General features: G+C 43.8%; 208 protein-coding genes, 13 tRNA genes and 2 pseudogenes (2 of these 223 only partly in view). 67 read left to right on the plus strand and 156 right to left on the minus strand.

Going from position 1 to position 230,686, the window contains the following annotated elements; translation table 11 throughout:
- The 8 genes from OCV29_RS13210 to sixA form a co-directional block, all read right to left on the minus strand.
- A protein-coding gene (locus OCV29_RS13210; RefSeq protein WP_073605686.1) for a chemotaxis protein CheA crosses the window boundary here: on the minus strand, positions 1-1,417 show its 5' portion. 869 nt of this gene lie to the left of the window's left edge; 1,417 of the gene's 2,286 nt are visible here — the first part of the coding sequence; the start codon lies at positions 1,415-1,417; its stop codon lies off the left edge, out of view.
- A gap of 9 nt (positions 1,418-1,426) precedes the next feature.
- Positions 1,427-2,152: a protein phosphatase CheZ gene (locus OCV29_RS13215; RefSeq protein ID WP_073605967.1), complete on the minus strand. Its 726-nt coding sequence runs from the start codon at positions 2,150-2,152 to the stop codon at positions 1,427-1,429.
- A 65-nt stretch (positions 2,153-2,217) separates the two neighbouring features.
- The gene (gene cheY, locus OCV29_RS13220; RefSeq protein ID WP_261887395.1) at positions 2,218-2,586 is read right to left on the minus strand and encodes a chemotaxis response regulator CheY; all 369 of its coding nucleotides are present in this window, start codon (positions 2,584-2,586) and stop codon (positions 2,218-2,220) included.
- A 45-nt stretch (positions 2,587-2,631) separates the two neighbouring features.
- Positions 2,632-3,366 (minus strand): RNA polymerase sigma factor FliA, encoded by a 735-nt coding sequence (locus OCV29_RS13225; protein WP_073605685.1) that lies wholly within the window; start codon positions 3,364-3,366, stop codon positions 2,632-2,634.
- Positions 3,359-4,246: a MinD/ParA family protein gene (locus tag OCV29_RS13230; protein ID WP_073605684.1), complete on the minus strand. Its 888-nt coding sequence runs from the start codon at positions 4,244-4,246 to the stop codon at positions 3,359-3,361. The genes OCV29_RS13225 and OCV29_RS13230 overlap by 8 nt, the downstream gene beginning before the upstream one ends.
- Positions 4,247-4,259: 13 nt before the next feature.
- Positions 4,260-5,738 carry a flagellar biosynthesis protein FlhF gene (gene flhF / locus OCV29_RS13235; RefSeq protein ID WP_073605683.1) on the minus strand — a complete coding sequence of 493 codons (1,479 nt, stop codon included), beginning with the start codon at positions 5,736-5,738 and terminating at the stop codon, positions 4,260-4,262.
- Between the two features lie 31 nt (positions 5,739-5,769).
- A complete protein-coding gene (flhA, locus tag OCV29_RS13240; protein ID WP_073605682.1) occupies positions 5,770-7,863 on the minus strand; it encodes a flagellar biosynthesis protein FlhA in 2,094 nt (697 codons plus the stop codon).
- A 140-nt stretch (positions 7,864-8,003) separates the two neighbouring features.
- Positions 8,004-8,477: a phosphohistidine phosphatase SixA gene (sixA, locus tag OCV29_RS13245; protein ID WP_073605966.1), complete on the minus strand. Its 474-nt coding sequence runs from the start codon at positions 8,475-8,477 to the stop codon at positions 8,004-8,006.
- A gap of 256 nt (positions 8,478-8,733) precedes the next feature.
- Here sixA and OCV29_RS13250 point away from each other — a divergent pair, with 256 nt between their 5' ends.
- Positions 8,734-11,511, plus strand: a complete 2,778-nt coding sequence (locus tag OCV29_RS13250) for an insulinase family protein (protein WP_073605681.1) — start codon at positions 8,734-8,736, stop codon at positions 11,509-11,511.
- Positions 11,512-11,540: 29 nt separating this feature from the next.
- Here OCV29_RS13250 and OCV29_RS13255 read toward each other — a convergent pair whose 3' ends face one another.
- A complete protein-coding gene (locus OCV29_RS13255; RefSeq protein ID WP_073605680.1) occupies positions 11,541-12,137 on the minus strand; it encodes a VOC family protein in 597 nt (198 codons plus the stop codon).
- A 362-nt stretch (positions 12,138-12,499) separates the two neighbouring features.
- On the opposite strand from OCV29_RS13255, the gene argS reads away from it, so the two are divergent.
- Positions 12,500-14,233: an arginine--tRNA ligase gene (gene argS / locus OCV29_RS13260; protein WP_073605679.1), complete on the plus strand. Its 1,734-nt coding sequence runs from the start codon at positions 12,500-12,502 to the stop codon at positions 14,231-14,233.
- Positions 14,234-14,307: 74 nt separating this feature from the next.
- On the opposite strand, the gene OCV29_RS13265 is transcribed toward argS, so the two are convergent.
- From OCV29_RS13265 to znuA, 9 genes and pseudogenes are all read right to left on the minus strand, one after another.
- Positions 14,308-14,736, minus strand: a complete 429-nt coding sequence (locus OCV29_RS13265) for a DoxX family protein (protein WP_073605678.1) — start codon at positions 14,734-14,736, stop codon at positions 14,308-14,310.
- Positions 14,737-15,028: 292 nt separating this feature from the next.
- Positions 15,029-17,032 carry an oxidoreductase gene (locus tag OCV29_RS13270; RefSeq protein WP_073605677.1) on the minus strand — a complete coding sequence of 668 codons (2,004 nt, stop codon included), beginning with the start codon at positions 17,030-17,032 and terminating at the stop codon, positions 15,029-15,031.
- A 177-nt stretch (positions 17,033-17,209) separates the two neighbouring features.
- Positions 17,210-17,797 carry a TetR/AcrR family transcriptional regulator gene (locus OCV29_RS13275; RefSeq protein WP_073605676.1) on the minus strand — a complete coding sequence of 196 codons (588 nt, stop codon included), beginning with the start codon at positions 17,795-17,797 and terminating at the stop codon, positions 17,210-17,212.
- Between the two features lie 120 nt (positions 17,798-17,917).
- A complete protein-coding gene (locus OCV29_RS13280; protein WP_073605675.1) occupies positions 17,918-19,198 on the minus strand; it encodes a cellulose binding domain-containing protein in 1,281 nt (426 codons plus the stop codon).
- 481 nt (positions 19,199-19,679) lie between these two features.
- Positions 19,680-21,584 (minus strand): M6 family metalloprotease domain-containing protein, encoded by a 1,905-nt coding sequence (locus tag OCV29_RS13285; RefSeq protein ID WP_073605674.1) that lies wholly within the window; start codon positions 21,582-21,584, stop codon positions 19,680-19,682.
- A 741-nt stretch (positions 21,585-22,325) separates the two neighbouring features.
- Positions 22,326-22,484: pseudogene (locus tag OCV29_RS13290) on the minus strand (FeoC-like transcriptional regulator); the annotation flags it as partial.
- Complete coding sequence (gene feoB, locus OCV29_RS13295; protein ID WP_073605673.1) at positions 22,481-24,751, minus strand: Fe(2+) transporter permease subunit FeoB; 2,271 nt, start codon at positions 24,749-24,751, stop codon at positions 22,481-22,483. The pseudogene OCV29_RS13290 and the gene feoB, both read right to left, overlap by 4 nt.
- Positions 24,748-24,978 (minus strand): FeoA family protein, encoded by a 231-nt coding sequence (locus tag OCV29_RS13300; RefSeq protein ID WP_073605672.1) that lies wholly within the window; start codon positions 24,976-24,978, stop codon positions 24,748-24,750. Before OCV29_RS13300 ends, feoB begins: the two co-directional genes overlap by 4 nt.
- Before the next feature lie 735 nt (positions 24,979-25,713).
- Positions 25,714-26,598, minus strand: a complete 885-nt coding sequence (gene znuA / locus OCV29_RS13305) for a zinc ABC transporter substrate-binding protein ZnuA (RefSeq protein WP_073605671.1) — start codon at positions 26,596-26,598, stop codon at positions 25,714-25,716.
- 75 nt (positions 26,599-26,673) lie between these two features.
- On the opposite strand from znuA, the gene znuC reads away from it, so the two are divergent.
- Both znuC and znuB read left to right on the plus strand, forming a co-directional pair.
- A complete protein-coding gene (gene znuC / locus OCV29_RS13310; RefSeq protein WP_073605670.1) occupies positions 26,674-27,459 on the plus strand; it encodes a zinc ABC transporter ATP-binding protein ZnuC in 786 nt (261 codons plus the stop codon).
- Entirely contained in the window at positions 27,452-28,243 is a 792-nt protein-coding gene (znuB, locus tag OCV29_RS13315; protein WP_073605669.1) for a zinc ABC transporter permease subunit ZnuB, read from the plus strand. Before znuC ends, znuB begins: the two co-directional genes overlap by 8 nt.
- A 105-nt stretch (positions 28,244-28,348) precedes the next feature.
- Here znuB and sucD read toward each other — a convergent pair whose 3' ends face one another.
- The 8 genes from sucD to sdhC form a co-directional block, all read right to left on the minus strand.
- Positions 28,349-29,221 carry a succinate--CoA ligase subunit alpha gene (sucD, locus tag OCV29_RS13320; protein ID WP_073605668.1) on the minus strand — a complete coding sequence of 291 codons (873 nt, stop codon included), beginning with the start codon at positions 29,219-29,221 and terminating at the stop codon, positions 28,349-28,351.
- Positions 29,221-30,387: an ADP-forming succinate--CoA ligase subunit beta gene (gene sucC / locus OCV29_RS13325; RefSeq protein WP_073605667.1), complete on the minus strand. Its 1,167-nt coding sequence runs from the start codon at positions 30,385-30,387 to the stop codon at positions 29,221-29,223. The genes sucD and sucC overlap by 1 nt, the downstream gene beginning before the upstream one ends.
- 193 nt (positions 30,388-30,580) lie before the next feature.
- Positions 30,581-31,801: a 2-oxoglutarate dehydrogenase complex dihydrolipoyllysine-residue succinyltransferase gene (gene odhB, locus OCV29_RS13330; protein ID WP_073605666.1), complete on the minus strand. Its 1,221-nt coding sequence runs from the start codon at positions 31,799-31,801 to the stop codon at positions 30,581-30,583.
- A gap of 26 nt (positions 31,802-31,827) precedes the next feature.
- Positions 31,828-34,635, minus strand: coding sequence for a 2-oxoglutarate dehydrogenase E1 component (gene sucA, locus OCV29_RS13335; protein WP_073605665.1), 2,808 nt, complete (start codon positions 34,633-34,635; stop codon positions 31,828-31,830).
- Positions 34,636-34,723: 88 nt separating this feature from the next.
- A complete protein-coding gene (locus OCV29_RS13340; RefSeq protein WP_073605664.1) occupies positions 34,724-35,434 on the minus strand; it encodes a succinate dehydrogenase iron-sulfur subunit in 711 nt (236 codons plus the stop codon).
- A 14-nt stretch (positions 35,435-35,448) separates the two neighbouring features.
- On the minus strand, positions 35,449-37,215 hold the full coding sequence (sdhA, locus tag OCV29_RS13345; RefSeq protein WP_073605663.1) for a succinate dehydrogenase flavoprotein subunit: 1,767 nt from the start codon (positions 37,213-37,215) through the stop codon (positions 35,449-35,451).
- The gene (sdhD, locus tag OCV29_RS13350) at positions 37,216-37,563 is read right to left on the minus strand and encodes a succinate dehydrogenase, hydrophobic membrane anchor protein (RefSeq protein WP_261887333.1); all 348 of its coding nucleotides are present in this window, start codon (positions 37,561-37,563) and stop codon (positions 37,216-37,218) included.
- Positions 37,557-37,937 (minus strand): succinate dehydrogenase cytochrome b556 subunit, encoded by a 381-nt coding sequence (sdhC, locus tag OCV29_RS13355; RefSeq protein ID WP_370737164.1) that lies wholly within the window; start codon positions 37,935-37,937, stop codon positions 37,557-37,559. Before sdhC ends, sdhD begins: the two co-directional genes overlap by 7 nt.
- Positions 37,938-38,344: 407 nt before the next feature.
- Between sdhC and OCV29_RS13360 the strand changes: the two genes are divergently transcribed.
- Positions 38,345-39,634: a citrate synthase gene (locus OCV29_RS13360; RefSeq protein WP_073602368.1), complete on the plus strand. Its 1,290-nt coding sequence runs from the start codon at positions 38,345-38,347 to the stop codon at positions 39,632-39,634.
- Positions 39,635-39,742: 108 nt separating this feature from the next.
- Here OCV29_RS13360 and OCV29_RS13365 read toward each other — a convergent pair whose 3' ends face one another.
- A complete protein-coding gene (locus tag OCV29_RS13365; protein WP_073602369.1) occupies positions 39,743-40,495 on the minus strand; it encodes a Nif3-like dinuclear metal center hexameric protein in 753 nt (250 codons plus the stop codon).
- Positions 40,496-40,573: 78 nt separating this feature from the next.
- Here OCV29_RS13365 and OCV29_RS13370 point away from each other — a divergent pair, with 78 nt between their 5' ends.
- Positions 40,574-41,323, plus strand: coding sequence for a DUF1853 family protein (locus OCV29_RS13370; protein ID WP_139281506.1), 750 nt, complete (start codon positions 40,574-40,576; stop codon positions 41,321-41,323).
- On the opposite strand, the gene OCV29_RS13375 is transcribed toward OCV29_RS13370, so the two are convergent.
- The 3 genes from OCV29_RS13375 to seqA form a co-directional block, all read right to left on the minus strand.
- Positions 41,320-42,033 carry a GH12 family glycosyl hydrolase domain-containing protein gene (locus OCV29_RS13375; protein ID WP_084193225.1) on the minus strand — a complete coding sequence of 238 codons (714 nt, stop codon included), beginning with the start codon at positions 42,031-42,033 and terminating at the stop codon, positions 41,320-41,322. The two genes, OCV29_RS13370 and OCV29_RS13375, sit on opposite strands and share 4 nt — an antisense overlap.
- A 295-nt stretch (positions 42,034-42,328) precedes the next feature.
- Complete coding sequence (gene pgm / locus OCV29_RS13380) at positions 42,329-43,975, minus strand: phosphoglucomutase (alpha-D-glucose-1,6-bisphosphate-dependent) (RefSeq protein WP_073602372.1); 1,647 nt, start codon at positions 43,973-43,975, stop codon at positions 42,329-42,331.
- Between the two features lie 68 nt (positions 43,976-44,043).
- Complete coding sequence (seqA, locus tag OCV29_RS13385) at positions 44,044-44,607, minus strand: replication initiation negative regulator SeqA (protein WP_073602373.1); 564 nt, start codon at positions 44,605-44,607, stop codon at positions 44,044-44,046.
- Positions 44,608-44,831: 224 nt separating this feature from the next.
- On the opposite strand from seqA, the gene OCV29_RS13390 reads away from it, so the two are divergent.
- From OCV29_RS13390 to fcrX, 3 genes are all read left to right on the plus strand, one after another.
- Positions 44,832-45,608, plus strand: coding sequence for an alpha/beta fold hydrolase (locus tag OCV29_RS13390; RefSeq protein ID WP_073602682.1), 777 nt, complete (start codon positions 44,832-44,834; stop codon positions 45,606-45,608).
- 282 nt (positions 45,609-45,890) lie between these two features.
- Positions 45,891-46,418 (plus strand): flavodoxin FldA, encoded by a 528-nt coding sequence (gene fldA, locus OCV29_RS13395; protein ID WP_073602374.1) that lies wholly within the window; start codon positions 45,891-45,893, stop codon positions 46,416-46,418.
- A gap of 371 nt (positions 46,419-46,789) precedes the next feature.
- Complete coding sequence (fcrX, locus tag OCV29_RS13400) at positions 46,790-47,242, plus strand: ferric iron uptake transcriptional regulator FcrX (protein WP_073602375.1); 453 nt, start codon at positions 46,790-46,792, stop codon at positions 47,240-47,242.
- Positions 47,243-47,293: 51 nt separating this feature from the next.
- Here fcrX and OCV29_RS13405 read toward each other — a convergent pair whose 3' ends face one another.
- The 3 genes from OCV29_RS13405 to fabB form a co-directional block, all read right to left on the minus strand.
- Complete coding sequence (locus OCV29_RS13405) at positions 47,294-48,307, minus strand: aspartate-semialdehyde dehydrogenase (RefSeq protein ID WP_073602376.1); 1,014 nt, start codon at positions 48,305-48,307, stop codon at positions 47,294-47,296.
- Positions 48,291-49,436: a 4-phosphoerythronate dehydrogenase gene (locus tag OCV29_RS13410; protein WP_073602377.1), complete on the minus strand. Its 1,146-nt coding sequence runs from the start codon at positions 49,434-49,436 to the stop codon at positions 48,291-48,293. The genes OCV29_RS13405 and OCV29_RS13410 overlap by 17 nt, the downstream gene beginning before the upstream one ends.
- Positions 49,437-49,594: 158 nt before the next feature.
- A complete protein-coding gene (gene fabB / locus OCV29_RS13415; protein WP_073602378.1) occupies positions 49,595-50,806 on the minus strand; it encodes a beta-ketoacyl-ACP synthase I in 1,212 nt (403 codons plus the stop codon).
- Between the two features lie 127 nt (positions 50,807-50,933).
- Here fabB and mnmC point away from each other — a divergent pair, with 127 nt between their 5' ends.
- Complete coding sequence (gene mnmC / locus OCV29_RS13420) at positions 50,934-52,943, plus strand: bifunctional tRNA (5-methylaminomethyl-2-thiouridine)(34)-methyltransferase MnmD/FAD-dependent 5-carboxymethylaminomethyl-2-thiouridine(34) oxidoreductase MnmC (protein WP_073602379.1); 2,010 nt, start codon at positions 50,934-50,936, stop codon at positions 52,941-52,943.
- 112 nt (positions 52,944-53,055) lie between these two features.
- Here the strand turns inward: mnmC and OCV29_RS13425 are convergent, their stop codons facing one another.
- From OCV29_RS13425 to prmB, 4 genes are all read right to left on the minus strand, one after another.
- Positions 53,056-53,319, minus strand: a complete 264-nt coding sequence (locus OCV29_RS13425) for a YfcL family protein (RefSeq protein ID WP_073602380.1) — start codon at positions 53,317-53,319, stop codon at positions 53,056-53,058.
- Between the two features lie 11 nt (positions 53,320-53,330).
- Positions 53,331-53,861, minus strand: coding sequence for an elongation factor P hydroxylase (locus OCV29_RS13430; protein ID WP_073602683.1), 531 nt, complete (start codon positions 53,859-53,861; stop codon positions 53,331-53,333).
- A 65-nt stretch (positions 53,862-53,926) separates the two neighbouring features.
- Complete coding sequence (gene aroC, locus OCV29_RS13435; RefSeq protein WP_073602381.1) at positions 53,927-55,012, minus strand: chorismate synthase; 1,086 nt, start codon at positions 55,010-55,012, stop codon at positions 53,927-53,929.
- 152 nt (positions 55,013-55,164) lie between these two features.
- A complete protein-coding gene (gene prmB / locus OCV29_RS13440; protein WP_073602382.1) occupies positions 55,165-56,097 on the minus strand; it encodes a 50S ribosomal protein L3 N(5)-glutamine methyltransferase in 933 nt (310 codons plus the stop codon).
- A 63-nt stretch (positions 56,098-56,160) separates the two neighbouring features.
- On the opposite strand from prmB, the gene smrB reads away from it, so the two are divergent.
- Positions 56,161-56,691: an endonuclease SmrB gene (gene smrB, locus OCV29_RS13445; RefSeq protein ID WP_073602383.1), complete on the plus strand. Its 531-nt coding sequence runs from the start codon at positions 56,161-56,163 to the stop codon at positions 56,689-56,691.
- Positions 56,692-56,957: 266 nt separating this feature from the next.
- Here the strand turns inward: smrB and manA are convergent, their stop codons facing one another.
- Positions 56,958-58,172, minus strand: a complete 1,215-nt coding sequence (gene manA, locus OCV29_RS13450; protein ID WP_073602385.1) for a mannose-6-phosphate isomerase, class I — start codon at positions 58,170-58,172, stop codon at positions 56,958-56,960.
- 229 nt (positions 58,173-58,401) lie between these two features.
- Positions 58,402-60,303: a PTS fructose transporter subunit IIABC gene (locus OCV29_RS13455; RefSeq protein ID WP_073602386.1), complete on the minus strand. Its 1,902-nt coding sequence runs from the start codon at positions 60,301-60,303 to the stop codon at positions 58,402-58,404.
- A gap of 472 nt (positions 60,304-60,775) precedes the next feature.
- Here OCV29_RS13455 and OCV29_RS13460 point away from each other — a divergent pair, with 472 nt between their 5' ends.
- The gene (locus OCV29_RS13460; RefSeq protein WP_073602387.1) at positions 60,776-61,648 is read left to right on the plus strand and encodes a helix-turn-helix domain-containing protein; all 873 of its coding nucleotides are present in this window, start codon (positions 60,776-60,778) and stop codon (positions 61,646-61,648) included.
- Here the strand turns inward: OCV29_RS13460 and OCV29_RS13465 are convergent.
- The 28 genes and pseudogenes from OCV29_RS13465 to OCV29_RS13600 form a co-directional block, all read right to left on the minus strand.
- Entirely contained in the window at positions 61,621-62,406 is a 786-nt protein-coding gene (locus OCV29_RS13465) for a PTS sugar transporter subunit IIA (RefSeq protein WP_073602388.1), read from the minus strand. The two genes, OCV29_RS13460 and OCV29_RS13465, sit on opposite strands and share 28 nt — an antisense overlap.
- Positions 62,407-62,715 carry a PTS fructose transporter subunit IIB gene (locus OCV29_RS13470; RefSeq protein ID WP_073602389.1) on the minus strand — a complete coding sequence of 103 codons (309 nt, stop codon included), beginning with the start codon at positions 62,713-62,715 and terminating at the stop codon, positions 62,407-62,409.
- A 50-nt stretch (positions 62,716-62,765) separates the two neighbouring features.
- A pseudogene (gene flhB, locus OCV29_RS13475) lies at positions 62,766-63,897 on the minus strand (flagellar biosynthesis protein FlhB).
- 41 nt (positions 63,898-63,938) lie between these two features.
- Positions 63,939-64,721 carry a flagellar biosynthetic protein FliR gene (fliR, locus tag OCV29_RS13480; RefSeq protein ID WP_073602391.1) on the minus strand — a complete coding sequence of 261 codons (783 nt, stop codon included), beginning with the start codon at positions 64,719-64,721 and terminating at the stop codon, positions 63,939-63,941.
- 14 nt (positions 64,722-64,735) lie between these two features.
- Entirely contained in the window at positions 64,736-65,005 is a 270-nt protein-coding gene (fliQ, locus tag OCV29_RS13485) for a flagellar biosynthesis protein FliQ (RefSeq protein ID WP_073602392.1), read from the minus strand.
- Positions 65,006-65,015: 10 nt separating this feature from the next.
- The gene (gene fliP / locus OCV29_RS13490) at positions 65,016-65,849 is read right to left on the minus strand and encodes a flagellar type III secretion system pore protein FliP (RefSeq protein WP_073602684.1); all 834 of its coding nucleotides are present in this window, start codon (positions 65,847-65,849) and stop codon (positions 65,016-65,018) included.
- Between the two features lie 53 nt (positions 65,850-65,902).
- Positions 65,903-66,283 carry a flagellar biosynthetic protein FliO gene (gene fliO, locus OCV29_RS13495; protein ID WP_073602393.1) on the minus strand — a complete coding sequence of 127 codons (381 nt, stop codon included), beginning with the start codon at positions 66,281-66,283 and terminating at the stop codon, positions 65,903-65,905.
- 3 nt (positions 66,284-66,286) lie between these two features.
- The gene (gene fliN / locus OCV29_RS13500) at positions 66,287-66,700 is read right to left on the minus strand and encodes a flagellar motor switch protein FliN (protein ID WP_073602394.1); all 414 of its coding nucleotides are present in this window, start codon (positions 66,698-66,700) and stop codon (positions 66,287-66,289) included.
- Between the two features lie 21 nt (positions 66,701-66,721).
- The gene (gene fliM / locus OCV29_RS13505) at positions 66,722-67,768 is read right to left on the minus strand and encodes a flagellar motor switch protein FliM (protein WP_073602395.1); all 1,047 of its coding nucleotides are present in this window, start codon (positions 67,766-67,768) and stop codon (positions 66,722-66,724) included.
- Positions 67,769-67,776: 8 nt separating this feature from the next.
- Positions 67,777-68,274, minus strand: coding sequence for a flagellar basal body-associated protein FliL (fliL, locus tag OCV29_RS13510; protein ID WP_073602396.1), 498 nt, complete (start codon positions 68,272-68,274; stop codon positions 67,777-67,779).
- A 34-nt stretch (positions 68,275-68,308) separates the two neighbouring features.
- On the minus strand, positions 68,309-69,982 hold the full coding sequence (locus tag OCV29_RS13515; protein WP_245796771.1) for a flagellar hook-length control protein FliK: 1,674 nt from the start codon (positions 69,980-69,982) through the stop codon (positions 68,309-68,311).
- Between the two features lie 102 nt (positions 69,983-70,084).
- Positions 70,085-70,537 (minus strand): flagellar export protein FliJ, encoded by a 453-nt coding sequence (fliJ, locus tag OCV29_RS13520; RefSeq protein WP_073602398.1) that lies wholly within the window; start codon positions 70,535-70,537, stop codon positions 70,085-70,087.
- Positions 70,538-70,541: 4 nt separating this feature from the next.
- Positions 70,542-71,867: a flagellar protein export ATPase FliI gene (fliI, locus tag OCV29_RS13525; protein ID WP_073602399.1), complete on the minus strand. Its 1,326-nt coding sequence runs from the start codon at positions 71,865-71,867 to the stop codon at positions 70,542-70,544.
- On the minus strand, positions 71,861-72,661 hold the full coding sequence (gene fliH / locus OCV29_RS13530; RefSeq protein WP_073602400.1) for a flagellar assembly protein FliH: 801 nt from the start codon (positions 72,659-72,661) through the stop codon (positions 71,861-71,863). Before fliH ends, fliI begins: the two co-directional genes overlap by 7 nt.
- Before the next feature lie 62 nt (positions 72,662-72,723).
- Complete coding sequence (gene fliG / locus OCV29_RS13535) at positions 72,724-73,779, minus strand: flagellar motor switch protein FliG (RefSeq protein WP_073602401.1); 1,056 nt, start codon at positions 73,777-73,779, stop codon at positions 72,724-72,726.
- Complete coding sequence (gene fliF, locus OCV29_RS13540) at positions 73,772-75,514, minus strand: flagellar basal-body MS-ring/collar protein FliF (RefSeq protein WP_073602402.1); 1,743 nt, start codon at positions 75,512-75,514, stop codon at positions 73,772-73,774. Before fliF ends, fliG begins: the two co-directional genes overlap by 8 nt.
- A 16-nt stretch (positions 75,515-75,530) precedes the next feature.
- On the minus strand, positions 75,531-75,842 hold the full coding sequence (gene fliE / locus OCV29_RS13545) for a flagellar hook-basal body complex protein FliE (protein WP_073602403.1): 312 nt from the start codon (positions 75,840-75,842) through the stop codon (positions 75,531-75,533).
- Positions 75,843-75,928: 86 nt separating this feature from the next.
- Entirely contained in the window at positions 75,929-77,344 is a 1,416-nt protein-coding gene (locus OCV29_RS13550) for a sigma-54-dependent transcriptional regulator (RefSeq protein WP_073602404.1), read from the minus strand.
- Positions 77,345-77,348: 4 nt separating this feature from the next.
- Positions 77,349-78,404: a sensor histidine kinase gene (locus tag OCV29_RS13555; protein WP_073602405.1), complete on the minus strand. Its 1,056-nt coding sequence runs from the start codon at positions 78,402-78,404 to the stop codon at positions 77,349-77,351.
- A 139-nt stretch (positions 78,405-78,543) separates the two neighbouring features.
- Positions 78,544-80,010 carry a sigma-54 dependent transcriptional regulator gene (locus tag OCV29_RS13560; protein WP_073602406.1) on the minus strand — a complete coding sequence of 489 codons (1,467 nt, stop codon included), beginning with the start codon at positions 80,008-80,010 and terminating at the stop codon, positions 78,544-78,546.
- Between the two features lie 212 nt (positions 80,011-80,222).
- Positions 80,223-80,633: a flagellar export chaperone FliS gene (fliS, locus tag OCV29_RS13565; protein WP_073602407.1), complete on the minus strand. Its 411-nt coding sequence runs from the start codon at positions 80,631-80,633 to the stop codon at positions 80,223-80,225.
- Positions 80,634-80,645: 12 nt separating this feature from the next.
- Positions 80,646-80,951, minus strand: a complete 306-nt coding sequence (locus OCV29_RS13570) for a flagellar protein FliT (protein WP_073602408.1) — start codon at positions 80,949-80,951, stop codon at positions 80,646-80,648.
- Position 80,952: 1 nt separating this feature from the next.
- The gene (fliD, locus tag OCV29_RS13575) at positions 80,953-82,962 is read right to left on the minus strand and encodes a flagellar filament capping protein FliD (protein WP_073602409.1); all 2,010 of its coding nucleotides are present in this window, start codon (positions 82,960-82,962) and stop codon (positions 80,953-80,955) included.
- 26 nt (positions 82,963-82,988) lie between these two features.
- Complete coding sequence (gene flaG, locus OCV29_RS13580) at positions 82,989-83,426, minus strand: flagellar protein FlaG (protein WP_073602410.1); 438 nt, start codon at positions 83,424-83,426, stop codon at positions 82,989-82,991.
- Positions 83,427-83,494: 68 nt separating this feature from the next.
- Positions 83,495-84,625 (minus strand): flagellin, encoded by a 1,131-nt coding sequence (locus OCV29_RS13585; RefSeq protein WP_073602411.1) that lies wholly within the window; start codon positions 84,623-84,625, stop codon positions 83,495-83,497.
- Between the two features lie 303 nt (positions 84,626-84,928).
- Positions 84,929-86,074: a flagellin gene (locus tag OCV29_RS13590; protein WP_073602412.1), complete on the minus strand. Its 1,146-nt coding sequence runs from the start codon at positions 86,072-86,074 to the stop codon at positions 84,929-84,931.
- A 369-nt stretch (positions 86,075-86,443) separates the two neighbouring features.
- Positions 86,444-87,577 carry a flagellin gene (locus OCV29_RS13595; RefSeq protein WP_073602413.1) on the minus strand — a complete coding sequence of 378 codons (1,134 nt, stop codon included), beginning with the start codon at positions 87,575-87,577 and terminating at the stop codon, positions 86,444-86,446.
- Positions 87,578-87,690: 113 nt separating this feature from the next.
- Positions 87,691-88,593, minus strand: coding sequence for a Dyp-type peroxidase (locus OCV29_RS13600; RefSeq protein WP_073602414.1), 903 nt, complete (start codon positions 88,591-88,593; stop codon positions 87,691-87,693).
- A 296-nt stretch (positions 88,594-88,889) separates the two neighbouring features.
- Here OCV29_RS13600 and OCV29_RS13605 point away from each other — a divergent pair, with 296 nt between their 5' ends.
- The gene (locus OCV29_RS13605; RefSeq protein ID WP_073602415.1) at positions 88,890-89,246 is read left to right on the plus strand and encodes a DUF2956 family protein; all 357 of its coding nucleotides are present in this window, start codon (positions 88,890-88,892) and stop codon (positions 89,244-89,246) included.
- A gap of 30 nt (positions 89,247-89,276) precedes the next feature.
- Here the strand turns inward: OCV29_RS13605 and OCV29_RS13610 are convergent, their stop codons facing one another.
- Entirely contained in the window at positions 89,277-89,567 is a 291-nt protein-coding gene (locus OCV29_RS13610) for a winged helix-turn-helix domain-containing protein (protein ID WP_073602416.1), read from the minus strand.
- 217 nt (positions 89,568-89,784) lie between these two features.
- Between OCV29_RS13610 and OCV29_RS13615 the strand changes: the two genes are divergently transcribed.
- The 4 genes from OCV29_RS13615 to OCV29_RS13630 are packed head-to-tail and all read left to right on the plus strand — an operon-like array spanning position 89,785 to position 92,192.
- A complete protein-coding gene (locus OCV29_RS13615; protein ID WP_073602417.1) occupies positions 89,785-90,144 on the plus strand; it encodes an ArsC family reductase in 360 nt (119 codons plus the stop codon).
- 17 nt (positions 90,145-90,161) lie between these two features.
- On the plus strand, positions 90,162-91,295 hold the full coding sequence (gene dapE, locus OCV29_RS13620; protein ID WP_073602418.1) for a succinyl-diaminopimelate desuccinylase: 1,134 nt from the start codon (positions 90,162-90,164) through the stop codon (positions 91,293-91,295).
- Positions 91,296-91,299: 4 nt separating this feature from the next.
- Entirely contained in the window at positions 91,300-91,977 is a 678-nt protein-coding gene (locus OCV29_RS13625) for a M15 family metallopeptidase (protein WP_073602419.1), read from the plus strand.
- Between the two features lie 2 nt (positions 91,978-91,979).
- Entirely contained in the window at positions 91,980-92,192 is a 213-nt protein-coding gene (locus tag OCV29_RS13630; protein ID WP_084193227.1) for a DUF2897 family protein, read from the plus strand.
- A 7-nt stretch (positions 92,193-92,199) separates the two neighbouring features.
- Here OCV29_RS13630 and bamC read toward each other — a convergent pair whose 3' ends face one another.
- Together bamC and dapA are read right to left on the minus strand one after the other, a co-directional pair.
- Positions 92,200-93,207: an outer membrane protein assembly factor BamC gene (gene bamC / locus OCV29_RS13635; RefSeq protein ID WP_073602421.1), complete on the minus strand. Its 1,008-nt coding sequence runs from the start codon at positions 93,205-93,207 to the stop codon at positions 92,200-92,202.
- 58 nt (positions 93,208-93,265) lie between these two features.
- On the minus strand, positions 93,266-94,144 hold the full coding sequence (dapA, locus tag OCV29_RS13640) for a 4-hydroxy-tetrahydrodipicolinate synthase (RefSeq protein ID WP_073602685.1): 879 nt from the start codon (positions 94,142-94,144) through the stop codon (positions 93,266-93,268).
- Positions 94,145-94,520: 376 nt separating this feature from the next.
- On the opposite strand from dapA, the gene bcp reads away from it, so the two are divergent.
- A complete protein-coding gene (gene bcp / locus OCV29_RS13645) occupies positions 94,521-94,988 on the plus strand; it encodes a thioredoxin-dependent thiol peroxidase (protein WP_073602422.1) in 468 nt (155 codons plus the stop codon).
- Between the two features lie 117 nt (positions 94,989-95,105).
- Here bcp and OCV29_RS13650 read toward each other — a convergent pair whose 3' ends face one another.
- From OCV29_RS13650 to OCV29_RS13660, 3 genes are all read right to left on the minus strand, one after another.
- The gene (locus tag OCV29_RS13650) at positions 95,106-96,977 is read right to left on the minus strand and encodes a methyl-accepting chemotaxis protein (protein ID WP_073602423.1); all 1,872 of its coding nucleotides are present in this window, start codon (positions 96,975-96,977) and stop codon (positions 95,106-95,108) included.
- Between the two features lie 406 nt (positions 96,978-97,383).
- The gene (locus tag OCV29_RS13655; RefSeq protein WP_175561509.1) at positions 97,384-97,533 is read right to left on the minus strand and encodes a hypothetical protein; all 150 of its coding nucleotides are present in this window, start codon (positions 97,531-97,533) and stop codon (positions 97,384-97,386) included.
- A gap of 699 nt (positions 97,534-98,232) precedes the next feature.
- Complete coding sequence (locus tag OCV29_RS13660) at positions 98,233-99,303, minus strand: AI-2E family transporter (protein WP_073602424.1); 1,071 nt, start codon at positions 99,301-99,303, stop codon at positions 98,233-98,235.
- Positions 99,304-99,699: 396 nt separating this feature from the next.
- Between OCV29_RS13660 and bepA the strand changes: the two genes are divergently transcribed.
- Genes bepA through wrbA form a run of 3 tightly spaced genes read left to right on the plus strand, consistent with a single transcriptional unit; the run spans position 99,700 to position 102,142 of the window.
- The gene (gene bepA / locus OCV29_RS13665; protein WP_370737165.1) at positions 99,700-101,157 is read left to right on the plus strand and encodes a beta-barrel assembly-enhancing protease; all 1,458 of its coding nucleotides are present in this window, start codon (positions 99,700-99,702) and stop codon (positions 101,155-101,157) included.
- A gap of 44 nt (positions 101,158-101,201) precedes the next feature.
- A complete protein-coding gene (gene arsC / locus OCV29_RS13670; RefSeq protein WP_073602426.1) occupies positions 101,202-101,552 on the plus strand; it encodes an arsenate reductase (glutaredoxin) in 351 nt (116 codons plus the stop codon).
- On the plus strand, positions 101,549-102,142 hold the full coding sequence (wrbA, locus tag OCV29_RS13675; protein ID WP_073602427.1) for an NAD(P)H:quinone oxidoreductase: 594 nt from the start codon (positions 101,549-101,551) through the stop codon (positions 102,140-102,142). Before arsC ends, wrbA begins: the two co-directional genes overlap by 4 nt.
- A gap of 1 nt (position 102,143) precedes the next feature.
- On the opposite strand, the gene OCV29_RS13680 is transcribed toward wrbA, so the two are convergent.
- Positions 102,144-103,346 carry a DUF2066 domain-containing protein gene (locus tag OCV29_RS13680; protein WP_073602428.1) on the minus strand — a complete coding sequence of 401 codons (1,203 nt, stop codon included), beginning with the start codon at positions 103,344-103,346 and terminating at the stop codon, positions 102,144-102,146.
- A gap of 163 nt (positions 103,347-103,509) precedes the next feature.
- On the opposite strand from OCV29_RS13680, the gene OCV29_RS13685 reads away from it, so the two are divergent.
- On the plus strand, positions 103,510-104,751 hold the full coding sequence (locus OCV29_RS13685; protein WP_073602429.1) for a uracil-xanthine permease family protein: 1,242 nt from the start codon (positions 103,510-103,512) through the stop codon (positions 104,749-104,751).
- 98 nt (positions 104,752-104,849) lie between these two features.
- Here OCV29_RS13685 and ybaK read toward each other — a convergent pair whose 3' ends face one another.
- The 7 genes from ybaK to hemA all read right to left on the minus strand — a co-directional run bounded on the left by ybaK (position 104,850) and on the right by hemA (position 112,593).
- The gene (ybaK, locus tag OCV29_RS13690) at positions 104,850-105,332 is read right to left on the minus strand and encodes a Cys-tRNA(Pro) deacylase (protein WP_073602430.1); all 483 of its coding nucleotides are present in this window, start codon (positions 105,330-105,332) and stop codon (positions 104,850-104,852) included.
- 275 nt (positions 105,333-105,607) lie between these two features.
- A complete protein-coding gene (gene ushA / locus OCV29_RS13695; protein ID WP_073602432.1) occupies positions 105,608-107,269 on the minus strand; it encodes a bifunctional UDP-sugar hydrolase/5'-nucleotidase UshA in 1,662 nt (553 codons plus the stop codon).
- Positions 107,270-107,540: 271 nt separating this feature from the next.
- Positions 107,541-108,392, minus strand: a complete 852-nt coding sequence (gene kdsA, locus OCV29_RS13700; protein ID WP_073602433.1) for a 3-deoxy-8-phosphooctulonate synthase — start codon at positions 108,390-108,392, stop codon at positions 107,541-107,543.
- 24 nt (positions 108,393-108,416) lie between these two features.
- Positions 108,417-109,226 (minus strand): SirB1 family protein, encoded by an 810-nt coding sequence (locus OCV29_RS13705; protein WP_073602434.1) that lies wholly within the window; start codon positions 109,224-109,226, stop codon positions 108,417-108,419.
- Between the two features lie 114 nt (positions 109,227-109,340).
- Complete coding sequence (gene prmC, locus OCV29_RS13710) at positions 109,341-110,195, minus strand: peptide chain release factor N(5)-glutamine methyltransferase (protein ID WP_073602435.1); 855 nt, start codon at positions 110,193-110,195, stop codon at positions 109,341-109,343.
- Between the two features lie 20 nt (positions 110,196-110,215).
- Complete coding sequence (prfA, locus tag OCV29_RS13715) at positions 110,216-111,304, minus strand: peptide chain release factor 1 (protein ID WP_073602436.1); 1,089 nt, start codon at positions 111,302-111,304, stop codon at positions 110,216-110,218.
- 32 nt (positions 111,305-111,336) lie between these two features.
- Positions 111,337-112,593: a glutamyl-tRNA reductase gene (gene hemA, locus OCV29_RS13720; RefSeq protein ID WP_073602437.1), complete on the minus strand. Its 1,257-nt coding sequence runs from the start codon at positions 112,591-112,593 to the stop codon at positions 111,337-111,339.
- Between the two features lie 167 nt (positions 112,594-112,760).
- On the opposite strand from hemA, the gene lolB reads away from it, so the two are divergent.
- The 16 genes from lolB to OCV29_RS13800 all read left to right on the plus strand — a co-directional run bounded on the left by lolB (position 112,761) and on the right by OCV29_RS13800 (position 118,594).
- The gene (lolB, locus tag OCV29_RS13725; protein ID WP_073602438.1) at positions 112,761-113,372 is read left to right on the plus strand and encodes a lipoprotein insertase outer membrane protein LolB; all 612 of its coding nucleotides are present in this window, start codon (positions 112,761-112,763) and stop codon (positions 113,370-113,372) included.
- The gene (gene ispE, locus OCV29_RS13730; RefSeq protein WP_073602439.1) at positions 113,354-114,232 is read left to right on the plus strand and encodes a 4-(cytidine 5'-diphospho)-2-C-methyl-D-erythritol kinase; all 879 of its coding nucleotides are present in this window, start codon (positions 113,354-113,356) and stop codon (positions 114,230-114,232) included. Before lolB ends, ispE begins: the two co-directional genes overlap by 19 nt.
- Before the next feature lie 29 nt (positions 114,233-114,261).
- A complete protein-coding gene (locus OCV29_RS13735) occupies positions 114,262-115,206 on the plus strand; it encodes a ribose-phosphate pyrophosphokinase (protein ID WP_073602440.1) in 945 nt (314 codons plus the stop codon).
- Positions 115,207-115,348: 142 nt separating this feature from the next.
- Positions 115,349-115,939 (plus strand): aminoacyl-tRNA hydrolase, encoded by a 591-nt coding sequence (pth, locus tag OCV29_RS13740; RefSeq protein ID WP_073602686.1) that lies wholly within the window; start codon positions 115,349-115,351, stop codon positions 115,937-115,939.
- A 10-nt stretch (positions 115,940-115,949) separates the two neighbouring features.
- Positions 115,950-117,041 (plus strand): redox-regulated ATPase YchF, encoded by a 1,092-nt coding sequence (ychF, locus tag OCV29_RS13745; RefSeq protein WP_073602441.1) that lies wholly within the window; start codon positions 115,950-115,952, stop codon positions 117,039-117,041.
- A gap of 271 nt (positions 117,042-117,312) precedes the next feature.
- Positions 117,313-117,389: transfer RNA gene (locus tag OCV29_RS13750), tRNA-Met, on the plus strand.
- A gap of 19 nt (positions 117,390-117,408) precedes the next feature.
- Positions 117,409-117,493 (plus strand) — tRNA-Leu (locus tag OCV29_RS13755).
- 39 nt (positions 117,494-117,532) lie between these two features.
- Positions 117,533-117,607: transfer RNA gene (locus OCV29_RS13760), tRNA-Gln, on the plus strand.
- Between the two features lie 81 nt (positions 117,608-117,688).
- Positions 117,689-117,765, plus strand: a tRNA-Met gene (locus OCV29_RS13765).
- A 19-nt stretch (positions 117,766-117,784) separates the two neighbouring features.
- Positions 117,785-117,871 (plus strand) — tRNA-Leu (locus OCV29_RS13770).
- 21 nt (positions 117,872-117,892) lie between these two features.
- Positions 117,893-117,967: transfer RNA gene (locus OCV29_RS13775), tRNA-Gln, on the plus strand.
- A 72-nt stretch (positions 117,968-118,039) separates the two neighbouring features.
- Positions 118,040-118,124, plus strand: a tRNA-Leu gene (locus OCV29_RS13780).
- 37 nt (positions 118,125-118,161) lie between these two features.
- Positions 118,162-118,236 (plus strand) — tRNA-Gln (locus OCV29_RS13785).
- A gap of 75 nt (positions 118,237-118,311) precedes the next feature.
- A tRNA-Leu gene (locus tag OCV29_RS13790) sits at positions 118,312-118,396 on the plus strand.
- A gap of 10 nt (positions 118,397-118,406) precedes the next feature.
- A tRNA-Met gene (locus OCV29_RS13795) sits at positions 118,407-118,483 on the plus strand.
- Between the two features lie 24 nt (positions 118,484-118,507).
- A tRNA-Leu gene (locus OCV29_RS13800) sits at positions 118,508-118,594 on the plus strand.
- A 612-nt stretch (positions 118,595-119,206) separates the two neighbouring features.
- On the opposite strand, the gene OCV29_RS13805 is transcribed toward OCV29_RS13800, so the two are convergent.
- The 15 genes from OCV29_RS13805 to OCV29_RS13875 form a co-directional block, all read right to left on the minus strand.
- Positions 119,207-120,343, minus strand: a complete 1,137-nt coding sequence (locus tag OCV29_RS13805; RefSeq protein WP_073602442.1) for a flagellin — start codon at positions 120,341-120,343, stop codon at positions 119,207-119,209.
- A gap of 475 nt (positions 120,344-120,818) precedes the next feature.
- Positions 120,819-121,958, minus strand: a complete 1,140-nt coding sequence (locus OCV29_RS13810; RefSeq protein ID WP_073602443.1) for a flagellin — start codon at positions 121,956-121,958, stop codon at positions 120,819-120,821.
- A 373-nt stretch (positions 121,959-122,331) separates the two neighbouring features.
- On the minus strand, positions 122,332-123,525 hold the full coding sequence (gene flgL, locus OCV29_RS13815) for a flagellar hook-associated protein FlgL (protein ID WP_073602444.1): 1,194 nt from the start codon (positions 123,523-123,525) through the stop codon (positions 122,332-122,334).
- Positions 123,526-123,535: 10 nt separating this feature from the next.
- Positions 123,536-125,410, minus strand: coding sequence for a flagellar hook-associated protein FlgK (flgK, locus tag OCV29_RS13820; protein WP_073602445.1), 1,875 nt, complete (start codon positions 125,408-125,410; stop codon positions 123,536-123,538).
- A gap of 186 nt (positions 125,411-125,596) precedes the next feature.
- Positions 125,597-126,544 carry a flagellar assembly peptidoglycan hydrolase FlgJ gene (gene flgJ / locus OCV29_RS13825; RefSeq protein ID WP_073602446.1) on the minus strand — a complete coding sequence of 316 codons (948 nt, stop codon included), beginning with the start codon at positions 126,542-126,544 and terminating at the stop codon, positions 125,597-125,599.
- A gap of 12 nt (positions 126,545-126,556) precedes the next feature.
- Positions 126,557-127,648, minus strand: coding sequence for a flagellar basal body P-ring protein FlgI (locus tag OCV29_RS13830; protein WP_073602447.1), 1,092 nt, complete (start codon positions 127,646-127,648; stop codon positions 126,557-126,559).
- A gap of 60 nt (positions 127,649-127,708) precedes the next feature.
- The gene (gene flgH, locus OCV29_RS13835; RefSeq protein WP_073602448.1) at positions 127,709-128,494 is read right to left on the minus strand and encodes a flagellar basal body L-ring protein FlgH; all 786 of its coding nucleotides are present in this window, start codon (positions 128,492-128,494) and stop codon (positions 127,709-127,711) included.
- A 27-nt stretch (positions 128,495-128,521) separates the two neighbouring features.
- Positions 128,522-129,310 carry a flagellar basal-body rod protein FlgG gene (flgG, locus tag OCV29_RS13840; RefSeq protein WP_073602449.1) on the minus strand — a complete coding sequence of 263 codons (789 nt, stop codon included), beginning with the start codon at positions 129,308-129,310 and terminating at the stop codon, positions 128,522-128,524.
- A 20-nt stretch (positions 129,311-129,330) separates the two neighbouring features.
- Positions 129,331-130,080, minus strand: coding sequence for a flagellar basal-body rod protein FlgF (gene flgF / locus OCV29_RS13845; protein WP_073602450.1), 750 nt, complete (start codon positions 130,078-130,080; stop codon positions 129,331-129,333).
- Between the two features lie 183 nt (positions 130,081-130,263).
- Positions 130,264-131,568, minus strand: coding sequence for a flagellar hook protein FlgE (gene flgE / locus OCV29_RS13850; protein ID WP_073602451.1), 1,305 nt, complete (start codon positions 131,566-131,568; stop codon positions 130,264-130,266).
- A gap of 29 nt (positions 131,569-131,597) precedes the next feature.
- Positions 131,598-132,305 (minus strand): flagellar hook assembly protein FlgD, encoded by a 708-nt coding sequence (gene flgD, locus OCV29_RS13855; protein ID WP_073602452.1) that lies wholly within the window; start codon positions 132,303-132,305, stop codon positions 131,598-131,600.
- A 16-nt stretch (positions 132,306-132,321) separates the two neighbouring features.
- A complete protein-coding gene (gene flgC, locus OCV29_RS13860) occupies positions 132,322-132,738 on the minus strand; it encodes a flagellar basal body rod protein FlgC (protein WP_073602453.1) in 417 nt (138 codons plus the stop codon).
- A 5-nt stretch (positions 132,739-132,743) separates the two neighbouring features.
- Positions 132,744-133,139, minus strand: a complete 396-nt coding sequence (flgB, locus tag OCV29_RS13865) for a flagellar basal body rod protein FlgB (protein WP_073602454.1) — start codon at positions 133,137-133,139, stop codon at positions 132,744-132,746.
- A 211-nt stretch (positions 133,140-133,350) separates the two neighbouring features.
- Entirely contained in the window at positions 133,351-134,178 is an 828-nt protein-coding gene (locus OCV29_RS13870; protein WP_073602455.1) for a CheR family methyltransferase, read from the minus strand.
- 10 nt (positions 134,179-134,188) lie between these two features.
- Positions 134,189-135,121: a chemotaxis protein CheV gene (locus OCV29_RS13875; RefSeq protein WP_073602456.1), complete on the minus strand. Its 933-nt coding sequence runs from the start codon at positions 135,119-135,121 to the stop codon at positions 134,189-134,191.
- Positions 135,122-135,213: 92 nt separating this feature from the next.
- On the opposite strand from OCV29_RS13875, the gene flgA reads away from it, so the two are divergent.
- The 3 genes from flgA to OCV29_RS13890 all read left to right on the plus strand — a co-directional run bounded on the left by flgA (position 135,214) and on the right by OCV29_RS13890 (position 136,851).
- A complete protein-coding gene (flgA, locus tag OCV29_RS13880; RefSeq protein WP_370737166.1) occupies positions 135,214-135,948 on the plus strand; it encodes a flagellar basal body P-ring formation chaperone FlgA in 735 nt (244 codons plus the stop codon).
- A gap of 116 nt (positions 135,949-136,064) precedes the next feature.
- On the plus strand, positions 136,065-136,385 hold the full coding sequence (gene flgM, locus OCV29_RS13885) for a flagellar biosynthesis anti-sigma factor FlgM (protein WP_073602458.1): 321 nt from the start codon (positions 136,065-136,067) through the stop codon (positions 136,383-136,385).
- A gap of 40 nt (positions 136,386-136,425) precedes the next feature.
- Positions 136,426-136,851, plus strand: a complete 426-nt coding sequence (locus OCV29_RS13890) for a flagella synthesis protein FlgN (RefSeq protein WP_073602459.1) — start codon at positions 136,426-136,428, stop codon at positions 136,849-136,851.
- 107 nt (positions 136,852-136,958) lie between these two features.
- Here OCV29_RS13890 and flgP read toward each other — a convergent pair whose 3' ends face one another.
- Positions 136,959-137,390: a flagellar assembly lipoprotein FlgP gene (gene flgP, locus OCV29_RS13895; protein ID WP_073602460.1), complete on the minus strand. Its 432-nt coding sequence runs from the start codon at positions 137,388-137,390 to the stop codon at positions 136,959-136,961.
- A gap of 9 nt (positions 137,391-137,399) precedes the next feature.
- Positions 137,400-138,035, minus strand: coding sequence for a FlgO family outer membrane protein (locus tag OCV29_RS13900; RefSeq protein ID WP_073581162.1), 636 nt, complete (start codon positions 138,033-138,035; stop codon positions 137,400-137,402).
- Between the two features lie 163 nt (positions 138,036-138,198).
- Between OCV29_RS13900 and OCV29_RS13905 the strand changes: the two genes are divergently transcribed.
- Both OCV29_RS13905 and OCV29_RS13910 read left to right on the plus strand, forming a co-directional pair.
- Positions 138,199-139,329, plus strand: coding sequence for a flagellar assembly protein FlgT (locus OCV29_RS13905; RefSeq protein ID WP_073602461.1), 1,131 nt, complete (start codon positions 138,199-138,201; stop codon positions 139,327-139,329).
- Between the two features lie 304 nt (positions 139,330-139,633).
- Positions 139,634-142,234 (plus strand): pectinesterase family protein, encoded by a 2,601-nt coding sequence (locus OCV29_RS13910; protein ID WP_261887334.1) that lies wholly within the window; start codon positions 139,634-139,636, stop codon positions 142,232-142,234.
- Between the two features lie 77 nt (positions 142,235-142,311).
- On the opposite strand, the gene OCV29_RS13915 is transcribed toward OCV29_RS13910, so the two are convergent.
- Both OCV29_RS13915 and prs read right to left on the minus strand, forming a co-directional pair.
- Positions 142,312-143,910 (minus strand): nicotinate phosphoribosyltransferase, encoded by a 1,599-nt coding sequence (locus OCV29_RS13915; RefSeq protein ID WP_073602463.1) that lies wholly within the window; start codon positions 143,908-143,910, stop codon positions 142,312-142,314.
- A gap of 13 nt (positions 143,911-143,923) precedes the next feature.
- Positions 143,924-144,784: a ribose-phosphate diphosphokinase gene (prs, locus tag OCV29_RS13920; RefSeq protein ID WP_073602464.1), complete on the minus strand. Its 861-nt coding sequence runs from the start codon at positions 144,782-144,784 to the stop codon at positions 143,924-143,926.
- 184 nt (positions 144,785-144,968) lie between these two features.
- Between prs and OCV29_RS13925 the strand changes: the two genes are divergently transcribed.
- From OCV29_RS13925 to OCV29_RS13940, 4 genes are all read left to right on the plus strand, one after another.
- Positions 144,969-145,667, plus strand: coding sequence for an NUDIX hydrolase (locus tag OCV29_RS13925; protein ID WP_073602687.1), 699 nt, complete (start codon positions 144,969-144,971; stop codon positions 145,665-145,667).
- A 119-nt stretch (positions 145,668-145,786) separates the two neighbouring features.
- Positions 145,787-145,862 (plus strand) — tRNA-Arg (locus tag OCV29_RS13930).
- A gap of 128 nt (positions 145,863-145,990) precedes the next feature.
- Positions 145,991-146,974 carry a hypothetical protein gene (locus tag OCV29_RS13935; RefSeq protein WP_073602465.1) on the plus strand — a complete coding sequence of 328 codons (984 nt, stop codon included), beginning with the start codon at positions 145,991-145,993 and terminating at the stop codon, positions 146,972-146,974.
- Positions 146,895-147,581 carry a hypothetical protein gene (locus tag OCV29_RS13940; RefSeq protein ID WP_073602466.1) on the plus strand — a complete coding sequence of 229 codons (687 nt, stop codon included), beginning with the start codon at positions 146,895-146,897 and terminating at the stop codon, positions 147,579-147,581. Before OCV29_RS13935 ends, OCV29_RS13940 begins: the two co-directional genes overlap by 80 nt.
- Before the next feature lie 112 nt (positions 147,582-147,693).
- Here OCV29_RS13940 and OCV29_RS13945 read toward each other — a convergent pair whose 3' ends face one another.
- Positions 147,694-148,773, minus strand: a complete 1,080-nt coding sequence (locus OCV29_RS13945; protein ID WP_073602467.1) for a pectate lyase — start codon at positions 148,771-148,773, stop codon at positions 147,694-147,696.
- A gap of 1,327 nt (positions 148,774-150,100) precedes the next feature.
- On the opposite strand from OCV29_RS13945, the gene OCV29_RS13950 reads away from it, so the two are divergent.
- Complete coding sequence (locus OCV29_RS13950; protein ID WP_073602468.1) at positions 150,101-150,607, plus strand: Fe3+-citrate ABC transporter substrate-binding protein; 507 nt, start codon at positions 150,101-150,103, stop codon at positions 150,605-150,607.
- A 203-nt stretch (positions 150,608-150,810) separates the two neighbouring features.
- On the opposite strand, the gene gltX is transcribed toward OCV29_RS13950, so the two are convergent.
- Positions 150,811-152,238: a glutamate--tRNA ligase gene (gene gltX / locus OCV29_RS13955; protein WP_073602469.1), complete on the minus strand. Its 1,428-nt coding sequence runs from the start codon at positions 152,236-152,238 to the stop codon at positions 150,811-150,813.
- A 258-nt stretch (positions 152,239-152,496) separates the two neighbouring features.
- Here gltX and OCV29_RS13960 point away from each other — a divergent pair, with 258 nt between their 5' ends.
- Positions 152,497-155,256: a heavy metal translocating P-type ATPase gene (locus OCV29_RS13960; protein ID WP_084193229.1), complete on the plus strand. Its 2,760-nt coding sequence runs from the start codon at positions 152,497-152,499 to the stop codon at positions 155,254-155,256.
- Positions 155,257-155,349: 93 nt separating this feature from the next.
- Here OCV29_RS13960 and OCV29_RS13965 read toward each other — a convergent pair.
- Positions 155,350-155,426 (minus strand) — tRNA-Pro (locus OCV29_RS13965).
- Positions 155,427-156,057: 631 nt separating this feature from the next.
- Here OCV29_RS13965 and smrA point away from each other — a divergent pair.
- Complete coding sequence (gene smrA / locus OCV29_RS13970; RefSeq protein ID WP_073602472.1) at positions 156,058-156,642, plus strand: DNA endonuclease SmrA; 585 nt, start codon at positions 156,058-156,060, stop codon at positions 156,640-156,642.
- An 80-nt stretch (positions 156,643-156,722) separates the two neighbouring features.
- Here the strand turns inward: smrA and upp are convergent, their stop codons facing one another.
- Entirely contained in the window at positions 156,723-157,349 is a 627-nt protein-coding gene (gene upp / locus OCV29_RS13975; protein ID WP_073602473.1) for a uracil phosphoribosyltransferase, read from the minus strand.
- A 647-nt stretch (positions 157,350-157,996) separates the two neighbouring features.
- On the opposite strand from upp, the gene purM reads away from it, so the two are divergent.
- Both purM and purN read left to right on the plus strand, forming a co-directional pair.
- Positions 157,997-159,037, plus strand: coding sequence for a phosphoribosylformylglycinamidine cyclo-ligase (gene purM, locus OCV29_RS13980; protein WP_073602474.1), 1,041 nt, complete (start codon positions 157,997-157,999; stop codon positions 159,035-159,037).
- 4 nt (positions 159,038-159,041) lie between these two features.
- Positions 159,042-159,686 (plus strand): phosphoribosylglycinamide formyltransferase, encoded by a 645-nt coding sequence (gene purN / locus OCV29_RS13985; RefSeq protein WP_073602475.1) that lies wholly within the window; start codon positions 159,042-159,044, stop codon positions 159,684-159,686.
- 159 nt (positions 159,687-159,845) lie between these two features.
- Here the strand turns inward: purN and OCV29_RS13990 are convergent, their stop codons facing one another.
- Together OCV29_RS13990 and lpcA are read right to left on the minus strand one after the other, a co-directional pair.
- Positions 159,846-160,667, minus strand: a complete 822-nt coding sequence (locus OCV29_RS13990) for a class II glutamine amidotransferase (RefSeq protein WP_073602476.1) — start codon at positions 160,665-160,667, stop codon at positions 159,846-159,848.
- Positions 160,668-160,710: 43 nt separating this feature from the next.
- Entirely contained in the window at positions 160,711-161,286 is a 576-nt protein-coding gene (gene lpcA / locus OCV29_RS13995) for a D-sedoheptulose 7-phosphate isomerase (RefSeq protein ID WP_073602477.1), read from the minus strand.
- A 193-nt stretch (positions 161,287-161,479) separates the two neighbouring features.
- Between lpcA and fadE the strand changes: the two genes are divergently transcribed.
- The gene (fadE, locus tag OCV29_RS14000) at positions 161,480-163,906 is read left to right on the plus strand and encodes an acyl-CoA dehydrogenase FadE (RefSeq protein WP_073602478.1); all 2,427 of its coding nucleotides are present in this window, start codon (positions 161,480-161,482) and stop codon (positions 163,904-163,906) included.
- Positions 163,907-163,950: 44 nt separating this feature from the next.
- Here fadE and OCV29_RS14005 read toward each other — a convergent pair whose 3' ends face one another.
- Positions 163,951-165,201, minus strand: a complete 1,251-nt coding sequence (locus tag OCV29_RS14005) for a TIGR03503 family protein (protein WP_073602479.1) — start codon at positions 165,199-165,201, stop codon at positions 163,951-163,953.
- 13 nt (positions 165,202-165,214) lie between these two features.
- Positions 165,215-165,964, minus strand: a complete 750-nt coding sequence (gene dnaQ, locus OCV29_RS14010) for a DNA polymerase III subunit epsilon (RefSeq protein WP_073602480.1) — start codon at positions 165,962-165,964, stop codon at positions 165,215-165,217.
- A 56-nt stretch (positions 165,965-166,020) separates the two neighbouring features.
- Between dnaQ and rnhA the strand changes: the two genes are divergently transcribed.
- A complete protein-coding gene (gene rnhA / locus OCV29_RS14015; protein WP_073602481.1) occupies positions 166,021-166,488 on the plus strand; it encodes a ribonuclease HI in 468 nt (155 codons plus the stop codon).
- A gap of 10 nt (positions 166,489-166,498) precedes the next feature.
- Here the strand turns inward: rnhA and OCV29_RS14020 are convergent, their stop codons facing one another.
- A complete protein-coding gene (locus tag OCV29_RS14020; RefSeq protein ID WP_073602482.1) occupies positions 166,499-167,230 on the minus strand; it encodes a methyltransferase domain-containing protein in 732 nt (243 codons plus the stop codon).
- Positions 167,231-167,273: 43 nt separating this feature from the next.
- Here OCV29_RS14020 and gloB point away from each other — a divergent pair, with 43 nt between their 5' ends.
- Positions 167,274-168,032 (plus strand): hydroxyacylglutathione hydrolase, encoded by a 759-nt coding sequence (gloB, locus tag OCV29_RS14025; RefSeq protein WP_073602483.1) that lies wholly within the window; start codon positions 167,274-167,276, stop codon positions 168,030-168,032.
- A gap of 75 nt (positions 168,033-168,107) precedes the next feature.
- The gene (locus OCV29_RS14030) at positions 168,108-169,682 is read left to right on the plus strand and encodes a LysM peptidoglycan-binding domain-containing protein (RefSeq protein WP_073602484.1); all 1,575 of its coding nucleotides are present in this window, start codon (positions 168,108-168,110) and stop codon (positions 169,680-169,682) included.
- Positions 169,683-169,689: 7 nt separating this feature from the next.
- Here the strand turns inward: OCV29_RS14030 and OCV29_RS14035 are convergent, their stop codons facing one another.
- The 20 genes from OCV29_RS14035 to rpsB form a co-directional block, all read right to left on the minus strand.
- Positions 169,690-170,586, minus strand: coding sequence for an endonuclease/exonuclease/phosphatase family protein (locus OCV29_RS14035; protein ID WP_073602485.1), 897 nt, complete (start codon positions 170,584-170,586; stop codon positions 169,690-169,692).
- 82 nt (positions 170,587-170,668) lie between these two features.
- Complete coding sequence (glnB, locus tag OCV29_RS14040) at positions 170,669-171,007, minus strand: nitrogen regulatory protein P-II (protein WP_073602486.1); 339 nt, start codon at positions 171,005-171,007, stop codon at positions 170,669-170,671.
- Between the two features lie 157 nt (positions 171,008-171,164).
- A complete protein-coding gene (gene tilS / locus OCV29_RS14045) occupies positions 171,165-172,484 on the minus strand; it encodes a tRNA lysidine(34) synthetase TilS (protein ID WP_073602487.1) in 1,320 nt (439 codons plus the stop codon).
- Between the two features lie 130 nt (positions 172,485-172,614).
- Positions 172,615-173,571, minus strand: coding sequence for an acetyl-CoA carboxylase carboxyl transferase subunit alpha (gene accA, locus OCV29_RS14050; protein WP_073602488.1), 957 nt, complete (start codon positions 173,569-173,571; stop codon positions 172,615-172,617).
- 43 nt (positions 173,572-173,614) lie between these two features.
- Complete coding sequence (gene dnaE, locus OCV29_RS14055; protein WP_073602489.1) at positions 173,615-177,094, minus strand: DNA polymerase III subunit alpha; 3,480 nt, start codon at positions 177,092-177,094, stop codon at positions 173,615-173,617.
- Between the two features lie 77 nt (positions 177,095-177,171).
- Positions 177,172-177,807, minus strand: a complete 636-nt coding sequence (gene rnhB / locus OCV29_RS14060; RefSeq protein WP_073602490.1) for a ribonuclease HII — start codon at positions 177,805-177,807, stop codon at positions 177,172-177,174.
- A complete protein-coding gene (gene lpxB, locus OCV29_RS14065; RefSeq protein WP_073602491.1) occupies positions 177,797-178,960 on the minus strand; it encodes a lipid-A-disaccharide synthase in 1,164 nt (387 codons plus the stop codon). Before lpxB ends, rnhB begins: the two co-directional genes overlap by 11 nt.
- A 121-nt stretch (positions 178,961-179,081) precedes the next feature.
- Positions 179,082-179,870, minus strand: coding sequence for an acyl-ACP--UDP-N-acetylglucosamine O-acyltransferase (gene lpxA / locus OCV29_RS14070; RefSeq protein ID WP_073602492.1), 789 nt, complete (start codon positions 179,868-179,870; stop codon positions 179,082-179,084).
- A gap of 1 nt (position 179,871) precedes the next feature.
- A complete protein-coding gene (gene fabZ, locus OCV29_RS14075; RefSeq protein ID WP_175561510.1) occupies positions 179,872-180,303 on the minus strand; it encodes a 3-hydroxyacyl-ACP dehydratase FabZ in 432 nt (143 codons plus the stop codon).
- Between the two features lie 113 nt (positions 180,304-180,416).
- Positions 180,417-181,448: a UDP-3-O-(3-hydroxymyristoyl)glucosamine N-acyltransferase gene (lpxD, locus tag OCV29_RS14080; RefSeq protein WP_073602493.1), complete on the minus strand. Its 1,032-nt coding sequence runs from the start codon at positions 181,446-181,448 to the stop codon at positions 180,417-180,419.
- Between the two features lie 3 nt (positions 181,449-181,451).
- On the minus strand, positions 181,452-181,961 hold the full coding sequence (locus OCV29_RS14085) for an OmpH family outer membrane protein (protein ID WP_073602494.1): 510 nt from the start codon (positions 181,959-181,961) through the stop codon (positions 181,452-181,454).
- Positions 181,962-181,984: 23 nt separating this feature from the next.
- Positions 181,985-184,405, minus strand: a complete 2,421-nt coding sequence (bamA, locus tag OCV29_RS14090) for an outer membrane protein assembly factor BamA (RefSeq protein ID WP_073602495.1) — start codon at positions 184,403-184,405, stop codon at positions 181,985-181,987.
- A gap of 48 nt (positions 184,406-184,453) precedes the next feature.
- Entirely contained in the window at positions 184,454-185,809 is a 1,356-nt protein-coding gene (gene rseP / locus OCV29_RS14095; protein WP_073602688.1) for a sigma E protease regulator RseP, read from the minus strand.
- Positions 185,809-187,014 (minus strand): 1-deoxy-D-xylulose-5-phosphate reductoisomerase, encoded by a 1,206-nt coding sequence (ispC, locus tag OCV29_RS14100; RefSeq protein ID WP_073602496.1) that lies wholly within the window; start codon positions 187,012-187,014, stop codon positions 185,809-185,811. The genes rseP and ispC overlap by 1 nt, the downstream gene beginning before the upstream one ends.
- A 56-nt stretch (positions 187,015-187,070) precedes the next feature.
- The gene (locus OCV29_RS14105; RefSeq protein WP_073602497.1) at positions 187,071-187,913 is read right to left on the minus strand and encodes a phosphatidate cytidylyltransferase; all 843 of its coding nucleotides are present in this window, start codon (positions 187,911-187,913) and stop codon (positions 187,071-187,073) included.
- A 16-nt stretch (positions 187,914-187,929) separates the two neighbouring features.
- Complete coding sequence (uppS, locus tag OCV29_RS14110) at positions 187,930-188,682, minus strand: polyprenyl diphosphate synthase (protein ID WP_073602498.1); 753 nt, start codon at positions 188,680-188,682, stop codon at positions 187,930-187,932.
- Positions 188,683-188,771: 89 nt separating this feature from the next.
- The gene (gene frr / locus OCV29_RS14115; protein WP_073602499.1) at positions 188,772-189,329 is read right to left on the minus strand and encodes a ribosome recycling factor; all 558 of its coding nucleotides are present in this window, start codon (positions 189,327-189,329) and stop codon (positions 188,772-188,774) included.
- 33 nt (positions 189,330-189,362) lie between these two features.
- Positions 189,363-190,097: a UMP kinase gene (gene pyrH, locus OCV29_RS14120; protein WP_073602500.1), complete on the minus strand. Its 735-nt coding sequence runs from the start codon at positions 190,095-190,097 to the stop codon at positions 189,363-189,365.
- A gap of 155 nt (positions 190,098-190,252) precedes the next feature.
- The gene (tsf, locus tag OCV29_RS14125) at positions 190,253-191,095 is read right to left on the minus strand and encodes a translation elongation factor Ts (protein ID WP_073602501.1); all 843 of its coding nucleotides are present in this window, start codon (positions 191,093-191,095) and stop codon (positions 190,253-190,255) included.
- Between the two features lie 130 nt (positions 191,096-191,225).
- The gene (gene rpsB, locus OCV29_RS14130) at positions 191,226-191,954 is read right to left on the minus strand and encodes a 30S ribosomal protein S2 (protein ID WP_073602502.1); all 729 of its coding nucleotides are present in this window, start codon (positions 191,952-191,954) and stop codon (positions 191,226-191,228) included.
- A gap of 328 nt (positions 191,955-192,282) precedes the next feature.
- Between rpsB and map the strand changes: the two genes are divergently transcribed.
- From map to yegD, 4 genes are all read left to right on the plus strand, one after another.
- Positions 192,283-193,125 carry a type I methionyl aminopeptidase gene (gene map / locus OCV29_RS14135; protein ID WP_073602503.1) on the plus strand — a complete coding sequence of 281 codons (843 nt, stop codon included), beginning with the start codon at positions 192,283-192,285 and terminating at the stop codon, positions 193,123-193,125.
- A gap of 80 nt (positions 193,126-193,205) precedes the next feature.
- On the plus strand, positions 193,206-195,827 hold the full coding sequence (gene glnD / locus OCV29_RS14140) for a bifunctional uridylyltransferase/uridylyl-removing protein GlnD (RefSeq protein WP_073602504.1): 2,622 nt from the start codon (positions 193,206-193,208) through the stop codon (positions 195,825-195,827).
- A gap of 125 nt (positions 195,828-195,952) precedes the next feature.
- Positions 195,953-196,336 (plus strand): DUF3461 family protein, encoded by a 384-nt coding sequence (locus tag OCV29_RS14145; RefSeq protein ID WP_073602505.1) that lies wholly within the window; start codon positions 195,953-195,955, stop codon positions 196,334-196,336.
- A 317-nt stretch (positions 196,337-196,653) separates the two neighbouring features.
- Entirely contained in the window at positions 196,654-198,006 is a 1,353-nt protein-coding gene (yegD, locus tag OCV29_RS14150; protein ID WP_073602506.1) for a molecular chaperone, read from the plus strand.
- A 35-nt stretch (positions 198,007-198,041) separates the two neighbouring features.
- On the opposite strand, the gene pgpA is transcribed toward yegD, so the two are convergent.
- From pgpA to OCV29_RS14220, 14 genes are all read right to left on the minus strand, one after another.
- A complete protein-coding gene (pgpA, locus tag OCV29_RS14155) occupies positions 198,042-198,539 on the minus strand; it encodes a phosphatidylglycerophosphatase A (RefSeq protein ID WP_073602507.1) in 498 nt (165 codons plus the stop codon).
- Positions 198,536-199,513, minus strand: coding sequence for a thiamine-phosphate kinase (gene thiL / locus OCV29_RS14160; RefSeq protein WP_073602508.1), 978 nt, complete (start codon positions 199,511-199,513; stop codon positions 198,536-198,538). The genes pgpA and thiL overlap by 4 nt, the downstream gene beginning before the upstream one ends.
- A gap of 112 nt (positions 199,514-199,625) precedes the next feature.
- Positions 199,626-200,093 (minus strand): transcription antitermination factor NusB, encoded by a 468-nt coding sequence (gene nusB, locus OCV29_RS14165; protein WP_073602509.1) that lies wholly within the window; start codon positions 200,091-200,093, stop codon positions 199,626-199,628.
- Positions 200,093-200,563 carry a 6,7-dimethyl-8-ribityllumazine synthase gene (gene ribH / locus OCV29_RS14170; protein ID WP_073602510.1) on the minus strand — a complete coding sequence of 157 codons (471 nt, stop codon included), beginning with the start codon at positions 200,561-200,563 and terminating at the stop codon, positions 200,093-200,095. Before ribH ends, nusB begins: the two co-directional genes overlap by 1 nt.
- Positions 200,564-200,686: 123 nt before the next feature.
- Positions 200,687-201,796 carry a bifunctional 3,4-dihydroxy-2-butanone-4-phosphate synthase/GTP cyclohydrolase II gene (gene ribBA, locus OCV29_RS14175; protein ID WP_073602511.1) on the minus strand — a complete coding sequence of 370 codons (1,110 nt, stop codon included), beginning with the start codon at positions 201,794-201,796 and terminating at the stop codon, positions 200,687-200,689.
- Positions 201,797-201,845: 49 nt separating this feature from the next.
- Entirely contained in the window at positions 201,846-202,517 is a 672-nt protein-coding gene (locus OCV29_RS14180) for a riboflavin synthase (RefSeq protein WP_073602512.1), read from the minus strand.
- 3 nt (positions 202,518-202,520) lie between these two features.
- Positions 202,521-203,621, minus strand: coding sequence for a bifunctional diaminohydroxyphosphoribosylaminopyrimidine deaminase/5-amino-6-(5-phosphoribosylamino)uracil reductase RibD (gene ribD / locus OCV29_RS14185; protein WP_073602513.1), 1,101 nt, complete (start codon positions 203,619-203,621; stop codon positions 202,521-202,523).
- Positions 203,622-203,632: 11 nt separating this feature from the next.
- On the minus strand, positions 203,633-204,082 hold the full coding sequence (nrdR, locus tag OCV29_RS14190; RefSeq protein ID WP_073602514.1) for a transcriptional regulator NrdR: 450 nt from the start codon (positions 204,080-204,082) through the stop codon (positions 203,633-203,635).
- Between the two features lie 107 nt (positions 204,083-204,189).
- A complete protein-coding gene (locus OCV29_RS14195) occupies positions 204,190-205,440 on the minus strand; it encodes a glutamate-5-semialdehyde dehydrogenase (protein WP_073602515.1) in 1,251 nt (416 codons plus the stop codon).
- 14 nt (positions 205,441-205,454) lie between these two features.
- The gene (proB, locus tag OCV29_RS14200; RefSeq protein ID WP_073602516.1) at positions 205,455-206,591 is read right to left on the minus strand and encodes a glutamate 5-kinase; all 1,137 of its coding nucleotides are present in this window, start codon (positions 206,589-206,591) and stop codon (positions 205,455-205,457) included.
- A 110-nt stretch (positions 206,592-206,701) separates the two neighbouring features.
- Positions 206,702-207,091, minus strand: a complete 390-nt coding sequence (gene crl, locus OCV29_RS14205) for a sigma factor-binding protein Crl (protein ID WP_073602517.1) — start codon at positions 207,089-207,091, stop codon at positions 206,702-206,704.
- 95 nt (positions 207,092-207,186) lie between these two features.
- Positions 207,187-208,431 (minus strand): esterase FrsA, encoded by a 1,245-nt coding sequence (gene frsA, locus OCV29_RS14210; RefSeq protein WP_073602518.1) that lies wholly within the window; start codon positions 208,429-208,431, stop codon positions 207,187-207,189.
- A 322-nt stretch (positions 208,432-208,753) separates the two neighbouring features.
- Positions 208,754-209,218 (minus strand): xanthine phosphoribosyltransferase, encoded by a 465-nt coding sequence (gene gpt, locus OCV29_RS14215; protein ID WP_073602519.1) that lies wholly within the window; start codon positions 209,216-209,218, stop codon positions 208,754-208,756.
- 28 nt (positions 209,219-209,246) lie between these two features.
- Positions 209,247-210,539: an NCS2 family permease gene (locus tag OCV29_RS14220; RefSeq protein WP_073602520.1), complete on the minus strand. Its 1,293-nt coding sequence runs from the start codon at positions 210,537-210,539 to the stop codon at positions 209,247-209,249.
- Positions 210,540-211,368: 829 nt separating this feature from the next.
- Between OCV29_RS14220 and OCV29_RS14225 the strand changes: the two genes are divergently transcribed.
- Positions 211,369-212,865 (plus strand): aminoacyl-histidine dipeptidase, encoded by a 1,497-nt coding sequence (locus tag OCV29_RS14225; RefSeq protein WP_073602521.1) that lies wholly within the window; start codon positions 211,369-211,371, stop codon positions 212,863-212,865.
- Positions 212,866-212,926: 61 nt separating this feature from the next.
- Here OCV29_RS14225 and OCV29_RS14230 read toward each other — a convergent pair whose 3' ends face one another.
- The 12 genes from OCV29_RS14230 to OCV29_RS14285 form a co-directional block, all read right to left on the minus strand.
- Positions 212,927-214,288, minus strand: a complete 1,362-nt coding sequence (locus OCV29_RS14230; RefSeq protein WP_073602522.1) for a sodium-dependent transporter — start codon at positions 214,286-214,288, stop codon at positions 212,927-212,929.
- A 225-nt stretch (positions 214,289-214,513) separates the two neighbouring features.
- Positions 214,514-215,584, minus strand: coding sequence for a DNA polymerase IV (dinB, locus tag OCV29_RS14235; protein ID WP_073602689.1), 1,071 nt, complete (start codon positions 215,582-215,584; stop codon positions 214,514-214,516).
- A gap of 11 nt (positions 215,585-215,595) precedes the next feature.
- On the minus strand, positions 215,596-216,669 hold the full coding sequence (locus tag OCV29_RS14240) for a PA0069 family radical SAM protein (protein WP_073602523.1): 1,074 nt from the start codon (positions 216,667-216,669) through the stop codon (positions 215,596-215,598).
- Positions 216,670-216,811: 142 nt separating this feature from the next.
- Positions 216,812-217,045 (minus strand): (Na+)-NQR maturation NqrM, encoded by a 234-nt coding sequence (gene nqrM / locus OCV29_RS14245; protein WP_073602524.1) that lies wholly within the window; start codon positions 217,043-217,045, stop codon positions 216,812-216,814.
- A 15-nt stretch (positions 217,046-217,060) separates the two neighbouring features.
- Positions 217,061-218,068 carry an FAD:protein FMN transferase gene (locus tag OCV29_RS14250; protein ID WP_073602690.1) on the minus strand — a complete coding sequence of 336 codons (1,008 nt, stop codon included), beginning with the start codon at positions 218,066-218,068 and terminating at the stop codon, positions 217,061-217,063.
- Between the two features lie 140 nt (positions 218,069-218,208).
- Entirely contained in the window at positions 218,209-219,432 is a 1,224-nt protein-coding gene (gene nqrF, locus OCV29_RS14255) for an NADH:ubiquinone reductase (Na(+)-transporting) subunit F (protein WP_073602525.1), read from the minus strand.
- A 35-nt stretch (positions 219,433-219,467) separates the two neighbouring features.
- Entirely contained in the window at positions 219,468-220,064 is a 597-nt protein-coding gene (gene nqrE, locus OCV29_RS14260; RefSeq protein WP_073602526.1) for an NADH:ubiquinone reductase (Na(+)-transporting) subunit E, read from the minus strand.
- Positions 220,065-220,071: 7 nt separating this feature from the next.
- Positions 220,072-220,707, minus strand: a complete 636-nt coding sequence (locus OCV29_RS14265) for an NADH:ubiquinone reductase (Na(+)-transporting) subunit D (protein WP_073602527.1) — start codon at positions 220,705-220,707, stop codon at positions 220,072-220,074.
- On the minus strand, positions 220,707-221,492 hold the full coding sequence (locus OCV29_RS14270; RefSeq protein WP_073602528.1) for a Na(+)-translocating NADH-quinone reductase subunit C: 786 nt from the start codon (positions 221,490-221,492) through the stop codon (positions 220,707-220,709). Before OCV29_RS14270 ends, OCV29_RS14265 begins: the two co-directional genes overlap by 1 nt.
- A complete protein-coding gene (locus tag OCV29_RS14275; protein ID WP_073602529.1) occupies positions 221,479-222,726 on the minus strand; it encodes an NADH:ubiquinone reductase (Na(+)-transporting) subunit B in 1,248 nt (415 codons plus the stop codon). The genes OCV29_RS14270 and OCV29_RS14275 overlap by 14 nt, the downstream gene beginning before the upstream one ends.
- 5 nt (positions 222,727-222,731) lie before the next feature.
- Positions 222,732-224,072 (minus strand): Na(+)-translocating NADH-quinone reductase subunit A, encoded by a 1,341-nt coding sequence (locus OCV29_RS14280; protein ID WP_073602530.1) that lies wholly within the window; start codon positions 224,070-224,072, stop codon positions 222,732-222,734.
- 419 nt (positions 224,073-224,491) lie between these two features.
- Positions 224,492-224,803: a BolA family protein gene (locus OCV29_RS14285; RefSeq protein WP_073602531.1), complete on the minus strand. Its 312-nt coding sequence runs from the start codon at positions 224,801-224,803 to the stop codon at positions 224,492-224,494.
- Between the two features lie 184 nt (positions 224,804-224,987).
- Here OCV29_RS14285 and OCV29_RS14290 point away from each other — a divergent pair, with 184 nt between their 5' ends.
- The 6 genes from OCV29_RS14290 (at position 224,988) to OCV29_RS14315 (ending at position 230,408) form a co-directional block, all read left to right on the plus strand.
- Complete coding sequence (locus OCV29_RS14290) at positions 224,988-226,127, plus strand: methyltransferase (RefSeq protein ID WP_073602532.1); 1,140 nt, start codon at positions 224,988-224,990, stop codon at positions 226,125-226,127.
- A gap of 164 nt (positions 226,128-226,291) precedes the next feature.
- Positions 226,292-226,861 carry a YajG family lipoprotein gene (locus OCV29_RS14295; RefSeq protein ID WP_073602533.1) on the plus strand — a complete coding sequence of 190 codons (570 nt, stop codon included), beginning with the start codon at positions 226,292-226,294 and terminating at the stop codon, positions 226,859-226,861.
- Positions 226,862-227,443 (plus strand): peptidylprolyl isomerase, encoded by a 582-nt coding sequence (locus OCV29_RS14300; protein ID WP_073602534.1) that lies wholly within the window; start codon positions 226,862-226,864, stop codon positions 227,441-227,443.
- Between the two features lie 10 nt (positions 227,444-227,453).
- Entirely contained in the window at positions 227,454-228,818 is a 1,365-nt protein-coding gene (locus OCV29_RS14305) for an AmpG family muropeptide MFS transporter (RefSeq protein ID WP_073602535.1), read from the plus strand.
- A gap of 73 nt (positions 228,819-228,891) precedes the next feature.
- Positions 228,892-229,794, plus strand: coding sequence for a 2-dehydropantoate 2-reductase (gene panE, locus OCV29_RS14310; protein WP_073602536.1), 903 nt, complete (start codon positions 228,892-228,894; stop codon positions 229,792-229,794).
- Positions 229,791-230,408 (plus strand): DJ-1 family glyoxalase III, encoded by a 618-nt coding sequence (locus OCV29_RS14315; RefSeq protein ID WP_073602537.1) that lies wholly within the window; start codon positions 229,791-229,793, stop codon positions 230,406-230,408. Before panE ends, OCV29_RS14315 begins: the two co-directional genes overlap by 4 nt.
- Here the strand turns inward: OCV29_RS14315 and OCV29_RS14320 are convergent.
- On the minus strand, positions 230,397-230,686 hold the 3' portion of the coding sequence (locus tag OCV29_RS14320; RefSeq protein ID WP_073602538.1) for a SufE family protein. The gene runs 160 nt beyond the window's last position; only the last 290 of its 450 coding nucleotides appear in the window; its start codon lies beyond the right edge, outside the window; it ends in the stop codon at positions 230,397-230,399. The two genes, OCV29_RS14315 and OCV29_RS14320, sit on opposite strands and share 12 nt — an antisense overlap.

Below are 230,686 nucleotides of genomic sequence, written 5' to 3' on the forward strand. Positions count from 1 at the left end.
TTTTATCTAAATCGGTATCTTCTCCCCGCATTTCCAGATTAATCTCTTTTTTCAGGCTACGAGCCAAATCACGAACAACCCGTGGGAAACGGCCAAATACTTTCTTAATTGGCTGCATCCGGGTCTTCATCACAGCCCCTTGTAGATCGGCAGTTACAACATCCAGATTTGCAACTGCTTTGGACATTTCTTCATCATTGCTATTGAGTCCAAGGCTTAACAGCCGGTTTCTCACCAGAACCAGCTCACCGACCATATTCATGATAATATCCAGCGTAGAGGTATCAACCCGAACCGTTGCCTCTGTTTGCTGAGCTTTTTTCACAGCAACTTCTTTCGATTCTTTAGTTGCTACAGCGGTCTTCTTCGCCGCTGGTGCTGCTGGCTTAGGAGCAGCTGGCGCTGCGGCTGGTTTACTCTCAGGCTTAGCTGTTGGCTGGTTAGAAGGTGCAGGAGCTTTAACATCGGCTTTAGGGTTTTCAGAAACTGGCTTAACCGCCATTTCAAGCTCTTCGGCAGAAGGACCACTCCCCTGACCATGTAATTCATCTAATAACTTTTCAAATTCATCATCAGTCATTAGATCACTATCACCCTGACCAGCAGATGCTGATGCGGCGTCATTTTTCTTCGGTGTCTGAGGAGAAGAGTCTGATTTTTGCTCAGCTGATTTTTGCTCTGTATGTGCAGATGGACCATGTCCTCTTCCATGTAATTCATCGAGTAGCTGTTCAAACTCATCATCAGTAATGTCATCACCACTAACATGACTGTTTTTTTCGGCAGATGGTGCCGGTGAAGCACTTTCTGCTTCTTCATGAGCTCCGGGCGCAGAACCCTTACCATGAAGCTCATCTAATAACTGTTCAAACTCATCCTGAGTAATTTCATCAATAGATCCAGCATCGACACTAGCAGAAGGCGCTTTATCAGATTCTTCAGATACAGAAGATTCTGCTACGACTGGCTCTGGTTCCTCAACGGCTGGAGGGGGAGGGACTTCTTCAGTAACAGCTTCATCTTCGGAAGCTGGTTGAGAAAGGCGGTGTAATTCTTCTAATAAATCAGGTTCAGCAGGATTAAGCGGTTCTCTGTTTTGCACTGAAGCAAACTGATCATTTACCGTATCAAGAGCCCGGAGCATTGTATCCATCAAATCTGCGGAAACACTTCGCTGACCGTTACGTAATATGTCAAATACGTTTTCAGCACCGTGACACGTCTCAACCAGCTCGGTGAGAGACAAAAATCCGGCACCACCTTTGACAGTATGAAAACCACGAAAAATTGCGTTTAATAGGTCGTTATCTTCGGGGTTATTTTCAAGTTCAACTAACTGCTCGGAAAGTAACTCTAAAATCTCTCCCGCTTCAACCAGGAAATCCTGCAAAATATCTTCGTCTAAATCGTAGCTCATACGGTACCCCTAAAAACCAAGACTTGATAATAAGTCATCCACTTCATCCTGAGATGCAACGGCATCTTCACGCTCATGAGGGTTCATGATTGGCCCTTCTGGTTCAGAAGGGTGATGACTTTTATCTATTTGTTGTTCTTGTTGGTTTGCTGTGCCAAATACAGTCAGAATTTCAACTAATCGCTGCTCAACCTCATTGACCAATTCAATGACGCGCCGGATGATTTGCCCCGTTAAATCCTGAAAATCCTGAGCCATTAATATTTCCATTAATTCGCTACGAAGTTCAGTACTATCACCCTCAATCTGACTTAATATATCGTCAATCCGATGACACAGAGCTTTAAATTCGGCTAACTCAACATGCCCATGCATGAGTTCATTCCATTGAGGACGGACGTACAACAGGCTTTGATGTAATTTATCTGCAATAGGCATACACCTGTCTACAGAATCCATCGTTTTATTAGCCGCGGTCTCTGTTTTAGAGATCACATAGGCCAGACGATCTTTTGCATCAGGAATTTCATCTTTAGCGATTTCACCAATCCGAACATCCAGAGTGAACTCTTTCAGTGATTCATGTAGTTCTCTCGTCAAACTTCCAATTTGTTGAAAAATTTGATGTTCAGCAGCACCAGATTGATAAATATCAATTAGCAACGAATTCGCATCATCTTGCTGTTCATTTTCGAGAAACTGCACGAGTTTCCGGGCTTGTTCTAATGAAATCATTTTGAATGAGCCGCCTTCCACAAGTTGAAAAATTTAATGCCTGTGTCCCAAGAGAAATTCTAAACTCATAAACGCTCAAAAATTTTATCTAACTTTTCTTTGAGCGTTGCTGCTGTAAATGGTTTTACGATGTAACCATTCACGCCCGCTTGGGCAGCTTCAATAATTTGTTCTCTTTTTGCTTCAGCGGTAATCATTAAAACCGGCAAGTGTTTTAATTCATCATCAGCACGAATGTTTTTTAATAAATCGATTCCCTGCATTCCTGGCATATTCCAGTCAGTCACAACGAACTCAAAATCACCCTTCTTTAGCATAGGCAACGCCGTGAGACCATCATCCACTTCCTGAGTATTATTAAAACCCAAGTCACGGAGTAGGTTCTTTACTATCCGACGCATTGTTGAAAAATCATCAACAATCAAAATTTTCATGTTTTTATTCAAAATTGCCTCCACTGAGTATGAGAATCAGTGATATTAATCATTTTGTGTCCAAGAACGAAGTTTTGTCCTTAAACGCTGCATCGTCTGGCTCAATATTTGGCTTACGCGAGATTCACTTACACCAAGTACTTCACCGATTTCCTTTAAGTTTAGCTCTTCATCATAATAGAGCGAAAGTACCAAAGCTTCACGTTCAGGAAGCGATTTTATTGACTCAATTAATGCTTTACGAAATAACTCGTCAGCAACACCTTTAAATGGTGAACTATCACCGTCAACATCAAAAGGGGATATAACATCCTCTGATACGCCTAAATCCTCGATCCCAATGATACGTGAACAATTAATATCAGTGATAATGCTATGGTATTGATCTAACGACATTCCTAAAAAATTAGCAACCTCAGAATCCGTTGGATCCCGATTTAATTCACCTTCAAGTGTTGAAATTGCCTGACTGATCTCACGATTATGCTTGTGTACCGACCTCGGAACCCAATCTCCGCGACGAATATCATCAAGCATTGCACCCCGAATACGAATTCCGGCATAGGTCTCAAAACTGGCACCTTTGCTTCCATCATAGTTTTTTTGAGCTTCAAGCAGACCAATCATGCCAGCCTGAATTAAGTCTTCAACCTGTACACTAGGCGGTAAACGTCCAATCAAATGATGTGCAATGCGCTTCACCAACTCAGAATATTTTTCCAAAAAAACCTGTTGGCTGCTGATGTTTCCATATTGATTGTAAGTTAACGCCTTATTCACTAAATGGTTCCCCGACTATTTCTGTACGATTAAGCAAGCGCTCTACAAAAAATTCCAAATGGCCACTCGGTGTTCGTGGTATGGGCCATGTTAACGCTTTATTTGCTAAAGAGCTAATAGCAAGCGAAGCGGGTGAACGTGGAAATGCATCCACAACAATTTTTTGTTTTTTAACTGACTGTCGTACATTATCGTCTAAAGGAATGCAAGCGACGAGTTCTATGCTTACATTAAGAAAACGCTCTGTGACCAAAGTCAACTTAGCAAATAATTCACGGCCTTCACGGTAACTGCGAACCATGTTAGCAACGACTTTAAATCTTTGTACCTGATGTTCTCTGCTTAATAATTTTATCAATGCATATGCATCTGTAATTGATGTTGGTTCATCACATACAACCACAACAACATCCTGAGCTGCCCTTGCAAAACTGACCACCATATCTGAAATGCCGGCAGCCGTATCAATCAAAAGGACATCCATCTCTTCTTCCAGGCTGCCAAAGGCCCTGATTAAACCAACATGCTGCGCATGAGATAGTTCAACCATGGACTGAGTGCCGGAAGTCGCAGGAATAATTTTTATACCAAGAGGTCCATCCGTAATTGCATCCTGAAGTTCACATTCTCCGGCCAGCACATGTCCCAGATTCTTTTTAGGTCGGATACCCAACATGACATCCACATTAGCAAGGCCCAAATCAGCATCAAGCACCATCACTTTTTTGCCCTGACGTGCCATACTCATTGCCATTCCTAATGTGACATTAGTTTTGCCAACGCCTCCTTTACCGCCCGTCACAGCAATAACTTTCGTAAGTGTCGGCTCATTTAAGCGACGCAGGCCGCTTGCTTGGTCGTAAATCATCTTATTTGTCATATCCACTCGCCGCCTAGATTCTCTCTGAGTCACTACTCCAGTAGTGAGGCTCATTATCTGCCGACTTTTCTAGCAACTCGTTTGCTTTTGCTACCATATATTTCGGTTGAGCAACAACAATATCTTCAGGAACCCGCTGGCCATTAGCGATGTATGCTACCGGTAAAGCATTCTCAACAATAACACTCACAAATTCTCCAAGGCTCAGGGACTCGTCCAACTTCGTCATTATGCATCCGGACAAAGGAATTCGTCTGAAATGATCAATCGTTTCCTGTAATACTTTTCGTTGGGCTGTTGCAGGTAAAACCAGATAGCTTCTTATAGCATTGCCCCGGTCCTGCATCAATGTATCAAGTTGCTCAGAAAGACGGACATCACGTTGTCCCATTCCCGCGGTATCAACCAAAATCAGGCGACGATTTCTCAGTTGGTGTATAACATCGGCTAACTCTTTGGAATCTTTAGCAACTTTTACAGGACAACCCATAATTCTTCCATATATCGCCAGTTGCTCATGCGCACCGATACGATAAGTATCAGTCGTGACCAATGCTATTTCATCAGCACCATATTCCATGGCTGCTCTGGCGGCTAGTTTGGCAATCGTTGTTGTTTTCCCGACCCCCGTCGGCCCGAGCAAAGCAACAACGCCTCCCTTCTTTAAAATATCTTGCTTGGAGGCAGGAATCTGGTCAGATACCAGACCAAGTAAAGCTTTCCAGGCTTTAGGTGGTGGCGTTTCTTCAGGGATGTAACATGCCAGCTGATCTGCAAGCTCTAAAGAGACTCCCATCCGTGCCAGACGCTTAATCAACATCGCGCGGAGAGGTTCTCTTCGTTCAACTTCCTGCCACATTAACCCCGATACCTGATGCTCTAACAACCGACGGATTGAGTTAATATCATCTTTCATTAATTCAATATCAGGATTTGGTTGTTCATCCTCTCTTGGATTTCGCCGGATAAACCGTGTGGGATCAAGTTGATTCGGTTGCATGCCAGCATGCAAATCAGTCTTCTGGTCGTTTTCTTGCCAACGTTGAGTCAGTGGGTTTTCATGCTTACCCTGGTCATTGTTTCCCTGCCTTTGCAGCAGTGAAGATAATGAATTGGCTTCAGAATCAGAACCACCAGACTGGTTGGGTGTATAATGCTTCAGTAAACTCGCAAATTGCTGAGTCATGGTCGGTTTTCCGTTACGATCAGATGACTGAGACTGACCTCCGATTTTAACCTGATCCTCTTTTAAACGACGACCACCCGCATATTCTGCTGCAGGATGCTTATCCTGATGATATTGTGACTTAGCACTGTAATGCTGCTGGGCCTGATTTTTAGGTATGACACTCTCACTATCAACAGCCGCGACGATTTCAACACCACCCGCATTTTTCTTGTTTGACATAATCACAGCATCATCACCAAGTTCTTCTTTAACTTGTAATAATGCAGATTTTACATCCTTGGCAAAAAATCGTTTAATTTTCAATGCAGTAATCCACCATTGCCATATTTATCTGCTAATTCCCTACAGCCTGTACTATTCTGATTTGCTTTTCATCAGGGATTTCCTGGTAAGAAAGAACCCTTAAGTTCGGTATCGTATTTTTGACAAATTTTGCGAGCGTGGTTCTTAATACTCCGGATGTCAATAATACGGCAGGTTCTCCCTTCAACTCTTGCTCTTGGGTCGCCTGACTTAACGAGAACTGAAGTCGCTCAGCCAAACCCGGTTCGATCCCTGCGGATTCACCACCAGCAGCCTGCATTGTTTGATGCAATATTTGTTCCAGCTCAGGAATCAATGTAATCACAGGCAACTCTGGCTCTATCCCATTGATTTCCTGTACGATTAATCTTCTCAATGCAATTCTGACAGCTGCTGTTAATATGTCGGGTTCTTGACTCTTTCCTGAGTATTCCGCAAGTGTCTGAATAATTGTTCTGATATCCCTGATCGGAATCGCTTCATTAAGGAGGTTTTGCAAGACTTTAACCACAACACCAAGAGAGAGCTGATCCGGAATAAAGTTCTCAATCAGCTTCGGCGCAGTACGTTCAAGCATATCAAGCAGGTTTTGTACTTCTTCATGCCCAAGTAACTGAGATGCATTGTTTGTTAACAACTGACTTAAATGAGTCGCAAGTACCGTAGATGAATCAACAACGGTATAACCCAAAGCCTGAGCATGTTCCCGGTGTTCATCATCAATCCATACAGCTTCGAGTCCGAAAGCCGGATCGTAGGTTTCTTCACCCTCAATTGCACCATAGACTTGCCCAGGGTTGATTGCCAACTCTTGATCCGGCCGAATCTCCGCTTCTCCCACAGCGACGCCCATCAGTGTAATCCGGTAACTGTTCGGCGGGAGTTCCAGGTTATCCCGGATATGGACCGGTGGAATTAAAAAGCCAAAATCCTGAGATAATTTTTTCCTGACGCCTTTGACCCGCTCAAGCAACTCTCCTCCTTGTTCACGATCAACAAGAGGAATCAATCGGTATCCGACCTCCAGACCGATAATATCAATCGGCTGAACATCATCCCAGGATAGTTCTTTTTGTTGAGGTGAGTCTGACGGATTTGGCTCTGGAATAACCTTCTCTTCAGAAGCTTTCTTCCTCTTTCTGTGCAATAAATATGCGCCACCTCCCGCCAAAATAGCTAAAGAAAGGAATGCAAAGTGAGGCATTCCCGGAACAATACCCATGACAGCCAGTATAGATGCAGTAATAATCAATGCCTTAGGATTATCAAACATCTGGATAATGACCTGCTGTCCCATATCTTCATCAGTATTTTGACGCGTGACCATAATTGCAGCGCCAATCGATAGTAATAAAGACGGGATCTGAGCCACCAGGCCATCACCAATCGTTAACAATGTATAGATTTTAATTGCATCGCCAAAATCCAGATTGTACTGAATCATCCCGATGGATAAACCGCCAACAATATTGATAAACAGGATTAAAATCCCGGCGATAGCATCCCCTTTTACAAATTTTGATGCACCATCCATAGAGCCATAAAAGTCGGCCTCTTTCGTCACTTCAAAACGACGCAGACGGGCCTGATCCTGATCAATCAAACCTGCATTTAAATCAGCATCAATAGCCATCTGCTTACCGGGTAATGCATCAAGAGTGAAGCGGGCACTGACCTCAGAAATACGTCCGGCACCTTTGGTTACAACCATGAAGTTAATGATCATTAAAATCAGGAATACGACTAAACCAACGGCATAATTCCCGCCAATCACCACGTTACCGAAAGCTTCAATAACCTTACCGGCAGAATCAGCACCATCATGCCCATGTAACAAAACAACCCGGGTTGAAGCCACGTTCAAAGCCAGACGGAGGAGCGTAGAAATCAACAGAACAGTCGGAAATGCTGCAAAATCCAGAGGACGACGGGTATACACCGTCACAAGGAGGACCACCATTGCTAATGCAATGTTGAAAGTAAAAAACAGGTCAAGTAAAAACGCAGGGATAGGTAAAACCACCATCGCCAACGTAACAAGAACCATGATCGGAGCACCGATCGCTGGCATACTACGCTGGGAGACAGATGGTAATTTATCCGCAAATGGCAACGAAAACTTCATAGATAACCAATAAAAACTTTCTAAACAGAAATAAGTAGTTAGAACTTCACTCAATGATGCGGTTACATGCAATTATCACACCATGGTTATGTCAATTTTATGGCTACTCCCTATGATGTCACAGGATAAATGCTCAGTATCTACGATACGGTTGGGAAGAAGCGTTGTAATATCTGACCTTTTTGAGTATCCGGCTGATATTCAAGGCAGACCAGACCGGATGTCGGAAACATCGGTGGCGTCACATCTCTGACAAATTCGCTGGTTAAATATCCAACCAGAGGTAAATGAGAAACTAAAAAGAATGACTCAATTTTTTCAACTTCAGCCAAAGCCATCATATAGCTAAAAACATGCTCGGCCTGCCCATAAGGGGTAATGTCATCACAAATTTCCACTGTTTTGGCATTCACATAACCGGTTATTTCCTGCCAGGTCTCCTGAGCACGAAGATAAGGGCTGACAAGAACCCGGTCTACAGAAATAGCCTGATGAGCAACCGCCTGCTGTAAAACACTCACAGAATCAACCTTACCACGTGCGGTCAGGCGTCTTTCTGCATCACCGGAAGCACTGAATCCGGCTTCACCATGACGCATGATATAAATTTTCATACTCATATACGATTAACCTTAAAAATCATTTTATTACCGCGATAACCTGCACTTTTTGGCCTTAATAAAGAAAAATCCGGCCATTATCCCATAACTGCATAGCAACCCAAAGCCGATGCTTTTAATATCTCAAAAACTAAAATAATTTTACTCATAAAAATATTACTTGTAGTTGGCTCTGAACCTTTTCAACGTCATACTAGTCATAATCAGTAATAATAAAAATCAAATCAGCATTCGCCGGGAGGCCTCCACCGTGCATATCAGCCCTAATGACACCAATCGATATCGGTACATCACCCTGCCAAATCAACTCAGAGTGCTGTTGATTCACGATGAAAACACGCCCAAAAGTGCGGCTGCATTAGCCATTAATGTCGGTCACTTTGACGACCCAACTGATCGCCCCGGACTTGCTCACTATCTCGAGCATATGTTATTTCTCGGCACAGAAAAACACCCACAGACCGGAGAATTTCAAAACTTTATCAACCAGCATGGTGGTTCACACAATGCGTGGACAGGAACTGAGCACAGCTGTTTCTTCTTTGATATTTCTCCGTCTGCGTTTGAAAAAGCCCTCGACCGCTTCGCTCTTTTTTTTATTTCACCACTTTTTAATGAAGAGGCACTTGATAAAGAACGTCTGGCGATTGAATCTGAATATAAACTAAAAATCAACGATGATACCCGCAGACTTTATCAGGTTCACAAAGAAACAATAAATCCTCTCCATCCGTTTGCAAAGTTTTCTGTCGGTAACCTGCAAACACTATCGGACAGAAACGGCGTCAGCATCCGTCAGGAAATTCTGGATTTTTATCAACAAAATTATTCATCTGATTTAATGACTCTGGTTATGCTTGCGCCTGAACCACTCGACGTACTGGAAAGTCACGCCAATGCGTTTTTTTCCGCAATACCTAATCAGATGAAACGAGGCAAATCCGTCTCAGTTCCTTTTGTCACAGCAGAGCAAACCGGCATACAAATTGAAGTTGAGCCATTAAAAGACATCCGGAAGCTGTCTCTTGCATTTCCGCTTGGCGGCATGACTCAACATTACCGTGTAAAACCACTCTCATACTTTGCTCATTTACTGGGTTATGAGGGACAAAACAGCCTGATGCTGGCCCTGAAAGAACAGGGATGGATTACAAGCTTATCAGCGGGTGGTGGAATCAGTGGCAGTAACTACCGGGAGTTTACGGTCAGTATGCATTTAACTGAAGAAGGAATGATGTACACAAACGATATCATTCAGGCGGTTTTCCATTATATCGGACTCATCCGGACTCAAGGACTTGAGAGCTGGCGGTATGAGGAGAAAAAGACCGTCCTAAATGCAGCTTTCCGTTATCAGGAGCCAACCCGCCCGATGGAAATGGTCAATAACCTTGTGATGAATATGCAGCATTATCAACAAGATGATGTTGTATGCGGTGACTATATCATGGAAGGCTATGATGAATCGCTGCTGCGTCAGATTCTCGACGACTTCGTTCCTGAGAACCTGAGAGTCACATTATTTGCACAAGGTCAGGATTATAAACAGACAGCAGCATGGTATTTTACACCTTACTCTGTCACGCCTTTTACACAAGAGCAGCTCGGTGCGTTTCGTGCTCCATCCTGTGACCTCCATATTGAGCTTCCGGAGAAAAACCTTTTCATATGTAGTGAGCTGACACCCAAACCCTCTGAATCGAGCAATACCAACCCTGAAATTATTTATGAAACGCCTGAATTTCGTCTCTGGCATATGCAGGATAACGAGTTTAGTGTCCCAAAAGGCGTCATTTATGTCGCAATTGATAGTCCTTATTCAGTTAAAAATACACGCAATATAGTGATGACCCGGCTATGTGTTGAGTTATTCCTTGATTCTCTGGCAAAAAAGACTTATCAGGCTGAAATCGCAGGGATGGGGTATAACATGTATGCACATCAGGGAGGCGTAACACTCACAATTTCAGGATTCAGCCAGAAACAGCCTGAATTACTGAAAGTCATTCTTGATCGTTTCGAACGACGGGAGTTTGTCAAACATCGCTTCGATTCAATTAAGCAGCAGCTTGAAAGAAGCTGGAAGAACGCGGCCAAAGACCGGCCAATATCTCAGCTATTCAATGCAATGACCGGTATTTTGCAACCCAATAATCCACCTTACCGTGAGTTACTGAAGGCTCTCCATTCAATCCATGTTGAGGAACTGGCTCCCTTCGTTGACAAAATGCTTTCTGAGCGTCACATCGAAATGTTTATTTACGGTGACTGGAGAAAATCTGATGCATTCAGTATTGGCAAAGATTTGATTCAGGCGCTGCACATCAAGGATGCTCAATCAGAAGAGTCGCTGAGACCTTTGGTGATGCTTGGCAAGCAGGGAACGTTCAGACATGAAATTCATTGTGATCAGGATGATTCCGCCGTCGTCATTTATTATCAAAGCGAATGTACTTCCCCAAAAAACATTGCCCTTTATTCACTTGCGAACCACCTGATGTCTGCCACATTTTTCCACGAAATCCGCACAAAGCAGCAACTTGGCTACATGGTGGGAACCGGTAATCTCCCATTAAATAAACACCCGGGAATTGTACTTTATGTTCAATCACCTAATGCCGGACCAGCAGAATTAATGGCTTCAATTGACGAATTTTTAAATGCGTTTTATCTGGTGTTACTGGAATTAAGCGAATATCAGTGGCACAGCAGTAAACGGGGCTTATGGAATCAAATTTCTGCACCAGACACCTCTTTGCGTAACAGAGCACAAAGGTTATGGGTTGCAATAGGTAATAAGGATACGGAATTCTCACAACGTGATCAGGTCCTTCAGGAACTCAGACGTTTGTCCCGATCGGATATGATTCGCTTTGTTGTTAATCAGTTAAAACCACGTACTGCGAACCGGCTGATTATGTATAACCGGGGAAATGTACACCACGCCTCTCAGGAATTAACCCTTGGCAGAGAGATTAATTCCATTCATGAGTTCCAGCTGATGCCTAAAGCATATGATTTAGGCTAAAGAGAATCAGTCATGGCTGCTTAAACACTTCATCTGAGTAAATTTCGCTCAGATGAAATCACGTCTTTGAGAGAATGAGGATGAAGTTTGACGCAAACATTTTTCCATTTAAACGCCACTGTCGGATTAGCCAGGCGTTCATCTTCTCCCTGAGGCGAAGACAGTTTAACCTTTATCTGATGCTTCCCGGTATTCTCCTCTATCTGTGGAAACTTCTGACATAATTCCGCATAAAAATCTTCAGCAGAGGAAGCCTTTGAAGGAATAACGAATTCAACATGTTCCCATCCTTCAACAGGATAAGATTTCCCTTCAACCGGATAAGGTAATTCCAGATAGCCTGTCTGCCAGTGACCCAGGTTCACGGGCTGAAACAACTCAATCACAATAATCGGCCTGCCATGAATCAATGACTCAGAAATCACCAACCCTCTCTTCTTCCACGCCTGATGAGCAGCCCTTGCCTGATCGATATCATTCAGCCGCATGGCAATATGATCCATTTCATAAGCAGTCAAATCCAATTCAAGAAGCGCACATAGTTGAAAAATTTGATTCATAAATCCGGGAATGTCTGCATACATCAACTCCGGAGTCAGCCGTTTCTCTGTTAATCCATTTTGCATAGGTATCCCCTTTGAAGACAAAAATACTGATTTATAGTCATGCCTTTTTCACCCGTCATACTGACCGCCCTGATATGCACAATTCCATATAAAATACTGAGGTTCCGTTGGCAGAAAGTGCATGAATATCCGTATCGAGGTCTGTTTTATTCCCTACACATAGAATATTCATTGAAGCCTGGTGATCTTATCAGAATAAAAGTAGATAATTTCGGCTTTTTCTCACTATAAGCACAGCCAGATAATTGCTATCATGTTTGCCAATTTTCGTTAAAAATCGAGATATGTGTCCCAATTCTCCAAGGTCAACAGCCTGGCAATGATACATAGTCAACATATTCTAAAAATTGAAGGATAAGCAGGTGAATATCCAAGCATTAATCAATGACAGAGTCGCTCAGGCTCTTGAATCCGCAGGCGCACCAGCAGGCAGCCCGGCAGCTGTTCGACAGTCAGCAAAACCACAATTTGGTGATTATCAGGCAAATGGTGTTATGGGTGTCGCGAAGAAACTGGGGATAAACCCACGTGAATTTGCTCAAAAAGTGTCAGATGCTCTTGATTTGGAAGGGATAGCCAGTAAAACAGAAATCGCCGGCCCCGGATTTATTAATATTTTTCTGAGTGAATCGTTCCTCGCTGAACAAGCCGGTATTGCACTGGCTGATGAACGTTTAGGGATTGCACCAGAACAACAGCAAACAATTGTTGCTGACTATTCTGCGCCGAATGTAGCCAAAGAAATGCACGTTGGTCATCTTCGTTCAACAATCATTGGTGACGCAGTTGTCCGTACTCTCGAGTTTCTCGGTCACAAAGTGATTCGGGCAAACCATATCGGGGACTGGGGAACACAATTCGGTATGTTGATTGCTAATCTGGAAAGAATTCAAAATAATTCCGGTGAAATTTCGATGGAATTATCCGATCTGGAAGCTTTCTATCGCGAATCAAAAAAGCTATATGACGAAGATGAAGCTTTTGCTGAAACTGCCAGAAAATATGTGGTGAAACTACAAAGTGGTGACCAGTTCTGTACTGAAATGTGGAAAAAACTGGTTGATATCACCATGTCGCAAAACCAGAAGAACTATGACCGTCTGAATGTCTCTTTGACCCGCGATAATGTGATGGGTGAAAGCATGTATAACGACATGCTGCCGGCAATTGTTGCTGATCTGAAGGAAAAAGGGATCGCTCAGGAAGATGACGGTGCGCAGGTTGTATTCCTGAACGAATACAAGAATAAAGATGGCGAACCTATGGGCGTCATTATCCAGAAGCGGGATGGTGGTTTCCTGTATACAACAACCGATATTGCCTGTGCTAAATATCGCTACGAAACATTAGGCGCAGATCGGGTACTTTATTTTATCGATTCACGTCAGCACCAGCACTTGATGCAGGCGTGGACGATTGTTCGCAAAGCTGATTATATCCCGGAAAGTGTCTCTTTAGAGCATCATGCATTCGGTATGATGCTGGGTAAAGATGGCCGGCCCTTTAAAACACGTGCTGGTGGCACTGTTCGTCTTGCTGATCTGCTCGATGAAGCAGAAGAGCGGGCAACCAAGCTCATCGAAAACAAAAATCCTCAGTTATCTCAGGAAGAAAAATCACACATTGCAACGACAGTCGCAATGGCTGCAGTCAAATATTCGGATTTATCGAAAAACAGAACGACTGATTATATTTTTGACTGGGATAATATGTTGGCTTTTGAAGGAAATACCGCGCCGTACATGCAGTACGCATATACCCGGATTGTATCTATTTTTTCTAAAGCTGGTATTGCCATGGACGATTTATCCGGTGATATTCATATTACTGATGATCGGGAAAAAGCAATGATTGCGCGATTGCTTCAGTTTGAAGAAACAGTTCAAGCGGTTGCCCGCGAAGGTCAGCCTCATATTTTGTGTACCTATCTGTTTGAGCTGGCAGGCCAGTTCTCCAGTTTTTATGAAGCCTGCCCGATCCTGACAGCTGATGATGACAATACAAAACAAAGTCGTCTGAAACTATCAGCCCTGACCGCCAAAACAATTCATCAGGGATTAAACTTGTTAGGAATTAAGACACTGGATCGAATGTAATCTTCTCTGTTACAGAACAAATCCGGCCTCTGCCGGATTTGTTTTTTCTTCTGTCACTCAAGCAAAATATGTCATTAACTACCGGTATTCGGCCGCACGGCATATTTTCCAGATCCCAGAAAAAAGATAGCAATCGCAGCAAAAAGATAAGTACCAATATCCTCTACAGCCCATGCGCCAAACTTATTCAGTGAAAACAGATCACCCGTATGAAGTAATCCGATAACCACCAGGCAAGTGCCCATGATGAAAACGGAAGCGACACGTGTGTATAACCCCAAAATAATCAACAAAGGAGCAACGACCTCACCCAGATAAACTCCATACGCCAGAAAACCGGGCAGACCTGCTTTAATAAATAATCCCTGAATAAATGCGGTGCCAGCAAAAATTTTGTGTATACCATGGAGTAAAAACATCAGACTAAAACTAACCCGTAGTATGAGTTTACCCAGATCGGGGTTATCAAATCCCATTTCAACTCTGTCAATCAGCTCTTTCATCCTTCTGCATCCTCAATTTTTAAATAATATTTGAGTATAAAAATATAAAAACAGATTAGCATGGGTAATGTCAGATGTTCTTTATCTAAAATTCTGAATATTTTTATTGTGTTAAATCAATACGTTTTCGAAAAAATTACTGTAGTTCAATGAAAGAAGTCAATGGATATTCTGAGGCTCTGGAACGTATTTATCCTTCATCATAAAAAAAGACAAGCCAGAAAGACAGCCCGCCTTTTATGAAATGAGAAACGGAAAATATACAATGATGAAAGATAAACACGCCCTGAGTCTATAGACTCCGGGCGACCTCATATGCATCCCAAATAGCATACATAATATTCTGAACTTGCCTTGAATCTCCAATTAAATAAAGTTCAGGGATGCTATGCTGAACTTCTTCATAGAGGCGTCGTTTTGAATCATAACCAACCGCCAGAATGATAGAGTCAACAGGAACAGTTGTTTGCGAATCGGTGCTCTGATGATGAATCACAACGCCCTCACCAGATTGTTCTGTGACTCTTGATCGGGTGAAAACCTGAACATTTTTATAATCAAGCAATTCAAGTAACATCTCACTATTAGCATGGCAAAGTGGACCAGCCAGTGAGAGCAACGCATCTTCCTGCTCAACAATCGATACCGTTTTCCCCTGATTCCTTAGCCATAAAGCCGTTTCACACCCAACTAATCCACCACCAATAATCAGCGTTTTCTCACCAGCATCCTGATGTCCCAACAATATATCCGTTGCGGTATAAACACGATCAGCACCGGGAATATCAAACTTTTTCGCTTCAGAGCCGGTGGCAATAATCACGGCATCCGGATTGAGGTCGCTGAATGTGTCTTTGGAAACACATGTATTCAGATGAACATTCACCTGGCAAGCTTGCAATTCAGCTTCATACCAGGCCAGTAACGCCAGGTCATCTTCTTTAAAATCAGGGACACCTCCGGCAAGCACAACACCACCTAACTTGTCACCCGCTTCATACAAGTCAACATGATGTCCTCTTATTGCTGCAACTCTGGCAGCTTCCATACCGGCAACGCCCCCACCGACAATCATGACATTCTTTTTCCTCAGCGCCGGAGTCAGCGCATAATCCTGCTCTCTTCCCGCCGCTGGATTCACGGCACAGGAAATCATCGTATATTTAGCCAGACGCCCCATGCACCCTTCCTGACAGGAAAGACAGGGACGAATGGTGTCTGCCCGGCCAGCCCTTACTTTATTCGGTATTTCAGCATCAGCCAGCAGAGGCCTGCCTAACCCAATCATGTCTGTTTTTCCTTCAGCAATAGCTCTGGAAGCTAATTCAGGGTCATCCATTCTCCCGGCAGTGATCACCGGTATGTCTACGGCTTGTTTCAAAATTTCGTTGTAAGGCAGATAAAGCCCTTTATCCTGATACATCGGTGGATGGCTCCAGTACCAGGAATCATAAGATCCAACATCGCCATTCAGTGCATCATATCCAGCCGCTTCAAGTAATTTAGCCGCTTCAATACCTTCCTTGATATCTCGGCCTTTTTCATCAAATTTTTCTCCGGGCAGCCCCCCTTTCAACCAGTCTTTAATAAAGCTTTTGAGGCTGTAGCGAAGTGTCACCGGAAAATCCTGACCACAGCGCACTTTAATTGCTTTAACAATATCAGTCGCGAACCGCAACCGTTTCTCTAAAGTCCCACCGTAAGCATCCGTTCTGCGGTTGAAGAATTCAATCGCAAATTGATCCAACAGGTAACCTTCATGAACAGCATGAATTTCCACCCCATCAAATCCGGCTTTCTGACAAATTTCAGCTGCATCAGCAAACTTACGGATATAAGTTCTGATTTCCTCGATGGTTAACGCCCGACATGTCACATCTGGCATCCAGCGATGCGGAATTTCAGAAGGGCCAATGGCATTTTTGACTAATCCGGGAATGCCCACCCGCCCAAACCCTGCAGAAAGTTGCAAGAATATTTTGGAATCATAGCTATGAACCCTTTCTGTCATCAATCTGGCTGTTTTAATAAAGTTTACCGGATTTAAGGTCGGACATGGCATCATCGGAAGTTCACATGGCTCAATGTCATTTTCAACTTTCGTGACTCCGGGCATGATCAAACCGGCACCGCCCCGGGCGCGTTCAACATAGAATTCAACCCCCCTCTCATTAAAGCTGCCATCAGCATTACAAAAGCCACCGGGGCCCATCGGAGCCAGCATGTAGCGATTTTTTATCTCAACTTGACCTATTTTTATGGGCTCAAAAAGGTTCGGATAGTGCTTGCTTCTCATACTGGCCTCCAGATAATTATTTTGATGTTTTGTAATTTAACCGAACGTATTCGGTTAAAAATTAGCACAAAACTAATCCACAAAATCAGACCTGTATCAAGAGAGTAAAAAATGAGAAATCAGTTGCATCATCAAATCAATCTGATTGAGAGAACAACTGATTGTTTTCATGGAAGATTAAGGTAAAAAAAGTGTCACTAAACGTTGCATGTATGCTTTCATATCACGAACCAGATCATTCCGGCCATCTAACATACACCAGTTGAAAACAACTCCCCGCGCACTCATAAACAAAAAATCAGATATCTCTTCAGCCGTCTGCCCGGAGATGACTTCGTTTCGGGCTTGTCCTTCAGCCAAAAGTGACTGAAGCACCTGTTGCATTCCCCGGTTTTTCTTTAAAAACCAAATGTTATCTGCGTGATAAAGAACCTTCATCGTATCAATACCGACCCGGACATTATAATCGGCATAATACTGAAAAAATTCAACAACCTGTTCCGGCACTTTATATGCTTGAATGCGTGCTTTCACCTCTTGCAAGAAGTACTCATCAGCATTTTCGTAGATTTGTGAAAGAATATCTTCTTTCGACCGGAAGTGATGATAAAAGGCGCCGACGGAAACATTGGCTGCTTTACTGATTTGACTGACAGTTGTGGCATGATAGCCATTTTTTTGCATCAGCATTAATCCAATATCGTAGATATGCTGTCGTGTTTTTTGCGCCTGTTGCTGCCGTTTAGTTAATTCTTGCTTTTGCAAATGCCCTCCTCAGCAGAAAATTCAACCTCAGATCAATCAGTGCCGGATACAATGATCGTATCGCAAATATAACCAATCAAAAGAGGGGAAATCTACCCCTCTTTTTGTAAATAAAGAAAATTAATTACCGCATGCGTTGCTGATATCATCAAGCGAACCCCGATCCATTCCGGAATTCGAGCTAAGCTCAGAAGGACATGCAACCTCTTTATATTTCAATGCCGGATTATCAGCAGCCTCAAACCAGTTGGCATACCACAGGCAACCCTGTTGCATTTCTGTCAGATTCCGCGATCCGAAAACACTGTTACAGCGTTTAACCAGACAGCTCTTATACTCGTCAAGAGATGCATTCCAGCCAATTTCCTGTTTACAGGCAGCCAGTAAACCACCATATTGCGAGCCCAGCTCGCTTGAAGAAATTCCCCATTGGGCAGAACAGGCATTAAACGCACCGACACCACCACCCGGAACAAGAATATCAAACTGACCACCGCTCACATCGTAACCGATGTTAATGGCCTGAACGATCATTGTTTTACCTTTCAAAGCAGCTGAGCCCGGATCACCAGAAGAGTTATGAGACTCTCCGGTAAACTGGAGCTGGTAGCAACGGCCACAGACATCACCACTTGATGTTGCTGCATATCCGTACGATAAATTGTCGTTCACTTTAAACGGAATCATAGAAAAACATGTATATGCACTGCCACCACTACAAGCACTTTGCGTGCTGAAATCTGTTAATGGTGAGTTCGAAACAGAACAACTCTGCAATGCATTCAACCCGGTTGGCACATTTTCTTTCCAGCCACAGTGTGGTTTACAGCAATCCCAGAAGCGGGTCGCATAGCCACTACAACCGGTTTCTATTGGATCATACTCCGTATCTGTTGTGCTTCCTCCATTGTCACCGCCGGTATTTCCGCCATTGTCATCGCCGGTACTTCCTCCGTTATCATCTCCGGTGCTTCCACCATTGTCATCACCAGTGCTTCCGCCATTATCATCGCCGGTATCACCGCCACCTTCGACTGAAAGTGAAACAATTTCAGGAGTGACGACACCATCGGTCACACTCGCACAAAAGCCAAATGATGCACTTGAATTGGGAGAAATCGTACCATTACCAGATGGCGTTACGGTTGAGCCATCGAGCGTACCATTCCAAAGATTATTGACTGCTGCACTTTTCAGATCCAGCTCAACAGTCCAGCTTGTAATATTCGCGTCACCGTTATTGGTAATACTGACATTGGCACAATAGCCACTTCCCCAGCTGCTCTGTAAAGACAGCGTTGCCTCACCAGCGCCGGAGGTCAGCGCGTAGGCCGGACCGGTAATAAATGGAAGTGAGGCTAAGCCGACACAACCAACAAGACGTTTTAACTTTTTTTTCATAAAAAATGGCCTCGTTAAATTAGTAAAAATCCCACGTATTAAAATCGCGATAAAGAAAAGGCAGCAACATTCTGGTCGCCAACTGCCTGAAACCAGAAATCAGTACCAATCACAACAATTTCAATCCGAACATACTTCTTATGCCCGTATATGGGGATAAGCGTATTAAACTAATACAGCCTGAATCATTTTAGCTTTTATCAAATTAAAAAGAGAGATATCACCTATATAATTTCACCTTGATATAAAAATTACACAAACATAAAGAACAACATATGTTAAAATTAATTCATTAATAATAATTAAATCAATGACAGATTAATTATTTGGCATGCACATCTATTCAGAGAACTTTCATACCAATAAAATCAACAAACATCTGACAGAACTATATTTCCCAGAAAAAATGGCTCTGTCATCTGAATAAAAAAGCAGATATGAACATCTGCTTTTTTCTGATTTATAAAAATAAAACACCGGCTTATTTAGTCACGGACAATTGATACTGACCGGAACCCGAATAAGATTTCACAGAAAAATAATAGTAACCTTGTTCGGCCTGATAGGTGATCGACTCACTGGAACCTGATGCTTCTGAAGCTGCAACCTGAACCCATGAGCTTTGGTTATCCCATTTCATGATTTTCAGGTCAAAATCCGTATTTGAAGGACCTTCAAGTGCAAGCTTGATTGTTCCGCCATCATATTGAAACCAGTTGCCATCGGGTTCAATTTTTTCCCCTTTTTCTGTTAATGACCCCGTGTAGACAACAGTGTCTGATGGCGTCGTTGGTGTGGTTGGTGTTGTCACATCGCCCGGAGTCACAGTGAAAGAAATCGTCTCTGCCGGCGCAGAAACATCTGTGATATTCAGTCCTGACTCATTCCCATTCCACCACAAAGAGTTCGTGCCTTTAGATGTCAACGCATTCGGTAGTGAAGCCGTAAACTCGCCGTATTCATGGTATAAGTCTTTATTATCCCCATAATTACGATTATTTTCAGGGTCACGAAGCGCATCGGCATGTTCCATTTGGATATATGGATGCCATTCATTCGAGTTATCACCCGCTGGATCAACATGCCATACGGCCAACCCTTGATCCGGTTGTTCTGTGTTTTGACCTGACCGATGGATGGCTTCAATATAAAATGCTTCTTTCGGGTTCGCCGGATTACTCCACTTATAATCAGTGTTTGAGCCGGATGTCGCTGACAAACGCCCTTGTGGCGCATTGGCATTAATCGCCGGATTCAGCTCAGTCACCGAATCCCATCCCGCAAGTGCCCGTAAAGGAGCGACTGGCGGAACCGGGTGCAGCTGACTGGTTTGACTGGCCGAGCCATATCCCATAATGCCGAAAGAAGCGACTGAGCCCAGAGAGCTTCCGTCATAGTCATATAAATCAGGCCATCCTGCAATCAGGTGTCCTGATTCATGTGCAAAAGTACCAATTGACAACCGGCTTCCCATATCAGAGATCTGGTAGAGGTTAGAACAGACACCATCCGCACAAAAACGCGGGCTTAAACCCCCCATGTGCGGCCACAACCCTCTGGCCCATGAACTGTCTGAATCCCCTGCATAGAAAAAGTTCAGCCCCTTAATCAACCCCTGACTGTCAGTAGACAAGGTTGAAAAATCAAATCCCTGCTGATTTTCAAGCCAGTCCAGCGCTTCATGAATCAGTTCTTGCGAACGAACGGACGATTCAAGACTTGAATCTGCATAGTAAGATTTTTTATGTTTTGCCGTATAGTAGGTTGTAACAACATTGGTATAATCAAGTTTCCCGCCGGAAACCGAGCGGAAATAGCCCCGGATAGACTGAAAGTTTCCAAACTCATGATAATCCAGGTCATTCAGAAAATGTTCAACCTGAGATTTGGTAATTGAACCTGATTTGTCCGGGAAATCGATGATCACTGTTAACCCTTTCAGAGAACCCGTCACAGTGGATGATGATGCCGTGCTTATCAGCGTATTCCCCAAGGGCGTATCACCCTTGACTTTCAGCATTGCCTGACGTTTTTTCAAAGCCAGCTTACCTTTTGCAGCGGCTGTCAGACCTTGCTGACTCATCGTAGAGATCATCGGTAATTGATTATCTGACTGAACAGCCAGCTTTCCGGTTGAAATGAGCTGGCTACCATCTTGCGAGACTTGTGCGTAAGCCATCCCTTTTAGTTGATTATCGTAAACAACCAGACGTCCTGATTTTGTTCTTTGCTCTGCAAAATAATCATTACCAGTTAATGTCAATGTGATGACATCACCATTTGGTTGTGTGAACTGATAATTTTTTCCGTGATATGGTACTGCTGAATAAGCAAGTTGACCTACTAAAGTTAAACTAAATAAGCCGAGTGTAATTTTATTTTTCATTTTAATTCCTTCATTTAATCACAAACCGATATAAAGAGTATTCTTCAGTTTGCGGTGGTATTTTTACCCCAAAAGCATCGGACAATCAAATAAACCACCAGATTTAAATTTTAATTACAGAATCATTCCGAAATCAAAAAATCTTATTTATGAATAAATTAAAAAAACAAAAGACATAGTAATAGCAGACTCATAAAAAATTCAGACAAACACTTATTATAATCAGACAATCTACCAAATATTTATACCCACAAAAAATAAAACGATCAGTAACAAATTAATCGCATCATAAGGCATAATTAATAATTATTATAATTTTATGATTGATATTATTTTTATACCCAGATGACCTCAAGCTGCAGGATTCAGAGCTTCATCAACAAGTTCAGTTCAGGGAAAATAACTGAAGGAATAATGACGCCTTTCGAAGTGATTTGACGCAGAAATGAATTTGTTGATGCGCTCCCGAAGGGTAAGATGCCACTCAGGTATGCAGAGGATAAACATAAAAACAGCTGCTATTTCCATCAGCAGCTGTTTCAATGATAAGAATATGTTTTACATAATCACCGTCAGTGATAATGCCCGCTCCCGGTTTATCCGGTATCTCACCTGCCGGGGCTTACCTTCCCCGGAATCAGCGGAGCTTTCTTGACCGGTTGACAGCCCTTTGCTGGTTGATAGTTTTTTACTGGTTGATAGTTCTTTACTGGTTGATAGTCCTTTGTTGGCAGATAACCCTTTGCGAGTATCAACTAAACGGGATATCACACCCTTTTTCATCCAGACACTGAGCATAGCATCGATACCATCTTCGCTGAGATGAAAATGTCGGGCGAGCTCTTTTCGGCTCACTGTACCATGCTTTTCCAGATAATCTTTCAGCTCATGAAGAATCATACCAGCTGTACCTCAAGATGTTCTAATACGTTCCCTTTATGTTTCAGCCAGCGATAAAGCATATATCCACCAGCAACAATCATGACAATCCAGACGCTGCTTTTCAGCGGATGCCCGCCAAAATTCGCAACCTGATTGATTAATGTTGCCAGGCAATAGGCCAGACCAAATGTCCAAAGGGCAATAAACTTCGTATATTTGGTGCCAAATTCACGAACATAAGCCCCTAATGCAGCAACACAAGGCGTATAGAGCAGGATAAAAACAAGATAGGAAAAAGCAGCGGCTGCACCATTGAAATTTTGTTTCAGATTACCAAAAATTGATGCATCTACTCCCTGATCTTCAGCAACACTCGAGCTATCAGATAAATCACCGACTTCAATTCCCAAAGGATCGGAGTAACTCAGAGCACTCAGATTATCGGGGATTGTCATGACTGCTTCTTTCAGGCTGGCAGCTAAATCAAACTCGCCCCCCTCATCACCGCCGGAGGAATATAAGCTGTTCAATGTACCGACAACCGCTTCTTTGGCAAAAATACCGGTAATAATACCAACGGTGGCTTCCCAGTTTTGCTGTTCAACGCCAATTGGCTCAAAGACAGGCGTCACCCATTGAGAAACTCTGGACAGGACGGACAACTCACTATCTTCATTACCAAAGCTTCCATCGGTACCGACAGAGTTCAAAAAGCTCAGCATAGCCACAACTAATACAATTGTTTTCCCTGCGCCCAATACAAACCTTTTCAGTTTTTGCCATGTTTTAATCAAAACATTTTGTAAGGTTGGTATTTCATAATCAGGCATTTCCATCAGCAAACTGTCACTGCTACCGGGGTAAATCGTATGACGTAATACAATACCGGTAAACACAGCGACTAAAATACCAATGAGATAAAGAAGAAAAACAATATTTTGTCCTGAATGAGGGAAGAAAGCAGCAGCAAGCAGAGCATAAACAGGTAAACGGGCACCACATGACATAAATGGCACCATGGCTGCTGAAAGACGTCTTTCCCTTTCCTGATCCAGCGTCCGTGTCGCCATAATCGATGGCACGTTACAACCAAAGCCCAAGACTAACGGAACAAACGCTTTACCCGGCAAACCAATTTTCTGCATCACTTTGTCCAGCACAAACGCAGCACGTGACATATAACCGGAACTTTCCAGCACGGCGAGAAATAAATACAGGCAGGCAATCACAGGGATAAATGTCGCAACTGTCTGAATACCACCACCAATACCATCAACAATAATCGTTGTCAGCCATACCGGCAGGTGATTATCCAGCAACGCGTGTCCCCCATCCACAAGCAATGCACCAACAGATATATCAAAAAAGTCGATAAATGCACTACCAATGTTAATGGAAAACATAAACATCAAATACATGACAAAAAAGAAAAATGGAATACCAATCCACTTATTGAGCACGAACCGATCGGCAACTTCAGTAAACCCATGCCCGAGTTTCCCCTGACTCTTACGGATTCTTTGGCATTGGTCATGTAAGAAAGTGTAACGGGTATCTGCAACATGCAAATAAATATCTAAAGAGCACTGCTGACGTTTAGTCGTGACTTCACGTTGGCTTTCTTCAGAAAGGCGATTAATCACCAGGCTATCATCACCCAGCGCTCTGATCGCTAAAGCTCTTGCAGAAACGTCCTCTTCCTCAAACAAAGGTTCAACTGAGGAAATAATTGATTCAAACTCATCACCATAATCCAGCTTCAGTTCACGATGTGGTATCCCCTGAACCAAAGCTTTATGCATACTTTCTTTAAACTGTTTTACCTGAGATTTATTATGGGCAGATAACGCAAAAACAGGACAACCTAATACTTTCTCTAACTCTGCTGCATCAATCGTTAATCTTTCTCTTTTTAGTGCGTCCGTCTTATTTAAAACGACAACCATCGGACGACCAAGCTCACGAAGCTGTAAGGTCATATATAAGCTTCGTTCAAGGCAAGTTGCATCAACAACATTGATAATTAAATCAGCAGGATGAGATAACACAGATTTAGATGCAATAGATTCATCGATACTGTGGCTATCATTGCCACTGTCTAATGCATAAATACCAGGCAAGTCTGTCAGTAAAAAATCATTTCCGGCATGAGAAAACTTACCGGTTTTTTTCTCTACAGTCACACCAGCCCAGTTACCAACCTGCTGTTTCGCACCGGTCAAACCATTAAATAATGTTGTCTTTCCGCTGTTTGGGTTTCCTACAGTTAAAATTTTATAATTCATTTCACATCTCCGACTTCAATAGCAGAGGCGATCGTTTCTCTTACTGCAAGTAATACACCACGGACTTCAACCTGTAACGGATCTCCTAAAGGAGCACGTCTGACTAAGCGGATGGATGTCTCGGGTAATATTCCCATAACCATTAAACGTTTTCTGACCGACTCAGAAAGGTGGTGAAAAGATTTCACCTGTGCACATTGCCCTGCTTTAAGTTGAGTTAGTTTCATTTTCAATACCTATTGAGAAGTATTATCGTTGTCGTTATCACTTACGTACAATACACCGAATGTCCTTATAGTTCATGAGGTAAATCAAAAAAATTTTAAAATTGAACTGAAGTGCTCGGATAACAATAAATAGTGTCAATCGCCAGCTGTAACGTAAAAACCACATCAAGGGATAATCAACAAATCACCAAAAAATGCAAAAACTGTTTAATTAACCAACAAAAAAGTCAAAATAAAGTCATATGATCACCAATTTTTTAAAATTAAGACTGACGAAGAGAAGATGTGGTGTTATGCTTTCAAGCGCTTATACCGCTGCAGTAGGGGGGGATTGTTCGCAATAATCTGCTGTACGGTATGAGTCCTACTATTTATTCTTTAGTCGAAAGAGATATTCCAAAAACCTTCGTTTTAACAACCAGGTATATCTCATTGATGGCGAATTCCGCCCATGGTATAGCCCTTAGGGCTGTACCATGACCCTTTTTTTATCAGGCTGCTTTCAATCTGTTCGTTTTATAACCAAGTCGTTTTATAACCAATTCGTTTTATACCAATCTGGAAAATAAACTGATCATCTGGATGTGTCTGGTGGAGCAAACATACAAGGGCATGGAGCCCTTGTTTAAGCGCCCATGGATAGCTTGAGCGGTTTGCGGAACCAGATATATCCAGATCAGAAAATGACTTAGAATGGTATTAAAACCAACACCGCTACACCTGACAGACTAAACATTACTTCCCTAAGCAATCTGTAAATTGTTTCGTAATATGCTCAATAAAATGGAAATAGCCACCGGGACTCACTTCAATATTCGTGGCCAGAGGATCTAATGTGCCCTGCTTTGCATGTGTTCCACGTGTTACAGAATGAATGACTGCCGGCAAGAACTGCGGCTCAGAAAAAATACAGACGCCTTGTTGCTGACTCAACACCCTGCGGATTTGAACCAAAGTTTTTGCCCCGGGTTTTCTGTCAGGATTGACAGTGAAGTGTCCAATATTATTTAAACCATAACGTTTTTCGAAATAGCCGTATGCATCATGAAAAACATAGTAAGGTTGCTCATGGACAGATGCCAGAGAATGCTTAATTTCTGTATCCGTTTTATCCAGCTTGCGGATAAAATCAGATAAATTGGTCTGGTAGCGTTCAGCATGTTTTGGGTCTGCAGCAACCAGACGCTTTGAAATTGCTGTTGCCACATCCCGGACGACATCAATGCCTAACCAAAAATGCGGATCAATGTTGCCATGATGGTGATGTCCGTCATCCTCATGCCCATGCTCGAAATGTCTGAAATGAATATCAGGCAATTGACTAATGGTGAGTACATTTGGATGACGACTGAGTGACTTGGTCAGAAATGGCTCCAAACCTTCACCAAACCATATAATTAAATCTGCCTTTCTGATTCGCTTTACATCTGAAGGACGTAGTGCATAATCATGCGGCGACGTATTTGCTGCCAGCAAAACATCCGGTTCACTCACTCCAGCCATCAACTCATAGCAGATAAGCTGAATCGGCTTTACGCTGGTCAAAACGTTCATAGCAAGTGATGGATAAGAAATCAGAACCGAAGCAATAAAAAGTAGTATAGAACGAAAATACTTCATGACTTTTTCTCAGAGGATAACTAATATTACTAACATGTTACATTATAACATAACACCAGACAACCGGGTTATCTCATGTCATCTCTCATAAAACTAGAAAACATCTGCGTTGAGTTCAACCGGAGATATGTTCTGGACCATGTCAGCCTCACTGTTGATAAAGGAACAATTACAACATTAATCGGCCCGAATGGTGCCGGAAAATCGACCTTAGTCAAGGTGTTACTTGGGTTACAGCCCATTCATTCCGGCAAAATGGTCAGGCCAGACCGTCTGCGAACCGGCTATGTTCCTCAGAAACTGCGACTGAATGAAGCACTTCCGCTGACTGTAATCAGATTCCTGAAGCTGGCGGGTCGCTTTAGCAAGCAAGAGCAAATGAGCGCTTTAAAGTTAGTCGGGGCAGAGCATTTAATCAATCATAATATGCATCAGCTATCGGGCGGAGAAAGTCAGAGAGTTTTACTTGCAAGAGCTTTACTACAACGCCCGGATCTGTTGGTTCTGGACGAACCAACTCAAGGCGTTGATGTTCAGGGACAAATCGATCTCTATAATTTAATTCATTCACTGAGACAACGATTTGAATGTGCCGTTTTCATGGTCTCTCATGATCTGCATTTGGTCATGGCTAAAACCGATCATGTCATTTGTCTGCAACACCATATTTGTTGCCATGGCGCTCCGGCTGAAATTACCCGCCACCCCAAATATATCGCCCTATTTGGTCAGCCGACAAATGAAACATTTGCCTTCTACAACCATCACCACAAACACTATCATGATTTGTCCGGGTATCCTGTATCCCGGGACGATTCACAGTGCTCCGAGCACACTCACGGACACCATCACCATGATTGATCTCTTAATCCCTTCAATTCTTGCCGGTCTGGGAATTGCGATAATTTCAGGTCCTTTAGGGTCCTTCGTTGTCTGGCGGAAAATGGCCTATTTTGGCGATACTTTATCGCACGCATCTCTGATGGGGCTGGCTTTTGGTTTTTTACTGGATATCAATCTGAACCTGGCTCTCATCGTCTGCTGTCTCATGATCGCAGCTCTGCTCGTCACGATGCAGAAACAAAAAGTGATTTCAACAGATACTCTGCTCGGCATACTCGCACACAGCTCTTTATCCATTGGGCTGATAGCCGTCAGTTTTCTTGACGACATCCGCATTGATCTGATGAGTTATCTGTTCGGGGATTTACTTGCCATTACTCCGGATGACTTAATCTTCATTTGGGGCGGTGTTGGCGTCATTACGATAGTTCTGTATTTCTTCTGGCAGCCGTTGTTGTCTTCAACCGTCAATGAAGAACTTGCCGCTGTTGAGGGGACACCAACTGATTTAATGCGGTTATTACTCATGTTGATGATAGGCCTTGTTATCGCCGTAGGAATGAAGTTTGTCGGCGCACTGATCATGACATCGCTCCTCATTATTCCGGCTGCCGCTGCCCGAAAAATCTCCACAACTCCAGAACAAATGGCGATCTATGCCTCATGTATTGGTTGTATTTCAGTCTTGTGTGGATTATGGCTTTCATGGCAGTTTGACACGCCCGCGGGACCATCGGTAGTTGTGTCTGCAAGCTGTCTTTTCCTTTGTTTGAATTTTATTAATCTCCGAAAAACAGCCTGACATCCATAACCCGGCTTCGTCGATTAAGCGCCGGTATTGACCAATAAAAAAACCCCGGTTTAAACCGGGGTTAAGTTCGAATCAGATAAAAGCTTATCAGTGTCATTACCAGCCGGTAACTTCCCGCAAAGCCTGACCAATATTTGCCAGACTTTTGACGGTTTTGACTCCGGCAGCTTCAAGGGCAGCAAACTTCTCATCTGCAGTACCTTTTCCACCGGAGATAATGGCACCTGCATGACCCATTCGTTTTCCTGGTGGCGCAGTCACGCCAGCAATATAAGAAACAACAGGCTTGGTGACATGATCTTTGATATATGCAGCTGCTTCTTCTTCAGCTGTGCCACCAATTTCACCAATCATGACAATGGCTTCAGTCTCAGGATCTTCTTCGAATAGTTTCAGGATATCAATAAAGTTTGAACCCGGAATTGGATCGCCGCCAATACCGACACAACTTGACTGACCGAATCCTTCATCCGTTGTCTGTTTCACCGCTTCATAAGTCAAAGTACCTGAACGGGATACAATGCCGACCTTCCCTTTCTTATGAATATGTCCGGGCATAATACCAATTTTACACGCATCCGGTGTAATGACGCCCGGGCAGTTTGGACCAACCATTCTGACACCCGCTTCATCCAAACGGACTTTGACATCCAGCAAATCCAGAGTCGGAATCCCTTCAGTGATCGTCACGATCAACTCAATCCCGGCATCAATGGCTTCTAAAATCGCATCTTTACAAAATGGCGCCGGTACATAGATCACACTGGCTGTAGCGCCGGTCACTTCAACCGCTTCACGGACGGTATTAAAAACAGGCAATCCAAGGTGAGTCTGCCCACCCTTACCAGGTGATACACCGCCAACCAGCTGTGTTCCGTAATCCAGTGCCTGCTCGGAATGGAAAGTGCCCTGTCCACCGGTAAAACCCTGACAAATGACTTTTGTCTCTTTATCAATCAATATCGACATTATTTGCCCTCCGCAGCAGCAACTACTTTTTCAGCTGCTTCTGTCAACGATGTAGCTGAAATAATGTTCAGGCCACTTTCATCTAACTTTTTCGCACCTAAATCAGCATTATTTCCTTCAAGACGAACAACAACCGGGACAGAAACACCCACTTCCTCAACTGCACCAATAATTCCTTCAGCAATCAGATCGCAACGGACAATCCCACCAAAGATATTGACTAATACAGCTTTCACATTTGTATCTGATAAAATGATCTTAAATGCTTCTGTCACACGTTCTTTAGTTGCACCGCCCCCCACATCAAGGAAGTTCGCCGGGCTTCCTCCATGAAGATTGACTATATCCATGGTTCCCATGGCCAGTCCGGCACCATTGACCATACAGCCAATACTGCCATCCAGTGCAACATAATTGAGTTCCCACTGAGCAGCATGCGCTTCTCTTTCATCTTCTTGAGAAAGATCATGCATTTCTCTGAGCTTGGGCTGACGGTAAAGTGCATTGGAATCGATATTAATTTTTCCATCAAGACAAAGCAGTTGATTATCACCGGTAATGACCAGAGGATTAATTTCCAGTAGTGCTAAATCGTACTGAGTAAACATCTCACCCAGACCCATAAAAATTTTAACAAACTGTTTTATCTGGTCGCCTTTCAGGCCCAGTTTAAAAGCCAGCTCACGCCCTTGATAAGGCTGAGGACCAACCAGTGGATCAATCGCAGCTTTATGAATCAGGTCCGGCGTTTCTTCAGCCACTTTCTCAATTTCAACCCCGCCTTCTGTCGAAGCCATGAAGACAACTCTCCGGGTCGAACGATCAACAACAGCGCCCAGGTAAAGCTCACTGGCAATATCTGACGCAGCTTCAACCAACACTTTAGAGACAGGCTGACCATTTGCATCTGTCTGGTAAGTCACTAAATGCTTTCCAAGCCATTTTTGAGCAAAATCACGAATTCCATCTTTGGTATCATGTAATTCAACTCCACCAGCTTTACCACGTCCACCTGCGTGAACCTGACATTTAACGACCCATTTACTTCCACCGATCTTTCCTGCTGCTTCAGCCGCTTCCTGCGGTGTACCACACGCATAACCATCAGGAATGGGCAAACCGTACTCAGCAAAAAGCTGTTTGGCTTGATATTCATGCAAATTCATTGTGCTATTCCATCTTTATATTTGTATTCAGTTAATTTTAGCATTGTTTCATACTAACTAACATTTGTAGGGCACCAGTCTCATATAGAAGAGAGACATTTTATACCGACAATCTGTTAAGAATGATGATACCGGAGTTGAGCGATTCCGGTTTTAACATTTGCAGGCTGCCAGCAGCCTGCAAGTATCAAAATCAAACATCCAGTAACAGACGGGTCGGATCTTCAAGAAGCTCCTTAATTGTCACTAAGAAACCAACAGATTCGCGTCCGTCAATTAAACGGTGATCATAGGAAAGCGCCAGATACATCATCGGCAAAATCTCTACTTTTCCATCAACGGCCATAGGACGGTCCTGAATTTTATGCATACCCAAAATGGCTGCCTGAGGCGGATTGATAATCGGCGTAGACATCAGAGAACCAAAAACCCCGCCATTCGTGATAGTGAAGTTCCCGCCAGTCAGTTCTTCAACTGTCAGTTTACCTTCCTGGCCTTTTCCGGCGAGTTCTTTAATACCTTTTTCTATTTCAGCAACACTGAGCATGTCACAATCTTTCAGTACCGGTGTTACCAAACCCCGAGGTGTCGACACAGCAATACTGATATCAAAGAAGTTATGATAAACAATATCCTCGCCATCAATGGAAGCATTCACTTCAGGATATCGTTTTAGCGCCTCAGTGACAGCTTTCACATAAAACGACATAAAACCAAGCCGGACACCATGCTTTTTCTCAAACAAATCTTTGTATTGCTTACGAAGTTCCATGATTGGTTTCATGTTCACTTCATTGAAGGTCGTCAGCATTGCCGTGCTGTTTTTAGCTTCCAGCAAACGCTCAGCAACCCGCTTACGCAGACGAGTCATCGGGACTCGTTTCTGACTACGCTGATTGGCAGAAACTGCAATATCATCATCCTGTGATTCAGCGCTCTGCTTCGGTGTCGTTGTCTTGGCAGAAGCCAGATAAGACTCAACATCTTCTCTGGTGATCCGGCCTCCGACTCCTGTCCCCTGAACCTGCTCACTGGTTAAGCTATGCTCGGCAAGCAAGCGACGAACCGCCGGGCTCAACGCATCATTATTTTCTTCATTTAAAGCTGCTTTATGCCTTTTATCCGGAGAAGGCTGAGAAACATCTGTCGTATCTTTGGTCGGCTCTCCGGCAACAGCACCAGGTTTTAAGCGGGCAAGTAACTGTTTTGAAAGGACGGTCGCACCTTCTTCTTCAAGAATCGCTTCCAGCACACCAGATTCAGGTGCAGGAACTTCCAGTACAACTTTATCCGTTTCAATATCAACAAGAATTTCATCCCGCTCAACTGAATCGCCAGGTGATTTATGCCATGTAGCAACCGTTGCATCTGCGACAGATTCAGGTAAATCCGGAACCAGAATTTCAATTGTCATATTTCTTTTCCTTTTACTTCTAGTTCTTAATCTAGTTTCAGAGCGTCTTCAACCAACGCCTTTTGCTGTTTCAAGTGGACCGACATGTAACCAACAGCCGGAGAGGCAGATGCAGGACGACCTGCATAACGCAATGATGCATCATCAGGAATCGCTGCACGGAAGTTATGCTGACTGCAGTACCATGCCCCCTGATTCTGTGACTCTTCCTGACACCAGACAAAGTCTTTCGCGTTTTCATACTCAGCAATGGCTGATCGCACATCTTCCAGAGGGAATGGATACAGCTGTTCAATGCGGACAATCGCCACATCCTTCTGCTCGTTATTTCGTCGCTGCTCCAGCAAATCGTAATAGACCTTACCAGAACAGAAAACGACACGTTTGACCTGCTTCGGATCCATCTCATCAACTTCCGGAATCGCAGGCATAAAAGTGCCTTCAGACAGTTCTTCCAGAGATGAAACACACAGCGGATGTCTCAGCAATGACTTGGGTGACATCACGATTAACGGACGGCGCATCGGACGGATAACCTGACGACGCAGCATATGGTAAACCTGAGCAGGTGTTGATGGAACAACCACCTGCATATTCTGCTCGGCACAAAGCTGCAGATATCGCTCAAGTCTGGCAGATGAGTGCTCTGGTCCCTGTCCTTCATATCCATGTGGCAATAACATGGTTAAACCACATAAACGTGCCCACTTCTGTTCTCCGGATGAGATAAATTGATCAATCACAACCTGAGCACCATTGGCAAAATCGCCAAACTGAGCTTCCCAGACCGTCAGTCCACTGGGTTCTGCTGTCGCATATCCATATTCAAAAGCCAGTACGGCTTCTTCAGATAATACCGAATCAATGACCTGAAAGGGACCCTGATTAGTGTGCAGATTTTTCAGTGGAATATAAGTGCTGGCATCATCCTGATTATGAAGCACAGAGTGCCGGTGGAAAAATGTTCCCCGGCCAGAGTCCTGTCCGGAAATACGGATACGGTTACCATCATCGACAAGTGTCGCATAAGCCAGAATTTCCGCCATCCCCCAATCGAGCAGCTTTTCACCTTTGATCATCGCTTGTCGATCGGTATAAATTTTCTGGACCCGGCTTTGCAGCTTATGACTTTCAGGGTACATACAAACCCGCTTACCGATATCCTTCAGACGGTCTGTATCAAATTCATTCTTCCACGCTTCATCCCAGTCATGAGAGAGGTAAGGTGACCAGTCAACTGAATGCATCGCCATCGGGCGCCATTCTTTCACCACCACTTCACCGTGATCAAGGGCATCGCGATATTCATTGATCACCTGAGTTACCGTACCGTTATCGACACTTCCCCTCTCAGTCAGTGCATCCGCATAAATCTTTCTTGGCGTTGGGTGCTTCTTGATTTTCTGATACATCAAAGGCTGAGTTGCATTGGGCTCATCGGCTTCGTTATGTCCGTGACGCCGGTAACATACCAGATCAATCACAACATCCTGTTTGAATGTATTACGATAATCAAGGGCAATACGGGTAACAAATGCAACGGCTTCAGGGTCATCAGCATTCACATGGAAAATCGGGGCCTGCACCATTTTAGCAATGTCAGTACAGTACATTGTCGAGCGGGTGTCTCTTGGATTTGACGTGGTAAAACCGACCTGATTATTAATGACAATCCTGACAGTTCCGCCAACCTGATACCCCCGTGCCTGAGACATATTAAATGTTTCAGCAACCACGCCCTGTCCGGCAACCGCAGAATCCCCATGAACAGTGATTGGCAGCACACTTGAACCATCTTTGTCACCCAAACGATCCTGACGGGCACGGACAGAACCCATGACAACCGGGTTCACTATTTCTAAGTGAGACGGATTAAATGCCAGCGCCAAATGGACATTTCCACCGGGTGTTGCAAAATCAGCGGAGAATCCCTGATGATATTTTACGTCTCCGGTTCCCCATGTTTCATCATGCTTACCGGCAAACTCATCAAATAAATCCTGAGGGCGTTTCCCCAGCACATTCACCAGCATATTCAGACGGCCACGGTGTGCCATACCAATGACAACTTCCCGCATACCTTGTGCACCAGCATGACGAATCAACTCTTTCGTCATCGGAATCAGTGCATCACCACCTTCCAGCGAAAAACGTTTTGCCCCCGGGAACTTCGCCCCCAGATAACGCTCCAGACCTTCAGCGGCAGTTAATTCTTCAAGGAAAGTAATTTTTTCTTCCTTCGAAAATGAAGGCTGACCAACAACCGATTCAAGACGCTGCTGAATCCAGCGTTTCTGCTCAGTACTGGTCATGTGCATGTATTCTGCACCAACGGAACCACAGTAAATTTTATTCAGAGATGTATGAATATCTTTCAGCAACATAGTCTCCTGACCAATCGCGAAAGAACCCACGTTAAACATCTCTTCCATATCACCGGAATTGAGATTATGAAAAGAAGGATCAAGCTCTGCCACCGGAGGGCGTTGCCATAATCCCAGAGGATCTAACTTCGCCGCTTCATGTCCTCTGAAGCGGTACGCATTGATTAACTGTAATACTCTTACTTGTTTAGCATCGACATCAGGATCACTAACTTGGACATTGTAATGCTTTGTCTCTTGAGCGAGTCGACGGAAGTAGTCACGGACACGTGAATGGGGCTGTTCTGCAACCTCACCCGGGCTTGGAAGCCCATCAAAAACACGTTTCCACTCCTCACTTACCAGATCGGGGTCACTTAAATAGAGTTCGTAGAGGTCTTCTACATACGTTGCATTGGCGCCAGCCAAGTGTGAAGACTCGAGCCATGCCTTCATCACGCCGTTTTGCATATTTTCCCTTTACCAGTAGTTTTCACGTTTGCTTCGGTCTAAGCCGAGCTCTGTAAGCAGGCCTTACGGCCTGCAGTTCTTATCTTTTCTATACCGAGCGCTTAATCAACATCGATTTCACATGACCAATCGCTTTAGTCGGATTCAATCCCTTAGGACAAACACTGACACAGTTCATAATGCCATGGCAACGAAAAACACTAAATGCATCATCAAGTTCAGATAATCGTTCATCTGTTGCTGTATCCCGGCTATCAATTAACCAGCGATAAGCGGCCAGCAACCCCGCAGGACCAATAAACTTGTCCGGATTCCACCAAAACGATGGGCAGGACGTCGAACAACATGCACACATAATACACTCATACAGACCATCCAAATGCTTACGTTCATCCGGAGACTGCAGATTTTCACGTGATGGCGGTAAATTACCTTCTGAGATTAAATAAGGTTTTACCTTGGCATAATTATCATAAAACTGTGCCATATCAACAATTAAGTCACGAACAACAGGCAGACCCGGCAGTGGTCGGATGACTATCTTATCCCCGGAAAGGTCAGAAAGCGGGGTAATACACGCTAATCCATTCTTTCCGTTCATATTCAATCCATCAGACCCGCAGACACCTTCACGGCATGAACGGCGAAATGCTATCGATGGATCCTGCTCTTTGAGCAAAATCAAAGCATCCAGAACCATCATGTCAGAGCCTTCAGGCACTTCCAGCGTATAATCCTTCATGTAAGGCTTATTATCGACATCCGGATTATATCGATACAAAGAGAAGTTTAATTTCATCACTTGTGCCTCCCCTAGTATGTTCTGACTTTTGGCGGAAATGCATCACGGTAGACCGGCGCCATATTGACTGAGCGCTGGGTCATTTGTTCTGTTTCCGGGTTATAAATTGAGTGACACAACCAGTTTTCATCATCACGTTCAGGATAATCAAACCGGGCATGAGCACCACGGCTTTCAGTACGATAATTCGCAGCCACAGCTGTTGAGAAGGCTGTTTCCATCAAATTATCCAATTCCAGACACTCTACCCGTTGGGTATTAAATTCACTGGATTTATCCGCCAGATGCGCATTTTTGAGACGCTCACGAATTTCTTTCAGCTCTTCCAGCCCTTTCGCCATTGCATCACCTTCCCGGAAAACAGAGAAGCTGTGCTGCATACAATTTTGCAGGTCTTTACGAATCTGAACCGGATCTTCGCCACCTGTGCTGTTTTCCCAACGCAAATAACGACTGAGAGAAGCTTCAATATCAGAGTCAGTGGCTGCACGGGCTTCTGCCTGAGCCGCTAATGTTTCGCCAAGATGAAGGCCTGTAGCCCGCCCAAACACCACAAGGTCGAGCAAAGAGTTCCCTCCGAGACGATTCGCCCCGTGTACCGAAACGGATGCGATTTCACCACAGGCAAACAATCCCTGAACATCCACGTCTTCTCCCGAAGCATTCTGCTTCAGCGCTTGTCCGGAGACCTGAGTCGGCACACCACCCATCATATAGTGACAGGTAGGAATCACAGGGATCGGTTCTTTCACCGGATCGACATGAGCGAAGGTCCGCGACAATTCACAAATACCCGGTAGACGAGACTCAAGCACATCACCACCGAGATGATCAAGTTTCAGTTTGATATGTGGTCCCCATGGGCCATCACACCCACGCCCTTCACGAATTTCAATCATCATTGAACGGGCGACAACATCCCGGCCAGCAAGATCTTTAGCATTAGGCGCGTAACGCTCCATGAAGCGCTCACCATCTTTATTCAGCAGGTAGCCACCTTCACCACGACAACCTTCTGTCACCAGCACTCCGGCACCCGCAATACCTGTTGGGTGGAACTGCCACATTTCCATGTCCTGCATTGGCACACCAGCCCGGAGTGCCATCCCGACACCATCACCGGTATTGATATGTGCATTGGTCGTAGACGCATAAATACGACCGGCTCCACCTGTCGCCAGGATAGTTGCCTTGGATTTAAAATAGCAGACTTCACCGGTTTCCATACATAACGCAGTACAACCAACAACAGCGCCATCCTGATTTTTCACCAGATCCAACGCATACCATTCAGAGAAAATAGTTGTCTTGTGCTTAATATTCTGCTGGTACAAAGTATGCAGCAATGCGTGACCAGTCCGGTCTGCCGCGGCTGCGGTTCGTGCTGCCTGTTCGCCACCGAATTCTTTTGACTGACCACCAAATGGACGCTGATAAATTTTACCATTATCAAATCTGGAAAATGGTAGTCCCATTTTTTCCAGTTCAATCACCGATTCAGGGCCATTTTTACACATGTACTCAATTGCGTTCTGATCACCAATATAATCAGAGCCTTTCACCGTGTCGTACATATGCCATTGCCAGTTATCCTCATGTGAATTACCAAGAGCAACTGTGATTCCGCCCTGAGCAGAGACGGTATGAGAACGGGTTGGAAAAACTTTGGACAACAAGGCACAGGTTAAGCCTTGTTCTGAAACCTGTAATGCAGCTCGCATGCCTGCACCACCTGCGCCGATAACAACGGCATCAAATTCTCGCACTGGAATAGCCACTTAAACACCCCACAAAACAAACAGACCAGAAAAAAAGTATCCCAACAGTACTGCCACAACTAAAAGTTGTAATAACCCTCTCATCAAGGCGGGTTTCACATAGTCTGTCAGTACCTGCCATAAACCAATCCAACCATGTATCAGTACACAGCTCAGGGTTAACATTGTGAAGATTTTAGTGAATTGGCTACCCCAAAAATGAGACCATAGCCCGTAAGTGATGGTGCCGGAGAAAACAAAGAAGCATACGAGATAAAGCGTATACAAAGTCATGAGAATGGCAGTCGCACGTATCAACAGAAAATCATGAACACCGTTACGACCTACCGAAGAAACGTGTTTTACCATACTAGAATTCCTGCTAAAAGAGATAGAAAAACGGTGGCGCCAAAAGCAATTTTCGCAGTCTGTGTTCCTGATTCAAGCTCTTCGAAGTAGCCTAAATCCATAATCAGGTGACGAACACCACCCACAATATGATACGACAACGCAGTCAAGATTCCCCACAAAATGAACTTCATGAAGAAGTGACCGGCTATATCAGAGACGTACTGAAACCCTTCCGGAGATGAAAGTGAAACCGATAAGAGCCAAAGCAGTATTCCAATCGCGACAAACATCATCACTCCCGTCATTCGGTGAAGAATGGAAGCAATAGCCGTGACCGGAAAACGTATGGTCTGCAAATCAAGATTCACAGGTCTGGACTTTTCTTTCACAATTTGCTCACTCAGCTTTTAATAAGCATTTTATATAGTTATAAACAAAAAAGTCAGCATTAACTGACAAAATCAACATTATCTATACAAAATCAATTCATTCATGGGAAAAGTTGATAAATAATTGTTAAAAACACAAAACAAAATGTAACAAAAATTTATTGAGTGTTTATTTTTATTATGACGCTAAAACTGACTTATCCTAAGACAATATAAGATTTGCAACACTTTAATACAATTGATGTAACAATTTTTGCTACTCAGAACATATTTTTAACTTATTTCGCGCAAAAAACGCAATTGACTGCACACATCATAGGAGAAAAATTGACTTTACTGTATTCCAAGGTAAGAATTTGCTTCGAAAACGTCCTGGGCGGATTAATAAAAATACATAAGGAGATTGTGTTATGGCAGATAAAAAAGCGACCCTTCACGTCGAAGGTAAAGCGCCAATAGAGCTGCCAATTATCGACGGTTCTATGGGACCTGAGGTAATTGATGTTCGTCAGCTGGGAGCAAATGGTTACTTTACTTTTGATCCGGGTTTTCTTGCCACTGCATCTTGTGAATCTCAAATCACCTACATTGATGGAAACAAAGGTATTTTGCTGCATCGAGGTTTTCCGATTGATCAATTAGCTAACAATGCAGATTATCTAGAGGTTTGTTACATTCTTCTCTACGGAGAAGCGCCAAACAGAAAGCAATACGAGGCCTTCAGAACCACAATATCCCGTCATACGATGGTACATGAACAAATCGCCAGCTTTTTCCATGGTTTCCGCCGGGATGCTCACCCGATGGCAATCATGGTCGGTGTTGTTGGGGCTTTGGCTGCTTTCTACCACGACTCACTGGATATCAACAATGACAGTCACCGTGAAATCGCGGCTTACCGGTTGATGTCTAAAATGCCAACACTGGCGGCAATGTGTTACAAATATTCTGTTGGCCAGCCGTTTATCTATCCGCGAAACGATCTCGGATATGCAGAAAACTTCCTTCACATGATGTTTGCAACACCTTGCGAAGAGTATGATGTAAATCCGATTGTCGCCAGAGCGATGGATAAAATATTTACACTTCATGCGGATCATGAGCAGAATGCTTCCACCTCAACAGTCCGTCTGGCAGGCTCATCAGGTGCAAACCCATTTGCTTGTATCGCCGCAGGTATCGCATCTCTGTGGGGACCGGCGCATGGTGGCGCAAATGAAGCCTGTTTGCATATGCTTGAAGAAATAGGTAGCGTTGACCGGATTCCGGAGTTTATCGAACGGGCGAAAGATAAAGATGATCCTTTCCGCTTAATGGGCTTTGGACACCGGGTATACAAAAATTACGATCCGAGAGCGACAGTGATGCGGGAAGCCTGTCATGAGGTTCTGAAAGAACTGAATATTGACGATCCACTGCTTGATGTTGCCATGGAGCTGGAAAAAATTGCTTTATCCGATGAATATTTTGTCGATAAGAAACTCTATCCAAATGTTGATTTTTATTCAGGTATCATCTTAAAAGCGATTGGGATACCAATTTCAATGTTTACCGTTATTTTCGCAATGTCTCGTACCATTGGCTGGATTGCTCACTGGAATGAAATGCACAGTGATCCAGAAAGCCGGATTGGCAGACCAAGACAGCTTTATACCGGGAAAAAAATGCGCGATTTCACCCCATTACATGAACGTGAATAAATCTGATAGTGATGAAGAAGAGCGGGCGCCTGCCCGCTTTTTTTATTACTATAACGTTTATTGTTAAAACGTTTATTGTTATAACGTTTATAGGTATAACATTGATTGTTATACAGGATTATCAATATCAATAAATGTCACATCTAATGCATGATGTTCTGCCAGCCATTCACCTAATGCTTTCACACCATAACGTTCGGTTGCATGGTGACCAGCAGAAAAGAAATGGACCCCCTGTTCACGTGCACTGTATGTTGTTCTTTCTGAAATTTCACCGGATATAAATGCATCAAGCCCTTTCGCTGCCGCCAGTTCGATATAATCCTGTCCGCCACCAGTACACCAGCCAACAGTACGAATCAGTTGATCACCGGCTGATATATGCAGAGGTTTACGATCCAGTACCCGCTCAATGATTTGTCCAAAGACCTCAGCCTTCAGAGGCTGGGATAAATGACCGTACATCGCGACAGACTGGGGATGACCTTCCAGTCCACCCTCAACATGAATATCGAGCAAATCAGCCAGCCTCGCGTTATTTCCCAGCTCAGGATGAATATCAAGCGGAAGATGATAAGCGTACAAATTGATATCATGTCTGATCAAAGCACGAATACGTTTGCCTTTCATACCTCTGATCGACTCCGGTTCTCCTTTCCAGAAATACCCGTGATGAACCAAAAGCGCATCAGCTTCAAGTTCAATCGCCTTTTCAATTAAGGCCTGAGAAGCTGTCACACCGGTGATAATCCGTTTTACCTCTGATTTGCCTTCAATTTGTAAGCCATTAGGACAGTAATCCTTCACCATTTCGGGACATAATTTTTCATTTAATATTGATTCAAGAGTAAGGTTATTCATCGGCCTTGCCTGATTTCTGTATGATAACAATGAATTCAGGCTACAATGTCGCAGCCTGCGCATCAAGAGGAGACAAGCATGGATCTGAATCCACTCATGAAATGGATCATTGAGTCACCCACGTTATTTGCTCAAAAATATCCGGTTGTGGAGCGTTCTCCTTTCTCCGGAACTACAATTCCGGATGTTCATTTCAGGCAGAGTTACTCTCGTCTTGGTTTTCTTTATCAGGACTTGTGCGCACAACTTTTTAACGCTCACCCGGACTATACAATTGAGGCAGAAGAGCTGCAGTTAACCGACAGCGGCAAAACTTTGGGTGCGATTGACTTCATCGTCCACAACCAGCGGGAGTCAACGCTTGAACACTGGGAAGTTGCCGTCAAGTTTTATCTCCTGTTTAACCAAAGGTGGTACGGCCCGAATGCCCAAGATCGACTGGATAAAAAACTGAATCACATGCTTACCCGTCAGCTTGAGCTTTCAAAACACCAGATATTTATGCAACGTTTTCCACAATGGACAGCTTTGACGCATCACTTATTGATGCAGGGACGACTTTATATTAACCCCTTCATGGAGCAACAGACTCCGGAGGAGTGTCTGGGTTATTCGCTGAATCAGTCACAAATTCAGGGATATTGGTGCCATCATTCACAAACATCAGGAATCGGCTCGCCACTCTACCCACTGGAAAAGCATCAGTGGTTAACGGGAGCACACCAAAATATCCCGTATGATGACACTCTGGCAGAACGCTTTACACACTGTATCTCAGACAGCGGCCAGTTTTGGTTTATTGTGCCGGATAGCTGGCCAGATTGTTAATCCTGATGACAAAACAATGAATAATCTTTGACAATGAAATCAGAACCAGCTGATGAGGATGTAATTTCAAAACCAAACCGAATTCTCTGAAGATTCGCATTACCAAACCAGCCTTCTTTTTTCAGCCATTTCGATATCGCAACAAAATCAACTTTTCCTGTGGCAATTTTTTGAGTTCTGACAAACGAGAACACCTCATTAACGCCATTCGTCCCCCGGTATACATTCCAGATGTGCCCTCCCAGGTGCAGGTGATACACTTCAGGTATTGGCGTACCATGTGCGTTATATGAATAAGAAACCGGCGCTACATCACCGTTGTAATTCATCCACAGCATCACTTCAAAGCTATGATTATCATAGAGTAAATTATAATTTACGACATAGTCACCCGATTTGGGAACCAGGACATCAAACAAACTCCGGCAGGAGCGAAGTGAGTTCACTTCAATACTATACTCGGTGGAAACATGAGGATATGCTTTCACACCCTGGCTATGAGGATGTTTTGCCCATACTCCCCAGTGACCGGCTGAGTTCACCCATACACATTGTGTTCCTGCGCCTTCACCCCGTATATTGTTATAAAGACTATATCCATCATGAATATAGGTCCCCTGACGATCACAGGATGACCATTCTGCTGCAAATACATCAGCTCCCCATGCAAACAAAAACAGTGCGGCAAGTGCTAACCATATTTTGTTCATATACTTTATTGCCAAATCATCCAGACACTTCGGAAAAAAATACCACCAAATAAGGAAGCAAATGAATCATGTTTTGTCACCCTTTCACGAGATTTCAAGACAGTTCATATTTTCATAACATTTTGTTGAGCAGGATAAAATTATCCGGATAGTTTGATTCATACCATTCTAAGTCATTTTCTGATCTGTTTATTTTCCAGATTGGTATCATTACCCACAAAGAAAAATCAATCTGATTTCAGATATGAAAAAGGGCAAACCAAACTTTGATTTGCCCTGAAAGGAAACAATAAATTTATACGCCAGCGTTTGTGAATATCCGGTTCACTATCTCCTGAGCTTCTGACTCAATCTGCTTCAGATGGGTTTCCCCTTTAAAGCTTTCACAATAAATCTTATAAATATCTTCCGTACCAGACGGACGGGCAGCAAACCAACCAAAGTCAGTGGTGACTTTCAAACCACCAATTGCAGCACCATTACCCGGTGCATGAGTCAGGCGTGCAGTAATTGGGTCTCCTGCTAATGTCTCTGCTGATACCATCTCCGGAGACATTTTCTTTAACACATCTTTCTGGGACGCTGATGCAACAGCCTGAATACGACTATACAATGATTCACCATGCTTCGCTGCCAGCGCCTCATAATATTGCTGAGGATTCTTACCTGTCACGGCCGTAATTTCTGCAGCAAGTAAACAAAGAATAATACCATCTTTATCTGTCGCCCATGGCGTACCATCAAATCTCAGCAAAGATGCACCAGCGCTCTCTTCACCGGCAAAGCCAAATTTTCCGTGAAATAACCCCTCAACGAACCATTTAAACCCAACCGGTACCTCGCATAACTCCCGGCCTAAATCCCCGACAACCCGATCAATTAATGCACTGGATACCAGTGTTTTTCCGACTGCAACGCTTTGATCCCATTGACGATGCCGAAAAAGATAATCAATACACACAGCCAGAAAATGGTTAGGATTCATCAACCCTTTAGGCGTCACTATACCGTGACGATCATAATCAGGATCATTGCCAAATGCTAAATCATACTCGTCTTTCAGTGCCAGCAGCCCGGCCATCGCATAAGGTGAAGAACAATCCATCCGGATCACGCCATCTTTATCCAGTGTCATAAACTGAAATGTAGGATCAACAGCTTCATTCACAAGGTGTAAATTCAGCTCATAGGTCGCCGCGATTTGCCGCCAGTACTCAATCCCGCTACCACCTAACGGATCAATACCTATTTTCAGATTTGCTTTCTGAATTGCTTTCATATCGATGACATTCACTAAGTCATCAACATAGGGGGCAACCAAATCCTGCTCTACGTACAGAACCGACGAAACAGCGCTTTCATAAGGGACCCGTTTGACAGCCTTCAGCTGGTTGGCAATAATTTCATTTGCCCGGCTTTCAATGGCCTGAGTAATTTCAGCTTCAGCTGGCCCGCCATGCGGTGGATTATATTTAATCCCACCATCCTGAGGCGGATTATGCGATGGCGTAATCACAATACCATCGGATAAAACATCCGGATAAGTACGGTTAAAGGTCAAAATCGCATGAGAAATTCCAGGTGTCGGAGTATAGCTTTTCCCCTCCTGAGCAATCACGCCGACATGATTCGCAATTAAGACTTCAACCACACTGGAAAACGCGGATTCAGACAAAGCATGCGTATCTTTACCGACAAATAAAGGTCCTTCAATACCACGCGCAGCACGCACCTCAACAATAGCCTGGGTAATAGCTAAAATATGAGTTTCATTAAATGTGCATTTACATGATGAACCACGATGGCCGGAGGTACCAAATTCGACTTGATGGTTCTTATTCGAAGGGTCGGGCTGAAGCCGGTAATAATCAGACATAAGCGCAGGAATATTGTTTAAATCTCCCTGCTGTGCTTTTTGTCCTGCACGAGGGTGAATCGCCATATGACATCCTTTGTTTCAAAATTAAGAAAAAGCCTTATCAAGACAGATAAGGCCATCGGTATCCTAAATTAAAGCGCATTGATCACTTTTTCTGTAATTTCTGCCGGGAAATTCATCCGGCTCATGACTTGTTCGACCATTTGCTGCTTGCGGCTGGTATTATTATTTGTTATTACCCAAAATGGCGTGTGGGGAATGGCTTTTGGCTTAGTCGTCTTTCCATGCTCAAGCAACGTTTGCTCATTATCTGCAAAATAGACACGCTTTCTGCCTTTCACTTGTGTCGCTTCAGAAAAACCTTCAGAATCAATAGCGTAGAGTGCAGAAAGAACCAGTAGAAACCGGTCGATCACTTTTCGTTGCCCTGCAAATTCATCCGAGAGTAACAACTCTCTCATCATTCTCACACCAGATTCTTTACTGTCACTGCCCGCATCCTTACTGACAACAATCCCCTGGGGTTGACTTTTAGCCAGCGAAACACCTGAATCAGGCACTTCTGGAACGCATGGTTGATTCCCGGCATCTATTTTTAACAAGCGTCGTAAGATGTCTGAAGCACTCTCCCCGATGTGGCGGGTCTGACTTGCAATGTAACGATATATTTCCTCATCAACCTCAATTGTTTTCATTCGCTTTTCACAGTCTCTATGTTAAAACTCTCCGGAATTATATACCTAAATAACATGAAGATGCGAGCCTGTGCAATCGCCCTCTGGTACAAACGGCTTCTCCATCTCATATTGTATACCCTGCAACCGCCACGAAATACTGACCCGGATAAGAATATCAGTTGAAAACCATCAGCGAATGGTGCATTTTTAGTTCCCCAGATAAAAATATACTCAAAGAAAGCATGTCAGTACGACTTCATTACAAAGTGGAAGGGAGCGGTACACCGCTGCTTCTGATTCACGGATTATTCGGTAACCTTGATAACTTAGGCAGCTTATCCCGAGACCTGAAAAATGACTATCAGGTGATTCGGATTGACTTGAGAAATCATGGTTTATCATTCCATTCAGATGAACATAACTACCAGGTGATGGCTACAGATGTTGCTCAGCTGCTTCAGTCGCTGAACCTTTCGGATGTCATCGTTGTGGGCCATTCCATGGGTGGAAAGGTTGCAATGAGGCTTGCTGCTGAATTCCCAGAACTGGTTCGCTCTCTGATCATCATGGACATGGCACCCGTGCAATATAAGCAACACAGGCACGAGAATGTCTTCGCCGGATTATTTGCCCTTCAGGAGCAATGCCCGGCAACCAGAGAAGAAGCAATGCATATTTTCGCTCAGCATATAGAAATGCTTTCTGTCCGGCAGTTTCTGGGGAAGTCCCTTTACAGGGAAGAGAATCAGGTTCGGCTGCGCTTTAATGTCAGCGCTTTGTTTAAAAATTATCAATCAATTCTGGACTGGAACGATGTTCCTCCGGTCGATAAACCGGTGCTGTTTCTGAAAGGCGCAGATTCGGATTATATTACTCAAGATGCTCAGTCAGCGATTCTGAAACAATTTCCAAAGGCAAAAGCCCATATCATTGCGAATACCGGACACTGGCTACATGCAGAAAAGCCACAGGATGTACTGCGTGTGATCCGAAGGTTTTTGAAATCTGCTGAAAAGTAAACCGATTGATTTCAATGTAAATCGCAAAATGTGCATCTTTGCCCATTGGCAAAACATTAACTTTATAAAGTAACAATGGTATAGTGCGCGCAACCGGAAATGGTCACAGCATCAAACAAATCCATTGCATACATGTGGATCATAGCGATATCAACAACCTCGGCTATATTATCTATCAGATAATCGCTTCTCAGCCGTTGTACCGGATATAACTCAGGAGCTGTTGACATTGAGTGGTTAGTTTATCTCTCCAACGTATGAAAATTGAAAGGTAACAATTCTATGGCAAGTGTAGGAATCTTCTTTGGAAGTGATACTGGCAATACTGAAGCCGTTGCGAAAATGATTCAAAAGCAACTTGGTGAAAAACTCGTTCACGTTCAGGATATCGCAAAGAGCAGTAAAGAAGATATCGATAATTTTGATCTGCTGCTTTTGGGAATTCCTACATGGTATTACGGGGAAGCTCAGTGTGACTGGGATGACTTTTTCCCGGAGCTGGAATCGATCGACTTTTCAACCAAATTAGTTGCAATTTTCGGTTGTGGTGATCAGGAAGATTATGCCGAGTACTTCTGCGATGCCATGGGCACGATTCGTGATATTATCGAAGCAAAAGGTGCCACGATCATTGGCCACTGGTCAACAGAAGGATATGAATTTGAGGCCTCTAAAGCCTTGACAGATGACAATCACTTTGTAGGTTTGTGCATTGATGAGGATCGCCAGCCGGAGCTGACCGAAGAGAGGGTAACGACCTGGGTAAAACAGGTTTACGAAGAAATGTGCCTGTCAGAACTGGAAGACTAGAGCGTTTTTATCTTTCATCGCTGTCCCTGCCGGAGGCAATTTTTTACTCTGGCAAGGCGGCAAATTTAGAGCATTTAAATCAATATCAACAGAAAGCCCGGTGAAACAATCAATCATGGTTGTTTCAATTACAAAGTTTCCGGCCTGAAAACATCAAAAGATCAATCTCATCATCGTCTTATGACATATATAAAGCACTCTCCTGATACCATATAAACAGTGATATATCTGTCACCGGCACCTGTTTTCACTGATAAATGCAAATAATACACTTTTAAAGTTAATGGTTTATTGTTTACAATGTCTAACCTATAATAACGAAAATAGTAATTAAACTCTGTTACTGATGCAGCTCGTCAACAGGAATAAATATGTCTGATAATAACCAAGCACTGAAAGATGCTGGTCTGAAAGTTACACTTCCAAGGTTAAAAATTCTCGAAGTCCTTCAGCAGCCAGAATGCCAACACATTAGTGCTGAAGAACTGTACAAAAAGCTAATCGATTTTGGTGAAGAAATCGGACTTGCAACAGTTTACCGGGTATTGAACCAGTTCGATGATGCCGGAATTGTGACGCGCCACCATTTTGAAGGTGGAAAGTCCGTTTTTGAATTATCTACTCAACAACATCATGATCATTTAGTCTGTTTAGATTGCGGTGAAGTGATTGAGTTTTCAGATGAAATCATTGAAGAGCGTCAAAAAGAAATTGCAGCTCAATACAATGTGAAACTCACCAATCATAGCTTATATCTGTACGGTAAATGTGGAGAAGGAAACTGTAAAGATAATCCTGATGCACATAAACGAAGAAAGATTTAATAAAAAAGCCACCGCATGGTGGCTTTTTTATTATTCTGTTCAATGGATATATTACAGATAATCACGTATCAATAATTCAGCGATCTGCACAGCATTGGTTGCAGCGCCCTTTCGTATATTATCAGCAACAATCCAAAGATTTAAACCACTGTGGTGGCTGATATCATTACGGACTCTGCCAACAAACACGGTATCCTGACCACCCGCATCCCGGACTTGTGTCGGAAAATCAGTCCCGGTGAAGACAGAGATATGATCACTCTGTTCCAGTAAATCAATCACCTGCTCAGCATCAACCGGAGTGCTGGTTTCCAGATGAACCGCTTCTGCATGCCCATAAAAAACCGGAACTCTGACACAGGTCGGATTAATCTGAATCGAGGAGTCATTGAAGATTTTCTGAGTTTCCCAAACCATTTTCATCTCTTCACGCGTATAACCATTTTCCATAAATTCATCAATCTGGGGGATACAGTTAAACGCAATTTGCTGGGAAAAAGCTTCAGGCTCTGCCGGCATACCATTCAGGAGTTTTGCAGTTTGACCGGCTAATTCATCAATCCCGGCTTTCCCGGCGCCGGAAACAGACTGGTAAGTCGTTACATTAATCCGGTCAATCCCAACTAAATCATAAATTGGCTTCAACGCCACCAACATCTGAATTGTGGAACAATTCGGGTTAGAAATGATGTTTCGGTTTCTGAACTCTGCAATCGCCTCCGGATTCACTTCAGGAACGATGAGTGGTACATCATAGTCATAGCGAAACTGTGAAGTATTATCGATCACTATCACGCCTTCATCGGCAGCAACCGGCGCCCATTGCTCCGACAGTTTTCCACCAGCTGAAAACAGTGCAATGTGAACCTGAGACCAGTCAAAATCTTCAACATTTTGTACCCGAATCGTCTTCCCGTTGAAACGATATGTTTTGCCTTCACTCCGTTCACTGGCAAGCAAGAACAATTCTTTTACAGGGAACTGTCTTTCCTGTAGTACTTCGAGTATCGTTTCACCAACGGCACCTGTTGCACCGAATACAGCAACATTAAATTCCTGGGTCATTTCTTTCCTCAATATGAAAACCTAAATCAAACAGTGACTTCAACTGGCAGTTTGACCCACCAACAATTTTAATTGAACCATACTCACGGCGATCCCAATAATTTTTTCTCATCGCATCAAATGATCCCGGTGAAGCAATTTCTCTGCGGAATAATGCATCGTCACGGCGAACATCGTAAACCAGATGAATCAAATTCCCCAGTGTTACTTCATCCCATGGCCGGGATAAAGCCACTTCGTAAACAGGTGCAGTAGGCAGTAATTTTGTCGGACTGGCCCACTGATCATACCCGAGAAACGCACAATAACTATTAAAAATCATAGTCGTTCCCCGCGCCTTCCCTTCAAGTCCATAACCAGCAATATGCGGTGTGGCGAAGGCCAGAAGCGGGAGTAATTCCATATCAACCTGAGGCTCAAATTCAAACACATCAAGTACAGCAATAAAGCCATCCTGCTGCTGTAATCTCAGCTTCAGCGCCTGGTTGTCGACAACCGGCCCTCTGGATGCATTAATTAAAATCTGGTCACCACGCAGGTTCATCAATACATCTTCATTGATCAGATGATACGTCGGCCACTCACCATCTTTCACCAGCGGTGTATGCAATGTAATCACATCAGATTTTTCCAGTAACTCATCCAGCGGCGTAAACTGACGGGAATCACCTTCTGCTTCTTTCGGGGGATCATTCAGCAGTACCCGAATGCCAATTCCGGTCAATACATCTGACAAATAGGAACCGACTTGTCCACCACCCACAATACCAACCGTCTTGTCAAAGACAGAAAAGCCATGCTGCTGAGATAAAACCATTAACACACTGAAAACATACTCCGCAACTCCAACTTTATTGCACCCCGGAGCTGCTGTAAAAAAAATATCCTTTTCGCGCAATAGCTGTTGATCTATATGGTCTGTTCCCGCCGTGGCAGTTCCAACAAACTTCAGTTTATTCGCCTTTTGCAATAACGCCTCATTCACCTGAGTCACTGAACGAATCATTAATGCATCCACATCAATTAAATCATCCGGCGTTAAATCCCGGCCAGATTTCAGTATTACATCACCTAACTGACTGAATAATTGTTCAGCATAAGGCATATTTTCATCAATGAGGATTTTCATAGTTCGCCGTTATTTCAAATAATCATTTTTTCTGTTGCCTGATTGTACAAAAACTCTGAATCAGGTTCGAGATAATTATAAAAATGCCAGTCAGCTTCACTGACTGGCATTAAGGCAATTGCCGGGGATTTTGATCAATTCAGTCGTCAGCCCGAAAATTATTTCTGATATTTCCGGATAACAAGTGATGCATTTGTACCACCAAACCCGAAGCTGTTTGACATCACAGATGTCAGCGCCTGCTCTCTTTCTTCTGTCACAATGTCCAGCCCGGCAGCTGCATCATCCAATGTATCAATATTAATACTTGGCGCAATGAAGTTATGGTGCAACATCAGCGTTGAGTAGATTGTTTCATGAACACCAGCTGCGCCAAGCGCATGTCCTGTCATGGCTTTTGTTGCCGAGATAGCCGGGCTGTTATCACCGAACAATTCCTGAATGGCTTCAAGCTCTTTAATATCACCAACCGGTGTTGATGTTCCATGCGTATTAATATAATCAATGTGATCAACATCCTGCATGGCCATCTTCATACACCGCAGGGCACCTTCCCCTGATGGGGCAACCATATCATAGCCATCAGAAGTCGCACCATAGCCAACAATTTCACCATAAATGGTTGCACCACGGGCTAACGCATGCTCCAGTTCTTCAACCACAACCATACCGCCACCACCGGAAATGACAAAACCATCACGACTGGCATCATAAGTCCGGGATGCTTTATCTGGCGAATCATTATACTTGGTTGACAATGCGCCCATCGCATCAAACATCATGGTCATAGACCAATCCAGCTCTTCACCACCACCGGCAAAAACAATATCCTGTTTACCAAGCTGGATCAGTTCAGCAGCATGTCCGATACAATGTGCAGATGTCGAACAAGCAGAGCTCATACTGTAGTTCACACCACGAATTTTAAATGGTGTGGCAAGACAAGCCGAAACCGTCGATGACATAGTCCGGGTCACCATGTACGGACCAACCCGTTTGACACCTTTCTCACGCAGCGTATCAATCGCAATCGATTGATTCAGTGCCGATGCACCACCAGAACCTGCAACAATACCGGTTCTGTCATTTGAAACCATCTCAGGCGTCAGGCCGGCATCTTCAATGGCCTGCTGCATAGATAAATATGCATAGGCTGCCGCATCCCCCATAAAACGCATTTGTTTTCTGTCTATATGATCTGCCGGATTCATCTTCAGATCCCCCCAGACCTGAGAACGTAACCCCTTTTCTTTAAATTGCTCAGAGGCTGTAATACCTGAGTTTCCAGCCTTAAGAGACGCCAGAACTTCCTCGACATTGTTACCGATACTAGAAACAATACCCATACCGGTTATTACAACTCTTTTCATATAAATATCCTATAATTCAAACTTACAAACTGATGATAACCGACAAGCGTTACAAAAGTGGTCAGCTTTCCGGGAAATCCGTACAATCCCTTCATCATACTTTATATTTCATCAACGAATAACCACCATGAATAAACTTCAACATGCCCAGCTCGGCTGGAATGAATCTGGTACGCCGGTTTCTGATCAATTTGATGATGTCTATTTTTCTAACCACAATGGACTGGAAGAAACCCGCTATGTCTTCCTTCATCAAAACCACCTGCCTGAAAGGTGGCATCAGTTCAGCCAAAAGCGTTTTGTGATTGGTGAGACAGGTTTCGGTACCGGACTAAACTTTCTGGTCGCCTGGCAATATTTTGAGCACTTTCGTCAGGAAAATCCTGATGCCCCGCTGAAACAGCTCCATTTTATCAGTTTTGAAAAATACCCGCTGAATAAACAAGATCTCATCCAGGCCCATCAGGCATGGCCTGAGCTGGAAAAATATGCCCATGCCTTACAAAACCACTACCCTTCAGCCATCCCCGAATGTCACCGGATAGTCTTTGCTGATGGCGCCGTCACGCTGGATTTATGGTTTGGTGATATACAGGACTGTATGCCACAAGTCCCGGTATCAGGACAGGGACTGATTGATGCCTGGTTCCTCGATGGATTTGCACCGGGAAAGAACCCGGATATGTGGAATCAAAACATTTTTAATCACATGGCAAAACTTGGACGGGAGCACGCAACCTGCGCCACCTTTACCGCAGCAGGATTTGTTCGTCGGGGACTGAATGAAGCCGGGTTTAAAATGCAGAAAGTCAAAGGTTTTGGCACAAAAAGAGAAATGCTGGCCGGTCAGTTAGAACAAGCGTCCGGGTGGACGAATATACCACCATGGTACACTTATCAAGGCGTTTCAGATATCCGGGATGTGGCTATCATCGGGGGCGGAGTTGCCACCGCGACACTGGCTAAATCGCTGACGCGGCGGGGAATCAACGTTTCCGTGTATTGTCAGGATCAGCATCTGGCTGAGGGTGCTTCAGGAAACAGACAAGGCGCACTTTATCCTTTATTAAATGCCGCTCATGATCCTCTCTCCAGAGTTTTTGCCGGCAGCTTTCTGTTTGCCCGCCAGTTTTTTGATCAGTGCGCAGCAGATATCCGCTTCGATCATCAATGGTGTGGTGTCACACAGTTAATGTGGGATGAAAAATCCCGGAAAAAACTGAACCCAATAGCAGACAGTATCTTCCCTCAGGCTCTGGTGACCAAACTAACAGCAGAACAAACCTCATCGTCACTGGGACAGCCTGTCAGTGTTGAAAGCCTTCATTACCCAATGGGTGGCTGGCTTTGTCCGGCTCAGTTCACTGAACAGCTTTTATCCACACTGGAAAAGCAGGAAAAACTTCACCTGCATCGTGAAGTCCGTATTTCTCAGATTGAATGGGATGAAACGCAACAACTCTGGCATCTGACTTCCGGCGAAAAACAGTTTCATCATCAGAGTGTGGTTATCGCAACCGGCCATCAGTTTGATGAATTCCTTCAAACCAAAAACTTACCTTTAGCAAAAGTAAAAGGACAGGTCAGCCATATTCCGACGACTGATAATCTCAGTAAACTCAACCATGTCTTGTGTTATGACGGCTATATGACTCCGGTCAACCCGGAAAATCAGTCACACTGTATTGGTGCAAGTTACGATAGACAAAATATTGATACCTCATTTGATATAGATGCACAGAAAGAGAATGGGGAAAAGCTGAAAAAATGCATCCCCGATCAATCATGGCCTCACGAGGTCGACCTTGCCGGAAAAAATGCAAGGCAAGGGATTCGCTGCGTCAGCCGGGATCATTTACCTTTTGTCGGAAATCTGAGTGATTATCAATGGATCCAAAGTCATTATAAAAATCTTCAGCAGCAGAATGAAACGGATACGGAAGCATTACACCTTTATCCAGGTCTGTATGCCTTGTTAGGACTGGGCTCTCGCGGGCTATGTTCCTCACCGTTAATGGCAGAGCTTCTTGCCTCCATCATGAGCAATGACCCCATTCCGCTTTCCGTTGATCTTCTGGAACGCCTTCATCCGGCACGGATGTGGATCAGAAAACTCCGCAAAGGCAAAGCTCTCTGAAAGCCCGGCATAAAAAACGAAAACCACCAGCGGCACACTGGTGGTTTTACGCAAATCAGTCATGGCAAGAGATTAGGCGACTACAGGTTAGGCTATGAAAGATAAACACGCTCTAAAGTCGCTGTTGAAGTTCTTCCCAAAGTTGCAGAACGATAACTTTGTCAGCTGGAGACAACTCTGAACGCGCCTGCTCAATACTATCTTCAATACGTGCTCTCAAAACAGCAACATCTTCTATGCCTTCTTCCTCACATGATGCCGCTGCAAGAGAAATATGACCTCTCAGGTAGCCGCCGGCAAATAACTCATCATCTGATGCTTTTTCAATGCGCTCATCAATCAAAGTCAGAATTTTCTCTTCAAAATCAATAACCATATGATACTCATCTATTCCACATTAAATTGTTCCGGAGACAAAGCTCCGGTGTGATAAAAATCTCTCAGCGCATCTGCAAACATTCTGACTCTGGCCGGTAAACCAGTCCGGAGTATCAGCAGAGCCTCTTTATGAACGTTTTTCATAAACCGGAGCCTGTCAGGTTCAAAATCACCATTCAGATTGTCACAACTGACAGAAAACGGAAAACCCGCACACACCGAAAAAATCCATTCATAAGCCTGAGGACGAATTTCAACCTGCTCGAAGGCCCGCTGTACTGCTTCTGTTCTTCCATCCGGTTCATACCAGTAACCAAAATCTTCAAGCAACCTGCGCTCAGGCCCTGCAACACACCAATGAGCGATTTCATGTAATGCTGACGCAAAAAAGCCGTGGGCAAAGATAATCCGGTGATAATCGACCTGATGATCTGCCGGTAAATAAACAGGTTCATCGTCGCCGGCCTCAAGCCGGGTTTGGTAGGTTGCATAAAATGTTTGATCAAAGATCCGGATTAAATCCTGATAATCGTGCTTCATCGTTGTTGATTCAGAAACGCCCTCGAATGAGGGCGCTGTTTCGCGGATAACTAAATCTTCATTCATCAGATTTTCGGGGTCTCTGTCACTACATGAGAATTTTGACCACGGTGACGAAGCAAATGATCCATTAATACGATGGCAAGCATCGCTTCAGCAATCGGCACAGCACGGATTCCGACACAAGGATCATGACGTCCTTTCGTAATCAGCTGTGTTGCTTCACCCGCTTTAGTGATCGTTTCTCCGGGAATTGTAATACTGGAAGTCGGTTTCAGCGCAATACTGGCAACGATATCCTGCCCGGTCGAAATTCCACCTAAAATCCCACCGGCATGATTACTTTTGAATCCATCGGGAGAGAGCAGATCACGATGCTGACTGCCTTTTTGACCGACGACATCAAAGCCATCACCAATCTCAACGCCTTTCACGGCATTAATACTCATCAGCGCATGGGCAATATCCGCATCCAGACGGTCAAAAATCGGTTCGCCCAGTCCAACCGGCACCTGAGTTGCCACAACCTGAATCTTGGCACCGACAGAATCCCCTGCTTTTTTCAGCTCACGGATTAATCCATCAAACGCTTCAAGTTTATCAATGTCCGGACAAAAAAACGGATTATTTTCGATCTCATTCCAGTCAACTTTATCAATCGAAATATCACCCATTTGCGACAAATAAGCCCGGATTTCAATACCAAATTCCTGCTTCAGGTATTTCTTTGCAATCGCACCAGCAGCAACACGCATGGCCGTTTCACGCGCTGATGAGCGACCACCACCACGGTAATCACGGATACCGTATTTCTGATGATAAGTATAATCTGCATGTCCGGGACGAAATTTATCCTGAATTTCAGAATAATCTTTCGACCGTTGATCGGTATTTTCAATCAACAATCCGATAGAAGTGCCGGTTGTTTTTCCCTCAAACACACCGGAGAGTATTTTTACTTCGTCCGGCTCTCGTCGCTGGGTTGTATATTTAGAAGTACCCGGGCGTCTCCGGTCTAAATCAATCTGAAGGTCAGCTTCACTGATTTCAAGCCCGGGAGGGCATCCGTCAACAATACATCCCAACGCCAGACCGTGACTTTCACCAAATGTGCTGACGCGGAAGTGCTGTCCGATACTATTTCCTGCCATGTATTCCTCTAATTTGTTCCCGGATATTTTTCATCATGATTTGTCCGGAAACTCTTCCTGTTCTTAGTAAACTCATAGTCGCTTGATTCGAATTTGATGTAAAGCACCAATCACATACTAATTGCGACTCAATCACAGCAAATAACCGACAACTAATCGAAATACAAAGAAAATTTATCCTGATGTTCAACCAATTGTTTTCTGGTCAGCATAAACACACCATGTCCGCCATGTTCAAATTCAATCCAGGTAAACGGAATTTCCGGATATTGTTCCATCATGTGAACCATAGAGTTACCGACTTCGCAAATCAGAATACCATCGTCTGTCAGATACTCCGCCGCATTGGCCAGAATTCTTCGGACCAGCTTCAATCCATCCGTGCCCGCAGCCAGACCAAGCTCTGGTTCATGAACAAACTCCTGAGGCAGAGATTCCATGTCTTCAGCATCCACGTAAGGCGGGTTGGACACAATCAGATCATATTTCACCTTGGTCAAATCCCTGAACAAGTCAGAACGTAGCGGGAAGACCTGCTGCTCCAGACCATGATTCTGAATATTAATTTCTGTGACCTGTAACGCATCAGATGAAATATCAACCGCATCCACCTCAGCTTCAGGGAACATATGTGCACAGGCAATCGCGATACAACCACTGCCGGTACACAAGTCCATGATTCTTTCAGGAGGGTTCACCAGCCATGGCTGAAAAGCATTTTCGATGAGCTCCCCAATGGGAGAGCGGGGAACCAGGACCCGTTCATCGACAAAAAATTCCATCCCGCAAAACCAGGCTTTATTCGTCAGATAAGCAACAGGTTTTCTTTCGTGAATGCGTTTCACCACCCGCTCGACAATCTGAATTCGCTCATTTGTCGTCAGTCGTGAGTTCAGCACATGTGGTGGTATATCCACAGGTAAATGTAATGTGGGAAGAACTAACTGGACCGCCTCATCCCAGGCATTATCCGTCCCGTGCCCGTAAAACAGATTCGCTGCATTAAAACGGCTGACCGTCCAGCGAATCATATCCTGAAGGGAGTGAAGCTCAGAAACCGCTTCTTCAACAAAAATCTTATCCAAAATTGCCTCCAAAAAGGGCTACAATACGGCTATCTTCAACATCAACCATCAACCAGTTACCGAATGAGTAAAAATGAGAAGTATCAGGATGACGATTTTGCCTTATTCAAAGATGAAGTAAAAGGCGTAAAACGATTGCATCAGGATACCATAGTCCATGAGACAAACAGAAATACCGGGCAGAAAAGTGCCCGTAAAACGCAGCGGGAAGCCACAGACAGTGGCTTCTACTTCTCAGATGAGTTTGTCCCTTTGCTCCCGGAGGACGGGCCGACACGCTACGCACGGGACGATGTGTCCAAATACGAAGTAAAGCGGTTGCGTCGTGGTGTTTATGTACCGGACGTTTTTCTCGACATGCACGGGATGACCCAAAAAGAAGCCAAACGGGAATTAGGCGCCATGCTGGCTTATTGTGTCAAAGAGAATATTCATTGTGCCTGCGTTCAACACGGCATTGGCAAACATATTCTCAAACAAAAGGTCCCGCTATGGCTGGCCCAGCACCCTGATGTCATGGCATTTCATCAGGCACCCCTTGAATTTGGTGGCGATGGTGCGCTTTTAATTCTCCTCTCTATCCCCGAAAAGTAGCCGGCAAGCGACTTCAGCTCTCACCAAGGCTCATTTTTAATGACTTTCGGCAACGGCCGGAAGTCATCTAATACCATTCTAAGTCATTTTCTGATCTGGATATATCTGGTTCCGCAAACCGCTCAAGCCCTCCATGGGCGCTTAAACAAGGGCATCCATGCCCTTGTATGTTTGCTCCACCAGACACATCCGGATGATCTGTTTATTTTCCAGATTGGTATCATCACTTCAGCTATTTGAGGTTATCCGCGCAAGATGGATTCACTCTAATTTCTCACCCGGGCAACCCGTCCTGCTGAAGTCAGCCGGTACTGTCCGGTAAAAGCCGGAATAAAAACTGAATGGCCTTTTTCTATCTGAATACTTTCACCGGCTACATGAGACAAGGTCATTGTGTTGTCCAGTGCTAACAAAATCTCAGCACTTTCAGTAATCAGATGAATCGCTTCCGGCGAATCATATAGCGAGAAACGGAAGTCATCGACCGGGACAGGGAAAACCATCCCCTGTCCGTCAAACTCTGGCTGAGTGAGCAGGTTATCAGCGCTTACAGGTCTGAACCGGGTACATTTAACCAGTTCCCGGACGTCCATATGTTTTGGCGTTAAACCGGACCGAAGCACATTATCTGAATTTGCCATCACCTCCAGCGCAGTTCCGTGAATATAAGCGTGAGGCGTACTGGCATCCAAAAACATTGCTTCTCCGGGCTTTAGTGTTAACACATTCAACATTAAAGGGCAGAAAACACCAATATCACCGGGATATTGCTGACCAAGAGAAAAAATCAGAGAAAACAACTGATTATCCTGAAGCTTACCGGCACAGGATAACAACTCATCGACTGCAGACGCCTTTTGCTCCCCCTCAAGTGAAAGTAACGCCTGGAAGAATTTCCGGAGACCGTGCTCGCTGAGATCATGTTCAAAATCTGTCACGAGTGGTTGAATCGAAGTAACATTCACGGTTTTAAATAAAGCAACAATGGTGTCAAACTCACGGAAACCATTCATCGCCTGATAAGGGGTTAATGCAAAAACAAGCTCGGGTTTATGGTTGGGGTCTTTATAGTTACGGTGTGCGGCTGTGCGGGGGATACCGGCCGCTTCCTCTTTTGCAAAGCCATTTTCAGCCTGAGATTTATCCGGATGTACCTGAACCGAAAGCGCCTGCTCAGCCGCCAGAATTTTAAATAAAAACGGTAATTCACCAAATTGTATGTCAGTACTTACCCCCAATATTCCGGAGCGATCGAGCTGGATAAAATCCGATAACAACTGTTGCTCACCATTTTCAATGATTTCTGAACAACCATTTGGATGAGCCCCCATCCAGACTTCGGCCTGAGGTTGCAGCTCCGGATTAGGAATATCGAACATCTCCTGTATTGAATGGCGGCTTCCCCATGCATAGTTTTGAATCACATTTTTCATGGGAAAGAAATAACGTGTGCCGGATTGGTTTATCATGGTGTATTCCATCATCAGGTTGTAATGAATTATCCGAAACCAGCTATCTGTCCTAGAGCGTGCTCTAACGATCAACAAGTCCCGGTAAACAGAAAGTAAAACAGTCTCCCTGATCAGGCAAACGAGCGTATTTTCGTCTGCATGTTCCTGATCAGAAGAGACAGAAAATCCATATCCAATGTGTCAGAGTCGACTCAAACAATCAATCGGCCAACCCTCAATCTGACAATTCAGATGTTGTTCAGGCGACAGCCTGAGTTGCTTCTCCGGACTGACGCATTTTCTTCAGTGTAATACAAACAAGAGCCGTTACCACCGCTCCGCAGGCCATGCAGAATAATCCTGATAACGGTTTGTTCATCGCACCGAGTAAGGCAACCACCGGGCCACCATGGGCAACACTGTTCGTCACTCCGAAAGAAAATGCCATCACCGCAGCCACCATAGAACCGATCATATTCGCCGGAATCACAGACACCGGATCCTGAGCGGCGAATGGAATCGCGCCTTCTGATATGCCAACCAGCCCCATCGCTCCTGCTGCTTTACCCGCTTCATTTTCAGAAGCTTCAAATAAATTGAGCTTCCGCCCTAATACAGTCGCCAGCCCCATTCCCAATGGCGCAACAGGAATGGCACAAGCCATTGCTCCCATAAACTGGGTTTGTCCACTGGCTATCATGCCGACAGAAAACAGGAATGCGACTTTATTGAAAGGACCGCCCATGTCAAATCCGGCCATTCCCCCCAGAACCATACCAAGCAATACGATGTTTCCGGTACTCATCGAAGTTAAGAGCGAATTCATTGAATCCATCAGGCTGGCAATCGGTGCACCGATGACAAAAATAAACAGGGCAGAGATAAACAGAGTTCCTGTAATCGGCGCAATCATAATAGGTACAAGCGGCTGAATATACTTGTGATAGTTGATACTGGTTATCCAGCGGATAAAGTATCCCACCAGCAACCCCGCAATAATAGCCCCGATAAATCCGGTACCGGCTTCCGCCCCATAAAAAGAACCATTATTCGCTATCCAGCCCCCGACAAACCCCGGAGCCAGTGCCGGACGGTCAGCAACCGCATAAGCAATATACCCCGCCAGTATCGGAATCATCAGCTGAAATGCCACGACCCCGACATTCAAGACCTGATTCCACAGACTTCCTGGCGGAATTGCCATTCCGGCTTCTGTCGGTTCTCCTCCGATTGCCAGTGCCAGTGCGATTAACAACCCGCCGGTCACCACGAACGGAATCATGTGAGAAACGCCATTCATCAGGTAACGATATAAATCCGACCGTTTTGAAGCACCAGCCACTTCAGAATGTGTTTGAGTGTGCTCACTTCCCTGATACTCCGGAGATATCAGTGCCTGCTCAATCACACCGGTCGCATCTTTAATTGGCACTTTCACCCCGGTTTCAATTAATTTTTTACCGGTGAAACGATTTAAATCAACCTGCTTATCACAGGCAATGATGACAGCGTCAGCTTTATCTATCTCTGCCTGTGTCGGTGAATTTTTAACGCCTATCGAACCGTTTGTTTCTACTTTGATCTGATATCCGAGTTCAGCGGCACCTTTTTCAAGCGCTTCTGCTGCCAGATAAGTATGAGCAACGCCTGTCGGACATCCGGTTACACCAATTAAGAAGCCTTTATCAGGTTCTGGCTGAGATGTTTTTTCATCTCCCTTCTCCAGCAATAAAGCCATCGCTTCTTCTGAGGAATTCACCCGAAGGAACCGTTCTATAAATCCTTCTTCTATCAGTTTGGATGACAGCTCAGCCAGTACCTCAATATGATGCTCGGCAGCCCCTTCCGGTGAAGCTATCATAAAAAAGAGTCTGGAAGGTTTACCATCATCAGCCCCGTACTCGACTCCCCGCTGACTGACACCAATCGCAACAGCAGGTTTCACCACAGCACGACTTTTTGCATGAGGTAACGCTACGCCATCCTCAAACCCCGTATTTCCCAGCACCTCACGAGCCTCAATATCCGCAAGAAACTGTACCGGGTCATGAATACATCCCTGCCGGTATAAAATTGATATCAGTTCCGAAAAGACCTCTTCTTTCGAAGTGGCTTTCAGATCCAGATGAATCAGATCTTTATTAATTAATTCGGTAATCATCGTATTTCCCCGTGTCGTACTTGTACCCAAACAGCACACGTCTTCAAAACGATTGGGTATATCATTATTGTTTTAAGTAAAAGCATATTGACCTTTGGGCGGAGACTTATCTCCTGTCACCAACGCGTGATCCGTCAATCAATCAACAAATCACGCTGTGCGATCAGATGCCCGATGATTATTGTGCACCTTGGAGCGTAATGAAATGAAGTGTACCAGAGAGACATTTACTGGATTATTGTAACCATTAATATGCTGTGTGATCTGGATCATAATTAACATATTAAAATTTTTACACTTTAACTCCAATAAAAATCATTTAAAATCATAAAGATAAAATAACACACCACCAGAAAACACATAAAAATTTCAATTGAAAACAAAATAAATCTCTTAATTTGATGGATATATGTGCCATAAAATGGGCTATTTCTCGTGCTCCGGTTCACAAATCCCATGGCAGGAAAGCAATATGACAAGCACTTTTTTTTACGATTTACTCGATACTTTATTGTCAGAGAGAGAGCATATTAATCATGTCTGGTTTGCCGGTGATAAATTCACACCTCCGCAATTCAGCTATCAGGTCAACTTTCCCCGGCTGGAACTGGTTATCCAGGGAGAATATGTAAATCAGATTGAAGATCCTGAGTCAGGAATTGCAACCGTAAAAATTATGGCAGGGGATGTGATTTATATTCCTCCCAACTGCTGGAATAAACCAGACTGGGAAAATGACTGTTCGGTATTGAGCCTGCTATTTGGCCGGCGTCAGCTGGGTTTCAGCCTTGTCAGTAAAAAAGCCAATGCGCCGGGCTTCTTTGATGTCCAGAAACACAGTATCCGGATGCGAACCGGTCACGCCGTCGATCATATTCTGGAGGCACTCAATGCACTGGCCGCCGAGCCATATAAAAGCCCGATGGATGATTATCTGCTTCTGGCTCTGATGAATTACTGCAAGTCGATGATTTCAACATTAGCTCCCGAATATCGTAAGAAGAGTGAAGATATTTATCAGGGAATCTGTATTTATATTCAGGAAAATTTTCACCGTCCTATCAACAGAAACAACATTGCAGAGCGGTTTAATATTTCCCCAAATCATCTCTCCAGAATGTTCAGACAGAAAGGGCACATGACATTAAATGACTATATGACATGGGTAAGGATAGAACGTGCTAAATTTATGCTCAGAAAATACCCGTTTAAACTTCACGAAGTTGCCATCCGCTGTGGCTATCAGGATGTAAACTATTTTTTCAGGATCTTTAAACACAAGACAGGCTGTACACCCAGTGAATACAGAAGGCTGAATCAGGATGGTTCACGGGCAAGAGTATGATAAAAAATGGCTTGCAACGCCCTGGTATCAAAAGTCCGGAGCAGTGCCTGGCAGAAAGAGTCATCCAGCAGATTCCGGGAAAGACGGGTGACGGCACGAATCATACCGATACCGGGAGACTGTGGCAGAAACAGCACAATCACCAGATTTACCGGCCCCCGGCCTGACTGCCAGTCTACCGGATAATTTAACCGCATAACGCCAAGAGATGGACGCTTCACCAACGCACTCATAATGTGAGGAAAGGCAATCCCGTCTTTGATGTAAGTGGAAGAAATGGCTTCTCTTTCATTCAGCGCCCTGAAAATCGCTTTCCTGTCGACAAACCGGAACATCCCGCTCAAACGGGTCATCAAATCCGCTTTATGCGTCGTATTATTCCCTTTTTTATCAAATATATACCGGTAATCAAAATCAAACGGGAGTTGAAAAGCAGGGTGACATAATTCCGGTAACTGACGGCGGTGACGTTGTGTCGCTTCCACAATGTAAAAATGTTCCGAGATGAAGTCCGTTAACACCATACAGGCCAGTTCAGCATCTAATCCGTCAATCCATAACTGACATAACTGATCAGGCTTGCCACCCAGACTCATCACCTCCAGTACTTTTTCTGTATGACACCCATTACCCGCTGTAATGTTTCTGAAGGTCACAACAGAACGAAAGTAACTGACTAAAACCTTCAGCTGATTGAGCTGCCAAAGCACCAGGCCATCAGCCCCAATCAGAAAGGTGATCTGACACTGAATCTTCATTTATCCAGCCAGGCTTTGACACCGTTGAAGCACTGCATTGACATTCGTCAGTACTTCCTCGATCGTGACACAGTGAATTTTACTCCCGGTAAATCGTGCCCGGTGTTCAATTTCTATATCAGAGGCAATCAGTACGACATCGGCCTGCGTAATATCTGTTGCATGAAGCTGGTTCTCGATCCCCATTGCCCCCTGAGTTTCAACTTTGATGTGAATGTTCATCCGGGAGGCTTCTTTATTTAAAACATCAGCCGCCATATAAGTATGAGCAATCCCGGTCGGGCAGGCAGTTACGGCAACAATTCTCATCAGAAATCCTTTACTGTTTCAAAACCATCAGACATACCGGACTTGCCGGACTAATATTGCATATCCGAAGGTATCGTCATTGCTTCTTCGTTCAACTTTGGCCGTTGACCGCCTTTTCTCCGGAATTGCTTTAACTGGAAGACATACGCCAGCACCTGTGCCACGGCAACAAACAAGCCGTCAGGGATTTCCTGCTCCAGTTCCGTTGTATGATAAAGTGCACGAGCCAGAGGCGGCGCCGGTACGATATCGATTTGGTGCTCTCTTGCCACTTCCCTGATTTTAAGGGCGACATGATCAATCCCTTTCGCCACAACCACCGGTGCTTTATCCGTATTTTGCTTGTAACGCAGTGCCACAGAAAAGTGATCCGGGTTGGTGACGATGACATCGGCCTGAGGCACCTCCGACATCATCCGTCGTTGCGCGGCTTCACGCTGCAACATACGGATACGACCTTTGACTTCCGGGCGACCTTCCGTTTCTTTGTGCTCATCTTTCACTTCCTGCTTAGTCATTTTCAACTGATTCGCATGTTGCCAAATCTGAAATGGGATATCGATCGCGACAACAATCAGCAACGAACAGCTAATCAGTAAGATAAAATCGAGCAGGATATCCAGCGCATGAAAAATATTTTGTGGAAATGTATCCTGACTTAACTGGAATAAATCCGCTTTTGAACCATGAATCAAATAAAAAGCGACACCGGCAACCAAGGCGACTTTCAGTATTGATTTGAGCAATTCAACCCAGCTTTGCAGCCCAAACATCCGCTTGAGACCACTTAACGGATTCATCTTAGAAAACTTTGGTCTGGCGGCTTCCGCTGAGACCGAGATCCCCCCCACACCAATTGAGCCGATAAATGCAGCAATAAACAAAATAATTAAGATAATCAGTGTTGGTAAAATAAGGCTGGCCAGTGAACCACTTAAAATATCAAACAGCTTGGTCAGATCGAAGATTTCTTCCCGGTTCAGACTAAATAACCGGGTCATCAGAGCATATAGTGCTTTCGCCAGACTTTCACCAAACCACATCAAAGACACAGCACCAATCACCAGAACCGAAACCGATGCTAATTCTTTCGAGCGGGCCACCTGCCCTTTTTCCCGGGCTTGCTGTAGCCTTCGGGGGGGTGGCATCTTCTGTGCGTTCCTGTCCGTCCGATTCTGCCAAAACCGCCTCCTGTGATCAGTTGCTGTCAGGATCAACCGACCCTAACAATCCAACCGGATTAAACGACAAATTTGCGATTGTCCCTGTAACCAGTATGCCTCGTAGTGTGTATATAAACCACTGACGATATACCAGCACAGTAATAAGCCCACTAACAGAGCAAAAGCAAAACCCAGTGAAAAGATATTGAGCTGTGGTGCAGCACGGGTCATCACCCCAAAAGAAAGGTTAATCGTTAGTAAGGCAATGATTCCGGAAAGCGACATGCTGAGCGACACTTTAAACATGATCCCAAACCAGGTCGCAAGTTCGCGAAAATCAACAGCCCCCAGGCTGCCTTTACCAATCGGTAATGAGGTAAAACTATAAGCCACCAGCTGGATGAGTTTCAGGTGCCCGTCAGTCGCCAGAAAAAACATGGTGGCCAGCAGCATAAAAAACTGACCTAATAACGGCGTGTTCTGTCCGTTTGCAGGATCCACCATGGAAGCAAACCCCAAACTGGATTGCATCCCGATAATCTGTCCGAGCATCACAAATGTCTGGACCATGAACTGAGTCACAGTGCCCATCGCGACACCAATCAGAATTTGTTCGAAAGTAATGATAAAGCCTTGCAGGGAGAGTAATTCTATATCGCGGGGAACCGCAGGAATCACTGGCATTAAAGCGAACGTAATCGCTAAAGAAAGATACAGACGAATCCGGGCTGAAACAAAGCGGGCTCCGGTCACATTCATGACCATCAACATGGCAGAAATGCGGGTTAGCGGCCAAAAATAGGTCGCGATCCAGTCTAAAACAATACCTGCCGGAAACTCCATATCTGCCGCCTGCTTTAATATAAGACCTGAGGCAAACGCTCAATCATCGAAAAGAAAAACTCCATCAATATACGGGTCATCCAGTGAGCAAACATCATCAGCGCCAGCAAAGTCACAATCAAACGGGGCAAAAAACTCAGTGTTTGTTCATTGATAGATGTTGCTGCCTGAAAAACAGCCACAACCAAACCGATTAATAAGCTTGGTACAATAATCGCTGAAACCATGAGCAGGACTATCCATAATGCATCCCGAAAAATCTCAACAAATATTTCCGGTGTCATATCCTTCTCCCTACAGCGCAAAACTGCCGGCTAGTGTCGACAAAATCAGATTCCAGCCATCAACCAAAACAAACAACATTAATTTGAATGGCAGGGAAACAATCATTGGTGACAACATCATCATACCCATTGCCATCAGAACCGATGCAACAACCAGATCAATAATCAAAAAAGGTAAAAAAAGCATAAATCCGATCTGAAAGGCCGTTTTCAGCTCTGAAGTAATAAATGCCGGAATAAGTACAGACATTTCCACCTGCTGAGGATCTTTTGCCTCAGAACCAGACATCCCGACAAATGTTTCCAGATCTTTGACCCGGGTCTGTTTCAGCATGAAAGCTCTCATCGGTTCCTGAGCCAGCTGAAATGCCTCTTTTGCCTTAATCTGCTCATTCAGATAAGGTTGCAACGCCTTCTGGTTTATCTCATGAAATACAGGCGACATAATGAAAAAAGTCAAAAACAGAGAAATACCAATAATCACCTGATTTGACGGTGTTTGCTGAAGCCCCATCGCCTGACGTAAAATCGACATCACCACAACAATCCGGGTAAATGACGTCATCAGAATAACAATCGCCGGTAAAAAGCCCAGCATTGTCATCAATGCCAGAATCTGCAGATTAATTGAATAATCTTCACTTCCGTCCGGATTCACTTTCATTGTGATTGCAGGAATTCCGGGAACGCCGGCATGATTGACATTTTTTCCGGTTGCCGTCGTTGCACTCCCTCCCGGATTGGTGACACTTTGTGTCACCTGACTACTTGCAGGTGTCGCCGCATCTTCAGCCCACAAAGCCGAAGAAAATAACGCAGAACAAGAAATCAGACAGACAATCATTAACCGGTTGAAACAACCTTTCAAACATCGTTGAATTAAAAAAATTAGTTTCATCATTTTTTCATTAACCGGGCTAACTGACTGGCAAAAGAATTTTGGGATCCTACCGGAGAATCGACCTCAAGTGGTGTTTCAAGGCGTGAAATCAACTGGATTGACTGGCTTGTCACGCCTACAAGAAACTGTTCTTCACCCGCCTGGACTATCAGCAGTCTTTCTTTGGTTCCGACAGGAAGCTGGCGAATGACGGATAAACCTTTCTGATGCCCTAAAGCGGGAAGACGCATTCTTTTCAGTAAAACAGCTAAAATCAGAATAAAGACAACGACAAAGATCAGGGAGCCTAACGTTGTCAATATATCAATCTGGCTGCCGGGTGCAGCAGCCAACGCAGGAAAAGAAAAAAACAACAGTCCTGTTAAATAATGCTTCATGGACTACCTTAGTTTTTTTATACGTTCAGTCTGGCTGATAACATCGGTAAGGCGAATACCAAATTTATCGTTCACAACCACAACTTCGCCATGAGCGATCAATGTTCCATTCACAAGTACATCCAGAGATTCACCGGCAATACGATCCAGCTCAACGACAGACCCCTGATTGAGTTGCAATAAATTCCGGATACTAATCTGTGAGCGTCCGACTTCCATAGAAATCGTCACCGGAATATCCATGATTGTATCCAGTTTCCGCCGCTCATCATCAGAAATAGGCGAAGACGTATCTTCCAGCTCATCTAAAGGTGCAGCTGTTACTTCATCGCCATCTGACGACGCATCAGGGTCTTCTCCTAAAGCTGCCGCCCACTCATCTGCCAGCATTTGATCATCAAGTTCAGAATCAGACATCTTCGCTACCTACTCATTTTATTAACTATCAAGTTCATCTTCTTTTTCAAGATCAGAAAGAATATTCTCACTTAAAAAAGCCAAATCAGTTTTCACCACATCCGGGCGCTTAATTTTCTCTGAAACCTGTACAGCAAGCTTATCTTCTGAACGCCCCATCTTCACCCGGAAGGTAGGCAGCTCTTCGACAAACATCACCGCATGCTCAGGCATATCAATCGGAATGACATCTCCGGGACGCAGCTCCATTAAATCACGCAACGCCAGATCTTTTTCAAGCAAATTGACACGGAAGTTCACCGGGACATCCATGATTTCCTCGCGGAGCGCTGAACTCCAGCGGACGTCGGTTTCCATCTTATCCGACTGAACCCCGGCATCGAGCAATTCACGAATCGGTTCAACCATGGAATAAGGCATCACCATGTGGAAATCACCACCCCCACCTTCAACTTCAATATGGAAGGAGCTGACGACAATCACTTCCGTCGGGCTGACAATATTTGCCATACTGGGGTTCACTTCGGAGTCGAGATATTCAAACTCAACCCCCATCACCGGCGACCATGCTTCTTTGTAATCACCAAATACAATTTTTAATAACAGTTGAATGACCCGGCGCTCTGTTGGTGTAAACTCCCGCCCTTCAATCCGGGTTTGAAAACGGCCATCACCACCAAAAAAGTTTTCCACTAAAATGAAAACCAGCCGGGCTTCCATCGTGATCAATGCTGTACCCTTCAATGGCCGGAAACGGACCATATTCAGACTCGTTGGGACATATAATGTATTTTGGTATTCACCAAACTTCATCATTTGAACCCCGTTGATCGCCACTTCAGCGGTCTTTCTCAGCATATTGAACAGACTAATACGCATATGACGGGCAAAGCGTTCATTGATCAACTCAAGTGTGGGCATCCGGCCACGAACAATCCGGTCCTGAGATGAAAAATCAAAATTTGTCATCTCCGAATTATCGGGCTCTAACCCATCATCATCATCATCAACGTCATCAACACCGTGCAAGAGCGCATCAATTTCGTCCTGGCTTAATAGATCGGTCACATTTCACCTTATTGCATTACAAAATCAGTAAACAGAACTCTCTCAATCACGGGTTCACCAACCGCTTTTGTGAGTGCTGTTTTTATATCTTCAGTCGCTTTATTTCTGAGTTCAACCCGTCCATTGGGCGTTCTTAACTGCTCAACCGTCGCAGACGCAAAAGTTGATAACAGTGAACTTTCGATCAATGGAGAATGATAACGTGCCAGATTCTCATTTTTTGAGCCCCGAACCATCAGCTGAACTTTAATCTGAACCATGCGATCTCGCTTATCGCCGGTAATATTAAAGACAAATGGCTGAGCCAGACTGACATAAACAACCGGTGAGCTGGACTGCTTCGTCTGCTCCTGCATCTGTTCAGAATCATCCGCGCTTTGATCATCAGAACCCATCAGGAAAAATGCTGCACCACCGCCACCCAGTAACAAAACAACCACGGCGATGATAATAATCAGCAGCTTGTTTTTGCCTTTTGGTGCACCTTCTAATTCTTCATCTGCCATATTTTTCTCTTAATTATCAGATTCTAAAAATAAACTAGGCGTAATAGCTAATTCCATCACGCTTTTCAGTAACATTCAAATCAAGTTTAACACCTGTATCAGGATTGTCTTCTGCAAAACCTGAATCTTTGCGTTGTGACGATACGTGTTCTGCAGAATGACTGTTTCCTGACGCAGCGTACCCTTGCTGCTGATTCGAGCCTTGCTGCTGAACACTGGTTTCACCCAGCTGAACCCCTTGCTGTGTCAGCATATCACGCAAGCGCCCCATTGAATGCTCAATGACATCACGAGCCTGATTATTCGCGACAGTAAAATGAACGGTTGCCTGATCACCAGCCATGTGCATGCGGATATGCATTCGTCCCAGTTCCGGTGGATCAAGGCGAATATCAATATTCTTCAGGTTTTTAGACATCATCATATGGATTCTTTCTGAAAGCTGATCCGCTGCAATATCCTTATTGATAAAAACCGGAGACTGACTCTGAACCTGTTCTGCTCTTAACTGCCCCATCTGACCGGTTACCGACGATAAATGTTGTGCAACAGACTCCCCGTGGCCAGCGGCAAAAGCATCAGAGGTCAAAGCACTCTTTTTTTCACCCAGTGCATTCAGAGCCTGTTTATCGGTCCACTGTTTTGTAAAATTAGCTCCCGCCTGGCCGGATGCTGAGACATTTTGCTGAATTTGAGCCTGGAGGGAGTTCAGCTCCTGGCCTGCAACAGTTCCTTGCTGCAACATCGGGTTATCAGTGGCCAGAGCACTTCCCTGCAATGTATTTCCCTGATGCAATGTATTTCCCTGATGCAATATATTTCCCTGAGATGACAGCATATGTGCAGAACCCTGAGGCAGTTGCTGCCCTTTATGGGAATGATTCAACAACTGTGATGAGGCGTGATTGATTTGTTCTTTATGGACTGCTTTAAGATTTTCAGCTTCAGCCAGTACGGCATCATCCGGTAGTCCGTTTTGCTTCTCTGCCCCGTCCACTCTGTCTGTCTGACGAAGAGAACCCGCGTCCTGACCCTGAAGGCCATGACCAGCGGTAACTGCCGCCGAATGTTGAGCTGAAGTTTGCCCTTCACCTGTCATATCAGCCTGTTTTGCTATGTCTGAATTTGCCTTTGCAATCTGCCCTGGCGGCAGCAAATCAGAGGAAACAGCCTGAGAGCCGTCGTTTGTATCATCAAGGTGAGTCTGCTTATTTTCCTGATTTTCTTCTGATGCTGGCAATTCTTTGCCGTCTTTCCCAATTAACTGTTGGCTGGCTGTTTTCAACCGGGACAAAACTTCCTGCCCTTCACCGACGACTTGGTTCGCTGCATTTTTTTGCTGTTGATCCTGCTCAAAATCAGACACCAATCCCGCATCATCAGCATCAGCGACTTTACCTGTGTCAATGAGCTCATCTACACCCGCTTCACCTGCATTTACAACAAGCTGCCCATCGCTGTCTGCGTCGTTTACACCATCCACTTCATCTTGCTGCAAACCATGAACAGAATCAGAAGCTAATTTTTGTGCTTCTCCGTTTTTTTCAGAAGCGTCTCCACCGAAAATAGCAGCTAGTCTGGATAAAAAACTGTCAGAACTCCCTTCGGATGATGGGTCAGATACAACTTCATGGCCACTTTTTTCAACACGTGTGGCATCTGAATGATTTTTTTGAGAACCTGAAGGCGATATGAGATTTAAATTCATGTACAAGACTCGCGTAAATAAAACCTGATTCAGCTTCATAGAAAACTGACAAACTTCTTAGTCATATTACAAAGCAAAAATCAAGCCACTATAGTGAAAGTCTTACATCAATCGGTCTGATGAACGACGACGTGCATACTGAAGCGTACAAAATTCGTCAAGCTGTCGTTGCTCTCTTCTTATTTCAGCATTTTCTTTTTCAGCTTGCCGCTTATCGATCAACCATTCATAAGAACGGCGGGTTTTCCGGGTATCCAGCCAATGCTCCCGGCAATTTTCTACCTGCTGTTTAAAATGGGACTCTGCACTTTTCTGCTTAGATAAGGTTTCATCTAACTGAGTGAGGAAGCGGTTTAAATGGCTGTACTGACTGGCTGTCAGACCATTCTTTCCTCTCTCAACCAATTGATTACAATAGTCCAGACGATACTGCTCGATTTGCCTGAGCTGTTCATAGTAACCATCGAGTTCCTGACGTGCCTGATTCAGCGCCATGACTGCTTTTTCTTCATGTTCTTTTGACTGTTCAAGTAAAAAATCAAGCGCATTTTCCATAATATCAAGACTCTACCTGTAAAACATGTTTGAGCATATTAATACTCATATCGTATGGCACGGTTTCCTTCATTTGTTGCTGCAGGAATGCGTCAATCTTGGGTTTGAGTGTGAATGCCTGATCAATAGCAGGATCTGAGCCAGCTTTATAAGCGCCGATCGAAACCAGATCCTGATTTTTACGGCACACCGACAGTATTTGCCTGACGGCCTTCGACATAAATAAATGTTCTTCAGACGTGATTTGCGGCATAACACGACTCACAGATTTCTCGACATCAATCGCAGGATAATGCCCTGCATCCGCAAGTTCACGTGAAAGTACAATGTGTCCATCTAAAATTGCACGTGATGCATCTGCAATCGGATCCTGAAGATCATCACCTTCAGTAAGTACGGTAAAGAACGCAGTAATCGATCCCTGGCCATCTCCTCCATTACCGGCACGCTCGACAAGTGCTGGTAATTTAGCAAAAACAGACGGCGGATACCCTTTAGTTGCCGGCGGCTCGCCAACAGATAGAGCAATTTCACGTTGCGCCTGGGCAAAACGGGTCAAGGAGTCCATCAGCAATAACACATCTAAGCCCTGATCCCTGAAGTACTCAGCGATGGTTAATGCTGTCTGACATCCTTTTAAACGCATTAAAGGGGAAGAATCCGCAGGAGCAGCAACAACGACTGCCCGCTGACGACCATCGACACCGAGTATTTCATCAATGAATTCTTTGACCTCACGTCCCCGTTCACCAATCAATCCAACCACCACCACCTGAGCAGTTGTTCCCCGGGTCATCATGCCCAGCGTAACCGATTTACCGACACCCGAACCGGCAAATAAGCCTATCCTTTGTCCTTTTCCGACCGTCAATAATCCATTCACGGATTTCAAACCAACGTCCAGAGGTTCTGTAATCGGTTTTCTGAGTAAGGGGTTGATTGCAGAAACATGAAAAGCGGCTTTTTGCTCCGTGTAAATCGGCCCCTGTCCATCTAAAGGCAGGCCAACACCATCAATTACCCGCCCTAACAGTTCCATGCCAACAGGAATACCGGCTTCTTCAGTCATTGGGGTCACTTTGGCTCCGGGTAACACACCGGCAGTCTGCTCACTCGGCATCAAAAAAAGGTGTTCTCCGGAGAAACCGACTACTTCGGCTTCCATTTCTCCGGACATCGTTTCAACTTTACATAAACTACCGACAGGTGCTTTACAACCCGTCGCTTCCAAAGTTAACCCAACGACCCGGACCAGCTTTCCCGAGGCAACCGGACGGGATGAAAGCCCTTGCGTTTTGTACTGTGCAAGTCTCTCTTCAAGTGCTAACACGCGTCACCACCATGTCGGTTTTTACCGCTAAAATTCTGTAAGACAGTCCGTAGCCGCTCTTCCATACGGTAAGTCACACCGGACTCACCTGCTTCGATTTCAACGTCTCCCCGACTGAGAGAAGGCTCAGACACTAACTGCCACTGGCGTAATTCAAGCGCTTCATCACCGTAGGCATCACGAATAATTGCAACATCCTCCGGGTTCAGTTTCAGGGTAATTTCATGTCCGGCGATAGGCAGTGACTCAACACAAGCTTTGATGGTATCTAAGATAATTTGCGGATTGATCTGCACTTCAACATGCACGACTTCTCTGACTAATCCAAGAACCATGTCAACTAATTGTCTTTCCACCTGACTATTCATCAAAGCTAATGGCTGGGCGAACTGATTCGCTAAATCAATAAAATGTTCAGTATGCTCACGAATCGTATCCTGCCCGGCTTCAAGACCTTCGGATTGTCCCTGAGCAAAACCTTCAGCATGACCGGCTTCAATGCCTTCTGCTTTTCCTTTTTCAAAACCTTGTTTGAAACCAGCTTCCTGCCCCTGAAGCAAACCTTCCTGATACGCTCCCTGACGGATCAGCTCGATTTCTTCTTCAGTCAGTTCAGCCGGCCCTTCATCAACAGGCGAGTTCTTTTCAGGAATCCATCCGGGATCATAGTTGAGCGCCGTTTCCTTCGCTCCGGTCGCAACGTCCTGACCATAGTCAGGCAACCCCCAACGTTTTGCTTCAGCGACATCATTATCCTTTCCGGGACGTAAAAAGCCTCGTTTTCTCTCGGACATTTTTATTTCCTAACTAAAAGCAGTACTTGTAAGAACCATACCTATTGATAATGTGCTTAAAATTATAAGAACTCGTCAGCACCACCTGACAACATAATTTCACCGTTGTCAGCCATTTTACGGGCAATGGCAAGAATCTCTTTCTGAGCAGCTTCCACATCTGAAACCTTGATCGGTGGCATCGCTTCGAGGTCATCTCTGAGCAATTCAGAAGCACGTTTGGACATATTTTTGAAGATCTTATCTTTCAGTACGTCATCCGCACCTTTCAGAGCTCTCTGCAGAACATCCTGAGGCACATCACGCAACAGCTTCTGAATACCCTGATCGTCAACTTCAGCAAGGTTTTCAAAGATAAACATCAGATCCTGAATCTGAGTGGCCAGATCTTCATCCAGATCCCGCATTTGTTCCATCAGGACGCCTTCGATATTATTATCCATGTAGTTCATAATATCGGCTGCAGCTTTCAAACCACCAATCTTCGCAGCCTGAGCACCAGCCTGACCAGCAAACTGTTTCTCCATGATTTCATTTAATTCAGCCAGCGCTGAAGGCTGAACCTCCTCAAGGTTTGCAATACGCATCATCAAATCTAATCGATCACGCTCTGCAAACTGCGCCAAAATTTCGGCGGACTGATCCGGTTCAAGGTAGGAAAGAACGATTGTCTGGATCTGCGGGTGCTCATTCACAATAATGGTAGCAACCTGGCGCGGGTCCATCCATTTCAGTGAATCCAGACCTTTAGAGCCGGTCCCCAGCAGAATCTGGTCAACCAGATTATTTGCTTTATCTTCACCTAAAGCCGCAACCAGTGCATTCCGCATGAAGTCTTCACTCCCCATCCCGATATTCGTAAACTTCTGAATATCTTCGAGGAAAGCACGATGCACAGCACTTACTTTATTCTGGCTCAGCTCACTTGCCTTCGCCATTGCACTACCAACACGCTGAACCTGCTTCGGTTCCAGATAGCGAATGATCCCCGCGGCATCGCCTTCATTCAGACTCAGGAGCAAAATTGCAGCTTTCTCGTCGCCGGAAATTGAAGCAATATCAGCGGCTTCGGCAGGGACAACTTCCCCGCCTTCAGTCTTATTCTCTTCTTCAGCCATGACTCATCCAGTTTTTCACAACCTGAGCTGCCAGTTCAGGTTCATTTGCAACAAGTGCTCTGACAGCTTTCAGCACATCTTCATCTTTATGCAGATTAGGCAGGTCAATGGAGGAACCAAATTCAAACAGTTCACCACCATCAATATCACTACCAATCAGACTGGTTTCACCGTCCGCACCGATAGGCAAGCCATCTGGTCCGTACAATTCATCGTCTTCATCCACAGCAGGGTTGATAAGTTTTTTCATTGCAGGTCTGACAAGAACCAGAACAATAACAATGATAACCAATGCACTGGCCAGCCATCGGACCCAATCGCCAAAGTTTGGATTTTCCCAGATAGGCACATCAGCAATCTGATCAACTTCAGGTTTAGCAAAGCGCATACTCAAAACATTGAGCAAATCTCCACGCTGTTGGTTAAATCCAACCGTACCAATCAAAATCTGACGGATAGATGCCAGCTCCTGATCACTGAGCGGTTCGTAGGTCACTTCACCCGTCTCCGGATTAACCTTCTCACGACTTTTCACCGCGACTGCCACTGTCTGCCGGGTGATCACCCCCGTCTGTTTCCGTTCATGACTGATCGTCGTATCCAGCTCATAATTTTTCGTCGCTTCTTTATGAACGGATCCCTGACCCAGCGTAGAACCATCTTTTAACTGAGCAATGTCTTCCGGTATCGAAGAGTCTGCCGGGGGCTGGTTACTTAATGCTCCGGGAACACCAGCAACAACATTGCTGTTGTTATAATCTTCCAGGGTATATTCACTTCGGGTCGAAGGCGTATTCGGATCAAAACGCTTTTTCGTCTGTTCAACAGCGCTGAAATCCAGCTCTACATCAACCTGAGCGGTATATTGTCCGAAGCCCAGAATCGGAATGAGCACAGAATCAATTTTCTCACGTAAAGATTGCTCTTGCTTATGCTCAAGTTCTTGCTCTTTGCGTCGTGCTGCTGACAGTTCATCCTCGGATCCGGAGCTTAGTAATCTGCCATGCTGATCCGTCACGGTAATCCGGTTATTCTTCATTCCCGGAACAGCACTCGCCACCATATCAACAATCGAATCAACTTCTTCCTGTTTTAAATTAGCACCGGTTTTCAGCGTCAGAAATACGGAAGCGGAGGCTTCCTGATTATGACGGACAAAAACGCTTCGCTTCGGCATTGCTAATAAAACCCGGGCCTTGCGCACCTGATTCATCGCTTCGATAGCCTTTGCCAGCTGTCGCTCACGGCTCAGTTTCAGACGCTCAATTTCAAGCCTTTGAGAAACGCCAAATCCCATATCCTGTAATAAGATATCATCTCCGGCTTCCTTCTCCTGATTCAGGCCTGCACGGGCCAGATCAAGCTTTAATCCACTGTAGTCATTTGCAGGAACCAGGATGGTGTTACCATCCAGTTTATATTCAAGTTTCTTTTGATCGAGATAGTCTAATACAGAAATCAGCTCTTCGGTTTCATAGGCCCCCAGAGGACGCATTTCTGGTTCTCTGACCCAGAAAAACAGCATCAGGATTAAGGCGACACAGATAGAAATCGATAAGACAAGCACAACCTGACGAATCAGATCGAGGTCACCTGATGCAAAGTCAAAACGAGAAGAACTTTTCTCATCTAAATCAGGGTTTTGATCATCGATAGCTAAATCGCTTCCGGAGATAGCCGAGTCCGCCCCACTATTGCTCAGAGCAAGATCTGTTGATTGATTTTCTTCAGCCACGTTATTTTCCTAAAAACTACACCGGCATATTCATCAATTCTTTATAAGCATCGACAAGTTTATTACGAACCTGAATCGTTGCTTCAAAAGCAACACTCGCTTTATTTCTGGCAATCATGACATCAGATAATGAAACACCTTCATCACCCCGATCAAATTTTTCCTGTAATGTGCCTGATGTCTTTTGCAGAGAATTCACATTATTGATTGCTTTACTTAGCATATTGCCAAAATCTGAACTGACAGACTGACCCGTTGCAAAAGGCTTCTGACTCCCGGCTTCTATCATCATTGCCTGCATTTCGTTTTGTAATCCATCTAATCTCATGTCTACCTCAATAGCCAATTCTTTGACTCAAACAATTCAATCTATAGCTTAATCAGCAATTACTATGCCAGTTTAAAAATGTACAATTAACAAGGGATATCAATGCCTGCATCCCGCATTTTGGCTAATTTATAGCGCAAAGTACGGGGACTGATCCCCAGTCTTTCAGCCATTTCTTTACGACGGCCATTACATGCAATTAATGTTTCCATGATGATGGAAAACTCCTGATCTCTGAGTTCTCCCCCCAGATCAGAAGAATTTGACAATTTTCTGACATGATCCTGTCGAGTCTCAGTTTTGACATCGAGCCCCGGTATAGGTAAATCGTGATCTTCTTCAATGATCATCTGAAGTGTGCCGGCATCTTCCCAGTCAACCCCTTCAAGTAAAATATGATCTTCACTGATTTGACTATTTTCACTGAGTATCAAAGCACGCTGCACCACATTATCTAACTCCCGCACATTGCCGGGCCAGTTATATTGCAGCAACTTCTCAATGGCAGCTGATGAAATACCGGGCACAGCCTGCCCCAGCTTTTTACAGTGTCGCTCCACCAGGTGCTTCGCCAGCGGCTCAATATCTCCGGGGCGATCTTTTAAGGCGGGCCAACTGATAGGAAATACATTCAAACGGTAGTATAAATCCTCACGGAAATTTCCCTCCTGAACATATTGTTTTAAATCCCGGTTACTGGTTGCCAAAACCCTGACATCAAGCTGAATACTTTTACGACTTCCCAGCCTCTCGACTTCTCTTTCCTGCAAGACGCGTAACAGTTTTGCCTGGAGGTTCAGGTCCATTTCACTAATTTCATCAAGCAGAATGGTCCCCCCCTGCGCCTGCTCAAATTTTCCCGGACATGCCTGAACAGCACCAGTGAAAGCACCTTTTTCATAACCAAATAATGTCGCTTCCAGCATATTGTCCGGGATCGCAGCACAGTTGATCGCCACAAAAGGCCCATCTTTTCTCATCGATGCATTGTGAATATAGCGAGACATCACTTCTTTGCCTGAACCACTCGGCCCGAGAACCATCACATTTGCATCGGTTTTTGCCACTTTATCTGCCAGAGCTAACAGTTTTAAACTCTTATCATCTGCAACAACGGCATCCCCGTTATCTTCTGACTGAACAGGTGCATAACGGCTCACCATGTTGAGCAGCACTTCAGGTGCGAACGGCTTCGCCATATAGTCAATTGCACCTTCCTTCATCGCTGCCACAGCATCTTCAATATTTGCATAAGCTGTCATTAATAAGACAGGAAGGTTAGGCCAGTGCTGCTTGATATTCCGGAGTAAAGCCAACCCACCCATACCTGCCATTTGAACGTCAGATACGACAATATCGATTGATTCCGTTTTCAGTTTAAGTAAGGCATCTTCGGCACAATCAGACTCAACCCATCCATAACCAGCTAAAGCCAGGGTATCAACCAGTGCTTCTCTTAATCCTTCATCATCTTCAACAATTAATACTTTGCTCTGCGCCATTTATTTATTCTCCCGTCTCTGTAGTTGAGTGAGAAATTGTTCTTTCCAGGGGGATACAAATCGTAAAACAGGCGCCATCCCCTTCTTTGGAGATGAGTTCTAGCCTGCCATCGTGTGCCCGGCAAACCATCTGAACCACCGCCAGGCCTAAGCCTGTTCCCTGAGAGCGTGTGGTAAAAAATGGCTCCATAATCTTATGCTGCATTTCTTTGGGAATACCGGGGCCATTGTCCTGAACAGAAATTCTGAGTTCAGCGCTGACTGTGCGGCAAAATACATCGACCTGCGCGCCCTTACCTGCATTCTGGATTGCATTCATAACCAGATTGCTTAACGCTGAAGCAATTGCATTGGAGTTCCCGAGTACACAAGTCTCCGGAGACTCGACTTCCTGTCCGTAATCAATTTGATAACTCTGTATTGCGGCTTCAACCATCGGATAAAACTCATCCATCAGAGATGAGATTTGAAATGAGCTGACGACTTTGTTATCGCCACCTTTAGCGAATAACAACATGTCATTGACTTGCTTATCCAGATCATGAAGCCTGTCCATCAGTTTAGTCTGAAATCTGCTCCGGGTCGTTGAAGGTAAATTAGGAGAAGCCAGATTGGAAGCATAAAGCATTGCACTGGAAAGTGGCGTGCGTACCTGATGTGCCAGTGAAGCAACCATTCGGCCCAAAGAGGACAATCGTTGTAAATCACTGACTCTGGACTGAAGTAAACGCGTCTCAGTTAAGTCTGTAATTAAAATCAGCTGACCGGTTGTTGATGCAGAGATCGCCAGGCGGACTCTGCATCCATTTCTTAATGAGACTTCATGGCCATCATCTTCCCGTGGCGCAAAAGCAGCCTGAATCACGGCGATCCATTTCTCTCCAACCAGCGGCACTTCCAGTAATCGTTGCGCTTCAGGGTTTGCTTCCCTGACAATACCTTGCGTATCAAGCAAAATCACACCTGCAGGCATGACATCAATCACCTGCTTATATCGCTCAACCTGATCTTCAATAGAGTCGAGATGAGAAAGTTGCGCCTGAACCGGGGAACCCTGCATATTAATTTTTCTGTTAAATAAAAAAGATTAAAGGTCTGAAAGCAAAAAGCATTCCAGACCTTTAATATCTTTAAAATCAACAGCTTATGTATTTGGCATTCAATATATGACAATATATTGACTCGGCTTTAATAATAATCTAACGATTCATATTATACTTTTTCATCTTTTCAACCAGTGTCGTGCGACGCATACCCAGCATGTCAGCAGCCCGTGCAACAACACCATCCTGAGCGTCAAGAGCCTGATGAATTAAACTGACTTCCAGATCGGCTAACACTTCCTTCAGATTGATGCCCTCAGGCGGTAAAGCATCTGGTGCATGCATGTTTCCGCCAATATTCTGCTCCATATCATTTAAGCTGAAATCTTCAGCAAAAATACTCGCAAATACATCTCTTTCCTGCTCTTCCATCGTACCCTGATGGATGATGTTTTGGTTTGCCTGGAATTCAGGTACATCACCGTAACGATATTTTGCAGGTAAATGATTCACATCCACCAAACTGTCAGGATACAGGATTGTCATCCTTTCAACTAAATTGGCAAGCTCCCTGACATTTCCGGGCCACTCATGCTCCATCAGAGACTGAATCGCACGGGGAGTAAAATGAACGGTAGTACCACAATCCGTTTCTGTTCGGTTCAGTAATTCCTGTAAGAGCAAGGGAACATCTTCTTTACGGTGTTTTAATGCCGGCATCTCAATCGGGAAAACATTCAACCGATAATACAGGTCTTCCCGAAAAGCTTCCTGAGCAATCATCGACTCCAGATTCCGGTGAGTCGCTGCAATCACTCTCACATTCACCTTAATCGTGGTATTTCCCCCGACGCGTTCAAAACAACGTTCCTGCAGAACACGTAGTAACTTTACCTGCATAGCCATTGGCATATCACCAATTTCATCCAGAAATAAAGTGCCACCTTCCGCCAGTTCGAAACGACCTTTTCGTGAGGTTAATGCCCCGGTAAATGCCCCTTTTTCATGGCCAAATAATTCACTCTCCAGTAAGTCGCCCGGTATCGCACCACAATTAATCGGGACAAAGGGACCTTTGTTTCTGGATGAATGAGAATGGATATTTCTTGCAACAACTTCCTTCCCGGTTCCTGACTCACCGAGAATCAACACATTGGCATCAGTCCGGGCAACCTGCTCAATTAAATGCCGAACTTCTCGAATCCCGAAACTCTTTCCGACTAAACTCTGGAACAACTTACTTTTGTTATCCGATGCCTGTTTTCGTCGTCCGCCAAAGTCCTTACAGTGCCGCAAAGCTTCTGAGAGCTGTGGATAATTTAACGGAAGTGCCAAATCCCCCAAATACGCTGCAAACTTATCCAGTGCATAGGGTTGTTTGTCCAGTTTTAACAGAGGGATATGATTTGCTTCCTGCAAATGATGTTCAATTGTAGGAGAAAGCTGCTTGTCTTTGAATGAACCCAGTATACAACCGGCCCATAAAACGGACCAATCTATCCGCTCACTTTGGGATGAAGCAACGATTTCACAAGACTCGCCAACAAATTCCATAATCGTACTGATATGTTGACGAATTGCAGGATCATCCTCAATCACGAGCAGTTTCGCTAAACCTTGCATAGGTAAGTCTATTTGCCTTTATTCAAACAATTGCTGTTAATGTTTTGTTCTATTTCATCTGATACTGAATTAACAATAGACAAAATTTTGACTACAGCAACAAAAAAGCCACTTATTTTGTAGCATTAGTGGCTTCTATTCTATTGAATTATAAAAATATGGCAATACAGAGTTCAAACTCAGTATGTGAGGAGTGACATCTGCCAAAAAACTCACATACCAATATCAGCAGCGGTTAAATGATGATATTCTGAAGGAATTTGATCCCACGCGGATTTTATTTCACGAATAATATCAATAACATCATCTAAAGGTTGGGGATCATTTTTATGATTCGCCGTCGTAATTTGCGAGATCATAAACTCATAAAGCTGATCTAAATTTTTTGCGACATCACCACCATCTTCCATAGACAGGCAGCCACGCAAACTAATAATAATATCAAGAGCCTTACCCAGACGCTCACCTTTCACAGGTATATTTCCCTGTATCATTGCGGCCTTTCCCTGAATCAGGCGCTCAATTGCACCGGCCATTAACATTTGTACTATCTTATGCGGTGAGGCCGCACTGAGCTGGCTATCCACTGATACTTTCTTATAAGCCTGTAAAGAACCACGCATAGTCTTCCTCTTTTATAAAAACTTCTTGTAATGTTGAACAGATTTGTTTCCGTAACGATATTTTTGTAAAGATTTACCAATACCGGCGGTTTTCAACTGCATCTCTTCAACAAGCTGCTGAGTACGCTTAATCGCGTCCTGCCATTGTTCAGAGCCTGAGAACTGTTCATTTTCTGACACTTCATAAATCAGTTCTTGCAATAACTGATCCCTTTTATCGACCAATTGATGAACTTCTTCAGCATTGATGTCTTCGGCTGCCAGATACTGCTCTATTTTGCGATCTATATCACTTAAAAGAGCCAATTTGTCTTCCATATCACTGGCCCTGGCCCAACGCATTCATCATGCCGGAAAGCTGACTTTGCATTTTACTGGTTGCATCTTTCATTGCTGAAAACTTGTTATGCGTTCGTTGCTCAAGAGCATCCATTCGTCTGTCTAATGTGTCCTGTTCATCATCCAGACGATAGTTTTGATCACGCAGACTATTTTCTCTGGAACGAATAGAACCCGTTACACCGGTCATCGATTGGATCGCATCTTCAACTTGTTTAGCAAACCCTTTTCTTCCGCCAAAGAACTCACCAAGTTTATCAAAATTATTATTTAACTGCTTGTTTAGCATATCATGATTAATCTCCAACGTCCCCTGACGGGTCGTGGTGATACCAAACTCAGTTAAAGTTTTCAGGTTTTCCGGAGCCTGTTCAACAGGTGAAGAGAATACCCGTTTCAACCGGGAGTCAGCACTTCTGACAATACTGTCGCCGGCTAAAGGTCCTTTCTCTCCGGTTTGAGGATTAGCAACCGAAAGTTGCCGTGATGTCTGATAGAACTGATTATATGCAGAAACAAACTTCTCAATATTTTCTCTGACAGAGTTACGATCATACTCAACATCAATTTCTGCCGCTTTTTGCTTAGGATCCGACTCACCTTTCAGCGTCAGGTCAACACCTTCGATCGCATTTTCAATAATGTTATTATGGCTTGCCAGCTTTGCAACACCATCAAGGATCACTTCTGCGTCCTGAGCCGACTGTACCTCAGTCATCCCCTGATAAGCATCGAAAGAATTCTGTGCTTCTTTAAGTTGGGACTGAACATTTTCTACTTTTTCCACATAAGCCTTTTCTTCAGGCGATAACTTTGAACGCTCCAGCTGTTTTGCTTCTTCTGGCGTCATCTCACCACTTTTTACCGCCTGTTCAATTTCCTGCTGCTCTCTGGCAAGTTTTTCTTTAAGCTCAGCGGCAGCCTCTTTAGGGGTAACATAAGAGTCAAGTAATGTACCGGAAGCAGTATTGTTCCATCCGGGAACATCCCCGGCTTTCTCCAGCTCACTGTCACTCAGTGGTGGCTCGCCTTCACTATATGAATCAAGCAAAGTTCCCGAAGCTGTTTCAGTCCAGCCCGGAATACGATCTTCTGGTTTGATATATGCCTGAGCCGATTCCCCTGCAGTGGCCGCAGCTTTCACTGCACTATCAGAAAGATCGGTCCCAGCCTTTTGCATTTCAGCTGGATCTTGTGCGGTTTTTGCGGCTTCTTTAATTTCCTGAGCAACTGATTCATCGACGGCTCTGGCTGCCGTTTCCAGCTTATCGGCAACTTTTGCCGCAACTTTCTGCTGTTCAGGAGTGAGCGGATGGATCAATTGCTGGGCTTGCGAACGGGCATTTTCAAGGTCTTTCACCCGTTGCTCTAAAGTCTTATATTCGAGCCTTTTCAGGGCATTATCAGCCGTGGTTCCTTCAGCACTGATAGATAATTTATTTTCCTTACCGGACTGATTAGAGGCAATAATCAGCCGGGGGCCATTCACATCATTAATGACAGATGCACGGATTCCCGGATTGCCTTTTGCATGATTAATTTGATTAACGACATCTTTTAATTTGGATTGATTCCGGATATCAACAGAAAATGTTTTCTCACCCTGAGAAATATTCAACTTACCCGGACCAAACTTTGTGTCTTCAGGAATCACGCCTGAAGCTAACTTATGGCTTTGTGCCAGTTGCAAGACATCAACAGCATATCGCCCGGCAATAGCATCGGTTGTCGCCTTCGCAGAGACGACCTCTTCATCGGTTGAACTGGCAGTCCTGAGAGCAAAAGCTTTGTCCTGACGAAAACCTGCCATCAGGTTTTTCATTGTATCCAAAGACTCTCTGAGCCTGCCATAGGCACTAATGCTGGCTTCATTTTGCGTTCGCTGGTTGTCAATACGTTGCTGTTTCGGCAAACGTTCTGCATCAACAACTTTGCTAACAATGGAGTTTACGTCCATGCCAGCGTTCATCCCTATGGGGCCCAGAGCCATTTTATCACCTCAAAAAATCGTCACAACTACACCTTCGTTATCAGCAAACCTGAGCGATGATCCTGCTCTCTGGCCAAGCGTCGCAAGACCTTGAGCATTTCTTCTTCAGGAATTTGCCGGATAATATCACCGGTTTCTGCTTCATAAACGGTCACAACATCCCGGCCAGATTCCTGATCAATGCGAAACGATAAGCCTTTGTTGATTGAAGATACAAATTCATGCATCCGCTCAAGCATTTTCGCTCGTCGTTCTTCATTGACGTGTTCTCGCTCCTGGGCCATTTTCATGGCCTTTTCTACTGACTCCGATTGCATCTCTTTGCTCTGTTCAGCAACCCTATCTATCTGATTGCTTTCTTTTTGAACAAAGGAAGCCTTTGCCTGTTCATTTTCTGAAGCAAATTTGGTGCCACTCTGTGAGCCATAAGGCTGGATGTTCGATGTATAGGATGATATTTCCATAACAATCTCCCTCCGACCTTGTCGGGTTAAGTCACGGGTTCCTATTTATTCAATAGTCCCCCAGTGACTTACCCCAACAGGCTAAGTGCAGCAGCGGGTGACTGCTTCGCCTGAGCCAATACCGACATACTTGCTTGCTGAAGTATCTGAGACCTGGTCATATTCGTCGTCTCTTTCGCATAGTCGGTATCTTTAATCCGGCTCCGGGAAGCGTTCACATTTTCATCAATATTATCCAGATTGCTTATCGCATGACCAAACCGGTTCTGGAATGCCCCCAAAGATGCCCGTTCACTATCTACAGCCTTCAAAGCACTATCGATGATGGAGATTGCCTGCTGAGAACCACCGACAGTCGATACATCAACATCCTGAACAGTCACATCTTTCCTGCTGCTGAAATCAAATTCAGAACCGAGATCACCGCCAATATCAATGTCACCAACAACACTGCCTGATGAGGCGAAAAGTTGTAATTTTCCACCTTCAGCAACGGAAGCACTGATATCTTCGTTTTGACCATTGATGTAAGTCGCAACTTCCTCTAAATCATCACCGGCCTTGGCATTAATCGTAACTTCCTTCTCTTCACCCCGGTCATTGGTATAATTCAGAGTCAGTTCCCTCGCGTCAGTGACACGCCAGTCTGGTGTTTTGCCTTCGTCAGCGATATAAGTCTGTCCTCCCATCGCAGCAGTATCAGAACGCATACTCCCTAAAGAAAGAATCACCGCTTCACCGGAATCAGCACCAATCTGAAATGACTTACTGCCAAATGTCCCGTTTAATAATTTGTTTCCACCAAATGAAGTTGATTCAGCAATCCGGTTCAGCTCATCATTTAATGATGAAACTTCCTGCTGAATTGCCTGACGATCAGATTTTGAGTTTGAACCATTGGAAGACTGAAGTGACAGATCCCGCATTCTCTGAAGGATTGATGTTGTTTCATTCATCGCCCCTTCTGCGGTTTGCGCAATAGATATACCATCGTTTGCGTTTCTTACCGCCATATTTAAGCCGCGACTTTGCACACTTAAACGGTTAGAAATCTGCAAACCAGCAGCATCATCTTTTGCACTGTTGATTTGGTATCCCGATGACAGTCGCTCCATTGACTTCTGAGCGCCGTCGGCAGCACTGTTTAGATAGCGCTGCGCAGTCATCGCCGACACGTTCGTGTTAACGTTAATTGCCATATTGATCTCCTTTTACGGACATGTGATGTACTTCAGTGTCTCTCACCTCACTTCCATACATCCTATTTCTCTCGTTTCCTTTAACGGCGATTATTTCACTTCCTTTAGAAAAAATTGATCTTTTTTTGTACAATTTTTTCAGGTTACACCTATAGAAAAAATAGAATAGAAACCCAAGAAAGCAAAGAATGATAAAAAATCAATGAGATAGATAATGTTCACAAAGGAGATAACAACAGATCAGAAGCATAAAAAAACCGGCTTAAATAAGCCGGCTTTTTAATTTTTTAGTAGGATAGCTGATTAACCACCCAGCAGAGCTAAAGCTGCATTTGGTAACTGTTTCGCCTGAGCAAGAACTGAACTTGATGCCTGACTCAGAATCTGAGACTTCGTTAGTGCAGTCGTCTCTTTTGCAAAATCAGTGTCTTTGATCCGGCTCTTAGATGCGCTCACATTCTCATTGATATTATCAAGGTTGCTGATTGCATGCTCGAATCGATTCTGGAATGCACCCAGTTCAGCACGGTGACTGTCAACATATTGAAGTGCTGAATCGATGACAGAAACAGACTGTTGAGCGCCACCAACAGTTGTCACATCCATTGAATGGACAGAGACCGCAGTGCCATCATCATCCAGCTCCAGTTCACTGGCAAGAGAACCACTGAAAGAGACATCTTCACTTACATCTACTTTATTGCTTCCGGCAAAAATTTGCAGTCTGCCTGAATCATCTACAGAAGCATTCACTAAATCAGTCTGACCATTGATGTAAGTTGCCACTTCTTCAATATCATCACCAGCTTTCGCTGAGATGTTAATTGTACGCTCGTTACCATCTTTATCAGTCAATTCAATCTGCAGGTCATTTTCATCTTCAGCGACTGACCAGTCTTTTCCTTTACCATTTTCAGCTTTAAAGCTCATTCCACCCATTTCAGGATTATCACTGCGAAGGTTATTTAGTGTCAGCATCACGGCTTCACCACTATTTGAACCAATCTGGAAAGCTTTTGTTGTGAATGTGCCATTCAACAGTTTGTTTCCGCCGAAAGAAGTTGTTTCTGCAATTCGGTTCAATTCATCATTGAGTGATGTCATTTCTTCCTGAATTGCTGTTCTTTCTGATTTAGAGTTAGAACCGTTTGCTGATTGCAAAGACAGATCTCTCATACGTTGCAGGATATTCGTGGTTTCATTCATCGCTCCTTCCGCTGTTTGAGCGATAGAAATCCCATCATTTGCGTTACGTACAGCAACACCCAGGCCACGACTCTGAACATTCAAGCGGTTAGAGATTTGCATACCTGCCGCATCATCTTTTGCGCTGTTAATTTTGAATCCAGAAGACAGACGTTCCATTGACTCATTCTGTGCTTTAGTTGCTGAATTCAGGTAACGCTGTGCTGTCATTGCTGATACGTTAGTGTTTACATTTACTGCCATGGTGATTTCTCCAATTGATTTTCCGATTTTTAATTCGGTTTCCGACGTCTCGGAAAACCAAGTAGTTCTCTCAAAGTTACTATCATTAACGACGTGGATGGGGAATTCTTGAGAAGTTTTTTTAGAAATATTTGAAAAAAAATCAAATAGATTGTTGATTGGGGAAAAGCTCAAATTACGCACATTTTTTTCTAAAGTATTTGATTAAACGGACGATAAAGGCAGCTTTTTTTTATTATTTGAGAAACCTGAATATCCGGAAGGTTCTGCTCAGAGCCGTGAGGAATTCCAGGGCGTGTTATTCAATCATTGCTTTGCTTGTTAGCCAGACAAGTCTGACTGAATACTGCGTTTTAAGACTGCTTACTTTTATTTAAGCAGTCTTAAAACCGCTGCCGGCTGTTTTTTTGCCTGAGCCAGAACAGACACACTCACCTGCTGCAAAATCTGCTGTTTCATCAGTTGTGTCACTTCCTTGGCATAATCTGTATCTTTAATCCGGCTTCGTGAGCCGGATAAATTTTCCTGAATATTTCCCAGATTATTAATCGTATGTTCAAACCGGTTCTGGAAAGCACCTAGTTCGGCTCTGTTTTTATCAATGTAGGACAAAGCGGTATCCAAAACTGAGATTGCCCGTTGAGCGCCCCCGGTTTGGCTGATATCCATTTTATCTACCGATTCATAGCCCACAAACCCCATCTGCAACTGACTGGCAAGCGAACCACTAAAGGTAAGAGCGCCCGTGGTTTTATGACCGGACATATAAATTTGCAACTGACCATGTTCGTTCACTGATGCCGATACCAAATCGGTTTGCCCGTTGATATAAGTCGCCAGCTCTTCGATATCATCGCCGGCTTTTGCCCGGATATGTATTTGTTTCGTCTGACCGTCACCAGACTGGTAATGTATGACAAGTTGGTTATTCTCAGGAGTGACCTGCCAGTCAGCAGAAGCTTTGCCTGCTGCCATATAACTCAGTCCTCCCATATTGGTGGTATCGGAACGCATATTACCTAATGATAAGCGGACGGCCTCACCAGCAGAGGCGCCTACCTGGAAGGATGTTGTACCAAATGAACCATTCAGTAATTTTCTGCCACCAAAAGAGGTTGTTTCAGCAATTCGGTTTAATTCATCATTTAATGCTGAGTACTCTTCCTGTAAGGCCTGTTGATCGGACGCTGAATTCGAGCCATTAGCAGACTGAAGTGCAAGATCACGCATTCGCTGCAAGAGCGACGTACTCTCCTGCATCGCACCTTCAGCTGTTTGCATGATCGAAATACCATCACTGGCATTTCTCATTGCCACATCCAATCCCCGAATCTGAGTTGTCAGACGATTAGAAATCTGTAAACCAGCCGCATCATCTTTTGCATGATTGATTCGGTAACCGGAAGACAGACGTTCCAGAGATTCGTTTAACGCTTGGTTGGCACGATTCAGATTTCGCTGGGAAATTAACGCAGCCACATTCGTATTGACTGTCATCATAATGAGTCACCAAGTGATAAATTGTTTCTCTCATATCGGTGATTCTGATGAATTCTTTAGATAAAAAACGGGCCACTAAAGCCCGATCACAATATCAATGAAACGTCATCTCACCATTACTTTACATTGATAGACTGTAACATTTCCCGGGATGGTGAGAATAGATAAGCGCCGGTTGCTGCTTGAGTAAAACGCAGCATTTGATCCGTTTTTCCATCAGTTTCACCGTACATACTTTGCAGCATCGCTTTAAAGTTATGTAATGTATGACAATAGGCAATAAACAGCAGTCCGTGTTCACCTCCAACCGTTCCGTACGGGAGACTGTGACGTAAAATTTTCAGCCCCTTGCCATTCTCTTTCAGATCAACCCGTCCGACATGCGATGCTTCGGGTACCTGCTCCAGCTCAACTGAATCTTCTTTTGTACGGCCAATCACTTTTTCCTGTGCAGCAACATTCAGTCTTTCCCAGGCGGGTAAATTATGAACGAAACGCTGAACCATCACATAGCTCCCCCCCGCAAGCTCACCTTCGGGAATGATCGCGACTTCCTCCCGCTGACTATCTGCCGGGTTCTCAGTTCCATCAATAAACCCAGTCATATCACGGGCATCCAGATAGCGAAAACCATAAGTTTCATCGACGACCTGAATCTCTTCTGCAACAGCTCCCATGAATTTTCTCATCACATAAAACAGCAAATCATGCCTGAGAGAATGCGCATGGATTAAAAAGTCAACATCACTGGCAGGTGCTGAAATATCACCGTTTCCAAGTGTAACAAAATCAACCAGTTCAGGCACTGCCGGGGCATCAAGCTGTGCCCAAAAGTGACGACTGAATGAAACAGATAATTTGACATCAGCTCCGGCCTGAGATGCATTCAACGATTCAGTCAATTCCGGTAATTGTTTTAATTCTCTGAGCACCTTTTCCGGGTTATTTTTAATCTTAAATAAGGCATAAAGCGCAAAAGGACTGGCTTCAGGTAAAATTGCTGTTTGAGGATATGACATAATATACCTTTAAAAACTCACATGATTATTCCAGGGGTTCATCTTCTCTCATCAACTCACCAGGGTCTGTTGACCCTAAGAAAGAACCGAACGTTTTCTCATACATAGAACTTGATTGACTCTATTCAACCAGAATGAGACAAAATCACCAAACTGAAAAATGGCCATCATTAAAAAAGCCGGAAGTGACTCATAGTTCATTGACCGCAAAAACCGCCTTCAGATAAAACCCGCTTGAATTTCTTGCAAGGATCACTTCTGATAGCGGATATGATTTCAATTTTGATCAAATGACTATGAAAAAAGCACCATCACCATCAAATGAAACCCGGCAGGAAGCAATGAAAATTGCCAGAGCCACACAAAAGCCGGGACAAACCAAAGAACAAACTAAACTGATTGCACAGGGAATAGAAAAGGGGATTGCTGCCTATAAAAAGCAGCAGAAAGAAAAACAGCGTCAGACCGATAAAGAAAGAAAAAAAAGAAACAAGGAAAAACAGCAGGAAATCATCCAGCCAGAAGACCCGGCTCTCCCTTCAACACCACAACTTTCAGAAAACCGCCGTTTAGCGAAGTACTTACCGTGGATACTGACCGCAATCAGCTGGGGCATTCTGTTCATTATCTGGATCAATCCTGCGATTTTATAATCCGCAGACAGATAAGCCAGTGCGGCTGGCTTATCTGTTTTGCCTGCCTAAACTTGCTGCAATGTCGACTTTTCGTTCAAGAATCCACTGACTATCAAACGGCCCCCAGTCAGATAATCGATAATAGCCATCATTATGCCGGCAACCATCCTGAACAAAAATTAACTGAATTCCAATTCCCGGCAAAGCTTTCAAGACATCTTGTATCGTCCGGCGAGGCCACCCTGTCTTCTCAATTAATCTTGGAACATTTGGCCTTTCCATACTTTCAACCAGGTAAGCCAAATACAGTCGCCTTGCAAAAACGGGACTCAATTCCATTGACACCTCCTATCTACGTGCCAATTTATTATTTCGGTTTTTGCATAAAGCGTGTTGCGTTTGATCAATAACTTCATTTTTTGTGCATCTCACGTCATCACCATTTAACAAACCGGGTCTATTGACAAGCCGCACATGTATTTTTTGTCAGCAAGGTCAGTTCCTGCTAGGATTCTCAGACCATTATCAGGAACCTGTTTTCATTCAAAGGATATTTATGAGCATCATTCTCTATGGCATCCCTAACTGCGATACAATCAAAAAAGCACGAAAGTGGTTAGCCGCTGAAAATATTGACTACCAGTTTCATGATTATCGTAAAGATGGTATTTCAGCATCGCTTGTCGAAAGTTTTTGTTCCGAACTGGAGTGGAATAATGTGCTGAATAAAAGAGGAACAACATACCGGCAGCTGGAACAGACGCAGAAAGATAACCTGACCGAAGAGACTGCCGTAGATTTACTTGTTCAGTATCCGGCGATGATTAAGCGCCCGATATTGTCGGTGGACAATCATTTATATCTTGGTTTTTCACCAGAAAAGTACTCAACAATTTTTTCAACACAATCGCTTTAATAGACAAGGAATAATGAATGACAGATAGCCCTGTATTAGCCCTGGCAAAAGATTTTATTTCCCGCCGTTCTGTCACCCCGGAAGATGCTGGCTGTCAGGAAGTGATGATCAACCGGTTAAAAAAACTCGGTTTTGATATTGAAGTCATGGTTTTTGAGGATACGACAAACTTATGGGCCCGAAAGGGTTATGAAGCCCCTTTATTTGCTTTTGCCGGACATACAGACGTTGTGCCTCCCGGCTCTGAAAAAGAGTGGCATACCCCACCCTTTGAACCGACAGTCATAGATGATCACCTGCATGGACGCGGAGCAGCCGATATGAAAGGCTCTCTTGCCTGTATGATTGTCGCAGTGGAACGCTTTATCGAACAGAACCCAAATCACAAAGGTTCGATTGCTTTTCTTATCACTTCGGATGAAGAAGGTCCGTTTATCAACGGAACAACCAAAGTGGTCGATACACTGATTGAAAGAAATGAACGCATTGATATGTGTATTGTTGGCGAACCCTCCAGTACTCATACAGCCGGAGACGTCGTGAAAAATGGCAGACGGGGTTCATTGACAGGAGATTTGAGCGTAAAAGGTATACAAGGGCATGTCGCCTATCCTCATCTGGCACAAAATCCGGTTCATCAGGCAATGCCGGCCCTATCTGAACTGGCTTCAACCAAATGGGATGACGGCAATCAATACTTCCCGCCAACCAGCTTTCAGATACCTAACCTTCATGCAGGAACCGGCGCTTCAAACGTTATTCCCGGTGAATTTAACATACAATTTAATTTCCGGTTCAGTACAGCGCTGACCGCAGAATCTATTCAGAGACGGGTACACTCAATACTCGATGCACATGGATTGGATTACTCACTAAACTGGACATTGAATGGCCAACCCTTTTTAACAGATACCGGAGAATTACTTGATGCAGTTGTCAAAGCTGTGAGCGATATTAATCATAAAGCTCCGGAACTCCTCACAACAGGAGGCACCTCAGATGGTCGTTTTATTGCGCAAATGGGAACACAAGTCGTTGAACTAGGCCCTGTCAACGCAACCATACATAAAGTAAACGAGTGCGTCAGTATTCCGGACTTAGAAAAGCTGACCGATATGTACCAAAACGTGTTAAATAATTTACTGGCATAACCCGATGACACCTGAGCAACTCACCGGACAAACCGATCACCATTTGCAGCCAACTCTCATGGGTCAGAAATTATTTCTGATCCATCCTGATGTGGTCAACGATATACTTGCTTTGAAAAAAGCTGCGTCTCAGGCTGGTTTTGATCTTCATATCGCAAGTGGTTTCCGGAGTTTTCAACATCAGTTGAAAATCTGGAACAGCAAGTTCTCAGGTGAATCGCCTGTTTTAGATAAAAACAGTCAACCATTAATCACGACTCAACTCAGTGAAACTGAGAAAGTGATGTCCATATTAAAATGGTCAGCACTCCCCGGAGCCAGCAGGCATCACTGGGGGAGTGATTTTGATATTTATGACAGGATAAGTCAGCCTTCGGACATTCCGCTGAAACTCGAACCTGATGAGTATTTGGCTGGTTTTCAACGTGACTTTTTTCAATGGTTACAAGTGAACATGCAGCAATACGGTTTTTTTCTTCCATACGATCAAGATCGCGGCGGTGTTGCGGCTGAACCCTGGCATATCAGCCACCACTCCGTCTCATCAAGGATGAAAAAAGAACTGACACCTGAAATAATTCTTGAAACTTTGAATGAAACCCCTATATACGGGAAAAAAGTCATAAAAAAAGAACTTAACACAATATACAATCAATTTATCATCAATATAAATCAGGTATGAGTATGGATATTCTCACTTCACCTTGGTTCATCATCACAATCGTTATCAGTATCATTGTTGGTAATGTGGCAGCCCTGAAATACCTGACCCCAAAGAATCTGGAACAATTTAAGAAAAAACCGAATGATGATTTGGACAAATTAATTGAACTGGATAAAAAGCACCAGAGAGAATTAAAAAAGGATGATGAAAAGCACCACCATCCTTCTGATTAGATAAGAATTATTTCAGTAAAGCTTCCAGAACAGGCGCAAATGCTTGCAGAACTTCTTCCTTGACAGGTTTACCATCTGAGGAAGTAATGTTCAGAGAGGTGCGGTTTTCCAGATCTCCGAGCAGAATCGTATAACTTCCGGAATTTAAAGGAAGTGGTTGCACGCCTAATGCAGACCAGAAATCATCATCAGGGGGACTGTACTTCACTTTAATCGTTCCCTGTGAACGATTTCTGTCTTCCACCGAAAAACCAGACTGAGATAAAACTAAAGAGATCCGGTTCCACAGAGCAAGATAATCACTCCGGGCAATGACAACAGGTAATCCGCTACGATCTGTACCCATAGATACCGGGATACTTTTTTGAGATTGTTGTGCATTCCCCAACGTGACTCTCATTTGAGCATCATAGAGTGTCGCTATTTTATTGACCATCTTCATGGTATAGCGTTCCTGCACATATTTGGAAATATCACCCTGTCCAGCCGAGCGAATCTCAGGCATTGAAATTTGCACGCCAAAACGACGGGCTTTACTGACCCGGCTTAATTGATAATGCGCTTCAATCACAGACTCTTCATCGTCACTTTGCCATTCCACCCATTTGGCATCAATCAGCTTGTCACTTTTCCGGGTGATCTGAGCATGCTTACTCTCTAAAGACTGCAAAGCAATCTGCCATATCTGATCCGCTATCTGAGATTTAGCACTCCAGAAAATCACATTTCCCTGAGAACGCTCAGCCGTCACACCAGGTATGAGTGCCAAAAATTCCTGTGGAGGACGAATATCCACGTGTTCTCCAAGAGCACCATTCAATTTACCAGCGGGGACATCGTATTCATGATTAAGCTGTGGCTTTACGCCATGAGGATATTTCCAGGGAACTAACGCACTTTCGTTTAAATAATCAAAATCACCCTCGGCTTGTTGCCGGTCTAAAGCACTATCGGAACAAGCTGATACAGTTAAAACAGCCAGTGAACAACAAACCAGCTGATACCAATTTTTCATTTAAACTCCTACAGAAAAAACCGAGGCTAATCGCCCCGGTGTCAATAAACAGATATCGTTACAGTAAACCAGCACTTATCATTGCCTGCTCAACCGTTGGTTGCGCAGATTCAGATAAAGTTGTCATCGGCAACCTTAAGTCACCGTACTCAATCAAACTCAGGCGATGAGCGGCCCATTTTACAGGGATAGGGCTTGACTCAATGAACAATTGTTTATGCAAAGGCATCAAACGTTCGTTAATCGCTTCTGCTTCACCAAACTGCCCCGATAAAGCAAGCTTCATCATTTGTGACATTTCAGCTGCTGCGATGTTATTTGTCACAGAAATCACACCATTACCTCCCAGTTTGACAAAATCAAGTCCGGTAGAATCATCACCGCTTAATAAGACAAAGTCATCACCACATAGTTCACGATGCTGCTTAACACGACTTAAATCTCCGGTCGCATCTTTAATTCCGGCAATATTCTTGAGCTCAGATAAGCGTGCAACGGTTTCTGGTTGCAAGTCAACGGCAGTACGGCCCGGAACATTATACAGAATGACCGGAATGTCTGTTTCAGCGGCAATCGCTTTATAATGGAGATATAAACCTTCTTGTGTCGGTTTATTATAGTAAGGTGTCACACTCAAAAAACCCGAGACACCCGTATTATTCAGTAACCGGCTGAATGTCAGTGATTCATGAGTCGCATTGGCACCCATCCCGGCAATCACAGAAATCCGTCCCGCAGCGTACTCAACTGTTTTTGAAACGACCTTGACATGTTCTTCAATACTAAGCGTTGCTGACTCACCCGTCGTACCAACCGATACAATGGCATCCGTCCCGGAATCGATATGATATTCCACTAATTTTTTAAGACTTGCATAATCCACCTCACCATCAGGGTTGAACGGCGTAATTAACGCAACAATACTTCCAGAAAACATGTCTTTCTCCATAAAATGATCCTTTCTGCATGGTACTGTAATGACGCTGAAAAAAACAAGTCAAGCCGCATGCTTATTTGTATTTCTCAGATAAATATTAATCCGGGTGACATTCTATCATGACAGTTTTGTATCCCGGTCCGGAAAAGCGATAAAATCATGCCTCGATCATCTAAACTTTCGGGTACAAATGTTGTTCAGTCTGAAAAGCATTTTGAACAAGGCATGAGAAGAGATGTACCATGACTCAATGCAAATGACGAATAACAACGTCAACTTATATAAAAAATAAACAAATCGTATCGCAACAATGTACACAAAAAGTCACCTGCTCCAGATATATCAACAATAAAAGCAGTCAAAATAAGGAAACATAATGAATACGTTACAACCAGGTGTACCAGCTCCTGATTTTTCTCTTCAGGATCAAGACGGCAATTCTGTCTCTCTGAGCCAGTTTAAAGGAAAGAAAGTTCTGCTCTATTTTTACCCGAAAGCGATGACTCCGGGATGTACAGTTCAGGCTCAGGGACTCAGAGATGTAAAAAAAGAACTGGATGATAAGAATGTTGTGGTTTTAGGCGTCAGTATCGACCCGGTCAAACGTCTGACAAAATTTATAGAACGGGATAATCTCAACTTTACCCTGTTGTCAGACGAAGACCATCAAGTCGCTGAAAGCTTTGGGACTTGGGGGGAGAAAAAGTTCATGGGGAAAATTTATGACGGACTGCATCGTATTAGTTTTTTGATTGATGAGAATGGCACAATTGAACACGTATTCAATAAGTTCAAAACCAAAGATCACCATCAGGTTGTTCTGGATTATTTAGATCAAAAATAGTCCGCTTTGAGATCAGACACAATAGTTCAGAGCCAATCCAAGACATAAAAAACCCCGGTAATTGCAGTGTCCAATTACCGGGGTCACTTGATGTTTTTTAATCTCCTCTGATCAACATCAGACCACAAACTTATTCAATAGCTGTTCTTGTTGGTGAACTTTCTCAACCTGTTGACGGGTCGACTCCCGACTTTCTTCCGTCGAAGAACCAATCCGGTCGCTGATATCCTTAATATTCACCATGTTGCTGTTAATTTCTTCAGCTACAAGACTTTGCTCTTCAGCCGCCGAGGCGATTTGCATATTCATATCATTAATTTGTTGAATCGCATGCCGGATTTTTTGCAAAGAGTCATTGGCAAGATGAGACTTTTCAACAGCTTCTCCAGCCTTGTTCTTACTTTCAAGCATCGCCGCGGATACTGAAGATGCACCAGACTGAAGCTTTTCAATCATGCTGCGAATTTCAGTCGTCGATTCTTGCGTCCTTTGTGCCAGAGTTCTCACTTCATCGGCAACAACAGCAAATCCTCTTCCGGATTCCCCGGCACGAGCCGCCTCAATTGCAGCATTGAGTGCTAACAAATTCGTCTGGTCTGCAATATCATTAATGACTTCCAGAATAGTCTCAATGTTTGAGGTTGCTGACTCAAGATTTTCAACTTCTTTGACAGCCTGTTCAATTTTGTCAGAAAGATCGTTAATCGCTGAAGTTGTATAGCTGACAACATCCGCTCCCTCACCTGTCGCTTCATCGGCTTCTTTTGCCGCTGTTGCTGCATTTTGTGCATTATTTGCAACTTCAGATGAACTGGCTGCCATTTCATTCATCGCTGTCGCCAGCTGGTCAACTTCCTGTACCTGCTCTTTCATCGACGCTGAGACATGATCGGCATTTGAAGCCACCGATTCAACACCCTGATAAATCTCCCGGCTGATGTCTTTCGACTGACGGATTTGTGTCTGGAGAACTTCGGTAAACTGGTTAAACCCTATCGCCAATTCCTCAAACTCTTTATCGAGGTTTGTCTCCAGTCGCTTCGTTAAATCACCCTGTCCAGAAGCAATATCCTGAATTGCAGTGTTCAAAATGCCTAATGGCCTCATCAGATACTTAATCAGGAAAGTTAACAACACCAGGCTAATCACGACACTCAAAATAGTGTATATCAGTGAACTGTTTCTCAGGTCAGACACAGCAGCAAAAGCAACAGACTCATCAACTACAGCTCCGATATACCAGTTTTCACTGGGTACTGAAGTGAAATTGACAATAAAGGACTTTCCATCGATATCAATATGCTGAGTCCCATCCTTAATGGAGACACCTGCAAGATAGTCCTTCATCTTCTTGCCCACGAAATCCCTTTTAGGATGAGCAATTGTATTTCCGTCAGCAGTTACAATGAAAAGATAACCTGCATCAAACAAGTTTACTGAATTAACGAGGTCAGACAGCTTAGACATATTCAGATCATAATACATTGAGCCGATAAATTGTCCTTTCGTATTAATCGGAGCGCCCAAAGAGATGATCATTGTCTTACTGGCAACATCAAGGTATGGGGCGGTGACAATCACATCCTGTTTTTGTTTTGCTTCAAGATACCAGGGCCGGACCCGTGGATCGTAATCCGGTGAAGGTGACCAGTTATCATCATTCTCCACCACGACGCCATCACTGGCATAGCCAATCCCAACACCGACAAAACTCCCCTTCAGCGCGGGCTTCTCGAGAATTTTTTTCACATAGTCTTTATCATCTGCATTTAATTCGATTGTTTCAGCAAAAACTTTTGCTAACCTTTTTTTTGCTGCCATTTCCGACTCAACCGTATTTTTAACACCGTTGACTAACTCTCCCATACTACTAAAAACAATAGATTCTATACTTTCTCTTACAATTTTAAGTTGATGTATAGACAAAAACATCACAGTTGCTATTAATAGCAAAGACGATGCCGCTACAATCTTGTGGCTAAATCTCATGGTATCCCTCATAAAACAACGGCTTACTATATGACTATGATATCATAAACAGATACATAACCTTGTTACTACAAAATCTAATATTGATCTCATGAAATTTCAATAAAATGAAGTTATTATATTTAACAAATAAAGAAGTAAAAAATAATTTCATCGAAAATGAACAGGATAGAAAATATTTATTAAGCGATGATAATCACTATCACTACATATCTAATAAATAATTTATGGCAGTCTAAAAAATGCCGGTATCAAGCTGGCGTCTGCGGATAATAACCGGAAATGCAATCTTATTCACACAATAAATTGTGCCAAAATATGATCTCATTGATGAATCTTGCCTGCCTTTTTTGGATTTCAACCATAACAGCTGGCCCAGATACAGTTTCATACCAAAATTTCCCTGTCATTGTCCGGCTCTCTGCTGCCGGATTCTGAGTCCTTTAAACCAGAGCTCATTCGTTATCCACGACAACAGCAAATCATCTTCCTGACTTGCCAGCCCGGGCTGATTCGATAGCATGATGGAATACCAGTCAGCTGGTTTGTTCTTCAATATTGTTAATCACCTTCACCGGAAACAATGTCCTGAATAGCCAGATTGAATGAATCTAATCAACACATCAATTTCTTAATAAAAATGCCCGTAAAATCAAACCAGCTTTCCCGGCACAAACAATATAAATGAAAAAATTATTTTGAAACTGACTGAGTTTATAAAAAGCGACTCAATTATCAATCACAATGCCAGGGTACTAACATTATTCCGGAATATAAATTGATAAAAATGAACAACCATCGTTCAGAGTAATAAATGAATCAGAAAAATAATCAAGATAAACACACGATGTATAAAATTCATTCAATCCATTTCAATCGAATTTTATTTATATAATTTACCTAAAGCCAAGATAAAATATTCAGATGTAATTAACAGCAAAACAAAATATCACTATAAGCGTATAATTATTCGAATAACAGATAAAAACCCGTTGTCAGCTCTATTTAACTCGATAAAAGACGTTTAAAAAGAAAATAATGAAACAGACATCGTGCCTCTTTCAAAGTGATTAGACGCAGAAATTAACCGGGAATATGCGTTCACGAAGAGCAGGCAGAATGGATTCTTTTCTGCCCTGCGTGACCAATTTTCAACGTAGAATAACTCTGTTTGCAAATCAATGTCGTTCGCAAATCAATGTCTTGCTGAGAAGCCAGTCAAGGCTCACGAAGCATGCATCTTCAGATCAATTTGTCATCCAGCTGATGGCGATACCTCTTCACTGACAGATAATGCACTCCAGACGGCTTTGACTAAAGTGGCCAAAGGAATAGCAAAGAAAATGCCCCAAAAACCCCATAAACCACCGAAGACAAGTACAGAGACAATAATTGCGATCGGATGTAAATTGACTGCTTCAGAAAATAACACCGGGACTAATACATTCCCGTCCAAAGCCTGAATAATGCCATATATACCTAACAGCCAATAAAAAGATGGTGTTAATCCCCATTGAAACAAACCAACAATCGCTACAGGCACAGTCACAACAAAAGCACCAATATATGGAATAAGAACAGAAAAACCAACAGCCACGGCAAGTAAAAGAGAATATCTCAAATCAAGAATTGCAAACGCCACATAGCTGATAATTCCGACAATAAATATCTCCAGCACTTTACCGTGAATGTAATTTGAAATCTGTTCATTCATTTCAACCCAAACTTTCTGAGCAAGCTTACGGTTTTTAGGCATTATTTTTCCGGCACTATCCAGGATTTGTTGTTTATCTTTTAAAAGAAAGAAAATCAATAACGGGACTAAAACCAGATAAACAGCCAGAGTTGCAATGCTCAGCAAAGATGATAAAGAATTTTTGACAATGCTTTCACCAAAACCAATCACCTGATTTTTCGCATTGGTCACTATGGATTCAACAATTTCAACATTAGCCAGCTCAGGATATTTCAGGAATATTTCATTAATTCTCGCCTGCAACTCTGTATACATGCTGGGAATGTCATTTGTCAGATGGGTAACTTGCTGCCAAATCACCGGAATTAACCCGAAGACAGCAATCAGCATGAGACTCGTGAAAATGGCAATCACAATAATTACACTAAGCGTTCTGGGAATACCAAACCGGACTAACCTGACAACTGGCCATTCAAGCAGATAAGCCAGAACAATGGCAACCAGTAACGGGGTAATCAGTCCCCCCATAAAATAGATAATCAAAAAGCCGAAAAACAATATCGCAATCAGACTGACGGCTTCAGGATCAGAAAAGCGCTTGTTATACCAACGCGTTAACATTTGGAACATTCAATAAAGTCCTTTTCCAACAGTATGTGACATATAGAATATACTTCATCGAAAAGTATATACCTTGTCACCTTCAGTTAGCAGTATTCGATAAAAATTGACATGGCGCTGAGTCAATAAGTTATCATGAGCTCATGCATATCTGTACACGTCATCGGTGATAATGTCTCTGATCTTCAGAGTATTCACGCTGACATCTGTTCACGAAAATGGATGAGTGACATTGTATATAATTTTTAAATACAATCTACTGTAATTGATGCAAAATACATATACCTGAATAACCTGCAAATGAGGTAATAAGGGATAGATAGTTACAGGAAATACAGAAACCAATACTATATATGATTGTCATACATTTAGTCAGATAAAACAGGAAACCCGGTTTTTCATATGATCTCTCAGCCAATCCAATCTCTTATCAGTATTGCTCTATCAGCTTCACTTTGCTGCATCTCCCCAGCACTTGCAGACTCCAGGAAACTACCTGAAATAGGGACCGTAGCAGGAACAACACTGACCATAGCGCAAGAAAAGCAATATGGTGATGCTTATATGCGGGTGTTGAGAAGTCATCAGCCAGTCATTAATGATCCTGTTTTAAATCAGTATATTAACACACTCGGACATAAACTCGTCGCTCATGCAGATAATGTCAAAACACCCTTTCATTTTTTCCTGATCCGAAAACGTGAAATCAATGCATTTGCGTTCTTTGGTGGCTATGTCGCTCTTCACTCCGGCCTTTTTTTACACACCCGCTCTCAAAGTGAACTGGCTTCAGTCATGTCCCATGAAATAGCACACATTACCCAAAGACACCTTGCCAGAAGTATGGAAGCAGAAGCAAAACGTTCACCCGCAACAATTGCTGCACTGGTTGGTTCATTACTACTGACAATTGCTGCGCCTGAAGCAGGCATTGCAGCGATGACGGCAACTCAGGCAGGAAGTGTTCAGCAACGAATTAACTATACCAGAGCCAATGAGAAAGAAGCAGACCGATTTGGTATTGAAACGCTGGCAAAGGCCGGATTTGATCCGTATGCCATGCCCCGTTTCTTTGGAAAACTCGCAGCGGAATATCAGTACGCAAGTAAGCCACCTGCAATGTTGCTGACTCACCCTCTCCCTGAAAGCAGGATTACCGACAGCCGGGAGAGAGCTCAACGCTATGCTCATGTCGATGAGAAACCGTCCCTTGCTTACCAACTGGCCAGAGTCAGAGTGATTGTTCGTTTCACTGGTATTAAAGCCGAAGCTGCTCTGGACTGGATCAAAAGGCACCGGCCAAAGCACCCGTCTGAAATAAGCGCAGCATTTGATTACGGTCAGGCGCTTGTTTATCTGGACCAGAAAAAGCTGGATGAAGCTGAAGCAATTCTGAACAGATTAGTTCAGTCTTCACCTGACAACTCTTTTTATCTGGATGCAATGTCGGATTTATACATCGACCGTCAACACCCGGAAAAAGCAGTTCATTTACTGGCAAAATTACTCAAAGAATCACCGCATAACCAGGTACTGGCGATCAATTATGCAAATGCACTGATAAAAGAAAAAAAATACAAGGATGCAACCCGGATTTTGCATCGCTATACACATGACTTTCCTGATGACAGTAATGGATGGTCTTTGCTCTCTCAGGCCAGTGCTCTCTCCGGAGATGAACCGGAAGATTTAGCCGCAAGAGCTGAAATAATGGCAATGAAAGCGGACTGGGATCAGGCAATCCAATATTATACGCAGGCCAGCCAGCTTGCTAAATTAGGCAGCTTACAGCAGGCACGTTATGATGCCAGAATTGATCAATTGATCGCACAAAGAGAACAATTTCTCGCATTACAAGAATAAGTGTCTATAAACTATAAATAACCTGTTGGCCACAAGGAGGCGTTATGTCTGTCGTTATTTATCACAACCCGAAGTGTTCTAAAAGCCGGGAAACTATGGTTTTACTTGGTTCCAGAGGTATTGAACCTACTGTTATCAAGTATCTTGAAACCGGACTGACAGTCGGGCAACTCAAATCACTTTATGAGCAACTGGAACTGGATTCTGTTAGAAAAATGATGAGAACAAAAGAGGCCTTGTATAAAGAACTGAACCTCAAAGATGAGACATTGAGTGATGAAGCACTTTTTCAGGCGATGGCCGATCATCCAAAGCTGATTGAGCGACCTATCGTCGTCTCTGGCGGAAAAGCACGTCATGGCCGACCACCAGAAAAAGTACTTGAAATTCTATGAAAGTAAGGATTTTAGTGCTTTACTACAGTCGCCACGGTTCGACACTTGCACTTGCCAGACAAATCGCACGGGGGATCAACGCTGTCCCTCAGTGTGAAGCTATCATGAGAACCGTACCTGAACTCGATGCCTCACCCGGCAATCCTGCCGATCCCTATATTACACTTGATGACTTAAAAACCTGTGATGCACTTGCGATGGGGAGCCCGGTTTGGTTTGGTAATATGGCTGCACCACTCAAACACTTTTGGGATCAAACAAGTTCACTATGGATCAGTGGTGATTTAATCGACAAGCCCGGATGTGTATTTACCTCATCGTCATCTTTGCATGGCGGGCAGGAAAGTACACTGTTAAGCATGCAACTGCCATTGCTTCACCATGGGATGTTACTCGCCGGTATTCCATACAGCGAGCCAGAACTCCATACAACAAGTGACGGTGGCACCCCATACGGAGCAAGTCATCACAGCCAGAAAACAGCACCACTAAGTCAGAATGAACAACTTCTGGCACAAAAACTGGGAAGCCGGCTGGCAAATCTGGCTATTCGCCTCAGCGCGTCAGCAGAAAGCCAGATACAGTCTTAGTTTATTGCTTCCAATGATAAAACAGTTCAGACACATGACTCTCAGAGTCAGTATTATCTTCCTGTTCCATATTGTCTTGTTGAACATCTTGCTGAACAGTATTGTCTCGTTGACCCACACTTTCCTCAGAAGGCTTAGTCTCAACCCGCTTTTCTCCAGCCGGTTGCGCTTCGGTTGTACCAGCAGGTTCGTCTGGCATTTCCCGCATGGCGGTGTCTTCATTCGCCGGGTCTTTTTCGATCAATGAGACGCCCATCAACTCCTGCTCAAATTCTTTCTGGCTGGTTAATAAGTGAATCTGATAAGAGACGGTATCTCCCTGAATACCTGAAATATCGACAGAAGCGACTGAACTCAGCTGATTCAGTGCATTTTCCAAAGCAAAAAATGATGTTGCCCGGGAAACACCTGTCACTGAAATTTTAACCATCAGTGAAGACTGACTATGGACTACAACAGCATTTTTATTTGCATAATAATGGGTCAGCTGATCGACCAGCGTCTCTAATGCATTATCTCCGGAAGCGGAACCAGTCACAGGAACAGAAGAGAAATTCATCATTTCATCGGGAACCTGATCGTAGAGTGACCACCGGAAATTATTATTGTGCGCACGAAGAACAAGGACAGCATCCGGATGATATCTCTGACTGGCCCGGCTAATCGGTTGCATAAAGTTTCCCCACACATCTGATGGGTCAATACCGGTAATATCATCAAAGTCACCCACAGGGATAATAACCGGAATTCCTCTTTCTTCAGATAACGCTTTCAACTTATTAATTTCCGGATTAGAGACATTTTCCCAGACAATAGAGCGCTGAAAATCTTTATCCTCAACAAACCAAATTAATATTGTTTCTCTTTGTGCAGGCCAAAAAGGTAATTGCGCCTGAGTCAGTAAAGAGCCAATCTGCTTTTCACTGAATACCATTTTCAACGTTTTATGTTTCTCTTTCTTCCCGTATCCAATCTGGGATAAATACTGGCTATTCTGTGACAAAGCTTTCTCAATAATCGCATTTTTTACAGAATGTTTATCCCCGGTTGCTTTGATAACAACCGACTTCATTCCCTCAATACGAGCCATGTCATCCGATATTTTTTCATTCACGGCCACTTCAGCATGATAAATATCTACATGCGTTGTCGCGAAACACGAAAAAGCCAGTGAGATAAGACTAAAAAAAGCAAGAGAGCGCATAATTTTCCAAAATATCAATAATTATCGTGTGATCATAAGCAAGTATTGCTTTCCGGGCAAGTAAAGCCGCCTTCATGATCATTTTTGTTCATCAGTATGATTATGGCAAACGTTTAAATAAGTGATAGAATCCCGCAAATTTGACTTAATTAAGGGAATAAACATGAGAAATGCCATTCTGGGTATTCAAATGCTTTTTGTCGCATTTGGTGCTCTGGTTTTGGTTCCGCTGCTGACAGGGCTGGATCCAAATGTTGCGCTATTTGGTGCCGGTGCCGGCACACTCCTTTTTCAAATCATCACCCGCCGGTCTGTTCCAATTTTTCTTGCCTCTTCTTTTGCTTTCATTGCACCTATCATGTTTGGGATTCAAACATGGGGCCTTGCCGCCACAATGGGCGGATTAGTTGCTGCCGGAGGTGTTTATATCATTCTGGGTGGATTGATTAAAATAAAGGGCGCTGATTTTATCCATAAATTATTACCGCCGGTTGTTGTGGGTCCGATTATTATGGTGATCGGTTTAGGTTTAGCACCAACAGCAGTCAACATGGCATTAGGAAAAAGCGGTGATGGCTCAATCCAGTTATTCGATGGGCAGGCATCCTTATGGATTTCGTGTGCTTCTTTATTTACCACGATATTGATGAGTGTATTTGCGAAAGGAATGTTCAAACTATTACCCATATTTGGTGGCATTGTCGTTGGATACGCTCTCAGCCTGTATTTCGGCGTCGTAAATTTTGATGCTGTGACGAATGCGGCATGGTTTGCTCTGCCAGCATTTACCCTACCCGAATTCAATATTAATGCAATTCTGTTTATGATTCCGGTCGCAATTGCACCGGCAGTAGAGCATGTGGGTGATATTTTATCGATTTCAAATGTAACAGGTAAAGATTACCTCAAAAAGCCTGGCCTGCACCGGACAATCACGGGAGACGGTGTCGCAACGATGGCAGCAGCAATGCTGGGCGCACCACCGAATACAACTTATAGTGAAGTGACTGGTGCCGTCATGCTGACCAAAGCATTTAACCCGGTCATTATGACGTGGGCTGCCGTAAGTGCCATTATCTTAGCATTAGTTGGTAAGCTTGGAGCACTGCTGCAAACGATCCCGGTCCCGGTCATGGGAGGCATCATGATTCTGTTGTTCGGCTCTATTGCAACCGTTGGGTTAAATACGTTGATTAAAAATCATGTGGATCTGCATCGCTCCAGAAATCTTGTCATTGTTGCAGTGACGCTGGTTTTCGGCATCGGAGGAATGGCTTTTGGTATTGGTAAATTCAGCCTGCAGGGGGTCAGCCTTTGCGGTATCGTTGCAATTTTACTCAACCTGATTCTGCCACAGGATTTGGGTGAGAATCATATTGTTGATAACGCTCAGATCGAAGATTAATCCCATCACACAGAGCATGAAACCGTTCGTGAAGCACCCAAAAACACCGGTAAAGCATTGCCGGTGTTTTATATCCGGATACTCTCAAAGCAATAATTTCAGGCTTCCTCCAGACACAGCTGGGTAAAAGTCCCCCGTGTTAAACCCGCCAAGTCCTGAGGCGCAAGTTCTATCTCTAATCCTCGTTTCCCGGCGCTGACACAAACAGTCTCCTGCTCTTTTGCACTGATATGAATAAAGGTTGGCAGCGCTTTTTTCTGTCCCAGCGGGCTGATACCTCCCACGATGTAACCTGTGGTTTTTTGAGCAATATCAGGATTCGCCATTTCAGCCTTCTTTGCTCCGGCAGCTTTTGCCGCCAACTTCAGATTCAGTTTCTGATCAACCGGGATGATTGCAACAGCCAAAGTGCGGGGTTCTCCATTCAGGCTAAATAATAATGTTTTAAAGACCTTCTCCGGCGATTGTCCGATAGCCTCAGCAGCTTCAAGGCCATAGCTTGAGTGATTCGGATCATGTTCATACTGGTGAATGGTATAAGAAATCTTTTTTTTCCTGGCGAGATTAATTGCGGGGGTCATTTGTAACCTCTGACTTCAAGTGAAACATCAACAGGACGATATATCAGCGCTGTTACCGGTTGAGCAGATCAACAGTTTCAAAATAAAAAACAAAGGTATAAACAGAAAGAAAGCGGTGATATTTCTGAAACCCGGTTGGCTGAAGCGCCTTGCTATCCAAACAACCTGAATGACAACTTCTTTGACTGTCCGGAAGTTCAGCACCAGAATAACATCACTGCAGTTCTCTGGTGCTGACACATGTTAAAAACAATCAACTCACTGAGTCAACTTGTTTATTTGTAGACTATCGCCCCATCCGGCTTGTATGCCTGACTATTTAACGGGCTATGATTTTGCAGGTATTCTTTCAGTACATCCGCATCAACAAAGCCTGTATTGACAAATCCGGCATGTTGCGTGATTTTCGGATAACCGTCACCACCGGCAGCATTAAAGCTCGGAATACTGAAACGATATGTCTTTTCCGGCTGAAGTGGCTTTCCACCGATCATCACTCCGGAAACACCATCAGCACTCACTGTCATCGAAATACCGGAAAATTGAGCATATGCCCCCGAATCAACTGGCTTTGTCGCAACAACATTCAGATACTGAAGTACCTCAGCACCAGACATGTCCACATAAGTCAGCTGATTCGCAAACGGCTGAACTTTCAGAACATCTTTATAAGTCACATCTCCGGAATCAATCGAGTCACGCACACCGCCTGAATTCATAATTCCGAAATCCGCTTTGGCTTTTTCCTGCTGCGCTTTTGCGATGAGGTGCCCCAGATTCGTCTGGTGAAAGCGAACAATATGTCGATCACCTTCCAGTCGTCCTTTCACCGACGCAATTTTTTCTCCAAGCTGTTCCTGTCCTTTATCCTGATAAGGTTTAAGGAAATTCAACAGTGCCGGATCCTGAGGAATTTCAGACTGAATCAGAACACGCTTTTTCTTCCCGTTGACTTTCACTTTTTTCTTCAGATTAACCGGGACTAATGCGTAACTGACCATTTTCAGATCACCATTACGGAATTCATAGTCGGCACGCCCGACATATTTTCCCCACTCATGAGCCTGAACAATATATGTTCCATTCTGGAAATCAGGCTTACAGGCATCACCTGGCTTAAAGCGATGATTAATGACGTTTGGTCCTTCCATACAAACAGGATCCTGCGAGTGACCACCCACAATCATATCAAGTTGGCCATAATCAAGGGAACGAGCCAGTGAAACATCTCCCGGTGCATTGATACCAAACTTACCGTTCGCATAATGCCCCATGTGAGTCACTGCGAAAATCAAATCCGGATGTTCATTTTTCTCCAGATTATCAATCACTTTTTTCGCTTCTTTTTTCGGATCTCTGAATTCAATCTGACTGATATATTCCGGGTTGCCAATTTTTGCCGTATCTTCTGTCGTCAGACCAATGACAGCAATACGAATCCCCTGCTTTTCAAAAATTTTGTAAGGTCTGAATAACCGCTTGCCGGTTTTTTTATCATAAATATTGGCGGATAAAAGCGGGAAATTAGCCCATTTTTCCTGCTTCAGAAGAACACTCAGCGGATTATCAAACTCATGATTCCCCAGCGCCATAGCATCATAACCGATAATACTCATCCCTTTAAAATCAGGTTCTGCGTCCTGCAGATCGGATTCAGGAACACCGGTGTTAATATCACCGCCGGAAAATAAAAGAACGCTGCCCCCCTCTGAAGCCACTTCCTGTCGAATGTCATCAACAAGTGTCTTTCTTGCAGCCATGCCATACTCACCGTACTTATTCTGCCAAAACCGTCCATGATGATCGTTGGTGTGTAACACTGTGAGATGATAGGTCTGGTCTTCTTTCCAGTGGTGTTCTGGCTGAACAGCACAACCGGAAACCAAACCAGCCAACACCGTCGATAACAATACCTTTTGAATTGATGGGAGCTGCATAATTGATCCTTAACATTAATGTTGACAGCAAATCTTCAGTTTCATTGATGAACCCAGCCTTCGCCTTAAGCAATCATCATAGTCCGGGATTGCAGCCTGTCGCCCCTGAAGAAAAAAAGCAGCAGCCGAAGGATTTAACATTTTAAAATGAAACGTATGCAAATTACAGAAATGTTACAAATACCAGGTCACACTATTATGTTTTATCCTGATATATCAGACACAAAAAAAGCACCATGAATGGTGCTTTAAGACATGATGACTTCGCTGACTATCGGATATCTATGTTGCCAAAGCTTTTAATCAGATCATCCAGAGCTTTCATCTGAACCAAAAAAGGTTCCAGTTTTTCCAGTGGCAAAGCTGATGGACCATCACATCTGGCTTTATCAGGATCAGGATGTGCTTCAATAAACAAGCCGGCAATACCTGTGGCCAAACCAGCCTTTGCCAGCTCAACCGTTTGCTCTCTTCGCCCACCAGAAGCAGCCCCTGACGGATCGCGCATTTGCAGTGAATGTGTTACATCAAAAATAACCGGACTACCATTCGATGATTTCTTCATGACGCCAAAGCCAAGCATATCAACCACCAGGTTATCATAGCCATGGCAAGAGCCTCTTTCGCACAAAATGACCTTCTCATTGCCACATTCAGCAAATTTTTCAACAATATTTGCGACCTGACCCGGACTCATAAACTGAGGTTTTTTCACGTTAATGACTGCATCCGTTTTTGCCATCGCTTCTACAAGATCGGTCTGGCGGGCAAGAAAAGCAGGTAGTTGAATGACATCCACCACTTCAGAAACAGGTTGCGCCTGAGCTTCAGTATGAATATCTGTGATGATTTTCACGCCGAACTGCTGTTTTAATTCTTCAAAGATTTTCAAACCTTCTTCCATTCCAGGGCCACGATATGAGTGAACAGAGCTCCGGTTTGCTTTATCAAAAGAAGCCTTAAAAACATAAGGAATACCCAGTTTATCCGTCACATTGACGTAATGCTCGCAAATCTGCATAGCCAAATCACGGGATTCCAGCACATTCATCCCGGCAAATAAAGTAAAAGGACGGTCATTTGCAACAGGAATATCACCTACATGTACTGTTTTCTGTTCCATCTAAATCTCTCTGTAAGAAGTTAATTAGTGAATAGTTATCGGAGTATTCTGCAGAATACTGACCTGATTTTTAAATAAATCAGCCGCAGGATCATCCGGACAATGTTCAATAAAATACTGATAATCAGACAATGCGACCTGATGACAATCAAGCTGCTGATAAATAAAGCCCCGGTCTCTTATTTCATAAGGATCATCCGGTACAAAAGTTAACGCAAGGTCAGTACATTTCAGTGCCAGTGTATAATCTTCTTCCCGCATCAGCGCATTCTTCAGTAATGCGAGCCAGCGGCCAATAATTGTCGGATTATCTGATACTTCCAAATGCTCTGAGTTCAAACGAGCCAGAGGGCCCTGATGACCAATCAGCCATGCTTGCAGCGTATGTTTGGAAACAAATTCTCCGGAAAAAGGATTCAGGTATAAAGGCGCTTCATTATCCCATTGAAGCTGCAATAAAAATTGGGTCGGGAACATAACAGGACTCAGAGGAAATCCAAGACGCTGCCCCCAAAATAGCAACAGTGCTCCCAGACTCACGGGAATCCCTTTTCGGGTTCTCAGCACTTTATCAATAAAGCCATTCGCTGCATCAAAATAAGTTTCATGATCACCACAAAACCCCCACTCCTGATAAAACAAATGTATAAATGCAGCAAAACGCTCTTTGTGATCTTCCGCTCCGTCCAGATACGACTCAGCTTCGTGAAGCATCCTTAATAGTTCTTTTTCTGCCCATTCAATCTGAGTTTCCTGATCGATTGCTTTATTCAGGACTAAAGCCCCCTCAACCAGGTCCATAGCGTCGAAGTCATCATCAAATAATTCAAGCATAGAATCATCCATCCTCAATGAAGGCATTGATGGTCGGCAGTTACAATAAGCTCATCTACCATCGAAAATAATCAATGAAGCCTTAAGTATGAATAAACATGTCCCACAGAAGTATCAGTGGTGCCATAATCCGGCAGTCACTCTGTCATTTCCAGAACCATCCTGCTGAGTAAAAACCTGCTGATAACCCAATGCAGTGAGAATTTGTTGAACCGATCCGGCCTGTTGATAGCCATGTTCAAATAAAAGCCATCCTCCGGATAACAAATAATCCCGCGCTTTTGTTGCAATCATTTTGATGTCTGCAAGCCCGTCTTCCTGTGCAACTAATGCAGATAATGGTTCAAAGCGAACATCACCTTCTTTCAAATGAGGATCATGTTCATCAATATAAGGCGGATTCGAAACAATTAATGCAAATTTTGTTCCGTCAGTAAGCCTTTCAAACCAGTTACTCTGGTAAAAAGTGGCATTTTTAATTGCAAGTCTGCGGGCATTTTCAATCGCCAGCCGATAAGCATCAGAACTGATATCAACCCCAATAACACAGCGCTGAGGTAATTCAGAAGCCAGCGCAAGAGCAACTGCACCGGTTCCTGTTCCTAAATCCAGGATATCCCCGTCAATAAAAGTAGATTTTTCCAGTGCAGCTTCAACCAGACATTCAGTATCGGGCCGTGGAATCAACGTCGCTGGAGACACTTTCAGAGGCAATGACCAAAACTCTCTTTCCCCGGTAATATAGGCGATTGGCTCTCCCCGGACCCGGCGTTTGAACAGAGATTCAAATAAAGCCAGCTGTTTTTCACTCAATTCTTTCTCCGGCCAGGTCATTAAATAAGAGCGGGGTTTCTCTAAAACATGGCAAAGCAATACAGCGGCATCAACAGATGGCGACATACTGCCGCTTTCGGTAAAAGCGGCAATTGCATACCTCTGTAACTCATCAATACGACACGGTAACGACATAGCTTAATTTTGTTCTGCCCTTAATTTTGTTCTGCCAAAGCAGCGAGTTGGTCTGCCTGATGCTCTTGCAGAATCGGTTCGAGCAAACTATCCAAATCACCCTCCATCACCTCAGAAAGACGATAAAGTGTCAAATTAATCCGGTGATCTGACACCCGTCCCTGTGGATAGTTATAAGTCCGTATACGGTCACTGCGGTCACCGGTTCCCAGCAAATTACGCCGGGTATCAGACACTTCAGCAGCCCGCCGGGCTTCTTCTGCCTGAGCAAGTCTTGCCGCAAGAACTGACATCGCTTTTGCCTTATTTTTATGCTGGGAACGCTCATCCTGACATTCAACAACAGTCCCTGTAGGCAAGTGAGTAATACGGATAGCTGAGTCAGTCGTGTTGACGTGCTGCCCACCCGCACCGGATGAGCGGAAAGTATCTATTTTCAGGTCGGTTGATTTTATTTCAGGAATATCGGCTTCCGGAATTTCTGCCATCACCGCCACGGTACAGGCTGAAGTATGGACTCGTCCCTGAGACTCTGTCGCAGGCACCCGTTGTACCCGGTGGCCTCCGGACTCAAATTTCAGGATGCCATATGCCTCATCACCACTGACTTTGGCAATCATTTCTTTATAACCACCGTGTTCTGCTTCATTGCAAGACATCACTTCTGTACGCCAACCTTTTCTTTCGGCATATCGGCTGTACATACGGAACAAATCTCCTGCAAAAATACCCGCTTCATCGCCACCAGCACCAGCACGGATTTCAAGAAAGCAATTTCGCTCGTCATTTGGATCTTTAGGCAGTAATAATATTTGCAGCTCATCGGTTAAACGCTCAATAGCGGCCCTGGCTTCTTTCTGTTCTTCTAAAGCCATCTCACGCATTTCTGCATCATCTTCCTGTGCCATTTCTTCGGCTTCAGCTAAATTTTCCTGAGCCTGCTGATACTCCTGAAAGCATTTTGTCACTTCTTCAAGCTGAGAATACTCTTTAGACAGCGTCCGGAACTTATCCTGATCACCAATAATTTCAGGATCACCCAATAAGTGCTGAACCTCTTCATAACGCTCAACGAGCGTTTCCAGTTTTTCTAAAATCGACGCTTTCATAGTTTCTTCTTTTGCTGAAATAGATAGATGTTTTACAGATCATCCAGACCTAATGTTTGTCTGATAATGGCTAATTTAGCTGGTTCTCCCTGCTCAGCAGCCACTTGCAGAGCACGGGTCGGAATATGAATCAGCTTATTGGTCAGTTTATAACTCAGTTCGTAAAGCACTTTTTCCGGATCCCCACCGGAAGACAATGCCTGCAGACTTTTATTCAACAGTTCTTCACGAATCTGATTGGCAGAATTACGGTAATCCCGGATACTGTCAACTGCCTGCAGGGAACGCACCCAGTTGATAAACGATGTGCTTTCCTCATCGACGATCGCTTCTGCCTGAATCGCTTCTAATTTCCGCTGCTCAATATTACTGTCTACTATCGATTGTAAATCATCAACACTATATAAGTAGACATCATTCACTTCAGAAACTTCAGCTTCAACATCCCGTGGCACGGCAATATCCACGATTAACATTGGCTGATAACGCCGGGTTTTAATCGCTTTTTCAACCATTCCTTTCCCAATAATAGGTAGAGGGCTGGCTGTAGAAGTAATAACAATATCGGCTTGTGCCAGATAATCCGGAATTTCCTGAAGGCGCAAAACCTGAGCATCAAATTCCTGAGCCAGCGTCATCGCACGCTCTCTGGTTCGGTTTGCAACCATCATGTGCTTACAACCATTTGCGGCAAGATGTCTGGCAACGAGTTCAATAGTCTCTCCGGCACCGACCAACAGCACGGTAGAGTCTGAGAGTGATTCAAAAATATGTTTGGCTAATGTACAGGCCGCATAAGCAACTGAAACCGCATTACCGCCGATCTCGGTTTCAGTCCGGACCCGCTTAGCGACCGAAAAAGCTTTTTGAAATAATTTATCAACCGACGAATCAATCGCTTCAAGTTCCCGGGATTCAGAATATGCCTGCTTCACCTGCCCCAAAATCTGAGGCTCACCCAGTATTAACGAATCCAGCCCACAACATACACGCATGAGGTGACGTATTGCTTCCTGCTCTTCATGAATATAAATACTTGGATTCAGCTCCTGGCTATCAACCTGATGAAATTCAGATAACCAGTGGATCAGTTGATCTTTTAATGCCGGCTTCACCTCACAATATAATTCGGTGCGATTACACGTAGAAAGAATCACACTCCCTTCTACACCGTTATGCATACGAAGTTGTTTCAACGCATCCTGCAGTTTCTCCGGACCAAACGCAACTTTTTCACGGAGGGCCAGAGGCGCCGTATTATGATTGATACCGATAGTAAGCAAGGACATGAATTGGGAATACTCTGATTACAGTCATCTTTAAGAAGTAAGCCAGGAATTTTACTGTATGCCCTTATTGATGAAAAGAGTTTACAGGATTTGTTTTTATTACTTCGTGACATCAATGATATAGTATTTACTATCTTTTTGTATTTTTTGGGTAATAACGACGCCGTATGATTCGCCAGATAACCCTTTGTTTCATTGCTTTGATCATTCTTAACGGCTGTGGAAGCCTTCAGCAACCCGTTCAGGTCCCTGTTGAGTGGCACTCTCATCAGAATCAGCTCAAACAAATCACAACATACAATATCTCAGGTAAACTGGGGTACATCTCCCCGAAGGAGCGTCGTTCTTTTAACTTTCAATGGAAAAAGTTCTCCCGTCAAAATCAATTACGGCTCACGACCTTTTTGGGACAAACCGTACTAAAAATAGATATCGGTGAAAACAGTGCCAGAATTGAAACATATGAGGGAGAGGTTTACACAGATAAATCTCCGGAAGCTTTGATTGAAAAACTCACAGGGCTGAAGATTCCACTGAGTCCACTAAGTCAGTGGATCCTTGGGTTACCATCGAAAGCTGATCATTTCACTTTAAATTCAGGCCATACACTGGAGACGCTTGACAAAACACTTGGCAAAGAAAAATGGCGGGTAAAATATGATGACTATACGGACATCAATTACCGGCATAATTTGCTGCCACTGCCATCAAAATTATCTCTCAGCCAGGGACAAACAAAAATCAACCTCCGGATTTCTCAATGGAATATCAAGCAATGACAACAACATGGCCATCCCCGGCAAAGCTGAACCTGTTTTTATATATCACAGGACAACGCCCGGATGGCTACCATGAATTACAAACACTTTTTCAGTTTATTGACTATGGCGATGAACTCGTCATTAAAGTGAATTCAACCGGCAGAATCACTGTGAGTCCGGAAATTAAAGGAGTATCTCTGCAGGACAATCTGATATGGAAGGCTGCAAATAAGCTGAAGAATTTAAGTCAATGTCCACTTGGTGCTGATATCACACTGCATAAGAAGCTCCCCATTGGTGGAGGTATTGGCGGAGGGTCATCGAATGCAGCAACGGCACTGGTTGCCCTGAATTATCTCTGGAACACAGAATATACAGAGGAACAGCTGGCTGATATGGGTTTATCTCTGGGCGCTGATATCCCGGTTTTTATCAAAGGACAAGCAGCTTTCGCACAGGGGGTTGGTGAGCAACTCACACCGGTTAAACCCCGGGAAAAATATTATCTGGTGGTCAGGCCTGATGTCAGTATTTCGACAGCTGTCATTTTTTCGCATCCTGAATTAACCAGAAATACGCGTAAACGAGCAATGGCCGAGCTTCTGGACGCTCCTTACGGAAACGATTGCGAAAAAATTGTCCGAAAGCTTTATCCAGAGGTTGATAAGAAACTTTCATGGCTGCTACAATACGCGCCGTCAAGATTGACAGGAACAGGATCATGTATTTTTGCGGAGTTTACAAGTAAAAATGATGCACTACATGTTCTTGCTCAAATGCCTGAGAATGTATCCGCATTTATTGCACAGGGATGTAATTTATCACCCCTGAAAAAGACATTACTCAGCTATCAATCAGCTCACACCAAATCAACTTAAACACTGGACGCAACCCTGAGGTTTCCACCGTGCCTGACATGAAGCTTTTTGCTGGTAACGCAATCCCCGAACTAGCCCAACGTATTGCTGATCGCTTATATATTTCTCTTGGTGATGCAACTGTATCCCGCTTTTCTGACGGAGAAGTCGCAGTTCAAATCAATGAAAATGTACGAGGTAGCGACGTATTTATTATTCAATCAACATGTGCTCCGACAAACGACAACCTGATGGAACTTGTTGTCATGATTGATGCAATGCGCCGTGCTTCAGCAGGCCGTATTACTGCAGTAATCCCGTACTTTGGATACGCCCGTCAAGATCGACGAGTCCGTTCTGCACGTGTGCCGATCACTGCAAAAGTCGTTGCAGACTTTCTGTCAAATGTTGGCGTCGATCGTGTTTTAACGATTGATCTCCACGCCGAACAGATTCAGGGTTTCTTTGATGTACCTGTTGACAATATCTTCGGTACCCCCGTTCTTCTTGAAGATATGAAAGCCCGTAATCTGGAAGATCCGGTTGTTGTCTCTCCTGATCTGGGAGGTGTTGTGCGTGCACGAGCTACAGCGAAAGCACTGGGTGACATAGATATCGCAATCGTAGATAAACGCCGCCCACGGGCAAATGTTTCTGAAGTCATGAATCTCATCGGAGACGTTGATGGAAGAGACTGTGTCATCGTAGATGATATGATTGATACAGGCGGTACGCTTTGCAAAGCCGCTGAAGCTTTGAAAGAGCGTGGCGCAAAACGCGTCTTCGCATATGCAACGCATGCTGTATTTTCCGGCAATGCAGCACAAAACATTAAAAGTTCAGTCCTGGATCAGGTCATTGTAACGGACTCAGTTTCTCTCTCTAAGGAAATGCAGGCAACAGGAAAAGTTTCACAGTTAACATTGTCTACAATGCTGGCTGAAGCGATTCGCCGCATTAGCAATGAAGAGTCGATCTCAGCGATGTTTAACTAAGCTAAACTTTAGCCAGATCTCTGAAACACCACATGTTTTCAATGTGGTGTTTTTTTATGCTCAGAGAACAAGATCACAAGTTTGGGTATGTCAAATATTGTGCTATGATACGGCGCTTTTCAGTTCCAAAGAGGGCCATATTGTGAGTCTTCCGATAAAGTTACTTGTTGGGTTGGCAAATCCCGGCCCTGAATATGCGCGTACAAGACACAATGCAGGTGCATGGATTGTTGAAGAACTTGCCCGGGTCCATCATGTCGTATTAAAAAATGAATCAAAGTTTTACGGCCTGACCGGACGCATCGTCATGAATGAGCATGATCTCCGTTTGTTGATACCAACAACGTTTATGAATTTATCCGGGAAAGCTATTGCGGCGCTGGCCAAATTCTATCAGATCAAACCAGAAGAAATCATGGTGGCACATGATGAGCTTGATCTCCCTCCCGGAGTCGCTAAGTTTAAAATGGGAGGTGGGCACGGAGGTCACAATGGTCTGAGAGATACCATCAATAAACTTGGTAATAATAAAGATTTTTACCGCCTCAGAATTGGCATAGGACATCCGGGACATAAAGACCGGGTTACTGGTTATGTTCTGGGAAAAGCGCCTCAAAAGGAACAGGCGTGTCTGGATGCAGTGGTAGATGAATCGGTCCGGTGTCTGGATATTTTACTCAAAGACGGTTTAACAAAGGCACAGAACCGTTTACATACATTCAAAGCAGAATAGGGTTATAGTCATGGGTTTTAAATGTGGCATTGTTGGTCTACCAAATGTTGGCAAGTCAACGCTTTTTAATGCACTCACTAAAGCAGGAATTGAAGCTGCAAATTTTCCTTTTTGTACAATTGAGCCCAATACCGGCATTGTTCCGGTTCCAGATATTCGTCTTGATGCTTTGGCAAACATCGTTAACCCGGAGCGAGTTTTACCGACAACGATGGAGTTCGTGGACATTGCTGGCTTGGTTGCCGGTGCATCCAAAGGGGAAGGCTTAGGAAATAAGTTCCTTGCGAACATTCGTGAAACAGATGCTATTGGACATGTTGTTCGTTGTTTTGAAAATGAAAATATTGTTCACGTTGCCGGCAAAGTTTCTCCTATTGAAGATATTGAAGTCATCAACCTTGAACTTGCACTTGCAGATTTAGATGCTTGCGAAAGAGCAATGCAACGTCAGGCAAAAAAAGCAAAAGGTGGAGATAAAGACGCAAAATTCGAGATCAGTGTACTGGAGAAATTACTCCCGGTACTGACTGAAGGCGGTATGGCCCGCAGTGTCACATTGACTAAAGAAGAAAATGCAGCCATTGCTTATCTGAACTTCCTGACTCTAAAACCAACGATGTATATTGCTAATGTGAACGAAGATGGTTTTGACGACAACCCATACCTGGAAGCAGTTAAAGAGTTTGCAGCACAAGAAAATAATGTGGTCGTCGCTGTCTGTGCCGCTATTGAATCTGAAATGGCAGAATTAGACGATGATGATCGTGATGAGTTTCTGGCTGATCTGGGTATTGAAGAACCTGGTCTGAACCGAGTGATTCGTTCTGGTTATGAATTGCTCGATCTGCATACCTATTTCACTGCAGGTGTAAAGGAAGTACGGGCCTGGACAATACCTGTCGGTGCAACAGCGCCTCAGGCGGCGGGTAAAATCCATACTGACTTTGAGCGGGGATTCATCCGGGCTGAAGTTGTTGGTTATGATGATTTTATTCAGTTCAATGGCGAATCAGGTGCAAAAGAAGCAGGAAAGTGGCGCCTTGAAGGCAAAGACTACATCGTCAAAGATGGAGATGTCGTTCATTTCCGCTTTAATGTTTGATACGGATGTACCTCTTTTCAGGGAGTAGTCTCTTGCTCCCTGTACTTAAAAAAACAATAGCTCAATCAATTTAGTCATCACTGTTTTTTGATAATCTTCATTCTCAATGACGAGTCAATTTGCCAATAAACAACCAGCTTTGGTCAAAAAAAAAACGAACGATTGATTTATACAAATTTATTCGAAAAAACTATTGACGCTCTTGCACCATATCAGCATAATGCGCTCCGTTCTTGAGAATATACATATGTATATTTCTGTGAAGACAGATGGCTACGTAGCTCAGCTGGTTAGAGCACATCACTCATAATGATGGGGTCACAGGTTCAAATCCCGTCGTAGCCACCATTTTTATAATGGATAATTTGCGGAAGTGGCGAAATTGGTAGACGCACCAGATTTAGGTTCTGGCGCCGCAAGGTGTGAGAGTTCAAGTCTCTCCTTCCGCACCAGTTTTTTTTGTATTTTGATTTAGTATCAGGATACACGACAGGTCTATCGCCAAGTGGTAAGGCAACGGGTTTTGATCCCGTCATCCCCTGGTTCGAATCCAGGTAGACCTGCCATTTTTTCAATCTGTTTTTAAGAATACAAAAAAGAGATTGAAACAAAGAGTGGGATTTATTATATTGTTCCGCTCTAAAAGTGGCTACGTAGCTCAGCTGGTTAGAGCACATCACTCATAATGATGGGGTCACAGGTTCAAATCCCGTCGTAGCCACCATTTTATTCTCACTACTTTTGCGGTGGTGGCGGAATTGGTAGACGCGCTAGCTTCAGGTGCTAGTGTCCGTTAGGACGTGAGGGTTCAAGTCCCTCCCTCCGCACCAAAGTGAGAATAAAACTGTTACAGGTCTATCGCCAAGTGGTAAGGCAACGGGTTTTGATCCCGTCATCCCCTGGTTCGAATCCAGGTAGACCTGCCATATTTATATCAGCCAGTCGTGTATGAGTGGTTGAAAGCCTGATATTTTTTCTGATTTTATTATCGGAAGCATGCGGAAGTGGCGAAATTGGTAGACGCACCAGATTTAGGTTCTGGCGCCGCAAGGTGTGAGAGTTCAAGTCTCTCCTTCCGCACCATATTCGAAGTCTTTTGAGTTTAATCTCAAGGCTCTGCAGGTCTATCGCCAAGTGGTAAGGCAACGGGTTTTGATCCCGTCATTCCCTGGTTCGAATCCAGGTAGACCTGCCATATTTATATCAGCCAGTCGTGTATGAGTGGTTGAAGCTTTAAAAATTTGTTTTCTGATTTTATTATCAGAAGTATGCGGAAGTGGCGAAATTGGTAGACGCACCAGATTTAGGTTCTGGCGCCGCAAGGTGTGAGAGTTCAAGTCTCTCCTTCCGCACCATAAATATCTTGGCTACGTAGCTCAGCTGGTTAGAGCACATCACTCATAATGATGGGGTCACAGGTTCAAATCCCGTCGTAGCCACCATATTTTTATTTGCTATTTCGACATGCGGTGGTGGCGGAATTGGTAGACGCGCTAGCTTCAGGTGCTAGTGTCCGTTAGGACGTGAGGGTTCAAGTCCCTCCCTCCGCACCAGAAATGGCAGATTATTGTTCTTCTCTCCCTTTAGGTTATTTCCTCCCGTAATTGTTTTATTTTTCTTATGGTCAATTGGATTGTCGTAATTTTATCTGACCATCAAATTAGCGACTGTATCGTTTGTCCTTTGAAAAATCACCATGGCGTGTTTGTACCGATTTGTAAAATGAACTGTTCATCTCGACATATCGTTTATCACAAGTTGTTATGAAGTACATAATGACCACGTTGAGCCGGTTATGGAACAGATTACTTCGCTTAGTATGTGGATACAGACTATGTATGAAAATACTTGCCCCATAATTTGGGGAGTATTGTGATATGGGATATTCGACAAAACATCTACCAAACTAACACCAAACACATCAAATGATTGATCATATGAATGATTCTGGTGTGGAAAACATACAAGGGCATTAGGTATGGAGGCCCTTGTTTAAGCGCCTTTCTTATCAATAAAAAGGGGATGGCTTGAGCGGTTTGCGGAACCAGATATATCCAGATCAGAAAATGACTAAGGATGGTATAAGACACAGAAAAGTTGTCGGAAATAAAAAATCCAGCCTAAGCTGGATTTTTTTGATAAAGCATCAAAAGCAATTACAGATATTAGCCTAAAAGTGCTAATGCTGAATTTGGCGCTTGTTTTGCCTGGGCAAGCACTGAACTTGAAGCTTGAGAAAGAATCTGAGCTTTTGTCAAAGCTGTCGTTTCTTTTGCAAAATCAGTATCTTTGATACGGCTTGCAGAAGCATTCACGTTTTCGTCAATGTTGTTCAGGTTGCTGATCGCATGTCCAAAACGGTTCTGGAATGCACCCAGTTCAGCACGGTGACTATCTACATATTGTAGAGCAGCATCAACAACAGCAACAGCTTGTTGCGCACCACCTACAGAAGTGACATTGATAGAATCAACTGTGACTTCTTTTGAGTCAGAAGACAGACCTAGTTCACTCGCCAGACTACCACCAAAGTCCAACTCGCCGTCGATCTGATTGTTATCTGTGAACAATTGCAACTGACCTTTTTCATTTACAGATGCAACCAGTTCATCAGTCTGACCATTAATATATGTAGCAAGCTCTTCAATATCATCACCGGCTTTAGCATTGATTTCGATTGTTTTCTCACCTTCAACTTTATCATTCAAAGTGATTGTCAAATCGTTATCATCGCCATTTACAGACCAGCTTTTATCTTTACCTTCTTCAGCAACATAGCTTTGACCACCCATGCTGCTATTGTCACTACGCATATTTTTCAGGTTCAACATAACCGCTTCGCCGCTATCAGCACCGATTTGGAAAGACTTAGTTGAGAATGAACCATTCATCAACTTCGCACCACCAAATGATGTTGTTTCAGCAATACGGTTTAATTCATCATTTAATGATGTAATTTCTTCCTGAATTGCCTGACGATCTGATTTAGAGTTAGAACCATTTGAAGATTGTAGAGACAGATCTCTCATACGCTGCAGAATGCTTGTTGTTTCTTTCATCGCACCTTCAGCTGTTTGGGCGATAGAGATACCATCGTTTGCGTTTCGGACAGCAACTCCAAGACCACGACTCTGGACATTCAAACGATTCGAAATTTGCAACCCAGCCGCATCATCCTTCGCGCTATTGATTTTATATCCAGAAGATAAACGTTCCATTGATGAGTTCATTTGTTGCGTTGCGCTATTCAGATAACGCTGAGCCGTCATCGCTGATACGTTTGTATTTACATTAACCGCCATAGTGGTTTCTCCTAATTGATTTTCCGGCAATGCGGAAATTCTTTCATGTTTGTCCGACGTCTCGGATAAACATAGTTCTCTCAAAGTTCAGTCCTATAGCGACTTGCGGATTATTTCCTTTAGAAAAAAAATGGCCATTGATGTGAAAAAGATGGACTAAAGATCACATTGCGACTGAACACGCAAAAATGATATGCGAAAAGCAGAAATAGCTAAAGTTTTCCGGGAATTTACCAAGGTGGGTAAAAAAGAGAGAGAAGCCCCTTTTCCTTTGAGAGAACCGGGGCTAGAGAGTGGTAGCCAGTCCAATGTGGAGATCGAGAGAAATAGTCACATTTGGCATACCGGTGTACGATTCATAAATGTGTGAAACAGGTTTTTGAGAGAGAGTTTCACACGATTCAATCATCATACATTTACCAAAGGGTTATCATCCTAAGCTCACGTCTGAACCAAACAGATGATAACTCTGCTACTACTGCAATAAGGAGATTGCAGCGTTTGGTAATTGTTTTGCCTGAGCCAGAATAGAAGTGCCGGCCTGTTGCAAAATTTGCGCTTTTGTCATCTGGGTTGTTTCTTTAGCAAAATCAGTATCTTTAATACGACTTTTCGATGCTTCAACATTCTCCTGAATGTTAGACAAATTGTTGATACTATGGCTTAAACGGTTTTGCTTAGCACCTAAGTCTGCCCGTTCAGAATCAACATATTTTAAAGCTGCATCCAAAATGCTGACTGCATTTTGAGAAGTACCAATCGATAAAATATCTGCCTGATTCACTGTCGTATATGTGCCTTCACCATCTTCCATGCCAAGTTCAGAGGCTAAGCCACCCGAGACTGAAAGATCGCCAACAATGTCAGTTTCACCGATGAAAAGCTGAAGCTGCCCGTCATCATTTACAGAAGCTTTCACCCGTTCATTTTGACCATTGATGTAAGTTGCAACTTCCTGGATATCGTCTCCGGGTTTTGCATTAATATTGATTTCAATCTCTTCGCCATCTTTGGTCGTAAACTCCATTTTCAGATCCCGCTTATCAGCCGGAACTCCCCAGTCTTCACTTTTTCCGTTTTCACTGGAGAATGTTTTACCACCCATGTGAGGATCATCAGCCCGCATACTGGTTAAACCAATAATAATTGCTTCACCAGCATTAGAGCCGATCTGGAAAGCGGCTTCACCGAACGTTCCATTCAATAATCTGCGGCCACCAAAAGAGGTTGTCTCAGCAATACGGTTTAACTCATCCTGCAGTGCATGAAACTCGTCATTCAATGCTTCACGCTCTGAATGAGAGTTTGTTCCGTTTGCTGATTGCAAAGCCAAATCACGCATACGCTGTAAGATACTTGTTGACTCCCCCATTGCTCCTTCAGCTGTTTGAGCAATAGAGATACCGTCACTCGCATTACGAATAGCAACGTCTAAACCACGGGATTGAGAAATCAACCGGTTAGAGATCTGCAGACCTGCCGCATCATCTTTAGCACTATTAATTCGATTCCCTGAAGATAGACGTTCCATCGATGTATTCAGCTCATCAGTCGCTTTCGTCAGATAGCGTTGAGCTGTCATCGCTGACACATTCGTATTTACATTAATGGTCATAGTTTGCTCTCCTATTGAGTTCGCAAGCTTATTGCGAAGTGGTCAGCTTTAACTCTCATTTGGAAGCACTGACCGTAAATAACTTTCCATATCGCTACACCACCGGTTACATGACCGATAATATGCTCCATAGTTAAATTAATACAACTTACGTGCCAACTTTTCATGAAATTAAAACTCTTTTAAAATCAACAAGTTAAAAAAGAAAGCTCACCTAATAATATTTAATTCAATGATTGAAGCTTTAGACTTCAATACGTTGCCGCTTTTTCTTGCCGCTTCTTTGCCACCCAGTTTTCCGGGGCCGTAAAGTATCACGTGATTTAACATCTCCTTTCGCTCTTATGGCATTGCACATAAGGCACCTTGAAAGTTAGATATAGTTAAACAACGTGAGATCTTTTGTCTTACCGAAGGCCTGTTGTGAAGCCTGAAGCGCGCGTGTATTTTCATTAAACTCGATAACTGCATCTGCATAATCGAGATCTTCAAAACTGCTTTTCGATCTGGCTAAAGTCAGTTTGTAATCTTCATGCTCGTTTTCCTGAATATCCAGGGTTGTTAAACGGGCACCAATATCTGTTCGTACTTTATTGAGATGAATGAAAGCTGTATGAAATTCTTCAGTCATCTGATGCAACTTTGCTGTAGAAGATGCATCCGACACTGAGTTTTTGGAGTATTTCATCGCTTCTTTAAACGTATCGAAAATACTGAATGTCTTTCTTGGTGACAGTTCAATCCGATCTCCGGCTGTAATTTGCCCTTTTACATTAATGGTCAGACCTTCATACTGAATCCCTGTTTTAGGGTTAAATATATCCGTCTGCACAGCACTGCCATCCTGATCCAGCTGATAGCCATACTCACCATTTCCCATGTCAACAAACACGACCGAATAGTTGGATTCATCATCAGAATCTTTATTTACGGCTCTTTCTAACAACAAGTCAGAACCTTCCTGCAACTGATAGTCAGGCTCGTAATCCCCAAAGGGATTCTTAATGTCCATAAAAATTTTATTGCCGGGATTATTGAAGGGCACTTCCAGAGCATTGGAAATTTTCATTTTTCTCTGATAGTCATCCCCTGCATAAGTGACATTGCCATCATTGTCTCTGAAAAACGGTTGATTTTTAGGCTTTGTCCCGGCAAAGATATAATTACTCGACTCATCCTGCTCATTACTCAAATTGAGCAGATTATTTGATAACTCTTCAAGCTCCCGCTCATGGGCCATACGGTCTTCAGCAGACAACGCACCATTGATCATTTCCATCACAGTCCGCTTTGCCACATCCGCATAATCTTCCGCATTCGCGATAATAGCTTCCTGGTGACCGAGTCGGTTTCTTACCATGACAATCGCATCCAGATACTGCCGGATTTGCTCTTCCTGCTGCCCTACATTTTGAATGTAGTGCGTCGCTAATGGATTATCAGCAGCCGTCAACAACTTCTTACCAGACGCCAGCTGAGCCTGGTTATGGTGGACCTTTGCTTCCTGACGACGCAGATCATTCTGAACTGCCTGATAGTTATGAAAGCTTGAAATGCGATTTAACATTCACCGACTCCTATCTCAACTGCAGGATCGTATTGAAAGTGTCATTGGCCGCCTGCATCACCCTTGATGAAGCCATATAAGCATGTTGGAACTTCATCATATTTGCTGCTTCTTCATCCAGATTGACTCCGGAAATTGAAGCAATACGCTCAGATGCAGCCTCTTTTTCCAAACGAGCGACATCGGTCAAACGTGACGCCGTAGATGCTTTCAGACCAACATTCGTATTCAGATTATGATAAACATCAATAATGGTTGCTTCATGGTCATCCATTTCTTTATCTGTCTGAATATTCTGCATTTTTCTCAGGTTACCGTTATCCCCTTCGGAAGGAACAAGGTTCGCTGTAAACTTATCATTGGGCAATGCGCCAGATGAAAGCTGGAAGATTGTTCCCATGATTTCAACCGGTTCAGACGGCGGATAAGGCAAATCTTTTAAAATCAAATTGCCTTTTTTATCGCGAACGGAAAATGTTTGCCCGGTCGCGGAAATATTCACTTCAAACTCTTTTATCTCTCCGGCACGCATGATTTCAAACGTTGCGGTTCCCTGAGCAAACGTCGTTGACGCCTCGTAGCTTTGTGCGGCAATTTCTCTGGGATCATTCATCTCTGTCTGAATATCCGCCGCACCTCTCCGGGTTGGCCGGATAAAGAAGCGCTCTCCCTCTTCTGGAGGATTCGCAATTTTGATCTTCATACCATCAAGATATAATTCATCGTCAACAGGTGTCAGTTTCTTCTGCTTTCCATTTGGCAATGTCGTCACATATTCACTACCCGTGTATAACACTGAATACTCTCCGCCTTTTAACTGGCTGATATCATCAATATAAACATACATATCAGCCTCAGAGTCACTGTGTGTAATGACTCGCCTTTTTGCAGAAATATCAGAATTAACATCGGTGAAAAGTTCTCTGCCAACCTGGCCATCAAGGTCTAGTCCCTGTTTCTGCAGGTGGTTCACCTTGTAAGAAAAAGCAACAGCCAGACGACCAATTTCGTCGAGGACATATGGAATATCTTTATCCCGCATATCAAATAAAGCCCCCATTTTCCCCCCAATTTCCTTAGAAGAGATGGCTTTAATTCCTTTGCCTTCAATCATTGCCAAGCGTCGCTGTTGTACATCCGGATAACCGGCAATCATTGTCAGCTGACTTGCCTCTGTACCGGATACCAACGTATGACCATTGCCGATATGAACATTGAATCCTTCCGCATTTTTACGTGGCGTCACGGTGACTTTGGTATATTCAGCTAACTCGCGAACCAGCTTTTCATGCTCATCCATCAAATCATTATGTGGACCTGGTGTTTTCATCATCAGGCGCTGTAAGTCTCTGATTTCTATAGCCAGCTGATTAATCCGGGTAATACCGTGTTCCAGCGCATTATTTGTTTGCTCGAAACCCCGGTATATGGTTTGATGAAACCCATTCAGATTTTTAGCAATCAAATCCGCTTTTTCCAGCAGTACCTTACGGGCACCAACATCATTCGGACTATCTGCCAAAGTCTTCAGTGCATCAAACCAATCGTTCAGGTTTTCCGGAATTTTTTTCGACGTAATCGATGACAACATCTTGGTCAAAGTGTCCAGATTTTTTTCTATGTCTTGCTTGTTCGAAAAATCAGTCGTGGCAATATTTAGCTCTTTAACGGCAAACTGATCCCATGAGCGGCGAACATTTTCCACATGCACGCCCATGCCGTATGTTTGACCACCATACTGGCGGGGCATATTGACGCCCTGGATCACCGACTGACGACTGTAACCATCTGTATTTACATTAGATATATTATGACCAGTCGTGTTTAACTGCTTCTGTGCCGTTAACACACTCTGAGTACCAATATTTAACAAATCAGATGCCATACTGCCCCCAAAAATATTATTTAACCGGCAAAAACCGGCAACACTAAATATTAATAAGCAATAGGCGTGCCAACTAAAATAAAATATAAAAGACAAGGAGTTAGATAAAATTCAGGGAGGCAAAAGCGCTCCCTGAATTAAAAAGAAAAGAATGAAATGAGTGATGAAGAATAGAAAGCCAGAGAATTAATCCATTTGTTTAATTTTTGCCTGAACTCTTAATACTTTATTTGCATAATCAGGGTCTGTTGCATATCCAGCCTGATGTATCTCCCGGATAAACTGCTGGTCGTTCCCGTGCTGATTCAATGCTGTGCTATATCTGGGATTTTCAGCAAGAAATCTCACATAATCATCAAAACTATCCTGATAATTACTGTATGAACGAAATGCTGCTTTCTCCATCACCGGAATCTGATCACGATATTCCAGTGTTTGAGAAGTGACTTTATCACCTTGCCAGCGTCGATCTGCTTTAATATTAAACAGGTTGTGGCTACTACCTGCCGCATTGCTGACAACTTTTTGCCCCCATCCCGTTTCCAGTGCCGCCTGAGCAAGGAGAAGAGATGAATCAATCCCTAAAGCCCTGGCCGCTTTTTCAGCATAAGGCTTCATCGTTTCAATGAAAGACTCTGGTGATTTGAAGACACGAGGTTCATCAATCTGAGACGAAGCGGGTATGTCAGTCATCTGAGGAGAATTTTTCGCCAGTGCCGCGTCCTGATGGTATTTTCTTACTTTCTCAAGTGCGGCCTGCAATTGATCCGGCGTAGCCGCATCTTTTGTCTTCCCCTGTTCATCCTGACCTGAGTTTGCGGATAACTGAGCAACAATCATATCTGCCAGGCCAAGTTTACCCGATGTACTCAATTCACTGGACATTTGGTCATCGAGCATCTGCCGATAAAAATTTTCTGTCTGGCTGTTAAACAGGTCTGTTTTAAACTCTGAATTCGCATCTCTCATTGATTTCAGCAACATGGAAGTGAAAACAGATTCGAACTGTTTTGCCGCAGCCTTTAATGCTTCATTTTCACTTTGTTTGTCCCCACTGACAGCCTGCTTACGTAGTCTATCCAGTTGAGAAATATCCTGAATAAAACCAATATCTTTTGTTCCGTTATTATTCATGACATCACTCCCCTAGATAATGATCAGCTGGCCTTCAATGGCACCCGCTTGTTTTAAAGCCTGCAAAATAGCCATCAAATCAGAAGGCGCTGCGCCAACTTCATTCACAGCACGAACCAAATCATCGAGTGTTACCCCAGGTTGAAAATTGAACATTTTACCTTTCTTCTCAGACACTGAGATATCGGAATCAGGCACAACAGCCGTTTCCCCGCCAGCTAAAGCTCCAGGTTGGCTTACGTTCAGATTTTCCTTGATAGCCACGGTCATCCCACCATGCGTTACCGCTGCAGGTTTCAGCCTCACATGCTGGCCAACAACAATCGTTCCGGTTCGCGAATTCACAATAATTTTTGCAGCGCCTTCTGCTGTATTGAATTCAAGGTTTTCAATCGCAGACAGGAATGCAACGCGCTGCCCGGCATCTCTTGGCGCCCGAACTTTAACTGAGGTTGCATCAATGGCTGTTGCCATTTGTGGTCCAAGAAACTGATTTACAGCATCCGCCATTCGCTGCGCCGTCGTGAAGTCAGAATCAAGCAGATTGAAAGTAATATAGTCACCACGGGTAAAAGGTGTAGGAATTTCCCGCTCAACAGTCGCACCATTTGAAATCATACCGACTGTCGGTGTGTTGCCAACCAGCTTAGAGCCATCAGCGCCATTAGCACTAAAGCCACTCACCACCAAATTCCCCTGAGCAACTGCATAAACCTTTCCATCTAACCCTTTCAGAAAAGTCTGCATAAGCGTACCGCCACGTAAACTCTTGGCAGAACCGACAGAAGAAACCGTTACATCGATTGTCTGTCCCTGTTTAGAAAAAGGAGGTAACTCAGCAGTGATCATCACTGCAGCAACATTTTTGGTTTTAGGCTTTGTTCCTTGCGGCAACTGTATGCCGAAATTTTGCAACATGGCATTAAAGCTCTGGTCGGTAAACGGCGTCGATTCGCCGGTACCCGGCAAGCCAGTCACTAAACCATATCCAATAAGCTGGTTGCTCCGGACACCGGCAACTTCAGCCACATCCTTTATCCGTGCAGCCTGTGCAACAAAAGGAAAGCTGAGAACAATGAGTATAAAGGATATGATTTTCTTCATTGCAAATACCTTGATTTTTCGAATATGACTTCTGGCCAAAACTTTGTCACTTAACATGTCTTACAGAGCTATATTAAAAAATCGTGCCAGAAATCCAGGTTCCTGCATATCCTGGTTCGTCCCTGTTCCGGAATATTGAATTCTGGCATTAGAGATACGGTTTGACGGGATTGTATTATCGAAGGCAATATCTTCAGGCCTGACCGTACCACTCAGACGAATGTATTCATCGCCGGTATTCAATGTCAGCCACTTTTCTCCACGAATGATGAGATTGCCGTTATTTAACACTTCCACCACTTCAACAGAAATCGAACCAGAAATACTGTTACTTTGATTTGCAGCAGCACTTCCGGAGAATTTATTGCCATTACTCAAATTATAAGAAAAGTTGTATTCCCCAATGTTAAGCTCTTTCCCTCCGACCTCTAAAGGATCCATTGATGCATCATTATTCTTGGACAGATCAGCATCAGAACTTTTAGCAGCCTTCGTACTTTCATTGAGTGTGACTGTGATGATATCACCTACTTTTCTCGGTTTTGAATCATCATACAGGCTGTTTGAAGCAGCCTGACTGAACAGAGAACCCGTTTCTGCCGCGTAATGCTCAGGCTGTTTTTTAGGATGAATCGGGGCCCATGCCGGATCACCGGCAACGGGATCAACCCGGCTGCTCAATGAATCAAGTAAACCATTGCTATTATTAGTCTCTTGTGATTTATCCCCTTCGACTGCATCGACAGTTGTTGTACCTTCTGTATAAGCCCAGTCATTTGAATCATACTGAACCAGCGAACAACCAGACAAAAAACTAATTAAACCAAGTGTTACTATACGTTTCATTGTGCATCTCTCTTCAACAACAAATGATTAAAGCTGTTGATTTACATAGCCCATCATTTTATCTACAGCAGAAATGACTTTTGAATTCATTTCATAAACACGCTGCGCTTCAATCAGATTCACCAGCTCTTCTGTCACATTGACATTAGAACTTTCAAGCATAGACTGGCGAACATTACCCAAGCCATCAAGTCCCGGAACACCTTCCTGCGGATCACCACTGGCTCCTGTTGGTAAATATAAGTTTTGTCCGACAGGTTCTAATCCACCAGGATTGACGAAATCAACTGTAGTAATTTGTCCTACAACCTGATTTTCCTGTTGTCCGCGGATACGCACTGAAACTTGCCCGTCGTTACCAACCGTAATTGATTGTGCATCTTCAGGAATAACGATCTCAGGCTGCAATGGATAGCCAGAACCGGAAGTCACGACCATACCTTCCGCATTTAATGTGAACTGACCGTTGCGGCTATAACCAATATTACCGTCAGGCATCAATACCTGAAAGAAACCATCACCTTCGATCATCATGTCCAGACTGTTACTGGTTGTCTGTGCATTACCATTCGTGTGTACTTTTTGCGTCGCAACTACTTTAGAACCCGCGCCAAGCATCAATCCGCTCGGTAGTTCAGTATTCTGAGATGACTGACCACCTGGCTGATTCACATTTTGGTAAAAGAGATCTTCAAACACAGCCCGGCTTTTCTTAAAGCCCACTGTCGATGCGTTCGCAAGGTTGTTAGAAATGGTCGCAATATTTGTCTGTTGCGCATCTAAACCTGTCTTACTAACCCATAATGCCGGATGCATATTTTAGTCTCCTTTACTCATTAACTCGTACGAAGCAGAGAATCAGATGCTTTATCCATCTCTTCTGCTGTACTCATCATTTTGACCTGCATTTCAAACTGACGCTGCAAATCAATCAAATTTGTCATCTCACCAACTGCATTCACATTACTGCCTTCTAAAGCACCCGGAAGCAACGTGACCTGTGCATCTGCCTCAAAAGCAGCATTTGGATCTTTTGCACGGAATAAACCATTTGCATCTTTATATAACGATTGATTTCCGGGACGAACCAATTTAATACGATCAACAATTTCCATTGCATTGGCCGGAGCACCCTGAGGCAACACTGAAATGGTTCCATCAGTCCCAATTTCGATTTTACTCAAAGGCACAGGCAGAGTTATGGGTGCTCCTGTTTCTCCAAGAACTAAGTGACCGGAACCTGAAGTCAGCAAACCATTTTGACTCACCTGAAAGTTGCCATTTCGTGTCAGACCTTCTTGACCCGTTTTATCGAGGACAGAAATCCAGCCTTCTCCCTCAACTGTCACATCCAGATCACGACCAGTTGTAATGACACTTCCCTGCTTAAAACTATGTCCGGGACGCTCTGTCATGCTAAAAACACGTGTAGGAAAGCCATCACCATAAGTTTGCATAGATCGAGCCTGTGCTAAATCAGCCCTGAACCCTGTTGTACTTACATTAGCCAGATTATTTGCTCTGAGCTGCATTGCCTGCATATTTTGCTTGGCACCACTCATTGCAAGAAATAACGCACGATCCATACTTTACTCCTGTCATCGTTATACAAGAGTTAACAAGCAATTGACGTGCCAATATAAAAACTCTTTTATTTCAGTTAATTAAGTGGATATATGAAGTTTTTTGCCGCTGAATTGCCGCAAGATGGCAAAAAGCCAAACGCACGTTGCCGCTCGTTTGGCTTTTTTAAGAAGCAGAAAAGACGATTAACGAATCTGCAGAATTGTCTGTTGCGTCTGGTTATGAACTTCCAGTGCACGAGAGTTCGCCTGGAAATTCCGCTGAGCTGAGATTAAATCAACCAGCTCCTGAGTCATATCGATATTCGATTGCTCTAAGGTACCGCTATTCACTGTACCAAAAGACCCTTTATTCGATTCACCCCAGATTTTATCACCGGAAGCTGTGGTTGAATCCCACTGAGTTCCACCCTTTTTATCCAGTCCCTGCTCGTTGGCAACCCGAACCAGAGCAACACGGCCTAAAGTAATATTTTCACCGTTAGAATAGGTGCCCAGAATACTGCCTTCTTCATTCACATCAACTTTGGTCAGGAACCCGGTTGTTGCGCCATCTTCATCAAATTTCGTCAATTCAAACGGTGCAGCGAACTGAGTCGATGCATTCAGGCCGAAAGAGATTGACTGAGTCGGATCAGCGCCATTCATGTTCACTGGATTTGCACCTGCACCGATGGGTTCGGAAACAACATCCTGTCCCCCATTAATACTCGCCAGTGTACCATCATTATTAAACCGAATCGTATGACCAGTCTGACCTGATGGCGCAGTCGCATCACCGCCTGCAATATTGATTGGCTTTTCGCCTTCGCCATCAGTCATCGTATAATAAACCTGCCATGTATTCGGCTGAGTTTGATCTTTCAGGTAATAAGTCGTCATCTTGTACGACTGCCCCATCGAATCATAAACAGTTGACGATGTTGATCGGTTATAAGTTTCCGGATCTTCAATATCAAATAATGCAGGATCCTTAAGCGGTGCATCTGCCGGCAAATTCACTCCGACTTCAACATTAGCAGTCTGCTTCGGCTTACCAAATTGTGCCGGAATATTCAGAGGCTGAGCTTCATAAGAAGTCACATTGCCCGTATCTTTATTGACCTGATAACCCAGCAGAAATTCATCATTTGATGTAACCAGATAGTTATCCTTGTTCAAATGAAATGCGCCATTACGGGTCAGTTCATTCTGCTGCGGAATCAAACGTTCTTTAGCGACCGCAAAAAAACCAGTTCCTGATATACGCAAATCCATTGGGTTGTTCGTATAAATACTTGAACCTTCATGGAATTGCTGAGCAACTTTGTTTGCCTGAACACCACCACCAGGTGTTGTTTTAGCATTTGTGAACAAAGAGTTAGAGTATACGTCTCCAAACTCAGCACGAGATTCTTTAAACCCGAATGTATTTGCGTTCGCAATATTATTACTGGTTGTATTCAAATCAAGCTGCGCTGCAGACAAACCACTTAATGATACATATGACATCTAATATTCTCCTATCTGGCCAGCGCCAACTACGCCTTACCAACTTCCAGTACTTCAGCGAGCCGAACTGGTGATTCAAAACCAGCCAGGTTAAGCAGTACATTCCCATCGCCTTTGCCTAAGAGGACACTATTGACGTTCGCGTACGTTGAAACTTCAAACTCGTTATTTTTGCCATCCATCAGGCCCGAAGCTTTAATCTTATATTTACCAGCCGGCAAAGCATTGCCATTTTGATCTTTGCCATCCCACTCAACACGGGAATCTCCAACTGGCTTAGCGCCGACATCAAAAGTACGAACCAGTTGCCCTACTTCGTTTTCAACCCGTACGATTAAGTTATCGATAGATTGAGGAAGCTTCACCATCGCGGCCATACTTCCAGCATCTTTTTTAACGCCAGTCGCTCCAGGAACTAACACATCTCTTCCAACTAAGGATGATGCCTGCAAAGCCTGGTTTGATGTCATAGAGGAATTGAGATTCTCAAACTGAGAGTTCATTTTCCCAATGCCATCAACGGTCGCAAATGACGCCATCTGAGCGATCATTTGATCATTACTGACAGGCTTAAACGGATCCTGCTGTGATAATTGCTTTGTCAGCAAGGATAAGAAGTCTTCCTGCTTGAGGTCCTGTTTACCAGTCACCTCATCAGGTTTCTTCTGTTCCTGAAGTTTTTTTAACTGGTCAACATAGGACAAGCCATTTTGACCAACATTATCAACTCCAGCCATATGCTATCTCCTATACCTATTGACCCATCTGTAATGTTCTCAGCAGCATCTGCTTACTTGCATCTGCCAGTTGAACATTAGTCTGATATGCGCGTGAGGCCGAAATCATGTTCGCCATTTCTTCCATCACATTAACATTCGGCTTATAAATATAACCTTCATCATTCGCTAAGGGATGATCCGGGTTATATTCAGCTGTAAGTGGCTTGTCACTCTCGACTATGCCCAGTATTTTTACCGGAACCGTGTAATCGTTTTTAGTCTTAGCGTGATCAAGCTCTGCGGCAAAAACCGGATGACGAGCTTTGTATGTATCCTTTGCAGAACTACTGACACTATCAGCATTTGCCAGGTTACTCGAGGTCGTATTCAGACGAACAGACTCAGCGCTCATTGCAGAACCTGTTACGTTAAAGACATTAAATAAACTCATCTAAACTACTCCCCTTTAATTGCTTTTGTCATACTTTTAAATTTGCCACCAAGAAAATCAAGTGAAGCCTGATGACGAATCTGGTTTTGCATAAAGAGGTTTCTTTCTAAATCAACATCGACAGTATTGCCATCACCAGTATCAGGCTGTGTCGGAATGCGGTAAAGAGTTTCCCCTATGATTGCCCTGGAGGCAGGAATATGCCGCCCATCTGTTCTTGATAAATGAATATCTGCACCAGAACTTGCTGCTTGTAATGCCGTCTTGAAGTCCAGCCCTTTCGCTTTGTATCCCGGCGTATTAGCTTGTGCAATGTTACTGGATATCATTTCAGCATTACGCTCCCGTACACCAACAGTATACTGATGAATACCTAATGCATTATTGAATGAGATTGCCATATACGCCTCGTGATGAATAACTTCACTATGATACAAATAATCAAGCAATAAATATACCAACTTGAAAAGTTCATCAATACAATTTAATTACTTTGAACTGAGCAAAAAACAGACCAATCAATGGTACAGAAGAAATTTATTGAAGGGGTTAAGGAGAATAGAGATGCAAAACTTAGAACCCGTATTCTGAGAATCAGAATACGGGTTTTGTTTATTTAAGCTTGTATATAATACCAGGGTTACACCGGACCATCTCAAAACGATCAGTCAGCCCGGTTAAGGATTCAGAAGCACCAAGCAATAAATAACCGCCAGGATTTAAACTATTTGCCATCTGATTTAAAACTTTCGATTTCATGTCCGCAGAAAAATAAATCAAAACGTTACGGCAAAAGATAATGTCAAACTTTCCTAATAAAGCATAACTTTCCATCAGGTTCTGGGGCCTGAAGTTGACCAGGCGCTTTACATTATCTTTGACTTTCATCCGGCCATCACCTGCATCTTCAAAAAAACTCCGGCGACGTTCCAGCGATAGCCCCCGGCCTAATGCAAGATTGTCATAACTTCCCATCCGGCACATATCTAACATGGTTGATGAGATATCAGTAGCAACAACAGAGCAATTAGGAAGCATACCCGGTTTTTTCTGCTGCGTTTCCAGAATCGTCATCGCAATAGAATACGGTTCCTGTCCGGACGAACTGGCAGCTGACCAAATTTTAATCGGACGTTTTTTGGCAGCAATCTCAGGCAGCAGTTTATCTGACAGCACCGTGAATGGATAATTGTCACGAAACCACAACGTCTCATTGGTTGTCATCGCATCAACGGCCGCAACACGAAGCTCACGATTCATCCCTTTAACAACATCCCGAAGCAATGCAGACAACGAAGCTAAGCCATACTTTGTTACCAAAGGACTTAACCGACTTCTAACCAAATACTGTTTGCTGTCTCCGAGTACAATCCCACATTGAGACTCTAAGAAGCGACAAAAATCTTTATATTCTTGTTCGCTGATCGTTATCGCAGTCATTCATTTCTCTTTAGTCTACGTCTACCAGTGCAGCTTTTACCGCATTACCAAGTTCGTCAGGATTAAATTTCGCGATAAATGCATTCGCGCCTACCCTTTCTACCATAGCCTGATTAAATACGCCACTCAATGATGAGTGAAGTATTACATAAAGATCTTTGAGCTGAGGGTTCCGACGAATTTCGGCAGTCAGTGTATAACCATCCATCTCAGGCATTTCGATATCAGAAATAACCAATGAGATGTGATTAAATATCCCGCCATCTTCTGCCAGTTCAACCAGTTTTTCGTAAGCCTGCTTACCATCGATGACAGCTATCACTTCAAAACCAATTGACTCAACTGCCCTTTGCACCTGTTTTCGGGCTACTGTGGAATCATCTGCAATTAAGACTCGCCGGATAAATTCTTTCTTCTCTTCTGCTTTTGTGATTTCTTCACTGATGGACTCATCCATCGTTTCATCTACAGGTGCAATTTCAGCCAGAATTTTTTCAACGTCAATCACTTCTACTAACTCATTATCAATATTTGTCACTGCAGTTAAGTAGTTAGCTTTTCCCGCACCTTCCGGAGGCGGTAAAATTTCCTCCCAGCGCATATTGACGATTCTTTCAACGGAACTGACTAAAAAAGCTTGTATTGACCGGTTAAATTCAGCAATAACAACAAAACTCTTTTCTATGTCAGTCGTCGCTCTGCCACCAATGGCAAGGCTTAAATCAATAACAGATACTGTTTGTCCCCGAATGTGAGCAACACCTTTTACCAGACGATGCAAATTTGGCATTTCAGTTAACTTCGGACACTGCAAAACTTCTTTTACTTTAAAGACATTGATACCGTAACGCTGGCGACCATTTAACCGGAAAGTCAGCAACTCCAGTCGATTCTGGCCGACAAGTTGTGTACGCTGATTCACAGTATCCAGAATACCCGACATAAGTCCATCTCCATCTATACAAACTTTTCTGAAAAAAGTGGTAGTCTACAACAAGTGATGAATTAACTAAGGGATATAAAAACGTGTCTTTCATTTCACATCCATTCCCTCTGCCTGTTACTAAGTGTAGAGCTTTCTTCAAACTTTTTTATAGCTTTATCGTATTTTTATCACTTTTCTTTAACGTTTTTGCTGAAGCAGCAACGCAGGAGCAAATCGCTCATATCCGGAAAACAGCAGAAAATTATGCACTTCAAAAACTGGAATTTCCTGCCGGAGGTAAAATAGCCGCGACTGCAGCCCCTCTTGATAATCGGATACAGGCCTCCGATTGTCCAACAGGATTAAATGCATTTTCATCCTCTAAAAGAGGTTCTGCTAGCAACATCACTGTTCTTGTTGAGTGTAAAGCCGAAAACTGGCGGGTATATGTACCCGTTCGCCTGAAAATTAAAATTCCGGCAGTCACTGCCAATCATCCTTTGAGCCGGGGACAAATCATTACTCAACAAGACGTTAGTGTTAGCATGGTAGATCTGCTTCGCTTCAGACAGCAAGGTTTTTCGTCAATAAATCAAGTTATAGGCGCAAAAGTTAAAAGAAATGTTACTTTAAATGATATGATTAACAATCATGATATTTGCATTGTCTGCCGGAATGATAAGGTTGTGATTAAAGCGGTAAAAAATGGCCTGACCATTACCACACACGGCATTGCACTCTCTGATGGAATTCAGGGAGAACAAATCAAAGTAAAAAACAATAAATCCAAACGGGTTATTGATGCAAAGGTATCAGGAATTAACGAAGTGACGGTACATTTTTAAACTTTTATTGCGCTTCGGGCAAAAAAACATCAGTTTTGGCAAAGAAAATGCTAAAGTATCCTTTAAGGACGTCGATATTGACGGTAAGTAGATATACATTTAATTAAGGCTCAGCTATGGCAAGCATTGATAACATTCGTTCTGGCCAGTCTCTGGCAAATACCAGTCGAAGCACGCAACGCGCGGAAACCAATGCATCTGAATCAAAAACTGAAACAACGAGGCAAAATGTTGCCTCTGATAAAGATGCTGTTTCTCTAAGTACGCAAGGAAAAGCACTTGGAGATATCCATAACAAATTATCGTCGTCACCTGCATTTGATAATGCAAAAGTCCAGGCAATTAAAGATGCAATTGCTAATGGTTCTTACAAAGTTGACGCAGAAAAACTCGCAGATAATATGATCAAGTTTGAAAAAGAACTTGGTAGTGCTTAATCTGAGCACCAAAGAATTAAAGCGGGCAGGTTAGTAAATCATGGCAATCTTAAAAGATTTACTCGAATTTCAGTTCACGAATGCACAATCATTATCTGAACTTTTAGATCAGGAAAAGATTGTCATTGCTAAACGTACATCGTCAGAAATTGAAGCGATTGCAAAGCAAAAAATTACGCTGATCAATCAGTTAAATGACACAGACCAGAGAATTGCAAATCATCCTGACTTGCCGGGCCTGCAACAGGATGAATCGCTGACAGAACTTGTCGAACAAACAAAAGTTCTGATTGCTGAGTGTCAACAGGTCAATATGGTCAATGGCGAAGCACTGAAACGAGCACAACTTAGTTTTAATAAACTAAATAATCTAATGCAACAAAGTCAGGGAAAAATCGGGATGACATATACTTCCGAAGGGCAAACCCGTTCCATATCAACATTGGGGACAAACATTAAAGCCTGATCCTGAATACAGATATAAAAAGTACAGATATAAAAAAAGCGCCGTCGGCGCTTTTTTTATATCTGTAATCAGAACGAATGACTGAGCGAGAACAAAGAACCTGAATATCAGAAAAGCGTTTGCTGGCGCTTATCTGGTACTTGCTGAACTTCACCGTAATCTCTCATCTGCTCCATTTTATTGACATTCAAGCGAAGCTCGGTCACATAGCTATCACCGACTTTATAGCTACGAACAACTTCAGCCCCGCGAATAACACCATCAACGGCACCAGAAGTTGCTTCCGTACCCAGCCGCTGATCGGATAATTCAGCGCGACCACTCACCCTCATCCCATAAACTTGTTCAGCCAGTTCACGGTAAGCATCAATCTTAGAAGCACGCATCGCCCGGACTTGTTTTTCTTTCAGAGTTCGTCCTTTTTGTTCACTGATAGATGCATATCCAACAGCCGTCAGCCAGTTATCTTTATTAAGCGTTTGCAAAGGCTGGCAGGCCATCAGAAATAATGCTGTTATTGATACTAACAAAAATTTCATTCAACACTCCTAAGGGCGCAATATGACAGTATAAGGCTGTGTGATCGTCGGATCAGAGCGGATCAACACCCCATCCTGAGTACGCATTGTATTCAACGTATCTAAATCACGTCCAATTCTGTCAGCCGGTAAGAAGCCCTGCGCTGTTGCAACAACAATGCGGGATTGCATACCAACAACTCTGGCATTGACGATAACACCACCTTCCTGACGTAGCATCGTGCCGGTCAGAACATATTGAATGGCTTGCTTCTCAGCCAGATTTTTCCAATCCCGGCTGAATGCAAAATCACCCTGTTGTGTCACCTTAATTGAACCTGTTGTTTTGAAGTCAACAACCTTAAACCCTCGCTGCTGTAACTGATGGATAAAACCTTCCGTTACAGAATTACCAAGCCAGTTCGTTGCATCCATATTCTGCAGGTCCACAAAAGAGGTAACAGCAATCGGTGTTCTTGCGGTCATACTCGTATTGGACTTGATCAGGTCCTCCGTCATACTCTCCACAAAAAAGTCTAATGTATGACGCGGACTTTCCATTAACATAAACTGAGATCCGCTATAGGAATCTTTACCATTGTATATAGGGGCATAGGAACATGCTGTCAGAGACAACACAAAAACCATTATTAGCCATCTTTTCATGTTCTGCTCTCCAGAAAACCCAGACAAAATTCAGTGCCCATATTTTGACGTAAATGTGGAACACTCTTTGCTTTTCTATTGATAATCAAGTCTTAGAAAAGCTTTGCCGATAATTGCTATCGTAAACAGCAAGCAAATTTTATACCCGAGTGGCAGAACATATATGAAAAAATTTCTAACTATTTTTATACTCATACTTACCGTGATGGCTGAAGCCCCTTCGGCCATGGCTGCCTGGTATGAAGTAACAGGGACTTCTTATGTCGTCTCATCTCAGAAGAAGGCGAGTGTTCAGGCGCTTGAAGACGCTATCTATCAGGCTGTGAGCTTTTCCGGAGCAGATATTGGCAGTATCAGTCCGCTATTTCCTCTGCTCGATTCAGATAAATCTGAGTTCCAGTTTACGAATCATGAAATTCGCTACATTCTTGTCGAGAAAAGAGAAATTAAAAATAATGTCATGTATGTCCATGCCAAAATTGATATTTATCCATCGGCAACAACTTGCCACATGAATGAATATAAGAAGACTTTTCTCATCAGTAACATTGATCTGGAATCTCCTCAACAAGCTGTTATGGGACAAATCTATGATCTTGGTGATGACTTCGCCCGGGTTATCGATAAGCAACTTTCCCAGGAATCACACAGCTTTGTTTCTGTCGGAACAACCAATTATGTCATCGACAAAAACCATCCGTCCCGGATTAAGATGATTGCCGAAGACAAAGGTGCGCAATATATTATTGGTGGAAAAATTACGGATGTAACTGCAACCATTTCTTCCAGTGCAGGTAAAGAAGTGATTAACCGGGAATTTGCTCTTGAAATGCATATTTTCGATGGTAAAACAGGCAACGAAGTTTATAAACAAAACTACCGCGAAATCGCACAGTGGCCTTTTCCTAAAACCAGTCAGATTGATACGCGAAGTGCCAGATTCTGGGCATCAGCTTATGGTGAAATGCTGCTTCGTCTGAGCCGGAAAATCATGCTGGATTTGGAGTCTGAATTTTCCTGCAAGATTACTCTGCCGGAAGTGGTGGCTAAATTTGGTAATAAAATCACGATGAATCTTGGCCGCCTGCACGGCGTTAAAACCGGCGATAAATTACAGCTTTGGCATACAGGTTCATTTATTGATCAGCATGGTATCCCCCGGAACAAAGTGACAAAGAGCAATATCACTCTGACAGTAAGCCGGATTTACGAAAAAGAAGCTGAACTCACGATAGATCAGGACGAATTAGCAGACAGCATTCAGATTGGTGATGTCATGCAAAAACAAAATTAAGTTCTTTTATCGCAGGTTTATCCCACAGGGCACTCAATGTGCCCTGTGTCATTTCAATCCATGATTAATCAATCTTCGCACCATATTCTTTCATCTCAGCGCGTTATTTTCTTCTGATCTACCTTCAGCTGTTAACTTGTGATCTTCATAAAATTTTTGCGTAAAAAAGCAAGTTTCGTCGTATTCAACAACATGATTCCTATCTGGTTTACCAGCTTGATCACGGTTTATCCTGCAAATGAAATTAAAATGAAATGACGTTTCTTTTTTTTAGATTCGATATTTCAATAAAAAGGATAACTCTATGAATAAGCATCTTGCCAGAGGGCTGAGTGCATCGGCTTTGTTCTGTATTTACTCTGCAACCGCGCTTCCTTTATATGATGTCACTGTTGCGACAGATGGATCAGGAGATTTTCGCTCTGTTCAGGAAGCAATTAATCATGCCCCGGATAACCAGCAACCGTATGTGATTTATATTCGAAACGGCATCTATCAGGAAAAACTAGAGGTAAAACGTTCAAATATTCATTTAATTGGTGAAGACAGAGATAAGACAGTCATCACGGCAACAACCGCCAATGGCACTTTTAATCCTGAAAAAGGGAAAAAATTCGGTACAACCGGGAGCCGGACGGTCAATATCGACGCTCCGGACTTCAGTGCTCAGTCTCTGACAATAGAAAACGGTTTTGATTATCCAGCTAATCAGGCAAAAGCCAAGGATGACCCAACCCGGGTCAAAAACACACAAGCTGTTGCACTCCTGATTTCAAATAAAGCGGATCGTGTACAGTTTAAAGATGTCAACCTGAAAAGCTATCAGGATACCTTCTACACCAAAGCCGGCAGGACTTATATAGATGATTCCCGGATTATGGGAACCGTTGACTTTATTTTCGGCCATGGTACTGCCTTATTTGAAGACAGTGATATCGTCGCCCGCTACCGGAGTGATGTCAAACCGGGAGCACCTCTCGGATACATTTCCGCGCCAAGTACGAATATCAAAAAACCATTTGGTCTTGTATTTAAAGATTGCCGCCTCAGTAAAGAAGATAAAGTACCGGCTCACAGTTATGGGCTCGGACGCCCATGGCACCCGACGACCAGATTTGCTGACGGGCGCTACGCGGATCCCAATGCCGTTGGTCATAGTGCATTCATTAATTGCCAGATGGATGATCACATTTATGGCTGGGACAAGATGAGCGGGAAAGACATCAACAAAAATAAAATCTGGTTCTATCCGGAAGATTCCCGCTTTTGGGAATTTCATAATACAGGACCTGGCGCGAATGCCCGGGACATCAAACGCCCTCAGCTGAGTGCAGAACAGTTAATGCACTATACGAATCAGGAAATTTTGTCAGGGTGGTCACCAGATATCACACTCGGAGCGAAAAGCACGATTCGGGGAGAAGTCGTCCACGCAAGTATGCGCTTCCCGGCGGTTATCACAATCAAAGATAGTGTTGGCAAGACCTTCGTGATTAATACGGACAAAAAAGGACGTTACCATACAAGTATTGCCGGCATGACAGCCCCACTCCTTGTTTCAGCGGATGATCAAAGTGGCGCATCCTGTCTGAAAAGCAATCAGTACCGCTCCATTTGCAGCAGTGCTATTGTGGCAGAAGTGACAAACAATGGCGTTACAACTGCGAACATCAAGCCTTTCAGTGATCTGGTTGTTTCCTCATTAGCCGCAAATGAAGGGATTAAAGGACCGCAATTACTGGTGGAAAATAAAAAACTTCCTCCTCTATCCCATAAAATCTGGACCGAAGCTAATCAACACTTTTCTGATGCTTTCAAAAATGTCATCAAACAGCATGGACTGAATCCGGAACAAAACTGGAATCCGGTGAGCTATTCAAAAGCCTATGCTCCCGTAATGCGGGAAATAGCCTCTCAGGTGATTCATAACCGGGGGTATGATACAAAAACCGGGCTTGCCTCAAAGACCTATCTGACTGATTTGGAATTTCGCCCGATTATCAACCTGGAAAAAGTCCCTTCATATCTTTTGCAGGATAACCAACTGGCTGAAACGCAAAAAGTTGTCAGAGAAGCGAAGAAACGTATCTTCATCGTGGGTGATTCAACGGCTTCAAACTATGAACCGGATGTTTACCCCAGAATGGGATGGGGTCAGGCATTTGATCAGCTAGTTTCCGATCATCAAGATATCCAGGTTGTGAATGCAGCCCGTTCAGGCAGAAGCTCGAGAGATTATATCAACGGCCGGTGGCTGAGCCATCTTGAGCCTTTGGTAAAACCGGGAGACTACCTGTTTATTCAGTTCAGCCATAATGACGAAAAATGTAATGGCGCGAAGAAAAAACGCGGACCGATTGACGTGGCGAACCTTTGTACTTATCCCAACGATAAACAAGGCCACCCACAGTATCCGGAAAATCATCAAGAGATGTCGCTTCAGTACACACTGGAAAAATATCTGAGCTTTGCCGAACACCATAAAATGCATCCGGTTATGCTGACGTCTGTCCCCCGGGCAAAAACCGTAAAAAATAAACCGGGCGTTCCGGTCAGACCGGTTCAGCATACGACGAAGCAGAACAAGCTTCACGGCTATCAATTCTTTGGCAGTTACACACAAACAGTGAAAGATACAGCAGCGAAACACCATGTTCCACTGCTGGATATGCAAAGCCGGGTAATGGAAATGGCGAATAAGACAACCGGTGATGAATGGAAACATCTGTGGCTGGCTGTCGATCCTGAAAAGTATCCTTTCTATAAAACCCGATCTTCAGGCACACTGCAGAAGCCGGATACGACCCACTTTCAGGAGCAAGGAGCCAGAAAAATTGCGAAGCTTGTCGTGAAAGAGATTAAACAGACAGATGCATTAAACCAACTCTCAACTTACCTGCCTTAACAGGTAAACAAACAATCCACCTGAATCAATACAGGTGGATTGTTTTAGGAAGATTGTTCTAAGTACATTGTTCTCTTCTAACTAATCTGCTCACTGATCAATGCCCTGATTTCTGCCAGTGTTGTTTCTTTTATCAACTGACCATTTTCAAATACGACCTCCAGCAGTCCCTGTTGTTCTTCAGCTTCTGTAACATCATCAAACAAGGTTAATTCACCATCAACATATTCAACCTTTAACAGTCCTCTCGCAGATTTTTTCTTGTTATCCGTCTTTGGATCTTTGTAAATTGCAAGACGCTCATTGTTTTTGACAACGCTTGTCGCTTTCACCGCTGAACCGTGTGTATCCCGTGTGACATATTGATAGCTGTAAGAACCGATACCCAATACAACTTTCGATGCAAACCCTTTATCCATTAAACGCTGTAATATCTGACGCTGTCGCTCAAGGGTGATTGCATCTCCATATATTGCGCCGATATGTTCATCAAGCAACTTAAAACCTTTGTCTGTGAATGTGCCACCAAAAATATCCCACAGGCACTCGATTAAACCTTTTATTTCGCATGGCATCAGCGAAACAGTTTCATGATCAATGCGCCCATAATAATTGCCATGCCAGCAATAAGCTTCAAAACCCGCTGAAAATGCTTCCTGCTCTGCCTGTTCTCTGGAGTGGCATAACTCAGCATAGTCTCTTATGGGTGAAAGTTGATACCCGGTGAGTATTTTGACCGGGTCACCTGAGTCCGGACGAATCACCAAACTGCCATCTCGCGCCAAAATATCTTCTTTTAACTGCGGCAAATAATCGGTCACTAAGGTCCAGAAATCCCAGGTATCAGACACAACGCTCAGAATACCGGCTGGAGATTGCTCTCGCATCAGATAGCGGAAAAATGCTATCTCACCTTCCATAATCCAGGAGCAGGTGACAGAGTGTTCCGTTGCATCAACAGAGCAACCAACAAGCTCTTTATCTACATCTGCACCATAATACTGCTCGGCAAATAAGACTGCCGGAATGGTGTCTGTGCCAGCCAGTCCGGAGGCCAGATGTCCGAAACCGCTCATCGCTGCAGCCTGCTTACCAAACATCCCGCGAAAGCTGAAGTCATGTCCCTGAAATGGCACAAAATCCATAGGTAATCCGGTTTTCTCAGCAAACTCTCTGAATACTTTTAAATAAGCCACAGACGTTGTCGCACTGGTTTGAATTGGCCAGTTCTCACAACTCAATACAGTTTCAATCATATTGGTCAGCCACTGAAAACCAGGTTGTGTATTGACAATCGTCATCGGGGGAACCTGATACGGCACTAAGGTACCTTCAGGTAACGCTTTAATTTTAAGTGGTAAATACCCAAGTTCATGGAGCGCTTCAAGATACGATACATCAACTTTATATCCCAGCATCGCACTCATAATTCGTTGGTGATTGGCCACCGCTGTTGCTTTATCTGCTTTGAAAAATGAATCCCACTCTTCCTGCAAGTAGCTTTTAATAAAATACTGAAGTCCGACAAACGCAACTTTATCGTTTGCATCAACATTACTAAACCTGCCACTTCTGGAAGTATAATTCGCATAAACTTCCGTTACGTCCGGATGATATGCCCGGCCATGAAACTCTTTATAAACGTCTTTCTGCATCGTAGCTGCATGGTTTGCCATCTTACTCACCTTATTATCCTAACCGGTTGATTACATGAAACTGAACGCCTGAGCTTTGTATATAACTATCCTGAGAGCGAAATGAGTCTGTGGTATAAATCTCATCAATTACACCTTCAAATACTTCAAGACCCTGAGAAAAAATACCGTGAGTAACGAACAGGGAAATTTTACCCGCCCCTTTTTCTTTCAACACTTTAGCCAACTCAATAAATGTTCTGCCACCATCGCAGATATCGTCCACGATCAAGACATCCCGACCGGCCACCTGTCCGTAGATTTCAGTTTTCTCTATCTCACCAGTTTTCAGATTTCTGGCCTTATGTGCCTGAACGACACCAACCTGTCCTCCGAAAGCAGCAGCGATATGCTGAATTTTTTTACTGGCCCCCGCATCCGGCGCAACCAACAGAAATTTACCTGACGCCAGCCGCTGCCATAATCCAGGACAGCTTTTTAACAACTCGGTCTGAGACACATTTTGCACACGCTGTAACAATGCAGCTGATACATCACTATGCACGTCCCACACCGTCACTTTTGCAAACTGACATTGGTTGATCAGCGTTGCCATCACAGAGGCGCCCAATGCCTCACCTGTAACACATACCCGGTCTTGACGGGCGTATGGAAAATAAGGCATCACCAGTTCGACCGGAATCTGCTTTGCGGTTAAACGATTGAGCGCATCTGCTGCCATCATCAAACGCATTACACCAGCGGCATTGGTCAGGCGGGCAACAATCTCTACTTTTTTAACCCGGCTGAAATCATGCTGACTAAAGCGAATATGTTCCTCCCCACCGCTAAATGTAAAGCTTTCAAAAGGAAGCACCTGTTTCATCCCATCAAAATCATAACTAAATACCTGCATACCAACCTCAATTAGTGTCCCTAAGACACAATTAGAATAACAAACCAAAATCAGCCATGTCAACAAATAATGTCACAAGGACACAAATAATTTATTCAAGTAACAGAATCACTGCATTTGATAATGAAAAATGAATCATCTAATGTGTCTGGAAAATCCGTCAATGCTCTGGATATACTCAGAAATGAATGACTCTTACGATATAAGCCAATATAAAAATCCATTATTTACTGTTGATAGCGTCTTGTTTACGGTAAAAGATCAGATGCTGAAAGTACTGCTGGTTAAGCGGGCAAATGATCCATTTTCCGGATGCTGGGGATTGCCGGGAGGTTTTGTTGATATTGGCACTGACGATACGACAGACATGACCGCTCTGAGGAAACTGAAAGAAAAAACAGATATTGCTCCCCAATATCTTGAACAACTTCAGGTGTTTTCAGGACAAGACAGAGATCCAAGAGGCTTTAGTGTTACCCTCGTTTATTATGCTTTAATTGCTGAACAGGATGTGGCTTCTCATCTTGAAACCATTCAGGATGTCCAGTGGATCGATGTGAATAAAGTTGAATCTATTCCGGTTGCTTTTGATCATCAGAAAATTATCCGGCACGCCCACCAAAGGCTGCAACAAAAAGCATTGTATTCAATGGTTCCGGTCTATTGTCTGCCAGAGCTTTTTACCATTGGACAGCTCAAAACTGTGATTGAAACAATCATCGGTAAAACGATTCAGCGTAAGAGCCTGATTCGCAGGATTGAAGCTTCTGACATGTTTGAAATGCAGGATGAAAAAGTTAAATCAGGCGGCAGAAAAGCGCAACTTTATAAAATCAAACCCGGTGTTGATATCGTCAATTTTGAGCGCAATTTGAGCTCGTAACAGCATTCTGAGTAAAGCCGGATAAAAACATGATGAATTCTAAGGCAATGAAATCAAAAAACTATACTTTTCTCTTCACTGACAAAATGAAATAGGTATACTACGCAAGAGTTTCATCAGTCCCCTTAGTTCAGCCGGATAGAACAAGGACCTCCTAAGTCTTAGACACAGGTTCGAATCCTGTAGGGGACGCCATTCCAGCTTATCACCTTCATGTCTCAATATATCATCACCTTTGATAGCCGGTTGCAATTCTCAGCTACTAATCTACATATAACTGTCATAAAATAATTCCCTGTTCATGACGACACTGAGAGATAATTTTGAGCGCTAAGTTTACTTACCTTGCCTGGCAATTTCATACCCAAACTCCGGTTGAAAAACTTGTATTGCTGATGCTTGCCGACAGCTCCGATCAACAGGGTGTTGTATTACTTGATCTTGAACAGGCCGCCCCTTTATGTTCTTTGTCAACTTATGCTTTAGCTGATTGTCTGACGAACCTGGCACAACAGGGCTTGATAGAAAAAGAAGGGCTTGAGCGCAGAAAAGGGAAAGAAATCCATATCTTCCGGATCATGGAAAAAACTGAACAGCCAGCTCCGTCTCCGGTACAGCAACAACCAGCAGAAGTCATGCTTTCAAATCCGCCATCCTCATCGATCGGACAGGTTGCTCCATCCCCCACAACCATTCCCGAGTGGGCAAAAAAAGAATTGTCTTTTAATGGCATCAACAGTCAGATTCAGCAACAAATCTGGGACACTTTCACAAGCTCGATAGATTTTAGCCAGCTGTCATGTACCCCATTAGCCCGGCTGGAAAGACATCTGCAAAACTGGCTTCAGGAACAGGGGCAAAATAAGCAAAAACAATTTTCAGGCTCGCCAGATACCAAAAGTCAACACCGACATGCAATGAATCACTTTACAAAGCCAGTCACCGTGAACCAAAATGACAGACAGGAGTTTGTTTCCACTCACGATCTGGACGAGTATGAAATACCATCATGGGCTGAGAAAGCATTCAGGTTTTCTGCTGTGACGACGGATCATCAATTGATCTGGCAAAAATTTGTCCTCTGGCACAAATCGAAAGCAAACGAATTACTCGCCGTCAGTAAATTAGAGAATAAGCTGAAATATTGGTTAGCCAACGAGAAATTAAATGAAGACAGAAAAACGCGGACCCAAGGACATTCAGGCACTGCAGAACAAACTCAGGGAGATGGGCATCGACGCAAACTTAGCCCATCTGAACGCTTCCGGCAACAACTCATCCAGCAAGGGAAAAAACCAACCTTCTGATGAATCTGATGTTTATGAGCAGCCCCCGGCATCTCAGCAAAATAACGATTTACCCTCAGACTGGTGTAATCATGTGTTCGGTTCCTTTCTCAGCATTTATGAAACCCAGTGGGAATACCAGTATGGGAGCCTGCCAACCGGCAGATTTATTGAATTTTCCGAAGCGATTGATGCAGAAAAACTGAACCGGTTATTAAAACACTGTCATGAGCGGATTCAGACAGGCAACAGCTGGCCGCCACAAATGGGCGAACTCTGGGTCCTGAAAGATGCCCTCACGGCTGAAGAACTGTTAGACAGCCGTATCCGTGTATTATCCAGAATGCCTGCCAGTCAAATCGAAAAATGGCTGGTGCAAAATAAACTATTTAACCTGAAACACCTTGCTGAAAATAAACTCGACGAACAGTTTAAAAAATATTACTTAGAGGCAAAACGTCTTCAGGAGAAAGGGCTTTTGCATACAGAAGCACCCGAATCATCTCTTCTTGGTAACCATTCAGTTAAAAACCTGAATGATGTCATGCGAGAGGCATATGAACAAAAACATGGCAGGCAGCTTCATCCCCGGATTCGGCAGATTATCGATCATAATAATGATGAATAAAGTCAATATCAGCGGCTAAAGCATGTCCTGATTACCCGATAATGAAACCACAAAAAAAGCGCCTGACGGCGCTTTTTAATTTAGGGGGAAATCATTATAAGTTACGATTTAATTAAAGTTTTGTAACGTCTGACTTGCTAACCTGACAAGATTTAGAGTTCCACTGAGACTTACCACCATGCAGTTTTGGTGATTCACCATCTTTTTTCTGAACACCTTTAAACTCTTGACAAACGTGTGGCTTGTCTTTTTTCTGATCGTAGTTTTTGATTTTCAGCTTACGGATTTTCGCCACATCACCAAAGTTAGTATTTACACCAGCAATACTACCGATTTTTGCGTCAACTTTAACGTTATCAATAACCAGTTTTCTTGGACCACCGTTGTTTGTACAGTTACCACATGAACGCCACATTTTACCGTGTTCACCTTTCAGAGTGAAACCACCTTTTACAGTAATTGTTGTGCCATTTTTTGCATTATGCTGGAAAACTTTGTCTGGTTTGCCACCAGGGCCACTTTTACTGTTGTAAGCCATACCACCGATAATTGTCATCGATTTCGCTGTTTTAGTCAGTGTTGCCGCATCTTCACAAATGTCTTGCCAAACAACGTTTTGAAGCGTGCAGTTTCCTGATTTACAGTGGATACCGTCAGAACCACCACTTTTGGACAGTTTAACGTTTTTCACTGTTGCATTGATTAACGTTAATACAGGCGGCTGCTTCTCATCATCACCATCACAACTCAAACCAATTGTCTTACCACCACAGTCAACGGTTTCATTTTTGAATGTTGCACCCGCTTTACATTTGCTTGAACCCGTTGTTTCAATCAAATCAGATAATTGTGGCACAGTGCTTGATGCATTTGATAAGTGAGATTCACCCGTATCATCATAAACTTTTACCCAGTACCAGTAATCTTTATATGCACTTGCATCTTCATCTTCAGCAACGAAACGATCAGTGTCGATTGCAGAAAGTTGTGTTGCATCATCAAAAGAACTGGTTTCACTACGGTATACTTCCTGACGAGCCACTGAATTGACATCAGTTGACCACGTCAATATATTTTCACCATTTTCTTGAGTTAACATTAAAGTTGTATCTGCTGCAAAAGCCGTTGATACGGATGCAGAGATTGCCATGACAAGTGAAGCAATCTTCACTGACGTTTTTATTAATTTCATATTTTTAACACCTTCGTTTTAAACAACCACGAACAATATGAAACATCGGTTTAATTTATGCAAAAGCTTTTTTCATTCATTATTAAAATTTGTGGATTCAGACAATAAAATAATAAAACAATATTGACATAAGAATAAGTTAAACGGTATGCAGGTATAAATAATTAAATAAATAAAAAACATTTCATAATATTTAATAAATTACAACATTTTAACAACAATCCCTTTAAAAACATATAATTACATATATGGAACAATATACCAAATAATAAAATAACTACACAACCCCAGTGCTAAACTATATTCAGCAGTGTAAATTACTTTTCAAAAACAGCTCATGAGAATATAAACAGAATAGGTGTAGATAAAGATCATCACAATGATATAAAACTTCTTTTACATAAACATATTTTAGAGTAATAACTTAATTTTAAATTACCGTACAGGTCACTAATTAATTAGTATCATTAAGATCTCATGAAATACTGTTTTTCCTGAAAAAATCACATTCCACTCACATTGACAAATAATTATATTGTGAGGTAAATCATAGATAGATTGATAATATAATTAATAGCAATCAATAAATAACACGTCGTTTTTTATTTTTATATTAATAAACTAATCATTTATTAATTCGGATAATCACTTTTATTGTTTTAAATCACAATAAGTCTGATATCTGTCAAAAAGTATTCTGCTTTGCCAGCTTAATCACCTTTTCTGTCATACCAACTTATTTTCTGTTAAACATTAACATCGGTAACACTGAATGCATTCGTTCATTTTCTTGAGTTCAAAAGCACTGGATACCTTTTGAATAAAGATAATGATTCATAAAGAGGTGGTGATAACAGCGGGATGCTCAAATCCTATCTATATTCATAGTGAACCTGTGTTTAAGATATCTTGAAAAGTTATCATCAAAACATCTCAAACAGCCAAATGAAAGAGAGAGATCACAGAATATCAACACAAAATATATGAAGGTCAGCCCGCAAAACAGAAAAAATATGAACGACGAAATGACGTCAGGGTACATGAGCCAGCCACGTATCATATGGCTGTAATGAATGTTGTCATAAACTGATTTTCTGAATAGTTTCAAGACTTAAATAGTAACCAGAAAACAAAAGTGAGTACATTCAATCAATAGAATTGACATTTTGCTTACAAACAAGTGTTCTCTGGTATGATATCTTTTCGGGTATTTCAGTGTTGAATATTATGTCAGTAAAATGATAACTTAAACACTAAAAAGACGTGCTTCACCTGAAGTACAAATTAGTCTAGTATTGTTATTAATAAAAATATCCATAACTCGTGAATGAAAAAAAGTAATCTGGAAACGAACACAGGTCATCGCTTCATCTCTAAAGCGAAAACAGCCTACAAAATTCATATCCACACACCAGATGACAAAGTATTGCACCGCTCAGTCGGATTTATCCGGATTGGCGATAAGAAAGGTCTGAAGAAGGCCATCAAACTACGCAATGAACTTGGTCGTCAAATGTGGGGAAGGTTTTGGCGTATGCTATTGAAAGATCCTTACCTGATGACCCGTCTTCCCCATAGCCTTGAACCTAAAATAATTTATAAGCCCAGACCAACCAAAGATAACCCTGATTACAGGGATGCTTGCTACATAGCAGCATGGCGAACATATACTGAAGATGGTACCTGCCACTTCAAAAGTGTTGTCTGCTCTATCAATAAGCATGGTAAATTAGCGGCTTACAGTAAAACCAAGAAAGCACTGCTTGAAGCGCATAAAGACTATCTTGACATACTGCTTTACATGGGAAGACTCAACAGCATTGATTTAAAATAACATCACCATCTCACCAACCCCAAAAATCAGAACAAGGTACCTGACCTGTCCGCACACCTGAATACTGATAACTTTTCTGTTGAATTGACGCTTGTCTTTGTCCACGATTCCGGTGGAAAAGTATCTCCATGGCGTGTTTATCTTTCCCGGATACAAAAAATGCCGGCTTTCATGCCAGCATTCTCATCATTCAGAAATAGATCTTATTGAGCATTTGCTTCTCTGGCTTCGATAAAGGCAATTGCCATCTCAATACGTTGAACCACCCGCGCCTTACCAATCAGATTCATGGTTGCATCAACAGATGGTGACTGGCCGATACCAGTGACGGCAACACGTAATGGCATTCCAACTTTACCCATCCCCACTTCAAGCGCTTCACATACATCAGCAATCACCTGATGCAGATTCTCTGTATTCCACACTGTAAGCGCTTTTATTTTTTCTAACGCAAGAGAAAGTGGTGCTTTGGCAACGCCTCTCAGATGCTTTTTCGCAGCGCCTGGCTCAAAATCATCAAAGTCTTCGTAAAAATAGCGGGATTGTTGTGCCAGTTCGACCAATGTATTACAGCGCTCACCCACCAACTGAATCACATCAGTAATTGCAGGGCCATTTTCTTTGTGAATTCCCTGCTGGTCCAGATGCCATTGTAAATGTTTAGCCACATATTCAGGATCTGAGTTTTTAATGTATTGATTATTCAGCCAAAGCAGTTTATCAGTATTAAATGCCGAAGCAGATTTGCTGATAGCATCCAGGCTAAAATATTCAATCATTTCATCCCGGGTGAAGATCTCCTGGTCACCATGAGACCATCCCAAACGAACCAGATAGTTATTGAGTGCGTTCGGTAAATAACCTTCATCACGATACTGCATGACAGAAACCGCACCATGTCGCTTAGATAATTTTGCACCATCGTCACCTAAAATCATGGCGCAATGTGCGAAAGTCGGCACAGGCGCTTCCAGCGCCAGATAAATATTAATCTGCCGGGCTGTATTGTTGATATGATCTTCACCACGTACGACATGAGTAATCCCCATATCCCAGTCATCAACAACAACACAAAAGTTATATGTTGGGGAACCGTCAGTCCTGCGGATAATCAGATCATCAAGCTGATCATTGCGGATTTCAATCCGGCCCCGGATCTGATCATCAAAAACAACACTTCCCTCTTTGGGATTACAAAAACGTACCACATATGGGTCGCCGTCTTTCGCTGCTTCATTGACCGCTTTAATCTTTGGATGGTTGGCATCATAACGCGGGTGTTCTTTATTGGCTTCCTGCTCAGCCCGGATTTCATCCAATAAATCTTTCGATGCATAGCACTTATAAGCTTTACCAGCGGCCAGCAGTTGGTCGACCACTTCATTGTAGCGATCAAAACGTTTTGTCTGATAGTACGGACCTTCATCCCAGTTCAGCTCTAACCAGCTCATCCCTTCAAGAATTGCATCGACTGCTTCCTGAGTGGAGCGCTCCAGATCTGTATCTTCAATCCGTAAGACAAACTCTCCGCCCTGATTCTTCGCATAGAGCCAGGAATAAAGTGCTGTACGTGCACCACCAACATGAAGAAACCCGGTCGGGCTTGGAGCAAAACGCGTTTTAACCGTCATTATGATTTACCTTTAATTCAGATACTTCAGATGGCTGCTCATTGAGCCAAAATTTGGCCGTATTCTAGCACTCGCTTATCTGTTCAGACAATGACCCTTTGATTTTTTACTTCTCAGCAAACCGGTTGTAAAGCTCTGACCGTTCTCAGTGCCGCGTTCAATTCACCACCTTGAGGTCACTTAAGGATAAGCACTTGACCTTTCCCTTAAGTCAGGGTTTATCGTTGCATACTCAAGATGACCAGAAGAGGAACACCTATGAACCACTTCACCCTCCCTTTGTCCGGACTTCACTGTATGGGCTGTGTCCGGAAGGTTGAGAGAAGCCTGAATGAGCTGAATGATACAAATATTCATCATATCTCGGTGAATGAGCTGGATATAGAAACAAGTGCATCGCTGCATGAAGTGACCGAAAAAATCAAAGCACTTGGATTTGAGTCCGGAGTAAAAAAATCATACAAACTCACGGGTCTTCACTGTGGAAAATGCGTCAAAAAGGTCAAGGAACTTCTGGAAGCATCGGGTGAAAACAGTCATATTCAGGTGACAAAAGAAACTTTATCCCTCATTTCTCTCCAGTCAGATGCCGGGATTCAGGAACAAATCGCTTCGCTTGGATTCGAAGCGATTCCGGAAACAGGTCAAACCGCAAATATTTCTGTAGCCAAGCAAATATCAAAAGAATCCTCTCCCCCAAAAGAAGAAATCACAGATCAAGCGCAGGATAAAGAGATTTTGGCGCAATCCTCAATTCATCTGCTGATTCAGGGGATGACATGTGCCAGTTGCGTTTCATCTGTTGAAAAAGCACTGTCATCAGTCAACGGGGTTGAGAGAGTTCAGGTGAATCTGGCAGAGCAATGTGCTGAGGTGTACAGTCGTCATGAACAGTCCGATATTCAGGACTTAATCAGTGCCGTTCAAAAGGCTGGATATGATGCTGAAGAAACCGGGGACTTACTTCAGCAACAGGAAAAACAGCAAATTGCTTTTCAGTCTGTCATTAAAAGACATCAGACCAACGCTTTCATGGGCCTCTCTGTTGGCATTCCCATCATGCTATGGGGGATTCTGGGTGGCACAATGGCCGTTGAAACCCGGACGGAGCAATCAGGGTGGGGCGCAATCGGTATCATTTGCCTGCTGCTGTTATGTACCTCCGGCAAATCATTCTTTCAGAATGCCTGGCAATCACTCCGGCACCGCAGAGCTACGATGGATACGCTTATCGCTTTAGGTACTGGCGCTGCGTGGCTCTATTCTGTGGCTGTCGTTTTGTTCCCTCAGTGGTTTCCTTCGCAGGCACGGCATGTCTACTTTGAAGCCAGTGCCATGATTATTGGCCTGATTTCACTCGGTCATGCAATCGAAATCAAAGCCAAATCAAAAACAACGCAATCACTACAGGCACTCATTGACTTACAACCACAGCAAGCAACGTTAGTAACGGACGGTGGCGACCAGCCAATTGCAGTCAGTGCAATCAACCAGGGCATGATATTAAGAATAAAACCCGGCGACAAAATTCCGGTCGATGGCATGATTTCAGAAGGGGAATCTTATCTGGATGAATCAATGCTCACCGGCGAACCTATTCCGGTTTTTAAATCAGCAGGAGACAAAGTTTCAGCAGGGACACTGAATCATGACGGCAGCTTAATTATGACCGCAACCGGCACGGGAAGTCATACGATGTTATCCCGTATTATTCAGATGGTCAGGCGTGCGCAAAGCAGTAAACCACCCATGGCCAGAATTGCGGATCAAATTGCGTCTGTATTCGTCCCCGTCGTTGTCGTTATTGCTGTATTTTCAGCATTGATGTGGTTCTGGTTTGGCCCTGAGCCTAAAATCAATCATATGCTGATCGCCGCCACAACCGTTCTGATCATTGCCTGCCCCTGCGCACTGGGACTGGCTACACCACTTTCAGTAACTGCGGGCATAGGAAAAGCAGCAGAAATGGGCATTCTCATCCGTGATGCAGATGTGCTTCAGACTGCAAGCCAGATAGATACCGTTGTTTTTGATAAAACAGGTACCCTGACAGAAGGCAAACCGAAAGTCCGGCACATTAAGACGATCGATGTTACTCAGGATGAGTTGCTTTCGGTTCTCTATGCCATCGAGCAACAATCAGATCATCCTGTCGCAAAAGCCATTTGTGAATATGCAGCAGAGAATCATATCACACCAGCTGAAACCCAAGATTTTAAGAATTTGAGCGGCAGAGGCCTGAAAGCCAGTTACCGGGGAGAGCATGTTCATGTCGGCTCGGTGCAGCATATGCAGATGCTCGGCATATCGCTTGACCCGGTTGAGCATGTCATCACACAAACTGAACAACAGGCTCAAACCCCCATCGTCGTCGCGATTGGTCAGGATGTCCGGGGCGTCATTTCTCTCTCCGATCAAATCAAATCAGATGCGCATGAAATTATCCGTCAGCTGAAATCAAATGGTATCCATACGGTGATGTTGACCGGTGATAATCAGGCTGTCGCCAAATCCGTTGCAAACAACCTGGATATTGAGACAGTTTTTGCTCAGGTTTTGCCGGATCAGAAAGCAGCCCATATCCGTCATTTACAGCAACAGGGATTTTGTGTCGCCATGATAGGAGACGGAATTAATGATGCACCTGCACTGGCACAGGCAGATTTGGGCGTAGCTATGGGATACGGAAGCGATATTGCCATCGAAAGTGCTCAGGTTACTTTTCTTCATCATTCACCCTTGATGATTCTGAACACAATCAAATTATCTCAGGCCGTACTTAAAAATATTAAACAGAATTTACTGGGCGCTTTTTTCTACAACACTCTGGGTATCCCTGTTGCAGCCGGTATACTCTACCCTGTATTTGGCTTTTTACTGAATCCGGTGATTGCCGGAGCAGCAATGGCACTCTCATCAATTACAGTCGTCAGTAACGCAAACCGGCTTAACCGATTCAGTCTGAATGCTGTACCACATACTGCCGGGAAACAAAGCGCAGACAAAAGCAACGGATGATAAAAAAATGGACGCGCAGTCAAACTGCGCGCTTTTGATTTTCAGATTTACCCGGATATGAAAAAGCCCCGGCATACGCCAGGGCTTTGAATGTGGTCGGTGAAGAGGGATTCGAACCCCCGACCCTCTGGTCCCAAACCAGATGCGCTACCAAACTGCGCTATTCACCGAAAGAAACAATTTATTCACCGAAAGAAACAATTTATGTTCATCAGAATGTCTCATTCGGGCCGTATGATACTGATTCTTTTTCCTGAAGCAACTTATTTCTGCATGTTTTTCAAAAAAAAGCTCCAAGTGGTTAAAAGACACTCTACAGCAGATGTAAATGTGACTATAAGCACATATTTTTCAACAAAAATTCAACCAATTAAACACATTTGATCCAGATCAGCACTTTCTGAAACATTGCGACTTAATGTGGACCGTGTTGTTATCTATTACGAAAATATCAACGACATGAATCCCTGATTTTGAATGCCAGTCTCTGCCAAGCGAATCAGGGTTTGTAAATTTTTGTAACATGATCAATAACAAATCTCCTCACTAGATCGCTTAGCAACTGTAAATAAACAGAAAATGCTATGCACCGGAGCGGATATTATGTCCACTCCGGTTTTTTATATCTTTGGTCTCAGAAAGAATGCTGATGATCCGGTCATTTGATTGAAAATCCCCTATCCATATCTGTTTCATCCATATATCCCACCAGACAAACAAATGGTAAACTCCGGACAATGGTATATCTGAGGCTTCAGATTACCGGATTGTAGTCGTCGAATCACGTTTGGAGTCCTGCTTATGTCCCAGGAAGATTTCAATCTGTTTCAGCAGATGGTTCAGGGGGTAAAACCTTTAAGTCATGATACAGCCGAGCTGAAAACCAGTCACCAGGCCACTGAGGCGCAGTTAGCCCGGCGGGAAGCGGCTGAGTTTATCAATAAAGATGATGAAGATTATCTTTCCTTAAATCATGCACCGATGCTTAAGCCTTATGATGTCATTGCATTTAAAAGAAATGGTGTACAGGATGGCGTTTACAGGAAATTACGTCTGGGAAAGTATCCGCTTCAGGCCAGGTTAGATCTTCACCGCCATACTCTCGAACAAGCCAGAAAAGAAATCATCAGATTTATCGATCAATGTAATAAAATGGATATCAGGACGGTTGTGATTGTTCATGGCAAAGGGGAACGCTCCAATCCTCCTGCATTGCTCAAAAGTTTTATTGCTCACTGGATGCCACAAATTGATAACGTTCAATGTGTTCACAGCGCCCAGCCTCAGCATGGTGGAACCGGCGCAGTTTATGTACTACTCAGAAAAAGTCAGGCACAAAAGCTGGAAAACCGGGAACGTCATCAAAAAAGACATCCAATCTCCTGAACAGAAACGGAGATAAAAAATACGGGTTGATATGACTCAACCCGTATTTTCTTACTTAATTTATCACTTCGTACCAATGATTACTTCGTACCAAAAATCTTATCGCCCGCATCACCGAGTCCGGGGACGATATAGCCTTTATCATTCAGCTTTTCATCAATTGCTGCTGTATAAAGTTCCACATCAGGGTGGGCTTTTTCTAATGCTTCAATCCCTTCAGGCGCAGCAACCAGAACTAACACTTTGAAGTTTTTGCAGCCCTTTGATTTCAGCAAATCAATGGTCGCAATCATCGAACCACCAGTGGCAAGCATCGGATCCACAACAAGTGCGATACGTTCCTCAATATTTGAAGCGATTTTGTTGAAATAAGGAACAGGCTGAAGGGTTTCTTCATCACGGTAGATACCCACCACACTAATCCGGGCACTGGGAATGTGCTCCAGCACACCATCCATCATGCCAAGCCCGGCTCTCAGAATCGGCACAACAGTGACTTTTTTCCCTTTCAGTTGATCAACCTCAACCGGTCCATCCCAACCTTCAATCGTCACTTTTTCTGTTTCAAAATTTGCGGTTGCTTCATAAGTCAATAAACTACCGACCTCAGTCGCCAGTTCACGAAAACGCTTTGTGCTGATATCCCCTTCCCGCATCAGGCCTAATTTGTGTTTGACCAAAGGGTGTTTAATTTCAACAACTTTCATCTACATCTCCGACAATAATCTCATCAATAAACTTGCTGATTATATACTGAAATGTGACCTGACGTCAGAACACAAACGGATTACATGAGTCAATTTCATAGCCGTTACATAAAAAAATCTGTACCACACACACAAATTAGCCGACGATCCCGTTCATTGATGCCTCATATACCCAAGTGACCTCAAGATGCAGGATTCAGAGCGCCATCAACAGGTCCGGTTCAAGGAAAAGAACTGAAGGAATGCACCCGCCTTTCGAAGTTATTTGACGCAGAAATGGACCTGTTGATGCGCTCCCGAAGGGCGAGATTGATTGGCTCCTGCCCTGTGTTACTGATTTTCAACGTAGAATGACTATGTTTACAAATCAGTGCCTTGGTCAGAAGCCAATCAACTCTCGCTGAACATGCATCTTAAGGTCACTTGGGTATATCGCCTTGACAGGCGGTTATCATTTCTTCTGCTATTTTCCCTGAACCTGACTGGGTTGATAAAACTCTGAATCCAGCATCTTGAGGTCACCTGAGTATAAATCAGCAAAAATGATTTTTTCAGACAAGAAAATACACGCAAACGTTTTCCTTTTATTATTTTCCCTTGTAGAATAGCGCCGTTTTCATATCCAACTAACAAACGAGGACGACCCCGTGACTGGACAAAACAAGTCTCTGAGTTACAAAGATGCCGGTGTAGACATTGATGCAGGTAATGCACTTGTTGACAGAATTAAAGGTGCAGTAAAACAGACCCGACGCCCTGAAGTAATGGGAGGTTTAGGTGGTTTTGGTGCACTATGTGAAATCCCTGCTAAATATTCTCATCCTGTACTTGTCTCTGGTACCGATGGCGTAGGCACAAAACTACGTCTGGCTCTGGATATGAAAAAACATGATACGATCGGAATCGATTTAGTCGCGATGTGCGTCAATGATCTGATTGTTCAGGGGGCTGAACCTCTTTTTTTCCTCGATTATTATGCAACCGGAAAACTGGATGTCGATACCGCAGCTGATGTCGTCTCAGGTATTGCTGAGGGATGTCAATCAGCTGGATGTGCATTAATCGGCGGTGAAACGGCTGAAATGCCCGGCATGTATGAAGGTAACGATTATGATGTTGCTGGTTTTTGCGTCGGTGTTGTCGAAAAAGAAAATATCATCGATGGATCAAAAGTCAGTGCAGGTGACAGCCTGATTGCTGTAGGTTCAAGTGGCCCTCATTCAAATGGTTTTTCTCTTATTCGTAAAATCCTGGAAGTTTCCGGCGCTGATTTAAGTGAAAAGCTGGAAAATAAAACCATTGGTGAACACCTGCTGGAACCCACAAAAATCTATATCAAATCTGGTTTAAAACTGATTGCAGAACATGATATTCATGCAATTTCTCATATTACCGGTGGTGGTTTCTGGGAAAATATCCCAAGAGTGCTTCCTGAGAATACAAAGGCAGTCATTCAGGGAAATAGCTGGGAATGGCCGGAAATCTTCAAGTGGCTTCAGGCTCAGGGAAATGTCGAGACCCATGAAATGTACCGGACATTTAACTGTGGTGTCGGGCTCATCATCGCCCTTCCTTCTGAGCAGGCTCACTCTGCAGTTGAACTTTTAAAGGCAGAAGGTGAAAATGCATGGATTATCGGTCAGATCGAACAAGCCGACACGAATGAAGAACAGGTTGAGATAAAGTAATTTAATGAAAAATATTGTTGTATTAGTTTCAGGAAACGGGACGAATTTGCAGGCGATTATCGATGCCTGCGATTCAGATATCACGAACGGGAAAGTGACCGCTGTTTTCTCAAATAAAGCAGATGCATTTGCTCTGGAACGAGCCAAACAAGCCGGTGCCAGTGCAATTTTTGTTGATCCCAAATCGTTTGATACCAGAGATGCTTTTGATCGCTCTTTAATGGAGCAAATTGATCAGTTTGAACCAACGCTGATTATACTTGCTGGATATATGCGGATCCTCAGTGGAGAATTTGTTCGCCATTACATGGGTAAAATGATCAATATCCATCCATCTCTTCTGCCAAAATATCCGGGACTGAATACTTATCAACGAGCAATCTTGGCCGGTGACGAGGAACACGGCACCAGCGTTCATTTTGTAACTGAACAACTCGACGGCGGACCGGTCATCCTTCAGGCGAAAGTTCCTATTGACGATGATGATACAATCGACACTCTGACGAAAAAGGTCCAAACTGAAGAACACCGCATTTATCCTCTGGTCGCGAAGTGGTTTATTGAAGAGCGTGTAAGGATGGAAAACGGCATTGCATACTTTGATGATAAAGAACTTGGCGTTCACGGTTACACCGGTCCTCATAACTGATTGTGTCCTTATAACTGATGATGTCCTCATAAATGATTGTTTGGTTGGCCATCGTGGCCTTCATGCAAACATATCAGACACAAAAAAAGAGAAAGGCAACACCTTTCTCTTTTTTCAAACAATCACCGGAGCGAAGTACTAATCACATGAAGCCGGAGCCTAACAACCGGGTTTCGCCTCAGCAAAAGGCACATCTTTCAATAACGCAGCATTGCTTTCTATCAGTTCTCCACAATGAAAAACGTTATACTCTCCCGGCTTCATCCGGGTCCACGCCTCATTAGCCGTTAAAGGCTGAGTTGCAATCACCGTGACAATATCCTCCGGGGAGGTCTCTTCCTGAAAATTAACTTCAACATCCTCATCGATCAATGTGGCTTTACCAAAAGGCGCCTGACGGGTGATCCAGTACAGATGATTCGTACAATAGCTCATGACATACTCACCATCTGTCAGCAGCATATTAAAGACCCCCATCTCTTTTAACTGATCACAGCAGGAAGCAATGTAACGATATACATCTTTCATGTTAGCCGGCGGCAGAGGATAAACATCATCCAGCTTTTTCAGTAACCAGCAGAAAGCCTGCTCACTATCTGTCTGACCAACCGGCCGATGATTTTCCGTATCAAGATCTTCAAAGCCAGTCAGCTGGCCATTATGGGCAAATGTCCAGAATCTACCCCATAGCTCTCTGGTAAATGGATGGGTATTTTCCAGATTTACGTGACCACGGTTTGCCTGTCTGATATGACTGACGACCGCTTTGCTCTTAATCGGATAATTCTGTACCAGTTGTGCAATTGCAGACTGATACCCTGGTTTTGGATCTTTAAAAGTCCTGAATCCTTTCCCCTCATAAAAGGTAATGCCCCAGCCATCCCGGTGTGGACCGGTTTTACCACCTCGCTGAATCAATCCTGTAAAACTAAAACAGATATCCGTCGGAACATTTGCACTCATCCCGAGCAATTCACACATATCACCTTTCTCCGTTATCAGGGGCAGTTATTCAACACCCTGATCAAGCCATTTCTTTCTCAATCAACATAATTAAAATATGAATGATTTTAATATGAATTTCCTGAATTCGATCAGCATAACCAAAATGCGGCACCCGGATTTCAACGTCAGCAATACCGGCCATTTTTCCACCATCTTTACCGGTTAATGCGATGGTTTTCATCCCTTTCGCTTTAGCCGCTTCTATTGCCTTCAAAATATTGCCTGAATTACCGGATGTTGATAGTCCGAATAAAACATCGCCCTGAGCACCAACCGCTTCAACATAGCGGGAAAAAACAAACTCATAACCAAAATCATTACTGACACAAGATAAGTGACTGGGATCTGAAATCGCAATTCCCGGATAACCCGGACGATTTTCACGATAACGCCCTGTCAACTCCTCGGCAAAATGCATCGCATCACAGTGAGAGCCACCGTTGCCACAGGAAAGAACTTTTCCTCCCTGCTTAAATGAATCTGCAAGCAACTTCGCCGCTTTTTCTATTTGAGCAATATTCTCATCATTACTTAAAAAAGTATTTAAAACATCAGCGGCTTCAGCCAGCTCATTTTTAATTAAATCCTGATACATAGGCCCGTTTCTCTTTGATATTCCGAAAATTATGTCACTATTATACTTGATATATTCTTAAGCTACCTCAAATCAACTGACAACATACTAAGAACTTCATACAAGAACAACAGAGTTACATCACGAAACTGGTAGGACCATCGGTTAAGCACTAAGCTTAAATCAGATGAATCCTCTCAGGAAGGAAAGACGTATGAGCCTGCTGTTTTCTGTGATTGTTTTATTTCTGATATGGGGAATTTGCTTATACCACCGGGCTTCTTTGCTTGTGACTCTCAGTAGCCTGTTCGCCACTTTAGCGATGTTAACCTTTTTAAACATCGCTGGGGCTGTTGCCTGGTACTTTATGTTACTCATTGTGGCCTGCACAACAATCCCGGCTTTAAGACAAATATTATTCACCTCTTTTTTATACAATCAGTTTTCAACCAAACTGCCACATATTTCCAAAACAGAAACTGAAGCACTGCATGCCGGAACGGTCTGGTGGGAAGCTGAATTATTCAGGGGAAAGCCAGACTGGAAAAAACTTCATCAATATCCTGCACCACATCTTACTGCGAAAGAACAGGCATTTATTGATGGGCCGGTGAACCAGGTCTGCGAAATGGCCAATGATTTTCAGATCACACATGAGCTGGCCGATTTACCGCCAGAGATCTGGAACTTCCTTAAAAAGCACCGGTTTTTTGCTCTTATTATCAAGAAACAATATGGCGGTCTTGAGTTTTCAGCGCATGCTCAATCGGTCATATTACAGAAGCTCGCCAGCGTCTCCGGTATCTTATCGATCACGGTTGGCGTACCTAACTCACTGGGACCCGGTGAATTGTTACAACATTATGGAACGGAAAAACAAAAAAATCATTATCTCCCCAGACTGGCATCAGGAAAAGAGATTCCATGCTTTGCCCTGACCAGCACTGAAGCAGGTTCAGACGCAACCTCCATTCCTGACAAAGGCATTGTTTGTGAGGGAACCTGGGACGGCAAAAAAATATTGGGTATCCGTCTGACATGGAACAAGCGCTATATTACTCTGGCTCCAATCGCAACAGTGATCGGACTGGCTTTTAAGCTCAAAGATCCGGATCACCTGCTGGGGGAAAAAACCAATATTGGTATCACTTGTGCACTGATTCCGGCAGATCTGCCGGGGATCAAAATCGGCAGGCGGCATTTTCCATTAAATGTGCCATTTCAAAACGGCCCGACTCAGGGGGATAATGTGTTTATCCCGCTTGACTTTATCATTGGCGGCGCAGCCATGGCAGGTCAGGGCTGGAGAATGTTGGTTGAGTGTCTTTCTGTCGGTCGGGGAATTACTCTGCCATCCAACTCTTCTGGCGTGACAAAAACCGTTGCACTGACGACAGGTGCCTACGCAAGAATCCGTCACCAGTTCAAGCAACCCATCGGACAGATGGAAGGTATTGAAGAACCACTTGCAAGGCTTGGCGGAAATGCTTATCTCATGGATGCAACCTGCTGGTTAACCACCACAGGGATTGATTCAGGAGAAAAACCATCCATTATTTCAGCCATAGTCAAACTACACACAACGCACAGAACACAGCTGGTTCTCAAAGATGCCATGGATATTCTGGCCGGTAAAAGCATCTGTCTCGGACCATCGAATTATCTGGCCCGCTATTACCAGAGTGCACCGATAGCGGTCACAGTAGAAGGCGCAAATATTTTAACCCGCTCGATGATCATTTTCGGTCAGGGAATCATTCGGTGCCATCCTTATATCATTCAGGAAATGGAAATTGTCCGCTCAGATCATCAGCATGGTCAGAAAGCCTTTGATAAGATACTCAGCCAACATATTGTCTATATACTCAGCAACTTTGTCCGTTCGTTCTGGTTCGGCCTTAGCGATGGAATCGGCAGTGTAAGCCCGGTTAAAGATCAGACCAGGCGATACTATCAGCAACTCACCCGCTACAGCGCTAATCTGGCTCTGTTAGCCGACATCACATTACTGACTCAGGGAGCCCGGCTGAAAAGAAAAGAGCGCTTGTCAGCCCGGCTTGGAGATATCATCAGTCACCTTTATCTGGCCTCATCCTGCCTGAAACGCTATGAAGATGAAGGGCGTTGTGAAGAAGATCTACCCCTGTTGAAATGGGCAACAGAAGACTGTATGAAAGAGATAGAAACAGCAATTTTACAACTACTTCACAATTACCCTTCCCGCTGGTTAAGCCGTTGGTTAAAGTGCGTGCTGATGCCTTTCGGCTCTCTCCGGCATGGTCCCGATGATGAACTTGATCATCAGGTAGCTATGATTCTTCAGTCTCCGGTTGCTTCCAGAAATCGCCTGGGATGCTATTTGTATCAAAACCCTGTTCCGAACAACCCTGCAGGTCAAATCAACCAGGCGCTCAACCATATTCTTGACGCTGAGCCGATATTTGAAAAAATATGCCAGCATAAAAGTGAACATTATCCATTTATGAAGCTGGATAAATTAGCAGCAATGGCACGACGGGAAGCGCTGATTTCAGAAGAAGAAGCTCATATTTTAGTTCGGGCTGAACAAGAAAGACTTTATGTGATCGGCGTAGACGATTTTTCATCAGAAGACTTGATGGGCGGGCAATATAAAAAATGAAGTCTCCCGGAGAAAAACACGGGAGACGATTCATTCTAAGCGGATTATTTCTTTGGCATATTCAGCTGAAGTTTAGGCTGGAGTGCTTTCTTCGCCTGATGTTTGCGGTATAGCAGCCATCCGATGAGCCCAATGATAATAACAACAACATTCCCGACACCGATATATATCATCTTCATGATCCGGGATTTTTCCCGGTGCGCCAGTAATGCAGCTTCCCGCTCTTTACGCAGTTGCTCTTGCTTCGCCTGTTCCTGCAATAAACGGGTCTTCACAAGGTCCAGCTCTTCAACAACACTATAGGTATGCAAGGGAACAGCAAAAGCTAGCTGACGTTTTGAGGCAAAATCGGTCGCATAAACCTCGCCATCCCATTTATAGTTTCCAAGCGCCCCGGAGTTAGGGATCATCAGTTTAATAGTCTGTCCCTGCTCTCCTGTACTCCCTTCAGCATAATAAACATCACCGTAGATGTTCTCTTGCTCCACATGCGCCACTAAAGAGCCCGGTGTAATTGTGCCGGCAAGACCAGTAAAAATGATTTGATGGGGCTGTCCTGCGATGCGGGACTGGATAAAAGTCGTTGTATATGGCGTTGGATACACCAAAACTTCCTGTTCCTGAGCCCGGAGAAATACACCATTTCCCGAGGTAATCCTGACACGATACTTGCCCGGTTCAGGTGAGATGTTTAACTTCACGGTAAAGACGCCATCCCCGGCTTTTTCGTCTAAACCCCGCCCGTCATCAGCAAACTCTCCGACAACATTCGGAATCGGTCTGGCCTCTTTCAGCAATTTATCTGCGTTTTCAACATACTTGGTAAATGTTACCCGTAACTTGACCCGATCTAAGAAATCACGCAGCTTCAGTGGTTTATCATCAGATGTCAGCCGGGCAGTAAACTTAATCGTCTCATTGTGAAAAATCCGGACAGGTAATTTTGACGCGGTCAATTTCAGGTTCGATATGAGCTGTACATTATTTTTGGGAGTCACTTTACCAATAGCCTGCCACGGTCCCGGCATCGGGTTGTCAATGGAAACAATATCCATCGCAGGCTCCTGATACCATTGCACATTGTCCGGGTGACGTGATGAATAATACTTGACGCCATCAGGCCGGACTAAAACAACCGGGCGGGATGGCTTGGAACGATAAATAACAAAGTTAATCTGAGAAATGGTCGGGTCAACACGAAAACGGTTATCCAGTAACGACATTGAAGATTTTGTTGCAGCATTACTTCCCAGACTCACGACAAGCCCAACGATGATGATTAAAGTCCGCAACATATATTCAATTCTCCTACTGACGCCACAAACAAGTACCACTTTTTTCAACGAGATCTAATCTTTCCTGATGTGCTTGTAATTCATCGGCAGAAGCCTTCAAAACCTTTAATGTTTTTCGTTCTGAAACGACACGTCTGACAGAATCACCTTCTCCTGAATTCTGACCGGCAGAAAATTCAAGTGACGTCTGCCCACCCGTCATTAACAGATAAACATCAGCCAGAATCTCAGCATCGAGTAAGGCTCCGTGCAACGTACGGTGAGAATTGTCAATCCCATAACGATCACAAAGCACATCAAGATTATTCCGTTTTCCCGGGAAAATCTTCTTCGCCATTGCCAGAGTATCTGTAATCTGGCAATAGTCAGAAATTAAACCGGTGCCCGCATTTAATTTAGCAAACTCGTAGTCAATAAACCCGGTATCAAAGGGCGCATTGTGTGCAACCAATTCTGCACCTTGCATAAATTCAAGAAAAGAGTCATGGACATCAGCATACTCAGGCTTATCCACTAAAAACGCATCGGTAATCCCGTGAACCTCAATCGCTTCAGGCTGAATTTCCCGATCTGGTTTCAGATACACATGAAAATGTCTGCCCGTTAATTTACGGTTAATAATTTCAACGGCACCAATTTCGATAATCCGGTGGCCTTCGTAATGAGGACCGCCTTCACGATTCATACCGGTTGTTTCGGTATCAAGCACAATAATCCGGTGCGCTCCGGACTCATTGCCATGTGTTTCAGTACTGGTATTCATAGGGATAACTGTGTCAGACTATATTGAATCAATCATTCACTCTATAGTAACAAATCATGACGAAGCAGGTAGAAATTTTCACTGACGGCTCCTGTCTTGGAAATCCGGGCCCCGGTGGATACGGTATTGTATTACGCTATAAACAAGTTGAAAAAACACTATCTCAGGGTTTCCGGCTCACCACAAATAACCGGATGGAGATGATGGCTGCAGTGGTTGCGCTTCAGTCACTTAAGGAACCCTGTCATGTGGTTTTAACAACGGACAGCCAATACGTTCGCCAGGGTATCACGCAGTGGATATTTAACTGGAAAAAAAGAGGATGGAAAACCGCGGATAAAAAAGCGGTTAAAAACGCAGATCTGTGGCAGGCACTCGATCAAGAAGCGCAAAAGCACAAGATTGACTGGCACTGGGTCAAAGGACATACGGGGCACAGAGAAAATGAGCTCTGCGATGAACTAGCCCGGACTGCGGCAGAAAGCCCAACTCAGGATGATACAGGATATATCCCGGCAGCCTGAGTGCATCAAATTACTTTCCGGTCGAGGTCCGGTAATTCAAACGCACCGGACTTAATGTTCTTTTCAGACGCCAGTGGGGTTTAATTGGCTGTAACGGATAAGTTCTCTTCCTTGCAACAATAAAATACAGGCTGCTGAAAGAACGAATTCCCCCTCCGGTATTATTTTCCAGCCATGTCCAGAAAGCCCGGCAGTTTTGGGCGGGGAACAGCCCGTATCTGTCACATTCAATGACCTGATAATTCAGCACACCCAGCCAGTCAGCAATCCGGTTGGGGGTAAACATCCGCCCGCTCCACGGAAAATATTTTTTACGCCACGGTAACAAGCTTGTGCAGCCAACCAGACTCACGGGATTAAACCCGGTGATCACAATATATCCGTCATCAATCAGCACTCTGTCGACTTCACGCAGCATTCGGTGTGGATCATTGCAATAATCCAGCTGATGGGCCATCAGAACCATATCAACACTTTTTTCCATAAACGGTAATGCATAACCATCAGCAATAACCGTATGCAACTTATTTTCAACATCCAGATGAACCTGATGTTGAATATTTGACTGACTACTGGCAATCTCACAACTCAGGCCACCAAGTTTCAACATATGGTAACCAAATAACTTAGGCCACCACTCGTCCAGACGCGCCTGGATTGATTCACGAACCCATGAACCATTTTTAAGCTGGTCCCAAGAGTAGGGCTTTTCAATTTTTTTTTGACTACGTGCTGGTTCCATGACTTAACCGTGCTAATAATGTGCAAATGAATGGAGAAAACTCATGTTAAACATCAAAAGCATACCTGCATTCAGGGATAATTACATCTGGCTGATTCAAAATCAGGAGCAACATTGCGTCGTTGTCGATCCGGGCGATGCCCAGGTTGTTTTATCCTTCCTGGAGAAAAACAATCTGGCACTGGATGCAATTCTGATCACGCATCATCATGCTGACCACACGGGTGGTATCTCAGATTTAATCAAACACTTTCCCGGAGTCAATGTAGTCGGTCCGGTTGATGAAGCAATTCAATCAGTCACTCACCCGGTCAGGGACGGTGAACAAATTGAAATATTCGGGCATACTTTTGACATTATGGGCCTGAAAGGTCATACCCTTGGACATATTGGCTATTATCACGAAGACATTTTATTTTGCGGCGATACCCTGTTCTCTGCCGGATGTGGCCGGGTCTTTGAAGGCACCTGCGAAGAGATGTGGCTTTCGCTGCAAAAACTGATGGCCTTACCTGAAACAACCCGGGTTTACTGTGCACATGAGTATACAGCGGCGAATCTTGCTTTTGCACTGGCCGTCGAACCAGAAAATGCCGCTCTGCAGCACTACCGGGAACAGGTCAACAGACTTCGGGCAAATCACCAGCCAACGATCCCTTCAACCATTGGTCTGGAACTGAAAGTTAATCCATTTTTACGTCCATCAGAGCCGGAGATCATCAAATCTGTGTCAGATCGCACATCGCAACATGATCCACTCTCTGTCTTTACTGCTCTGAGAACATGGAAAAACGAATTTTAACGATTTGATCCTTGTCATCCGGATGTTTCAGCAAGTATCATCACAAGCCACTGGATAAAGAACTGTATCAATTTTATGAGAAATCATATTTTCGGAGTGTTATTGCTCCTGCTGGCAGGATGCCAGACAACTCAGATAAGCCATCAGAAAACGGAAGAAGTACCAGAGAAAACGGTACAGGCGCATAGACCTTCTGCTGACACTGAAGTCGCCGTATCCCAGTCTTCCCCGGCTCAGCCTGTGATAATGCAACCCGATTTACCTCAGGATCAATCCGATCTTTGGCAAAGAATCAGTATGCAGTTCTCACTTCCTATTCCACAGAACAAATCCGTTCAACGTTACCGGAACTGGTATTTAAAACATCCACAGCATCTGATTACTGTCGCTAAACGCGCAACGCCGTTCCTGTATCTCATTACAACCAAGATAGAAAAACGTCATCTCCCGCTCGAACTGGCTTTGCTCCCTGTGGTTGAAAGCTCATTTGACGCATTTGCCTATTCCCATGGCCGGGCAGCAGGACTGTGGCAGTTTGTTCCTTCGACAGGGAAAAGATATGGGCTGCAACAAAATTTCTGGTATGACGGCAGAAGAGACGTGAATGCAGCCACAGACGCAGCTCTCAATTACCTGACTTACCTGAACAAAAAATTCAAGGGTGACTGGTTTCATGCTATCGCCGCCTACAATAGCGGTAGCGGCAGAGTTGACAGAGCAATCAAAAAAAACCGGAAGAAAGGAAAGCCGATTGATTTCTTTTCACTGGATCTACCCAAAGAGACCAGTAGCTATGTTCCCAAATTACTGGCTCTCGTTGATGTTATGAATAACAGGGATAAATACGGCTTAAAAATTCCACATATTGAAAATAAGCCATTCCTCCAGTTGATCAATCCTAAAGAGCAACTGGATCTGGCCGTTGCGGCTCAGTATGCCGATATCAGTGTCAGAGAACTTCAAAGCTATAATCCGGCTTACAATCAGTGGGCAACCGCCCCGGACGGGCCCTATAAATTATTACTTCCGATCGACAAAATTAACCACTTCAATCATTCCCTTGCGCAAAATCGCGGTAAAGGTATCAAGCTCATACATTACAAAATTCGTTCGGGAGACACACTCAATACGATTGCCCGGAAATATAAAACAACCAGTCAAATTATACAAAATGTCAACGGCTTGCCTGATAATCTGATCCGGGCCGGACAATATCTGATGATACCGACCTCTGCAAAAGGGAAAGAAACGTATGTATTGAGCCTGAATAACCGGCTCAAAAAAATTCAGTCGACACCCCGGGGTCAATATCGCTTATTCCATACTGTCCGCTCCGGAGACAGTCTGTGGAGCATTGCTAAAAAGTACAAGATATCTCATACCTCACTGGCAAAGTGGAACGGGATGAGCCCGAGAGATCCGTTAAAAGTGGGCAAAAAACTTGTCGTCTGGAAAAAATCATCCAGTGGCGCAATTATTCGTCCTTTGTATTACAAAGTACGATCCGGCGATACACTCAGTGGTATCGCCAGTAAGTTCAGAATCAAAACATCCGATATTATTAAGTGGAATGATTTAACGAAACATAAATACATTCATCCAGGGCGAAAACTGAAATTATTTGTAGATGTGACCAAAGTCAGCACATAGGATATTCCTATTGTGCAGATATCAATGAAAAAGATGCCTGAATCGGGTTGTGGTCAGAAGCAGAAGTTTCTGCTACACCTGCCTGATTCAAAATCAAACCACGGTAAAACAAGTGATCGAGTGGGTATCCATCATACTGTTTACGGTGGTCTGGCGATGGGTAATCTACTTCTGTCATAGAAAGTTCAGACATCGTTTGATGCAGATAACTCATTCGCTCTTCACTCCAGCTATTAAAATCTCCGGCAAATATCACAGGACCAACGTGTGACCGAATCTTTGCAGTCAGTTCACCGAGCTGATCCCGGAATGCTTTGATGCCCAGAGTAAAGTTAACTGCGTGAATATTCACCACGGCCAGTGTTTGTTGATCCGACAACGGATAATAGGAGATCAAAGCAGACTTCGGCAATCGAATCCAGGGTTCCATCTCCAGATATGCACAGGATGAAAGAGGTAAATATTCTGACAGGTTCATCACCCCCATTCCCTGATCCAGTACAGAAAATGCGTGTGCCTGAACAGCCTGCCATCTGGGGTTTTCTTTCAGCCACAATTGAAACCCGGATGACAAATTTGACTCCTGTAATAACACCAGTTGTCTGTCCTGACTGAACTGTTGTAAAGCCTGAGACCAGTCAGAGCGGTTTTCTTTATAGATGTTCCAGACAAGAACGTTCAGATTCCCATGATCATCAACAGGAGAAGAGCCATCAGTTAACTGACTACATGTGCGGGAAACAATCATATCCGGCAGTGCGCCAATGTCTGAAGATCTTTTTAACAAGACAACTTCCGGGGTGGCGGGCAGATCAAACATATAATCAAGAATGACACCACCAACCAAAACTAACGCCAAAATAATAGAGATAAGCCTGCTTTTTTTAAAACGAAATGACGCCATTGAATTCACATATTTATTGATTTGTTTTAGATACTTTGGTGATAAAGAAAGGAGCCATATGGCTCCTTATCATCACATCTGACTAGATTGCATCGTCGTCTTCTTCGCCGGTCCGGATTCTTACCACACGTTCCACATCGGTAATAAATATCTTTCCATCACCAATTTTACCGGTTTGAGCTGTTTCGATGATTGCATCCACACATTGCTCAACAACATCACTGGAAACCACAATCTCAAGCTTCACTTTCGGGAGAAAATCAACCATATACTCAGCTCCCCGATAAAGCTCAGTATGCCCTTTCTGACGCCCGAATCCCTTGACTTCAGAAACAGTCATACCGGTGATCCCAACATCGGCAAGTGCTTCACGAACATCATCAAGCTTAAACGGTTTAATAATCGCTTCTATTTTTTTCATGTTCATCCCTTAAACTGTATCATTTGTCTGCATTATCCGTCACCGGACAAAAACATTCAATAAACCCCAAGCAATCATCAAGCCAAAAAATATTTTACTTTACAATAATCACTCAACAGAAGTGGTATGAGAAGAAGATAATCATTCACAATAATACTCATATCCTATCTGCTTTCCAGATTAAATCACAACCGGTCCCGGTAAAATCTCTGTCAACAAACAGCTGAGCAATGGCAACAACCTGTTCTCCTGCCATCAAAATTGGCATTCGTCTTCGTTGCCAGACAGGCACCTTGTATTCCTGAAACAGTTTTTTTAACCGGGTTCTTCCACATCGCCCAACCGGACAGGCTGATAACCCCTGCGGGTTAAAACCAATAGTCAGAGAAACCCCTGCCAGCTTTTCCCTGCTCAGCGAGCCTTGATCACACTCCCTGAGCGTGATCAATCCCAGATCATCAGGGAGCTCAACCGGTTGATTAAATGTAATTTTATGCTGCCATTCCGTCACATCGGTGACTGCAGGCAAACAATATAACCGACCGGAAAAACGACGAATAACAGAATTGCCTAAATGTAACCGGGGATCGGCATCTTCCTTAGCCAATATCACCTGATGATAAAGCGTCATGAGTTGAACCCGGGAAGGCATTTGCAGATCATAACGCGCCAGCCACATTCTTAAGACCCGCCTGCATACGGCTTCACTTAATGAGAGCAATACAGGGACAGATAAACTCCCATCAGGAAGCTGGGCACGATCCAGTTGCTGCGCCAATAATTCATCCAGTAACGCTTCCTGCTCTGCACACAATTCTGTACTTCGCTGAATTGCCACGGGCAATTCAGGCCAGCGTTTTAACAAAACAGGTGCAATTTTATGCCGGATAAAATTCCGGTCAAAGTGCAAATCCTGATTGCTTTCATCTTCAACCCAGTCTAACTGATGCTGCTTTGCAAATGATTCTATTTCAGTTCTGGATATTTTCAGCAATGGCCGGACAAGTTTTCCTGCACCGAACCCGGAGACTTCGCCCATGGACGACAACCCTTTGGGCCCGCTTCCCCGTTTTAATGCCAGTAAAAAAGTTTCCAGTTGATCATGACTATGCTGCCCTGTCAGTAACAAATCATTTGCCCCAACATAGTGCTGCAGTGCCTCATACCGGGCCTGACGGGCTATCGATTCGAGACCACCTTTACTCTTTTTATCCAGCGATACCGGATGTAGCTGAAATGCAATATCTTCATCCTGACACCACTGACGACATCGTTCAGCCCACAAATCAGCATCAGGACTCAAACCGTGGTTAATATGGACCGCAAGCACTTCCCGGCCTGTTTCCCTGATAAACCCGGAGAGCAGGTGCAGCATCACTCTGGAATCAATGCCACCACTGAAAGCCAGTATAAAACGGGACTGGGCTTGACTGTGATGCATCAAAACCCGGTAAAAATGTTGTTCAACAGAGGTCATTTTGACTCATAACAATTGATATTAAACAGCAGAATTTGTCTTCATTGGTTCAGGGAACCGATCGAATCAAAGAGGGAAGCCGACGCTTCCCTCTGATCATTCATAATAAAAGAACAAGAACACCAGACAATCAACAATATCCATAATTCATTAAACGATGGTAACGACGATCCAATAATGAATCAGCATCCATATTCTCAATATCAGCCAGCTGTTTCAGCAAAGTCTCTTTAATATTACGGGACATTTCTTCAGGTTGACGATGGGCGCCACCTAACGGTTCTTCGATCACTTCATCAATGAGTTCCAGCTCTTTCAGACGAGGTGCAGTCAATCCCATTGCTTCTGCAGCCTGAGGCGCTTTATTTGAGTCACGCCAGAGAATGGATGCACAACCTTCAGGGGAAATGACGGAGTAAGTAGAATACTGAAGCATATTCACAAAATCACCAACACCAATCGCCAGTGCACCACCGGAGCCACCTTCACCGATAACATTACAAATCACCGGAACTTTTAAACCCGACATCACCTTGAGGTTTTTTGCAATCGCCTCTGATTGTCCTCTTTCTTCTGCGCCAACCCCCGGATATGCTCCGGCGGTATCAATAAATGTAATGATCGGCATATTAAAGCGCTCAGCCATCTCCATCAGACGTAATGCTTTCCGGTATCCTTCTGGCTTAGGCATGCCAAAATTCCGAATCACCTTATCTCTTGTTTCTCGTCCTTTCTGGTGACCGATCACCATCACAGGGCGATCGTCTAAGCGGGCAATCCCTGCCACAATCGCTTTATCATCAGCAAAAGCACGGTCACCAGCTAATTCATCAAAATCAGTGAATATATGCTGAATATAATCCAGTGTGTATGGGCGTTGAGGATGGCGGGCCAGCTGAGCGACCTGCCATGCACCAAGATCACTGAAAATTTTCTTTTTCAGCTCAAGGCTTTTCTTTTCCAGTTGTTCGATTTCTTTGTCCAAATCAACAGAAGAATTACCGTGACGGGAAACATCACGCAACGCTTCAATTTTGGCTTCAAGTTCGACTATAGGCTTTTCAAATTCTAGAAAGTTCGGGCTCATTTACTGATCCTTCTTGATTCAGCTTCTCATTGAAAGCTGAACTTTAGTTAAATTCCAGTTCTACCTGACCAGAGCCAAGTAACTGTGTTAATTCGTCTAATAATGTATCATTCGGTGTGATACGCCATTCTGTGCCCAGTGTTAGCCTGCCTCTGGCATCTGCACGCTGATAATAGATATTCACGGGCACACTACCAGCTCTGTATGGCTCCAGTATATGGGTAAAACGCTCAAAAAACGTCTCATCAATCTGCGCCTGCTCGATGGACAATGACAAACTTTTTGCATATTTTTCTCTGACAGTATCTAAATCCATCATCTCACGGACAGTCATTTTAAATCCGCCATTGAAGTCATCAAAGCTGACCTGTCCGCTTAAGACAACAATTTTATCCTTTTCTAATAAGTCAGCATACCTTTCAAGCGCATCAGAAAACAACATCGCATCAAGACGGCCGGAACGATCATCCAGCGTCAGGATACCGATACGGTTTCCTCGTTTCGTTGTCATGACTTTAGCGGAAATAATCAATCCTGCCACCACAACGGACTGATCCCGCCTTGTTGGTGTTACATCTTTCAGTCGACAATCAACATAGTGATTCAGTTCCTTCAGATAGGCATTGACCGGATGTCCGGTTAAATACAGTCCCAGAGTTTCACGCTCACCTTCAAGCCAAACCTTTTCCGGCCATGGAGAGACTTGAGTATACCGTTGCTCTACTGCCTCTGGCGCTTCGGTCAGCACACCAAACATGTCAGTCTGTCCAAATGACTCAGCCTGTTTATGCTGGCTGGCAGCCTTAACTGCATCATCCAGAGAAGCCATCATGGCAGCCCGGTGTGGTCCCAGCCGGTCGAGTGCTCCTGCATGAATCAGTTTTTCAATCACCCGTTTATTGACACGCTTTAAGTCGATCCGGGCACAAAAATCAAACAGGTCTTTAAAATGACCACCCGCACTACGGGCTTCAAGAATCGCATCAATCGGACCTTCTCCAACCCCCTTAATCGCACCAATACCGTATACAATAGCGCCATGTTCATCCACATTAAAACGATACAGACCGACATTGATATCAGGCGGCAAAACTTTAAGGTCCATCCTGATACATTCATCAACCAGACCGACGACCTTCTCCGTATTATCCATATCAGCGGTCATTACAGCAGCCATAAACTCTGCCGGATAATGTGTTTTTAACCACAACGTCTGATAAGAAACTAAAGCATAAGCAGCGGAGTGAGATTTGTTAAAACCGTAACCAGCAAATTTCTCCACCAGATCGAAGATCTTCATGGACAATTCACCGTCAACACCATTTTTAATCGCACCATCTTCAAAGACAGCCCGCTGTTTGGCCATCTCTTCAGGCTTTTTCTTTCCCATCGCCCGGCGCAGCATATCTGCCCCACCTAACGTATAACCAGCAAGTACCTGAGCAATCTGCATGACCTGCTCCTGGTACAAGATAATCCCGTAAGTTGGATCGAGAATCTCCTTCAAAGATTCATGCTGCCACTTTTCATCCGGATATGAAATTGGCTCCCGGCCATGTTTCCGGTCAATAAAGTTATCAACCATACCTGACTGAAGCGGTCCGGGACGGAACAATGCAACCAAAGCGACAATATCTTCAAAACAGTCGGGCTGTAACCGCTTGATCAGGTCTTTCATTCCTCTGGATTCAAGCTGGAACACTGCCGTGGTTTCTGAATTTTGCAGTAACCGGAAAGAAGCCGGATCATCTAATGGAATCGATTCTATCCGTAACGGTATTTCCCCAGACGCTTCCCGCCGGGGATTGATCAAACCAAGCGCCCAGTCAATAATTGTCAGAGTCCGGAGCCCAAGAAAGTCAAACTTGACTAAGCCCGCCGTTTCCACATCATTTTTATCAAACTGAGTGACTGGATGATGCCCTTCCGGATCGCAATAGATAGGCGCAAAATCAGTAATTGATGTTGGCGAGATAACCACACCACCGGCGTGTTTACCGGCATTTCGGGTACAACCTTCCAGGATACGGCACTTATCAATCAGCTCTTTGACGTCTTCATCCGTGTCATAAAGCTCTTGCAATGCAGGCTCTGCTTTAAAAGCTTTTTCAAGCGTCATTCCTGGATCTGGCGGGACCAGTTTTGAAATCCGATCAACAAACCCGAATGGATGCCCTAATACCCGGCCGACATCGCGGATAACAGCTTTTGCAGCCATCGTTCCGAATGTAATGATCTGAGATACGGCATCCCGGCCATACATGTCGGCAACATGATCAATCACCTGATCCCGTTTATCCATACAGAAGTCGACATCAAAGTCAGGCATGGATACACGCTCCGGATTCAGGAAACGTTCAAACAGCAAGTCATATGCTAACGGGTCAAGGTCGGTAATTTTCAGCGCGTATGCCACAAGAGAACCAGCACCGGATCCCCGCCCGGGCCCCACAGGAATATCGTTATCTTTTGACCACTGGATAAACTCCATCACGATCAAAAAGTAACCGGGGAATCCCATCTGGTTAATCACATCCAGTTCGATCTGCAGACGTTCATCATATTCCGGGCGTCTCTCCTGACGAACATCAGGATCAGGAAATAAAAATTCAAGACGCTCTTCCAGGCCTTCCTGAGACTTCTTAATCAGAAAGTCTTCAATTTTCATCCCTTCCGTCGGGAAATTTGGTAAAAAGTATTCACCAAGACGAACGGTAACATTACACCGTTTGGCAATTTCTACGCTATTTTCCAGCGCCTCAGGAATATCACTGAACAGCTCGCACATTTCTGACTCTGAGCGAAGATACTGCTGTTCACTGTAATTTTTCGGCCGGCGTGGATCTTCAAGCGTATAACCATCATGAATCGCCACACGGATCTCATGGGCTTCAAATAATTCTTTATCAAGAAAGACAACATCATTGGTCGCTACAACGGGTAATCCGGTCTTTTCCGCCAGCTCGACGGCAAAATGCAGATATGTCTCTTCATCTGGCCGGCCGGTCCGGGTTAACTCAAGGTAAAAGCGTCCGGGGAAGTATGCCTGATAAAACTGAACTTCCTGCTCAACCTGTGCCTGATTACCTTTCAGTAAAGCCCGCCCAATTTCACCATCTTTACCGCCGGATAAAACAATCAACCCTGCTGCATGCTTTTCCAGCCATGATTTATCTATCACAGGCTGATGCTGAACATGGCCGCGCTGATAAGCTTCTGAGATCAGGAGTGTCAGATTTTTATAACCTTCATTATCAGCAGCCAATAAAGTGATGCGGGTTAATTCATCACCAAACGCTTCAGACTGAAGCGTAAAATCAGCGCCGATAATCGGCTTAATCCCACAATTATGTGCTGTGCTGTAGTATTTGACTAACCCACAAAGGTTCGTAAAGTCGGTTAACGCCATTGCTGGCATCCCCATTTCTGCCACCCTCTTAACCAAAGGCGGCACTTTAGACAAACCATCAACCATAGAGAAATCACTATGAACTCTGAGGTGAATAAATCTGGGGTCAGACATGCAATGAAATCCTGAAGGAAGAAAATAAACTAAAAATGTATTTTACGGAATTATACCCGCAAGTCATCTCCGGATGCTCAGTTTTGATCCTGAGACAATTGCTGCTCAGCCAGCACTCGTGCAACCGGTTTAAAACTTTGACGATGTTGTGCAATCACGCCATATTTCTCAATGGCCGCAAGGTGCGCTTTTGTCGGGTAACCTTTATGTTGCGCAAAACCATATTCAGGGTAGCACTGATCAAGTTCATCCATCTCGCGATCCCGGATGACTTTCGCTAAAATTGAAGCGGCACTGATTTCAGCGACACGTAAGTCCCCTTTAACCACCGCAAGCGCAGGCAAAGAGAGTTCAGGAAGACGATTACCATCAATTAAGACAAACTCTGGCTTGATCTTTAATCCTTCAACAGCTCTCTGCATTGCAACCATGGTCGCCTGAAGAATATTAAGATGGTCGATTTCTTGTGGGCTACACCGGCCAACAGACCATGCAATGGCTTTCTGCTGAATTTCCGGAAACAACGCCTGACGTTTCTTATCTGATATTTTTTTTGAGTCAGTTAATCCTGCGATTGGCCGGGTTGGATCCAGTATCACTGCTGCTGTCACAACATCACCGACCAAAGGACCACGACCAACTTCGTCCACACCAGCAAAAAGTTTGTATTCCTGAGGATACTTAAAAGGTTCATATTCCACTTTATTCTTCATTGAACTTCCCGATTAACTTTAGTACAGCCTCTGCCGCCCGGGCATCTGCATTTTTACGGATCAACGTATGCATCCGGGTAAAATTTGCCTGCATATCGTCATTATTACCCGCCAGAAGGCGGGAAACTTCATGATAAAGATTATCCGGATTGCACGCCTCAAGTAAGAACTCTTTCACAACTTCTTCATCTGCAAGAATATTGGGTAAAGAAACATATTTCGTTTTAACCAGACACTTTGCAATCAAGGCTGTCAGTTTATTTACCCGATAACCGACCACCATAGGACGGTTAATCAGCATACATTCCAAAGCAACCGTTCCGGAAGCCAGCATCACCACATCTGATGCAGCAATCACATGTCTTGCTGTATCCTGGATCAGGATAAAATCAAGCTCAGGTGCATGCTGTTGCCACAAAGTCTCAAACTGCTGTTTTCTTTTATCATTGACAACTGCAACAACAAAACCCAGTTCAGGATAACGTTGATGTAACCGCCGGCATGTTTCAATGAAAACGGGCGCAATTTTTTCAAGCTCACTCCCCCGGCTCCCCGGAAGTACTGCAAGCCAACGCCGAGATGGATCCAGCTCAAGCAGGGCTTGCGCTTCCTGTTGATCTGAGTGTAATGGTATCGAATCAGCCAGTGTATGACCGACAAATTCACAGGGTACATTAAACCTGTCGTAAAATGCTTTTTCAAATGGAAGGAAGGCTAAAACCAAATCGGTCGCCCGTGCAATTCTATGAATTCTCTTCTGACGCCATGCCCAAACGGAGGGGCTTACGTAATGCACGGTTGGAATACCAGCTGCTTTTAAATCATTTTCCAGCCGGAGATTGAAGTCAGGCGCATCGATACCAATAAATACATCAGGACGATGCTCTGTAAAATATTCGACCAGCTGCGCTTTGATTTTAAACAAACGAGGTAAACGCCCCAAAACTTCGACGATTCCCATGACGGCGAGTTCTTCAATATCAAACAGTGAATCACATCCCTGCGCATTCATTTTCGGGCCGCCAATACCAACAAACTGAGCATCAGGTGCATGCTGCTTAATTGCTTTGATTAATCCTTCACCTAAAGTATCACCAGAAAGTTCTCCGGCCAGAATCCCAATTTTCAGCGGTTTGTTTTGCTCATTATTCATTAGCTTCCTCATCATCTGTCAGCAACCGATGCAGCTACCACGGCTAAAATTGTAAGGCGCGCTGTAAATAAAAAAAGATCGCTATTTAAAATAACGATCTTTCATTCAGGTATGTCATTTTTCAGCGAATAATACCACGGGTCGATTTTTCAAAGAAAGACAGAAATGCTTTAACCGCCGGGGTTGTGTCTGCCTCTTTTTCAATTTCAGCCTTTGCTTTATCAAGCGTCAAACCACTTCTGTAAAGTGCTTTGTAAGCTCTTCGAATCGCATGGATTTCAGCTTTTTCAAACCCGCGACGTTTCAGGCCTTCAATATTGACACCAAATGGCGCACAGTGATTTCCCTGAGCCATAATATATGGCGGCACATCCTGTACAACAATCGAACCGCCGCCTAACATCGCGTGCTCACCGATATTACAAAATTGATGGATTGCCGACATGCCACCTAATATCGCATAATCACCAATCGTGACATGACCGGCCAGTGTCGCATTATTCGCAAAAATACACTGATTACCGATAACACAGTCGTGAGCAACGTGTGCATTAATCATAAACAGATTGTCGTGCCCAACCCGGGTTATTCCCTGATCCTGCACTGTTCCCCGATGCATCGTCACACTTTCCCGAATCGTATTGCGATCCCCGATAATAAGCTGGGTATCTTCTCCGCGGAATTTCAGATCCTGACAATCTTCACCGATCGAAGCAAACTGGAAAATACGATTATCTTTGCCAATTGTTGTGGGCCCTTTGACAACCACATGAGAAAGCAACTCTGTACCTTCACCAATTTCCACCTTGGCATCGACATAACAAAATGGCCCAATCTTAACTTTTGCACCAATGACTGCACCTTCTTCAATCACGGATGTTGGGTGAATCTGAGCTGTTTCATGAATCATATTAGAATTCTCTGCGAGCACATTTAAGTTCAGCCGAGCAAACGACCTCACCATCGACTTTTGCCACGCCGTTGAAAAGTGCAATACCTCTGCGTTCTTTCAGAAATTCAACCTCAACGAACAATTGGTCCCCGGGACCGACGGGCTTTCTGAATTTTGCATTATCAATACTTGCAAAATAATATAGCTCATTCTCTTTCGGTGCACCAAAAGTCTTAAATGCCAAAAGGCCCGTCGCCTGAGCCATTGCTTCAAGAATCATGACACCTGGGAAAACAGGAAGCTGAGGGAAATGACCTGTAAACTGAGGCTCATTCACCGACACATTTTTCAGACCGATTAAATATTTCCCTTCTTCATAGTCTGTCACACGATCAATAAGCAAAAATGGGTAGCGATGAGGGAGAAGTGATCGAATCTCAACAATATCCATCGTTTTCTTTTCAGTAGTCAAAGTCATATTCCTATTCATCTACATAAATTAGTCCGGCATTATAAACAAAAAAGGCTCACAGTTCGCGAGCCTTTTTAAATAATGTTGAATTTTCACTCAGATTTCTGTTTTAACTGATCTTCTACAGCTTTCAAACGCTTATGCATATCATCAATCCGGTGAACTCTGGCTGCGGTCTTACGCCATTCTTTATTCGGTTGTAAAGGAATGCCGGATGAGTAAACACCTTTTTCAGGTATACTTCTCATTACCATCCCCATTCCGGTAATGGTTACCCCGTCAGCTATCTCAATATGCCCATTAATGACAACAGCACCACCAATGATACAGTACTTACCAATTTTGGTACTACCGGCAACAATTGTTCCACCCGCCATCGCGGTACCGTAACCGATATGAACATTGTGAGCAATTTGCATCTGATTATCGAGAATCACATTATCCTCAATCACAGTATCATCCAGTGCTCCGCGATCAATCGAGGTACACGCTCCAATTTCAACACGGTTTCCAATCCGGACCGTTCCAAGCTGAGGTATTTTAATCCATTCTCCCCGCTCATTGGCATACCCAAAACCGTCAGAACCGATCACCGTATTGGATTGTACCAGGCACTTATCACCAATCACCACATCGTGATAGACACTAACATTAGCCCAGAGTTTTGTGTCTTTTCCAATCGTCACGTTCTTTCCGACAAAACATCCGGCACCGACAGAAACGTTATCTCCCAACACAGCACCGGACTCGATGACACTATTAGCACCCACTGTCACATTCTCACCCAGAGATACATCCGGAGCGATCGCAGCTGAAGGCTCAATGATATCCGCCGGAGAAGGTGTCGTATCGAGAGCCTGAGCAACCTTTGCAAAAGCGACGTAAGGATCGTCAACCACTAATACATTTCCGGGGCATAAATCACGCTGCGATGATTTCACCATAACCACTGTAGCCTGGCAATCTCCCAAATGTTTTGCATATTTAGGATTTGACAAAAAAGTCACATCACCGTCAGTCGCTCTGTCCATTGGAGCAACAGAAGATACAGTCAAATTACTGTCACCCGACAGTTCTCCACCTGTAATGTTTGCAAGTTCGGCTAAAGTAATCTTCTTAACCATAATTTATTTCAACGCTTTAATGACTTTATCTGAAATATCAAATTCCGGCTTTCCATACTGCATCATCTGAATATCAATCACCAGATCGTAACCCTCTTTTTTAGCTATCTTTGCGACTGCATCCTGAATAATACTGAACAGCTTGCGCTTTTCCTGAGCTTCACGTTTAGCTGAATCTTTGTCTAATGCCTGTGCCTTAATTTTGTATTTGCTATCAAGCTGACCAATCTCAATTCTTAGCTTCTCAACATCATCAGAACTCATCAATGCGCTGTCTCTTTTCAGCTTTTCGATTTTACCCTGCGCTTCTTTCTTAATACTTTCTAATTCATCCGCTTTATCTTTAAACTCTTGTTTCAGTTTTTGCAGCACAACTTCACGTTGAGGAAGCGCCTGGAAAACTTTTCCCGTATTGATATAAGCAATCTTTTGCGCTGCTTCAGCCGCTGTACTCATAAATGCCATGCTGAAGATAACAATACCAACACCAAGCGCTTTAATCAGATTCTTCACAATATATTTCCTCATGTATAAAACTAGAATGTCTTACCAATAGTGAATGAGAAGAACTCTTCATCATCACCGGTATATTTTTTAATTGGTTTAGCGATAGCAAACACCAAAGGTCCCATCGGGGACATCCACTGTAATGCGACACCTGCGGATGAACGATATTTTAAAGGGTCAGAGTAGTCATAATAATATTCCCGACCATAATCAGCACTTTTCTTGCTGTAATCAAACTCAGTATCCCAGACACTGGCCATATCGTAGAACACACTGGTGCGTATTTGGCTCCGCGTCTCATCAGAAACAAATGGTGTCGGTACAATCAGCTCAACACTTGCCAATGCAATCGCATTACCACCGGCAGACTCATTGGTGGCGGTTAATGTGCCATTGTTTGAATCAGCATAACTGTTAAATACGGCTCTGGGGCCAGCAGTATTGGCACCAAAGCCTCTCAAAGTTGAAAAACCACCCGCATAAAAATTCTCATAAAATGGATAAAGGTTTTCATTACCATCCGTTTTCCCATATCCGTTTCCGTATCCCAAACGCCCACGGAGTAACAAAGAGAAATCCTGCTTTTCGGCCAAAGGAATATAATGTCTCACATTATACTGGAGCTTAAAGTATTGAGTATCAGACCCGGGAAGGGTGACTTTATAGGTTGCCCGCTGATAATTACCAGCCGTTGGGAAATATCCTTTATTCAGGTTATTCCGAATCCAGGATAAATTAATATCAAAATCGCCGGTCACAAAACCGACCTTTGAAGAGGTATTTGCATTGACTCCCTGAGACAAAAGGAAGTTTTCAATTTGCAGGTAAGGAGAGAGATTTCCTATCTGGTTATGTGTATAGCCAACTCCAAACGCAAAACGATTCAGTTCATCATAAGGGAATCCCCAAGTCAGATTTACACCGTAGCTTTCGTTGGTATAGTCAACAATCCCGGCTTCAGAAGCTTCAAATTCGTTATAGAAAATTTTCCCGCCTAAGCTCACGCCATCCAGATTCCAGTAAGGATCGTTATAGCTGAAAGTAACATTTTTCTGATAATCATTCATTGTTGCCGAGATACCAACACTATTTCCGCTTCCCAGGAAATTCTCTTGTTGTAACCCGACCTGAAAACTCACACCAGATTCAGTTCCGTAACCAATCCCAAAATTTACACTACCGGAATTAGCTTCTTTGACATTATAAACAATGTCGACCTGATCATCGCTCCCGGGAACCCGGACAGTCTTCACATTGACTGTTTCAAAAAAACCGAGCCTGTTCAGACGTGACTTACCGGTTTCAATAGATTTTGAGTTCAGCCAGCTCCCTTCCATTTGCCGCATTTCACGCCGTAAGACCTCATCTTTCGTCACTGTATTTCCGGTAAAATCAATGTGTCGTACATAAATTCGGTTACCCGGATCAACATTAACGATCAACGACACTTCCTGCTTATCATCGTCAAACTCAGGAATCGTTCTGACCTGTGGGTAAGCATATCCAGACTCACCCAAGACTTTTTTGATACCCGTTTCTAATGCTGTTGCAGCCGAGCCCTGATAGATATCACCTTTATCAAAAGGAACCAGCAGCTTGAATTTATTATCTTCCCCTACCAGATTTCCCCGAAATTTGACGTCTTTAACCCGGTATGGCTTTCCTTCATTTAAAGTCAGCGTGATGTACACTCCCTTCTTATCAGGAGAAATAGAAACCTGCGCAGAATCGACTTTAAACTTCAGGTAGCCGTGATCATAGTAAAACGACTTTAGCTTCTCCAGATCGCCGGCAAGCACCTGCTTTTGATACTTATCACTGGACAAAAAGTTCCACCACGACACATCAGCATGCAAATCAAAACGGGACAAAAGCTCTTTATCATTAAAAACCTTATTCCCGATAAAATTAATTTGCTGAATTTTTGCTGAAACACCCTCAGTGAAAACAAACTTCAAATCAGCCCGGTTACGTGGCAATGGCGTGACCACAGCTTTGACTTTGGCATTATATTTACCAACACTGTAATAGAAATCCTCAAGCCCCTTTTCAATATTTCGAAGTCTTGTTCTGTCCAGTGCCTCCCCGACACGTATCGATGAGGCATCGAGGTTTTCTGTGAGTTGCTCATCTTTAATTGCTTTATTGCCAGAAAAAGAAACACTGGAAATCGTCGGTCTCTCTTTCACTTTAACTTTCAGTACATTCCCATCGCGAAATACGTCAATGTTCTCAAAATTTCCTGAAGAATAAAGTGCTTTCACTAAATCAGCGATATCCTGAGAATCGACAGTATCACCAACACGGACTGGCATTTTTAATAACGCGGCACCAAGCGTTACACGCTGTAACCCCTCAACCTGAATGTTTTTGACAACAAAACTTTCCGCACTATACGCCGGAAAACCACTTACAAGCATCGTAGCCAAAATTAACTTTTTCATCGTCATCGTGATTCGAATTATTCCCTTGTACAACTTGAGCTTTAAGCTGGTTTATTAAAGGCGGGTAAAATCGTTAAATAATGCCACAGCCATCAGTGAAAAAATAATGACGCCACCGATACGGTAGCCTATTTCCTGTACTTTTTCCGGTACAGGATTTTTAGTGACCGCTTCAACAGCAAAAAACATCAGGTGCCCTCCATCCAGCATTGGCAAAGGCACTAAATTAATAATCCCTAAATTAACACTAATCAATGCCAGAAATCCCAAAAAGTACACCAATCCATATTCAGCAGTCGTGCCTGCACCTTTTGCGATAGATATCGGCCCACTAAGATTGTTCAGGCCTACATCACCTACGATGAGTTTTTTCAGCATCGTCACCGTCAGTCCTATGACCTGAACTGTTTTATGGGCTGCTTTACCAACAGATTCCAAAGGACCATATTGCAGCTCATAACGATAATGCGCCGGCCACTCAGCAACTTTCGGTGACATACCTGCAAAACCAACTGTTTCACCATGGCGCAACTCGCGTTGTTCAGGAATCAAGGTCAGTGTAACTTCCTGTTCATTCCTGAAAACAGTCAGCGCCAGGGGCTTACCGGCATGACTTTGAACGACATTCACGATCTGATCCCATGAGGTTATATTCACATCATCAATGCGAATGATTCTGTCTCCTACATGCAAACCTGCTTTTTCTGCAGCGCCATCTTTCATGATATGCGTCAAGGTCGTCAGTACTTTCGGCGAATAAGGTTTAAAACCTAACGCCTTCATTGCAGACTCTTTTTCTGGATCAAAGTTCCACTTATTGAGATTTATATACAATATTTCGCGACTAACAGAATCAGAATCGCTGACCGTCATCGTCATTTGCGCATCACCAATATGCGAAACCAACGCCATATTGACAGATTCCCAGTCACCCGTTTTAACACCGGACACAGCCTGAATTTCCATGCCGGGCAACAGACCTGCCTCAGCAACAATCGACCCTGGATAAACTTCGCCAACCACAGGTTTAACGGATGGCACTCCTATCAGGAATACACACCAATAAGCAAATATTGCAAACAGGAAATTAAATACCGGACCGGCGGCGACAATAGAGAACCGCTTCCATAATGACTGCTGATCAAAGGCGCGGTGTTTTTGGTCTTCGGGGACTTCTTCAACCCGGCCATCAAGCATTTTGACATAACCACCTAATGGAATAATGGCCAGGCTATATTCAGTGCCATCCTTCGCAATACGGGACCAGATGGATTTACCAAATCCAATAGAAAACTTTTCGACTTTAACCCCGCAGCGCCGGGCAACCCAAAAATGACCAAATTCATGGACAGCAACCAAAATGCTCAACGCAATAACAAACGAAATAAAATTCCAAAGTATACCAGTCATCATTGACGCTCTTTCACTATTTTGTTAGCCCATTGCCGAGCTATTTTATCAAGCTCTAACAAACTTTCTATGTCTGTCACCGAGGTCGTAGCTATGGATGCACATACCTTCGATAAGACAAGATCATTAATCGTTGCAATTTCCGTGAACTGAATCTGCCTGTTCAGGAAAGCTTCAACCACAACTTCATTCGCTGCATTTAATGCCGTTGTTGCATGCTGTCCTTCATAGCAAGCATCAATCGCCAGTTTTAAGCAGGGATAACGCTGCTCATCAACCTGAGTAAAACTCAATTCTCCTAAACTAAAAAAATCCAGTGATGATACGCCTGACTGAATTCTTTCCGGATAAGCCATCGCGCATGCAATCGGGGTTGCCATATTAGGCTCTCCCATTTGTGCAAGCACAGAGCCATCTCTGTACTGAACCATTGAGTGTATAACGGACTGGGGGTGAATTAAAACTTTGAGCTGGTCTCTGGTGGTATTAAATAACCATTTAGCTTCGATGTATTCAAGTCCCTTATTCATCATCGTCGCAGAATCAACAGATATTTTAGGTCCCATCGACCAGTTAGGATGTGCAGTCGCCTGTTCAGGGGTCACACTGGAAAGGCAATCCAGGGAAGTATCGCGAAATGGTCCGCCAGAGCCGGTCAGCAATATATGAGAAATCCCATATTCATCTAAATTACAAGATCCTAATGATCTTTGCACATTTTCAGGTAAGCATTGAAAAATAGCATTATGCTCACTGTCTACAGGCAGCAATTCCGCACCATATTCATCAACGGCATCGATGAACAGCTGTCCGGACATCACAAGAGCTTCCTTATTCGCCAGTAATACACGCTTACCAGCCCGGATTGCAGACAGGGTCGGTAATAAACCTGCCGCTCCGACAATCGCTGACATCACAACATCCACATCCGGATGTTGTGCAGTCTCACACATTGCGTGTTGGCCAAACATCACTTCTGTTTTATTTCCCAGTGACAATAACTCTTTTTTCAACACTTTTGCTGAGGCTTCTGAAGCCATGACTGCGTATTCAGGATGATATCTCTGGCATAGTTTCACCATTTTTTTCACATTGGTACCAGCCACCAACGCAAAGACAGAAAAAAGATCAGGGTTCTGTGATACGACATTGAGCGTGCTTGCTCCGATAGATCCCGTTGCCCCTAAAATCGTTATTTTACGCATAGGAAAATCATTCCAAAAAGATTAAGACATAGCATGGCTCAAAATCAGATACATCACTACAATTGAAAATACAAAAAAGCAAAAACAGGAAATGCCGCAGTCAAACTATCAATGCGATCCAGCACACCGCCATGGCCAGGAATCAGGTGACTGCTGTCTTTAATTCCGGACATTCGTTTAAACATACTCTCAACAAGATCACCTAATACAGAAAAAATGACCGTACACAGAATGATAACGAACATACTGCTGTGGCTCGTAAAATGGATATCAAACCAGCCAGACAAAAAGTAAGCAGCAATCACAGCGGTAAAAACACCTCCGGCTAACCCTTCAAGTGTCTTGTTTGGGCTAACACGAGGTGCCATTTTATGTTTTCCCAGAAAACGACCTGCAAAATATGCACCGCTATCAGCAATCCAGACAACAAGGCAGACAAACAACACTAACTTCGCACCATAAGTAAAGTCCTGAGCCATGTCTTCTGTTCTCAGTAACACAACACTCCAGAAAAAAGGCAATAGTGTAAACAGCCCAAAAATCTGCTTTAGCCATTTTGAATGTGACCAATAGCGACTTGAAGCCGGATATGTCATAGCAAAGTAACTCGCCAATACCCACCATCCAGAACCAACCCATAATAAAACGCTGCACAATGGGCTCACATCATGTGTCATAGAAAGTTGCGGGGTCAGCAGATACAAACTTAAGCCACCTAAAATGACGGGTGGAATGAGAGAAGAAATCCGATATTTCAAATCAATAAACTGAGTCCACTCCCAGAACCCCAGCAAAGTAATAAATGAAAGTGCAATGATAAAAATGGTCAGCGGTAGTTTAAAAATACCTAAAACCACTAAAGGGGCCAAAATCAAGGCTGTAATGACTCTTTGCTTCAAACTAAAAACCTTTCTGTTATTTTTCCATCAACGCTTTAATTTGCTCGCCAGTGCATCCAAAACGTCTTTCCCTGTTTACAAACCAGGTGACGGCCTCAATAAAGTGCTCTTCACTGAAGTCGGGCCAGAATACCGGTGTGAAATACAACTCAGCATAAGCAAGCTGCCATAACATAAAGTTACTAATCCGACATTCACCACTTGTCCGGATAAGTAAATCGACTTCAGGCAGATCAGCCATAGACATGAATTGAGACATCGTTGTTTCAGTGATATCAGAAACAGCCAAATCGCCGGAATGTACTTGTTCAGCTATCACTTTGACGGCCTGTGTAATATCCCATCTGCCACCATAGTTTGCAGCAATATTGACAACCATACCTGAATTGCCAGCGGTTAAACATTCTGCATCAGCGATTTTCTTTTGTAATTTAGGGGTAAACCGGGAAATATCTCCGATCACCCTCAATCTGAGATTATTTTTATGTAATTTCTTCACTTCCGTAGAAAGTACATAAATAAACAGATCCATCAGGACGCCGACTTCTTCTTCAGGACGGCGCCAGTTTTCACTGCTGAATGCAAACAAAGTAACAGCCCTGACCCCGAGACGGGCAGCTGTGGCAATGGTTTTCCGAACCGCTTTTACACCATTTTGGTGGCCGAACACACGGGGTTTTCCCTGAGCTTTCGCCCAGCGACCATTGCCATCCATAATTACCGCAACATGCTGAGGTAACAAATCAGGCGAGAGTTGAGAATTCTGCATAAGAAATTACTTTTATTTGCAAGTATCAGAACAAAGGCGCCATGCGGTCACAAAGCGCCTTTTCTGTTTTGAACATTTAATAATTATAATTAAACATCCATCAGTTCTTTTTCTTTTGCTGCAAGCACTTCGTCAATTTTCTTAACGGCAGCATCAGTTAATTTCTGAACATCTTCCTGAGCCTTGCGTTCTTCATCTTCAGAAATTTCTTTATCTTTCAATAATGATTTAAATTCATTGTTTGCATCACGACGAATATTACGAACAGCAACACGCCCGCCTTCAGCTTCACCACGAACAATTTTCACAAGATCTTTACGACGTTCTTCTGTCAACGGAGGCAGAGGAACACGAATAACGGTTCCGGCAGACATTGGATTCAAGCCCAGATCTGACATCATAATTGCTTTTTCAACTTTAGGCGTCAGCTCTTTATCAAATACAGTAATTGCTAACGTTCTGGCATCTTCAGCGACGACGTTTGCAACCTGATTTAATGGTGTCATCGCACCGTAATATTCAACTGAAATACTTGCTAACAAACTGGGGTGAGCTCGTCCGGTACGGACTTTTGATAAATTATTCTTTAACGCCTCAACACTCTTATCCATGCGGTCCTGAGCGTCTTTTTTGATTTCATTGATCACAATATCACCTTAATTCTCATTTCACTTGCCAAATTACAACTGTGAGTTGCAAATAAGTGTACCTTCAGCCTCACCCATGACTACCCGGCGTAATGCGCCAGGCTTATTCATATTAAAGACACGGATTGGCATCATATGATCTCTTGCCAGTGTAAAAGCGGCTAAGTCCATCACTTTCAATTCTTTTTCGAGCACATCTTCATAATTCAGCTTATCATACAACTCCGCCTCAGGGTTTGCCACCGGATCGGCACTGTAAACTCCGTCAACTTTTGTCGCTTTGAGAACTACATCCGCTTCAATTTCAATACCACGTAAACAAGCTGCAGAATCAGTTGTAAAAAATGGATTTCCGGTGCCAGCCGAAAAAATCACAACACGCCCCTGGCGTAGCTGACTGATCGCATTTGCCCAGTTGTAATCATCACAAACACCATTCAAAGGGATCGCAGACATCACTCTGGCATTCACATAAGCGCGGTGAAGAGCGTCACGCATTGCAAGGCCATTCATCACGGTTGCCAGCATACCCATATGGTCACCGACCACACGATTCATCCCGGCTTTGGCCAGCCCGGCTCCACGGAATAAGTTGCCGCCACCAATTACGACGCCAACCTGAACACCCAGCTCAACTAACTCTTTTACTTCCTGAGCCATGCGATCAAGTACAGCAGGATCAATTCCAAAACCTTCTTCACCTTGTAACGCTTCTCCACTGAGTTTTAACAAAATGCGCTGATACGCGGGTTTAGGGTTCGTTGTCATGGTGTATTCCTTCCCAAGAGAATTATTCATTAACCGTCATGAATTCAGACTTCACAATATAAAATCTTAATTCATCACGCTAAATACTGATTTTTATCGCGAAAAGACCGCAGCAACTGCCACGGTCTTTCTCTTATTTCGTGCTTACACAAAAATTAACCTTTTTGTGCCATTGCAACTTCTTCAGCAAAGCTCAAGCCATCTTCTTTCTCGATGCCTTCACCAACTTCAAGACGAACAAAGCCAGTGACTTTAGCGCCTTTTTCTTTCAGTACTTCACCAACAGATTTCTTTGGTTCCATAACGAAAGCCTGACCAGTCAAAGAAATTTCACCCGTAAATTTCTTCATCCGGCCAATCACCATTTTTTCGGCGATTTCAGCAGGCTTGCCTTCGTTCATCGCAATCTCTACCTGAACTGCTTTTTCTTTTTCAACAACTTCAGCAGGAACATCATCAGGAGTCAGATAGTCAGGACGTGAAGCAGCAACGTGCATTGCAATATGCTTCAGTGTTTCAGCGTCGCCTTCACCAGCAACAACAACACCGATTTTCTCACCATGGCGGTAAGACGCAAGTGCAGTACCTTCGATATACTGAACCCGGCGGATTGTGACGTTTTCACCAATTTTAGCAACAAGTGCAACGCGTGTTTCTTCAAATTGTTCCTGAAGCGCTTCAACTGTCGCTTTAGATGTCAGAGCAGCTTCTGCAACATCATTCGCAAACGCGACAAAGTTAGCATCTTTTGCAACGAAGTCAGTTTGACAGTTCACTTCAAGAAGAACAGCAACACCGTTACTTTCTTTGATTAAAATCGTACCTTCAGCAGCAACATTACCTGCTTTTTTAGCAGCTTTTGCAGCACCGCTTTTACGCATATTTTCGATTGCAAGTTCGATATCGCCGTCAGTTTCAACAAGCGCTTTCTTACATTCCATCATACCTGCGCCAGTACGTTCACGCAGTTCTTTTACCAGAGCAGCAGTTACAGCCATTCTCTATTCCTCGATTCTTTCTGGATATGCTAAAAATTAGGGGCCTTCAACCGGCCCCTAATACTAACTATAACCTAGTCGATGTTTCACTACTGTTGCGCATCGATCTAAGTGTGACTAAGAGCCGTAATTATTCAGCTTCTACGAAACCGTCTTTCTCAGCAACCACAGCAACATCTTTGTTACGACCTTCTGTGATCGCTTCAGCAGCAGCATTCAGGTAAAGCTGAACAGCACGGATCGCATCATCGTTACCTGGGATAATGTAGTCAACACCGTCTGGGTTAGAATTCGTATCAACAACAGAAAATACTGGAATTCCCAGATTGTTCGCTTCTTTTACTGCAATGTGCTCGTGATCAGCATCAATAATGAACAGAGCGTCTGGCAGACCACCCATGTCCTTGATACCACCAAGAGATTTTTCAAGCTTTTCCATTTCACGGGTACGCATCAGCGCTTCTTTCTTGGTCAGCTTTTCAAATGTGCCATCAGTTGACTGACTCTCAAGGTCTTTCAGACGCTTGATTGACTGGCGAACAGTTTTCCAGTTTGTTAACATACCACCTAACCAGCGGTTATTAACATAATACTGGTTGCTGGCAATAGCAGCTTCTTTTACTGATTCAGATGCAGCGCGCTTTGTTCCCACAAAAAGAACTTTACCTTTTTTCTCACCAATTTTACCCAGTTCTGCCAGTGCTTCGTTGAACATTGGTACAGTTTTTTCCAGGTTAATGATGTGAACACGGTTACGTGCACCAAAAATGAATGGCTTCATTTTCGGGTTCCAGTAACGGGTCTGGTGACCAAAGTGAACACCAGCTTTCAGCATATCGCGCATTGATACAGTTGCCATTTATTAATCCTCTATGGGGTTAGGCCTCCACATTCCCCGTATTTCCGACTTTCGTGACCTGCACGGAAGCACCCCGGAAAACGTGACGAAATGTGTGTGATTTAAATGAATGATTAATGAAATGCAGAAACACATTGTTTAGCTGCATTCCGGCGCGCTTTATATCATATAACCCGGTTCAGAAGCCAGAAAAAATTGTTACAACAACCGGAAACATCTCCCGGTAATAATAATTATTATTCAGCCTGGTTTCTTGCGCTCTACTCTTCGACTGTTAAAATACAGCCAATCAGCACAACAGGTGCATAATAACCAGTAGAGATTATCGATGTCTGTCAATATAAAAAATGCGGAAGAAATAGAAAAAATGCGGATTGCAGGCAAGCTTGCAGCCGATGTACTTGAAATGATTGAGCCTCATGTAAAATCCGGAGTCACTACAGAAGAGCTCGACCAAATCTGTCATCAATATATTACGGAGACTCAGGAAGCCATTCCGGCCCCGCTCAATTATCACGGCTACCCTAAATCTATCTGTACTTCAATTAATCACATCGTCTGCCACGGAATTCCAGCCACTGAAGACGGTCAGTTTGGTCAATATACCCGCCCGGCAGTATTAAAAGATGGTGACATACTGAATATTGATATCACCGTCATCAAAGATGGCTATCACGGTGACACATCAAGAATGTTTTTAGTCGGTGATGTATCGCCGGCAGACAAACGCTTGTGCCTTGTTGCCCAGGAAAGTCTCTATCTGGCAATGAAACTTGTCAAACCCGGTCTTCGTCTGGGTGAAATAGGAACGGCTATTGATAAGTACATAAAAACAAACAATAAAAACAACCCCCGGATGAAGTTTTCTATTGTGAAAGACTACTGTGGTCATGGTATTGGCGCGGGCTTTCACGAAGATCCACAAGTTGTTCACTACAAAAACAGTGACAAAACGGTTCTGCAGGCGGGTATGACTTTCACAATAGAGCCTATGATTAATGCCGGAAAATTCGGCTGTCGGCTTGATGAAGATGATAACTGGACCGTCTATACCGCGGATGGTAAAAATTCAGCTCAATGGGAACACACCATTCTTGTGACAGAGACTGGCTGTGAAGTCTTGACATTGAGAAGTGACGAATCCATTCCCCGTATAATGCACAATAATTAAATGTATCTGACAAACGGGTGTCGCACCTTTGCCGGAAACAAACTATCAATTTAAGCAATAACATGCATGGACGCATCACTATGTATCAATCACCTCTCGATTTAACTGACAAGCAAATTAATGTTCAATCGCTGAAAGAACAGCTCGATACATTTGGCAATTACCAGAAAGAGCTGTTTCTGACCCGCCACGCCATCACAGATTTGGTGTTTGGTCGTGCAGAATATATGGATCAATTACTTCAGCGTTTATGGAAACACTACCATTTTAATCAAATCGAACATTTGTGTCTGGTTGCTGTGGGAGGATATGGCAGAAAAGAACTTCACCCATTATCTGATATCGATATCCTGATTCTTGCAAAAGATAGCTTTCATCCGGATATCCAGGCACAAGTGAGTGAATTTATTACATTACTGTGGGATTTAAAACTCGAAGTCGGTCATGCTGTCAGAACAATTGAAGAGTGTACAGAAATTGGACAAAAAGATTTAACTGTCGCCACCAATTTGCAGGAAGCCCGTTTAATCAGTGGGTGTGAAGAGACATATTATCGCTTAAAGCTTCAGGTTCATTCGGAATCATTTTGGTCAAGTGAATCCTTTTATAAAGCGAAGATACAGGAGCAAAAAGCACGTCATGCCCGCTATCATGACACGACTTATAATCTTGAGCCTGATATTAAATCCACTCCCGGTGGATTAAGAGATATTCATACGCTGAGCTGGGTCGCCCGACGCCATTTCGGAGCAACATCCTTACTCGAAATGAGCCGGCATGATTTTCTGACAGATGCTGAGTACAGAGAGCTTGTTGAATGTCAGAATTTCTTATGGCGGGTCCGGTTTGCTTTGCATCTTGAACTAAAACGATATGACAACCGGCTTACATTTGCACATCAGGCTCAGGTCGCCGAACATCTCGGGTTTCATGGTGATCACAACCAGCCGGTAGAAATGATGATGAAGGAGTTCTACCGCACATTACGCCGGGTTGCCGAACTAAATAAAATGCTCCTGAAATTATTTGATCTGGTCATATTGGGTGATGAAAAAGATACAACGCCTCATCTCATTAATGATGATTACCAAATCACATCAAACCTGATTGAAGTGCGACAAAAAGAGCTTTTTCAGGACAATCCTGCCGCCATCATAGATATGTTCATCCACATTGCGAATAACTCTTCAATTGAGGGGGTGGCACCAGAAACAATGAGACAATTGAGATCGGCCCGCCGTAAGTTAACTCAGTTTTTACATTGTCTGCCTGAAGCCCGTGAGAAGTTCATGCAGCTCGCCAGACATCCCAATGCGCTGCATAAAGCATTCACCCTGATGCATCGTCATGGTGTTCTGGCAGCCTACTTACCGCAATGGAGCCACATCGTCGGACAAATGCAGTTTGATCTGTTCCATGTATATACTGTGGATGAACACAGTATCCGCCTGCTAAAATATATCCACCTTTTTGAGGACTCCAATAATTATCAACGCCATCCAATCTGCTGTGAAGTCTTCCCACGACTTCCCAAAAAAGAACTTCTGATTCTGGCAGCAATTTTCCATGATATCGGGAAAGGCAGAGGTGGGGACCATTCTGAGATCGGTGCAGTTGAAGCCTATGATTTCTGTATTGAACATGGTTTATCAAAACCAGAAGCCAGATTAGTCTCCTGGCTGGTAAAAAACCACCTGTTAATGTCTGTGACAGCTCAAAGGCGGGATATTTATGATCCTGATGTCATTATTGAGTTTGCCAAAACAGTCCGCGAAGAAGAATACCTTGAATACCTTGTCTGCCTGACAGTTGCAGATATCTGTGCAACAAATCCGGAACTATGGAACAGCTGGAAAAGGACACTGCTGGCAGAACTGTTCTACTCAACACAACGGGCATTAAGACGGGGACTGGAAAACCCGGTCGATGTAAGAGACCGTATTCGCCATAACCAGCAATTGGCATCCGCTTTGTTGAGAAAGGAAGGCTTTGTCGCACGGCAAATTGATAACTTATGGCAGCGCTTTAAAGCCGACTATTTTTTACGGCATAGCCATAAACAAATTGCCTGGCACAGTGCTTCAATACTCAATCATCAGTCACCGGATGAAACACTCGTACTTGTCAGCGAACAATCGACAAGAGGCGGTACTGAAATATTTGTTTATACCCGGGATCAACATGCTTTGTTTGCTGCAATTGTTGCAGAACTCGATCGCAGAGGATTAACCGTCCATGACGCACAAATCATGGCCAGCAGAGATGGTTTTGTTCTGGATACGTTTATCGTTCTTGATCAAAATGGTCAATCCGTCGATCCGGAACGACACAGCACAATTATTAAAAATCTTCAGTCTGCAATAGCACTTGAAACTCCGGCTCTGGACAAAACCCGCCGGACACCAGGGAACTTAAAGCACTTCACGGTAAAAACTCAAATTGATTTCTTGCCAACCAAAAGCAAGAAAAAGACTTTGCTGGAATTTGTCGCTCTGGATACACCCGGGCTGCTGGCGAATGTTGGAGCGACATTTGCTGAACTGGGACTGGATATTCATGGTGCCAAAATTACAACAATAGGTGAAAGAGCTGAAGACTTATTCATTATTACCGGGAAAGAGCATGGGAAATTAACGCAAGAGGAAGAACAACAAGTGAAAGATGCACTAATTAAGAGCGTGAAAACACTGCTTCCCAGCTAAAAAAACAGATGAATAGCGATCCAGACCACATCTTAAATGAAAGTAAAAAATAGGGACTACCTCATTGTCAGATAGATTGATAAAGTGGTGGACAGTTTATGCACAGCGAAAGAGGTAGCCAGCCTATGTATCCCCACCTGAAAAGTTTAGGTATTCATGAACCAGAGGAAATTGAGCGCTATACAATCCGGCAGGAAGCCTTAAAAGATGTACTGAAAATATACTTTCACAAACAAAAAGGCGAGTTTTTCGCTAAAAGCGTGAAATATAAATACCCAAGGCAGATCAAAAATGTACTGGTAGACAGTGGAAGCCACCAATATAAAGAGGTGACTGAAATTAACCGAAACTTAATGCTGACCTTAGATGAATTAAACCAGATTACAGGCCCGGACAGAACTCAGGATATTGATCTGAAAGAAAAAATCCTGACAGATTTACATCATCTGGAAAAAGTCGTTGCAAGTAAAATTGCAGAAATCGAAGCCGATCTTCAAAAGCTGAAATAGTCGCTTGTCTCCGTGACAGGCAGGACACCCGTTTTCCTGCCTGTTACCTGAAATTTATCCGCCGGCCACTGTGCCATCTATACTCAGAAAGCCTGAAGATACACAGGTACATAGCCGTGTATTGATGATTATCTGCTTGACTTATATACAAGCACTCTTATAATCGCGCCCCCGCCAGGTTTCAACTTGTGTGGCATAACTTTACGACATCGTTTCTGACTGAAATCAACAATGCATCATATGATGTATCGAATGGCCAGCATGGCGACGATTTCCATCACATCACCCACCAACTTCACTTCAAAGGAGTCAATTCTATGGCTATTGGTTTCGACTTTGGCACCTCTAACTGTTCCGTTGCCCACATCATTGACAAGCAGGTTCATGCCATTCCTTTAGCTCAGGATGAACTTTACATCCCATCGACAATGTGTGCTCCCAGCCGGGAATATATCTCTGAATATATTTATCGTTGCTTAAATATATCGCCTTCGGATACAGCCGGAGAAAATTTATTGCGGCGAGCGATCAATATAAATCAGCAGGATGGACTGGAAGTACATTCGGATGAAGTCTTTTTCGGTCAGGAGGCTCTGGATCTGTATTTAGATGATCCAAGACATGTCTATTATGTCAAGTCTCCTAAATCATTTCTGGGAATTATTGGACTGAAAGATACACAGCTGGCTTTTTTTGAAGATTTAGTTTGTGCCATGATGACAAACATAAAGCAGAAAGCTGAAGCAAAGCTGGCGGCAGAAATCACAGAAACCGTGATTGGCAGGCCAGTGAATTTCCATGGCAGAAAAGGGGATGAATCAAATCGCCAGGCACTAAGTATATTGAACAAAGCCGCATCACGCGCAGGCTTCAAACATGTTGAGTTTCAGTTTGAACCAGTGGCGGCCGGTCTGGATTATGAAGCGACGCTCAATACTGACAAGAATGTGTTAATTGTTGATATCGGCGGAGGAACAACAGACTGCTCAATGATTCAGATGGGACCCCGCTGGCACGGCAAATTTGAGCGTAATGAAACACTTCTGGGCCATACCGGTCGCAGAACAGGCGGTAATGATCTGGACATTTTTATCACTTTCAGAAAATTCATGCCGGAATTCGGTTTTGGATCACAGCAACTTTCAGGCTTACCGGTTCCTATACCGCAATTCTGGAACTGTATTGCTATCAATGATGTAGAAGCTCAGCGGAAGTTTTATACCGTGGAAAACCTTCGGCAAATCAAACAACTCTGGAAAAATTCCGGGCATCCGGAAAAATTGAACCGTCTCATTCATGTCCATCAGGATACTTTGGGACACAGCCTTGTCAGGGAAGCAGAAAAAGCCAAAATAGCACTTGCGGGACAAGAGAGCCATTCAGCTATGCTGACGATTGGTAAAGAAAATCTGATGATTCCACTGACTCCGGAAGCAATTACCACAGCCATCGAAGAGCCAGTGAATAAAATAAAACGGCTGATAGAAGAAGTATTGGTACAGAGCGCGATCAAACCGGACGTAATTTATATCACCGGAGGCTCAGCCAGATCTCCAATCCTCCGTGAAGCAATCAAAAGTGTATTACCCAATACTGAAATTGTCAGTGGCAACTACTTTGGTTCAGTGACTGCAGGATTAGCCCGCTGGGCTGACTTATGCTTCCGGTGATAAAAGATAAACACACTCCAGAAAACAAGAACAAATCAGACATAAAAAAGCATGAGCAGGAATAAAGAAATTCCTGCCATGATGCCCGCTACGATATCATCCAGCATGATACCCAAACCACCTTTGACATGCTGGTCCAGCCAGCCAATCGGCCATGGTTTCACCATATCAAAAAATCTAAACAGCACAAAACCAGCCAGTATCCAGTGCCAGTCACCTATATTTTGTCCTGAATACTGAACAACCGACATTGTAATCCAGAACCCAACAAACTCATCCCACACAATGGCACCGTGATCATGAACTCCCATATCATCTGCGGTCTTTTGACAAATCAGCCACCCCGCGAACGACGAACAAATAATCACCGCTATATATAAGCCCAACGATAAATGACTGAACGCCAGATAAAAGGGAATCGAGGCAAGTGTTCCCATTGTTCCGGGTATCACCGGAGACAAACCACTCCCAAAACCAGTTGCCAGCAAATGCCAGGGATTTTTCAACCGGATACAAGCTATAGGATTACTCATTCATTCACCTTAAAATGATCATAACCACTTAATGTCCAGGGCAAAGGTTGCCCCTGATCATGCAGCACAATTTGGTTTGCTGAATTTACCTGTCCAATACAGGTAAATTGTGTATGAGTCTGCCTGGATATTCCGTCAAGGAGATATGTCTTTTCCTGTGGCACAGTAAAGCAAAGCTCATATTCTTCACCACTGGTCAGTGCATACTGACGGGCCAGCGTTAAATCATCATTCAAATACTGTAATAGCACTTCAGATACCGGAAGCTGACTGACATCAATGCTGACACCAACACCGGAAGCTTTTGCAATATGCCGTATATCAGAAACTAAGCCATCTGAAATATCGATTGCTGATGAAGCGATACCTAATAATGCCTGACCGGCAAGCACTCTGGGTGCAGATAAATAATGCCGTTCTTCCAGAATTTCATGATCTGGCCCGGCGTCAGAACGGTCAGAAAGTATCAATTCAAGGCCTGCTTTACTGTCCCCTAAACAACCGGTGACATACACCCAGTCCCCTACAGCTGCCCCAGTCCGGAGCAAGACGTTATCTTCCGGTACAAAACCATGCACAGTCAGAGAAATACTGAGAGGCCCTTTCGTTGTATCACCGCCAATCAGCTGAATATCATATTCGTCGGCCAGACGAAAGAAAGCATCACAAAATGACTGGAGCCACGGCTCATGAACTTCAGGTAAAGTGAGTGCCAGTGAGCACCAGGCCGGTGTTCCCCCCATGGCAGCTAAATCACTGAGATTAGATGCCAGCGCTTTGTGTGCGATCCAGGCAGGATTTGCACCAGCGACAAAATGAGTCCCTTCCACCAGTGTATCGGTGCTGATCACCAGTCTGACACCTTTCGGGGATTTCACAATGGCACAGTCATCACCCAGCGCCAGATGAACATCATTTCTGTTCATCTGGCGCTGATAAAAATACTTCCGGATTAAATCAAATTCACCACGCATACAAAATTCCGGCTAAATTTTATGTCTGATCCAATGATAAAAAAGGTCAGCATATGCTGACCTCTGATACTTTTTCAATACAGCACTTTCGGAAGTGCCTGTACGTCATAAGTTACTTTTTACGAACATGTGGTGCAGCTTTATCAAGCACCCCATTGATAAACTTATGGCTGTCTTCAGCTGCAAAACGCTTCGCCAGCTCAATCGCTTCATTGATGACCACTTTATAAGGCACATCTTCACGACGAGTCATTTCGTACATTGATAAACGCAGCAAAGCTAACTCCATCATGTCCAGATCCTGCATAGGACGGGAAACATAAGGACGAAGTTTGGAGTCCAGCTCCATATTGTGATTGACAACGCCGACTAACAGATCTCTGAAATAATCAACATCTGTTTCGGGAGATTGAAGTGACGGCTCTGATGAACGGTGTTCTTCATCATCATATTTATCACCAGCAAGAAACTGGGATTCAATCGTCGCGACATTCTCTTTAGTCACTTGCCATGAATAGATAGCTTGCAATGCAAACTGACGTGCATTACGTCGTGCGGCTGGTTTCACTCGGGCCCCCATTAAGAATCAATAGCAGAAAGAACATTAATCATTTCAAGCGCACTTAATGCAGCCTCTGCACCTTTATTACCAGCCTTGGTTCCTGCGCGTTCAATAGCCTGATCAATGGTATCAACGGTTAACACACCGAAAGCCACCGGAAGACTATATTCCAGCGATACCTGAGCCAGACCTTTATTACACTCGTTACAAACATAGTCAAAGTGAGGTGTTCCACCACGAATCACAGTACCGAGAGAAACTATTGCGTCAAATTTTCCCGTTTTTGCGACACGCTGAGCAACCAGAGGTAACTCGACAGCCCCCGGACACCGTACAACTGTGATATTGTCATCGGCAACCTGTCCATGACGTTTCAGCGTATCAATTGCCCCAGAAAGCAAACTTTCATTAATAAAGCTATTAAAACGTGAAATGACTATTGCTATCTTAGCATCAGGTGCAGGGAAGCCTCCCTCGATCATTTTCATCAACTTTCCTTCAACTCTGTCCACCAGTGAGAATCGACGGATTCTAGCACAATTTTGTGAGCAATATCTAATAGTATTTCCCGTTAACCGACCCTGTTAACGGGTAGACTTACTGCGACATAACTACTCACAGATATACTCAGTCACATTCAGCCCAAAGCCGCCTAAAGCGTGATATTTTTTGCTGGCAGAGGAGAGCAATCTCATATCATGCACCCCAAGGTCAGCTAAAATCTGCGAACCGACACCGACTCGTCTTGATGTGCCCTGCTTTTTAGCCATGGACGGTGCTTCACCCTTATCCTGTAATTCGTACATTTTGACACGGTGCATAATTAAATCGGATGATTCTTCATTGCCCAGTAACACCAGAATGCCGCCTTCCTGAGCAATCCTTTCCATCGCAGCCTCAACACTCCAGCTTCGGTCCGCATTCCGGTCACTGCAAAGCACATCCGTAAAAGTATCAATCAAGTGCACCCGGACCAGAGGAACTTGTTGTGAATCGCTTTCTTTAATCAGTGCATAGTGAATCTGGTTATCAATCACATCCCGGTAAGTCACCAGTTCAAACTCACCATAACGGGTCGGCAACTGACAACGGGCGACACGTTCAATGGTTGTTTCCGTATTATTACGGTATTCAATTAAAGCAGCGATCGTGCCCAGTTTGATACCGTGTTTGTCGGAAAATTCCTCTAAATCAGCACGCCTTGCCATCGTTCCGTCTTCATTCAATACTTCGACAATCACTGATGCCGGCTCCATTCCGGCTAATCTGGCCAAATCACACCCGGCTTCAGTATGACCAGCACGGGTTAACACACCGCCATCCTGAGCTGTCAGAGGAAAAATATGACCGGGTTGTACCAAATCAGAAGCCTTCGCGTCTTTAGCGACAGCAGCAAGAACGGTTCTCGCACGATCTGCGGCAGAAATCCCTGTCGTTACCCCTTCAGCAGCCTCAATTGAAACAGTAAAATTAGTGGAAAACTGAGCACTATTGTCCTGAACCATAGGTGGCAACCCTAATCGCTCACAACGATTTCTGGTCAGCGTCAGACAAATCAGGCCCCGGCCATGAGTCGCCATAAAATTAATGACTTCTGGTGTGACATGCTCAGCAGCAATAATCAGATCACCTTCATTCTCCCGGTCTTCATCATCCATCAGAATGACCATTTTACCCTGACGGATATCATCAATAATTTCCTGGGGACTGCTAATTGTCATCGTTATTATCCTTAGTCGTTCGGGTTAGCACTCAGCATAACCATGATGGTTACGCAAAACCATTTTGTTGTAAAAATTCTAAAGTAACAGAAGATGCAGGCGTATTACCGTCTTTTTCCGATACATCACTTTTTGATTCAATCAATCGCTCTAAATATCTCGCCATAATATCAACTTCCAGATTAACGACTCTGCCGGGCATAAAAGACTGAATCGTTGTTTCTGAAGAAGTATGAGGAATAATTGTCAACCTGAATGCATCTTTCCTGACGGCATTGACCGTCAGGCTAATCCCGTCAACAGTTACCGAACCTTTTTCAGCGATATATCTTGCAATCTCAGCAGGCATTTTAATCCAGAACTCGATGGCTCTGCCGGACTGAGTACGCTCAATGACTTCGCCAACACCATCAACATGACCGGAAACGATATGACCGCCGAACCGGGTTGTCGGCAACATGGCTTTTTCTAAATTCACCAAATCCCCGGCCTGAGCTCGGGCAAACGCTGATTTATTTAATGTCTCCAGTGATAAATCAGCCTGGTAACTATGCTCTGTTTTGTGGATAACAGTCAGGCAAACACCATTGGTTGCTATACTGTCTCCAAGCTGAACATCAAACATATCCAGTGAACCAGCACCGACGTCAATCCGGATATCTTCACCTTTCGGGATAATCGCCCGGATAGTTCCAACCGCTTCTATGATACCTGTAAACATAAACTAACCTTTATACTCGGGAACTGCTGTAATGCGGATATCAGGACCAACAGAAGATACATCTTTTATATCGAATTTCGGTACATCTTCCATTCGTTCAAGCCCCAAAGAACCAAATAACCCATGACCATCACTGCCCATAATTTTAGGTGCAATATATAGAATCAGCTCATCCACCAGACGGGATTTCAGGAGGGAACCCGCAAGTGAAGCTCCGGCTTCAACCCAAACATGGTTCACTTGATACCGCTCAGCAAGCTCTTTCATCGTTTGTGTTAAATCCAGTCCGCCATGATCAGACAACAACACATTCACATCTGAGTCTTTCAACCCAACGGTCAGTACCTGTCCTCCGGTACGATACAAATTCAAACCAGCATGTAAGCGATGATGCTGGTCAAGGATCACCCGAAGTGGTTGCCTGACTGATTCGGCAGGATAACTAACTGATTCAGGTAATTCCCGGGCCCGAACGGTTAAGGATGCATTATCAGTGATCACTGTCTGACTGGTAGATAATATCGCCCCGGCCATCGCCCGGTAGCGCTGAACATCACTTCTGGCCTGTGGTGAAGTAATCCACTGGCTCTGACCGTTCGAAAGCGCGGTTTGCCCATCAAGGCTGGCTGCCATTTTTAACTGAACCCATGGCAACCCGGTGGTCATCTTTTTTATAAATGCCGGATTTAATAAAGCAGCTTCCTGCGCCAGAAGGCCACTGTGTATCTCAATACCGGCCTCCCGAATCATCCGGATCCCACGTCCGGCAACTTCGGGATTCGGATCCTGCATCGCACAAATCACTTTTTTTACACCAGACTGAATTAAACCAGCCGCACAAGGCGGTGTCCGGCCATAATGAGAACAAGGCTCGAGTGTGACATAAGCAGTTGCGTTTCTGGCTTGGTCACCAGCCATCCGGAGTGCATTGACTTCCGCATGCGCATCTCCCGCGCGGAGGTGAAAGCCTTCACCAACAATCTGTCCGTCCCGAACAATCACACATCCGACATTTGGATTTGGTGCGGTGGTATAAATCCCTTTTTTGGCCAACGCAATTGCTCTCGTCATCATCAGATAATCGAACTGCGTAAAAAGCGACATTCATCTATTCCTTAATCTTCAAGCCTGGCAATTTCTTCACCAAATTCCCGAATATCTTCAAAGCTTCTGTAGACAGAAGCAAAACGAATATAGGCAACTTTATCAAGTTCCTTCAGTTGTTCCATCACAAGATTACCAACCAAATCACTGGGAACTTCTCTTTCACCTGTCGCCCTGAGCTGAGACTTAATTGTACTGATCGACAAATCAATTGAATCAGCACTTACCGGACGCTTCTCAAGTGCTTTCAACATCCCTTTGACCATTTTCTGCTCATCAAAAGGTTCCCGGTTTCCATTTGATTTAATCACCCGGGGCATCACCAGCTCTGCGGTTTCGAATGTTGTAAAGCGCTCATGGCAGGCAAGACACTCTCTTCTCCTGCGAACCTGATGACCATCGGAAACCAACCGGGAATCAATGACTTTGGTTTCATTTTCAGAACAAAATGGACAATGCATGCCACCTCCGTTTCACTGACATTAAATATCAAAAATTAACCTGAATACAGTTAACCTGAATACAGAGTTCACCGGAACAATCACCTTAGTGGTATGTTCCGGAAAATTTAGCTACGACTCAGGTAATCAGCCCGGCCCACCCATTTATAACTGGTTAATGCGTCCAGCCCCATCGGACCACGCGCATGTAGTTTCTGAGTTGAAACCGCCACTTCGGCTCCGAGACCAAACTGAGCCCCATCGGTAAAACGGGTTGATGCATTCACATAAACCGCAGCTGAATCCACAGAATTCACGAAAAGCTCCGCATGACTCAATGTATTTGTCAAAATAGCATCTGAGTGGCTGGCGTTGTGAACCCGCATGTGCAAAATGGCGTCTTCAACATCCTTAACAACTTTGACACCTAAAGTATATGACAGCCATTCGGTATCAAAATCACCTGCTTCAGCATTTCTGAACTTAGCTGCGCACGAAAGCCATTGATGGGTATTTTCCGCCCCGACAAATGTCACTTTGTCCGACATTCTTGTAACCAGAGCCGGTATAAATTTGTCGGCTATTGATTCATGCACTAAAAGCGTATCCAGAGCATTACAGGCTGATGGGCGTTGCAGTTTTGCATTCTCAATAATATCCAGTGAATCATTCACGGCTGCGGAATCATCCACAAAAATATGACTGATTCCAAATCCACCGATAATAACCGGAATCGTACTGTTCTCGCGACACATCTGATGGAGTCCGGCTCCGCCACGCGGAATAATCATATCAACATATTGATCAAGTTTGAGCAACTCACTGACCAGTTGACGATCAGGCTTCTCAATATATTGAACAGAGGCGGCAGGAAAATCAGCTTTGGCTAAAGCCGTCTGAATGACTTTGACCAGCGCCATATTGGAATAAAAAGTTTCTTTACCACCGCGAAGAATAGATGCATTACCAGTTTTCAGACAAAGAGAAGCAATATCAATTGTCACATTAGGACGTGCTTCATAAATCACACCAACAACACCTAACGGCACCGCACGTTTGGATAAAGCCATCCCGTTTGGTAAGACCCGCCCGTCAAACTCACAACCCACAGGATCATTTAATCCAATCACATTGCGTACATCTCCGGCAATTCCTGCAAGGCGCTCCGGGTTCAGTAACAGCCGGTCAAGCAATGCTTCGCTCATCCCGGCTTGACGCCCCAACTCAATATCTTTGCTATTTGCAGCTAAAATCGCATCAGAGTGAACTTCTAACTCAGAAGCGATTAGTTCCAGCGCCCGGTTTTTTTGTGTCGTTGTCGCTGTAGATAAATGATAAGCGGCTTCTTTAGCAGCCTTCCCCATTTGTATTAAATCCACGATACACTTCCCTTTTATTCCTGAATCACTACCATATCATCACGATGAATGACTTCGGAGCCATAATCATGACCAAGAATATCATTTATATCTTTACTGTGCTTACCCCGAATTTGTTCAAGGTCATAACTTGAATAAGCAGAGATACCACGGGCAATTGTTTTCCCGTGAGCATCAGAAATCCGGGCAACATCCCCCCGGGCAAATACGCCATTGACTTTTATAATCCCTTTGGCGAGCAAGCTGCTTCCTTTACTCAGAACCGCTTCAACAGCACCGTCATCGATCACGATATCTCCTGAAGCAATTGGACCGGCCAGAATCCAGCGTTTACGGTTTTCTAATGCTTCTTCCAGCGGCAGGAAACGGGTTCCCTGAGGCTTATCAGTCAAGGAGTCAGAAATAACATTTGGCGCTCTGCCGGCCGCAATAATCACTTCAATTCCGGCTCTGCGGGCAATATCAGCAGCCTGAAGCTTTGTTGCCATGCCACCAGTCCCGAGTGTCGTTCCGCTGTCACCAGCAATTTTGCGCAAAGTATCATCTATTTTCTTCACTTCACGGATTAATTCAGCGTTTGGATCTTTTCTGGGATCGGCAGTAAACAAACCTTTTTGATCGGTCAAAAGCAATAATTTATCTGCACTACACAAAATCCCGACCAAAGCAGACAGATTGTCATTATCTCCTACTTTAATTTCAGCAGTTGCAATCGCATCGTTTTCATTCACAACTGGAATAATATCATTATTAATTAATGCATTAACTGTATCTCTGGCATTAAGAAAGCGCTCCCGATCATCCAAATCAGCCCGGGTTAAAAGGATCTGACCTATTTTAATTCCGTAAATATCAAATAAAGATTCCCAGGTTTGTATCAAATGACTTTGTCCAACGGCTGCAAGCAACTGTTTACTGGCAATTGTATTAATGAGTGCGGGATAATTCAGATGTTCACGACCAGCTGCAATAGCTCCGGATGAAACGATGACAACAGAATGACCTTGCTTTTTCAGCGCTGCACATTGTCGGACAAGTTCAACCATATGAGCCCGGTCAAGGGCAAGTGTTCCCCCTGTCAATACACTGGTACCAAGCTTGATAATGACAGTTTGTGACTGAGACGATTGCTCACATTGATCTAAAGACATTGTTATTCAATTCTAAGGGAAATCAGAATACACGTTTTAACAATCAAAAGAGGAATTAACAAGCGAAAAAGGTGCCGGATGGCACCTTTTCTATAAGAAAAGACAACCTTTTACTTTGTTTCAACCAGAGGCTCAACAATTTTTACATCACAACTAAATTTATCACGAAGCATTTTGACTAATTTTTCATGGAAGACCTCTCTGGTTCTGATCACTTCTTCCATAACGACCTCCTCTGGTGTTTCATCCACCCATTTACCTTCCAAATCGAAACGACCGGTCGCATAACTTGCTTCAAACAAATTATTGTCAAATTTCAACGCCATCCACCATCCCCAAAACTCCCTTTGCTCAGGTGATTGCTTATCATCAATACATACAGCTAAACAGTCGAAAAGATAAACACCGTCATTATATTTTTCTTCTCTCAGATAAGGCCCTAATGATTTAAATGCGATATTCAACCGATGATGAGTAGGTTCCTTCACTAACTGTGACATATGGACTCTCCCTATATACTTACAGAACGTTGAATACATGCCAAAAGCATGTATTCAACGAGTTACATGCTTTGTAACGAAAACAAAAGCAATTGTCACTTAATTAGTTTATTTTCCAACCAGTTTATCGCTAAACCGAGGGCTTGCTCATATCCTGAAAGTAATGTTCTGGATTTTATTTCTTTTGCTCTTCCATTCGCACTGAACATCGCAACAAGTTGATTGTCTGAATATGGAGAAACCACATCGCCTTCAAGCCCCAAAGCAAGAATAGGTGTTGATGTCTTACGCCCTCCAAGAAATCCCTGTGTTTTTAAGGACCACGCTTTCAATTGCTTTGACAGACTATCAATATCAACCACGTCTTTTCCCAGACGGGAAGCAAGAACATCCAGGTACATTTTAGGCATTTTCATTAATTGTTCAGGGGAGGACAATATATCGTGAATTGGTGCGCCTAAAGTAACACAAGCTCTGACCTTTGCCGGTTCTATAAACGATAGCCGGGTCATCGCATTGCCACCAAAACGAAAGCCGACCAGCCCGACACGGTGGTGATCCACCCAAGGTAATCCAGACAGCTGATTCAAAACAGCCTGATGTAGTACAGAGGTATCTTCTGTTAACTGCCAGCCGGAATTATACCCAATTGACGGCATATCAATCGTCAACATCGCGATATCAAGTTCAGCCAGATAATCCCTGAAAAGACGCCACATATCAGTCTGCAAACTGTCAAGACCCGCACTGACAATCACAACAGGATGAGGTTTTTCAGTATTCGATAAGTGCAAATGTCCGATGATTTTTTTATTTTTGTATGGAAATTCAAGCTGTTTCACAATGTAAGATGAAAGCTCTGCGGCTTCAGTATAAGCGGAACTGGCTAACGCTTGTGCCTGAATCGCCAGATTATCATTCTTTAGATGAGGATAACCCGCAATGCTGTAACACAAAGAAGCAGAAAAAAGCTTTTCTGCTGCAGCATTTCCTTCCAACTCAGATGACTCCTGATGATAACGCATACCAAGGCGGTTCCACTCATAAGCCCAGTTTCCTCCCCGGTAGCCCATCACAGTATCCAGCCAGCTATCAACTGTTCTTGTATGACCGGAAGAAGCGATTCGGGCCAGCACTTCCTCCTGATCAACAGGATTGAGTCCCTCCCATGCCCAAAGCATTCTCCTGAGCGTACGGTACCAGGCACCGTCGTTTGAGATCTTAGCATCAATATAAGGTTGACTACTTGGCATATAGCGGGTCAGCGCTGATGTTTCTTTTGCGGGTTTATGGTTAGAGAAGAGTTTTTCAGATAGATTCTTGCTTCTGTTTTTCAGCATTTTTCAAACCTTAGAAGAATAGCGGGACACCATAACATTGAAACGATGACTGATGGGTCATCTGAAGTTTTACTTACAATATAAACCGTATCAGTTATCCCCGAAAACCAATGATACTCAAACCACCTGACGATACTGGTTTAAGTATAGTCTTAAACTACATTATCTCAGGATACATTGCTTCTTATCAAATGAAGTAAAAACGCGGCGAAATTCCCGAAAAAATGCCACACAGAACGGATTAAGCAAACAAGAATGGATTTGACAGGCTCAGAAGAAAACGGTTCAGAGAGAAAAAAGGCCCTGGGGAAGGGCCATTTTCTTATTTCAGTTTGCGATTCACAGGTTCGACGAAATGAATCGCTGTGTCCCATGGTTGTTCAATCCATGTATCCTGTGGAATATCAACCACGTAGTCATCTACCAACTCTTTACCAGCGGGTTTTGCACAGACAGTGATCAATTTTGCTTTGGGATACATTTCACGGATTTTGCGTGCAGTATCACCACTATCCACCAGATCATCGACAATCAGGAACCCTTCACCATCATGTTCCGGAGCTTTTAAGACGCTCATATCACGCTGATGATCATGGTCATAACTTGAGATACAAATTGTATCAACGTACCGAATACCTAATTCACGGGCAAGAATCGCAACAGGTACCAAACCACCCCGACTCACACCAATCAAGCCTTTCCATTGCTCCGCAGGCATTTGTCTTTCAGCAAGTTCTCGACAATACATCTGCATATTATCCCAAGTAATCAGAAACTTTTTACTCATACATCCGTCCAGTTGTTTCTTCTGCTCTTTACGCAACTATATATTTTACAGCAAAAATGACAGCCATCACCCATACACTTGATGTGACAGTTGACACTCTGCCACTAAACAGCTTAATCACTGCATAAGAAATAAAGCCCATCGAGATACCCTCAGCAATTGAAGATGTCAGAGGCATCATCAAACAAGTGATAACAACAGGAGCAGCTTCAGTCAGGTCATGCCAGTCAATATGAACCAATCCAGACAACATCAGGATCGATACATACAATAACGCACCCGCTGTTGCATAGGCAGGAATCATTCCCGCAAGTGGCGCAAAAAACAGAGCCAGTAAAAAAAGTACACCGACAACAACAGCAGTCAAACCAGTTCTTCCGCCAGCAGCGACGCCAGATGCACTTTCTATGTAAGAAGTCGTATTTGATGTACCAAGAACTGCACCGACAGCAGTCGCCGATGAATCAGCCAACAACGCACGGTTCAGCCGTGGAATCTTTCCATCTTTGCCAATAAGATCGGCTTTTTGCGCCACACCAACCAGCGTTCCGGCTGTATCAAATAAATCGACAAATAAAAATGCAAACACAACTGAAACCATACCAATATCAGTCAGTGCTGAAAAATCCAGTTGCATAAATGTTGGCGCGATGCTCGGTGGCAATGAGACAAGCTGGCCAGCCCACTTCACATTACCCAAAACAAGGCCCAGCGCACTAATTGCCAGAATAGATATCATGACAGCACCAGTGACATTACGGTATACCAGTGCAATCGTCAGGAAGAAGCCAAGCGCGCCTAAAACACAGGGAAGAGAAGTAATCGCACCAAGCGAAACAAGCGTTGCCGGATTATCGACAATAATGCCCGCATTTTTCAGCGCAATAAATGCCAGAAAAAGCCCGATTCCCGCTGATATTCCGGTTCTCAAAGACATCGGAATTGAGTTAATAATCCACTCACGAATTTTAAACAGGCTCAATAAGATAAACAACAGACCTGAAACGAAAACAGCAGCTAAAGCAACCTGCCATGAATACCCCATACCCAACACAACCGTGTAAGTAAAGAAGGCATTCAATCCCATTCCGGGAGCAAGCGCAATTGGGTAATTAGCAACAAAGCCCATGATAAAACATCCGACAGCTGCAGCAAGGCAGGTGGCCACAAATACAGCACCCCGATCCATACCGGTATCAGCAAGAATCGCCGGATTTACAAAAATAATATAAGCCATTGTTAAAAAGGTAGTAACACCCGCAATGACCTCTGTGCGCATGTCAGTGCCATGCTCACTAAGTTTAAAGAGTTTTTCTAACATACTCAGATCCCTGTATGTAAAGTTCAAGTAAACGGTTGCGGCAACGATTGGGGGGCGATTATAGAGATTAACCCCCATAAATTCCAGATGAAATCATTTTGCACTACGCTTTCACTCAATAGATAAACAAGTAATTACCTATAGTTCAGACAGATAAGATTTATACCCAAGTGACCTCAAGATGCATGTTCAGCGAGAGTTGATTGGCTTCTGACCAAGGCACTGATTTGTAAACATAGTCATTCTACGTTGAAAATCAGTAACACAGGGCAGGAGCCAATCAATCTCGCCCTTCGGGAGCGCATAAATAAAAAAACGCCACATCAAATAATGTGGCGATGGATTCGCAGCAGATAAATTTCTGCTCACTATAATAAATTCTTCCAAAAATAGGGGTAAACATAATGTCCGAACTAAAATTTCCATTGAACCTCAGCTGTCAACAGATAACAAACGGCGAACTGAAAACCTCATCCCATCGGTCAAAAATGGCGGGAAAGTTCCTGTGCACCTATCTTTTCAAGGAACAAACAAAACTTTTACAGACGATCACAAATATACCATAAAGAAATTTAATTACAATAAAATACTCACCAGAGGCAATAAACAAGCAAAAAAGTGACAAAAAATAATCATTTGGTAATTTAATTACCAAACAAAAGACTTTATCTCAAACAGACAACGTGCGATATAAATTTAATGCAAGCCTCACCTTCTATCAGAGAACTGAAGGGAGTAATATGCTTCCATTACTCATTCAATGATATGAATACCCCTGCTTTCAGAAGTCAGGGTCTGTTATTTCTTTTTATATTAGAAGGAGCTTTCTGTGTCTGAACCGCAATCTGAAATTAGTCAACTTTCTCCCCGGAGCGTCTGGCATTTCTTTGACAAAATCTGTTCCATTCCACATCCATCTCATCACGAAGAAGCGCTTGCGGCATATATTGTTGACTGGGCTCAGTCCGCTAACCTCAATGTGCGCAGAGATCCAACAGGAAATATCTTCATTCGTAAACCTGCGACAGCAGGTATGGAAAACCGTAAAGGTGTCATTCTTCAGGCTCATATCGATATGGTGCCACAAAAAAATGAAGAGACGTCCCATGATTTCACCAAAGATCCGATTCAGCCCTATATTGATGGAGAATGGGTCAAAGCCCGTGGTACAACCCTTGGTGCGGACAACGGGATCGGTATGGCGAGCTGCCTGGCAGTTCTGGCGTCTTCTGATATCAGCCATGGACCACTTGAAGTGCTGTTAACTATCAATGAAGAAGCGGGTATGGAAGGCGCGTTCGGACTTGAGCCTGGTTATCTGGCCGGAGAGATATTACTGAATACAGATTCAGAACAGGAAGGAGAAGTCTATGTTGGTTGCGCCGGCGGCATTGATAGTAAAATATCATTCGAAATTCACCGTCAGGCTATCCCTGACAGTTTTGTCACCCGTAAATTATCGCTGAAAGGCCTGAAAGGCGGCCATTCCGGTTGTGATATTCACTTGGGCCGGGGAAATGCCAATAAGATAATGGGCCGCTTTTTAGCCAACCATGCGGAGTCATTACAATTACGTTTGGTGGATTTTACCGGCGGAAGTCTGCGAAATGCAATACCAAGGGAAGCAACGATTACCGTCAGTTTACCTGAATCCCTTGCCAGCGAACTCACCACTGCATTTGATGAATTTACATCGCTGATAAGACAAGAATTATCAAAAACTGAAGAAAACATTTCATCTGAAATCAAGCATATTGAACCAAGTGAAATCAATCGCCAGGCTTTTGATACACATACCCAACAACGTTTTATTGCAACGCTGAATGCCTGCCCGAATGGTGTGGTACGTATGAGTGATGATATCGATGGCGTAGTAGAAACATCACTCAACATCGGCGTCATCCAGACAGAGGAATCAACCGTTTCTATTATGGGACTGATTCGCTCCTTAATCGATTCCGGTCGACAGCAGGTTGAAAGTACACTGACATCCCTTGCAAATCTGGCAGCCGCTAATATTGAACTGAGCGGCGCTTATCCGGGATGGAAGCCTGATACGGATTCAGAAATTGTCGCTATCTTCAGGGATAAGTACAACGCAATGTATGGTCATAAACCAAACATTATGGTCATTCATGCCGGATTAGAATGCGGTCTGTTCAAGAAACCGTATCCGGATGTCGATATGCTGTCCTTTGGGCCAACCATCAAAAACCCTCATTCACCTGATGAGCAGGTAAAAACCGAGACCGTAAAACAGTTTTGGGACCAAATGGTCAATATTCTGGCATGCATTCCGGAGAAAACTGCTGCAACCACAGCTTAATAAGCCAATGATTGAATGCCTGTATCCAGGCATTCAATTCCAGCCATGATTTGACTGAACGTCAGGACGATAAAGCGCCCCACAGTACTGTAATCACCAACAACGGACAAACAAATTTGACATATACTGGCCATAGTTTCCCGAACCAGTGTTGAGCGTATTCAGGAAATCCCTGCTCCAGCTCTTCAATTTTTGACCTTCGGCTCCAGACCCATCCACCAAACAGACAAAACATTAATGCAGCCAGAGGCTGAAGGTATTGTGTCGCCACTTTCACAACCAAACCAAATAACGCAGAGAAATTTAACAAAATCACAATACTGCCAACCGCGATAAACCCACCAAGAATCCAGGTGGTCAGACTTCTGCCAACCTGAAGACGTTCACTGACCAGAGAAACCGGACACTCCAGCATAGAAATCGAAGAGGTTAATGCTGCAATTGTCAGCAACAGAAAGAAGACTGCTGAGAATATTTGCCCCCAGATCCCTAAACTGTCAAACATCATTGGCAACACACGGAAAACAAGCGTATCAGCATTGAGTAAATGCCCATCAGATGCGTAGATTTCCACACCATTTTTCATTGCAACAAACATCGCAGGCATAACAACCAAACCAGCAATAAATGCCACACCAGTATCAACCAGTGTCACACTCATCGCCATTTTTGGCAGGTTCTCTTTTTTGCTCAGATATGAACCATAAATGAGCATAGAACAGCCACCGATCGTCAGAGAGAAAAATCCTTGACCCATTGCGGCCAGAATTAAATCTTTATCCCACACTTTTGAAAAATCGGGAATCAGATACTGCTTCAGGCCATCTATTGCTCCATCCTGCATCAGGATATAAATAAATAAAACCGCAAACAGAATAAACAGTGCAGGCATTAAACGGGTGGACCACTTTTCAATCCCCTGCTTCACCCCCCCCTGCACAATCAAAATAGTCAGCACATAAAATATAAGGGTGCCAAGTAAATTCCGGCCAACAGAAAATGTTTCCAGCCATGTGCCATCCCCGAAAAAACCGCCGGCAAGCTTACTCAGTGAAGCAAGAAAGAAACATACAATCCAGCCACCAACAATACTGTAAAATGCCAGGACAACACTTGGTACGCTTAAACCAAGCCATCCAACACCGCTGCCGACTCTTTTAACAAAGGCTGAATCTGAAAGCGCCCGGACACTATCAACCGGATTCGCCTGCCCCTGACGCCCAATAGCCATCTCAACGACTAACATCGGAAAAGCAACAAATACGATCAGCAATAAATAAACCAACAAAAAGGCACCGCCACCGTTGCTGGCAACCTGTGTGGGAAATCCCCAAATATTCCCTAATCCGACAGCTGCACCCGATGCAGACAAAATAAACCCAAGACGTGATGCAAACAGATCACGGGAAGCAGATTGTGACATAGACCTTTACTCACATATCAATAAACTAGTCTGCGAGTACAGTAATACAAAAATGCATCAATCACAATTAATGACAGTTCAAAAAACTACATTTGACATAAAAAACATCATAGCAATCTGTCAATAAATATGAACACATCATAAAAACCTATGAAAAACAAAAAATGAAGTGCATGAGTTTTCTCTGTATAACACATGACTTTCATCGTCTCTCCTGCAGGCAGGTCAGATAGTTAAAAGAAGTTGTCTTGACTCCTCTTCTGGCTTTAACGTCAGATGAAGACCAATCAGCCGAATTTCTCTTCCTTGTTGACGCAACATAATCCGCTGTAAGAGTTGTTCAAAATCTTTCAGACTCAGGTCCTGATGAATGTGTTCAATCGTTGTCTGACGAAAGTCAGCAAATTTAATTTTGATGCCCTGTTTGATAATGTCTCTTTGCCCCTCCAATGCCTGATAACGTTTTTCTAACTCCGGATAAAGCTGATTCGTAATTAAATCCAGACATTCATGATAGGTTTTAATATTGACTGATAAAGTCCTTTCGACCCCAACAGACTTTCTTTCTCTTTCCGGTGTCACTTCTCTTTCATCAATCCCGTGACTTTTTTTCCATAAAGATGCACCTAAACGGCCAAAATTCCGTAAGAGTTGCCGGTAATCGGATGCACGAACATCTGCACAGCAATAGAGACCAGCCTGATTCAACCGTGCAGATGAAACACGGCCGACCCCGGGTATTTTTTCCAGGGGAAGATCATCGATAACCTGTTGCATTCTGTCCGGTGTAATCACATATAAGCCATCAGGTTTGTTCACCTCAGATGCGACTTTCGCAAGAAACTTGACCGGTGCAACACCAGCTGAGGCCGTCAAATGCAATTCACGAAAGATATCGGCTCTGATTGATTCTGCAATCAATGTTGCAGACCCCTGGCATTGCGTTGCAGCAGAAACATCTAAATAGGCTTCATCTAATGACAACGGCTCAATCAGCGTCGTATAACGCTGAAATATGGCATGTATTTGCCGGGATACATCCCTGTAAACCTGCATCCGTCCGGGAACCAGGGTCAGGTTACGACACAGTTTAAAAGCTTGTGCTGTTGGCATCGCGGAACGCACGCCATATCGCCGGGCCTCATAGTTACAGGTACTGATCACCCCCCGCTGTTTCTGGCTTCCTCCCACGGCAAGCGGCACACCTTTGTACTCAGGGAAGTCCCTCATCTCAACCGCCGCAAAAAAACAGTCCATATCGATGTGTATAATTTTCCTGTTCCGCCGGGACGTCATCATATTCACCTCTAAAACAGACAATACTGTTCTCCGGGCTCAGGCGGTACAGAAAACTGACTGACATCTAATGAATGACTTCGCTTCTGGTGTGACAGCCCAGCCTGCTTTATTGCCAGATGAAAACGCTGTCGGATCAAGTCTGCATATACTCCCGTTCCTGTCATTCTTGTCCCAAATTCACTCCGGTACAAACGCCCCTGATGCATGTCACGAATCCGGTTTAAAACCCGATCAGCTCTTTCTGGCAGATAATGTCTCAACCATTCTTCAAATAACGGCGCAACTTCATGCGGAAGACGTAAAGAAATATAGTAAACCGAACAAGCGCCAGCTGAAGCGCAAGCAGAAATAATGCTTTCTAACTCATGGTCATTCACAAATGGAATCACAGGGGCAAAGAGTGCACTCACCGGAATACCATGAGAACTTAAAGATTCAACGATTTTTAAGCGGCTGGTACCAGAAGCGGCACGGGGCTCCAGTTGCCGCTTTAATTGATTATCAAGTGTTGTAATGCTCACAGCAACCTGGACAAGGTTTGCTTCAGCTAAGGGTTGTAACAGATCAATATCACGTAAAATCAGATGACTTTTCGTAATCAAAGAGACTGGTTGCTTGTATTTCAGGGCAATTTTCAGCAGTGATCGGGTAATTTTGAGCTTTTTCTCTGCAGGTTGATAAGCATCCGTATTGATCCCGACAGCAATCGGCTGACAGACATATCGCGGATGTCTGAGTTCCTGTTCAAAAACTTCAGCTGCATTAATTTTGGCAATAATTTTAGTTTCAAAATCCAGTCCGGGAGAGAGTTCAAGATATGCATGTCCGGGGCGGGCAAAACAATAAATACATCCATGCTCACATCCCCGGTAAGGATTTACAGAAAGGTTGAAGGGAACATCAGGAGAATCATTTTTTGAAATAAGTGTCCGGGCCTGTTCAAAACGAATTTCAGTTGATAAAGCTGAATCGACAGGCGCCTCATATGGAACCGACTCAATCAGATAACGTTCGAACCTTCCCGGAATTTGAGAAGATGTTCCACGTCCATGGCGGTTGTTTCTTGATTTTGATTCAGACATAGCAGCAACAAACTGTTTATTTATACAGTATTATAGCTATTCCTCATTCTCCTTCAACATTCTTTATCGCAACTCATACACCACAAAAAATGAGCTGACCGGAAGACCCGGACAGCTCATCCAATGCATCTCAGGGAAACGTCTAAACAATTCTGTCACTTTCCCACTCAGCAAGCTTTTGTGCCCTTGCTGCAGCCTTCGCTTCACGCTTCTTACGGGCATCGCAGGGTTCAGGGCAGTTACACACTTTATCAACCCCGACAGCCCCCAAACCACCACAGCTTCCACTTACCATTTTTCTCTGAAAAATATAGCCCACGGCCATTGCCGCGATAATTAACAGAAACATTCCAAATGTAATCAAGAAAGTACTCATAATCTTTACCTCTTATCAGTGCTTTAAGTAAGGTTTGAAAGCACTGGATGAGACTTCAGTAAACCCATTCTCAGTTTTAACAATTATTAATACCGGAATATCATACCGTTCAGCAATTTTGATGCTTTTCTCATGGCCTAACACCATAAAGCCTGTCGCCAATCCGTCTGCGGTCATCGTTGATTTATCGATCACTGTGACAGAAACAACCTTATTGGTTATCGGCTTCTCCGTCACCGGATCGATGATATGAGAATAACGAATGCCATCTTGCTCAAAATAGTTTCGGTAATCCCCGGAAGTTGCAATCCCCATATTTCCCGGCTCAATGATTTCCTGTACCGAATGCTGATCAACAGCAGGCTTCTCAATCGCAATACGCCATGGATGACCATTCAGCTTTTGACCACGGGTCCGGATTTCCCCGCCAATTTCGACCATAAAATTGTTTACATTCAGGGAAATCAGATAGTCTGAAATGACATCAACGCCCCATCCTTTCGCGATGGAAGACAAATCAACATACAACGCAGGTATATCCTTTTGAATCCCCTGTTCTGTCAGATGCAGGTGGTGAACCCCAACACGTTTGCGCAGTGATGCAAGCTCATTTTCAGAAGGCACAACTTCTGGTCGCCCTTCCGGACCAAATCCCCATAAATTTACCAAAGGACCCACCGTGACATCCAATGCTCCCTGAGTCACCTGATTCAGACGCATTGCCTCTTTCACCACTGTATACAACTGCGGAGAAACCAAAACCGGATCGGTTCCCTGATACTGATTGAAGCGACTTAATTCAGACTTTTTGCGGTAAGTCGACATTTGATCGTTCACCGTTTCAAGCAATCCGTCTATCCCTGATTTTAGTTCTTCGGGAGCCAGTTTTGCCCTGTCATCGGCTAAATACTTAATATTATAGGATGTCCCCATTGTTGAACCATGAATGTGGACCAACTCAGGAGAACGCTCACATCCACTCAGTAAAGCAGATAAGGATAAGATAAGCAGAGTGGTTCTGATCAGCGTTTGTGTTAAAACAAACTGTTTCAGGCATTGCATAGTCAGATGTCCTGATGGTTGATACCTTCCAAACATAACCTTCGCTGTCACTTAAAATAATGGCTGACATCAAGCCAGCCATTATTCAGTGATATCATTAATTAACCACCGAAGTCATCAAGGAGGATATTCTCATCCTCAACACCGAGATCTTTTAGCATACTGATAACAGATGCGTTCATCATCGGTGGACCACACATATAATATTCACAATCTTCCGGCGCTTCATGATCCTTGAGATAATTTTCATAAAGCACATTATGAATAAATCCGGTGTAGCCATCCCAGTTATCTTCCGGCAATGGATCTGACAATGCACAATGCCAGACAAAGTTCTCATTCTCAGCCTGTAACATGTCAAAATCTTCAACATAGAACATTTCACGCTTCGAACGGGCACCATACCAGTAAGAGATTTTTCTTTTCGATTTCAGACGTTTTAGCTGATCGAAAATGTGAGAACGCATTGGCGCCATACCAGCACCACCACCGATAAAGACCATTTCAGTATCAGTATCTTTGGCAAAAAATTCACCAAATGGGCCAGAAATAGTACATTTATCCCCTGGCTTAAGCGACCAGATATAAGAAGACATCTGTCCCGGAGGCGCATCAGGATTATTAGGCGGCGGCGTAGCAATACGCACGTTCAGCATAATAATGCCTTCTTCTTCCGGATAGTTCGCCATTGAGTATGCACGAATGATATCTTCATCGACTTTCGACTCATAACGGAATAAATTAAATTTATCCCAGTCAGGGCGATACTCTTCAGGTACATCATACTCTGAATATTTAACGTGATGCGCAGGTGCCTCTATCTGTATATAACCACCTGCCCGGAACGGTACGGACTCACCATCAGGAATCTGCAGCTTCAGCTCTTTGATGAAAGTCGCCTTGTTATCATTGGAAACAACCGTACATTCCCACTTTTTCACACCAAATATTTCTTCCGGCAGCTCAATATCCATGTCGGTTTTCACCGCAACCTGACAAGCCAGACGCTCGCCCTCACGTGCTTCACCTTTAGAGATATGGCTGAGTTCTGTTGGCAGAATATCACCACCACCAGATTTCACTCTAACCTTACACTGGCCACAAGAACCACCACCACCACAGGCGGAAGATACGAAAATACCCGATCCAGCCAGCGCACCAAGTAACTTACCACCGGGGTTCGTTACAATCGCTTTTTCCGGATCACCATTGATTGAAATTGTAATGTCACCTGTTGGTACAAGCTTAGATTTAGCAAACAAAATTACTAAAACTAATACCAGTACGATCAGAGTAAACATCACTACACCAAGAATTATGTCCATAGACTTTATTCCTTAATTGCTGCGGTTTACCCGACTTACAGTTGAACACCAGAGAAAGACATAAAGCCTAACGCCATTAAACCGACCGTGATAAATGTGATACCCAGACCTCTTAATCCCGGTGGCACATCAGCATACTTCATTTTTTCCCGGATACCTGCAAGCGCTACAATAGCCAGCATCCAGCCGACACCAGAACCAAAACCATACACAACAGATTCGGTAAAGTTATAATCACGCTGAACCATAAAGGATACACCACCAAAGATCGCACAGTTAACTGTGATCAAAGGCAGGAAGATCCCCAAAGCGTTATACAAAGGCGGGAAAAAACGATCCAAAACCATTTCGAGGATCTGTACCAAAGCGGCAATAACCCCGATAAAGGTAATAAAGCTGAGGAAAGTTAAATCAATCCCCTGAATCAGAGCATTCTCTTTCAGCACCAGATTAAAAACCAGGTTATTCACCGGAACTGAGATCGTCAGAACAACCGTGACAGCAATACCAAGACCGAATGCTGTTTTCACTTTCTTTGAAACCGCAAGGAACGTACACATTCCCAGGAAGAAAGAGAGCGCCATGTTTTCAAGGAAAACAGACTTAACCAGCAAGCTAATATAATGTTCCATGATTCAATTACTCCTCTGGCTCAACTTGTTCGGGTTTGAACACACGGATCACCCAAATCATGAAACCGATCAGGAAAAACGCTGACGGGGCCAGTAACATCAAGCCATTAGGCTGATACCATCCACCATTGTTCACTAATGGCAGAACTTCCAGGCCAAAAATCTTGCCAGAACCGAACAGTTCACGGAAGAAACCAACTGTAATCAGAACAAAGCCATATCCAAGACCATTGGCTATCCCATCAATAAATGAGGGTAATGGCGGTTCTTTCATCGCAAATGCTTCTGCCCGTCCCATCACGATACAGTTCGTAATGATCAACCCGACAAAGACTGAAAGCTGCTTCGAAATATCATAAAGATAAGCTTTCAGGATCTGGTCCACCAAAATAACCAGTGAAGCAATAATGGCCATCTGGACAATAATACGAACACTGTTAGGGATGTGGTTACGAATCAGAGAAACAAAGAAATTGGATAATGCCGTCACAAATGTCACAGCTAATGTCATGACAAAAGCAGTTTCAAGCTTGGTCGTCACGGCCAGCGCCGAACAAACCCCTAAAACCTGCAATGCAATCGGGTTATTATCCAATACGGGTGCAACTAAGCTGTTTTTCAGATTTTTTACAGTACTAGACATTAGTTCAGTCCCCCATCACGGACTTTCGCCAGAAACGGCCCAAAGCCCATATCACCTAACCAGAAATCAAACTGGTGTTGCACACCGTTACTGGTTAGTGTTGCGCCTGACAGACCATCAACACCATGCTCGGAACCAGCCGGAGCACCACCTTTAACAATTTTGATGGCAGGATGATGACTTTCATCGAATAGCTTTTTACCCACAAAGAGAGCACGCCAGTTCGGGTTTTCGACTTCTCCACCCAATCCAGGAGTTTCTCCCTGTTCATAATAAACAATCCCGTCAACAGTATTACCATCCGTTTCAACAGCAACGAAGGCATACATCATGGACCAGAGACCATTACCATGAATCGGTAAAATCAGACGAGTCACTTTGCCATTCTGTTTCACCAGATAGACAAGACCATAGTCAGCCCGTCTGCCAATTTTAGCAACATCCTGAGCTGGCGTTAATTTAACCGATTGATTCTTTTCTTTCGCAGCGCTTCTCTGATCATACTCAGCCGCTGTAACACCATCTGCTGTTTTATCAGTCAGCTCACCAGTCTTAAAAATAACCAGTTTAGGTTCAATGAAAGCGCTGTAAAGTTCAGACACACTTCCGGACGACAGGTCTACTCCGGAGACTTCCAGAATTTTTTCCTGTTTATCTAATGCTGCATTGGCCTGCTGCTTACTGCGCAGTCCAACTGCTGCTGCTGAAACGATAATTGAGCACACTAAACTCAATGCGATAACAACAAACAGCGTTTTTTTAATGCTATCGTTATTGCTTGCCATAACGCGCTAATCTCCGTTTGATGTTCTTTTCAACAACAATGTGGTCAAACAATGGTGCAAATAAATTCGAGAATAAGATCGCCAGCATCATCCCTTCTGGATAAGCAGGATTCACCACCCGAATTAAGACACACATGACACCAATCAATATCCCATAAGCCCACTTCCCTTTATTCGTGAAAGAAGCAGAGACAGGATCTGTTGCCATAAAGAACATACCAAAAGCGAAGCCACCCAAAACAAGGTGCCAGTGCCATGGCATACTAAACATAGGGTTGGTATCAGAACCAATGACATTGAATAAAGTCGACAGCGCAATCATGCCGATCATCACACCCGCAATGATACGCCAGGATGCAATTCCCATGTAAACAATAAAGGCAGCGCCAATAGCAAGAGCTAATGTCGATACTTCTCCCATAGAACCGGGAATATTACCGATAAATGCATCCGCCCAGCTGATCGCTTCACCAGTCACATTATTGATGAGTGCATGACTTCCACCCTGAGCCCACTGACTCAGGGCTGTTGCACCAGAAAAACCATCAGCAGCAGTCCAGACAACATCACCTGAAATTTGCGCAGGATAAGCAAAGAACAGGAAGGCGCGCCCCGCTAAAGCAGGGTTCAGGAAGTTTCTGCCGGTACCACCAAAGATTTCTTTAGCAACGACAACCCCGAAAGTAATTCCCAGAGCAGCCTGCCAAAGCGGTAATGTTGGCGGGACAATCAATGCAAACAAAATGGATGTAACAAAAAAGCCTTCGTTGACTTCATGTTTGCGCACCATGCAGAACAGGACTTCCCAGAAGCCACCGACCAGAAACACAACCAGATAGATTGGCAGGAAGTATGTCGCCCCCAGGAGCATTTTACTTCCCCATCCGGCATCTCCGGTCATAGATCCGCCTAATGCATCCACCAACCAGTAATGCCAGTTTGCATGGATTGCATTTGTAAAATCAGCGCCCTCATATATATGGTTTAGCGCAGCAATGGCTTGCCCGCCTGCATTGTACATCCCCCAGAACATTGCAGGGAATACAGCAAGCCAAACCATAATCATGATCCGCTTTAAATCAACGCTGTCACGGACATGAGAGCTTCTTTTTGTGACGGTTCCTGGCGTATAAAAGACTGTCGCTGCCGCTTCATACAACGGAAACCACTTTTCGTATTTACCACCCGCTTCAAAGTGAGGCTCTATGTCTTCAAGATATTTTTTAAGACCCATGGAGATTACCCTTCCTTCTCAATCGTATCGAGGCATTCACGAAGGAGTTGACCATATTCGTATTTGCCCGGACATACAAAGGTACACAATGCAAGATCTTCTTCATCAAGCTCTAAAATGCCCAGACGCTGAGCACTTTCAAGATCACCTGCACAGATATCACGAAGCAGTAACGTTGGCTCAATATCGAGCGGCATTACTTTCTCGTAATTTCCAATCGGAACCATGGCTCTGTCACTACCATTCGTCGAGGTAGTCATGTTGAAAAGCTGTCCTTTGAACAGATGCCCAAGGAAAGAACGTGTCACTGAGAACTTTCGTTTTCCAGGCATTGCCCAGCCCAAAAATTCTTTATCACGACCTTCACGAAGCACAGAAACCTGAAGGTGATAGCGACCGAGGTAAGCATGAGGCCCAGAAGCTTTCGTGCCTGTTAACACAGAACCGGAAATGACTCTGACTTCACCTGGCATTAACTCGTTATTAGTCAGGTCATCCAGACTCGCACCAATAACAGTTCTGACCAGACGAGGCTGATTCACAACAGGACCGGCAAGAGACACCACACGATCAGTGTAAAGCTCACCAGTCAAAAACAGATGACCAATGGCAATCACATCCTGATAATTTACAGACCAGGCGACACGCTCAGCATTTACCGGATATAAATGATGCATATGAGTTCCGGCAAGCCCAGCGGGATGAGGGCCTTCAAACACATGTTCTTCAACATTAGACTGAGAGGATCGAGGTAAACTCTTTCCATGTTTACATACATAAACTTTGCTTTCTGTCAGTCCAGATAACACATCTAAACCAGCAATGAAAGCATCAGCCTGTTCATTGATAACTAATTGAGGATCTGCAGCCAAAGGATTCGTATCTATAGCAGTTACAAAAATTGCTTTGGTTGTAGAATCAATAGCAGGAACCTTGCTAAATGGCCGGGTACGTAACGCAGTCCATAATCCGGAATCAACCAGCTGTGTTTTGATCTGGTCTCGACTCAGACTACCCAGTTGAGAGGCTTCAAATTTATCGAATGTCACCTGTCCATCGCCTGAAACCTCAATCACAACAGATTGAAGCACACGCTTTGCACCACGGTTGACTTCGATAACTTTACCGCTCACCGGAGAAGTAAATTTCACTCCCGGGTTCTTCTTATCTTCAAAAAGGACCTGAGCTTTCTTTACTTCATCACCTACGCGAACATGCATTGTTGGACGCATGCCGACGTACTCTTCGCCAAGCAAGGCGACTTTGCTGATGGCTTTGCCATCATTTATCACCTGGGAAGGCGTTCCTGCAATAGGAAGGTCCAACCCTTTTTTTATTGTAATCATACGCACTTGCACTATTTTATCGGGAAAAAGATTCTTTTGACTGTATTTTCAGCTTAACCCAGACCTGAACTTTATCAATCTGAGTCCAATCAATCTGACACGACATTTCACCAACGGTTTCCGTTTTATCACCGGAACCATGATTGTCACTTTACAAAAATAACCACTTTAGTAATAAGGTTACCTATACACAGGCGAAAAAGTGTAACACCGTTTAACCTTATAACACTATGCATAAAATTAACGATCATGCATTCAAAACGCATGACGCCAAGACAGACAAAAACTTCAATGCAGTCGTTGGTATTATCTGCAATTATATGCACTTAATTATCTGCTCAATCTTATTTTTCAAAAAGATCTACTTGACTAAAAAATATGCTTTAGCTCACAAGCTAATATGATGGGATACTTACCAGTTAATCTTTCAGTCGACCACCGAAACACATCGGACTATCGGGAGCCTCTTGTTGCTGACTCCATTGCTCTGGCGTATATGTATGAATTGATAACGCATGCACACACTCCTCCAGTTCTTCGGCTAACACCTGATTCACAGCCCGATGCTGTTCGATCAAACGTTTACCTTCGAAAAACTTACTGGCTATGACCACTTTAAAGTGGCTCTCTGAGCCTTTGGGAACGTTATGCATATAACTTTCGTTGAGCACTTGTAAATAGTCTGGACGAAACGCTTCTGTTAACTTGGCTTCGATCACATCTTGAATCATTTAACTTCCTCTTCTGGTTTCCCGGAGAATGAATCTGCTTAATTATAATACTTATATCCGGTGAAACACTTACAGCTGTATATATTACTATTCATCAGTCAATCAAGAAAGGTTTAGGTTCCTAGTTTATGCAGCATTTGAGACAATAATCGGATATTTAATTGATAAATACATATGCAACCCAATGAAAAACGAACTACAATTTTCTGATCGAACATTAAAATTATCTCGCTATCCATATCGTTCAAATGACAGTTTGCAAGCTTGGGATGCAGGTGATGAATATATTATTCGTTATACAGAAGAGGAAATGTCGCTCCTCCCAGACCAAAAGATACTCATTCTGAATGATCACTTTGGTGCTCTGTCCTGCTGGTTTTCGCAACATCATCAAGTGACAACGATGAGTGATTCTTTCCTTTCTCATCAGGGAATCCGGCGTAATCTAGAAGAAAATGACTGTCCTTCTGTTCGCTTATTAACGACGATGGATAGCCTACCTCAACACATAGATTTCGTGCTGCTGAAACTGCCGAAAATCAACCGCCACCTGATATGGCAATTGATACAAATTCGCCAGAATCTGTCACCTGACTGCCAGGTAATTGCAGTAAATAAAGCCAGGGAAATCCATACATCCACCCTAAGGTTATTTGAGAAATATCTGGGCCATACAACCACATCACTTGCATGGAAAAAACATCGTCTGATCTTCTCAGCACCGGATGTTTCTACACATCACCCCGATCAGACACAAGAACTCACATGGCCGGTGGAAGGTGAATCCATTCATTTAATCAATCTGCCTAATGTCTATTCAGGTGAAAAGTTAGATTTGGGGGCTCGCTTTTTCCTGACGCACTTACCACAAGACCCTAAATTTAAACATATTATCGATCTTGGATGTGGTAATGGCGTCCTTGCTGTCAAAGCCAGGCAACTGAATCCACAGGCTGCAATAACCTGTATTGATGAAAGCTTTATGGCGGTCGAATCCGCAAGACAAAATTTACAACACCATTTTTCTGATTGCGAAAACATTCGTTGTATTGCAAATAACTGTCTTGATGAATTCAAAGGAAACTCTGCTGACTTAGTTTTGTGTAACCCTCCATTCCACCAGCAAACGGCAATCACAGATCACATCGCCTGGCAGATGTTCTGTGATGCAAAGCATGTTCTGAATAAAGGAGGACAATTATTAGTGATCGGCAACCGTCACCTCGGCTACGATGGAAAACTGACAAGAATATTTGGAAAAACTAGCGTAAAAACTGTCGCGGCTAACAAAAAATTTGTTATCTTACAGGCAACTAAAGGTTAACTTCATCTGAGTGACGTGCAACTTTTGCAATCAGAATAGATGAAAGAGAGCTACAATCATGTAGCTGAGTCATTTATATACAGCGCTTTAAAGGCTGTTTAGAACCGATTTGCACACAAATAAGCACATCGACTTATGTGATACATCTTGAAAAGGAATCGATCATGAAAAAACTGGTTATTGCAGCATCTATTGCTTTGCTTTCAGCCTGTTCAGCACCACAACAACAGCAAATTGACTTTTCCCCACAGCTGACTCTGAGTCAAAGCCGTATTGTTGAAGGCAAATCCTTCACGATGATGAGTAAAGACGTCAGAACAGCACAATATGTCGCACTTGTTGACAGCGGACACGCGAACATTGATCCGGTTCATTCTCACCAGAACGTACGTATTACGATTGAGAATGCACTTTCCAAACAGTTTGCATCTCAAGGCTTTAACATGAGTGTGAACAGTGAAAATACAGTAACAGCTGAGATTCAGGAAGCGCTTGTTTCTGTGAAACATTCCATTATGGAAAGTGAAATGAATGCCAGTGTTATCCTCGAGCTGACCGCAGAAACACCAACCGGCAAAATTGTAAAAACTTATCGCGGTACAGCGAAGAAAACTTCACCATTCAGTGCTTCAAATGATGATATAGAAATGGTCTTTAACGATGTCGTCAGTCTGGTACTGAAGAAAGTTGCGGATGATGATGAGCTTAAAGCTTATATGCAGGAGCACTTTTAAATGCTGAAACATCTGTTTTTTCTCCTGTGTCTGACAAGTTACAGCGTGATGTCGGCACCTGAAGTTGTATTTGAAACGACCCAGGGAAATTTTACGCTGGAACTTGATGCTGAAAAGGCGCCTGTCACAGTCGAAAATTTTCTGCGCTATGTTGAAGACGGCAGTTATGTCGGAAGCATATTTCACCGGGTCATTCCGGGATTTATGGTTCAGGGTGGCGGTTTTAACAGCCAGATGAATCGTTTGAAATCTTATGCGCCAATCAAAAATGAAGCCAGTAATGGCCTGAAAAATTTAACTGCGACTATCGCAATGGCCAGAACTCAAAACCCTGATTCAGCGACCAGACAGTTTTATATCAATCTTGTCGACAACCCTTTTCTTGATTATGGCGAACGTCCTCCCGGTTATGCCGTTTTTGGGCGGGTGACCTCTGGTTTTTCTGCTATTCAGGCCATTGGGAAGCAGAAAACCAAAACGACAGGTCATATGCAGAATGTACCGGTAAAACCTATTGTCATTACCAAAGTGACTCTGCTGAAAGAGAAAAGCACACCAGAGCCGCAGAAAGTGGCAAACTAGGCTGACAGGCATGTTGTCAAATACTGCTATCTCATGGAAAGAAACATTACGAAGCTACATGGACCGGCGACTTGCCTGGGTACTGATGCTGGGTTGCTCAAGTGGCTTTCCGTGGGTATTAATTGGTTCGAATATGTCAGGCTGGCTCAAAGATGAGGGCCTGACCCGTTCCGCTATTGGTTATTTTGGCAGCATTTTTACCGTTTACACAATCAACTTTCTTTGGGCCCCTCTTGTCGATCGGGTTCACCTGCCTGTTTTGGGAAAATGGCTTGGCCAAAGAAGAAGCTGGATTCTTTCCTGCCAGCTCATTATTTTGACTGGAACTCTTCTCATTGCCTCTGTGAACCCAGCCAGTCATCTGATGTTTACATCTCTGATCGCATTGATGATTGCGACGGCATCAGCCACTCAGGATATTGCGATTGATGCGTTCAGGATTGATTCATTTAATAAATCAGAAGAGTCCAAACTCCCTCAGGCATCAGCCATGGCAGTGATTGGCTGGTGGACCGGTTATTCATTACCAGGCTTTTTAGCGTTCACTTATGCAAACGAATATGGCTGGGGAAATATTTACTACGGAATGGCGGTGATTGTTCTGCTGTTAATCGCTTTCACACTGCTGGTCAGAGAACCTGAAACACACCGGGATTTATTGCAACAAAAAGCTGAAAAGCGACATGAACATTACACACACTCAGCCGTGTTAACCTGGCTGTCTGTCACCGTACTCGAACCTTTTATTGATTTTTTCCGGAGAAATGGCATCTCTGTTGCACTCACTTTATTGCTGTTCGTTTTTCTGTTTAAAGTCGGGGAAGCCTTTCTCGGGCGCATGTCGATTCCATTTTACAAAGAAATCGGATTCTCCAATGAGCAGATTGGTTATTATTCCAAACTGATCGGATGGGGGGCCACCATGCTGTTTACTTTTCTGGGCAGTGTCGTCAATGTCCGGTTTGGTATTGTAAAAGGGTTGATGATCGGCGGGACTGCGATGGCAGCCAGCAACCTGATGTTCTCCTGGATAGCAGAGACAGGCCCAGATGAGCATCTGTTTTTAGCCACGGTTATTGTCGATAATTTTACAACAGCCTTCTCAACCGTCGCATTTGTTTCCTTTCTGACTCTGATGACAGGGCAGGCATTTTCAGCAACGCAATATGCTTTACTGGCCTCATTGGGAAATGCAGGACGAACCGTGCTGGCATCTTTCAGCGGTGCACTGGCCGATTATCTCGATAACTGGACCCTTTTCTTTATACTGACAGCCATCATGGTCCTGCCCAGCCTGCTGATGCTTTACTCACTCCGCCATTATTTTTCACGCTTGCTGCTGAAAGCCAGACAGGAGAGGCAAAATTCAGCCTGAATTCAGGTTTCTTATTCCAGTCATCAGTTTTTTCTGATGAGAGAAGCTGATTCAAACATGAACCCTTATTGCTATGAATATTGTAATTCTGGGGCCGGGGGCCGTTGGTTCTCTCTGGGCCGTCAAACTAAGGCAAGCCGGACACCGGGTTTCAGTATGGAGCCGCCGGTCAGCCAGCCTTTACTCCATTCAGCTGGATGATCATCCAGCCATCGATTTCTCTAATCAAACGCATGCAGATATCAGTCAGGCCGATCTGGTTGTGATTACCGTTAAATCGTGGCAGGTCTCATCTGCACTTGAATCTGTCAGACCGTATCTTCAGCCAGAAACCATGCTGTTGTTCATGCATAATGGCATGGGAGTAACAGAGGAGCTCAGCTCTTATATTAACCATCATCCATGCCTGATCGCCACAACAAGTCATGGCGCATTGAGAGATGAATCAAGCGTCTGTCCGGTGCGGGTCTGTCACACGGGAGCAGGCGAAACCTGGCTGGGAGCGGCAACCCCATCCGGGCAACAATGTCAGTTCATGACTGACGTCCTGAATCATGCTTTCGCCCCGGTCTGCTGGCATGACAATATTGAACAGGCTCAATGGAAAAAACTGGCGGTTAACTGCGTGATTAACCCACTGACAGCAATCCATCAGTGTGCAAATGGCCAGCTGGCTTCATATCAGTTCAGTCAGCAAATTTCGGCTCTTATCACCGAAATCAGCCAGGTGATGAATGCAGAAGGGATCAAGACACATCCCGGTGCGTTAAACAAACTCGTCTTTCAGGTGATAGAAAACACCCGGGAAAACCACTCTTCTATGTATCAGGATATTCTCAGCCACAGAACCACCGAAATTGACTACATTACAGGATACTTACTGAAGATTGCCGGAAAACACCAGATTGCGGTTCCGGAAAATGAAAAGCTCTGCCAACAGATAAAGCAAATGGAAGAGAAAGGACAAAAAAGATGAATAAAAAAATTCTGGTGCCGGTAGCACCGGGTTCAGAAGAAATGGAAGCTGTGACGATCATCGATATTATGATCAGAGCCGGTTATGACGTGACGGTTGCAAGTGCCGATTTTAGCGGCAGACTGACCTTCAAAGCATCCCGTGGGGTGACACTGACCGCGGACTGTCTGCTGGTTGATATCGCAGATGAAGAATTTGATGCCATCATCCTTCCCGGTGGACTGGAAGGTTCAGAAATATTCAAAGACAGCACAGTACTGATCGAAATGCTGAAACAACAACAGTATGACGGCAGGCTTGTTGCCGCCATTTGCGCAGCTCCGGCGCTGGTTCTGCAACATCATCAGCTTTACCCGAAAGCGATCATGACTTGTCATCCGTCCTTCAAAGATACCATTCCACACGCACAATGGCGGGAAAAGCGGGTTACTTACGATAAGAATCACAAGCTCATCACCAGCCAGGGCCCAGGAACAGCACTTGAATTTGCGATGGAAATTGTAATTTATTTCTCAGGAAAAGCGCACGCATGGAAAATTGCCGAACCCATGGTCACGGCGCCTAACCTGAATTATCACCAGATGGGCAAATGGGATGAAGCGTCAGATCAGTGATTCTGTCTGTGTCTGAGTTAACGCTTTAATCTGACTGACAATGGCCCGAATCCCATTGCCTCGGGTCGGGCTCAGATGCGACAGTAAATTCAGTTGCTGAAAATAGTGTGCCATATCGAATGCATTAATTTCAGCACTGGTTTTACCCTGACAGGCCGCCATAATGACACCAATCAGTCCCCGGATTATTCTGGCATCTGAATCAGCGGCAAAAAACCACAGCCCTTCACGCTGTTGCGCCAACAGCCACACCCGGCTTTCACACCCGGAGACCATAA

The sequence above is a fragment of the Vibrio aerogenes genome (genome assembly GCF_024346755.1).
Taxonomy (GTDB): Bacteria; Pseudomonadota; Gammaproteobacteria; order Enterobacterales; family Vibrionaceae; genus Vibrio; species Vibrio aerogenes.

What these genes read in the sequence shown, in the direction of transcription:
- ushA (WP_073602432.1), bottom strand. Translation starts at nt 107,269, where the DNA reads ATGCAGCTCCCATCAATTCAAAAGGTATTGTTATCGACGGTGTTGGCT.
- OCV29_RS13990 (WP_073602476.1), bottom strand. Translation starts at nt 160,667, where the DNA reads ATGTGTGAATTGCTCGGGATGAGTGCAAATGTTCCGACGGATATCTGT.
- nqrF (WP_073602525.1), bottom strand. Translation starts at nt 219,432, where the DNA reads ATGGACATAATTCTTGGTGTAGTGATGTTTACTCTGATCGTACTGGTA.
- pgpA (WP_073602507.1), bottom strand. Translation starts at nt 198,539, where the DNA reads ATGAGTAATCCTATAGCTTGTATCCGGTTGAAAAATCCCTGGCATTTG.
- accA (WP_073602488.1), bottom strand. Translation starts at nt 173,571, where the DNA reads ATGAGCCCGAACTTTCTAGAATTTGAAAAGCCTATAGTCGAACTTGAA.
- fliJ (WP_073602398.1), bottom strand. Translation starts at nt 70,537, where the DNA reads ATGGAAAATGCGCTTGATTTTTTACTTGAACAGTCAAAAGAACATGAA.
- pyrH (WP_073602500.1), bottom strand. Translation starts at nt 190,097, where the DNA reads ATGACAACGAACCCTAAACCCGCGTATCAGCGCATTTTGTTAAAACTC.
- OCV29_RS13340 (WP_073605664.1), bottom strand. Translation starts at nt 35,434, where the DNA reads ATGAAATTAAACTTCTCTTTGTATCGATATAATCCGGATGTCGATAAT.
- uppS (WP_073602498.1), bottom strand. Translation starts at nt 188,682, where the DNA reads ATGCAGAATTCTCAACTCTCGCCTGATTTGTTACCTCAGCATGTTGCG.
- fliQ (WP_073602392.1), bottom strand. Translation starts at nt 65,005, where the DNA reads ATGACACCGGAAATATTTGTTGAGATTTTTCGGGATGCATTATGGATA.
- OCV29_RS13270 (WP_073605677.1), bottom strand. Translation starts at nt 17,032, where the DNA reads ATGAGAAGCAAGCACTATCCGAACCTTTTTGAGCCCATAAAAATAGGT.
- lpcA (WP_073602477.1), bottom strand. Translation starts at nt 161,286, where the DNA reads ATGTATCAGGATTTAATTAAAAATGAGCTGGCTGAAGCCGCTGATGTT.
- OCV29_RS13805 (WP_073602442.1), bottom strand. Translation starts at nt 120,343, where the DNA reads ATGGCGGTTAATGTAAATACAAACGTATCAGCGATGACGGCTCAGCGT.
- OCV29_RS14020 (WP_073602482.1), bottom strand. Translation starts at nt 167,230, where the DNA reads ATGGAACCAGCACGTAGTCAAAAAAAAATTGAAAAGCCCTACTCTTGG.
- smrA (WP_073602472.1), top strand. Translation starts at nt 156,058, where the DNA reads ATGTCCCAGGAAGATTTCAATCTGTTTCAGCAGATGGTTCAGGGGGTA.
- OCV29_RS13960 (WP_084193229.1), top strand. Translation starts at nt 152,497, where the DNA reads ATGAACCACTTCACCCTCCCTTTGTCCGGACTTCACTGTATGGGCTGT.
- OCV29_RS14220 (WP_073602520.1), bottom strand. Translation starts at nt 210,539, where the DNA reads ATGTTAGAAAAACTCTTTAAACTTAGTGAGCATGGCACTGACATGCGC.
- OCV29_RS13425 (WP_073602380.1), bottom strand. Translation starts at nt 53,319, where the DNA reads ATGGTTATTGATTTTGAAGAGAAAATTCTGACTTTGATTGATGAGCGC.
- dapA (WP_073602685.1), bottom strand. Translation starts at nt 94,144, where the DNA reads ATGTTTTCTGGAAGTATTGTTGCGTTAATTACGCCGTTCAACCCTGAT.
- OCV29_RS14230 (WP_073602522.1), bottom strand. Translation starts at nt 214,288, where the DNA reads ATGTCACAATCTGCTTCCCGTGATCTGTTTGCATCACGTCTTGGGTTT.
- OCV29_RS13410 (WP_073602377.1), bottom strand. Translation starts at nt 49,436, where the DNA reads ATGAAAATCCTCATTGATGAAAATATGCCTTATGCTGAACAATTATTC.
- flgF (WP_073602450.1), bottom strand. Translation starts at nt 130,080, where the DNA reads ATGGATCGTGCGTTATTTCTTGCAATGAGTGGTGCCAAGCAAAATATG.
- ribBA (WP_073602511.1), bottom strand. Translation starts at nt 201,796, where the DNA reads ATGACAATTAGCAGTCCCCAGGAAATTATTGATGATATCCGTCAGGGT.
- OCV29_RS14290 (WP_073602532.1), top strand. Translation starts at nt 224,988, where the DNA reads ATGAAAAACGAACTACAATTTTCTGATCGAACATTAAAATTATCTCGC.
- panE (WP_073602536.1), top strand. Translation starts at nt 228,892, where the DNA reads ATGAATATTGTAATTCTGGGGCCGGGGGCCGTTGGTTCTCTCTGGGCC.
- OCV29_RS13660 (WP_073602424.1), bottom strand. Translation starts at nt 99,303, where the DNA reads ATGTTCCAAATGTTAACGCGTTGGTATAACAAGCGCTTTTCTGATCCT.
- OCV29_RS13685 (WP_073602429.1), top strand. Translation starts at nt 103,510, where the DNA reads ATGAGAAATGCCATTCTGGGTATTCAAATGCTTTTTGTCGCATTTGGT.
- OCV29_RS14275 (WP_073602529.1), bottom strand. Translation starts at nt 222,726, where the DNA reads ATGGGTCTTAAAAAATATCTTGAAGACATAGAGCCTCACTTTGAAGCG.
- fadE (WP_073602478.1), top strand. Translation starts at nt 161,480, where the DNA reads ATGAGCCTGCTGTTTTCTGTGATTGTTTTATTTCTGATATGGGGAATT.
- OCV29_RS13615 (WP_073602417.1), top strand. Translation starts at nt 89,785, where the DNA reads ATGAGCATCATTCTCTATGGCATCCCTAACTGCGATACAATCAAAAAA.
- znuB (WP_073605669.1), top strand. Translation starts at nt 27,452, where the DNA reads ATGATTGATCTCTTAATCCCTTCAATTCTTGCCGGTCTGGGAATTGCG.
- manA (WP_073602385.1), bottom strand. Translation starts at nt 58,172, where the DNA reads ATGGAATACACCATGATAAACCAATCCGGCACACGTTATTTCTTTCCC.
- fabB (WP_073602378.1), bottom strand. Translation starts at nt 50,806, where the DNA reads ATGAAAAGAGTTGTAATAACCGGTATGGGTATTGTTTCTAGTATCGGT.
- OCV29_RS13600 (WP_073602414.1), bottom strand. Translation starts at nt 88,593, where the DNA reads ATGTCATATCCTCAAACAGCAATTTTACCTGAAGCCAGTCCTTTTGCG.
- sdhD (WP_261887333.1), bottom strand. Translation starts at nt 37,563, where the DNA reads ATGGTAAAACACGTTTCTTCGGTAGGTCGTAACGGTGTTCATGATTTT.
- OCV29_RS13570 (WP_073602408.1), bottom strand. Translation starts at nt 80,951, where the DNA reads ATGGAAGACAAATTGGCTCTTTTAAGTGATATAGATCGCAAAATAGAG.
- kdsA (WP_073602433.1), bottom strand. Translation starts at nt 108,392, where the DNA reads ATGGAACAGAAAACAGTACATGTAGGTGATATTCCTGTTGCAAATGAC.
- lpxD (WP_073602493.1), bottom strand. Translation starts at nt 181,448, where the DNA reads ATGGTTAAGAAGATTACTTTAGCCGAACTTGCAAACATTACAGGTGGA.
- OCV29_RS13910 (WP_261887334.1), top strand. Translation starts at nt 139,634, where the DNA reads ATGAATAAGCATCTTGCCAGAGGGCTGAGTGCATCGGCTTTGTTCTGT.
- bamA (WP_073602495.1), bottom strand. Translation starts at nt 184,405, where the DNA reads ATGACGATGAAAAAGTTAATTTTGGCTACGATGCTTGTAAGTGGTTTT.
- rseP (WP_073602688.1), bottom strand. Translation starts at nt 185,809, where the DNA reads ATGACTGGTATACTTTGGAATTTTATTTCGTTTGTTATTGCGTTGAGC.
- OCV29_RS14315 (WP_073602537.1), top strand. Translation starts at nt 229,791, where the DNA reads ATGAATAAAAAAATTCTGGTGCCGGTAGCACCGGGTTCAGAAGAAATG.
- OCV29_RS14005 (WP_073602479.1), bottom strand. Translation starts at nt 165,201, where the DNA reads ATGTTGCGGACTTTAATCATCATCGTTGGGCTTGTCGTGAGTCTGGGA.
- prmC (WP_073602435.1), bottom strand. Translation starts at nt 110,195, where the DNA reads ATGTCGTTACCGTGTCGTATTGATGAGTTACAGAGGTATGCAATTGCC.
- dapE (WP_073602418.1), top strand. Translation starts at nt 90,162, where the DNA reads ATGACAGATAGCCCTGTATTAGCCCTGGCAAAAGATTTTATTTCCCGC.
- fcrX (WP_073602375.1), top strand. Translation starts at nt 46,790, where the DNA reads ATGTCTGATAATAACCAAGCACTGAAAGATGCTGGTCTGAAAGTTACA.
- OCV29_RS13680 (WP_073602428.1), bottom strand. Translation starts at nt 103,346, where the DNA reads ATGCGCTCTCTTGCTTTTTTTAGTCTTATCTCACTGGCTTTTTCGTGT.
- fliH (WP_073602400.1), bottom strand. Translation starts at nt 72,661, where the DNA reads ATGTCCGAGAGAAAACGAGGCTTTTTACGTCCCGGAAAGGATAATGAT.
- tsf (WP_073602501.1), bottom strand. Translation starts at nt 191,095, where the DNA reads ATGGCTGTAACTGCTGCTCTGGTAAAAGAACTGCGTGAACGTACTGGC.
- sucC (WP_073605667.1), bottom strand. Translation starts at nt 30,387, where the DNA reads ATGAATTTGCATGAATATCAAGCCAAACAGCTTTTTGCTGAGTACGGT.
- fliG (WP_073602401.1), bottom strand. Translation starts at nt 73,779, where the DNA reads ATGGCTGAAGAAGAGAATAAGACTGAAGGCGGGGAAGTTGTCCCTGCC.
- flgE (WP_073602451.1), bottom strand. Translation starts at nt 131,568, where the DNA reads ATGTCATATGTATCATTAAGTGGTTTGTCTGCAGCGCAGCTTGATTTG.
- lpxA (WP_073602492.1), bottom strand. Translation starts at nt 179,870, where the DNA reads ATGATTCATGAAACAGCTCAGATTCACCCAACATCCGTGATTGAAGAA.
- dnaQ (WP_073602480.1), bottom strand. Translation starts at nt 165,964, where the DNA reads ATGAATACCAGTACTGAAACACATGGCAATGAGTCCGGAGCGCACCGG.
- rnhA (WP_073602481.1), top strand. Translation starts at nt 166,021, where the DNA reads ATGACGAAGCAGGTAGAAATTTTCACTGACGGCTCCTGTCTTGGAAAT.
- aroC (WP_073602381.1), bottom strand. Translation starts at nt 55,012, where the DNA reads ATGGCAGGAAATAGTATCGGACAGCACTTCCGCGTCAGCACATTTGGT.
- OCV29_RS13515 (WP_245796771.1), bottom strand. Translation starts at nt 69,982, where the DNA reads ATGAATTTAAATCTCATATCGCCTTCAGGTTCTCAAAAAAATCATTCA.
- OCV29_RS13300 (WP_073605672.1), bottom strand. Translation starts at nt 24,978, where the DNA reads ATGAAACTAACTCAACTTAAAGCAGGGCAATGTGCACAGGTGAAATCT.
- OCV29_RS13870 (WP_073602455.1), bottom strand. Translation starts at nt 134,178, where the DNA reads ATGACTGCGATAACGATCAGCGAACAAGAATATAAAGATTTTTGTCGC.
- flaG (WP_073602410.1), bottom strand. Translation starts at nt 83,426, where the DNA reads ATGGAAATATCATCCTATACATCGAACATCCAGCCTTATGGCTCACAG.
- OCV29_RS14285 (WP_073602531.1), bottom strand. Translation starts at nt 224,803, where the DNA reads ATGATTCAAGATGTGATCGAAGCCAAGTTAACAGAAGCGTTTCGTCCA.
- OCV29_RS13590 (WP_073602412.1), bottom strand. Translation starts at nt 86,074, where the DNA reads ATGGCAGTAAATGTAAACACTAACGTATCAGCAATGACAGCACAGCGT.
- OCV29_RS13430 (WP_073602683.1), bottom strand. Translation starts at nt 53,861, where the DNA reads ATGAAGCACGATTATCAGGATTTAATCCGGATCTTTGATCAAACATTT.
- OCV29_RS13265 (WP_073605678.1), bottom strand. Translation starts at nt 14,736, where the DNA reads ATGAAAGAGCTGATTGACAGAGTTGAAATGGGATTTGATAACCCCGAT.
- arsC (WP_073602426.1), top strand. Translation starts at nt 101,202, where the DNA reads ATGTCTGTCGTTATTTATCACAACCCGAAGTGTTCTAAAAGCCGGGAA.
- flgK (WP_073602445.1), bottom strand. Translation starts at nt 125,410, where the DNA reads ATGGCATCTGATTTGTTAAATATTGGTACTCAGAGTGTGTTAACGGCA.
- OCV29_RS13610 (WP_073602416.1), bottom strand. Translation starts at nt 89,567, where the DNA reads ATGGAATTGAGTCCCGTTTTTGCAAGGCGACTGTATTTGGCTTACCTG.
- OCV29_RS14035 (WP_073602485.1), bottom strand. Translation starts at nt 170,586, where the DNA reads ATGGCGTCATTTCGTTTTAAAAAAAGCAGGCTTATCTCTATTATTTTG.
- OCV29_RS14030 (WP_073602484.1), top strand. Translation starts at nt 168,108, where the DNA reads ATGAGAAATCATATTTTCGGAGTGTTATTGCTCCTGCTGGCAGGATGC.
- glnD (WP_073602504.1), top strand. Translation starts at nt 193,206, where the DNA reads ATGTATCAATCACCTCTCGATTTAACTGACAAGCAAATTAATGTTCAA.
- nqrE (WP_073602526.1), bottom strand. Translation starts at nt 220,064, where the DNA reads ATGGAACATTATATTAGCTTGCTGGTTAAGTCTGTTTTCCTTGAAAAC.
- OCV29_RS13625 (WP_073602419.1), top strand. Translation starts at nt 91,300, where the DNA reads ATGACACCTGAGCAACTCACCGGACAAACCGATCACCATTTGCAGCCA.
- prfA (WP_073602436.1), bottom strand. Translation starts at nt 111,304, where the DNA reads ATGAAAGCGTCGATTTTAGAAAAACTGGAAACGCTCGTTGAGCGTTAT.
- ribH (WP_073602510.1), bottom strand. Translation starts at nt 200,563, where the DNA reads ATGAAAATGATCGAGGGAGGCTTCCCTGCACCTGATGCTAAGATAGCA.
- OCV29_RS13255 (WP_073605680.1), bottom strand. Translation starts at nt 12,137, where the DNA reads ATGCAAAATGGATTAACAGAGAAACGGCTGACTCCGGAGTTGATGTAT.
- flgD (WP_073602452.1), bottom strand. Translation starts at nt 132,305, where the DNA reads ATGGCTGGAGTTGATAATGTTGGTCAAAATGGCTTGTCCTATGTTGAC.
- OCV29_RS13370 (WP_139281506.1), top strand. Translation starts at nt 40,574, where the DNA reads ATGGATCTGAATCCACTCATGAAATGGATCATTGAGTCACCCACGTTA.
- bcp (WP_073602422.1), top strand. Translation starts at nt 94,521, where the DNA reads ATGAATACGTTACAACCAGGTGTACCAGCTCCTGATTTTTCTCTTCAG.
- flgG (WP_073602449.1), bottom strand. Translation starts at nt 129,310, where the DNA reads ATGCATCCGGCATTATGGGTTAGTAAGACAGGTTTAGATGCGCAACAG.
- pgm (WP_073602372.1), bottom strand. Translation starts at nt 43,975, where the DNA reads ATGGCGATTCACCCTCGTGCAGGACAAAAAGCACAGCAGGGAGATTTA.
- OCV29_RS13890 (WP_073602459.1), top strand. Translation starts at nt 136,426, where the DNA reads ATGGCAATCTTAAAAGATTTACTCGAATTTCAGTTCACGAATGCACAA.
- fliD (WP_073602409.1), bottom strand. Translation starts at nt 82,962, where the DNA reads ATGGCTCTGGGCCCCATAGGGATGAACGCTGGCATGGACGTAAACTCC.
- nusB (WP_073602509.1), bottom strand. Translation starts at nt 200,093, where the DNA reads ATGGGGGCCCGAGTGAAACCAGCCGCACGACGTAATGCACGTCAGTTT.
- flgM (WP_073602458.1), top strand. Translation starts at nt 136,065, where the DNA reads ATGGCAAGCATTGATAACATTCGTTCTGGCCAGTCTCTGGCAAATACC.
- mnmC (WP_073602379.1), top strand. Translation starts at nt 50,934, where the DNA reads ATGAATAAACTTCAACATGCCCAGCTCGGCTGGAATGAATCTGGTACG.
- gloB (WP_073602483.1), top strand. Translation starts at nt 167,274, where the DNA reads ATGTTAAACATCAAAAGCATACCTGCATTCAGGGATAATTACATCTGG.
- gltX (WP_073602469.1), bottom strand. Translation starts at nt 152,238, where the DNA reads ATGACGGTTAAAACGCGTTTTGCTCCAAGCCCGACCGGGTTTCTTCAT.
- seqA (WP_073602373.1), bottom strand. Translation starts at nt 44,607, where the DNA reads ATGAAAACAATTGAGGTTGATGAGGAAATATATCGTTACATTGCAAGT.
- smrB (WP_073602383.1), top strand. Translation starts at nt 56,161, where the DNA reads ATGAGTAAAAATGAGAAGTATCAGGATGACGATTTTGCCTTATTCAAA.
- OCV29_RS13650 (WP_073602423.1), bottom strand. Translation starts at nt 96,977, where the DNA reads ATGAGATTTAGCCACAAGATTGTAGCGGCATCGTCTTTGCTATTAATA.
- purN (WP_073602475.1), top strand. Translation starts at nt 159,042, where the DNA reads ATGAAAAATATTGTTGTATTAGTTTCAGGAAACGGGACGAATTTGCAG.
- OCV29_RS13925 (WP_073602687.1), top strand. Translation starts at nt 144,969, where the DNA reads ATGAATGACTCTTACGATATAAGCCAATATAAAAATCCATTATTTACT.
- fldA (WP_073602374.1), top strand. Translation starts at nt 45,891, where the DNA reads ATGGCAAGTGTAGGAATCTTCTTTGGAAGTGATACTGGCAATACTGAA.
- flgL (WP_073602444.1), bottom strand. Translation starts at nt 123,525, where the DNA reads ATGTTAAATCGCATTTCAAGCTTTCATAACTATCAGGCAGTTCAGAAT.
- frsA (WP_073602518.1), bottom strand. Translation starts at nt 208,431, where the DNA reads ATGCTGAAAAACAGAAGCAAGAATCTATCTGAAAAACTCTTCTCTAAC.
- OCV29_RS13365 (WP_073602369.1), bottom strand. Translation starts at nt 40,495, where the DNA reads ATGAATAACCTTACTCTTGAATCAATATTAAATGAAAAATTATGTCCC.
- OCV29_RS14300 (WP_073602534.1), top strand. Translation starts at nt 226,862, where the DNA reads ATGCTGAAACATCTGTTTTTTCTCCTGTGTCTGACAAGTTACAGCGTG.
- OCV29_RS13940 (WP_073602466.1), top strand. Translation starts at nt 146,895, where the DNA reads ATGGGCATCGACGCAAACTTAGCCCATCTGAACGCTTCCGGCAACAAC.
- gpt (WP_073602519.1), bottom strand. Translation starts at nt 209,218, where the DNA reads ATGAGTAAAAAGTTTCTGATTACTTGGGATAATATGCAGATGTATTGT.
- odhB (WP_073605666.1), bottom strand. Translation starts at nt 31,801, where the DNA reads ATGACAATTGAAATTCTGGTTCCGGATTTACCTGAATCTGTCGCAGAT.
- OCV29_RS14265 (WP_073602527.1), bottom strand. Translation starts at nt 220,707, where the DNA reads ATGTCTAGTACTGTAAAAAATCTGAAAAACAGCTTAGTTGCACCCGTA.
- OCV29_RS13900 (WP_073581162.1), bottom strand. Translation starts at nt 138,035, where the DNA reads ATGAAAAGATGGCTAATAATGGTTTTTGTGTTGTCTCTGACAGCATGT.
- fliS (WP_073602407.1), bottom strand. Translation starts at nt 80,633, where the DNA reads ATGCGTGGTTCTTTACAGGCTTATAAGAAAGTATCAGTGGATAGCCAG.
- flgC (WP_073602453.1), bottom strand. Translation starts at nt 132,738, where the DNA reads ATGAGTTTATTTAATGTCTTTAACGTAACAGGTTCTGCAATGAGCGCT.
- thiL (WP_073602508.1), bottom strand. Translation starts at nt 199,513, where the DNA reads ATGCGTGGTGAATTTGATTTAATCCGGAAGTATTTTTATCAGCGCCAG.
- glnB (WP_073602486.1), bottom strand. Translation starts at nt 171,007, where the DNA reads ATGAAAAAAATAGAAGCGATTATTAAACCGTTTAAGCTTGATGATGTT.
- rpsB (WP_073602502.1), bottom strand. Translation starts at nt 191,954, where the DNA reads ATGGCAACTGTATCAATGCGCGATATGCTGAAAGCTGGTGTTCACTTT.
- flhA (WP_073605682.1), bottom strand. Translation starts at nt 7,863, where the DNA reads ATGAAGTTTTCGTTGCCATTTGCGGATAAATTACCATCTGTCTCCCAG.
- ribD (WP_073602513.1), bottom strand. Translation starts at nt 203,621, where the DNA reads ATGTCGCTTTTTACGCAGTTCGATTATCTGATGATGACGAGAGCAATT.
- bamC (WP_073602421.1), bottom strand. Translation starts at nt 93,207, where the DNA reads ATGAAAAATTGGTATCAGCTGGTTTGTTGTTCACTGGCTGTTTTAACT.
- fliR (WP_073602391.1), bottom strand. Translation starts at nt 64,721, where the DNA reads ATGGAGTTTCCGGCAGGTATTGTTTTAGACTGGATCGCGACCTATTTT.
- OCV29_RS13905 (WP_073602461.1), top strand. Translation starts at nt 138,199, where the DNA reads ATGAAAAAATTTCTAACTATTTTTATACTCATACTTACCGTGATGGCT.
- OCV29_RS13705 (WP_073602434.1), bottom strand. Translation starts at nt 109,226, where the DNA reads ATGCTTGAATTATTTGATGATGACTTCGACGCTATGGACCTGGTTGAG.
- znuC (WP_073605670.1), top strand. Translation starts at nt 26,674, where the DNA reads ATGTCATCTCTCATAAAACTAGAAAACATCTGCGTTGAGTTCAACCGG.
- OCV29_RS13550 (WP_073602404.1), bottom strand. Translation starts at nt 77,344, where the DNA reads ATGGCGCAGAGCAAAGTATTAATTGTTGAAGATGATGAAGGATTAAGA.
- OCV29_RS13915 (WP_073602463.1), bottom strand. Translation starts at nt 143,910, where the DNA reads ATGGCAAACCATGCAGCTACGATGCAGAAAGACGTTTATAAAGAGTTT.
- fliO (WP_073602393.1), bottom strand. Translation starts at nt 66,283, where the DNA reads ATGAAGCATTATTTAACAGGACTGTTGTTTTTTTCTTTTCCTGCGTTG.
- sixA (WP_073605966.1), bottom strand. Translation starts at nt 8,477, where the DNA reads ATGAAAATTTATATCATGCGTCATGGTGAAGCCGGATTCAGTGCTTCC.
- OCV29_RS13830 (WP_073602447.1), bottom strand. Translation starts at nt 127,648, where the DNA reads ATGAAGAAAATCATATCCTTTATACTCATTGTTCTCAGCTTTCCTTTT.
- OCV29_RS14280 (WP_073602530.1), bottom strand. Translation starts at nt 224,072, where the DNA reads ATGATTACAATAAAAAAAGGGTTGGACCTTCCTATTGCAGGAACGCCT.
- yegD (WP_073602506.1), top strand. Translation starts at nt 196,654, where the DNA reads ATGGCTATTGGTTTCGACTTTGGCACCTCTAACTGTTCCGTTGCCCAC.
- cheY (WP_261887395.1), bottom strand. Translation starts at nt 2,586, where the DNA reads ATGAAAATTTTGATTGTTGATGATTTTTCAACAATGCGTCGGATAGTA.
- OCV29_RS13460 (WP_073602387.1), top strand. Translation starts at nt 60,776, where the DNA reads ATGACAAGCACTTTTTTTTACGATTTACTCGATACTTTATTGTCAGAG.
- fliP (WP_073602684.1), bottom strand. Translation starts at nt 65,849, where the DNA reads ATGATTGTCTGTCTGATTTCTTGTTCTGCGTTATTTTCTTCGGCTTTG.
- flgB (WP_073602454.1), bottom strand. Translation starts at nt 133,139, where the DNA reads ATGGCAATCTCATTCAATAATGCATTAGGTATTCATCAGTATACTGTT.
- OCV29_RS13560 (WP_073602406.1), bottom strand. Translation starts at nt 80,010, where the DNA reads ATGCAAGGTTTAGCGAAACTGCTCGTGATTGAGGATGATCCTGCAATT.
- hemA (WP_073602437.1), bottom strand. Translation starts at nt 112,593, where the DNA reads ATGTCCTTGCTTACTATCGGTATCAATCATAATACGGCGCCTCTGGCC.
- OCV29_RS13470 (WP_073602389.1), bottom strand. Translation starts at nt 62,715, where the DNA reads ATGAGAATTGTTGCCGTAACTGCCTGCCCGACCGGGATTGCTCATACT.
- OCV29_RS14240 (WP_073602523.1), bottom strand. Translation starts at nt 216,669, where the DNA reads ATGTCTGAATCAAAATCAAGAAACAACCGCCATGGACGTGGAACATCT.
- map (WP_073602503.1), top strand. Translation starts at nt 192,283, where the DNA reads ATGTCTGTCAATATAAAAAATGCGGAAGAAATAGAAAAAATGCGGATT.
- nrdR (WP_073602514.1), bottom strand. Translation starts at nt 204,082, where the DNA reads ATGCATTGTCCATTTTGTTCTGAAAATGAAACCAAAGTCATTGATTCC.
- wrbA (WP_073602427.1), top strand. Translation starts at nt 101,549, where the DNA reads ATGAAAGTAAGGATTTTAGTGCTTTACTACAGTCGCCACGGTTCGACA.
- OCV29_RS13585 (WP_073602411.1), bottom strand. Translation starts at nt 84,625, where the DNA reads ATGGCAATTAACGTTAACACGAACGTGTCGGCGATGACTGCGCAGCGC.
- OCV29_RS13375 (WP_084193225.1), bottom strand. Translation starts at nt 42,033, where the DNA reads ATGAACAAAATATGGTTAGCACTTGCCGCACTGTTTTTGTTTGCATGG.
- lpxB (WP_073602491.1), bottom strand. Translation starts at nt 178,960, where the DNA reads ATGAATAATGAGCAAAACAAACCGCTGAAAATTGGGATTCTGGCCGGA.
- upp (WP_073602473.1), bottom strand. Translation starts at nt 157,349, where the DNA reads ATGAAAGTTGTTGAAATTAAACACCCTTTGGTCAAACACAAATTAGGC.
- fliE (WP_073602403.1), bottom strand. Translation starts at nt 75,842, where the DNA reads ATGAGATTAGATGGATTACAAAACGAAATGCAGGCAATGATGATAGAA.
- OCV29_RS13555 (WP_073602405.1), bottom strand. Translation starts at nt 78,404, where the DNA reads ATGCAGGGTTCCCCGGTTCAGGCGCAACTTTCTCATCTCGACTCTATT.
- OCV29_RS14295 (WP_073602533.1), top strand. Translation starts at nt 226,292, where the DNA reads ATGAAAAAACTGGTTATTGCAGCATCTATTGCTTTGCTTTCAGCCTGT.
- OCV29_RS13630 (WP_084193227.1), top strand. Translation starts at nt 91,980, where the DNA reads ATGGATATTCTCACTTCACCTTGGTTCATCATCACAATCGTTATCAGT.
- OCV29_RS14270 (WP_073602528.1), bottom strand. Translation starts at nt 221,492, where the DNA reads ATGGCAAGCAATAACGATAGCATTAAAAAAACGCTGTTTGTTGTTATC.
- OCV29_RS13945 (WP_073602467.1), bottom strand. Translation starts at nt 148,773, where the DNA reads ATGAAATTAATAAAAACGTCAGTGAAGATTGCTTCACTTGTCATGGCA.
- fabZ (WP_175561510.1), bottom strand. Translation starts at nt 180,303, where the DNA reads ATGGATATTGTTGAGATTCGATCACTTCTCCCTCATCGCTACCCATTT.
- ispC (WP_073602496.1), bottom strand. Translation starts at nt 187,014, where the DNA reads ATGCGTAAAATAACGATTTTAGGGGCAACGGGATCTATCGGAGCAAGC.
- dinB (WP_073602689.1), bottom strand. Translation starts at nt 215,584, where the DNA reads ATGACGTCCCGGCGGAACAGGAAAATTATACACATCGATATGGACTGT.
- OCV29_RS14145 (WP_073602505.1), top strand. Translation starts at nt 195,953, where the DNA reads ATGTATCCCCACCTGAAAAGTTTAGGTATTCATGAACCAGAGGAAATT.
- sucD (WP_073605668.1), bottom strand. Translation starts at nt 29,221, where the DNA reads ATGTCGATATTGATTGATAAAGAGACAAAAGTCATTTGTCAGGGTTTT.
- fliL (WP_073602396.1), bottom strand. Translation starts at nt 68,274, where the DNA reads ATGGCAGATGAAGAATTAGAAGGTGCACCAAAAGGCAAAAACAAGCTG.
- nqrM (WP_073602524.1), bottom strand. Translation starts at nt 217,045, where the DNA reads ATGAGTACTTTCTTGATTACATTTGGAATGTTTCTGTTAATTATCGCG.
- OCV29_RS13280 (WP_073605675.1), bottom strand. Translation starts at nt 19,198, where the DNA reads ATGAAAAAAAAGTTAAAACGTCTTGTTGGTTGTGTCGGCTTAGCCTCA.
- proB (WP_073602516.1), bottom strand. Translation starts at nt 206,591, where the DNA reads ATGTCTTTAGATCAATGTGAGCAATCGTCTCAGTCACAAACTGTCATT.
- flgH (WP_073602448.1), bottom strand. Translation starts at nt 128,494, where the DNA reads ATGAAACGTATAGTAACACTTGGTTTAATTAGTTTTTTGTCTGGTTGT.
- OCV29_RS13230 (WP_073605684.1), bottom strand. Translation starts at nt 4,246, where the DNA reads ATGACAAATAAGATGATTTACGACCAAGCAAGCGGCCTGCGTCGCTTA.
- tilS (WP_073602487.1), bottom strand. Translation starts at nt 172,484, where the DNA reads ATGACCTCTGTTGAACAACATTTTTACCGGGTTTTGATGCATCACAGT.
- OCV29_RS13405 (WP_073602376.1), bottom strand. Translation starts at nt 48,307, where the DNA reads ATGACCCAGGAATTTAATGTTGCTGTATTCGGTGCAACAGGTGCCGTT.
- OCV29_RS13810 (WP_073602443.1), bottom strand. Translation starts at nt 121,958, where the DNA reads ATGACCATTAATGTAAATACGAATGTGTCAGCGATGACAGCTCAACGC.
- OCV29_RS13285 (WP_073605674.1), bottom strand. Translation starts at nt 21,584, where the DNA reads ATGAAAAATAAAATTACACTCGGCTTATTTAGTTTAACTTTAGTAGGT.
- lolB (WP_073602438.1), top strand. Translation starts at nt 112,761, where the DNA reads ATGATTCGCCAGATAACCCTTTGTTTCATTGCTTTGATCATTCTTAAC.
- OCV29_RS13360 (WP_073602368.1), top strand. Translation starts at nt 38,345, where the DNA reads ATGGCAGATAAAAAAGCGACCCTTCACGTCGAAGGTAAAGCGCCAATA.
- crl (WP_073602517.1), bottom strand. Translation starts at nt 207,091, where the DNA reads ATGTCACAGTTAGTGAAGGAACCTACTCATCATCGGTTGAATATCGCA.
- OCV29_RS13465 (WP_073602388.1), bottom strand. Translation starts at nt 62,406, where the DNA reads ATGAAGATTCAGTGTCAGATCACCTTTCTGATTGGGGCTGATGGCCTG.
- flgJ (WP_073602446.1), bottom strand. Translation starts at nt 126,544, where the DNA reads ATGAATAATAACGGAACAAAAGATATTGGTTTTATTCAGGATATTTCT.
- flgP (WP_073602460.1), bottom strand. Translation starts at nt 137,390, where the DNA reads ATGAAATTTTTGTTAGTATCAATAACAGCATTATTTCTGATGGCCTGC.
- ispE (WP_073602439.1), top strand. Translation starts at nt 113,354, where the DNA reads ATGGAATATCAAGCAATGACAACAACATGGCCATCCCCGGCAAAGCTG.
- OCV29_RS13215 (WP_073605967.1), bottom strand. Translation starts at nt 2,152, where the DNA reads ATGATTTCATTAGAACAAGCCCGGAAACTCGTGCAGTTTCTCGAAAAT.
- OCV29_RS14180 (WP_073602512.1), bottom strand. Translation starts at nt 202,517, where the DNA reads ATGTTTACAGGTATCATAGAAGCGGTTGGAACTATCCGGGCGATTATC.
- dnaE (WP_073602489.1), bottom strand. Translation starts at nt 177,094, where the DNA reads ATGTCTGACCCCAGATTTATTCACCTCAGAGTTCATAGTGATTTCTCT.
- feoB (WP_073605673.1), bottom strand. Translation starts at nt 24,751, where the DNA reads ATGAATTATAAAATTTTAACTGTAGGAAACCCAAACAGCGGAAAGACA.
- OCV29_RS13875 (WP_073602456.1), bottom strand. Translation starts at nt 135,121, where the DNA reads ATGTCGGGTATTCTGGATACTGTGAATCAGCGTACACAACTTGTCGGC.
- znuA (WP_073605671.1), bottom strand. Translation starts at nt 26,598, where the DNA reads ATGAAGTATTTTCGTTCTATACTACTTTTTATTGCTTCGGTTCTGATT.
- rnhB (WP_073602490.1), bottom strand. Translation starts at nt 177,807, where the DNA reads ATGAAGAATAAAGTGGAATATGAACCTTTTAAGTATCCTCAGGAATAC.
- prs (WP_073602464.1), bottom strand. Translation starts at nt 144,784, where the DNA reads ATGCAGGTATTTAGTTATGATTTTGATGGGATGAAACAGGTGCTTCCT.
- OCV29_RS14305 (WP_073602535.1), top strand. Translation starts at nt 227,454, where the DNA reads ATGTTGTCAAATACTGCTATCTCATGGAAAGAAACATTACGAAGCTAC.
- OCV29_RS13390 (WP_073602682.1), top strand. Translation starts at nt 44,832, where the DNA reads ATGTCAGTACGACTTCATTACAAAGTGGAAGGGAGCGGTACACCGCTG.
- OCV29_RS13455 (WP_073602386.1), bottom strand. Translation starts at nt 60,303, where the DNA reads ATGATTACCGAATTAATTAATAAAGATCTGATTCATCTGGATCTGAAA.
- OCV29_RS13950 (WP_073602468.1), top strand. Translation starts at nt 150,101, where the DNA reads ATGAAAAAAAGTAATCTGGAAACGAACACAGGTCATCGCTTCATCTCT.
- OCV29_RS13605 (WP_073602415.1), top strand. Translation starts at nt 88,890, where the DNA reads ATGAAAAAAGCACCATCACCATCAAATGAAACCCGGCAGGAAGCAATG.
- sucA (WP_073605665.1), bottom strand. Translation starts at nt 34,635, where the DNA reads ATGCAAAACGGCGTGATGAAGGCATGGCTCGAGTCTTCACACTTGGCT.
- fliN (WP_073602394.1), bottom strand. Translation starts at nt 66,700, where the DNA reads ATGTCTGATTCTGAACTTGATGATCAAATGCTGGCAGATGAGTGGGCG.
- ybaK (WP_073602430.1), bottom strand. Translation starts at nt 105,332, where the DNA reads ATGACCCCCGCAATTAATCTCGCCAGGAAAAAAAAGATTTCTTATACC.
- ychF (WP_073602441.1), top strand. Translation starts at nt 115,950, where the DNA reads ATGGGTTTTAAATGTGGCATTGTTGGTCTACCAAATGTTGGCAAGTCA.